The sequence below is a fragment of the Pseudomonas sp. S3E12 genome (assembly GCF_001702295.1).
In the GTDB taxonomy this organism is placed as follows: Bacteria; Pseudomonadota; Gammaproteobacteria; order Pseudomonadales; family Pseudomonadaceae; genus Aquipseudomonas; species Aquipseudomonas marginalis.
Genome location: NZ_MBDT01000008.1, coordinates 54,642 through 285,327 on the forward strand (window position 1 = coordinate 54,642; position 230,686 = coordinate 285,327).

The 230,686-nt window shown below is 61.2% G+C and carries 200 protein-coding genes, 3 tRNA genes and 3 pseudogenes (2 of these 206 only partly in view); 99 read left to right on the forward strand and 107 right to left on the reverse strand.

All coding sequences use genetic code 11. The features are described from left to right. A protein-coding gene (locus BB029_RS10430) for a MurR/RpiR family transcriptional regulator (protein WP_169898656.1) crosses the window boundary here: on the forward strand, nt 1-25 show its 3' portion. The gene continues 836 nt to the left of window position 1, outside the view; 25 of the gene's 861 nt are visible here — the last part of the coding sequence; its start codon lies beyond the left edge, outside the window; the stop codon is at nt 23-25. A 77-nt stretch (nt 26-102) separates the two neighbouring features. On the opposite strand, the gene BB029_RS10435 is transcribed toward BB029_RS10430, so the two are convergent. The 10 genes from BB029_RS10435 to BB029_RS10480 form a co-directional block, all read right to left on the reverse strand. Further along, nucleotides 103-948, reverse strand: a complete 846-nt coding sequence (locus BB029_RS10435; RefSeq protein ID WP_065939135.1) for a D-hexose-6-phosphate mutarotase — start codon at nt 946-948, stop codon at nt 103-105. A 103-nt stretch (nt 949-1,051) separates the two neighbouring features. Further along, nucleotides 1,052-2,398 (reverse strand): carbohydrate porin, encoded by a 1,347-nt coding sequence (locus BB029_RS10440; RefSeq protein ID WP_027605594.1) that lies wholly within the window; start codon nt 2,396-2,398, stop codon nt 1,052-1,054. A gap of 86 nt (nt 2,399-2,484) precedes the next feature. Beyond that, a complete protein-coding gene (locus BB029_RS10445; protein WP_065939136.1) occupies nt 2,485-3,645 on the reverse strand; it encodes an ABC transporter ATP-binding protein in 1,161 nt (386 codons plus the stop codon). Nucleotides 3,646-3,647: 2 nt separating this feature from the next. Next, nucleotides 3,648-4,493: a carbohydrate ABC transporter permease gene (locus BB029_RS10450; protein ID WP_027605592.1), complete on the reverse strand. Its 846-nt coding sequence runs from the start codon at nt 4,491-4,493 to the stop codon at nt 3,648-3,650. Beyond that, nucleotides 4,486-5,394 (reverse strand): carbohydrate ABC transporter permease, encoded by a 909-nt coding sequence (locus tag BB029_RS10455; protein ID WP_003175732.1) that lies wholly within the window; start codon nt 5,392-5,394, stop codon nt 4,486-4,488. Before BB029_RS10455 ends, BB029_RS10450 begins: the two co-directional genes overlap by 8 nt. A gap of 80 nt (nt 5,395-5,474) precedes the next feature. Beyond that, nucleotides 5,475-6,761, reverse strand: a complete 1,287-nt coding sequence (locus tag BB029_RS10460; protein WP_027605591.1) for an ABC transporter substrate-binding protein — start codon at nt 6,759-6,761, stop codon at nt 5,475-5,477. Between the two features lie 104 nt (nt 6,762-6,865). Beyond that, nucleotides 6,866-8,125, reverse strand: a complete 1,260-nt coding sequence (locus BB029_RS10465; protein WP_065939137.1) for an AGE family epimerase/isomerase — start codon at nt 8,123-8,125, stop codon at nt 6,866-6,868. A 150-nt stretch (nt 8,126-8,275) separates the two neighbouring features. After that, entirely contained in the window at nt 8,276-9,121 is an 846-nt protein-coding gene (locus tag BB029_RS10470) for an ATPase (RefSeq protein WP_065925930.1), read from the reverse strand. 127 nt (nt 9,122-9,248) lie between these two features. Further along, nucleotides 9,249-10,247 (reverse strand): NAD(P)-dependent oxidoreductase, encoded by a 999-nt coding sequence (locus tag BB029_RS10475; protein WP_065939138.1) that lies wholly within the window; start codon nt 10,245-10,247, stop codon nt 9,249-9,251. 52 nt (nt 10,248-10,299) lie between these two features. Beyond that, on the reverse strand, nt 10,300-11,193 hold the full coding sequence (locus BB029_RS10480) for a LysR family transcriptional regulator ArgP (RefSeq protein WP_065939139.1): 894 nt from the start codon (nt 11,191-11,193) through the stop codon (nt 10,300-10,302). 99 nt (nt 11,194-11,292) lie between these two features. Here BB029_RS10480 and BB029_RS10485 point away from each other — a divergent pair, with 99 nt between their 5' ends. From BB029_RS10485 to BB029_RS10510, 6 genes are all read left to right on the forward strand, one after another. Beyond that, nucleotides 11,293-11,694 (forward strand): ACT domain-containing protein, encoded by a 402-nt coding sequence (locus BB029_RS10485; protein ID WP_027605586.1) that lies wholly within the window; start codon nt 11,293-11,295, stop codon nt 11,692-11,694. A gap of 5 nt (nt 11,695-11,699) precedes the next feature. Continuing rightward, nucleotides 11,700-12,299 (forward strand): LysE/ArgO family amino acid transporter, encoded by a 600-nt coding sequence (locus BB029_RS10490; RefSeq protein WP_027605585.1) that lies wholly within the window; start codon nt 11,700-11,702, stop codon nt 12,297-12,299. A gap of 178 nt (nt 12,300-12,477) precedes the next feature. Further along, on the forward strand, nt 12,478-13,074 hold the full coding sequence (locus BB029_RS10495; protein WP_003212997.1) for a superoxide dismutase: 597 nt from the start codon (nt 12,478-12,480) through the stop codon (nt 13,072-13,074). 577 nt (nt 13,075-13,651) lie between these two features. Further along, complete coding sequence (locus BB029_RS10500; RefSeq protein ID WP_065939140.1) at nt 13,652-15,703, forward strand: bifunctional diguanylate cyclase/phosphodiesterase; 2,052 nt, start codon at nt 13,652-13,654, stop codon at nt 15,701-15,703. 126 nt (nt 15,704-15,829) lie between these two features. Next, entirely contained in the window at nt 15,830-17,173 is a 1,344-nt protein-coding gene (locus BB029_RS10505; RefSeq protein WP_065939141.1) for an imelysin family protein, read from the forward strand. A gap of 168 nt (nt 17,174-17,341) precedes the next feature. Further along, on the forward strand, nt 17,342-18,796 hold the full coding sequence (locus BB029_RS10510; RefSeq protein WP_027605582.1) for a TrkH family potassium uptake protein: 1,455 nt from the start codon (nt 17,342-17,344) through the stop codon (nt 18,794-18,796). Here the strand turns inward: BB029_RS10510 and BB029_RS10515 are convergent. After that, complete coding sequence (locus BB029_RS10515; protein ID WP_065939142.1) at nt 18,753-19,811, reverse strand: AraC family transcriptional regulator; 1,059 nt, start codon at nt 19,809-19,811, stop codon at nt 18,753-18,755. The two genes, BB029_RS10510 and BB029_RS10515, sit on opposite strands and share 44 nt — an antisense overlap. 162 nt (nt 19,812-19,973) lie before the next feature. Between BB029_RS10515 and BB029_RS10520 the strand changes: the two genes are divergently transcribed. From BB029_RS10520 to BB029_RS10525, 3 genes are all read left to right on the forward strand, one after another. Beyond that, nucleotides 19,974-20,285: a DUF962 domain-containing protein gene (locus BB029_RS10520; RefSeq protein ID WP_027605580.1), complete on the forward strand. Its 312-nt coding sequence runs from the start codon at nt 19,974-19,976 to the stop codon at nt 20,283-20,285. Between the two features lie 367 nt (nt 20,286-20,652). After that, nucleotides 20,653-20,826: a hypothetical protein gene (locus tag BB029_RS33185; RefSeq protein WP_162844272.1), complete on the forward strand. Its 174-nt coding sequence runs from the start codon at nt 20,653-20,655 to the stop codon at nt 20,824-20,826. Nucleotides 20,827-20,930: 104 nt separating this feature from the next. Continuing rightward, nucleotides 20,931-22,127, forward strand: coding sequence for an MFS transporter (locus BB029_RS10525; RefSeq protein WP_065939143.1), 1,197 nt, complete (start codon nt 20,931-20,933; stop codon nt 22,125-22,127). Here BB029_RS10525 and arfB read toward each other — a convergent pair. Then, nucleotides 22,124-22,537 (reverse strand): alternative ribosome rescue aminoacyl-tRNA hydrolase ArfB, encoded by a 414-nt coding sequence (gene arfB, locus BB029_RS10530; protein WP_017139168.1) that lies wholly within the window; start codon nt 22,535-22,537, stop codon nt 22,124-22,126. The genes BB029_RS10525 and arfB overlap by 4 nt on opposite strands. Before the next feature lie 70 nt (nt 22,538-22,607). On the opposite strand from arfB, the gene BB029_RS10535 reads away from it, so the two are divergent. After that, nucleotides 22,608-22,982: a cytochrome c gene (locus BB029_RS10535; protein WP_065939144.1), complete on the forward strand. Its 375-nt coding sequence runs from the start codon at nt 22,608-22,610 to the stop codon at nt 22,980-22,982. Nucleotides 22,983-23,046: 64 nt separating this feature from the next. Here BB029_RS10535 and BB029_RS10540 read toward each other — a convergent pair whose 3' ends face one another. Next, nucleotides 23,047-24,468, reverse strand: a complete 1,422-nt coding sequence (locus BB029_RS10540) for an amino acid permease (RefSeq protein ID WP_065939145.1) — start codon at nt 24,466-24,468, stop codon at nt 23,047-23,049. Between the two features lie 638 nt (nt 24,469-25,106). On the opposite strand from BB029_RS10540, the gene BB029_RS33190 reads away from it, so the two are divergent. Continuing rightward, on the forward strand, nt 25,107-25,244 hold the full coding sequence (locus BB029_RS33190) for a hypothetical protein (RefSeq protein ID WP_003175756.1): 138 nt from the start codon (nt 25,107-25,109) through the stop codon (nt 25,242-25,244). Nucleotides 25,245-25,317: 73 nt separating this feature from the next. Beyond that, on the forward strand, nt 25,318-26,277 hold the full coding sequence (locus tag BB029_RS10550; protein WP_065939147.1) for a leucyl aminopeptidase: 960 nt from the start codon (nt 25,318-25,320) through the stop codon (nt 26,275-26,277). A 190-nt stretch (nt 26,278-26,467) separates the two neighbouring features. Here the strand turns inward: BB029_RS10550 and rluB are convergent, their stop codons facing one another. The 5 genes from rluB to BB029_RS10575 all read right to left on the reverse strand — a co-directional run bounded on the left by rluB (nt 26,468) and on the right by BB029_RS10575 (nt 31,164). Further along, nucleotides 26,468-27,715: a 23S rRNA pseudouridine(2605) synthase RluB gene (rluB, locus tag BB029_RS10555; protein ID WP_027605574.1), complete on the reverse strand. Its 1,248-nt coding sequence runs from the start codon at nt 27,713-27,715 to the stop codon at nt 26,468-26,470. Nucleotides 27,716-27,911: 196 nt separating this feature from the next. Continuing rightward, on the reverse strand, nt 27,912-28,826 hold the full coding sequence (gene scpB / locus BB029_RS10560) for an SMC-Scp complex subunit ScpB (protein WP_065939148.1): 915 nt from the start codon (nt 28,824-28,826) through the stop codon (nt 27,912-27,914). Between the two features lie 12 nt (nt 28,827-28,838). Continuing rightward, nucleotides 28,839-29,537 (reverse strand): ScpA family protein, encoded by a 699-nt coding sequence (locus tag BB029_RS10565; protein ID WP_169898658.1) that lies wholly within the window; start codon nt 29,535-29,537, stop codon nt 28,839-28,841. Nucleotides 29,538-29,657: 120 nt separating this feature from the next. Beyond that, nucleotides 29,658-30,287 carry an L-threonylcarbamoyladenylate synthase gene (locus tag BB029_RS10570; RefSeq protein ID WP_027605571.1) on the reverse strand — a complete coding sequence of 210 codons (630 nt, stop codon included), beginning with the start codon at nt 30,285-30,287 and terminating at the stop codon, nt 29,658-29,660. A gap of 13 nt (nt 30,288-30,300) precedes the next feature. Next, on the reverse strand, nt 30,301-31,164 hold the full coding sequence (locus tag BB029_RS10575; protein ID WP_065939149.1) for a PHP domain-containing protein: 864 nt from the start codon (nt 31,162-31,164) through the stop codon (nt 30,301-30,303). 87 nt (nt 31,165-31,251) lie between these two features. On the opposite strand from BB029_RS10575, the gene BB029_RS10580 reads away from it, so the two are divergent. The 7 genes from BB029_RS10580 (at nt 31,252) to BB029_RS10610 (ending at nt 36,758) form a co-directional block, all read left to right on the forward strand. Continuing rightward, a complete protein-coding gene (locus BB029_RS10580; RefSeq protein WP_027605569.1) occupies nt 31,252-31,848 on the forward strand; it encodes a septation protein A in 597 nt (198 codons plus the stop codon). 1 nt (nt 31,849) lies between these two features. Beyond that, the gene (locus BB029_RS10585; protein WP_065939150.1) at nt 31,850-32,149 is read left to right on the forward strand and encodes a YciI family protein; all 300 of its coding nucleotides are present in this window, start codon (nt 31,850-31,852) and stop codon (nt 32,147-32,149) included. A gap of 106 nt (nt 32,150-32,255) precedes the next feature. Further along, complete coding sequence (locus BB029_RS10590) at nt 32,256-32,663, forward strand: translation initiation factor 2 (RefSeq protein WP_027605567.1); 408 nt, start codon at nt 32,256-32,258, stop codon at nt 32,661-32,663. Between the two features lie 7 nt (nt 32,664-32,670). Continuing rightward, nucleotides 32,671-33,348, forward strand: a complete 678-nt coding sequence (locus tag BB029_RS10595) for a response regulator transcription factor (protein ID WP_027605566.1) — start codon at nt 32,671-32,673, stop codon at nt 33,346-33,348. Between the two features lie 143 nt (nt 33,349-33,491). After that, nucleotides 33,492-33,956, forward strand: coding sequence for an LTXXQ domain protein (locus BB029_RS10600; protein ID WP_027605565.1), 465 nt, complete (start codon nt 33,492-33,494; stop codon nt 33,954-33,956). Between the two features lie 68 nt (nt 33,957-34,024). Further along, the gene (locus BB029_RS10605) at nt 34,025-35,368 is read left to right on the forward strand and encodes a HAMP domain-containing sensor histidine kinase (protein WP_065939151.1); all 1,344 of its coding nucleotides are present in this window, start codon (nt 34,025-34,027) and stop codon (nt 35,366-35,368) included. Between the two features lie 40 nt (nt 35,369-35,408). Next, a complete protein-coding gene (locus BB029_RS10610) occupies nt 35,409-36,758 on the forward strand; it encodes a CoA transferase (RefSeq protein ID WP_065939152.1) in 1,350 nt (449 codons plus the stop codon). A 107-nt stretch (nt 36,759-36,865) separates the two neighbouring features. Here BB029_RS10610 and arcD (BB029_RS10615) read toward each other — a convergent pair whose 3' ends face one another. Continuing rightward, entirely contained in the window at nt 36,866-38,293 is a 1,428-nt protein-coding gene (gene arcD / locus BB029_RS10615) for an arginine-ornithine antiporter (protein ID WP_065939153.1), read from the reverse strand. 442 nt (nt 38,294-38,735) lie between these two features. Here arcD (BB029_RS10615) and arcD (BB029_RS10620) point away from each other — a divergent pair, with 442 nt between their 5' ends. The 6 genes from arcD (BB029_RS10620) (at nt 38,736) to BB029_RS10645 (ending at nt 45,554) form a co-directional block, all read left to right on the forward strand. After that, the gene (gene arcD, locus BB029_RS10620; protein WP_065939154.1) at nt 38,736-40,163 is read left to right on the forward strand and encodes an arginine-ornithine antiporter; all 1,428 of its coding nucleotides are present in this window, start codon (nt 38,736-38,738) and stop codon (nt 40,161-40,163) included. 24 nt (nt 40,164-40,187) lie between these two features. After that, complete coding sequence (gene arcA / locus BB029_RS10625) at nt 40,188-41,444, forward strand: arginine deiminase (RefSeq protein WP_027605560.1); 1,257 nt, start codon at nt 40,188-40,190, stop codon at nt 41,442-41,444. A gap of 12 nt (nt 41,445-41,456) precedes the next feature. After that, nucleotides 41,457-42,467, forward strand: a complete 1,011-nt coding sequence (locus BB029_RS10630) for an ornithine carbamoyltransferase (protein WP_027605559.1) — start codon at nt 41,457-41,459, stop codon at nt 42,465-42,467. 148 nt (nt 42,468-42,615) lie between these two features. Beyond that, nucleotides 42,616-43,545, forward strand: a complete 930-nt coding sequence (gene arcC, locus BB029_RS10635; protein ID WP_065939155.1) for a carbamate kinase — start codon at nt 42,616-42,618, stop codon at nt 43,543-43,545. Between the two features lie 18 nt (nt 43,546-43,563). After that, nucleotides 43,564-43,926: a DUF5064 family protein gene (locus tag BB029_RS10640; RefSeq protein WP_027605557.1), complete on the forward strand. Its 363-nt coding sequence runs from the start codon at nt 43,564-43,566 to the stop codon at nt 43,924-43,926. A 119-nt stretch (nt 43,927-44,045) separates the two neighbouring features. Continuing rightward, nucleotides 44,046-45,554 carry a sigma-54-dependent transcriptional regulator gene (locus BB029_RS10645; RefSeq protein ID WP_065939156.1) on the forward strand — a complete coding sequence of 503 codons (1,509 nt, stop codon included), beginning with the start codon at nt 44,046-44,048 and terminating at the stop codon, nt 45,552-45,554. Nucleotides 45,555-45,563: 9 nt separating this feature from the next. Here BB029_RS10645 and BB029_RS10650 read toward each other — a convergent pair whose 3' ends face one another. Further along, nucleotides 45,564-50,231, reverse strand: coding sequence for a hypothetical protein (locus BB029_RS10650; RefSeq protein ID WP_065939157.1), 4,668 nt, complete (start codon nt 50,229-50,231; stop codon nt 45,564-45,566). A 347-nt stretch (nt 50,232-50,578) separates the two neighbouring features. On the opposite strand from BB029_RS10650, the gene gcvH reads away from it, so the two are divergent. The 6 genes from gcvH (at nt 50,579) to BB029_RS10680 (ending at nt 57,656) form a co-directional block, all read left to right on the forward strand. Continuing rightward, nucleotides 50,579-50,962: a glycine cleavage system protein GcvH gene (gene gcvH, locus BB029_RS10655; RefSeq protein ID WP_065939158.1), complete on the forward strand. Its 384-nt coding sequence runs from the start codon at nt 50,579-50,581 to the stop codon at nt 50,960-50,962. Nucleotides 50,963-50,972: 10 nt separating this feature from the next. Next, nucleotides 50,973-53,813 carry an aminomethyl-transferring glycine dehydrogenase gene (gene gcvP, locus BB029_RS10660; RefSeq protein ID WP_065939159.1) on the forward strand — a complete coding sequence of 947 codons (2,841 nt, stop codon included), beginning with the start codon at nt 50,973-50,975 and terminating at the stop codon, nt 53,811-53,813. A gap of 113 nt (nt 53,814-53,926) precedes the next feature. After that, nucleotides 53,927-55,303, forward strand: a complete 1,377-nt coding sequence (locus tag BB029_RS10665) for an L-serine ammonia-lyase (protein ID WP_065939160.1) — start codon at nt 53,927-53,929, stop codon at nt 55,301-55,303. A gap of 39 nt (nt 55,304-55,342) precedes the next feature. Next, entirely contained in the window at nt 55,343-56,467 is a 1,125-nt protein-coding gene (gene gcvT, locus BB029_RS10670) for a glycine cleavage system aminomethyltransferase GcvT (protein WP_065939161.1), read from the forward strand. A 393-nt stretch (nt 56,468-56,860) separates the two neighbouring features. Continuing rightward, the gene (locus BB029_RS10675) at nt 56,861-57,073 is read left to right on the forward strand and encodes a cold-shock protein (protein WP_014339904.1); all 213 of its coding nucleotides are present in this window, start codon (nt 56,861-56,863) and stop codon (nt 57,071-57,073) included. Nucleotides 57,074-57,167: 94 nt separating this feature from the next. Then, on the forward strand, nt 57,168-57,656 hold the full coding sequence (locus tag BB029_RS10680; protein WP_027605550.1) for an RDD family protein: 489 nt from the start codon (nt 57,168-57,170) through the stop codon (nt 57,654-57,656). A gap of 137 nt (nt 57,657-57,793) precedes the next feature. On the opposite strand, the gene nadA is transcribed toward BB029_RS10680, so the two are convergent. The 21 genes from nadA to BB029_RS10785 form a co-directional block, all read right to left on the reverse strand. Beyond that, on the reverse strand, nt 57,794-58,852 hold the full coding sequence (gene nadA / locus BB029_RS10685; protein WP_027605549.1) for a quinolinate synthase NadA: 1,059 nt from the start codon (nt 58,850-58,852) through the stop codon (nt 57,794-57,796). 280 nt (nt 58,853-59,132) lie between these two features. Then, the gene (locus tag BB029_RS10690; protein ID WP_065939162.1) at nt 59,133-59,516 is read right to left on the reverse strand and encodes a MerR family transcriptional regulator; all 384 of its coding nucleotides are present in this window, start codon (nt 59,514-59,516) and stop codon (nt 59,133-59,135) included. A 162-nt stretch (nt 59,517-59,678) separates the two neighbouring features. Next, a complete protein-coding gene (locus BB029_RS10695) occupies nt 59,679-60,254 on the reverse strand; it encodes an NAD(P)H-dependent oxidoreductase (protein WP_065939163.1) in 576 nt (191 codons plus the stop codon). Between the two features lie 195 nt (nt 60,255-60,449). Continuing rightward, nucleotides 60,450-60,525: transfer RNA gene (locus BB029_RS10700), tRNA-Lys, on the reverse strand. 63 nt (nt 60,526-60,588) lie between these two features. Further along, nucleotides 60,589-61,266 (reverse strand): 7-cyano-7-deazaguanine synthase QueC, encoded by a 678-nt coding sequence (gene queC, locus BB029_RS10705; protein WP_065939164.1) that lies wholly within the window; start codon nt 61,264-61,266, stop codon nt 60,589-60,591. 1 nt (nt 61,267) lies between these two features. Then, nucleotides 61,268-61,915 carry a 7-carboxy-7-deazaguanine synthase QueE gene (queE, locus tag BB029_RS10710; RefSeq protein WP_027605545.1) on the reverse strand — a complete coding sequence of 216 codons (648 nt, stop codon included), beginning with the start codon at nt 61,913-61,915 and terminating at the stop codon, nt 61,268-61,270. Between the two features lie 163 nt (nt 61,916-62,078). Continuing rightward, nucleotides 62,079-62,915 (reverse strand): tol-pal system protein YbgF, encoded by an 837-nt coding sequence (ybgF, locus tag BB029_RS10715; protein WP_027605544.1) that lies wholly within the window; start codon nt 62,913-62,915, stop codon nt 62,079-62,081. A 6-nt stretch (nt 62,916-62,921) separates the two neighbouring features. Further along, nucleotides 62,922-63,422, reverse strand: coding sequence for a peptidoglycan-associated lipoprotein Pal (pal, locus tag BB029_RS10720; RefSeq protein WP_003209827.1), 501 nt, complete (start codon nt 63,420-63,422; stop codon nt 62,922-62,924). A 55-nt stretch (nt 63,423-63,477) separates the two neighbouring features. Then, entirely contained in the window at nt 63,478-64,758 is a 1,281-nt protein-coding gene (gene tolB / locus BB029_RS10725; protein ID WP_043293513.1) for a Tol-Pal system beta propeller repeat protein TolB, read from the reverse strand. 17 nt (nt 64,759-64,775) lie between these two features. Next, nucleotides 64,776-65,849: a cell envelope integrity protein TolA gene (tolA, locus tag BB029_RS10730; protein WP_065939165.1), complete on the reverse strand. Its 1,074-nt coding sequence runs from the start codon at nt 65,847-65,849 to the stop codon at nt 64,776-64,778. After that, nucleotides 65,849-66,301, reverse strand: coding sequence for a protein TolR (gene tolR / locus BB029_RS10735; protein ID WP_161793227.1), 453 nt, complete (start codon nt 66,299-66,301; stop codon nt 65,849-65,851). Before tolR ends, tolA begins: the two co-directional genes overlap by 1 nt. A 23-nt stretch (nt 66,302-66,324) precedes the next feature. Continuing rightward, entirely contained in the window at nt 66,325-67,020 is a 696-nt protein-coding gene (gene tolQ / locus BB029_RS10740) for a protein TolQ (protein WP_015885609.1), read from the reverse strand. Nucleotide 67,021: 1 nt separating this feature from the next. Next, entirely contained in the window at nt 67,022-67,477 is a 456-nt protein-coding gene (ybgC, locus tag BB029_RS10745; RefSeq protein ID WP_032890914.1) for a tol-pal system-associated acyl-CoA thioesterase, read from the reverse strand. 140 nt (nt 67,478-67,617) lie between these two features. Beyond that, a complete protein-coding gene (gene ruvB / locus BB029_RS10750; RefSeq protein ID WP_003193867.1) occupies nt 67,618-68,676 on the reverse strand; it encodes a Holliday junction branch migration DNA helicase RuvB in 1,059 nt (352 codons plus the stop codon). Continuing rightward, entirely contained in the window at nt 68,677-69,288 is a 612-nt protein-coding gene (gene ruvA, locus BB029_RS10755; RefSeq protein WP_065939166.1) for a Holliday junction branch migration protein RuvA, read from the reverse strand. It lies immediately after the preceding gene. Between the two features lie 67 nt (nt 69,289-69,355). Further along, on the reverse strand, nt 69,356-69,880 hold the full coding sequence (ruvC, locus tag BB029_RS10760; protein ID WP_027605540.1) for a crossover junction endodeoxyribonuclease RuvC: 525 nt from the start codon (nt 69,878-69,880) through the stop codon (nt 69,356-69,358). A gap of 157 nt (nt 69,881-70,037) precedes the next feature. Beyond that, nucleotides 70,038-70,784, reverse strand: coding sequence for a YebC/PmpR family DNA-binding transcriptional regulator (locus tag BB029_RS10765; RefSeq protein WP_027605539.1), 747 nt, complete (start codon nt 70,782-70,784; stop codon nt 70,038-70,040). Between the two features lie 135 nt (nt 70,785-70,919). After that, complete coding sequence (gene aspS / locus BB029_RS10770) at nt 70,920-72,695, reverse strand: aspartate--tRNA ligase (RefSeq protein WP_027605538.1); 1,776 nt, start codon at nt 72,693-72,695, stop codon at nt 70,920-70,922. Nucleotides 72,696-72,802: 107 nt separating this feature from the next. Further along, nucleotides 72,803-73,024 (reverse strand): FmdB family zinc ribbon protein, encoded by a 222-nt coding sequence (locus BB029_RS10775; protein ID WP_010208103.1) that lies wholly within the window; start codon nt 73,022-73,024, stop codon nt 72,803-72,805. Between the two features lie 179 nt (nt 73,025-73,203). Next, nucleotides 73,204-73,545, reverse strand: a complete 342-nt coding sequence (locus BB029_RS10780) for a ribbon-helix-helix domain-containing protein (RefSeq protein ID WP_065939167.1) — start codon at nt 73,543-73,545, stop codon at nt 73,204-73,206. A gap of 179 nt (nt 73,546-73,724) precedes the next feature. Further along, nucleotides 73,725-74,198, reverse strand: coding sequence for a Dps family protein (locus BB029_RS10785; RefSeq protein ID WP_027605536.1), 474 nt, complete (start codon nt 74,196-74,198; stop codon nt 73,725-73,727). Nucleotides 74,199-74,626: 428 nt separating this feature from the next. On the opposite strand from BB029_RS10785, the gene BB029_RS34030 reads away from it, so the two are divergent. Next, nucleotides 74,627-75,229, forward strand: coding sequence for a cold-shock protein (locus BB029_RS34030; protein ID WP_005790922.1), 603 nt, complete (start codon nt 74,627-74,629; stop codon nt 75,227-75,229). A 70-nt stretch (nt 75,230-75,299) separates the two neighbouring features. On the opposite strand, the gene BB029_RS10795 is transcribed toward BB029_RS34030, so the two are convergent. Both BB029_RS10795 and BB029_RS10800 read right to left on the reverse strand, forming a co-directional pair. Continuing rightward, nucleotides 75,300-75,506, reverse strand: a complete 207-nt coding sequence (locus BB029_RS10795) for a SlyX family protein (RefSeq protein WP_027605535.1) — start codon at nt 75,504-75,506, stop codon at nt 75,300-75,302. Between the two features lie 3 nt (nt 75,507-75,509). Beyond that, on the reverse strand, nt 75,510-75,935 hold the full coding sequence (locus tag BB029_RS10800) for an HIT domain-containing protein (protein ID WP_065939257.1): 426 nt from the start codon (nt 75,933-75,935) through the stop codon (nt 75,510-75,512). A 744-nt stretch (nt 75,936-76,679) separates the two neighbouring features. Between BB029_RS10800 and BB029_RS10805 the strand changes: the two genes are divergently transcribed. After that, complete coding sequence (locus BB029_RS10805; RefSeq protein WP_065939168.1) at nt 76,680-77,978, forward strand: OprD family porin; 1,299 nt, start codon at nt 76,680-76,682, stop codon at nt 77,976-77,978. A 190-nt stretch (nt 77,979-78,168) separates the two neighbouring features. Here BB029_RS10805 and BB029_RS10810 read toward each other — a convergent pair whose 3' ends face one another. Next, nucleotides 78,169-79,011: a mechanosensitive ion channel family protein gene (locus BB029_RS10810; RefSeq protein WP_027605532.1), complete on the reverse strand. Its 843-nt coding sequence runs from the start codon at nt 79,009-79,011 to the stop codon at nt 78,169-78,171. A gap of 135 nt (nt 79,012-79,146) precedes the next feature. Continuing rightward, nucleotides 79,147-79,632 carry a YajQ family cyclic di-GMP-binding protein gene (locus BB029_RS10815; RefSeq protein ID WP_003175814.1) on the reverse strand — a complete coding sequence of 162 codons (486 nt, stop codon included), beginning with the start codon at nt 79,630-79,632 and terminating at the stop codon, nt 79,147-79,149. A gap of 123 nt (nt 79,633-79,755) precedes the next feature. Between BB029_RS10815 and BB029_RS10820 the strand changes: the two genes are divergently transcribed. The 3 genes from BB029_RS10820 to BB029_RS10830 are packed head-to-tail and all read left to right on the forward strand — an operon-like array spanning nt 79,756 to nt 83,334. After that, complete coding sequence (locus BB029_RS10820) at nt 79,756-80,673, forward strand: putative 2-dehydropantoate 2-reductase (protein ID WP_065939258.1); 918 nt, start codon at nt 79,756-79,758, stop codon at nt 80,671-80,673. A gap of 46 nt (nt 80,674-80,719) precedes the next feature. Continuing rightward, on the forward strand, nt 80,720-82,753 hold the full coding sequence (locus BB029_RS10825; protein WP_065939169.1) for a PAS domain-containing sensor histidine kinase: 2,034 nt from the start codon (nt 80,720-80,722) through the stop codon (nt 82,751-82,753). 2 nt (nt 82,754-82,755) lie between these two features. Beyond that, nucleotides 82,756-83,334, forward strand: a complete 579-nt coding sequence (locus BB029_RS10830) for a cob(I)yrinic acid a,c-diamide adenosyltransferase (RefSeq protein WP_065939170.1) — start codon at nt 82,756-82,758, stop codon at nt 83,332-83,334. Between the two features lie 129 nt (nt 83,335-83,463). Here the strand turns inward: BB029_RS10830 and BB029_RS10835 are convergent, their stop codons facing one another. The 3 genes from BB029_RS10835 to secA all read right to left on the reverse strand — a co-directional run bounded on the left by BB029_RS10835 (nt 83,464) and on the right by secA (nt 88,503). Next, nucleotides 83,464-84,408, reverse strand: a complete 945-nt coding sequence (locus tag BB029_RS10835; RefSeq protein ID WP_065939171.1) for a Nudix family hydrolase — start codon at nt 84,406-84,408, stop codon at nt 83,464-83,466. Nucleotides 84,409-84,426: 18 nt separating this feature from the next. Further along, a complete protein-coding gene (gene argJ, locus BB029_RS10840; RefSeq protein ID WP_065939172.1) occupies nt 84,427-85,644 on the reverse strand; it encodes a bifunctional glutamate N-acetyltransferase/amino-acid acetyltransferase ArgJ in 1,218 nt (405 codons plus the stop codon). A 123-nt stretch (nt 85,645-85,767) separates the two neighbouring features. Continuing rightward, nucleotides 85,768-88,503: a preprotein translocase subunit SecA gene (gene secA / locus BB029_RS10845; protein ID WP_065939173.1), complete on the reverse strand. Its 2,736-nt coding sequence runs from the start codon at nt 88,501-88,503 to the stop codon at nt 85,768-85,770. 294 nt (nt 88,504-88,797) lie between these two features. Between secA and BB029_RS10850 the strand changes: the two genes are divergently transcribed. Continuing rightward, nucleotides 88,798-89,253: a DUF721 domain-containing protein gene (locus BB029_RS10850; protein WP_027605525.1), complete on the forward strand. Its 456-nt coding sequence runs from the start codon at nt 88,798-88,800 to the stop codon at nt 89,251-89,253. 4 nt (nt 89,254-89,257) lie between these two features. Here the strand turns inward: BB029_RS10850 and BB029_RS10855 are convergent, their stop codons facing one another. Further along, nucleotides 89,258-90,736 carry a helicase HerA-like domain-containing protein gene (locus BB029_RS10855; protein WP_065939259.1) on the reverse strand — a complete coding sequence of 493 codons (1,479 nt, stop codon included), beginning with the start codon at nt 90,734-90,736 and terminating at the stop codon, nt 89,258-89,260. 191 nt (nt 90,737-90,927) lie between these two features. Between BB029_RS10855 and BB029_RS34150 the strand changes: the two are divergent. The 4 genes and pseudogenes from BB029_RS34150 to BB029_RS10870 form a co-directional block, all read left to right on the forward strand. After that, nucleotides 90,928-91,959, forward strand: a pseudogene (locus BB029_RS34150) (cache domain-containing protein); the annotation flags it as partial. 93 nt (nt 91,960-92,052) lie between these two features. Further along, the gene (locus tag BB029_RS34155) at nt 92,053-92,817 is read left to right on the forward strand and encodes a methyl-accepting chemotaxis protein (RefSeq protein WP_370671262.1); all 765 of its coding nucleotides are present in this window, start codon (nt 92,053-92,055) and stop codon (nt 92,815-92,817) included. Between the two features lie 106 nt (nt 92,818-92,923). Continuing rightward, on the forward strand, nt 92,924-94,045 hold the full coding sequence (locus BB029_RS10865; RefSeq protein ID WP_065939175.1) for a glycosyltransferase family 1 protein: 1,122 nt from the start codon (nt 92,924-92,926) through the stop codon (nt 94,043-94,045). Continuing rightward, nucleotides 94,038-94,775, forward strand: a pseudogene (locus BB029_RS10870) (DUF2334 domain-containing protein); the annotation flags it as partial. The gene BB029_RS10865 and the pseudogene BB029_RS10870, both read left to right, overlap by 8 nt. An 8-nt stretch (nt 94,776-94,783) precedes the next feature. Here BB029_RS10870 and BB029_RS33690 read toward each other — a convergent pair. Then, entirely contained in the window at nt 94,784-94,969 is a 186-nt protein-coding gene (locus BB029_RS33690) for a hypothetical protein (RefSeq protein WP_083236364.1), read from the reverse strand. A gap of 86 nt (nt 94,970-95,055) precedes the next feature. Further along, nucleotides 95,056-95,904 carry a formyltetrahydrofolate deformylase gene (gene purU / locus BB029_RS10875; RefSeq protein ID WP_065939176.1) on the reverse strand — a complete coding sequence of 283 codons (849 nt, stop codon included), beginning with the start codon at nt 95,902-95,904 and terminating at the stop codon, nt 95,056-95,058. 348 nt (nt 95,905-96,252) lie between these two features. Between purU and mvaT the strand changes: the two genes are divergently transcribed. Further along, nucleotides 96,253-96,627, forward strand: coding sequence for a histone-like nucleoid-structuring protein MvaT (gene mvaT / locus BB029_RS10880; protein ID WP_003175830.1), 375 nt, complete (start codon nt 96,253-96,255; stop codon nt 96,625-96,627). Nucleotides 96,628-96,716: 89 nt separating this feature from the next. On the opposite strand, the gene sbcB is transcribed toward mvaT, so the two are convergent. Next, complete coding sequence (sbcB, locus tag BB029_RS10885; RefSeq protein ID WP_065939177.1) at nt 96,717-98,144, reverse strand: exodeoxyribonuclease I; 1,428 nt, start codon at nt 98,142-98,144, stop codon at nt 96,717-96,719. A 166-nt stretch (nt 98,145-98,310) separates the two neighbouring features. On the opposite strand from sbcB, the gene BB029_RS10890 reads away from it, so the two are divergent. The 6 genes from BB029_RS10890 to BB029_RS10915 are packed head-to-tail and all read left to right on the forward strand — an operon-like array spanning nt 98,311 to nt 104,972. Further along, a complete protein-coding gene (locus tag BB029_RS10890) occupies nt 98,311-99,003 on the forward strand; it encodes an RDD family protein (RefSeq protein ID WP_065939178.1) in 693 nt (230 codons plus the stop codon). Beyond that, nucleotides 99,000-99,980: a stage II sporulation protein M gene (locus BB029_RS10895; RefSeq protein ID WP_065939260.1), complete on the forward strand. Its 981-nt coding sequence runs from the start codon at nt 99,000-99,002 to the stop codon at nt 99,978-99,980. Before BB029_RS10890 ends, BB029_RS10895 begins: the two co-directional genes overlap by 4 nt. Continuing rightward, the gene (locus BB029_RS10900; RefSeq protein ID WP_065939179.1) at nt 99,967-101,487 is read left to right on the forward strand and encodes a DUF4129 domain-containing protein; all 1,521 of its coding nucleotides are present in this window, start codon (nt 99,967-99,969) and stop codon (nt 101,485-101,487) included. Before BB029_RS10895 ends, BB029_RS10900 begins: the two co-directional genes overlap by 14 nt. Next, nucleotides 101,484-102,641 carry a DUF4350 domain-containing protein gene (locus BB029_RS10905; protein WP_065939180.1) on the forward strand — a complete coding sequence of 386 codons (1,158 nt, stop codon included), beginning with the start codon at nt 101,484-101,486 and terminating at the stop codon, nt 102,639-102,641. Before BB029_RS10900 ends, BB029_RS10905 begins: the two co-directional genes overlap by 4 nt. After that, nucleotides 102,638-103,633 (forward strand): MoxR family ATPase, encoded by a 996-nt coding sequence (locus BB029_RS10910; RefSeq protein ID WP_065939181.1) that lies wholly within the window; start codon nt 102,638-102,640, stop codon nt 103,631-103,633. The genes BB029_RS10905 and BB029_RS10910 overlap by 4 nt, the downstream gene beginning before the upstream one ends. A 7-nt stretch (nt 103,634-103,640) precedes the next feature. Next, nucleotides 103,641-104,972: a DUF58 domain-containing protein gene (locus BB029_RS10915; RefSeq protein ID WP_065939182.1), complete on the forward strand. Its 1,332-nt coding sequence runs from the start codon at nt 103,641-103,643 to the stop codon at nt 104,970-104,972. Nucleotides 104,973-105,032: 60 nt separating this feature from the next. On the opposite strand, the gene BB029_RS10920 is transcribed toward BB029_RS10915, so the two are convergent. Then, a complete protein-coding gene (locus tag BB029_RS10920; protein WP_065939183.1) occupies nt 105,033-105,392 on the reverse strand; it encodes a PilZ domain-containing protein in 360 nt (119 codons plus the stop codon). A gap of 225 nt (nt 105,393-105,617) precedes the next feature. Continuing rightward, nucleotides 105,618-105,992: a hypothetical protein gene (locus tag BB029_RS10925; RefSeq protein WP_025854787.1), complete on the reverse strand. Its 375-nt coding sequence runs from the start codon at nt 105,990-105,992 to the stop codon at nt 105,618-105,620. Between the two features lie 175 nt (nt 105,993-106,167). Between BB029_RS10925 and pyk the strand changes: the two genes are divergently transcribed. Beyond that, complete coding sequence (gene pyk / locus BB029_RS10930; RefSeq protein ID WP_065939184.1) at nt 106,168-107,619, forward strand: pyruvate kinase; 1,452 nt, start codon at nt 106,168-106,170, stop codon at nt 107,617-107,619. Nucleotides 107,620-107,717: 98 nt separating this feature from the next. On the opposite strand, the gene BB029_RS10935 is transcribed toward pyk, so the two are convergent. Both BB029_RS10935 and BB029_RS10940 read right to left on the reverse strand, forming a co-directional pair. Continuing rightward, the gene (locus BB029_RS10935; RefSeq protein ID WP_065939185.1) at nt 107,718-108,467 is read right to left on the reverse strand and encodes an enoyl-CoA hydratase-related protein; all 750 of its coding nucleotides are present in this window, start codon (nt 108,465-108,467) and stop codon (nt 107,718-107,720) included. Between the two features lie 30 nt (nt 108,468-108,497). Further along, nucleotides 108,498-109,430 (reverse strand): iron-sulfur-binding ferredoxin reductase, encoded by a 933-nt coding sequence (locus BB029_RS10940; protein WP_065939186.1) that lies wholly within the window; start codon nt 109,428-109,430, stop codon nt 108,498-108,500. 217 nt (nt 109,431-109,647) lie between these two features. On the opposite strand from BB029_RS10940, the gene BB029_RS10945 reads away from it, so the two are divergent. The 4 genes from BB029_RS10945 to BB029_RS10960 all read left to right on the forward strand — a co-directional run bounded on the left by BB029_RS10945 (nt 109,648) and on the right by BB029_RS10960 (nt 115,972). Further along, nucleotides 109,648-111,171: a fumarate hydratase gene (locus BB029_RS10945; protein ID WP_027605509.1), complete on the forward strand. Its 1,524-nt coding sequence runs from the start codon at nt 109,648-109,650 to the stop codon at nt 111,169-111,171. Between the two features lie 220 nt (nt 111,172-111,391). Next, nucleotides 111,392-113,158, forward strand: coding sequence for an ATP-binding protein (locus tag BB029_RS10950; protein WP_065939187.1), 1,767 nt, complete (start codon nt 111,392-111,394; stop codon nt 113,156-113,158). Then, entirely contained in the window at nt 113,152-114,486 is a 1,335-nt protein-coding gene (locus BB029_RS10955) for a sigma-54 dependent transcriptional regulator (protein ID WP_065939188.1), read from the forward strand. Before BB029_RS10950 ends, BB029_RS10955 begins: the two co-directional genes overlap by 7 nt. 166 nt (nt 114,487-114,652) lie before the next feature. Then, complete coding sequence (locus BB029_RS10960) at nt 114,653-115,972, forward strand: MFS transporter (RefSeq protein WP_065939189.1); 1,320 nt, start codon at nt 114,653-114,655, stop codon at nt 115,970-115,972. A gap of 108 nt (nt 115,973-116,080) precedes the next feature. Here BB029_RS10960 and BB029_RS10965 read toward each other — a convergent pair whose 3' ends face one another. Next, nucleotides 116,081-116,836, reverse strand: a complete 756-nt coding sequence (locus tag BB029_RS10965; protein ID WP_065939190.1) for a hypothetical protein — start codon at nt 116,834-116,836, stop codon at nt 116,081-116,083. Nucleotides 116,837-117,013: 177 nt separating this feature from the next. On the opposite strand from BB029_RS10965, the gene BB029_RS10970 reads away from it, so the two are divergent. Next, nucleotides 117,014-117,646 carry a flavin reductase family protein gene (locus tag BB029_RS10970; RefSeq protein ID WP_065939191.1) on the forward strand — a complete coding sequence of 211 codons (633 nt, stop codon included), beginning with the start codon at nt 117,014-117,016 and terminating at the stop codon, nt 117,644-117,646. 125 nt (nt 117,647-117,771) lie between these two features. Here BB029_RS10970 and BB029_RS10975 read toward each other — a convergent pair whose 3' ends face one another. Both BB029_RS10975 and BB029_RS10980 read right to left on the reverse strand, forming a co-directional pair. After that, nucleotides 117,772-118,017, reverse strand: a complete 246-nt coding sequence (locus tag BB029_RS10975) for a hypothetical protein (protein ID WP_027605503.1) — start codon at nt 118,015-118,017, stop codon at nt 117,772-117,774. Between the two features lie 42 nt (nt 118,018-118,059). Beyond that, nucleotides 118,060-118,401, reverse strand: coding sequence for an antibiotic biosynthesis monooxygenase family protein (locus tag BB029_RS10980; protein WP_065925866.1), 342 nt, complete (start codon nt 118,399-118,401; stop codon nt 118,060-118,062). Between the two features lie 328 nt (nt 118,402-118,729). Between BB029_RS10980 and BB029_RS10985 the strand changes: the two genes are divergently transcribed. After that, the gene (locus tag BB029_RS10985) at nt 118,730-119,659 is read left to right on the forward strand and encodes an AraC family transcriptional regulator (protein WP_027605501.1); all 930 of its coding nucleotides are present in this window, start codon (nt 118,730-118,732) and stop codon (nt 119,657-119,659) included. 24 nt (nt 119,660-119,683) lie between these two features. On the opposite strand, the gene BB029_RS10990 is transcribed toward BB029_RS10985, so the two are convergent. Genes BB029_RS10990 through edd form a run of 4 tightly spaced genes read right to left on the reverse strand, consistent with a single transcriptional unit; the run spans nt 119,684 to nt 124,689 of the window. Then, nucleotides 119,684-121,153, reverse strand: coding sequence for an ATP-binding protein (locus BB029_RS10990; protein WP_027605500.1), 1,470 nt, complete (start codon nt 121,151-121,153; stop codon nt 119,684-119,686). Continuing rightward, a complete protein-coding gene (locus BB029_RS10995; RefSeq protein ID WP_024077192.1) occupies nt 121,143-121,877 on the reverse strand; it encodes a response regulator in 735 nt (244 codons plus the stop codon). The genes BB029_RS10990 and BB029_RS10995 overlap by 11 nt, the downstream gene beginning before the upstream one ends. A gap of 32 nt (nt 121,878-121,909) precedes the next feature. Continuing rightward, on the reverse strand, nt 121,910-122,866 hold the full coding sequence (locus BB029_RS11000) for a glucokinase (RefSeq protein ID WP_065939192.1): 957 nt from the start codon (nt 122,864-122,866) through the stop codon (nt 121,910-121,912). Next, nucleotides 122,863-124,689 (reverse strand): phosphogluconate dehydratase, encoded by a 1,827-nt coding sequence (gene edd / locus BB029_RS11005; RefSeq protein WP_027605498.1) that lies wholly within the window; start codon nt 124,687-124,689, stop codon nt 122,863-122,865. The genes BB029_RS11000 and edd overlap by 4 nt, the downstream gene beginning before the upstream one ends. Before the next feature lie 221 nt (nt 124,690-124,910). Between edd and gap the strand changes: the two genes are divergently transcribed. The 8 genes and pseudogenes from gap (at nt 124,911) to BB029_RS34165 (ending at nt 133,881) form a co-directional block, all read left to right on the forward strand. Further along, nucleotides 124,911-125,912, forward strand: coding sequence for a type I glyceraldehyde-3-phosphate dehydrogenase (gene gap, locus BB029_RS11010; protein WP_065939193.1), 1,002 nt, complete (start codon nt 124,911-124,913; stop codon nt 125,910-125,912). A gap of 130 nt (nt 125,913-126,042) precedes the next feature. Further along, the gene (locus BB029_RS11015; protein ID WP_065939194.1) at nt 126,043-126,561 is read left to right on the forward strand and encodes an RNA polymerase sigma factor; all 519 of its coding nucleotides are present in this window, start codon (nt 126,043-126,045) and stop codon (nt 126,559-126,561) included. Nucleotides 126,562-126,635: 74 nt separating this feature from the next. Further along, nucleotides 126,636-127,604 carry a FecR domain-containing protein gene (locus BB029_RS11020; protein ID WP_065939195.1) on the forward strand — a complete coding sequence of 323 codons (969 nt, stop codon included), beginning with the start codon at nt 126,636-126,638 and terminating at the stop codon, nt 127,602-127,604. 119 nt (nt 127,605-127,723) lie between these two features. Next, entirely contained in the window at nt 127,724-130,288 is a 2,565-nt protein-coding gene (locus tag BB029_RS11025; RefSeq protein ID WP_065939196.1) for a TonB-dependent receptor, read from the forward strand. Between the two features lie 136 nt (nt 130,289-130,424). After that, complete coding sequence (locus BB029_RS11030) at nt 130,425-131,033, forward strand: biliverdin-producing heme oxygenase (RefSeq protein WP_065939197.1); 609 nt, start codon at nt 130,425-130,427, stop codon at nt 131,031-131,033. A 168-nt stretch (nt 131,034-131,201) separates the two neighbouring features. Then, entirely contained in the window at nt 131,202-131,603 is a 402-nt protein-coding gene (locus BB029_RS11035) for a YbaN family protein (RefSeq protein ID WP_027605492.1), read from the forward strand. Between the two features lie 412 nt (nt 131,604-132,015). Next, nucleotides 132,016-133,023, forward strand: a pseudogene (locus tag BB029_RS34160) (HAMP domain-containing protein); the annotation flags it as partial. Nucleotides 133,024-133,125: 102 nt separating this feature from the next. Further along, nucleotides 133,126-133,881: a methyl-accepting chemotaxis protein gene (locus BB029_RS34165; RefSeq protein ID WP_371263365.1), complete on the forward strand. Its 756-nt coding sequence runs from the start codon at nt 133,126-133,128 to the stop codon at nt 133,879-133,881. Nucleotides 133,882-134,006: 125 nt separating this feature from the next. Here the strand turns inward: BB029_RS34165 and BB029_RS11045 are convergent, their stop codons facing one another. Then, a complete protein-coding gene (locus BB029_RS11045) occupies nt 134,007-134,570 on the reverse strand; it encodes an NAD(P)H nitroreductase (RefSeq protein ID WP_027605490.1) in 564 nt (187 codons plus the stop codon). 140 nt (nt 134,571-134,710) lie between these two features. Here BB029_RS11045 and BB029_RS11050 point away from each other — a divergent pair, with 140 nt between their 5' ends. From BB029_RS11050 to BB029_RS11060, 3 genes are read left to right on the forward strand one after another with little or no spacing between them, the layout of a single operon-like run. Then, nucleotides 134,711-136,150 carry a di-heme oxidoredictase family protein gene (locus BB029_RS11050; RefSeq protein WP_065939199.1) on the forward strand — a complete coding sequence of 480 codons (1,440 nt, stop codon included), beginning with the start codon at nt 134,711-134,713 and terminating at the stop codon, nt 136,148-136,150. A gap of 31 nt (nt 136,151-136,181) precedes the next feature. After that, nucleotides 136,182-137,246 carry an imelysin family protein gene (locus tag BB029_RS11055; RefSeq protein ID WP_065939200.1) on the forward strand — a complete coding sequence of 355 codons (1,065 nt, stop codon included), beginning with the start codon at nt 136,182-136,184 and terminating at the stop codon, nt 137,244-137,246. A 2-nt stretch (nt 137,247-137,248) separates the two neighbouring features. Continuing rightward, complete coding sequence (locus BB029_RS11060; RefSeq protein ID WP_065939261.1) at nt 137,249-138,346, forward strand: DUF1513 domain-containing protein; 1,098 nt, start codon at nt 137,249-137,251, stop codon at nt 138,344-138,346. Nucleotides 138,347-138,468: 122 nt separating this feature from the next. Here BB029_RS11060 and BB029_RS11065 read toward each other — a convergent pair whose 3' ends face one another. The 5 genes from BB029_RS11065 to colR all read right to left on the reverse strand — a co-directional run bounded on the left by BB029_RS11065 (nt 138,469) and on the right by colR (nt 142,239). Then, nucleotides 138,469-138,696 carry a hypothetical protein gene (locus tag BB029_RS11065; RefSeq protein WP_027605486.1) on the reverse strand — a complete coding sequence of 76 codons (228 nt, stop codon included), beginning with the start codon at nt 138,694-138,696 and terminating at the stop codon, nt 138,469-138,471. After that, nucleotides 138,693-139,412, reverse strand: a complete 720-nt coding sequence (locus tag BB029_RS11070; RefSeq protein WP_065939201.1) for a lipopolysaccharide kinase InaA family protein — start codon at nt 139,410-139,412, stop codon at nt 138,693-138,695. The genes BB029_RS11065 and BB029_RS11070 overlap by 4 nt, the downstream gene beginning before the upstream one ends. 4 nt (nt 139,413-139,416) lie before the next feature. Next, entirely contained in the window at nt 139,417-140,097 is a 681-nt protein-coding gene (locus BB029_RS11075; RefSeq protein WP_065939202.1) for a class I SAM-dependent methyltransferase, read from the reverse strand. A gap of 188 nt (nt 140,098-140,285) precedes the next feature. After that, nucleotides 140,286-141,566 (reverse strand): HAMP domain-containing sensor histidine kinase, encoded by a 1,281-nt coding sequence (locus BB029_RS11080; protein WP_065939203.1) that lies wholly within the window; start codon nt 141,564-141,566, stop codon nt 140,286-140,288. Beyond that, nucleotides 141,556-142,239, reverse strand: a complete 684-nt coding sequence (gene colR / locus BB029_RS11085) for a two-component system response regulator ColR (protein ID WP_027605482.1) — start codon at nt 142,237-142,239, stop codon at nt 141,556-141,558. Before colR ends, BB029_RS11080 begins: the two co-directional genes overlap by 11 nt. A gap of 201 nt (nt 142,240-142,440) precedes the next feature. Between colR and BB029_RS11090 the strand changes: the two genes are divergently transcribed. Together BB029_RS11090 and BB029_RS11095 are read left to right on the forward strand one after the other, a co-directional pair. Continuing rightward, nucleotides 142,441-144,390, forward strand: coding sequence for an LTA synthase family protein (locus tag BB029_RS11090; RefSeq protein ID WP_065939204.1), 1,950 nt, complete (start codon nt 142,441-142,443; stop codon nt 144,388-144,390). Between the two features lie 51 nt (nt 144,391-144,441). Next, a complete protein-coding gene (locus BB029_RS11095; RefSeq protein ID WP_065939205.1) occupies nt 144,442-145,161 on the forward strand; it encodes a phosphatase PAP2 family protein in 720 nt (239 codons plus the stop codon). Nucleotides 145,162-145,239: 78 nt separating this feature from the next. Here BB029_RS11095 and groL read toward each other — a convergent pair whose 3' ends face one another. From groL to BB029_RS11120, 5 genes are all read right to left on the reverse strand, one after another. Then, a complete protein-coding gene (gene groL, locus BB029_RS11100; RefSeq protein WP_065939206.1) occupies nt 145,240-146,886 on the reverse strand; it encodes a chaperonin GroEL in 1,647 nt (548 codons plus the stop codon). 50 nt (nt 146,887-146,936) lie between these two features. Next, nucleotides 146,937-147,233 (reverse strand): co-chaperone GroES, encoded by a 297-nt coding sequence (gene groES / locus BB029_RS11105; protein ID WP_003175874.1) that lies wholly within the window; start codon nt 147,231-147,233, stop codon nt 146,937-146,939. A gap of 247 nt (nt 147,234-147,480) precedes the next feature. Then, nucleotides 147,481-147,957, reverse strand: coding sequence for an FxsA family protein (locus BB029_RS11110; RefSeq protein ID WP_024077215.1), 477 nt, complete (start codon nt 147,955-147,957; stop codon nt 147,481-147,483). Nucleotides 147,958-148,023: 66 nt separating this feature from the next. Beyond that, on the reverse strand, nt 148,024-148,755 hold the full coding sequence (locus BB029_RS11115) for a HugZ family protein (protein ID WP_065939207.1): 732 nt from the start codon (nt 148,753-148,755) through the stop codon (nt 148,024-148,026). Between the two features lie 93 nt (nt 148,756-148,848). Further along, nucleotides 148,849-149,856 carry a DUF481 domain-containing protein gene (locus tag BB029_RS11120; RefSeq protein WP_065939208.1) on the reverse strand — a complete coding sequence of 336 codons (1,008 nt, stop codon included), beginning with the start codon at nt 149,854-149,856 and terminating at the stop codon, nt 148,849-148,851. 144 nt (nt 149,857-150,000) lie between these two features. Here BB029_RS11120 and BB029_RS11125 point away from each other — a divergent pair, with 144 nt between their 5' ends. The 4 genes from BB029_RS11125 to BB029_RS11140 all read left to right on the forward strand — a co-directional run bounded on the left by BB029_RS11125 (nt 150,001) and on the right by BB029_RS11140 (nt 154,784). Then, nucleotides 150,001-150,363: an MGMT family protein gene (locus BB029_RS11125; RefSeq protein WP_065939209.1), complete on the forward strand. Its 363-nt coding sequence runs from the start codon at nt 150,001-150,003 to the stop codon at nt 150,361-150,363. A gap of 43 nt (nt 150,364-150,406) precedes the next feature. Beyond that, complete coding sequence (locus tag BB029_RS11130; RefSeq protein ID WP_065939210.1) at nt 150,407-151,939, forward strand: AmpG family muropeptide MFS transporter; 1,533 nt, start codon at nt 150,407-150,409, stop codon at nt 151,937-151,939. A 155-nt stretch (nt 151,940-152,094) separates the two neighbouring features. Next, the gene (locus BB029_RS11135) at nt 152,095-153,810 is read left to right on the forward strand and encodes a proline--tRNA ligase (protein ID WP_065939211.1); all 1,716 of its coding nucleotides are present in this window, start codon (nt 152,095-152,097) and stop codon (nt 153,808-153,810) included. A 20-nt stretch (nt 153,811-153,830) separates the two neighbouring features. Beyond that, nucleotides 153,831-154,784, forward strand: coding sequence for a hypothetical protein (locus BB029_RS11140; protein ID WP_065939212.1), 954 nt, complete (start codon nt 153,831-153,833; stop codon nt 154,782-154,784). Nucleotides 154,785-154,852: 68 nt separating this feature from the next. Here BB029_RS11140 and dinB read toward each other — a convergent pair whose 3' ends face one another. Then, the gene (gene dinB / locus BB029_RS11145; RefSeq protein ID WP_027605471.1) at nt 154,853-155,911 is read right to left on the reverse strand and encodes a DNA polymerase IV; all 1,059 of its coding nucleotides are present in this window, start codon (nt 155,909-155,911) and stop codon (nt 154,853-154,855) included. 282 nt (nt 155,912-156,193) lie between these two features. Here dinB and BB029_RS11150 point away from each other — a divergent pair. The 4 genes from BB029_RS11150 (at nt 156,194) to BB029_RS11165 (ending at nt 160,805) form a co-directional block, all read left to right on the forward strand. Beyond that, a tRNA-Met gene (locus BB029_RS11150) sits at nt 156,194-156,270 on the forward strand. 269 nt (nt 156,271-156,539) lie between these two features. Next, nucleotides 156,540-156,616, forward strand: a tRNA-Met gene (locus BB029_RS11155). 266 nt (nt 156,617-156,882) lie between these two features. Next, nucleotides 156,883-159,525, forward strand: coding sequence for a bifunctional lysylphosphatidylglycerol flippase/synthetase MprF (mprF, locus tag BB029_RS11160; RefSeq protein WP_065939213.1), 2,643 nt, complete (start codon nt 156,883-156,885; stop codon nt 159,523-159,525). Beyond that, nucleotides 159,525-160,805 carry a virulence factor family protein gene (locus BB029_RS11165; protein ID WP_065939214.1) on the forward strand — a complete coding sequence of 427 codons (1,281 nt, stop codon included), beginning with the start codon at nt 159,525-159,527 and terminating at the stop codon, nt 160,803-160,805. The genes mprF and BB029_RS11165 overlap by 1 nt, the downstream gene beginning before the upstream one ends. Nucleotides 160,806-160,880: 75 nt before the next feature. On the opposite strand, the gene recJ is transcribed toward BB029_RS11165, so the two are convergent. Further along, the gene (gene recJ / locus BB029_RS11170; protein ID WP_065939215.1) at nt 160,881-162,590 is read right to left on the reverse strand and encodes a single-stranded-DNA-specific exonuclease RecJ; all 1,710 of its coding nucleotides are present in this window, start codon (nt 162,588-162,590) and stop codon (nt 160,881-160,883) included. A gap of 96 nt (nt 162,591-162,686) precedes the next feature. Further along, nucleotides 162,687-163,229: a YaeQ family protein gene (locus tag BB029_RS11175; protein WP_027605467.1), complete on the reverse strand. Its 543-nt coding sequence runs from the start codon at nt 163,227-163,229 to the stop codon at nt 162,687-162,689. A gap of 148 nt (nt 163,230-163,377) precedes the next feature. On the opposite strand from BB029_RS11175, the gene BB029_RS11180 reads away from it, so the two are divergent. After that, nucleotides 163,378-164,577 (forward strand): CaiB/BaiF CoA-transferase family protein, encoded by a 1,200-nt coding sequence (locus tag BB029_RS11180; protein WP_065939216.1) that lies wholly within the window; start codon nt 163,378-163,380, stop codon nt 164,575-164,577. Continuing rightward, nucleotides 164,577-165,461 carry a TIGR02285 family protein gene (locus BB029_RS11185; protein WP_083236365.1) on the forward strand — a complete coding sequence of 295 codons (885 nt, stop codon included), beginning with the start codon at nt 164,577-164,579 and terminating at the stop codon, nt 165,459-165,461. Before BB029_RS11180 ends, BB029_RS11185 begins: the two co-directional genes overlap by 1 nt. Before the next feature lie 170 nt (nt 165,462-165,631). Here BB029_RS11185 and BB029_RS11190 read toward each other — a convergent pair whose 3' ends face one another. The 10 genes from BB029_RS11190 to ffh form a co-directional block, all read right to left on the reverse strand. Continuing rightward, complete coding sequence (locus tag BB029_RS11190) at nt 165,632-165,916, reverse strand: DUF3509 domain-containing protein (protein WP_065924827.1); 285 nt, start codon at nt 165,914-165,916, stop codon at nt 165,632-165,634. 293 nt (nt 165,917-166,209) lie between these two features. Continuing rightward, nucleotides 166,210-167,619, reverse strand: coding sequence for a threonine synthase (thrC, locus tag BB029_RS11195; protein WP_027605462.1), 1,410 nt, complete (start codon nt 167,617-167,619; stop codon nt 166,210-166,212). 67 nt (nt 167,620-167,686) lie between these two features. Further along, a complete protein-coding gene (locus BB029_RS11200) occupies nt 167,687-168,991 on the reverse strand; it encodes a homoserine dehydrogenase (RefSeq protein ID WP_065939217.1) in 1,305 nt (434 codons plus the stop codon). Nucleotides 168,992-169,120: 129 nt separating this feature from the next. Beyond that, nucleotides 169,121-169,852: a thioredoxin fold domain-containing protein gene (locus BB029_RS11205; RefSeq protein ID WP_027605460.1), complete on the reverse strand. Its 732-nt coding sequence runs from the start codon at nt 169,850-169,852 to the stop codon at nt 169,121-169,123. 142 nt (nt 169,853-169,994) lie between these two features. Beyond that, nucleotides 169,995-170,891, reverse strand: a complete 897-nt coding sequence (xerD, locus tag BB029_RS11210) for a site-specific tyrosine recombinase XerD (RefSeq protein WP_065939218.1) — start codon at nt 170,889-170,891, stop codon at nt 169,995-169,997. A 112-nt stretch (nt 170,892-171,003) separates the two neighbouring features. Beyond that, nucleotides 171,004-171,354: a 50S ribosomal protein L19 gene (gene rplS, locus BB029_RS11215; protein WP_003175895.1), complete on the reverse strand. Its 351-nt coding sequence runs from the start codon at nt 171,352-171,354 to the stop codon at nt 171,004-171,006. A 45-nt stretch (nt 171,355-171,399) separates the two neighbouring features. Then, nucleotides 171,400-172,173, reverse strand: a complete 774-nt coding sequence (trmD, locus tag BB029_RS11220; RefSeq protein WP_016977714.1) for a tRNA (guanosine(37)-N1)-methyltransferase TrmD — start codon at nt 172,171-172,173, stop codon at nt 171,400-171,402. Then, the gene (gene rimM, locus BB029_RS11225; RefSeq protein WP_027605457.1) at nt 172,155-172,691 is read right to left on the reverse strand and encodes a ribosome maturation factor RimM; all 537 of its coding nucleotides are present in this window, start codon (nt 172,689-172,691) and stop codon (nt 172,155-172,157) included. Before rimM ends, trmD begins: the two co-directional genes overlap by 19 nt. A gap of 5 nt (nt 172,692-172,696) precedes the next feature. Next, nucleotides 172,697-172,948: a 30S ribosomal protein S16 gene (rpsP, locus tag BB029_RS11230; protein WP_003238923.1), complete on the reverse strand. Its 252-nt coding sequence runs from the start codon at nt 172,946-172,948 to the stop codon at nt 172,697-172,699. Nucleotides 172,949-173,198: 250 nt separating this feature from the next. After that, nucleotides 173,199-174,575, reverse strand: a complete 1,377-nt coding sequence (ffh, locus tag BB029_RS11235; protein ID WP_003175900.1) for a signal recognition particle protein — start codon at nt 174,573-174,575, stop codon at nt 173,199-173,201. A gap of 234 nt (nt 174,576-174,809) precedes the next feature. Between ffh and BB029_RS11240 the strand changes: the two genes are divergently transcribed. The 3 genes from BB029_RS11240 to BB029_RS11255 all read left to right on the forward strand — a co-directional run bounded on the left by BB029_RS11240 (nt 174,810) and on the right by BB029_RS11255 (nt 178,430). Further along, complete coding sequence (locus BB029_RS11240; RefSeq protein ID WP_065939219.1) at nt 174,810-175,622, forward strand: inner membrane protein YpjD; 813 nt, start codon at nt 174,810-174,812, stop codon at nt 175,620-175,622. Between the two features lie 12 nt (nt 175,623-175,634). After that, on the forward strand, nt 175,635-176,873 hold the full coding sequence (locus BB029_RS11245; protein WP_065939220.1) for a transporter associated domain-containing protein: 1,239 nt from the start codon (nt 175,635-175,637) through the stop codon (nt 176,871-176,873). 246 nt (nt 176,874-177,119) lie between these two features. Next, entirely contained in the window at nt 177,120-178,430 is a 1,311-nt protein-coding gene (locus BB029_RS11255; protein WP_053135602.1) for an MFS transporter, read from the forward strand. A gap of 199 nt (nt 178,431-178,629) precedes the next feature. Here BB029_RS11255 and purT read toward each other — a convergent pair whose 3' ends face one another. The 5 genes from purT to BB029_RS11280 form a co-directional block, all read right to left on the reverse strand. Next, nucleotides 178,630-179,811 (reverse strand): formate-dependent phosphoribosylglycinamide formyltransferase, encoded by a 1,182-nt coding sequence (gene purT, locus BB029_RS11260; protein ID WP_065939222.1) that lies wholly within the window; start codon nt 179,809-179,811, stop codon nt 178,630-178,632. Between the two features lie 69 nt (nt 179,812-179,880). Continuing rightward, the gene (locus BB029_RS11265; protein ID WP_065924836.1) at nt 179,881-180,348 is read right to left on the reverse strand and encodes a VUT family protein; all 468 of its coding nucleotides are present in this window, start codon (nt 180,346-180,348) and stop codon (nt 179,881-179,883) included. Nucleotides 180,349-180,512: 164 nt separating this feature from the next. Next, nucleotides 180,513-180,728: a DUF1289 domain-containing protein gene (locus BB029_RS11270; RefSeq protein ID WP_034115014.1), complete on the reverse strand. Its 216-nt coding sequence runs from the start codon at nt 180,726-180,728 to the stop codon at nt 180,513-180,515. After that, a complete protein-coding gene (locus tag BB029_RS11275; protein WP_065939223.1) occupies nt 180,725-181,249 on the reverse strand; it encodes a gamma carbonic anhydrase family protein in 525 nt (174 codons plus the stop codon). Before BB029_RS11275 ends, BB029_RS11270 begins: the two co-directional genes overlap by 4 nt. A 35-nt stretch (nt 181,250-181,284) precedes the next feature. Further along, nucleotides 181,285-181,887, reverse strand: coding sequence for a CoA pyrophosphatase (locus BB029_RS11280; protein ID WP_015885706.1), 603 nt, complete (start codon nt 181,885-181,887; stop codon nt 181,285-181,287). A gap of 147 nt (nt 181,888-182,034) precedes the next feature. On the opposite strand from BB029_RS11280, the gene BB029_RS11285 reads away from it, so the two are divergent. The 7 genes from BB029_RS11285 (at nt 182,035) to nagE (ending at nt 190,540) form a co-directional block, all read left to right on the forward strand. Further along, nucleotides 182,035-182,583, forward strand: a complete 549-nt coding sequence (locus BB029_RS11285; RefSeq protein ID WP_065939224.1) for an NUDIX hydrolase — start codon at nt 182,035-182,037, stop codon at nt 182,581-182,583. 37 nt (nt 182,584-182,620) lie between these two features. Then, complete coding sequence (locus tag BB029_RS11290; protein WP_027605448.1) at nt 182,621-183,124, forward strand: murein L,D-transpeptidase family protein; 504 nt, start codon at nt 182,621-182,623, stop codon at nt 183,122-183,124. A 263-nt stretch (nt 183,125-183,387) separates the two neighbouring features. Next, the gene (locus BB029_RS11295; protein WP_065939225.1) at nt 183,388-184,146 is read left to right on the forward strand and encodes a GntR family transcriptional regulator; all 759 of its coding nucleotides are present in this window, start codon (nt 183,388-183,390) and stop codon (nt 184,144-184,146) included. A gap of 11 nt (nt 184,147-184,157) precedes the next feature. After that, the gene (gene nagA / locus BB029_RS11300) at nt 184,158-185,264 is read left to right on the forward strand and encodes an N-acetylglucosamine-6-phosphate deacetylase (RefSeq protein ID WP_065939226.1); all 1,107 of its coding nucleotides are present in this window, start codon (nt 184,158-184,160) and stop codon (nt 185,262-185,264) included. Continuing rightward, entirely contained in the window at nt 185,257-186,267 is a 1,011-nt protein-coding gene (locus tag BB029_RS11305) for an SIS domain-containing protein (RefSeq protein ID WP_065939227.1), read from the forward strand. The genes nagA and BB029_RS11305 overlap by 8 nt, the downstream gene beginning before the upstream one ends. Before the next feature lie 29 nt (nt 186,268-186,296). After that, nucleotides 186,297-188,807 carry a phosphoenolpyruvate--protein phosphotransferase gene (gene ptsP, locus BB029_RS11310; RefSeq protein WP_065939228.1) on the forward strand — a complete coding sequence of 837 codons (2,511 nt, stop codon included), beginning with the start codon at nt 186,297-186,299 and terminating at the stop codon, nt 188,805-188,807. A gap of 26 nt (nt 188,808-188,833) precedes the next feature. Next, nucleotides 188,834-190,540 carry an N-acetylglucosamine-specific PTS transporter subunit IIBC gene (nagE, locus tag BB029_RS11315; protein WP_065939229.1) on the forward strand — a complete coding sequence of 569 codons (1,707 nt, stop codon included), beginning with the start codon at nt 188,834-188,836 and terminating at the stop codon, nt 190,538-190,540. 124 nt (nt 190,541-190,664) lie between these two features. Here nagE and BB029_RS11320 read toward each other — a convergent pair whose 3' ends face one another. Both BB029_RS11320 and BB029_RS11325 read right to left on the reverse strand, forming a co-directional pair. Beyond that, entirely contained in the window at nt 190,665-190,928 is a 264-nt protein-coding gene (locus BB029_RS11320) for a DUF6124 family protein (RefSeq protein ID WP_065939230.1), read from the reverse strand. A 362-nt stretch (nt 190,929-191,290) separates the two neighbouring features. Then, a complete protein-coding gene (locus BB029_RS11325) occupies nt 191,291-191,740 on the reverse strand; it encodes a hypothetical protein (RefSeq protein ID WP_065939231.1) in 450 nt (149 codons plus the stop codon). A gap of 282 nt (nt 191,741-192,022) precedes the next feature. Here BB029_RS11325 and BB029_RS11330 point away from each other — a divergent pair, with 282 nt between their 5' ends. Next, nucleotides 192,023-197,740: a membrane-targeted effector domain-containing toxin gene (locus tag BB029_RS11330; protein ID WP_065939232.1), complete on the forward strand. Its 5,718-nt coding sequence runs from the start codon at nt 192,023-192,025 to the stop codon at nt 197,738-197,740. 94 nt (nt 197,741-197,834) lie between these two features. Here BB029_RS11330 and BB029_RS11335 read toward each other — a convergent pair whose 3' ends face one another. Both BB029_RS11335 and purL read right to left on the reverse strand, forming a co-directional pair. Further along, complete coding sequence (locus tag BB029_RS11335; protein ID WP_065939233.1) at nt 197,835-198,146, reverse strand: NGG1p interacting factor NIF3; 312 nt, start codon at nt 198,144-198,146, stop codon at nt 197,835-197,837. Between the two features lie 4 nt (nt 198,147-198,150). After that, complete coding sequence (gene purL, locus BB029_RS11340) at nt 198,151-202,047, reverse strand: phosphoribosylformylglycinamidine synthase (RefSeq protein WP_065939234.1); 3,897 nt, start codon at nt 202,045-202,047, stop codon at nt 198,151-198,153. 286 nt (nt 202,048-202,333) lie between these two features. Here purL and mltF point away from each other — a divergent pair, with 286 nt between their 5' ends. Beyond that, nucleotides 202,334-203,794 carry a membrane-bound lytic murein transglycosylase MltF gene (gene mltF / locus BB029_RS11345; RefSeq protein WP_027605438.1) on the forward strand — a complete coding sequence of 487 codons (1,461 nt, stop codon included), beginning with the start codon at nt 202,334-202,336 and terminating at the stop codon, nt 203,792-203,794. Between the two features lie 187 nt (nt 203,795-203,981). On the opposite strand, the gene BB029_RS11350 is transcribed toward mltF, so the two are convergent. The 5 genes from BB029_RS11350 to treP form a co-directional block, all read right to left on the reverse strand. Further along, complete coding sequence (locus BB029_RS11350) at nt 203,982-204,269, reverse strand: PTS transporter subunit EIIB (protein ID WP_065939235.1); 288 nt, start codon at nt 204,267-204,269, stop codon at nt 203,982-203,984. 2 nt (nt 204,270-204,271) lie between these two features. Further along, complete coding sequence (ptsP, locus tag BB029_RS11355; protein ID WP_065939236.1) at nt 204,272-206,797, reverse strand: phosphoenolpyruvate--protein phosphotransferase; 2,526 nt, start codon at nt 206,795-206,797, stop codon at nt 204,272-204,274. A gap of 61 nt (nt 206,798-206,858) precedes the next feature. Continuing rightward, nucleotides 206,859-208,079: a carbohydrate porin gene (locus BB029_RS11360; RefSeq protein WP_027605435.1), complete on the reverse strand. Its 1,221-nt coding sequence runs from the start codon at nt 208,077-208,079 to the stop codon at nt 206,859-206,861. 164 nt (nt 208,080-208,243) lie between these two features. Continuing rightward, nucleotides 208,244-209,890, reverse strand: a complete 1,647-nt coding sequence (treC, locus tag BB029_RS11365; protein ID WP_065939237.1) for an alpha,alpha-phosphotrehalase — start codon at nt 209,888-209,890, stop codon at nt 208,244-208,246. 56 nt (nt 209,891-209,946) lie between these two features. Continuing rightward, the gene (gene treP / locus BB029_RS11370; protein WP_065939238.1) at nt 209,947-211,389 is read right to left on the reverse strand and encodes a PTS system trehalose-specific EIIBC component; all 1,443 of its coding nucleotides are present in this window, start codon (nt 211,387-211,389) and stop codon (nt 209,947-209,949) included. A gap of 239 nt (nt 211,390-211,628) precedes the next feature. On the opposite strand from treP, the gene treR reads away from it, so the two are divergent. The 4 genes from treR to BB029_RS11390 all read left to right on the forward strand — a co-directional run bounded on the left by treR (nt 211,629) and on the right by BB029_RS11390 (nt 219,026). Beyond that, on the forward strand, nt 211,629-212,333 hold the full coding sequence (treR, locus tag BB029_RS11375; protein WP_027605432.1) for a trehalose operon repressor: 705 nt from the start codon (nt 211,629-211,631) through the stop codon (nt 212,331-212,333). A gap of 65 nt (nt 212,334-212,398) precedes the next feature. Then, complete coding sequence (locus BB029_RS11380; RefSeq protein WP_065939239.1) at nt 212,399-215,458, forward strand: membrane-targeted effector domain-containing toxin; 3,060 nt, start codon at nt 212,399-212,401, stop codon at nt 215,456-215,458. A gap of 155 nt (nt 215,459-215,613) precedes the next feature. Continuing rightward, on the forward strand, nt 215,614-216,453 hold the full coding sequence (locus BB029_RS11385) for an alpha/beta hydrolase (protein WP_141696517.1): 840 nt from the start codon (nt 215,614-215,616) through the stop codon (nt 216,451-216,453). A gap of 269 nt (nt 216,454-216,722) precedes the next feature. After that, nucleotides 216,723-219,026 (forward strand): autotransporter outer membrane beta-barrel domain-containing protein, encoded by a 2,304-nt coding sequence (locus BB029_RS11390; RefSeq protein ID WP_065939240.1) that lies wholly within the window; start codon nt 216,723-216,725, stop codon nt 219,024-219,026. A 156-nt stretch (nt 219,027-219,182) separates the two neighbouring features. Here the strand turns inward: BB029_RS11390 and guaA are convergent, their stop codons facing one another. The 4 genes from guaA to BB029_RS11410 all read right to left on the reverse strand — a co-directional run bounded on the left by guaA (nt 219,183) and on the right by BB029_RS11410 (nt 223,823). After that, on the reverse strand, nt 219,183-220,760 hold the full coding sequence (guaA, locus tag BB029_RS11395) for a glutamine-hydrolyzing GMP synthase (protein ID WP_027605430.1): 1,578 nt from the start codon (nt 220,758-220,760) through the stop codon (nt 219,183-219,185). Nucleotides 220,761-220,841: 81 nt separating this feature from the next. Further along, complete coding sequence (gene guaB, locus BB029_RS11400; protein WP_010207937.1) at nt 220,842-222,311, reverse strand: IMP dehydrogenase; 1,470 nt, start codon at nt 222,309-222,311, stop codon at nt 220,842-220,844. Nucleotides 222,312-222,415: 104 nt separating this feature from the next. Then, nucleotides 222,416-222,964 carry a sugar ABC transporter ATPase gene (locus BB029_RS11405; protein ID WP_065924854.1) on the reverse strand — a complete coding sequence of 183 codons (549 nt, stop codon included), beginning with the start codon at nt 222,962-222,964 and terminating at the stop codon, nt 222,416-222,418. A 91-nt stretch (nt 222,965-223,055) separates the two neighbouring features. Next, on the reverse strand, nt 223,056-223,823 hold the full coding sequence (locus tag BB029_RS11410) for a sulfite exporter TauE/SafE family protein (RefSeq protein WP_065939241.1): 768 nt from the start codon (nt 223,821-223,823) through the stop codon (nt 223,056-223,058). A 99-nt stretch (nt 223,824-223,922) separates the two neighbouring features. Here BB029_RS11410 and BB029_RS11415 point away from each other — a divergent pair, with 99 nt between their 5' ends. The 4 genes from BB029_RS11415 to leuA all read left to right on the forward strand — a co-directional run bounded on the left by BB029_RS11415 (nt 223,923) and on the right by leuA (nt 229,032). Beyond that, nucleotides 223,923-224,813, forward strand: coding sequence for a LysR family transcriptional regulator (locus BB029_RS11415; protein WP_065939242.1), 891 nt, complete (start codon nt 223,923-223,925; stop codon nt 224,811-224,813). A gap of 10 nt (nt 224,814-224,823) precedes the next feature. Further along, a complete protein-coding gene (xseA, locus tag BB029_RS11420) occupies nt 224,824-226,203 on the forward strand; it encodes an exodeoxyribonuclease VII large subunit (RefSeq protein WP_053135528.1) in 1,380 nt (459 codons plus the stop codon). A 3-nt stretch (nt 226,204-226,206) separates the two neighbouring features. Further along, nucleotides 226,207-227,028 carry a M23 family metallopeptidase gene (locus BB029_RS11425; RefSeq protein ID WP_065939243.1) on the forward strand — a complete coding sequence of 274 codons (822 nt, stop codon included), beginning with the start codon at nt 226,207-226,209 and terminating at the stop codon, nt 227,026-227,028. Between the two features lie 324 nt (nt 227,029-227,352). Further along, nucleotides 227,353-229,032: a 2-isopropylmalate synthase gene (leuA, locus tag BB029_RS11430; RefSeq protein ID WP_065939244.1), complete on the forward strand. Its 1,680-nt coding sequence runs from the start codon at nt 227,353-227,355 to the stop codon at nt 229,030-229,032. A gap of 90 nt (nt 229,033-229,122) precedes the next feature. Here the strand turns inward: leuA and BB029_RS11435 are convergent, their stop codons facing one another. Together BB029_RS11435 and BB029_RS11440 are read right to left on the reverse strand one after the other, a co-directional pair. Further along, the gene (locus BB029_RS11435; RefSeq protein WP_065939245.1) at nt 229,123-229,914 is read right to left on the reverse strand and encodes an amidohydrolase; all 792 of its coding nucleotides are present in this window, start codon (nt 229,912-229,914) and stop codon (nt 229,123-229,125) included. Further along, nucleotides 229,902-230,686: the 3' portion of a pyridoxal phosphate-dependent aminotransferase gene (locus BB029_RS11440; protein ID WP_065939246.1), read on the reverse strand. The gene runs 364 nt beyond the window's last position; the window shows 785 of its 1,149 coding nt (coding positions 365-1,149); its start codon lies beyond the right edge, outside the window; the stop codon is at nt 229,902-229,904. Before BB029_RS11440 ends, BB029_RS11435 begins: the two co-directional genes overlap by 13 nt.

Consider the following 230,686-nt stretch of genomic DNA (forward strand, 5'->3'; position numbering starts at 1 on the left):
TCCGGTGGGGGATGAGTTCAACTAAGCCAGCCTGTGTGCTGGCTTCACTGGCCTCATCGGGGACGATTCGACTTGCCCCCGATGAGGCCATAAGCCACGACGCTAGACTCCCGCCCGTGCCTGCAAACTGAGATGCGCCCGCTCCCCCGGCGCCAAACTGGCCCCCGCCATTGCCGACTCCACGCACACAAACCCCGACGCCTCGTTGAAGCTCACCCCCAGCAGCGGCCGGCTGCCCGGATGCCATACGACGGTGTCGGCGCTGTCGCCGGTATCAATGCACAATTCACGCTGCCAGGCGTGATCCTTGAGGTGCAGTTCACCATCGTGCTGGAACACCCGCTGGCACCCGCCATCCACTCGCAACTCGCCTTCCTGCTGGCACGCCTGGCGATTGAGCTGGTCGTAACCGTGCGCGCCGTCGAGCCCAGACAGCGCTATCTCATCGACGTGACCAATACGCCAGTAAGCGTGCAAAGCATGGCTCAACTGGCACGGCAACTCGTCCTGATGCTCGGTGCTCAGGCGCAGTTCCAGGGTGTCGCCCAGGTGCGCGTGCAGGTCGACCTGCCAGTCGCACAGCTGCAATTGCCAGTGCAGGCGCACGCCGTCGTCGTCGCTGCTGCTGTCGAGCAGCTTCCAGTCGATCAACCGCGCCCAACCATGGGACGGCCATGCGTTTTCGCTCGGATGGCGGCCATACCACGGCCAGCACACCGGTATGCCGCCACGGATGGCGCCGACTTGCGGCCACTTGGCTGCGCACCACAGCCAGGGTTTCTGGCCACGGGGCTGAAAGTGCAACAGTTGCGCGCCCTGGCGACTGAACACCGCCTGGCACAGCGGATGGTCGATCACCAACACGTCGCGCATCTGAAAGCGCTCCCAGGCGAACACCGGACGCTCGCGCAGGGATTTGAAAAAGCGTTGCAGCGGTTGCTCATGCATGTGCCACGGTCCTGAATATCGTCACAGTGCCACTCAAAAAAAAGCGGATAGCCATGGCTACCCGCAAAATGCGCACAGAGAGAAGGAGCTTATCGCAACAGCGTTAGAACGTAGACTGAATTTTCAGGCCCGCCACCAGCGCGTTGTCGACTTTATCCACGCCGCCCGGTTGGACAACGTATTGCAGGTTGGGACGCACGGTCAGCCAGTTGGTGACGTGGAAGCCGTAGTTGATTTCGAAGTTGTACTCGGTTTCGCGGATCGGCGAGAACAGCGGGTTGTCGTAGTCGGCCACGCCGTTGGCGGCATTCAGCAGTTCGGCGTTTTTCTTCACGTCATCGTTGACGTGCAGACGCGCAGCACCAATGCCGACGTCATCTTTTGGACGCGCGTCGAATGGGCCTTTGTACACCAGCATCAACGACTGGTAGTTGTCGACCAGGTTGGTTTCCTTGTCGTGGAAGGTCGCGTTGGCGGCGATGTTCAAGCCACGGGAAGCGTCGCCGTTATGGGTGGTGAGTTGCTGCTGGGCAACGAACCAGTAGCCTTTTTTGCTGCTGCGGGTACGGTAGGCCGCACCGGTGGTGGCAGCATCGTTGCCATTGACGTCTTCACGAACGTCAGCAGCATCGGCGGCGCTCTTGTAGTAACCCACACGGTATTCGCCCGGCAGGTTATTCACCTTCGGCGACCAGACCAACTCCACCGGAATCACGGTGCCCTTGGTGCCGCTGCCGCTGAGCTTGAAGCCGTTGCCATGCTCCAGCTGCGACGGGTTCTGGTTGTACGCACCGATTTGCGCATACAGCTCAGGCGTGATGTTGTACTTCACGCGGATCGCGGCCTGGCTGACCGGCCAGTTGTACCAGGTGTTTACATAGTTGCCGACCTGGGAGCCACAGAACGACAGGTTCTGGAAGTCGCACGGGAAGGTATTGAAGTCTTCGCCTTCACCGAAGTAACCGAGCTTCACGTCCAGCTTGTTGTCGAACATCTGGTGCTGAATCCAGAACTGGGTCAGGCGCACCATGTGGCCACGACCGTAGACTTCCATGGACGAGCTCAGCGTGCCGGCACGCGGGTCGCCAATGCGGTCGTTGGAGATGTTCTGGCCATTACGGTTAGTCAGCTGGATCTTGGCCTGGGTGTTATCCCAGCCCCACAGCTTTTGCAGGTCCAGCGCCACGCCCAACCCAAACTGGTCGGAGTAACGGCCGGTCTTGTCGTCGTTGTAGCCGCCGCGCAGGTTGGCGCCCATTTCCCCTACGTAGTCAGCCTTGATGTCGATACCTTGCTCGATCAGCTTGGTACGCTCGCCGCCCCAATCACCGGTCATCCACTTGGAGTCGGCACTGAATGCATCGGCCGCCATCGCATTGGCGGACAGTACAAGGGCTGCTGCTGCTGACAGTTGGCAGATCAGCCGAGTGTTGTTGTGTTGCTTTTTCATCCCTACATCCTCGTCTTTATTGTTATTAAACTGTTTTTATCTAACGCGGGTTACTTTTTTTCATCTAAAACAACAACTTATCTACTTCAGCGACCTTTGAATTGGGCCACGTTGTCCGCATGCCCCTGTGCGGGCAATGAAGAAGCAGTGCCGAGGCGCTCGCCCGTGTTGGCGTCGAACAGCAATACCTTGGATGGATCGAATTGCAGTGTCAGGGTCTCGCCCACCTGCGGCGCCACATCAGGCGCCAAACGGCAGCAGACCTTGGTGTCATTGAGCTGCACAAACACCAGTGTGTCCGGGCCGGTCGGCTCGGTGACCTGGACCTCGGCACGAATGCTCGACGAACCATTACCCTCACCCGCCGCCAGCACGATCTGCTCCGGGCGCAGGCCCAGAATCACATCACGGTCTTCCAGGCCGGCGTCGTTCATACCCAGCGGCAATTCGCATCGCGCCTGGCCGCTGTCGAGCAGCGCCACCAACTTCCCGTCCTTGCGTTTTAGGCGCATAGGGACGAAGTTCATCGGTGGTGAACCGATAAAGCTTGCCACAAATAGGTTAGCAGGGTCGTTGTAAATTTCTTTCGGCGTGCCGAATTGTTGGATGATGCCGTCCTTCATCACCGCCACTTTATCGCCCAGGGTCATCGCTTCGATCTGGTCGTGGGTCACGTAGACGGTGGTGGTCTTGAGGCGCTGGTGCATCAGCTTCATTTCGGTACGCATCTCGACGCGCAGCTTGGCGTCGAGGTTCGACAGCGGTTCGTCGAACAGGTAGATCTTCGGCCGACGCGCCAGGGCCCGGCCCATGGCCACGCGCTGTTGCTGGCCGCCGGAGAGCTGGCCCGGCTTGCGGTTGAGCAGGTGTTCGATCTGCAGCAGCTTGGCCACGCGCGCCACTTCGGCGTCGATGTCGGCCTGGGGCATCTTGCGGATCTTGAGGCCGAACTCGATGTTCTCGCGCACGCTCATGGTCGGGTACAGCGCGTAGGACTGGAACACCATGGCGATGTCACGGTCCTTGGGGCTCATGCCGCTGACGTCCTGGTCGCCGATCATGATCGCGCCGCCGGTGATGGTCTCCAGGCCGGCGATGCAGTTCATCAGCGTGGACTTACCGCAACCCGAAGGACCGACCAGGATCAGGAACTCCCCTTCCTTGATCGACAGTTCGATGTTCTTCAAGGTGTCGGGCAGGCCGGCGCCATAGGTCTTGTTTACATTGCGAAGTTCAAGCGTAGCCATGATTACCCCTTGACCGCGCCGGCCGTCAGGCCGCGCACGAAATACTTGCCTGCGATCACATAGACCAGCAGGGTCGGCAGCCCGGCGATCATCGCCGCCGCCATATCCACGTTATATTCCTTGGCCCCGGTGCTGGTGTTGACCAGGTTGTTCAGCGCCACCGTGATGGGCTGGGAGTCGCCACTGGAGAACACCACACCGAACAGGAAGTCGTTCCAGATCTGGGTGAACTGCCAGATCAGGCAGACCATGATGATCGGCGTGGACATCGGCAGAATGATCTGACGGAAGATGGTGAAGAAACCGGCCCCGTCCAGGCGTGCCGCCTTGATCAGCGCATCCGGGATGCTCACGTAGTAGTTACGGAAGAACAGCGTGGTGAACGCCAGGCCGTACACCACGTGCACAAACACCAGGCCGGTGGTGGTGCTGGCCAGGCCCATCTTGCCGAGGGTGAACGACGCGGGCAGCAGCACGGTCTGGAACGGCAGGAAGCAGCCGAACAACAGCAAGCCGAAGAACAGCTGCGAACCACGGAAGCGCCAGAACGACAGCACATAACCGTTCAACGCACCGATGGCGGTGGAAATCAGCACGGCCGGCACGGTGATCTTGAGCGAGTTCCAGAAGTAGCCATCCACGGTGGCCCAGGCCTTGACCCAGCCGATGCCGCTGACCACGGTCGGCCAGCTCAGCAGGTTGCCGGTGCTGATGTCTTCCGGGGTCTTGAAGCTGGTGAGCAACATCACCACCAGCGGTACCAGGTACAGCAGCACAGCGAGGATCAACACCGCGTAGATCGCGATGCGGCTCAGGCTGATGGCAGGTTTGGCAGCGAGACTAGTCATTACGCTTGGTCCTCAGCTCGGAGTAGAGGTAAGGCACGATGATCGCGAGGATCGCACCGAGCATCAGGATTGCACTGGCCGAGCCCATGCCCATCTGGCCACGGCTGAAGGTGAACGAGTACATGAACATGGCGGGCAGGTCGGACGAATAGCCCGGGCCACCGGCCGTCATGGCCGCCACCAGGTCGAAGCTCTTGATCGCAATGTGCGCCAGGATCATCACCGCACTGAAAAACACCGGACGCAGGCTCGGCAGCACCACGCTCCAGTAGATGCGCGGCAGGCTTGCGCCGTCGATCTGGGCGGCACGGATGATCGACTGATCAACGCCACGCAGGCCGGCGAGGAACATCGCCATGATGAAACCGGAGGCTTGCCACACGGCGGCAATCACCAGGCAGTAGACCACGCGGTCCGGGTCGATCAGCCAGTCGAGACGGAAGCCTTCCCAGCCCCAGTCACGCAGGAGTTTGTCCAGGCCCATGCCCGGGTTGAGCAGCCATTTCCAGGCGGTACCGGTGACGATCATCGAGAGCGCCATCGGGTACAGGTAAATGGTGCGGATAAAACCTTCGCGGCGGATTTTCTGGTCGAGGAAAATCGCCAGCGTCACGCCGATCACCAGGGTGATGCCGATGAACATCCCGCCGAACAGCGCCAGGTTCTTGCTCGCCACCCACCAGCGGTCGTTGTCGAACAACCGCTCGTATTGCGCAAGACCCGCCCATTTGTAGCTTGGCAGGAACGTAGAGGTGGTGAACGAGAGCACAAACGTCCACAGGATGTAGCCGTAGAAACCCACCAACACGATGAACATGCTGGGCGCCAGCACCAGTTTGGGTAGCCAGCGCTGCAGTGCATCGAACGGCGAGGCTTTGCTGAACACAGCAACAGAACTCATGGGGAAATCCAATACAGGGAAAAAGGACTACAGAAGCACGCCTTGTGAGGGGTCAGGGATCCCCCTCACAAGGTCAACCGTTACTTGGCAGACTTGATCGCAGCGCCGAGTTTCTTGGCGGTGTCGGCCGGGTCGGCTTTCGGGTCGTTGATGTAGTTGGTCACGACATCGAAGAACGCACCTTGCACCGCCAGGGTGGTGGCCATGTTGTGCGCCATGCTTGGCTGCAGGCCGCCGGTCTTGGCGTCAGCCAGGAAGTCCTTGGCGGCGGTCTGGGCGCAGGAGTCGAAACCGTAGGAGTCCATTTTGTTCAGCATGTCGTTGCGAACAGGGATCGAGCCCTTGTTGATGCTGAACACCTTCTGGAAGTTTTCACCCAGCACGACTTTGGCGATGTCCTGCTGGCCAGCGGCAGTGCCTTTGTCTTTCTGCTTGAACACCGCCAGGGAGTCGATGTTGTAGGTGAAGGCTTTGTCGGTGCCCGGGAAGGCTACGCACTCATAGTCTTTGCCGGCGACTTTCTTGGCGGCGGTCCATTCGGACTTGGCCCAGTCACCCATGATCTGCATACCGGCCTTGCCGTTGATGACCTTGCCTGCTTCGAGGTTCCAGTCCTGGCCTTTGCCGTCGACGTCCATATAGGTCGCGACTTTCTTCAGCTCGGTCAGGGACTTGACCATTTCCGGGCCGGTCAGCGCAGCGTTATCCAGGTCGACCAGGGCTTTCTTGTAGCCATCGGCGCCCATTACCGACAGGACCACCGCTTCGAACACGGTGCTGTCCTGCCAAGGCTGGCCACCGTGGGCAAGCGGGATGAAGCCCGCGGCCTTGAGCTTGTCGCCGGCGGCGTAGAATTCTTCGAGGGTGGTCGGGTTCTTGGTGATACCGGCTTTCTTGAAGACTTCCGGGTTGATCCACAGCCAGTTCACGCGGTGGATGTTGACCGGTACGGCAACGTAGTCGCCGTCGTACTTCACGGTGTCGGAGACTTTCTTGTCGAGCAGGGAATCCCATTTTTCGTCTTTGGCGACGGACTTCAGGACGTCGGTGTCGAGCAGGCCGGTGGACGCCCATTCCTGGATGTCGGGGCCTTTGATCTGGGCAACGCCTGGCGGGTTGCCGGCGACCGCGCGGCTTTTCAGCACGGTCATGGCCGTGGCGCCTCCGCCACCTGCGACGGCGCCGTCTTTCCAGGTGAAGCCGTCTTTCTCGACTTGGGCCTTCAGGACATCTACAGCCGCTTTTTCGCCACCCGAGGTCCACCAATGCACAACTTCAACCGTCCCTTTGGAGTCGGCGGCAAATGCACTGAGGGGAAACAACGAGGCAACGGAAATAGCTACGGCGAGGCGATTAATCGCGTTCATCTGAATACCTTTTCTTGTTGTTATGCATGCAAGTCTGGAGCTTGCGCTGCACGGAGTTTAAACATGGTTTTTTCGAGCACAGGTAACAAAGGGATGCACAAATGTCACCACTTGGTGACATAACACCCAGCGCCTAAAGCGCTGGCCATGCTCGGTGCCAGGGGCAGTGCAGGCAGCACGACCGCTTGCCAGGCATGGTACAGGTCCGGTTTACCGCCCCAGATGGTGCTGCTGGGCTGGTTGTGGGGGCTGAGTTCGTGGTGCCAGCTGCCGTGGAGGCGGTCGATGAAATGGGTGTCGCAAAATTCCCAGAAACGCCGGTACCAGGTTTCGTAATGCAGCTCACCCGTGCGTTTGAGCAAGGCCTGGGCAGCGGCGCTGGCTTCGGCGTGGGTCCAGTGCAGGCGCTCGCGCACGACCGGGCGGTGGTTCCAGTCCAGGGTGTAGACGATACCGGGGGCGCCATCCACGGCCCAGGCATAGTCGCAGGCGCTGGCGAACAGGCCCTTGGCGGCGCTCAGCAGCCAGTCCGGCGTGGCCAGCCCGGCCTGCAGGCGCGCGGCTTCCAGGTGCAGCACCAGCCGCGCCCACTCAAAGCCATGGCCAGGGGTGATGCCATACGGGCGGAAGCCATCGGCGGGGTTGTCTTCGTTGTAATCGAGCAGGGGTTTCCATTGCGCGTCGAAATGCTCGATCACCATGAACTGGTTGGCGGCGGCGTGCGTATGAATCACTCGTTCGACGATGCGCAGGGCGCGGTCCAGCCAACGTGTGTCGGCGGTGACATCGGCCAGGGCCAGGAAGGCTTCGGTGGCGTGCATGTTGCTGTTGGCACCGCGATAGGCTTCGACGCCGCTCCAGTCCCGGGCGAAGGATTCGAGCATCACGCCCTCCTCTTCGCTCCAGAAGAACTGGTCGATGATATGGATGGCGTCGTTCAGCAGATTTTTCGCACCGGGCGCGCCTGCCACCACTGCCGAGCTGGCAGCCAGGGCGACAAACGCATGCAGGTAGGCCGCCTTGCCGGTGTTGCCGTCCAGGGCCTGGGGCGCGGCGAACCAGCCACCGTGTTGGCTGTCACGTAAAGGTCCGCCCAGGGCCGCAACACCGTGCGCCACCAATTCGGCATAACCCGGCAAGCCCATGGCATGGGCCATGGCGAAGCTGTGGGTCATGCGCGCGGTATTCATGGTTTCGGCGTGGGCATCGGCTGGCAACTGGCCTTTGTCGTCGAGGTTGCCAAACCCCTCAGGCAGACGGGAGGCCTTGGCGAATGCCAGCAGGCGCTGGCCTTCGGCGGCGAGCCAGGCGTGATGGGCAGGTGCATTCAGCCAACTGCTGGCAGGCAGTGGTTGCGTGGTCATGGGTGGCCCTTATTATTGTTTGTGGGATGACCGGAGTCTAAACAAGGGCGAGGTGGGGGCAAGTAACGAAGGGGATGGGAAATGTCACCAGGCGGTGACATTCAAGCCGCTAGGCGGCCTGTGGCGAGCAAGCTTGCCACAGGCCCGATATTACTGGCCGAGCGGCGTGACAGCCGCCGGCGCATTCAGGCGCTGATTCAGGTTCTGCACCTGGCTCTGCAAGGTGGTGATATTGCGGGTGGTCTGGATGCGGAACACGTCGAACTCCTTGTTGGTCGGCGCATCGCTGTTGGCCGGCTGGCTGTCCTGGGCGCTTTTGAGTACCACGAGATCCTGCTCGAGACGGGCGATGGCTGCGCTCGGATTGCCTTGTTTTTTCAAGGCAGCCACATCAGCGACCAACTCCTTTATCTCGGTATCGCGCTTGCCGGCATCGCCCTGCGCAGCCTTCAGGGTGGCCACTGCATCGGTCAAGGCTTGCACCTGGCCCTGCAGCTTGGCATTGGCGCTCGACAGCTCAGTGGTGCTGGCAGTCATTTGCGCCAGGCGCTTGTCCAGCTCGGTGGCCTGGCCGGCAACGCCGAGTTGCTGCTTGCCCTGCTCCAGCAACTGGGTTTCCAGCTGTTTGATCTGCAGTTTCAGTGCTTCGCTGCCGTTGTTCACATTGGCTTCACTGGCTACGACCTTGCCGGAAATGTCCTGCAGGCGCCCTGCCGCTTCTTCGCTGATGCGCGCAAAGCTTTCCTGGGTGGCTACCAACTGCTGGCCCATCAGGGAAATCTGCTGGAAGCTCCACCAGGCCAGGCCGGCGAAGGCGATCAACAGCGCGCCGATCAATGCCCACAGCGGGCCGGTGCTGGCGCCCTTGACCTTGACCACGGGCGTGTTGCGCGAACGCACCGAGGTGGCCGGGGAAGGTTCGAAATCATCGTCATCCCCAAGATCGGCCCGCAGGCTGGGAATGTTGTCGAAATCGTCTTTGGCATCGTTACGCATGAATCAACCCTGAATCGGTGAGTTAGCTGGCTGGAAAGCCGAGCGACGGGAGTATAAACCCCAACTCCGTCGCGTTGATCGACCCGGAACCTGGAATTCGGTTCCCGATGTGTTGCCTGTTGTGACCTTATTTGAACCCGGGATCCTGGGCCTTCCACCAACTGCAGAATTCGTCGAGGGCGGTCCACAGGCTGACCTTGGGCTCGTAATCCAGATAATGCCTGGCCCGGCTGATGTCGAGGGTGAAATCTTTGTTCATTACCTGCATGCCCAGGCGCGATAACGCCGGCTCCGGACGACCGGGCCACATTGCGCAAAAGGCTTCGTTAAGCGCCGCCACGCTGTAGGACAAGCCGTAGGAGCGATAACGGGTCACCTGGGGCATCTCCATTTGGCGCATCACGTAATTGACCACATCCCACACCGGCACCGGCGTGCCGTTGCTGATGTTGTAGGCCTTGCCCAGGGCCGAACCGGTGGCCAGCAAACTGCTGAGCAGCGCTTCGTTGAGGTTGTGCACACTGGTGAAGTCGACCTTGTTGAGACCATCGCCGACGATAGCCAGGCGGTTCTTGCGCTGCATCTTCAACAGGCGCGGGAAAATACTCATGTCACCGGCACCGGTGACGAACCGCGGACGCAGGGCCAGCACCTCGAGGCCAAACTCCTGGGCGCCGAACACTTTCTGTTCGGCCAGGTACTTCGTGGCCGCATAGGGATGCTTGAAGCGCTTGGGGACTTGCTCTTCGGTCAACCCGAGGTGATCGCGCCCGTCGAAGTAGATCGACGGCGACGACAGGTGCACCAGACGGCCCACGCGCTGCTTGAGGCAGGCTTCCACGACGTTTTCAGTCACCAGCACGTTGCCCTGATGGAAGTCCTGGTACTTCCCCCACAAGCCCACGGCGCCTGCACAATGCACCACGGCTTCGACATCGCGGCACAGGTCGCGCACCAGGTCGGCGTCACTCAAGTCACCCTGGATAAACTCGGCACCGCGCCGAACCAGGTGCTCCACACCCTCGGCGCGCCGCCCGTTGACCCGCACGTCCAGGCCCTGCTCCAGGGCGAAACGCGCAAAGCGCCCGCCGATGAAGCCGCTTGCGCCGGTGACCAGAATCTTCATGTATTACCCCGTGTTCTTTCATTTTTCATCGCTGTTGCCTTGACGACCGCCATCAGTCCAACGGCACCAACCATTGTCCACAGGCTTGGGCCAGGTGGTCGGTCAACAGGCCCAACAGCTGCCCGCCGCTGCGCCAATGATGCCAGTACAACGGCACATCGATGGGCTTATCTGGCATCAACTCGACCAGCACGCCTTTTTCCAGCTGGTCGCGCACCTGCAGTTCAGGCACCAGCCCCCAGCCGAGCCCGGCTTCCGCAAGGCGGAGAAAGCCTTCGGACGATGGGCATAAATGGTGTTCGAAACCACCGTCCACACCCAGAGACGCCAAATAGCGATGCTGCAGGAAATCATCCGGGCCAAACACCAGCGCCGGTGTGCGCGCCAGTTGGTCGGCACGTACACCTTCGGGGAAATGCCGTGCAACAAATGCCGGGCTGGCCAACGCCCGATAACGCATGGCGCCGAGCAACAGGCTGCGGGCACCGGCCACCGGGCGTTCACTGGCGCAAATGCAGGCCGCTACCTCGCCGGCACGCATGCGCTTGAGCCCCACCGTCTGGTCTTCTACGACCAGATCCAGCAGCAAATGCTGCTCGGCACAAAAATCGCTCACCGCCTCGGCCCACCAAGTGGCCAGGCTGTCGGCATTCAGGGCGATGCGCAGGCGCTCAGGCATGCCTTCTTCGTCCAGCGCCGGCACCTGGCTTTGCAGGTCGCGCTCCAGCAGCCGCACCTGCTGCACATGGTTAAGCAAACGTCGACCGATATCGGTGGGCGTCGGCGGCGTAACCCGCACCAGCACCGGCTGGCCGATGCGTGCTTCCAATAACTTGATGCGCTGGGAAATCGCCGATTGCGACAGCCCCAATACCTGGGCACCGCGCTCGAAGCCGGCCTGTTCCACCACCGCCGCCAGGGCAGAAAGCAATTTATAGTCGAACATCAGTTTCTCTAATGAGCGATCAGCAATATTGGTTTTTCTTATACAGCCTGGGCCATGAGAATAGCCAGCATCGCTTCTCTCTTTATAAGGACCTTCACCATGGCTGGCGAAACCGCCCTGGCAACCCTACTGCGCAGTATGAGCCCGCAGCTCAATGACGGTGACTACGTGTTCTGCACCCTGCCTGACCATCGTATACCGGCCGGTTGCGAGGCCATCGGCAGCTTTCGCGAACAGGAAGGCCTGACCCTGATTCTGGAGCGCCGGCAGGCGGAACAGGCAGGGCTGGCATTCGACTACATCGCCGCGTGGATCACCCTGAATGTGCATTCAGCGCTGCAAGCCGTGGGCCTGACGGCCGCCTTCGCCAGCGCACTCGGCAAAGCCGGCATCAGCTGCAACGTGATCGCCGGCTACTACCACGACCACCTGTTCGTCGGCCGCGCGGATGCCGAGCGAGCCATGGACGTATTGCGGCAACTGGCAGCGACTTCGGAGTAATGGTTATGTGGCAAAGCTATCTGAACGGATTATTGGTGGCCCTGGGGTTGATCATGGCCATCGGCACGCAAAACGCATTTGTATTGGCGCAAAGCCTGCGCCGTGAACATCACCTGCCGGTAGCGGCATTGTGCGTGGTGTGCGACGCCTTGCTCGTGGCAGCCGGGGTATTCGGCCTGGCGACGGTACTGGCACAAAACCCGCTGCTGCTGGCAATTGCCCGCTGGGGCGGCGCCGCGTTCCTGCTGTGGTACGGCACCCTGGCGCTGCGCCGGGCGTTTTCGACACAGGGCCTGGAGCAAGGGGGCGACCTCAAGGTCCGCTCATTGCGCGCCGTATTGCTCAGTGCCCTGGCGGTCACGTTGCTCAATCCTCATGTGTATCTGGACACGGTGCTGCTGATCGGCTCGCTGGGCGCGCAACAAACCGAACCCGGCGCCTACGTGGCCGGGGCCGCGAGTGCATCGTTGCTGTGGTTCGCCACCCTGGCGCTCGGCGCGGCCTGGTTGGCGCCGTGGCTGGCACGCCCGGCGACATGGCGCCTGTTGGACCTGTTGGTAGCGGTAATGATGTTCAGCGTGGCCTATCAATTGATCAGCGCCTGATGAATATTCCAAAACGCTCTGGAACCTCTATCCCACACAGTTGTTGCGTGGTTTTGCCGCACCCCCGGTGCTATGATCCGGACCCTGCGCCGCAAAGAGTACAAACTCCCCGGCGCTTGTTTGGCCGCCCGTGATCGGCCTTGCGCTCACCGCAACTGACCTGATTAGGAGAATCATCATGGCTTTCGAATTGCCGCCGCTGCCCTACGCACACGATGCCCTGCAGCCGCACATCTCCAAGGAAACCTTGGAATACCACCACGACAAGCACCACAACACCTATGTCGTGAACCTGAACAACCTGGTGCCAGGCACCGAGTTCGAAGGCAAGACCCTGGAAGAAATCGTCAAGTCTTCTTCGGGCGGCATCTTCAACAACGCCGCTCAGGTCTGGAACCACACCTTCTACTGGAACTGCCTGGCACCCAACGCCGGCGGCCAACCTACCGGCGCGCTGGCTGAAGCCATCAACGCCGCGTTCGGTTCGTTCGACAAGTTCAAGGAAGAATTCACCAAGACGTCCGTTGGCACCTTCGGTTCCGGTTGGGGCTGGCTGGTGAAAAAGGCTGACGGTTCCCTGGCCCTGGCCAGCACCATCGGCGCCGGCAACCCGCTGACCAGCGGCGACACCCCGCTGCTGACCTGCGACGTGTGGGAACACGCCTACTACATCGACTACCGCAACGTGCGTCCAAAGTATGTGGAAGCGTTCTGGAACCTGGTCAACTGGAAGTTCGTGGCTGAGCAGTTCGAAGGCAAGACCTTCACTGCCTAAGCGACGCTTGCAGTAGAAAGAGCCCGGCGAATGTGCCGGGCTTTTTTATGGGCGCGGTTTAACCGCAAGGGCATGCAAAGACCCATGGAACTCAACGATAAGAAATGACCACCCAGGCGGCAGGAGGAATGTCCCTCTTAATTGATGTAGGAGAGTTTAATTATGGCAATCGCAGGCGCAGCAGCAGCAGCAGCCCCAATAATCTCAACCGCCGCCCCGATGGCGATAGACCTCGGGCTTAAAACCTTAAGAATGGCAATCGACACAGGCTCGTCGCTGGCTCAATCCATGGCAAACGCGCAGAAAGATAATCCAAACCAGGTACCAGCCGGGTAAAAGCCGCAGCGTTCGCTTCTCAGGGCTTCCAGGGAAGCGAAAACCGCAGCTTCTTCACCGCCATCGCTCGCCTGATTGAACCCCCTCTCCATGTCACCCCGCGCCCGCCAACACCACCCGCCCCAGGCTCACCCAGCGCCCCAAAGTACCGTAAGCCGCAATGTCCCTTTGACTGGCATCACCAGATTGCCAATACTCATGGCATATTGAAGGCCACCCGCATGAGACAAGGAATGCCCCTTTGAAGCTGGAACTCAAAAACAGCTTGTCGGTGAAGTTGCTACGGGTCGTGCTGCTGTCGGCGTTGATCGTGGGCGTGACGCTGAGCGTGGCGCAGATCGTTTTCGATGCCTACAAGACGCGCCAGGCCGTAGCCGGTGATGCCCAGCGCATCCTCGACATGTTTCGCGACCCCTCGACCCAGGCCGTCTATAGCCTGGACCGCGAGATGGGCATGCAGGTGATAGAGGGGCTGTTCCAGGACGAGGCGGTGCGCATGGCCTCCATCGGCCATCCCAACGAAACCATGCTGGCAGAAAAAAGCCGCGCCTTGCAGCACTCCCCCAGCCGCTGGCTCACCGACCTGATTCTTGGCCAGGAACGCACCTTTACCACCGCCTTGGTCGGCAAAGGCCCCTACAGCGAGTATTACGGCGACCTGAGCATTACCCTCGATACCGCCACGTACGGCCAGGGCTTTATTGTCAGTTCGGTGATCATCTTCATTTCCGGCGTGTTACGCGCCTTGGCCATGGGCCTGGTGTTGTACCTGGTGTACCACTGGCTGCTGACCAAGCCGCTGTCGCGGATTATCGAACACCTGACATCGATCAACCCGGACCGCCCCAGCGAGCACAAGATCCCGCAACTCAAGGGCCACGAGCGCAACGAATTGGGGTTGTGGATCAACACCGCCAACCAGTTGCTCGAATCCATCGAGCGCAACACCCACCTGCGCCATGAGGCGGAATCCAGCCTGCTGCGCATGGCCCAGTACGATTTTCTCACCGGCCTGCCCAACCGCCAGAAACTGCAGGAGCAACTGGACAAGATCCTCATCGACGCCGGCCGCCGCCAGCGCCGCGTAGCAGTGCTGTGCGTGGGACTGGATGACTTCAAAAGCGTCAACGAGCAGTTCACCTACCAGGCCGGCGACAAATTGCTGCTGGCCCTGGCCGACCGTCTGCGCGCCCACAGCGGTCGCCTCGGCGCCCTCGCCCGCCTGGGGGGCGACCAGTTCGCGCTGGTACAGGCCGATATCGACCAGCCTTACGAAGCGGCCGAACTGGCGCAAAGTATCCTCGACGACCTGGAGGCGGAGTTCGCCCTCGACCACGAGGAAATTCGCCTGCGCGCCACCATCGGCATCACCTTGTTTCCCGAAGATGGCGACAGCACCGAGAAGCTGCTGCAAAAAGCCGAACAGACCATGACCTTGGCCAAGAGCCGCTCTCGCAACCGCTATCAGTTCTATATCGCCAGCGTCGACAGCGAAATGCGCCGCCGCCGCGAGCTGGAAAAAGACCTGCGCGACGCCCTCAGCCGCGACCAGTTCCACCTGGTCTACCAGCCGCAGATCAGCTATCGCGACCAGCGTGTGGTAGGCGTGGAAGCCCTGATCCGCTGGCAGCACCCGGAACACGGGCTGGTGCCGCCGGACCTGTTCATTCCGCTGGCAGAACAGAACGGCACCATTATTCCGATTGGCGAATGGGTACTGGACCAGGCCTGTCGACAATTGCGCGAATGGCATGACCTGGGCTTCACCGAACTGCGCATGGCGGTCAACCTGTCCACCGTGCAGTTGCACCACACCGAGCTGCCACGGGTGGTCAACAACCTGATGCAGATCTACCGCCTGCCGCCGCGCAGCCTGGAGCTGGAAGTCACCGAGACCGGCCTGATGGAAGACATCAGCACCGCCGCCCAACACCTGTTGAGCCTGCGCCGCTCCGGGGCATTGATCGCGATTGATGATTTCGGCACCGGCTATTCCTCCTTGAGCTATTTGAAAAGCCTGCCCCTGGACAAGATCAAGATCGACAAAAGCTTCGTCCAGGACCTGCTGGACGACGATGACGATGCCACCATCGTTCGCGCCATTATCCAACTGGGCAAAAGCCTGGGCATGCAGGTCATCGCGGAGGGCGTGGAAACCGCGGAGCAGGAGGCCTACATCATCTCCGAGGGTTGCCATGAAGGTCAGGGTTACTACTACAGCAAACCCCTGCCGGCCCGGGAGTTGGCGGCTTTTTTGAAGCAGGCCGAGCGCAATGGCGCGGCCATTCTCTGACCGGGCAAAACGATACTGAATATTTCCCGCGTATAACCCTTTACACAAAATGCAAATCTTTCGCATTATGTCGCAGTTTTGCGCGACCCCCGCGCGCCCATCAACAACCGAAGCAGGATGTTCGCCATGATTCGTATGCCCCTGGCCACCGCCAGTCTGCTGGCCATTGCCATTTCTCTCGCCGGTTGCGGCGAAGGTAAAGACAAGCCCGCAGCAAACCAGGCGCCGACCCCGGCTGCCAGCACCACCGCTCCAGCGGCTGCCACCCCTGCCGGCCAGGTCGACGAAGCGGCCGCCAAGGCCGTGGTTGCGCATTACGCCGACATGGTCTTCGCGGTGTACAGCGATGCCGAGTCCACGGCAAAAACCCTGCAAACCGCAATTGACGCCTTCCTCGCCAAGCCGAACGACGAAACCCTGAAAGCCGCCCGCGCCGCCTGGGTTGCCGCGCGCGTTCCGTACCTGCAGAGCGAAGTGTTCCGCTTCGGCAACACCATCATCGACGACTGGGAAGGTCAGGTGAATGCCTGGCCCCTGGACGAAGGCCTGATCGACTACGTCGACACATCCTACGAGCACGCCCTGGGTAACCCGGGCGCTACCGCCAACATCATCGCCAACACCGAGATCCAGGTCGGCGAAGATAAGGTCGACGTGAAGGACATCACCCCGGAAAAACTCGCCAGCCTCAATGAGCTGGGCGGTTCCGAAGCCAACGTCGCCACCGGCTACCACGCCATCGAATTCCTGCTCTGGGGCCAGGACCTGAACGGCACCGGCCCAGGCGCCGGCAACCGCCCTGCGTCGGACTACCTGACCGGCGACGGCGCAACCGGCGGCCACAACGAGCGCCGCCGCGCCTACCTGACCGCCGTGACCCAACTGCTGGTCAGCGACCTGCAGGAAATGGTCGGCAACTGGAAACCCAACGTCGAAGACAACTACCGCGCCACCCTGGAGGCAGAACCTGCCACCGACGGCCTGCGCAAAATGTTGTTCGGCATGGGCAGCCTGTCCCTGGGCGAGCTGGCCGGTGAGCGTATGAAGGTTTCCCTGGAAGCCAACTCGCCGGAAGACGAACAGGACTGCTTCAGCGACAACACCCATTACTCGCACTTCTACGACGCCAAGGGCATCCGCAACGTCTACCTGGGCGAGTACACCCGCGTCGACGGCACCAAACTGACCGGCGCCAGCCTGTCGTCCCTGGTGGCCAAGGCCGACCCGGCTGCCGATACCGCGCTGAAAGCGGACTTGGCGGCGACCGAAGCGAAAATCCAGGTCATGGTTGATCATGCCAACAAGGGTGAACACTACGACCAGTTGATCGCGGCCGGTAACGACGCGGGCAACCAGATCGTGCGTGACGCCATCGCCGCCCTGGTCAAGCAGACCGGTTCGATCGAGGCCGCGGCAGGCAAGCTGGGCATCAGCGACCTGAACCCGGATAACGCTGATCACGAATTCTGATCAGTGCGGTGTTGAATGAGGCGGCCTTCGGGTCGCCTTTTTTTACCTGCCTTTCACAGTAGTACCACCACTCCCTCCCACATTTGATTTGCGTCGCTTTCAAGGCCCGGTTTACATGCCCGGCACCCCAGGTAGAATGGCGCCTCTGCCCTATTTCGAGCTCACTTCATGGCGTTGCCGACCCTACGCATCATCGGTTTCATCATCGGCATCTTCCTGATCACCCTTGCGATCGCCATGGTCGTGCCCATGGCCACCCTGGTGATTTTCGAACGGACCAGCGACCTGCCCTCGTTCCTCTGGGCCAGCCTGATCACTTTTGTCGCCGGGCTTGCCCTGGTGATTCCCGGGCGTCCCGAACACGTGCACCTGCGTCCGCGAGACATGTACCTGCTCACGGTCAGCAGTTGGGTGGTGGTATGCGTATTCGCCGCGCTGCCGTTCCTGCTGACCCAGCACATCAGCTACACCGACTCGTTTTTCGAAAGCATGTCAGGTATCACCGCCACCGGTTCCACGGTGCTGAGCGGCCTGGACACCCTGTCCCCCGGCATTCTGATGTGGCGCTCGCTGCTGCACTGGCTCGGCGGCATCGGCTTTATCGGCATGGCGGTGGCGATCCTGCCGCTGCTGCGTATCGGTGGCATGCGCCTGTTCCAGACCGAATCCTCGGACCGCTCGGAGAAGGTCATGCCCCGCTCGCACATGGTGGCGCGGCTGATCGTGGCGGCCTACGTCGGCATCACCATCCTCGGCAGCCTGGCGTTCTGGTGGGCCGGCATGGGCCTGTTCGATGCGATCAACCATGCGATGTCGGCGATTTCCACCGGTGGGTTTTCCACCTCCGACGAATCCCTGGCGCACTGGAAACAACCGGCGGTGCACTGGGTGGCGGTGGTGGTGATGATCCTCGGCAGCTTGCCGTTCACCTTGTACGTGGCCACCTTGCGGGGTAATCGCAAGGCATTGATCAAGGATCAGCAAGTACAGGGCTTGCTCGGTTTGTTGCTGGTGACCTGGCTGGTGCTCGGCACCTGGTACTGGTGGACCACCAACCTGCATTGGCTGGATGCCCTGCGCCATGTGGCGTTGAACGTCACATCGGTAGTAACCACCACCGGTTTTGCACTGGGGGACTACAGCCTGTGGGGCAATTTCTCACTGATGCTGTTTTTCTACCTGGGCTTCATCGGTGGCTGTTCCGGCTCCACGGCGGGCGGGATCAAGATTTTCCGCTTCCAGGTCGCCTATATCCTGCTCAAGGCCAACTTGAACCAACTGATTCACCCGCGCGCGGTGATCAAGCAGAAGTACAACGGCCACCGCCTCGACGAAGAGATCGTGCGTTCGATCCTGACCTTTTCGTTTTTCTTCGCTATCACCATCTGCGCCATCGCCCTGGCCTTGTCGCTGCTGGGCCTGGACTGGATGACCGCACTCACCGGCGCCGCCAGCACCGTGTCCGGCGTCGGCCCGGGCCTGGGGGAAACCATTGGCCCGGCCGGCAACTTCGCCAGCCTGCCGGATGCGGCCAAGTGGATCCTGTCCCTGGGCATGCTGCTGGGCCGGCTGGAAATCATCACAGTCTTTGTTCTGTGCATTCCTGCATTCTGGCGTCACTGACCGTCGACGCATCCTGCAGCCGCGCCCGGTATTCGCCGGGCGTGGCATCGAACCAGCGGCGAAACGCGCGAAAGAAGTTGCTCGGGTCGGCAAAGCCCAGCAGGTAGGCAATCTCCAACAGGGTCATGCTCGGCTGCGCCAGGTACTGCTCGGCCAGTTCGCGGCGGGTGTCGTCGAGCAGGGTCTGGAAACTTGTGCCTTCTTCCTGCAGGCGCCGCTGCAAGGTGCGCTGGGACAGGTGCAGGGTCTGGGCCACCACTTCGCGCTTGGGCTCGCCCTGGGGCAGCAGTCGGCACAGCACCTGCCGCGCCTTGTGGGTCACACGGCTTTCGGAGAACCGCGCCAGGTACTCACCGGCAAATCGATCGTGCAACAGCGCCATGGCCTCGTTGGCCGTGGGCAGCGGCGCGTCCATGTCGGCGCGCTCAAAGATCAGCGCGTCATACGGCGCATCGAACTCCAGCGGGGCATGGAACGCTTGTTTATAAGGGGCCAGGTCTTCCGGTTGATTGCCCTGCAACAGCACTTTGCGGGGTTGCAGGGTCCGCCCGGTGAGCCAGCCGCACAGCGCCAACGCACAGGCCAGGGAGGCTTCGGCGCTTTGCCGCGTCGGCGGAAGATGATCGCCATGCACCGTCAGAATCAGTGCATAGCCTTCAGGTAATAGTCGAAAACTCAAGTCGGCGCTTTCGGCGATGATCCGCTGGTAACGCACCAGACGCATAAAGCCTTCGGCCAGGGTGTTACTGGACATCAAGGCGTAACCGGCCACATGAAACGACGCCGGGCGCACCACCTTGCCCATGTTCAGGCCAATCGCCGGGTTGCCCGACAGCTCGACCGCGCGCTGCCACAGGCGGGTCATGGAGTCTTGCGGGAACCGTGCATCGGGGTCACTCAGGGCGGCGTAGTCCAGGCCCAGTTGCTTGAACAAGGCGCGGCAATCCAGGCCGTCCATTTCCAGTGCCTTGACTATCCCCATCGCCCAGCTTGCAGAAGTTGTTCGTTCGCTCATGGCGTCTTCTTAATAAAGCAGGCTCAAAACGGCAGCCAGGAAAGCCAAGGATACTAAAGTGGCATCTATTGTCACTGGCTGTTACCACTGATCACTCTAGACTCAAATAAGCTCCCCGCCGAACATCTGTTGGGCGGCACAACAATCAAAGGGCCGGCCACAGTGGAAAACCTCAAGCGATTCAATAGCTTTGCCGAGTTTTACCCCTATTACCTGACTGAGCACGGCAACAGCACCTGCCGGCGCCTGCACTTTATCGGCACTACCCTGGTGATCGGCATCCTGGCCTATGCCATCGGCCGAGGCTCACTGGGGCTATTATTGGCCGTGCCGATTGCCGGTTACAGTTTTGCCTGGATCGGGCACTTCTTCTTCGAAAAGAACCGTCCGGCGACCTTCCAGCACCCGTTCTACAGCTTGCTCGGGGATTTTGTGATGTACCGCGACATGATCCTGGGCAAGGTGCCGTTCTGAGCGATGTGACCTCTTGTCACTTGCGTAAAAACGATAAAAGGTTCGTACACCCGGCGATATAAAAGTCTTTTTGTCATTTACAGTGCTGTATCCTGCCAAGGCTTTTTGAGAGCGCGGAATCACCTGCGATTGAAAAAACAGACTTTGCGAGGAGCGACGACGATGCACGAGATACCTAATCTCCCCTTCCCAAGCCTGCACGAAACTGAGCAGCCAACACCGCAGCAGGCCAGCGCAAAGCAGCCTGAGGCCAAAGAAGCAAAACCAGTCGACAGCAAGAGCCAGGACTGACGCCGTACCAGACCGTGTGGAAAGCGTACCTTTGAACGCTTTCCACACTGCCTGAATCACCCCCGAGGTACCCGCCATGACAGACACCCTCCCGGACACCGCCGTACTCGACACCGCCCTGCAGATGGTCGATGTGTGGAACCGCCTCAGCGCGGACAAACAAGCCTTGCTGCTCAAGCGCTTCGGCACCCAGGAAAACGCCCTGGCCGCCCTGGTCACCACCCAGTTACTCGCCCCCCTTCAAGCCTGACGTCTTTTTGATCTGACGTTTTTGCGTTTTACCGCCCTGCGCACGCCCAAGCCCCGGTATCATTAGCAGCCTATCTTTACCTGCTGCGACAGTGGACCTCTCCCATGCCAGATACCCAGCGCCCCATGGCGGTCACGCTGCAAGTTGTTTCCATCGTGTTGTTCACCTTTATCGGCTACCTGAATATCGGCATTCCCCTGGCCGTGTTGCCGGGCTATGTCCACAGTGAACTGGGCTACGGCGCGGTGATCGCCGGCCTGGTAATCAGCGTGCAGTACCTGGCCACGCTGCTGAGCCGCCCGTATGCGGGCAAAATCATCGATAACCTGGGCAGTAAGCGGGCGGTGCTGATCGGCCTGGTGGGCTGCGGCGCGAGCGGCGTGTTCATGTTGCTTGCGGCGTGGTTTTCAAGCGTGCCGGCCGTCAGCCTGGCCAGCCTGCTCATCGGTCGATTGGTACTGGGCAGCGCAGAAAGCCTGGTGGGCTCAGGTGCCATCGGCTGGGGCATCGGCCGGGTGGGCGCGGCCAATACCGCCAAGGTCATTTCGTGGAACGGCATCGCCAGTTACGGCGCGCTGGCGGTCGGTGCGCCGTTGGGTGTGCTGCTGGTGAGGCATTTCGGACTGTGGAGCATGGGTGTCAGCATTATCCTGCTGGCGGTCGTCGGCGTGCTGCTGGCCTGGAACAAAGTGGCCGCGCCGATTGTGGCCGGTGTGCGCCTGCCGTTCATGAACGTCCTGGGCCGAGTCCTGCCCCACGGCTGCGCGCTGGCCCTGGGCTCCATCGGCTTTGGCACCATCGCCACCTTTATCACCCTGTATTACACCACCCAGCATTGGGATAACGCGGTGTGGGCATTGAGCCTGTTCGGCGCCAGCTTTATCGGTGCACGCCTGCTGTTCGGCAACTTGATCAACCGTATCGGCGGCTTTCGCGTGGCGATCGCCTGCCTGTCGGTGGAGATCCTCGGCCTGCTGCTGTTGTGGCTGGCGCCGGATGCCAACCTGGCCCTGGCCGGCGCGGCGTTGAGTGGGTTCGGCTTTTCCCTGGTGTTTCCGGCGCTGGGGGTGGAGGCGGTCAACCTGGTGCCCGCGTCCAGCCGTGGTTCGGCGGTGGGCGCCTATTCGCTGTTTATCGACCTGTCGCTGGGCATTACCGGGCCGCTGGCCGGGGCCGTGGCGGCAGGTTTCGGTTTTGCGTCGATCTTCCTGTTCGCCGCCCTCGCCGCCCTCGGTGGGCTGCTGCTGAGTGTCTACCTGTACCGGCAAGCACCCAAGGCCCGCGAAACGCGCGATGCCTAGAAATCAACCTTGCCGCGCCCGGCCTTGATGCTGCCGCGCTTGGTCTTGGATTCCAGGCGACGCTTTTTCGAGCCCAGGGTGGGCTTGGTCGGGCGGCGCTTCTTCTCGACCTTGGTGGCACTGAGGATCAGCTCCACCAGGCGTTCCAGCGCGTCGGCGCGGTTCTGTTCCTGGGTCCGGTACTGCTGGGCCTTGAGCACCAGCACGCCTTCGCTGGTGATACGGCTGTCACGCAGTGCCAGCAGTCGCTCCTTGTAGAACGCCGGCAGCGACGACGCCGGAATATCAAACCGCAGGTGCACCGCGCTCGACACCTTGTTGACGTTCTGCCCGCCGGCGCCCTGGGCGCGGATGGCGGTCAGCTCGATTTCGGCATCGGGCAGGTGCACGTTGTTGGAAATAACCAGCATCACTCAATAAACCCTAGACAACAGACACGCCCAATCAGGACAACAACCTCAACAACAAGGACGCATGACAATGAAAATACTGTTGATCACTTTGCTCGGCACCTTATCACTCATTCAAACGTCACTGTCCTTTGCAGATAACGCCAATGGCAAAAACCTCTATTCACAGCGCTGCGCCATGTGCCACGGGCCAGACCTCAAGGCAACGGGGCCGTTGGCCAGGAAAAGCAACCCGCCTACACCTGACCTGACAACCCCAGCCTTCAAAAAACGGCTGGCGGCTTATCCGGGCGTGATTGTGTCGTCGGTCATACTTCGCCCGAATGGAGACCTGATCCCAAAAACGCTGCGCGAGAATGGGGTGAAAGTCGCGCCGCATGCCTGGAACGTTAAGGATTTTCGCGACTTGAATGAATACATGAGCGGTGTGATTTCAAAAAGTTGACGGCTTCAAAATGCAAAACCCCGCGCCCTATGCAGGATGCGGGGTTTTCCAGGTAGGCGCCTGTTTACTTCAACGCCGCACTCGCGGTGCTCAACGCCGCTTCAGCACTGCGCTTGTTCTTGATCCAATAACACACCGCCATAAACGCCACCCACAGCGGGATCGCGTACACCGACACCTGGATCCCCGGAATCATCAGCATGATCACCAGGATAAACACCACGAACGCCAGGCACACATAGTTGCCGTACGGGTACCACAACGCCTTGAACAAAGGCACCTGGCCGGTGCGGTTCATGTGCTGGCGGAACTTGAGGTGGGAGAAGCTGATCATCGCCCAGTTGATCACCAGCGTGGCCACCACCAGGGACATCAGCAGTTCCAGAGCATGTTGCGGGATGAAGTAGTTCATCAACACCGCCACCAGCGTGACCGCCGCCGACGCGAGGATCGAACGCACCGGCACGCCGCGCTTGTCGATCTTTGCCAGCACCTTGGGCGCATCACCCTGCTCGGCCATGCCCAGCAGCATGCGGCTGTTGCAGTAGGTACCGCTGTTGTACACCGACAACGCCGCCGTCAACACCACGAAGTTGAGGATATGCGCGGCGGTGTTGCTGCCCAGCATGGAGAACACCTGCACGAACGGGCTGCCACTGTAGGCATCGCCGGAGGCGTTGAGGGTGGCCAGCAGGCTGTCCCAAGGCGTCAGCGACAGCAACACCACCAGGGCGCCGATGTAGAAGATCAGGATGCGGTAGATCACCTGGTTGATCGCCTTGGGGATCACGGTGCGTGGCTGGTCGGCTTCGGCGGCGGTAAAGCCGAGCATTTCCAGGCCGCCGAAGGAGAACATGATGATCGCCATGGCCATCACCAAGCCGCTGACGCCATGGGGGAAGAAGCCGCCGTGTTCCCACAGGTTGCTCACCGAGGCTTGCGGGCCGCCGCTGCCGCTGACCAGCAGGTAGCTGCCCAGGGCGATCATGCCGACGATAGCCACCACCTTGATGATGGCGAACCAGAACTCCGCTTCGCCAAAGACTTTGACGTTGGCCAGGTTGATCAGGTTGATCAGCACGAAGAACGCCGCCGCCGAGACCCAGGTCGGGATCTCCGGCCACCAGTAGTGCACGTATTTGCCGACGGCTGTCAGCTCGGACATGCCCACCAGGATGTACAGGATCCAGCAGTTCCAGCCCGACAGAAAGCCGGCGAAACCGCCCCAGTACTTGTGGGCAAAGTGGCTGAAGGAACCGGCGACCGGCTCTTCGACGATCATTTCGCCAAGCTGGCGCATGATCATGAAGGCAATGAAGCCGCAGATGGCATAACCCAGGATCATCGACGGGCCGGCGGATTTGAGCACGCCGGCCGAGCCCAGGAACAGGCCGGTGCCGATGGCGCCACCGAGGGCGATCAACTGGATATGCCGATTTTTCAGGCCGCGTTTCAGCTCGCCTGAAGAGGAATGGGGTTCACTCATGAAAAGGGTCTCACGCAAGGTTTGATGATGTTGAATGCAGGTTGCTGCCTTGAATTACCGACTCAAGCAGCGCCGCTCAAACCCCAGCGCAGGCACCAGGAGTACAGCGTCTTTCTAACGGTCATGCGTCACCTGTTTGTTTTTATCTGTGACGAAATCGAACCCGCCGGGCTCGTGGCCAGGCGGAGTGATCAGGGTGGGTAAACCCTGAGGTCTTGGCCTTTTGCGTGGTTACGCAAGGGGGTCACAGTAAAACGCGGCGCATTGTACACCGCTCGACAGCTTCCAGCCGTACCCGCAGAGCACGTGCGACGATCTGTCAGGTATTCCTTACAGCGGTAAATAGGCCAATCATGCCGCGAGCCACACGTAAATTAATCGTTACAGCATGGAAAATCGGCGTTACATCTGTAAGTTTTTGAAAAAATGGCGGCAGGAAAATTCATCGCCATTAGCGACGCCAGCTCACTGTATTTCCTGAAGAAAAAAAGCCGGCGAAAAAACAGAAGAAAAAATCCAAATGAGACCGTGTCAATAAAATTTTTGCATTACCAAACACTCTCACCTAGGTTCTTTCACTTGCCCAGCGAAGCCCGCTGGCAAGCCGTTCTCAAACAACGTCCTCTAGGAGATACACCATGCAAGCACTGGAAAACGACCTGGAAACCGAACTGCAGCTCGACGATTGGTTTGAAGCGCCGACCCACGAGGCCGCCGTTGAAATGATGCAAGCCGATGCCGTGGTGCCATTTGGCACGGCGATGTGGCCGTTCTGACACCCGGCACGTATTCGGCAGGTGCTGTGCACGGCACCTGCCTCCTTACCCAAGGCACACAAGGACATACGTCATGGACAAGGCCCGCGCCGTTGAACACTTTCTCTACTACCTTGCACACCATCCGGCCCTCAGCGCCCTGAACTGCCCCACTGTGCTGCTGGGCCACACCGAGCGCTACGACGCCATCGCCCAGGCGATCGCCCAGAGCAGCGCCGCCCGTTTCAACTTCCAGGTGCAGCGTCTGGACCTGGCCGACAGCGACAGCCTGGCGCAGGCCATCGAAGCCTGCGACCTGTACCTGTTCCTCTACGATTCCTCCACCCTGCCCAACCCGCGCGCAGAAGGCCCGGACTTTATCCGTGCCCTGCAAGGCGTGATGGCCGAACACTGGAAGAAATCCCTGCTGTTCAAGGATTACGGCGACTACTTCTACGACACCTTCAGCGTCGAGCCGCAGCGCATCGCCGACCTGAACGCCACGCTGATCCGGCGCATGTCCCAAGCCGCTGTGCTGAGCTTTACCGACAAACACGGCTCACGCCTGCAGGCGCCCATGAGCAGCATCAAGAAGTGGACCAATATCAACGGCATCGGCAACCACGACCTGGCCCCCGGCGAAATCGCCACCCACAGCGAAGCCATCAATGGCCAGGTGCGGTTCGTCGGCACCTTTCTCAGCACCATCCCCTTCGCGCGCAAGTACGGCGTGCTGCAATCACCGCTGGAACTGTGGATCGAAAACTCGACCATCTGCAGCGTGGCCAGTGACGTGCCGGGGCTGGCCGACGACTTCAATAAATATCTGAATGCCAACCCGTCCAACCGCCGGGTGGAGGAGCTGGGGATTGGCACCAATGAAGGGGTGAAGGACCTGTATGCGCGCAACGCCGGTTTCGAGGAACGCCATTGCGGCTTGCACCTGGGCTTGGGTGGCGGCCAGAAAGGCAGTCATCACCTGGACCTGATCTTTGCCAGTGGGGTGTTGGCGCTGGATGACAAACCGGTGTTTGACGGCACTTTTGCGTTCTGAACACCGAGCTTGAAAATGATGGAGATCCAGCGGTGGGAGGGGGCTTGCTCCCGATAGCGGTGCGTCAGTCGCCGGATTGGCAAGCTGATACACCGCTATCGGGAGCAAGCCCCCTCCCACATGTTTTACCTCTATTCCAAGGCAAAAAAAACGCCAACCCTAGGGTTGGCGTTGTTGTGCTGCGTTTACATCACTGCGGCTTTTTGCGACCAAAGCCTGGACGCTGACCCGAACCGGCCGGTGCGCCACGGCGCTTGCCCGATGGCTCGTCCGCCACCAGCTTCAGGCCTGGGCGCTTTTTCGGCGCGGGCTTGGCCGGGCGCTTGGTGTTGGCACTGTCGGCTGGGTGATCGGATGCCGGAGCACCGCGACCGGCGTCACCACGGTTGCTGCGACCACCGCTTGGCGCGTCACCACGACCGGCTGGGCGTGGGGTGCGTGGCGCACGTTCGCCTTCCTGGCGCGATGGCGCGGTGGGGCGACGCTCGCCTTCGATATGCGGTTGACGCGAGATACGCCCACCGGTCGCCGGTGCATCCAGCGCCGGGCGCAGGGTGCGGGCAACACGTTCGGTGCGGGCCACGGGGCGCGACGATTTACGCTGCATACGATCGAGCTTGTCTTTGCTCTTGGCGTTCATCTGCGGCATGGCGACCGGCGTCAGGCCGACTTCGGCGCTGAGGATGTCGACTTCGTACTGGCTCATTTCACGCCAGCGGCCCATCGGCAGGTCGGAGTTGAGGAACACCGGACCAAAACGCACGCGCTTCAGGCGGCTGACCACCAGGCCCTGGGATTCCCACAGGCGACGCACTTCACGGTTACGGCCTTCCATCACCACGCAGTGGTACCAGTGGTTGAAACCTTCACCGCCCGGCGCCTGCTTGATGTCGGTGAACTTGGCCGGGCCGTCTTCCAGCACCACGCCGGCCTTGAGGCGTTCGATCATCTCGTCATCGACTTCACCACGCACACGCACGGCGTATTCGCGGTCCATCTCGTAGGACGGGTGCATCAGGCGGTTGGCCAATTCACCGTCGGTGGTGAACATCAGCAAGCCGGTGGTGTTGATGTCGAGACGACCGATGTTGATCCAACGGCCTTCCTTGGGCTTGGGCATCTTGTCGAACACGGTCGGACGGCCTTCCGGGTCGTCACGGGTGCAGATCTCGCCATCGGGCTTGTTGTACATGATCACGCGGCGCACCGATTCGGCGGCCTCTTCACGCTTGATGACCTTGCCATCAATGGTGATTGCATCGTGCAGGTCGACGCGCTGGCCAAGGGTGGCCTCGACGCCGTTGACCTTGATGCGCTTCTGGGTGATCCAGGCTTCGACGTCGCGGCGCGAGCCCACGCCGATACGCGCCAGCACCTTTTGCAGCTTTTCGCCTGCAGGGCCGATTTCCTGGCTGTCGTTCTGGTCTTTGTCGTTCATCTTAAGCACCTCCCGGTGGGTCGATTCAGGCGTGGCCTGAAGAGTGTTGAAAGCGGGGCTTTGGCCGAATAGGTCGGCAAAGGGTCGCGAATCATACGCCCATGGCGCGCATTGCGCATCAGAGACTAGTCGATAAGCGCGAGGTCATTGGTTTTTCCGCCGACCGGTGATGCCCCAGGCTCCACATTCGAGTGCGTCAGTCTTCGAACTGGCGGCGTTCGTTCTCGATGGCCTCGGCCAGGGCCCGGGCTTCGTCTTCTTCATCGCTCAGGGGCGGTTGTTCGAGGGCGGCAACGGCGGCCAGGAGTTTTTCGCGGGCTTCAGCCACGCCGAGGATATCGTCCTCAGGTTCAGGCTCGACCTCCACGTTCACCTGGGCGTCCGGCTCGGCCGCACCATCGCGCAGCAAATCATCAAAGTCGGTCTTGATGCCCTGCTCCATGTCGTCCAGTTCCAGCAACAACGTATGGAAACTGGTTTCGTCCTTGGGCTCTTCCGGCTCGGCGGTGGCGTCGGCCAGTTCCTGCAGGCTCGCCGGGACCGGGGCGTCGTCGAAGTCGAGTACCGGCTCGGCTTCCATCTCGCGCAATTCGGCCAGGGGCGGCAGGTCGTCGAGGTTTTTCAGGTTGAAATGGTCGAGGAACACCTTGGTGGTGGCGAACATCGCCGGTTTGCCGGGCACGTCGCGGTAGCCGACGATGCGGATCCACTCACGCTCCAGCAGCGTCTTGACGATATGGCTGTTGACCGCCACGCCCCGCACGTCCTCGATTTCGCCACGGGTGATGGGCTGGCGATAGGCGATCAGCGCCATGGTCTCCAGCATCGCCCGTGAATAGCGCTGCGGGCGTTCTTCCCAGAGGCGGCCGACCCACGGGGAAAACTTCTCACGGATCTGCAGGCGATAACCCGACGCCACCTCGCGCAGTTCAAAGGCGCGGCCGTCGCAGGATTTGCGCAGGATTTCCAATGCCTTCTTGAACACCGGCGGTTCAGGGCGCTCGGCTTCCTCAAACAGTTCGAACAGACGCTCCAGGGATTGCGGCTTACCCGAGGCCAGGAGAAAGGCCTCCAGCAACGGGGCCAGTTCGCGGGGTTCAGTCAGATTCATCGTTTCAGCTCTTTATTCGGCTCGCGCCCGCACGTGGATAGCCGCAAAAGGCTCATTCTGGACCAGCTCGACCAAGGACTCCTTGACCAGTTCGAGGACCGCCATAAAGGTCACCACCACCCCCAGGCGCCCTTCCTCCGCCGTGAACAGCTCCACAAACGGCACAAACCCGCCGCCCTTGAGGCGTTCGAGCACATCGCTCATGCGCTCGCGGGTGGACAGGGCCTCGCGGCTGACCTGGTGGTGCTCGAACATATCGCCACGGCGCAGCACCTCGGCCATGGACATCAGCAACTCTTCCAGGCTCACGTCCGGCAGCAGCTTGCGCGCGCGGGCTTCGGGGGCGTCAAGCTTGGGTACTACCACGTCGCGACCGACGCGGCTCAGGCCGTCGATACCTTCGGCGGCGGCCTTGAAGCGCTCGTATTCCTGCAGCCGGCGGATCAGTTCGGCGCGCGGGTCATCCTCTTCGGCCTCGACCGTCTCCGCCCGCGGCAACAGCATGCGCGACTTGATCTCGGCGAGCATGGCGGCCATCACCAGGTACTCGGCAGCCAGTTCCAGGCGTACCGACTGCATCAACTCGACATAGCCCATGTACTGGCGGGTGATTTCCGCCACCGGGATGTCGAGGATGTTGATGTTCTGTTTGCGGATCAGGTACAGCAGCAAGTCCAGCGGGCCCTCGAAAGCCTCAAGGAAGACCTCCAGGGCGTCCGGCGGAATGTACAGGTCCAGCGGCATTTCCAGCACCGCCTGGCCGTAGACCATGGCAAACGGCAGCTCCTGCTGGGCGCCCGCCTGGCTGTCGACGGTTTCCACGGCTGACATTCAGGCCTCGGCCATAAAGGGCGCAGGATCGCCGCAACCGACACGGATCACTTCAGGTTCGCCGTCGGCCAGGTTGATCACGGTGGAGGCCTTGTTGCCGCCGAAACCGCCGTCGATGATCAGGTCGACCTGTTTTTCCAGCAATTGGCGCATTTCGTATGGGTCTTCCAGGGGCTCGGTGTCGCCGGGCATGATCAACGACACACTCATCAACGGCTCACCCAACTCGGCCAGCAACGCCAGGGCGATAGGATGCTCCGGCACCCGCAAGCCGATGGTGCGTTTTTTCGGGTGCAGCAGCAGGCGCGGCACTTCGCGGGTGGCGTTGAGGATAAAGGTGTAGGGCCCGGGCGTGTGGGCCTTGAGCAGGCGGAAGGTGCCGGTGTCGACCTTGGCGAACAGGCCCAGCTGGGACAAGTCGCTGCAGATCAGCGCAAAGTTGTGCTTGTCATCCAGCTGGCGCAGGCGTCTGACACGCTCGACGGCGCCCTTGTCACCGATCTGGCAACCGATGGCGTAGGACGAATCGGTTGGGTAGATCACCACACCGCCGGCGCGAATGATCTCTACGGCCTGCTTGATCAGGCGCGCCTGGGGGTTTTCCGGATGAATCTGGAAGAATTGACTCACGGGTTCTACCTGTTCAGACGGTGGCAATAATGGGGTCATGCTTGAATCTCCCCCACAACAGCGGCAAATCTTCCGGGACCGCGCGGTACTCGCCGATCTCGGACCAGCCGCCAGGGCCATGAAAGTCACTGCCGGCGCTGACCAGCAGACCAAATTCGCGAGCAAGGATCGCCAGGCTGCCCACCTGTTCGGCGGGTTGAAAGCCGTTGACCACTTCAATCGCGTGACCACCCGCTCCAATATAGTCGCCAATCAGCTTGCGACGCTTGCTGCGGGTGAAATCGTAATGCCAGGGATGGGCCAGGCTGACCCAGGCCCCGGAGGCCCGCAGGGTCTCGACGGTGTCTTCGAGGGTCGGCCAATGTTGCTTCACATCGCCCAACTTGCCGGCGCCCAGCCATTTGCGAAAGGCTTCGGCGCGGTCTTTGACAAAACCCTCACGCACCATCCAGTCGGCAAAGTGCGGACGGGCCGGCGCGTTGCCGCTGTCACCCAGTTCCTGCTGGATGGCGCGGGCGCCGTCGAGGGCGTTGGGCATGCCTTTAAGGCCGAGTTTTCGGCTTATTTCTTCGGACCGCAGCCAGCGGCCATCGTGCAATTGCGCGATAGCCTCCACCAGCGGCGCAGCTTTTTGATCGAAACCGTAGCCGAGCACATGAATGGTGGCGCCGCCCCAGGTGCAGGACAATTCCACCCCATTGACCAGCTGCATGCCCAGGGCATGGGCGGTTGTACGGGCTTCGTCGAGGCCCTCGAGGGTGTCGTGGTCGGTCAACGAGAGGACTCGCACGCCTTTTTCAAACGCACGCGCAACCAGTACCGCAGGCGCCAGGGCGCCGTCGGAGGCCGTGCTGTGGCAGTGCAAATCAACATTCACGGGGGGGTGTAACCTCAAGTCAGCTGGCGCTATCGCAACCAAGGATGTTTGTTATTATGCCGCCACATCCAGCTTCTGGCTCTTACTGTGAAACAATTCATCGACTTCATCCCGCTGTTGCTGTTTTTCATCGTTTACAAACTCGACCCCAGGGTCATCGACCTGGCCGGCCATGAGCTGACTGTCGGCGGCATCTACAGTGCCACCGCCGTGCTCATCATCAGCTCTGTGGTGGTCTACGGCGCCATCTTCATTTCCCAGCGCAAACTGGAAAAAAGCCAGTGGCTGACCCTGGTCGCCTGCCTGGTCTTCGGCAGCCTGACCCTGGCCTTCCACAGCGAAACCTTCCTGAAATGGAAAGCGCCGGTGGTGAACTGGCTGTTCGCCCTGGCGTTCATCGGCAGCCACTTCATCGGTGATCGCCTGCTGATCAAGCGGATCATGGGCCACGCGCTGACCCTGCCGGAACCGGTGTGGACACGCTTGAACCTGGCCTGGATCGCGTTTTTCATCTTCTGCGGCGCCGCCAACCTGTTCGTGGCGTTTACCTTCCAGGACTACTGGGTCGACTTCAAAGTGTTCGGCAGCCTGGGCATGACCGTGCTGTTCCTGGTCGCCCAGGGCATCTACCTGTCGCGCCACCTGCATGACACCGAGCCTACCACGCCGAAAACCGAGGACTGACATGCTCTACGCCATCATTGCCACCGACGTCGCCAACTCGCTGGAAAAACGCCTGTCCGTGCGCCCGGCCCACGTCGAGCGCCTGAAAGTCCTTCAAGCCGAAGGCCGCATCGTGCTGGCCGGCCCGCACCCGGCCGTGGACAGCAACGACCCGGGCGACGCCGGTTTTACCGGTAGCCTGATCGTCGCTGAGTTCCCCTCGCTGGCCGATGCCCAGGCCTGGGCCAAGGCCGATCCCTATGTCGCCGCAGGTGTCTACGCCGACGTAGTGATCAAACCCTTCAAGCAAGTCCTGCCCTGATCCTGGTGGCGCCGAACCTATTGAGGGCGGCGCACGCCTGATTGCTCATTATTCTCGGCAACCTGCCGACAACGTTCTGAATATTCGTGTGGAATCAGGAGTTCCGATGCGCTTACGTCAGTTGTGTCTATTGGCAGTGTTAATGATCGGGGCTACGGCCCACGCTGAAGAAACCTCGAGCACCGGCAGTTCCACGCCCCTGTCCTTGAGCGCCGGCGCCCAGATCACCGAGTTGCAGCAACGCTTGAAAGAAAGCGAACGGCAACGTGAAGAACTGAGCAAGCAACTGCAAAGCGCGGATGCCACCCGCGAAAGCGCTCAATTGAGTCGCCTTCGCCAGGAGAACCAACGCCTGGCCCAGCAACTCAAAGATGCACAGGGCGGCGCCTTGACCCGCTGGCTGACCGAGCAGCAACAATGGTTCGTCACCGGTGGGGCCGTCGCACTGATCGCCCTGTTGTGCGGGATCTTCGCCAGCGGTGGGCACCGTCGCCGTCGACAATGGCTAAATTGAGTGAGTCATGAGCGAGCTGTTACTGATAGATGATGACCAGGAGCTCTGCGAGCTGCTGAGCAGTTGGCTGAGCCAGGAAGGTTTCCAGGTGCGCGCCTGCCACGATGGCTTGAGCGCGCGCAAAGCCTTGGCCGACAGCGCCCCGGCAGCGGTGGTGCTCGACGTGATGCTGCCCGACGGCAGCGGCCTGGAGCTACTCAAGCAATTGCGCAACGACCATCCGGAGCTGCCGGTGCTGATGCTTTCGGCGCGGGGCGAACCCCTGGACCGCATCCTCGGCCTGGAATTGGGCGCCGACGACTACCTGGCCAAGCCCTGCGACCCGCGCGAACTTACCGCGCGCCTACGCGCGGTATTGCGCCGCAGCCACCCGGCCGCCGTCTCCAGCCAACTGGAACTGGGCGACCTGTGCTTCAGCCCGGTGCGCGGCGTGGTCAGCATCGATGAGCAGGAATTCACCCTCACCGTCTCCGAAAGCCGCCTGCTGGAAGCTTTATTGCGCCAGCCCGGCGAACCGCTGGACAAGCAGGAACTGGCGCAGATCGCCCTGGGCCGCAAGCTGACCCTTTACGATCGCAGCCTGGACATGCACGTCAGCAACCTGCGCAAGAAGATCGGCCCGCACCCGGATGGCCGGCCACGAATCGTGGCGTTGCGCAGCCGGGGCTACTACTACAGCCTCTAAGTCCCCTTCGCTCCTGCAGGGTTTTGTCAGTTCACAACAAAACCCTCTTTACCCAAGCTTTACCCACACCTGACCGCCGCTGACCTTGATCTCCGTAATCTACTCACATCCGGACTCACCGGAATAGAGACAGGAGAATCACCATGCGCAAGACCCTTATCGCTTTGATGTTCGCCGCCGCCCTGCCGACCGTTGCCATGGCCGCACTGCCAGAAGGTCCAGGCCCGATGGGCGGCCCTGAAGGGCACATGATGGGTGGCCCGGGCCACGGCGGTGAACACGGTCCGCGCGGCAAAGGCGGCCCCTTCAGCCAACTGGACCTGAGCCGCGAACAGCGCGAACAGATCGGCAAGCTGATGGGCGACCAATGGCACGCTCGCAAAGACCTGGTCAAAAAGTACCTGGACAAACTCCCGGCCGCCGACCAGAAAGCCATGCAGGATGAAATCGCCGCCGGCAAGCAGAAGACCCAGGCCGATATCCGCGCCGTGCTCAAGCCTGACCAGCAGAAGAAGTTCGACGAGATCGTCAAGAAGCAAGAACAGCGCCGTGCCGAATGGAAGGAATTCCAGGCCTGGAAAGCGCAACAGCCGCAAAAAGCGCAATAATGCACCCGCGTTAACACTCCCAGCCCAGTGGCCACCGCCACTGGGCTTTTCCTGTTTGAGGGTTTCCTGTGCGTTCATTGTTCTGGCGCATCCTGGCCAGTTTCTGGCTGGCCATCGCCCTGGTTGCCGGGTTGTCGATCCTGCTTGGGCACATGCTTAACCAGGATGCCTGGATTCTCAGCCGCCACCCCGGCCTCAATAACCTCGCGCAAGAGTGGACCCAACTCTACGAGGCCCAGGGCGAGGATGCCGCCCAGGACCTGCTGCAACAGCGCAAGCGCCAGTACCACATCGACGTGCAAGTGCTCAACGAAAGCGGCGAGCCGGTGGTGCGCGGCACCTTCCCGCGCCGCGCCGCCGCCTTTGAAGCCCGACAGAACGACAGCAAGGAAGGCCATCTGCCCTGGCGACGCCTGACCGCCGAGTACACCAGCGAGAAGACCGGCGATACCTACCTGTTGATCTACCGCATCCCGCACCCGGAGCTGGACGAGTGGCACCGCAGCAGCCTGACATGGCCCTTGAGCGCACTGACGATTGCCCTGGTGGTGCTGACCTTGTTCAGCCTGTTCGTCACCTTGTCCATCACCCGCCCACTGAGCCGCCTACGCGGCGCGGTGCATGACCTCGGCCAGGCCACCTACCAGCAGAACAGCCTGGCGCAACTGGCCAACCGCCGCGATGAGTTCGGCGTACTCGCCACCGACTTCAACCGCATGGGCGCACGCCTGCAAAGCCTGATCGGCAGTCAACGCCAGCTGCTGCGCGATGTGTCCCATGAGCTGCGCTCGCCCCTCGCGCGCCTGCGCATTGCCCTGGCCCTGGCCGAACGCGCCAGCCCCGAAGAACGGGAAAAACTCTGGCCACGCCTGACCCGCGAATGCGATCGCCTGGAAGCGCTGATCAGCGAGATCCTGGTGCTGGCCCGCGTCGATGCCGACAATGCAAGCGCCGAAGACGTCGACCTCATCACCCTGCTCAAAACCCTGCAAAAGGATGCCCAACTCAGCGCGCCGGACCAGGTGGTGCAACTGAGCACCGATGCCGACCTGCAACTGAAGGGCTGGCCGACCATGATCGAACGGGCTGTGGATAACCTGCTGCGCAATGCCCAGCGCTTCAACCCGCCGGGACAACCCATTGAATTGCACGCACAGCGCCAGGGCGAACGTATCCTGATCAGCGTGCGCGACCATGGCCCCGGTGTGGACGCCGAACACCTGAGCCAACTCGGTGAACCGTTCTACCGCGCTCCCGGCCAGACCGCCCAAGGCCACGGCCTGGGCCTGGCGATCGCGCGACGCGCGGCCGAACGCCACGGTGGCAGCCTGATCCTGGCCAATCACCCAGCCGGTGGTTTTATCGCCAGCATCGACCTGCCGTTGGAACCAGGAGTTGTCACGCCGGTGTGATGATCTTCTATAGTGGCCCTTCTCTTACGGAGGGCCTTTGATGACTGACCTGCTGACTCCCATCCAAGCCGCACTCGATCTACCCCACACCCCGCCGACCTTCACCGAGGCTGGCGCCCTGCCCTCGACCTTCGCCGTCACCGAACTGGCCAGTGCCAGCATCGGCGCCGCCGGGCAGGCCGTCGCTCAGTTGATCCGGCAACAGACCGGGCGCCTGCCCGACGTGACCGTGGACCGACGCCTCGCCTCTTTCTGGTTCTCGTCCTCGATCCGCCCGCTGGGCTGGCAAGTGCCACCGTTGTGGGATCCGGTGGCCGGCGATTACGCCAGCGCCGATGGCTGGATTCGCCTGCACACCAACGCGCCTCATCACCGTGCCGCCGCCGAACGGGTGCTGGGCAAGGTCGCCGACCGCGCCGGGATGGCCGGCAAGGTCGCGGGGTGGAACGCGGCAGAACTGGAACAGGCGATTATCGACCAAGGTGGCTGCGCCGCGCAGATGCGTGCGTGGCAAGCCTGGCAGCAACACCCGCAGGGGTTGGCGGTGAACGCCGAGGCGCTGGTCCAACGCCAGACCTTCGAAACCACGACCGACAAACCCTGGCACGGCTCGCTGGCACGCCCGCTGGCCGGCCTCAAGGTGCTGGACCTGACCCGCGTATTGGCCGGCCCGGTGGCCAGTCGTTTCCTTGCCGGCCTCGGCGCGGATGTCCTACGCATCGACTCACCCACCTGGAACGAACCCGGCGTAGTCCCGGAAATGACCCTGGGCAAACGCTGCGCGCGCCTGGACCTGAAAACGCCCGAAGGCCGGCGGGTTTTCGAGCGTTTGCTCAGGGACGCCGACATCCTGCTCCACGGTTACCGCGCTGACGCCCTGGAGCATCTGGGCTACACCGCCCCCGAACTGCAACACCTCGCCCCCGGCCTGATCGATGTCAGCCTCAACGCCTACGGCTGGAGCGGCCCATGGCGTAATCGCCGGGGCTTCGACAGCCTGGTGCAGATGAGCAGCGGGATCGCCGAGGCCGGCATGCTCTGGAAACACGCGGATAAACCGCTGCCACTGCCGTTGCAGGCGCTGGATCACGCGACCGGGTATCTGATGGCGGCCAGTGCGATTCAGGCGCTGGGCGAACGGTTGCAGTCGGGGCGCGGTGGTTCGGCGCGGTTGTCGTTGGCACGCACCGCAACGTTACTGGTGCAAGCAGGCCAAGTGCCCGACCAACCGGCGTTGCGCGAGGAAGAACCAGGGGATCAAGGCCTGGTCGTCGAACAGACCGCCTGGGGCCAGGCCCATCGGCTGCTGCCCCCGCTGACTATCAACGGTACGCCATTGCAATGGGATTTGCCGGCGGGAGAATTGGGCTCCCACCGGCCTCAATGGTGACTTGACGGCCGCTAGCGGGAGCAAGCCCCCTCCCACACTTTGATGGGTGAACATATTCAAAATGTGGGAGGGGGCTTGCTCCCGATGAGGCCAGTACCGTCACTCCATCACAACGACAACACCCCGCTGTACAACCCATACGCCGCCAGCCCCGCGCCGGCGATCACGCAGCTGAAAATGCCTTTCTCAACATGGGTGAACAACGGCTGGCCCTGTTCGCGCTTGGCCAGCGCGAACAGGATCACGCCCGGCGCATACAGCAGCGCCGACAGCAGCAGGTATTTAAGGCCCCCGGCGTAGAGCAACCATACGGCGTAACCCAGGGCGATCAACCCCACCAGCAGGTCCTTGATGCGATGGCGGTGGGCACCTTCATAGGTTTCACCGCGCCCGCTCAGCAACACCGCGTAAGCCGCCGACCACAGGTAAGGCACGAGGATCATCGACGACGCCAGGTAGATCAGGGTGGTGTAGGTGCTGTGGGAAAACAGCGTGATCACCAGGAAGACCTGGATCATCACATTGGTCAGCCACAAGGCGTTGACCGGCACCTGGTTGGCATTTTCCTTTTTCAGGAAGGCCGGCATGGTCTTGTCATGGGCGGTGGCATAGAGGATCTCGGCACACAGCAGCGCCCAGGACAACAAGGCACCCAGCAGCGACACGGCCAGGCCGATACTGATCAGCAACGCGCCCCAGGGCCCGACGATATGCTCGAGCACACCGGCCAGGGACGGGTTTTGCAGGCCGGCCAGTTCCGCCTGGCTCATGATGCCCAGGGACAACACATTCACCAGCACCAACAGCGCCAGCACGCCGAGAAAGCCGATCACCGTGGCCCGCCCCACATCCGCGCGCTTCTCGGCCCGCGCCGAATACACACTGGCGCCTTCGATGCCGATAAACACAAATACCGTGACCAGCATCATATTGCGCACCTGGTCCACCACACTGCCGAATTGCGGCTTTTCCAGGCCCCAGATGTCAGCCGTGAAGATATCCGCCTTGAATGCCACGGCGGCGATGACCACGAACATCAGCAGCGGCACCAGCTTGGCCACGGTGGTGATCTGGTTGATGAACGCGGCTTCCTTGATCCCGCGCATCACCAGGAAGTGCACGGCCCACAGCAGCAACGATGCGCAGCCGATGGCCACCGGCGTGTTGCCTTGGCCGAATACCGGGAAAAAATAGCCGAGGGTGCTGAACAGCAACACGAAATAACCGACGTTGCCCATCCACGCGCTGATCCAGTAACCCCAGGCCGATGAGAAACCCATGTAGTCGCCGAAACCCGCCTTGGCGTAGGCGTACACCCCGGAATCCAGTTCCGGCTTGCGATTGGCCAGGGTCTGGAAGACAAACGCCAGGGTCAGCATGCCCACGGCGGTGATCGCCCAACCGATCAACACCGCGCCCACCTCCGCGCGCGCGGCCATGTTCTGCGGCAACGAGAAAATCCCCCCGCCGATCATCGAGCCCACCACCAGGGCAATCAGGGCGCCAAGCCGAAGTTTCTGGGTCGGTTGAGACATGCAGACTCCTGAATAAGATTTGAGCTGACAACCGTGCACTCAACTAATTAACTCAGCGAGTGTAGCGTTTATTAAAGACAGCGATAAAACCGCCACGCTCATAACTCAACGGCATGACAGTTTTTATAGTTTAGGCTTATTTAGATTTTAAATACGCCGAATACTTTGTCGCTTCCAAGCTATTTATTGTCGCCGTTGCGAAAAGTTTGCACATTCGGGAAAACGGGCTAGTTTCAAACGTCCATACGCAGCACTAAATGATTGACCAAACCGCAGAGATCGCTCTGGAAAGCGCCTTTGCGCGGAAAACTATTGCCCACGATTTCCCAGTCTAAGTCATTAATTCACAATGGAATGTGCCAATGAAGTGATCTGAGTCAGCTGTTTGATTAGCGCACGGAATTATTCTGTGGTCTCTCTTCTCCTGCATTGGAGTTATGCGATGTCTGAATCTCCCGGAAAACTTCGATTGGGCGCACTGGTTGCACTTGTCGTCGGCTCAATGATTGGCGGCGGGATCTTCTCTCTGCCGCAAAACATGGCCGCCAGTGCCGATGTTGGCGCGGTATTGATCGGCTGGGTAATTACCGCCGTGGGCATGCTGACCCTGGCGTTTGTCTTCCAGACCCTGGCCAATCGCAAACCTGACCTGGACGGCGGCGTCTACGCCTATGCCAAGGCCGGCTTCGGTGACTACATGGGCTTTTCGTCGGCCTGGGGTTACTGGATCAGCGCCTGGCTGGGCAACGTCGGTTACTTCGTCCTCCTGTTCAGCACCCTCGGTTACTTCTTCCCGATCTTCGGCGAAGGCAATACACCTGCGGCAGTGATTGGCGCGTCGGTCTTGCTGTGGGCCGTGCACTTTCTGGTGCTGCGCGGGATCAAGGAGGCGGCGTTCATCAACCTGGTGACCACGGTCGCCAAGGTGGTGCCGCTGGTGCTGTTCGTGTTGATCGCCGTGTTCGCCTTCAAGCTGGACATCTTCACCGCTGACATCTGGGGCGTGAAAAACCCGGACCTGGGCAGCGTGATGAACCAGGTGCGCAACATGATGCTGGTCACCGTGTGGGTGTTCATCGGTATCGAAGGCGCAAGCATCTTCTCCTCCCGTGCAGAAAAACGCTCCGACGTCGGCAAGGCCACCGTGATCGGCTTTATCACCGTGCTGCTGTTCCTGATGCTGGTGAACGTGCTGTCCCTGGGCATCATGACCCAACCGGAGCTGGCCAAGCTGCAGAACCCGTCGATGGCCGCCGTGCTTGAGCATGTGGTGGGCCACTGGGGTGCGGTGCTGATCAGCGTCGGCTTGATCATCTCGTTGCTGGGTGCGCTGCTGTCGTGGGTGCTGCTGTGTGCGGAGATCATGTTCGCCGCCGCCAAGGACCACACCATGCCGGAGTTCCTGCGCAAGGAAAACGCCAACCATGTGCCGGCCAACGCCCTGTGGCTGACCAACGCCATGGTCCAGATATTCCTGGTGATCACGCTGTTTTCCGCCAGTACCTACCTGTCGCTGATCTACCTCGCCACCTCGATGATCCTGGTGCCGTACCTGTGGTCGGCGGCCTACGCGCTGCTGCTGGCGGTACGCGGCGAAACCTACGAAAACGCCCTCAAGGAGCGCAGGAAAGACCTGTTTATCGGCGCGATCGCACTGATCTACGCGGTCTGGCTGCTCTACGCCGGCGGCGTCAAATACCTGCTGTTGTCCGCCCTGCTCTATGCCCCCGGCGCGATCCTGTTCGCCAAGGCCAAGCATGAACTGGGCAAACCGATTTTCACCAACGTCGAGAAGCTGATTTTCGCCGCAGTCGTCATTGGCGCCCTGGTGGCTGCCTATGGCCTCTACGACGGCTTCCTGACTCTGTAACTGATGTTCACTGGAGGATCTGTAATGACCACGGAAAAAGTGAAGTACGGCGTACATTCCGAAGCCGGCAAACTGCGCAAAGTCATGGTGTGCTCCCCAGGCTTGGCCCACCAGCGGCTGACCCCTAACAACTGCGATGAACTGCTGTTCGATGACGTGCTCTGGGTAGCCCAGGCCAAGCGCGACCATTTCGACTTCGTGACCAAGATGCGCGAACGGGACATCGATGTGCTGGAAATGCACAACCTGCTGACCGATATCGTTGCCAACCCCGAAGCCCTGGACTGGATCCTGGAACGCAAGATCACCTCCAACACCGTGGGCCTGGGCCTGGTCGAGGAAGTCAGCTCCTGGCTGCGCAGCCTGGAGCCGCGCAAGATCGCCGAGTTCCTGATCGGTGGCGTGTCGGCCGATGACCTGCCGAGCAGCTTCGGTGGCAAGACCATCGAGATGTTCCGCGACTTCCTCGGCCACGCCAGTTTTATCCTGCCGCCGCTGCCCAACACCCAGTTCACCCGCGACACCACCTGCTGGATCTACGGCGGCGTGACGCTCAACCCGATGTACTGGCCGGCGCGACGCCAGGAAACCCTGCTGGCCAGCGCCATCTACAAATTCCACCCCGAGTTCACCAACGCGGACTTCCAGATCTGGTACGGCGACCCCGACCAGGAACACGGTGCCGCCACGCTCGAAGGCGGTGACGTCATGCCGATTGGCAATGGCGTGGTGTTGATCGGCATGGGCGAGCGTTCGTCCCACCAGGCCATCGGCCAACTGGCGCGCAACCTGTTCAAGAACAAAGCGGTGGAACGGGTGATCGTTGCCGGCCTGCCGAAATCCCGCGCGGCGATGCACCTGGACACCGTGTTCAGCTTCTGCGACCGCGACCTGGTGACCATCTTCCCCGAAGTGGTCAACCAGATCGTGCCCTTCACCCTGCGCCCTGACGAAAGCAAGCCCCACGGCATCGACATCCAGCGGGAGAAAACCAACTTCCTCGAGACCGTGGCCGCAGCGCTCAACCTCAAGGCCCTGCGCGTGGTCGAGACCGGCGGCAACAGCTTCGCCGCCGAACGCGAGCAGTGGGACGACGGCAACAACGTGGTGGCCGTGGAGCCTGGCGTAGTGATCGGCTACGACCGCAACACCTACACCAACACACTGCTGCGCAAGGCCGGCGTGGAAGTCATCACCATCAGCGCCGGTGAACTCGGCCGTGGCCGTGGCGGCGGCCACTGCATGACCTGCCCGATCATCCGCGACCCTATCGACTATTAAGGAGATTCCATCATGGCTTTCAATATGCGCAACCGCAGCCTACTGTCGCTGATGCACCACACCACCCGCGAGCTGCACTACCTGCTGGACCTGTCCCGCGACCTCAAGCGCGCCAAATACACCGGCACCGAGCGTCCGCACCTGCAAGGCAAGAACATCGCGCTGATCTTCGAAAAAACCTCGACCCGCACCCGTTGCGCCTTCGAAGTGGCGGCCCACGACCAGGGTGCCCACGTCACCTATATCGACCCGGTGTCGTCGCAGATCGGCCACAAAGAAAGCATGAAAGACACCGCCCGCGTACTCGGTCGCATGTTCGACGCCATTGAATACCGTGGCTTCGAGCAGGAAATCGTCGAAGAGCTGGCCAAGTTCGCCGGGGTGCCGGTGTTCAACGGCCTCACCGCCGAGTTCCACCCGACCCAAATGATCGCCGACACCCTGACCATGCGCGAACACAGCGACAAGCCGCTGCATGACATCAGCTACGCCTACCTGGGCGACGCGCGCTACAACATGGGTAACTCGCTGCTGATGATCGGCGCCAAGCTCGGCATGGACGTGCGCATCGGCGCGCCGAAAGCCCTGTGGCCCCATGAAGACTTCATCAAACAGTGCCAGGCCTTCGCCGAGGAAAGCGGCGCGCGCATTACCATCACCGAAGACCCGAAAGAAGCGGTCAAGGGCGTGGACTTCATCCACACCGATATCTGGGTGTCCATGGGTGAGCCGGTGGAAGCGTGGGACGAACGCATCGAGCAACTGCTGCCGTACCAGGTCAACGCCAAGATGATGAAAGCCTCGGGCAACCCTCGGGTGAAATTCATGCACTGCCTGCCGGCGTTCCACAACAGCGAAACCAAGGTCGGCAAGGACATCGCCGCACGTTATCCGAACCTGGCCAATGGTGTTGAAGTGACCGAGGAAGTCTTCGAGTCGCCGGCCAACATCGCCTTTGAGCAGGCGGAAAACCGCATGCACACCATCAAGGCGATCCTGGTGTCGGCACTCGCGGATATCTAAACCCTGCTGCGATCCCACTGTAGGAGCGAGCTTGCTCGCGAAAAATTCAAGGGCACCGCGTTCATTCAGGATGGGCGCGTTATCGTTGACCTCCTTCGCGAGCAAGCTCGCTCCTACAAAGGATTACGAGCTCTAGAAGGATTGCATTATGCGCATCGTCGTAGCCCTGGGCGGCAACGCCCTCCTGCGCCGTGGTGAACCCATGACCGCAGACAACCAACGCGCCAATATCCGCATTGCCACCGAACAGATCGCCAAGATCCATGCCGGCAACGAACTGGTCATCGCCCACGGCAATGGCCCGCAGGTCGGCCTGCTGTCGTTGCAGGCGGCGGCCTACACCAGCGTTTCGCCGTACCCGCTGGACGTGCTCGGTGCCGAGACCGAAGGCATGATCGGCTACATCATCGAACAGGAACTGGGCAACCTGCTGGACTTCGAAGTGCCGTTCGCCACCCTGCTCACCCAGGTGGAAGTGGACGCCAAGGACCCGGCCTTCCAGAACCCGACCAAGCCCATCGGCCCGGTGTACTCCAAGGCCGAAGCGGAAAAACTCGCCGCCGAGAAAGGCTGGGCCATCGCCCCGGATGGCGATAAATATCGCCGCGTCGTGGCCAGCCCACGGCCCAAACGCATCTTCGAGATTCGCCCGATCAAGTGGCTGCTGGAAAAAAGCGCCATCGTGATCTGCGCCGGCGGTGGCGGTATCCCGACCCTGTACGGTGAAGACGGCAAGCTCAAGGGCATCGAAGCCGTGATCGACAAAGACCTGTGCTCCTCGTTGCTGGCCACGCAAATGGACGCCGATTTGCTGGTGATCGCCACCGACGTCAACGCCGCTTTTATCGACTTCGGCAAGCCGACCCAGAAAGCCATCGGCCAGGCCCACCCCGACGACATGGAAAAACTCGGCTTCGCCGCCGGTTCCATGGGCCCCAAGGTCCAAGCCGCCTGCGAGTTCGCCCGCCAGACTGGCAAAACCGCGGTGATCGGTTCACTCTCGGACATCGAAGCCATCGTCCAGGGCAGCGCCGGCACACGCATCAGCACGGCGACACCTGGCATCACCTATCTGTGAAGTAGAGGAGATACGCCTATGGCCACCTTTGAACCCGGTCACCTGCACGTCGAACGTCACGCGCTGAACAAGGACGACTACAGCTACAACCTGTGTATCGACTACGAAGTCAGCCAGGACCCAAAGGAAGGCAAGGGCATGCTGTTCAAGCTGCACGGCTCGGTGCAGGGCAAGGACCTCAAGGAAGAGTTCTTCTTGCCCAAGGACCAGGCATTCGACTTTGCCCGGCATGCGATGAACATCGCGCAGAAGTATGGGATGCCGAAGATTGCGGTGTTGAATGGCTCGATGCACAAACAGTACGACCTGATGTTCGAGGATGTGCGGCATCAACTGGATGTGAAATCCGGGGACCCGATCAAACCTGAACACCTGGAATAGCCCGACGCCCCCGACACCAACACTCAAATGTGGGAGCAAGCCCGCTCCCACATTTTTGATCTCCATCACCTGTCAGGCATACTGGCCACCCTCAGTACGCCAGAACCAACATTCGCCCCATGCGTATCCACGTCAGCTTTATCGACCGCGTCGGTATCACCCAGGAAGTCCTGGCCTTGCTCGGTGGGCGCAATCTCAACCTGGATGCGGTGGAAATGGTGCCGCCCAACGTCTATATCGATGCGCCAACCCTCAGCGCCGACGTGCTCGAAGAGCTGCGTGACGCGCTGTTCAGCGTGCACGGCGTACAAGCGGTGACGGTGGTGGACATCCTTCCCGGCCAACGCCGCCACCTGCAACTCGACGCCCTGCTGGCGGCCATGACCGACCCGGTGCTGGCCCTGGACAGCGCGGGCAAGATCCTGCTGGCCAACCCGGCGCTGATCGCGCTGTACGGTCGCGAACCGGCCGGGGAAAGTATCGCCGAGCTGTTCAATGACCCGGCCTTGCTGGACACCTTGCTGGAAAACGGCTTTCGCCTGCCCTTGCGTGAAATCAGCGTCAACGGCCAGACGTTTTTGCTCGACGCCACGCCGATCACCGATGCCGGCGCCCTGCTCACCCTGTACCAACCCAACCGCATCGGCGAACAACTGTCGGCGCTGCACCACGATCATGCCGAAGGCTTTGATGCGTTGCTGGGCGAATCCCCGGTGATCCGCACCCTCAAGGCACGCGCACAACGGGTGGCCGCGCTCGATGCGCCGCTGTTGATCCAGGGCGAAACCGGCACCGGCAAGGAGTTGGTGGCGCGGGCCTGCCACGCCATCAGCGCGCGCCACAGTGCGCCGTTTTTGGCGCTGAACTGCGCGGCGCTGCCGGAGAATCTCGCCGAGAGTGAATTGTTCGGCTACGCCCCCGGCGCCTTTACCGGCGCCCAACGCGGCGGCAAGCCGGGGCTGATGGAGCTGGCCAACCAGGGCACGGTGTTTCTCGATGAGATCGGCGAAATGTCGCCCTATTTGCAAGCCAAGTTGCTGCGTTTTCTCAACGACGGCAGCTTCCGCCGGGTCGGCGGCGACCGCGAGGTGAAGGTCAATGTGCGCATCCTCAGCGCCACCCACCGCGACCTGGAAAAAATGGTCAGCGAAGGCACCTTCCGCGAAGACCTGTTCTACCGCCTCAACGTGCTCAACGTGGAGGTGCCGCCCCTGCGTGAGCGCGGCCAGGACATCCTGCTGTTGGCCCGCTACTTCATGCAGCAGGCCTGTGCGCAGATCCAGCGCCCGGTGTGCCGCCTGGCGCCCGGCACCTATCCGGCGCTGTTGGGCAACCGCTGGCCGGGCAATGTGCGCCAGTTGCAGAACGTGATCTTCCGCGCCGCCGCCATCTGCGAAAGCAGCCTGGTGGACATCGGTGACCTGGACATCGCCGGCACCTCCGTGGCGCGCCAGAGCGACGGCGAAGTCGATAGCCTGGAACAGGCCGTCGAGGACTTCGAGCGCAGCCTGCTGGAGAAACTCTACGTCAGTTACCCCTCGACCCGGCAGTTGGCCAGCCGCCTGCAAACCTCACACACCGCCATCGCCCACCGCTTGCGCAAGTACGGCATTCCCGCAAAACCCTGAGCGCCTGCCTCACCAGAACGCACGCCGGCCACGATGCTTGATAACGCCGGTGGCGCTGAAAAACAGTTGCGTGGCCATGGGCGGGCTGATGCGCGAATAGTAGATCGCGATGGCCTCGTTGTCGGTTTTGTCGAGCAGGCTGCGAAAACTCATGAAGCGCTGCTCCGGCCTTTTCAGATGGCCGGCGTTGTAGGGTAAATCGGGGTCCGTGGGCGACGAGTAATGAAAGTGCGCATAAGCCAGGACCTTGCCCTGCCTGTCCTTGACCACATACTCCTGCAGGAAATCATCCACCCGCTTGAGCGCAATACGTCCCTCGATGCGCAGTATCTGCACCTGGTCCCGGGCCTGGAGCCAGGCAATCCCATCCTCATCGGGCGGCAAGCGCTTGATCATCTCGATGCGTAATCCTCGCCCCTGCTCCAGAGAGTGGCTGGCGGCCTGCTCCAGCTCATCGATCAGCGCCTGGGCCGCGGTATCCGGCGTTGACGGCAGCGCCTTGCGGATCTTTTCGGCAACCGCCTTGATGCCCTCGGACTGCCGCGTCAACCGGGCTTCGACGCTGGCCGGCAGCGTGGCACTGCGCGCTTCGTCGCGGGCCTGCTGCAGCACCAGCGGTGCCCTGGCCAACAAACGGCGCGCGTCGGCCTTGAGGTTTTCCAGGGAACGCGTCGGCCGCGGCATCACCACGCCAGCCTCGGTGATCGCTTCGAACGCATCCGAACCCGGCTGCTGATGCAGGCTGACCACCACGGCCTGGTCAATCGGGTTGATGACATCAACGATGTCTTCGGTCGCCTCCGGCGTGCGGGCGCGAACCCGTCCCAATTGATAGCGCTTCTTCGAATCGCGGATCAACCGTTGATCGGCCTCAAGGGAGCGTACCCGGCCAGGCTGAGGGTTGCGCTCGTGCTCACGCAGCAGCTTCGCCAGGGCGATTCTCGACTCCTGTTCCAGGCTGAGGATCGTGGCTTGCACCGGCACCTCGACATCCCCATGGATCAATTCCGGCGCGGCGGCACGGTATTCATCCAGGAGCGCCAGGGTTTTCGCGTATTCGTGCAGCACCGCCCGGGTGCCGTCGATGCGCTGTTGCACACTCAGCACGCCTGGCTCATCGATGGTTTTCTGGGACTGGGCCGACTGAATCGCCTCATCCATGGCCGCGTCGATCCGACTGTAGTCATCCTGTTCTTCAGGCAGCGGCAGCCGGCGCCACAGCTGCTCCTTGAGCACCTGCAACTGCACGGTCCGCCAGTCCAATGGCAGCCCGTATGAGGACGGTTGCAACTCACCGATGTAAGACTTGTAGGCAGGAATGCTGAGCAACCGCTCGTAATTGACCCGTTCCCAGAAGCTCAGGTTGACCATCTTGTCGTGAAACTCGCCGATCCTGCGGCTCTCTTCGGTCAAGGTCCCGATCACCGCCTGGGCCGCGATCGCGTCCTCCCCCGCCACCCGCTCGGACAGTTGCGCGAGATGCGCTTCGGAAAACTGCTCCTCGCGGCGACTGAAGGTCAGCACGAACATCTGCCGGCGCATGTTCAGCACGATATCTTCCAACTGCAGGCACTGTTCCCGTTCAAAGCCGTCCAGGGGCTTGTTGGCGTTTCTGCGCATCAGCACATTGAGTTTTTTCTGTTGCGCATCGGCCTTTTTTTCCAACTCACGCAGGTAGCGCGCCCGGGCATCGCGCCGGTGCTGCTCGGTGAAGGCCGCCTCGGAGGTCAGGTGCGCCTTCTCACACAGGTCTTCGGCCGCGGTCACGACACGCTCCAGGCTCTGCAATTCGCTGCTTGCCGCGCTGTATTCGTGCTCAAGCTCAAGCTTTTGCCGCTCGATGTGGGCACGCCGCTGGGCCACCGTGCTCTTTGGCTGCCCGCCAACCAGGCGCAGGCCCAGGTCGACTTTCCACACCCCATGGGCATCCTTGTCCAGCCACGGGCCGAGACGCTGGGGTTGCCGCAGATCGACGACCCGCCAGCCATCCCTGACCTCCCTCACGCCATAGACTTTGCTGTCTATCAAGGTGTACTGCTCGTGACGGGCCGCGCTGCCGTCGCGCTGGACCAGCACCCGACCACGCACCGGGCTGGCCGCCGAGGCCAGTGTCGGCGAGTCGGGCCAGCGTTCGCCCTGCCTGGGTGACCATTGGAAGGTCTCGAGCTGGGCACGCTGTTGGGTCGTAAGCCTGGACCTTGAGTTGGCCCAGGAAAAATCCATTGCCGTGACGTCGGCGAACGAACGCTGCCAGGCAAACGTCGACGCCGAGTGGCGCGTGTGGCTGGCCGGGATCAAGTCAGGGGCCTGGGCACCGCCCGAACTCAAGCGCAGCCGTTGATCCAGCGTGACCACCGGGCTCATCAGCAGGCCGGCCACGCTGCCGATCAGCTCGGCGAAGGCATTGGCGGAATCTTCGCGGCTCGTCTCGAGCGGCAGCGCCAGCACCGCCTGGAATGTCCTGAAGGTCTGGGACAACCAGCCCGCCACCGCCACCGGCCCCCGGACCATCGGCAAAAGCGCGTTGAACACTTGCCACAGATCATTCTTGAACAGGGTCCACCGCAGCGCCTCGTTGGAAACCGACTGTTTGACGGCGCGCTGCCACAGGTCTCGGGCGTTTTCATCGAAGACGCTCTCAAGGAACTCGCCACGCACCGCTTCGTCACTCAGCAGCGCCGGGCTCGATGCGGGCAGCACGTCGAACTCATCGCCCTGCAGCACACGCTGGACATGAGGACGCAGAAAACCGCCGTTGGCAAACAGGGCACGGCTGTCCTGCGGTAAACGCTGCAGTACCACGCGTTGAAGATCGCTGCCCACCGTTGCGATCGCGTCTAGCAACGCCTGGCGGCTGGGAAACTGTTGCAGCATCGCGTCGGTTTGATCCGGCCGGTAGAGAATATGCGGCAACGTGCTGTTGTCGCGGGGACCGAGGACAAACAGGTTGTGTGCTTGATGGGCCAGCCCGCCTGCATGGGCAAGGAACGCCAGGGGCCGGGCGACGATCACCTCACCGTCGACCACACGCCGGAGCGGATCTTCCCGCAGCAACGCGTGCACCACCCGAGCGCCGGAGCGGGTAAAGCCGTTGCGTTGGCGCAGGCTGTTTTCAAGGGCGCGCATCGGCAGTTGCAGCGCCATCTGAGCGACAAACAAACGGCGCCGCCGTGCAGACTGCGTCGGGTCGGCGATCAGTGCGTGCTCCAGCAATGGCGGATACTGCTTGCCCACATCCACCCGTTCGATCAGCCCCTTGAGATAGGCCGGCGTGACCCAGTGCGGCACGTTACCTGGGGTGACCTGGTGGCTGATGTGCACACTGGCATAGGCGGTGGCGAAGGGGTTTTCCAGCGACCACTGGGTCAAGGTCCGGGTGGTCCGTTGCGTCCAGCCAACCGTGCCGCCCTGGGTGCGCTCGAAGGTCAGGAGGCAGTCGTCCGGGTTGATGGGGGCCTGCGCTGGATGATCCAGGCGCATTTGCCGTTGCAGCGCCTTGCGCGCGTACACATCGATCGGCTCGAGGCCATCGAGGAACGTTGCACCGCCGGTACTGCGCTGCAGCTGCGCCAGGCGCTCCAGCCACTGCCCGTAAGCCAGGCGATCCGCGCTGCTGGCCCGCTGCAACCAGAGCGGCAGCTGTTCTTCATGAGGTTGTTCGAGAGCGTCCGGGTCGAACCAGGCCAGTGGCGAGGTGAGCGTGGTGAACAGCTGTTCATAGCTGCCGATGTCGGGCAGTGCCGACCAGTCAACCCGCCGCACATCGCGAAGTTGGCGTTCGAGCAAGGCCTGGGCCAACGCATCGAACACATCGCCCTCGGGCTCGCGCAGTACCCATTGCAGCGGCGCCCCTGGCCGGTAACGGCTCATATAGCGCGGCAGCAGGTCACCCAAGGCGTCCAGGGATTCGAGCTGCACCAGGTTCATCACCGGGATATAGACGAGGGTGACCTGTTGCCCCTGGACTCGACGCTGCAAGACCAACAGCGGCAGCCATTCGCCCGGGTCCCCGGCCTGGGCCGCATAGACTTGATAGATATGCAGCGCATCGGCGTTACCCAAGGCCTCTCGATCCGCCCGATACCCCCAAAGCTGCTGTGCCTGCTCATCGCCCAGCCCCAGCAGCAGCCGCGCCTGCTCTGGCGTCAATGGCGGGTTCTGCCGCGCCGTGAGCAGGCATGCACGTAACTGGCTGCTGACCGCGTGCCAACGGCTGTCGGCCGAACCGTCCGACACGCGCGCGTTCCAGTAGTGCACCAAGCGCTCGGCAAAACCCGCCAGCACATCGGGCGCCAGGGTGTTGAGCATCCACTCGATATCGTCCACGTTGATGGCGCCGCTCGCCGGTTCGAACACCTGCGGTGCAGACTGCACCAACAGCACATGATGGCCTGGCGTGTAGTTCAGCGCGTCACCCTTCATGCAGCGCTGGATCAGCGCATCGCTCAAGGTAATAAGCGGCATGTGGCGGCGGCCGCTCGAGGTTGGCTGGATCACACCGATCCAGCTGTTACCGGCCTGCAGGCCGGAACCGGCAAACCACTGCCCGATCCATTCCTGGATCATTGCGCGGGCCACTTGGCCCAGTCCCAGGCGCCGCGCGAAGACCTTGGATAAATAGTCGCGAGACGTCCGCGCCTGGGAAATCTCGGGGGGAATAACCTTTGAAGCACTCATGGGGCGCATCCTGATGACGAAATGCGCCAACGGTAAAACGCCGGCTGGTCTCCCGGACGGTAGATAAATCGCGAAAAGCGACGTCCATGCGTACTGAAAGCGCTACAGTGGAACGATATCGCTACAACCTTGTTTTTTGCGCGCCATGCAAGGCTTTGATCCGCATAGGCTTTTTTTCGACGGCCGGACTGTAGCGAAATCGCTACACACAAATACGCTATCGTTATAACCGTTTTTGACAAGCTATTGATTAATAAAGGATTAATCACATTGGCCGCGATATTGCTAAGCAACTCCCCATTATTCCAATCCTGCCCACCAGACGATTCTGGCCCTGAGGAGTTTCCATGAGCGAGTTGCGTTTCACTGAAGATCACGAATGGCTGCGCGCCGAAGCTGACGGCAGCGTCACCGTGGGTATCACCGCTTTCGCGCAGAACGCGCTCGGTGATGTGGTGTTCGTGCAACTGCCGGAGTTGCAGGCCTATGACAAGGGCGCTGAAGCGTCCACGGTTGAATCGGTCAAGGCCGCCAGCGGCGTGTACATGCCGTTGGACGGTGAAGTGCTGGAAGTGAACGCCAAACTCGATGGCAACCCGGAACTGGTCAACGAAGACCCGCTGGGCGAAGGCTGGTTCTTCCGCTTTAAACCGGCCGATGCCGGGGCAGTCGCTAAACTGTTGGATCAGGACGCGTACGACCGTCTGATCAAAGCCAACGCCGAAGCCTGAGGAGCGCGCCATGACCATCAATCTCAGCACCGCCAATGAGTTCATCGCCCGCCACATCGGCCCGCGCCAGGAAGATGAGCAGCAGATGCTCGCCAGCCTGGGCTTCGATTCCCTGGAAGCCCTGAGCGCCAGCGTGATCCCGGAAAGCATCAAGGGCACCAGCGTGCTCGGCCTGGAAGACGGCCTGGGCGAAGCCGAGGCCCTGGCCAGGATCAAGGCCATCGCCAGCCAGAACCAACTGTTCAAGACCTACATCGGCCAGGGCTACTACAACTGCCATACGCCGTCGCCGATCCTGCGCAACCTTCTGGAAAACCCGGCCTGGTACACCGCCTACACGCCTTATCAGCCAGAAATTTCCCAAGGCCGCCTGGAAGCGCTGCTGAACTTCCAGACTCTGATCAGCGACCTCACCGGCCTGCCGATCGCCAACGCCTCGCTGCTCGATGAAGCCACCGCCGCCGCCGAAGCCATGACCTTCTGCAAGCGCCTGAGCAAGAACAAGGGCAGCAACGCCTTCTTCGCCTCGGTCCACAGCCACCCGCAAACCCTCGACGTACTGCGCACCCGTGCCGAGCCGCTGGGCATCGACGTAGTGGTGGGCGATGAGCGCGAACTGACCGATGTCAGCCCGTTCTTCGGCGCCCTGCTGCAATACCCGGCCAGCAACGGTGACGTGTTCGACTACCGCGCTTTGACTGAGCGTTTCCATGCCGCCAACGCCCTGGTGGCCGTGGCTGCCGATCTGTTGGCCCTGACCCTGCTGGCCCCGCCGGGTGAGTTCGGCGCCGATGTGGCCATCGGCAGTGCGCAACGCTTCGGCGTGCCGCTGGGCTTCGGTGGCCCGCACGCGGCGTACTTCTCCACCAAGGATGCGTTCAAGCGCGACATGCCGGGGCGTCTGGTCGGTGTGTCGGTAGACCGCTTCGGCAAGCCGGCCCTGCGCCTGGCCATGCAGACCCGCGAGCAACATATCCGCCGCGAGAAAGCCACCAGCAACATCTGCACCGCGCAAGTGCTGCTCGCCAACATCGCCAGCATGTATGCCGTGTACCACGGGCCCAAGGGCCTGACCCAGATCGCCAAGCGCATTCACCAGCTGACCGCGATGCTCGCCAAGGGCTTGACCGCCCTGGGCCTCAAGGTCGAGCAGGCACACTTCTTCGACACCCTGACCCTGCACACCGGCGCCGACACCGCCGCACTGCACGACAAGGCCCGCGCCCAGCGCATCAACCTGCGCGTGGTGGACGCCGAGCGGGTTGGGCTGTCGGTCGACGAAACCACCACCCAGGCCGATATCGAAACCCTGTGGGCGATCTTTGCCAATGGCAAAGCCCTGCCGGACGTCAACGCCACGGTGGACAGCCGCCTCCCCGACGCATTGCTGCGCCAGTCGCCGATCCTCAGCCATCCGGTGTTCAACCGTTATCACTCGGAAACCGAGCTGATGCGCTACCTGCGCAAGCTGGCGGACAGGGACCTGGCCCTGGACCGCACCATGATCCCGCTGGGCTCGTGCACCATGAAGCTCAACGCCGCCAGTGAAATGATCCCGGTGACCTGGGCCGAGTTCGGTGCCCTGCACCCGTTCGCTCCGGCCGAGCAAAGCGCCGGCTACCTGCAACTGACCTCCGACCTGGAAGCCATGCTCTGCGCGGCCACCGGGTATGACGCGATCTCCCTGCAGCCGAACGCCGGTTCCCAGGGCGAGTACGCCGGCCTGTTGGCCATCCGTGCCTATCACCAGAGCCGTGGCGAAGCACGTCGCGACATCTGCCTGATCCCATCGTCGGCCCACGGCACCAACCCGGCCACCGCCAACATGGCCGGCATGCGTGTGGTCGTCACCGCCTGCGACGCCCGTGGCAACGTCGACATCGAAGACCTGCGCGCCAAGGCCATCGAGCACCGTGAGCACCTCGCCGCGCTGATGATTACCTACCCGTCCACCCACGGCGTGTTCGAGGAAGGTATCCGCGAAATCTGCGGGATCATCCACGACAACGGCGGCCAGGTGTACATCGACGGCGCCAACATGAACGCGATGGTTGGCCTGTGCGCACCGGGCAAGTTCGGCGGCGATGTGTCCCACCTGAATTTGCACAAGACTTTCTGCATCCCCCATGGCGGTGGCGGCCCGGGTGTTGGCCCGATTGGCGTCAAATCCCACCTCACGCCCTTCCTGCCCGGCCACGCGGCCATGGCGCGCAAGGAAGGCGCGGTGTGTGCGGCACCGTTCGGCAGCGCGAGCATCCTGCCGATCACCTGGATGTACATCAGCATGATGGGCGGCGCGGGCCTCAAGCGCGCTTCGCAGTTGGCGATCCTGAATGCCAACTACATTTCCCGTCGCCTCGAAGAGCACTACCCCGTGTTGTACACCGGCAGCAACGGCCTGGTGGCGCACGAATGCATCCTCGACCTGCGCCCGCTGAAGGACAGCAGCGGCATCAGCGTGGATGACGTGGCCAAGCGCCTGATCGACTTTGGCTTCCACGCCCCGACCATGTCGTTCCCGGTGGCGGGTACGCTGATGATCGAGCCGACCGAAAGCGAGTCCAAGGAAGAACTGGACCGCTTCTGCGACGCGATGATCGCCATCCGCGAAGAAATCCGCGCGGTGGAAAACGGCACCCTGGACAAGGACGACAACCCGCTGAAAAACGCACCGCATACTGCGGCGGAACTGGTTGGCGAATGGAGCCACCCATACAGCCGTGAACAAGCGGTGTACCCGGTCGCTTCGTTGATCGAAGGCAAGTACTGGCCACCGGTTGGCCGGGTCGACAACGTGTTTGGTGATCGCAACCTGGTGTGTGCATGCCCGTCGATCGAGCTTTATGCCTAAAGCAGTTGTAAGCGGCAAGCTACAAGCTGCAAGTTAAAGCCTAAGGCTCTTTCTTGCAGCTTGTGGCTTGGAGCTTGCCGCTGCTCCTATAACAAGAAACCGGAGAACAACTCATGTCCTTAAGCGTGTTCGACCTGTTCAAGATTGGCATCGGCCCCTCCAGCTCCCACACCGTCGGCCCCATGCGCGCGGCCGCTCGATTCGTCGAAGGCCTCAAGCGTGACAACCTGCTGAGCGCCACCACCGGCATCAAGGTGGAACTCTATGGCTCCCTCGGCGCCACCGGAAAAGGCCACGGCAGCGACAAGGCCGTGCTGCTGGGCCTGGAAGGCGAACACCCGGACACCGTGAACACCCAAACCGTGGCCGCACGCCTGGCGCAGATGCGCGGCGACGGTCGCTTGAACCTGCTCGGCGAACACAGCATTGCGTTCAACGAGAAAGAACACCTGGCGATGATTCGCAAACCCCTGGCCTACCATCCCAACGGCATGATTTTTCGTGCCTTTGATGCGGCGGGCATCCAGATCCGCAGCCGCGAGTACTACTCGGTGGGCGGCGGTTTTGTGGTGGATGAAGACGCCGCCGGCGCCGACCGGATCGTCGAAGACGCCACCCCACTGACGTTCCCGTTCAAACATGCCAAGGACCTGCTCGGCCATTGCACCACCTACGGGCTGTCCATCAGCCAGGTGATGCTGACCAATGAAAGTGCCTGGCGCCCGGAAGCGGAAACCCGTGCCGGCCTGTTGAAGATCTGGCAGGTGATGCAGGACTGCGTAGAGACCGGCTGTCACAACGAAGGCATCTTGCCCGGCGGCTTGAAGGTCAAGCGTCGCGCCGCCGCCTTGCATCGCCAGTTGTGCAAGAACCCGGAGTCGGCCCTGCGCGACCCGCTGTCGGTGCTGGACTGGGTCAACCTGTACGCCCTGGCCGTCAACGAAGAAAACGCCAACGGCGGGCGCGTGGTCACGGCGCCCACCAACGGCGCGGCCGGGATTGTGCCGGCGGTGCTGCATTACTACATGCGCTTTATCCCCGGCGCGAATGAAGACGGCGTGGTGCGCTTCCTGCTCACCGCTGCCGCCATCGGCATTCTCTACAAGGAAAACGCCTCCATCTCCGGTGCCGAAGTCGGTTGCCAGGGTGAAGTCGGCGTGGCCTGTTCCATGGCCGCTGGCGCGTTGTGCGAAGTATTGGGCGGCACGGTTTCCCAGGTGGAAAACGCCGCCGAAATCGGCATGGAACACAACCTCGGCCTGACCTGCGACCCGATTGGCGGGCTGGTGCAGGTGCCCTGCATCGAGCGCAATGCCATGGGCTCGGTGAAAGCCATCAATGCAGTGCGCATGGCCTTGCGTGGCGACGGGCAACACTTCGTCTCGCTGGACAAGGTCATCCGCACCATGCGCCAGACCGGCGCCGATATGAAAAGCAAATACAAGGAAACCGCCCGTGGCGGTTTGGCGGTCAATATTATCGAGTGCTGACGCCTAAAGGCGCGCCGGCACGTTTTTCAGGAGCTGAACATGTCCACCGAAACCCTGTTGAAAACCCCATTGCACGCCCTGCACCTCGAGCTGGGTGCACGCATGGTGCCCTTCGCCGGCTACGACATGCCGGTGCAATACCCACTGGGCGTGATGAAGGAGCACCTGCACACCCGTGAACAGGCCGGGTTGTTCGACGTGTCCCACATGGGCCAGATCCGCCTGACCGGCGCCAATGCCGCCAAGGCCCTGGAAACCCTGGTACCGGTCGACATCATCGACCTGCCGGTCGGCATGCAGCGCTACGCCATGTTCACCAACGGCCAGGGCGGCATCCTCGACGACCTGATGGTGGCGAACCTGGGTAACGACGAACTGTTCCTGGTAGTCAACGCAGCCTGCAAGGACCAGGACCTGGCGCACCTGCGCCAGCATATCGGCGAGCAGTGCCGCATCGAGCCGCTGTTCGAAGAACGCGCGCTGCTGGCCCTGCAAGGTCCGGCCGCAGTGAAGGTATTGGCGCGCCTGGCACCGGAAGTCACCCGGATGACCTTCATGCAATTCGCCCCGGTGCGCCTGCTGGGCGTGGACTGCTACGTCAGCCGCTCGGGCTACACCGGTGAAGACGGTTTTGAAATCTCCGTGCCTGCCGCCAGCGCCGAAAGCCTGGCGCGCAGCCTGCTGGCCGAGGACGAAGTGCAGGCCATCGGCCTGGGCGCCCGTGACTCGCTGCGCCTGGAGGCCGGCCTGTGCCTGTACGGCCACGACATGAACACCGAGACCACCCCGATCGAAGCCAGCCTCCTGTGGGCTATCTCCAAGGCCCGACGCACCGACGGTGCGCGTGCCGGTGGCTTCCCGGGTGCCGACCGCATCTTCACCCAGCAGCAAACCGGTGTCAGCCGCAAGCGCGTAGGCCTGCTGCCCCAGGAGCGCACACCTGTACGTGAAGGCGCAGAGATCGTCGATGCCCACGGCAGCGTGATCGGCAGCGTATGCAGCGGTGGCTTTGGCCCGAGCCTGGGTGGCCCACTGGCCATGGGTTACCTGGACAGCGCATTCACCGCACTGGACACCGAAGTCTCTGCGTTGGTGCGTGGGAAAAAAGTGCCACTTCGTGTAAGCAAAATGCCATTTGTGCCGCAACGTTACTATCGTGGCTGATTGACTGTTCCTATAAGTAACGCGGTTGCGTTAACGTGCACTAATCTGTAACGCAACCGCCATAAAACAGTGCAGCAACGATAGGCATTATTATAGGAATTAACCTATAACAAGTGACCCATTCTATCGAATAAGTCGGCTTCACATTATTCAACGAAGTGTCATGCGACCGAGCAAAACCCGGGCTTTTGCCAGGGCTTGTTTTTTCTCCATTAGTTGGCGTAGAGTTTGCCCACTGTGTTTGCATGGGTCGCTTGGAACCTGGACCTGGGCAGTAGCTGAAGTAGTTGTGCTACAACCCGTTCGACGTCTCTTACTTTCCTGCAACCCAGCCCAGTACTCTTTCATGTGAAAGGGGCTGTCATTAATTTTTAGCGTCAAGGAAATAAGAAAATGGCTGATCGTCAGAGCGGTACCGTCAAGTGGTTTAACGACGAGAAAGGGTTTGGTTTTATCACTCCAGAAAGCGGTCCGGATCTGTTCGTGCATTTCCGCGCTATTCAAGGCAACGGCTTCAAAAGCCTGAAGGAAGGCCAGAAGGTCACCTTCGTTGCAGTTCAAGGCCAGAAAGGCATGCAGGCTGACGAAGTACAAGCAGAAGGCTGATCCTTCCTGCGACAAAAAGCCCCTGACATGACATCAGGGGCTTTTTTATGGGCGCTATTCCGTAAAATGATTTTTTTCCTCTGAGAGCCCTGCCATGTCCAAACCCTTGCTGAGTCCCCAAGGCGAGTTCCCCGCCGTTGGCCTGGGCCGTCGCCTGGCAGCGATGTTCTATGACTTCCTGTTGTGCACCGCGCTGCTGATCGTCACCGCGTTTATCTACAAGCTGGTGTGGATCGCGTTCGTGGGCGAAGCCAGGATGCGCACCCTCACCGAATCCGGCGCACTGGACGGTGACCCGCTGCTGTCGACGATTCTGTTGTTTGTGCTGTTTGGTTTCTTTGCCAAGTTCTGGACCCATTCCGGGCAAACCCTGGGCATGCAGGTCTGGGGCGTGCGCGTGCAAAACGCTGACGGCTCGCGGATCAGCCTGTGGCAGGCGCTGTTGCGCTTTGTGGTGTCGATTGCGTCGTGGTTATGCGTGGGGCTGGGGTTTGTCTGGTCGTTGTTCGACAAGCACAAACGCAGTTGGCATGACATCTACTCGGATACGCAGTTGGTGCGCATCCCGAAGCAAAAGAAATAACCCGCTGTCTGAACGAAATCAAAATGTGGAAGGGGGCAAGCCCTAATGCCGATCAGTTAAGAAGTAGAACGGGTAAAAATTAACCTGTGGCGAGGGAGCTTACCCCCTCCCACATTTTCAACCGAGCTCGCCTCGGTTCAGGCGTTACCCGCCAGCTTGAGGCGCGCCGCCTGGGTGAAATCCAGCATGCGCTTGAGCGGTCGCACGGCGTGCGGAATCACCGACGGCTCGACGAATATCTCATTACTGCCCTCACGCAGGCACTGCAGCGTACGCTCCAGCGTATTCATCGCCATCCACGGGCAGTGCGCGCAACTGCGGCACGCAGCGCCGTTACCGGCCGTGGGCGCTTCGACGAAGACCTTGTCCGGGCACAGCTGCTGCATCTTGTAGAAGATGCCGCGGTCGGTCGCCACGATGAAGGTCTTGTTCGGCAGCCGCTGTGCCGCCGCAATCAACTGGCTGGTGGAGCCCACCGCGTCGGCCAGTTCGATTACCGAGGTCGGCGATTCCGGGTGCACCAGGATCGCTGCGTCCGGGTACAGCGCCTTCATGTCTTCCAACTGCTTGGACTTGAACTCCTCGTGGACGATGCACGCACCGTCCCACAGCAGCATGTCGGCACCGGTCTGGCGCTGGATGTAGGTACCCAGGTGCTTGTCCGGGCCCCAGATGATGGTCTCGCCGTTGTCCATCAGGCTTTCGACGATTTCCAGCGCGCAGCTGGAGGTCACCACCCAATCGGCCCGGGCCTTGACCGCCGCCGAAGTGTTGGCATACACCACCACGGTGCGCTCGGGATGCTGGTCGCAGAACGCCGAAAACTCATCCACCGGACACCCCAGGTCCAGGGAGCACGTGGCTTCCAGGGTCGGCATGAGGATGCGTTTTTCGGGGGTGAGGATTTTGGCGGTCTCGCCCATGAAACGTACACCGGCGACCAGTACGGTCTTAGCCGGATGGGCAGCGCCGAAGCGGGCCATTTCCAGGGAGTCGGAGACACAGCCGCCGGTTTCTTCGGCCAGGGCCTGGATCACCGGATCGCAATAGAAGTGGGCAACCAGCACCGCGTCCTGAGCCTTGAGCTCGGCAGCGATGGCGGCACGCAGGCTCGCCTCTTCCTCGGCGCTGAGGGCCTTGGGCTGCTTGGCATCGAGGTGGGCTTGAACCAGTAGGCGTTCGGAAATGTGCGTCATGTTCGCAAGACCTGCAGGCGCAGTAGCGCGAAAGTCGAGTGTACCACCGGCTCTGGAGCCCTTCGGGCGCCGCCGGACGAAGTGATTGTGTTCATCAAGCACGGGTAAAGGTGAAGCTGCGCAAGGCTACAGAATATCCAATGGTTTCAAAAGCCTAATCTGGCTTTGACGCGTGCGCCTGTCGATTAAAAACCGCAATGGTACCTTGGGTCTCCCCCGCCTTCAGAAATCACCTCAAGCACATAGCCGTCAGCGGGCAGAGTTCATGCAGCAAGTTCGTTCAGACCGTTTTGGAAAGAGGCTCGAACTGGCATTGGTACCGGGCGTCCTTGAGGTTGCTTTCGAACTGTTCAAGACCGTCGTAGATGTTTTGCAGCCCTTCGATCTGGGCTTTCAGCTCGAGCTTTTTATCGGCAATGGCCTGGTTGGCCAAATCCCACGGCAGCTCCAGGCCCCGGTGGTCCTGCAGAATCGCCTGCATTTCCTTAAGCTTGAAACCCAGCTGCTGAGCACACTTGATGAACGTCAACAGCTCAACGCATTGCTGGTTATAGACCCGATACTTACCCTCGCGCACGGGCGGCGGCAGCAAGCCAATGTCTTCATAGTGGCGGATCGTCTTGACGGTAGTGCCCGATAGCTGGGCGGCTTTGCCGATATACATGAAAAGTCCTTTTTTGGCACAAGAGTGGGGAGAGCACTTTGGCGCGCCGCATCTTCACACATGTCTACGGGGTCGGAAACTCGAAGGTGGCAAAAGGCAGTGTAATTGGCAGGGATAAAGCCGGCATCGCCTGCTGCAAGGCGATGCTGTGCAACGGCCATGTCAGCAGCAAGCGATAGCCTGGGCTTGCTTGAGCCAGGCTTCCCGTTGGGAGGCGTCGGAACCGAGGATTGGCCCGAAGGAGAGAGTCTTCAACGGTCTGATGCCGCAGAACGCCAGCGTGGTCTTGCGCACCTGGTGCACGCCCGGCATGCGGTAGACCCACTTGTAGTACCACGGCGGGGTATCCATCGTGACCAGCAGGTGAGCCGTGCGCCCCTTCAAAAGCTTGTCGGGAAAGGCTTTGCCTTTGCGGTACTTGAAGGCAAAACCGGGAAGGAATATCCGATCGAAGAAGCCTTTCATCAGGGCCGGAATTCCGCCCCACCAGATGGGATAGACAAACGCCAGGTGCTCAGCCCACGTGATATCGGCCTGGGCCTTGAGCAGATCGGGCTCCAGCAACTGAACCTGTTTGTAGCCATCGCGCAGCACTGGATCAAACCGCAGTGCATCCAGACGTAATAGACGCACATCGTGCCCGGCCTCTGTGGCCGCCTTCACATAGGTGTCGGTCAACGCCCCACAGAAACTGTCGGTTGAGGGGTGCCCCAGAATCACCAGTACTCGTTTGCTCATCGTCACTTCATCCTGAAAAGTCGAACGGGCAGGATAGGGTGTGCCCGTAACAGGAGAGTCAACAGGGAGGTTTGCCAAATGCTGGTATAGCTTGGGTGCATTGCGCACCGGCAGGTAAGCACCAAATCGCAGGCAAAAAAAAACCCGGAAATCCTCACTTGCGTGGGCCTTCCGGATTTTCTAAACCGCCAAAAATGGTGGGTCGTGTGGGATTCGAACCTACGACCAATTGGTTAAAAGCCAACTGCTCTACCAACTGAGCTAACGACCCGCTGTGTGGTGGCGCGTATAATACTGATTTCTAAGGATTATTCAACACCTTATTTGAAATAAATCAGAAATAACGCGTCGGGTCCGTAATTCCGGCCATTTGGAAGCCCTCTGCACGCAGTCGGCAGCTGTCGCATTTCCCACAGGCACGGCCGTCATCGTCTGCCTGATAGCAGGAAACTGTCAGCGAGTAATCGACACCGAGTCCTACGCCAACCTTCACGATAGCGGCCTTGCTCAGGTTTTGCAGCGGTGCCTGGATCCGGAAACCCTGCCCTTCTACCCCGGCTTTTGTCGCCAAATTGGCCATACGTTCGAACGACTCGACGTACTCGGGGCGGCAGTCCGGGTAGCCGTTGTAATCAAGCGCGTTAACCCCGATGAAGATGTCACGGGCGCTCAGAACCTCCGCCCAGCCCAGGGCGAGGGACAGAAACACGGTGTTGCGTGCCGGTACGTAGGTGACCGGGATGCCTTGGGTGGGCCCCTCAGGGACGTCGATAGTGCTGTCGGTCAAGGCCGAGCCACCCATGCCGCCGAGGTTCAGGCCAATCACCTTGTGTTCGACCACGCCCAGGTCTCGGGCCACACGGGCGGCTGCCTCCAGTTCGGCACGGTGGCGCTGACCGTAGTCGAAGCTCATGGTGTAACAGCTGTAACCTTCGGCGCGAACCATGGCCACTAACGTCGCGGAGTCGAGGCCACCGGACAGCAGGATGACCGCGCGCTTTTGATCAGTCATCTCAGCGCCCCGGTTCGTCGTTCCACAGGTATTTATGCAGCTGCAATTGCAGGCGTACGGGCAGGTTATCGGCAACCACCCAGTCGGCCAGATCGCGCGCGTTCAGGTCGTGGTGGCTGGGAGAGAACAATACCTCACCGGCACGGCGATCAAGGCCGTACTGGATCAGCTTGGAGTTGGCCCAGTCGTAGTCTTCACGGGAACAAATCACGAACTTGACCTGATCGTTGGGCGTCAGCAGCTCGATGTTCTCGTAGCGGTTGCGGTGCACTTCCTTGGAGCCCGGCGTCTTGAGGTCAACCACTCGGCTGACACGCGGGTCTACAGCGGAAATATCCAGGGCCCCGCTGGTTTCCAGGGAGACCTCGTAACCGGCATCACACAGCTGTTTGAGCAAGGGGATGGCGTTGGGCTGGGCCAGGGGCTCGCCACCCGTTACACAGACGTAGCGGGGCCGGTAGCCGGCAACCTGTTCCAGGATGTCTTCGAGGGTGCGCACGGTGCCGCCACTGAAGGCGTAGGCGCTGTCACAGTATTGGCAACGCAAGGGGCAACCGGTCAGGCGCACAAAAACTGTGGGCAAGCCAGCGGTTCGCGTTTCACCCTGTAACGAGTAAAAAACTTCGGTGATGCGTAATGTGTCTTGCATAGTCGCCACGGGCGTAACAGCTAAACAGGCTGTCCGCCTCCGTCAGGCACTTCAAGGAACCCCGCCAACGCGTAGGCCCCAGGAAGCGTGTGTCATAAAAGGGCGTGGATTCTAACGAAAAAACCCGCGCCAGGCGCGGGTTTCTTCTAAACGGCTGCATCGCTTACAAGCGTTGCAGATCCCGTTGGGCCAACTGTGCAGCGGAGGTACCCGGATATTGGGCTACGACCTGCTGCAGAATGCCTTTGACCTTGTCGGTATGACCCAGGCGGCGTTCTACGTCAGCGAGTTTATACAGCGAGTCGGGCACCTTGGCGTGCTTGGGGTACAGCTGGCTGACCTTGGCAAATGCCTGGCCCGCCCCCTGCAGATCACCCTTTGCCAGATTCACCTCGCCCAACCAGTATTGGGCATTGCCCGCGTACTGGCTGTTTGGGTAGCGGCCCAGGAAGGCAGTAAAGGCTTTGCTGGCCTTATCGAAATCCTTGGCCTTGATCAGGTCGAAGGCTGCATCGTAATACAGCTTTTCCTTCGCCGGATCACCCGGTTCACTGCTGGCGGCAGGGGCCTGGCTCGCAGCGGCGGCCCCTGCTGCTGCACCACCGATAGCCGCGCTGGGCGCGCCACCGGCAGAAGAATTATCAGGAGTAGCGGCAGGTGTAACACCGGCTCCTATACGTCGATCAAGATCCTGGTAACGTTCCAGGCCTTCTTGCTTCAGCTGACGCACCTCATTTTGCAGAACTTCAATGGTGCCTTGTTGCTGCGCCAATTGATCCTGCATGCGTTGCAGCTGGTTGAACAGTTCGCCCTGTGCCGAGGGAGCGGACGTAGCCGCCCCCCCAGCATAGGCGCCGTTCGTGCCATAACCCGCTGGCGGATAGCTACTCCCGCTATTGTTATAGCCAGAGTTGCTGTCTTCCACAGGAACCGCAGCCCACACCGCAAGCGGGGCGAGGCTGAGAGCCAATACAGTTAGAGCACGACGGCACGTTCGCATGACGAATTACTTACGCAGTTCGACGCGACGGTTTTGAGCCCAGGACTGCTCGTCGTGGCCAGTAGCAACTGGACGCTCTTTACCGTAGGAAACCAGTTCCAGTTGGCCTGGAGCAACACCTTGCAGTACCAGGTAGCGCTGAACGGCTTTCGCACGACGCTCGCCCAGTGCCATGTTGTACTCACGAGTACCACGTTCGTCAGTGTTACCTTCCAGAACAACGCGAGCGCCGTTAGCTTTCAGGTCCTTCGCGTGAACGTCCAGAGCGCGCATGGCTTCTGGCTTCAGGTCCGAACTGTCGTATTCGAAGTAGAAAGTGGTGATAGCGCGCAGAGCAGCTTCTTCGCTCAGGGAGCCGTCAACTGCACCAGTGTTAGCGCCGTAACCAGCGTTTGGATCAACAGCTGCGCCTTCACCGGCATTGTCGCCGCCTTTAGACGAGCAACCAACGGCTACGGACAGAGCCAGAGCCAGAGCAGCAAACTTACCAAACTTCAGCATTTCCATCGTGAAACTCCTAATGAACCCCAGTGTGTTAAGTACTTCTTTTTGTAGCGCCGCGTCAGTTCAGGTAAGGGGACCAGGACGGTTCTCTGACTTCGCCTTGTGCGGTAGGAAGCGGGAGCCTTACGCGTCCATTAATGGACACGAGCATCAAGACTCCCCGGCCCTGCTGGCGGGTGGCGTAGATTACCATGGTGCCGTTGGGCGCAACAGTAGCTGACTCATCAAGGTTGGTATCTGTGAGGATTTTTACCGTTCCACGCTGCAAATCCTGGGCCGCAACCCGGAAATTAGTGAAACCATCCTGACGGTGAATCATCACCAACGTCTTTTCATCAGCCGAAAGCTTAGGATTGGCGTTGTAGTTACCGATAAAGGTCACGCGTTCCGCACCCCCGCCGCCAACGCTGGTCTTGTAGATCTGTGGCTTGCCGCCGCGGTCCGAGGTGAAGTAGATGGTCGAACCATCCTTGCCCCAGAACGGTTCGGTGTTGATACCAGGACCGCTGGTCACGCGGCTGATCTGGCGCGAAGCCATGTTCATCACGTAGATGTCCGGGTTGCCGTCCTTGGACAGTACGAATGCCAGGCGCGAACCATCCGGCGACCAGGCCGGTGCACCGTTGAGGCCTTCGAAGTTGGTGATCTGCTCACGACGGCCAGTATCGATGTGCTGGACGAAGATACGCGGACGCTTCTGTTCGAAAGACACGTAGGCAATACGCTTGCCGTCCGGCGCGAAGCGCGGCGACAGGATTGGCTCACGGGATTGCAGCAAGGTCACTGCCCGCGCACCGTCGTAGTCCGAACGCTGCAGGGTATAGCGAGTGTTGTCTACGGAGAAACGCTCGGCCGTTACATAAAGCAGGCGTGTCGAGAACGCACCCTTGATACCGGTGAGCTTTTCAAACGACTGGTCCGAGATGTAGTGGGCCATGTCGCGCAGTTGTTCGGCGGTACCCGATACGCTGCCGGTCAGGACCTGCTGCTCGGTGGCCACGTTGAACAAGGTGTACTGGATCTGCAGGCGACCGCCGGCCGGCGTGATGCTGCCGACCATCAGGTACTGCGCGCCCACCGCTTTCCAATCACGAAAGATGACTTCGCTGGCCTGGGTCGGCTGGCTGATCATGTTGCCTTTCGGAATCGGTGCGTAGTAACCGGAATTGCGCAGGTCGTCGCTGACGATCTGGGCCATGTCGTCCGGCAGCACGCTGCCGCCCTGCCAGCCAAACGGCACTACCGCGATCGGGGTGGCCCGATCGCTGCCGCTGGTGACCAGGATGTTCTTTTCATCCGCCGCCGCTATCCCTGCCATACAGCAAATAACGACAAGCATTCCTCGAAGAAGGTTTCTCACAAGGCTAGATCCTCAGGTGTGAATGTCATCTTGAATGAACGATAGGGAGCGAAGTCGCTTGGTTTCATTCCCTGCATCTCGGTCAACCGGCCAATATTCTTGACCGCGGCAACCGCCGAACTGTCGAACGAACCGTCACCACTGGACTTGGCCACGCTGACCGAAGTCACCGTACCGTCCGGCAACATGCCGATCTGCAGCACTACTGTCATGCCTTTGCGTGCCGAAGGTGGACGTGTCCAGCCTTCTGCTGCCCGTGCCCGAATCAGGTCGTCGAAACTGCCCGCGACTTCATCGCCACGTTCATCGGCCAAGGCTTGCTGACGCTGCGGCGTGTCGGAGAGCAAATCTGCCAAGGCCTGGGCCTTTTTCTCTTCGGCGGATTTACGCGCTGCTTCCTGGGCCTTTTTCTTGGTGGCATCGGCGGCAGCTTTCTTCTTCGCGTCGTCGGCGATTTTCTTCTTCGCCTCGTCTGCGTCAGCTTTTTTCTTGGCGTCTTCGGCGGCTTTTTTCTTCGCGTCTTCGACTATTTTCTTCTTGGCGTCTTCAGCGGCCTTTTTCTTGGCCTCTTCTTCGGCAGCCTTCTTGGCTTCTTCTTCAGATTTCTTCTTGGCTATATCAGCCAATTGTTTCTCTTCAGCTTTTTTAGCTTCGGCAGCTTTCTCGGCTTTCTTGGCTTCATCAGCCTTTTTCGCCTCGTCGGCCTTCTTGGCTTCGTCAGCCTTTTTCGATTCCTCGGCCTTTTGAGCAGCCTCTTCTTTCTTTTGTTCCGCAGCAGCCTTCACCGCTTCCTGCTCGACCTTCTTCTGTTCCATCTGTTCGACTTCAGTCTGGCGCGCAGCCGACTTCTGGGCCTCCCCCGCAATCTTCTGATTGGTCTGGGTGGTGGCCTGGCTTTTCGATTTCAGCTGATACAGGGTCGCCTGCACGATCGGCTTGGCTGGCGGCAGGTCCGGGGTCATGGCAAAGCTGACGAACAGCATGCCAAAGACCAGGACGTGCAGGGCAATTGCCCAGACGCTAGGCCAGAAGAAGCTTTCCGAGGCGGACGGCTCTCGCTGTTGGTGCATCAGGGCGCCTCGGTAATCAAGCCAACGTTACCGACGCCGGCCTTCTGCAGCCCGCCCATGGCGCCCATGACGGAACCGTAGTCGACCGACTTGTCGCCGCGGATGAACACCTGGGTGTGCTTGCCGCCTTCGTTGCCGGAGCGAATGATCTTGGTCACCGCATCGGTCATCGCCGGCAGGGTCAAGGCCTTGTCCTGTTGCTTCTGGGTGTCGACTTCGCTGCCAAGGTTCCAGTAATAGGTCTTGTCAGCCTTGATCGAAATGGTCAGGACCTGAGTGTTGTTGTCCTGCGGCAAGGCTTCACTGGAAACCTTGGGCAGATCAACCTTCACGCCCTGGTTGAGCATCGGCGCGGTCACCATGAAGATCACCAGCAGCACCAGCATCACGTCGATGTAGGGCACTACGTTCATCTCGGCGACCGGCTTGCGCTTTTTGCGAGCTCGAGCGATTAAAGCCATTGGGAATTACCTGCTTATTCTTCGCTGGTGTGCACTTTACGGTGCAGGATCGCCTGGAACTCATCGGCGAAGGTGTAGTAACGGCCGATCAACGTTTCGCTGGTGGCAGCAAAGCGGTTGTAGGCAATTACTGCGGGGATAGCGGCGAACAGGCCGATCGCGGTGGCGATCAGGGCTTCGGCGATACCCGGGGCCACGGTGGCCAGGGTCGCTTGCTGAGCCTGGGCCAGGCCACGGAACGAGTTCATGATCCCCCACACGGTACCGAACAGGCCGATGTACGGGCTGACGGAACCGACGGTAGCGAGGAACGGCAGGCTCTGCTCCAGCTTCTCTTCTTCACGGGAAATGGCGACGCGCATGGCACGGGCCACGCCTTCCATGACCGCTTCCGGATCAACACCCGGCTGTTGGCGCAGGCGCGAGAACTCCTTGAAGCCGGCGCGGAAGATCTGCTCGACGCCCGAGTCCGGGTCCGGATTGCTGCCGGCCTGGCGATACAGCTTGGACAGGTCGATACCCGACCAGAAGCGCTCTTCAAAGCTCTCCAGGGCACGTCGACCGGCGCGCAGCAGGTTGCTGCGCTGAAAAATCATGACCCAAGAGGTAACCGATGCGGCTACCAGGGTCAGCATCACCAGTTGAACCACGACACTGGCATTGCTGACCAGGCTCCACATGGAGGAATGGTCGACGACGGTAGGTTCCACGCTAAATCTCCTGCTTTGATTGTTTACCCGCGCCGCTCACGGCGGCAAAGGCCGCACGTAGAGTTTCGGGAATGGCCCGAGGTTTCAAACTGTTGGTGCGCACACACGCCACCAGGAACTGCCCCTCACAGAGCAGCGTTGCATCCGTTGCCCGCCTGACCTGCTGCTTGAAACGCAGGCTGGCACGGTTCAATTCGATTACTTCAGCGCTGACCAGCAACTCGTCGTCCAGTCGCGCCGGTGCGTGGTAGCGCGCCTCGCTGGAATGCACGACAAATAACAGGTCCTCCCCTGCCAGCTGGGATTGGGCAAAGCCCAGCTCCCGTAGCCGCTCGGTACGAGCCCGCTCCATGAACTTGAGATAATTGACGTAATACACGATGCCGCCGGCATCGGTGTCCTCGTAATAAACGCGACAGCGATGTGCGAACGACTGATCCCCGTTTTGCGCGCGCATACTCTAGTGCTTACTCCTCAGGTTGCCAATCCGCTGGGGCAACTGTTTTTTCATTCTCGAAAAACATATCCAGTGACTGAATGACGACACCAGCCACTAGGACAGCACAAACATCGAATAAATCGACTGGCGTGAAGCTTTTAATCGTCTACTGCATCAAGGAATTCGTCTACCACGGGCATCTCACCCAATCGTGACGGAATGTTTAGCCCGAAGTGCAGATAGGCATGGCGCGTCACCACTCGCCCCCTTGGCGTGCGCATGATATAGCCCTGCTGGATCAGGTACGGTTCCAGCACATCCTCGATGGTATGGCGCTCTTCACTGATGGCCGCCGCCAGGCTGTCGACACCTACCGGGCCGCCGTCGAACTTCTCGATCATGGTCAAGAGTAGACGTCGATCCTGATGATCGAAGCCGTGCTCGTCCACATCCAGCAGGTTCAGGGCCAGGTCCGCCACGGCCTTGGTGATATGCCCCTTGGCCCGGACTTCGGCAAAGTCACGCACGCGACGCAGCAGGCGATTGGCAATCCGTGGCGTGCCCCGGGCCCGACGGGCAATTTCGAACGCGCCTTCCGGGTCCAGGGGCAAGCCAAGAATACTGGCCGAACGGCTGACGATGGTCGCCAGATCGGCGGTGCTGTAGAACTCAAGACGTTGAACAATGCCGAAACGGTCTCGCAGCGGGTTGGTCAACATGCCCGCGCGCGTGGTCGCGCCCACCAGCGTAAACGGTGGCAGGTCGAGCTTGATCGAGCGCGCCGCCGGGCCTTCGCCGATCATGATGTCGAGCTGGAAATCTTCCATCGCCGGGTACAGGACTTCCTCGACGATTGGCGAGAGCCGGTGGATTTCGTCGATAAACAGCACATCGTGCGGTTCGAGGTTGGTGAGCAAGGCAGCCAAATCACCTGGCCGCTCCAGCACCGGGCCGGAGGTGGACTTGATCGACACGCCCATTTCCTGGGCAATGATGTTGGCCAGGGTGGTTTTACCCAACCCTGGAGGACCGAAGATCAGGGTGTGGTCAAGGGACTCACTGCGCCCGCGCGCGGCCTGGATAAACAACTCCATCTGCTCGCGCACGGTAGGCTGGCCGATGTATTCGGCCAGGCTCAGGGGACGGATGGCGCGGTCCTGGACTTCTTCACGGTCGCGCGGGCCAGTGGCCGCGATCAGACGATCAGCTTCAATCACTTAAATCATTCCCTTCAGGGCTCGGCGGATCATGTCTTCGCTGCTCAGGTTCTTGTCCTTGATGGCCGAGACGGCCTTGCTGGCCTCCTGGGGTTTGTAGCCCAGGGAGATCAGCGCACTGACGGCGTCGCTTTCAGCACTCGCGACCGGGCCCGCCGGCATGTCCGGCTGGTTCGGCACCAGGGCGAACATGCTCGGCACCACCTCCCAGGCCTTGAAGCGGTCCTTGAGTTCTACCAGCAGGCGCTCGGCGGTTTTCTTGCCCACGCCCGGCACCTTGGTCAGCGCCGAGGTGTCCTGGGCCGACACGGCACGTACCAGCTCATCCACTTCCAGGCTCGACATCAACGCCAGGGCCAATTTAGGCCCCACGCCATTGAGGCGAATCAACTCGCGGAAGAAGTCGCGGTCACGCTTGCCAATGAAACCATAGAGTAGTTGCGCATCTTCGCGCACCACCAGATGGGTATGCAGCGTTATGGGTTCACCGACCGACGGCAGGCGATACAGGGTGGTCATGGGCACTTCCAGCTCATACCCCAGCCCGTTTACATCCAGAATCAGGTGCGGCGGCTGTTTCTCAGCCAGGGTGCCGCGCAAGCGTCCAATCACGGTTCAGATCCTTAAAGCTTGGGGTCAGAGCGAGGCCTGACCGGAAATAACGATTGCGCTGATGCTATCAGAGACGCAGGCGCCCGCCACGACTGCGTGCCGTGCCCAAGCCGTGAGGCAACAGGCTGGAGCGCGTGTGTGCATGGCAAATGGCAATGGCCAGGGCGTCGGAGGCATCGATCTGCGGCTTTGAGGTGAGCTTGAGCATGTGCATGACCATCATCTGCACCTGCTCTTTATTGGCCGCGCCGGTGCCGACCACGGACTGCTTGACCTGGGTCGCGGTGTACTCGGCGATCTCCATGCCCTCCTCGGCGCCGGCGACGATGGCGGCGCCACGGGCCTGGCCGAGTTTCAACGCCGAATCTGCGTTTTTTGCCATGAACACCTTTTCGATGCCCATGGTCACCGGTCCGTAGGTCTGGATCACTTCACGCACGCCGCGATAGACGATCTGCAGGCGCTCAGCCAACTCGCCTGCGCCGGTACGGATACAGCCCGAAGCGACGTAGACGCAGCCGCGCGGGGTGTGTTGCACCACACCAAAACCGGTGATGCGCGAACCGGGGTCGATACCTAGGATTAAAGTCATAACGCCTGCAGGTCGGATAAACACATTTTTTGATACACCGTAGTTCTAATGTGGGAGGGGGCTTGCTCCCGATGGCGATCGTCCAGTTAGACATAGGCTGACTGATACACTGCCATCGGGAGCAAGCCCCCTCCCACATTTGGATCTACGTCATTCTTCAGCCTAGCTGTTCGGCCACGGATTCCGGAATGTCGGCGTTGGAATACACGTTTTGCACATCATCCAGGTCTTCGAGCATATCGAGCATCTTCAGCACTTTCTGCGCACCGTCCAGGTCCAGCTCGGCACTGGTGGTCGGCAGCATCACGATCTCGGCGTCCGAGCCTTTGAAACCGGCCGCTTCCAGGGCGTTACGCACGGCGTAGAAGCCGGCGAACGAAGTAAACACGTCGATGGAGCCATCTTCATTGGTCACCACGTCGTCGGCATCCGCCTCCATCGCCGCTTCCATCAGTGCATCTTCATCCACACCCGGCGCGAAGGAAATCTGCCCCTTGCGTTCGAACAGGTAGGCCACCGAACCGTCAGTCCCCAGGTTGCCGCCACACTTGCTGAACGCATGACGCACGGCGGCGGCAGTACGGTTGCGGTTATCGGTCATGCATTCGACCATCACCGCCACGCCACCCGGGCCGTAGCCTTCGTAGGTCAACTCGACCATGTCGTCGGTGTCGGCAGCGCCGGCCCCACGGGCCACGGCACGGTCGATAATGTCACGACTCATGTTGGCGCCGAGGGCCTTGTCCAGGGCCAGGCGCAGACGCGGGTTGGAGCCCGGATCACCACCGCCCTGGCGGGCAGCGACTGTCAGCTCACGGATCCACTTGGTAAAAATCTTGCCTTTCTTGGCATCCTGACGCTCTTTGCGGTGCTTGATGTTCGCCCACTTGGAATGGCCAGCCATAACACAACTCCGAAATTCTCTAGAAACCTTATCAACCCCACCCCGGGTGGGATACACCCCTTGTAACGCAAAGGCGCATCCGAAGATGCGCCTTTTTAGACTGCGTAAACCTCAGTGCGCTTTCACGCAGCAGCCTTACTCAGCCTTCGGCGTCTCGCGCAGGCGGATATGCAGCTCGCGCAATGCCTTGGCATCCACCACACCCGGAGCCTGGGTCATGACGTCCGCAGCACTCTGGGTTTTCGGGAAGGCGATCACTTCACGGATCGACTGGGCACCGGTCATCAGCATCACCAGGCGGTCGAGGCCGAAAGCCAGGCCACCGTGGGGCGGCGCGCCGTATTTCAGGGCGTCGAGCAGGAAGCCGAATTTCTCTTCCTGTTCCGCTTCGTTGATGCCCAGCAGGCGGAAGACCGCTTGCTGCATCTCTTTGCGGTGGATACGGATCGAACCGCCACCCAGCTCAGTACCGTTCAACACCATGTCATACGCACGGGACAGCGCGCCTGCCGGGTTGGCTTCCAGCTCTTCGGGCGAGCACTTCGGCGCGGTGAACGGGTGGTGCAAGGCGCTGAAGCTGCCGTCGTCGTTTTCTTCGAACATCGGGAAGTCGACGACCCACATCGGTGCCCACTTGCAGGTCAGCAGGTCCAGGTCGTGGCCCAGCTTGATCCGCAGCGCGCCCAGGGCTTCGCTGACGATCTTGGCTTTGTCGGCGCCGAAGAACACGATGTCGCCGTCGACCGCGCCCACGCGATCCAGGATCACATTGAGGTTGGCTTCCGGGATGTTCTTCACGATTGGCGACTGCAGGCCTTCAACACCCTTGGCGCGCTCGTTGACCTTGATGTACGCCAGGCCCTTGGCACCGTAGATGCCGACGAACTTGGTGTAGTCGTCGATCTGCTTGCGCGGCATGCTCGCGCCGCCAGGCACGCGCAGGGCGGCGATGCGGCATTTCGGGTCGTTGGCCGGGCCGCTGAACACCTTGAAATCAACTTCGGTGAGCTGGTCGGCCACGTCCACCAGTTCCAGCGGGTTACGCAGGTCTGGCTTGTCCGAACCGTAGCGGCGCATGGCCTCTTCGAAGGTCATGTGCGGGAATTCGCCGAACTCCAGGTCCAGTACTTCCTTGAACAGGTTGCGGATCATCTGCTCGGTGATGCCCATGATCTCTTTCTCATCGAGGAAGCTGGTCTCGATGTCGATCTGGGTGAATTCCGGCTGGCGGTCGGCGCGCAGGTCTTCGTCACGGAAGCACTTGGCGATCTGGTAGTAACGGTCGAAGCCAGCCACCATCAGCAGCTGCTTGAACAGCTGCGGCGACTGCGGCAAGGCGAAGAAACTGCCGGCGTGGGTACGGCTAGGCACCAGGTAGTCACGCGCGCCTTCCGGGGTGGCCCGGGTCAGGATAGGCGTTTCGACGTCAAGGAAGCCGTTCTCGTCGAGGAAGCGGCGGATGCTGGTGGTCATGCGCGAACGCAGGCGCAGCTTCTCGGCCATTTCCGGACGACGCAGGTCCAGGAAGCGGTAGCGCAGGCGGGTTTCTTCGCCGACGTCGGAGTATTCGTTCAACGGGAACGGCGGGGTTTCCGATTCGTTCAGTACTTCCAGCTCGTAGCCCAGCACTTCGATCGCACCGGACGCCATGTTCGCGTTCACAGCACCGGCCGGACGCAGGCGAACCTTGCCGGTGATCTTCACGACGTACTCGCTGCGCACACGGTCAGCGGCGGCGAAGCTCTCGGCGCGGTCCGGATCGAATACCACCTGGGCCAGGCCATCACGATCACGGATATCGAGGAAGATCACCCCGCCGTGGTCGCGGCGACGGTGAACCCATCCGCAAAGGGTGATTTCCTGACCATCCAGGGTCTCGTTCAGTTGGCCGCAATAGTGGCTGCGCATCATGGTAGTGGTTTCACTTCTCGTAATTCGAAATTCGGTGGAGGCCTGCCTCGTCACCGTACATTAAAGCAGGGGACGGATAATGCAGGAGCCTGCGCATGGAGTTCAACTCAGTCTGCTTTGTCGCCGCCCGCCAGGTTCTTCTTCGAACCGGTCTTGAAATCGGTCTCGTACCAGCCGCTGCCGCTCAGGCGGAAGCCCGGCATGGACAACATCTTCTTGAGCTCGGGCGCCTGGCAGGCCGGGCAATCGACCAGCGGCGCTGCGCTGATCTTCTGGATGGCTTCCAACTGATGTCCACAGGAAGCACATTGATAGTCGTACATGGGCATGGCGATGTCTCGGCGGTCGATCGTTACTGTGCCGCGCCCGCTCCTGATAGAGAGCAGAGGGAGAAAGCCCCGGCAGCAGCAAAGCGCGGGATTATATCTGGTAAATCAAGGCAGCGCAGCCGGCTTTCTGCCCGGAGCCTGGTCCACCTCCACGGCGGACCTGCCCCGGGACGTGCCGATTACTCAAGGTTGGCTGAGACGGCACGGCCTTTTAACAGATGAACCACACACACCACCCTGACCAACCCACTGAAGTTCTTCACTCCTCCATACCGGAGGTGCACTTCCCGATCGACATAGGACAGCAATGCGCTGACAGAGCAGGCATTGATCCTGGCTATTTCCGTGAGGATATTCCAATAGATCTGCTCAAGCCGAAGACAAGTGGAAAACCCATTGAGCCTTACCGATCGGGACAATGGCTTGGCCAGCCCCATATCGAACCCCTTGGCGAAGGGGTCGACGCTTATCTTGTGGAAACCACCGGTTTCCATCACTCCCACATCCACTCCACGTGACATACACCTGACACTCCATTGCCAAACAACAGCCCATGGGCTCTCCCATTGGACAATGGCCCTATAAGACAGCAGGACGAAGCAGGCAGCCAGAAGACGGGGCGTTGATAGGCGTAGGACAACGCCAGGAAATGCGTGGAAACAAGCAAGTGGCGCCACAACGGCGCCACTGTGGGTGACGTTTACTGGTTTTCGAGCAGGGAGCGCAGCATCCACGCGGTTTTCTCGTGAACCTGCATGCGCTGGGTCAGCAGGTCCGCGGTCGGCTCATCGCTGACCTTGTCGAGCAACGGGAAAATACCGCGTGCGGTACGCGTGACCGCCTCCTGGCCCGCCACCAGTTGCTTGATCATCTCTTCTGCGCTGGGAACGCCCTCTTCTTCCTTGATGGAGGAAAGACGGGCGTAGATCGAATAGGCGCCCGGTGCCGGGAAGCCCAGGGCACGGATACGCTCGGCTATGGCGTCCACCGCCAGCGCCAGTTCGTTGTACTGCTCTTCGAACATCAGGTGCAGTGTACGGAACATGGGGCCCGTGACGTTCCAATGGAAGTTGTGGGTCTTCAGGTACAGTACATAGGTATCGGAGAGCAGTCGTGAAAGCCCATCGACGATGGATTTACGATCTTCTTCACTGATACCGATATCGATTGCCATGTTTATCCCCTTCAATTGACAAGCATTCATTGATCAGGTGCACGACCACTCTAGCAAGAGCGGGGCAGAGACGCAGCCCGACACCCTCGGGCGACATGCGGCAAATCGCCCCTGCACGACCTGTCAGCCCGTGCAGTACAAGCCTTTGGGCACGTCGGAAATTTCTTTTAAGGCCGCAAGAAACCCCTGCACATGTCTAGGACAAGCGTTTCACGCAGAAATGCCACGCCTCTTTCAACCGCGGAAAATGCTCGATTTGAGTAGGCACGGCCTTTGCTGTTAAATAGGCAGCGTGTCGCCGTCGTTAATTTCCACGGCAAGCGGCATAGGCTGATACCCGCGCGCGTGCCCAACGCCTCCCATTGTTCAGAAGCGAACCGTGCCAGTCAGCTCTTCCTTGTGATCCGTCTTAACGTGAGTTAATCAAAATGTTGAAAATCGTCCACCTGCTAACGGGCGTTGCAGCGTTGCTGCTGTCCTTTATCCCGAGCCTGCAGCCTGAAAGCCTGCCCTACCTGCAACAACACGACGCTCTGTACCTGGCCTTGTTCGGCCTTCTTAACCTGACGCTCGCTCCCGTAATCCCTTACTGGAACAAAGGCACACGTCATCAACTGCAAAACCTGGTCAGCGCACTGCTGGTACTGACCGTTGTCGTACAAACCCTCACCCTCCTGGCACCTATGCCTGAAGTGGGCGGCCATCCGGCCATCCTGCTCAGCCTGGTGATTGCTGTGGTCGCCATCGTTCTTCACCTGGCCATCAGCTTCTACCGTTCGTCCCCGGCGGCCGCGTCGCAAAACTACGACATGACCAATCGGGATACCGGTACCGTCAAGTGGTTCAACACCTCCAAAGGCTTCGGCTTTATTTCCCGCGATTCGGGCGACGACATCTTCGTCCACTTCCGGGCTATCCGTGGCGAAGGTCATCGCGTCCTGGTGGAAGGCCAGCGCGTGGAGTTCTCCGTGATGAATCGCGACAAAGGCCTGCAAGCCGAAGACGTGATCGCTGCCCTGCCGCGTCGCTGATTCCAGCCTTCGCAGCAAAAAAAACCGCGATCCAGCCTGGCTGGGTCGCGGTTTTTTTATTGCCCTCGGATTAATAGTGCGGTGGCGGCGCCTCTTCCTCGGACGTCTCGAACTGGCCGCCCATTTCTTCCTGACGCTTGAGCAGCGCGGTCATCTGCAGTTGCAGGCGCTCAACCGCGCGCTGCTGGGCGACCAGGATGTCATTGAGGGTCTCGATGGTGTCGTCCTGAAAGGCCAGGCGGCTCTCCAGATCGGTAACGCGGTCTTGCAAGTCCATGGTTCAACCCTGGGTAAAGATAAAGTCGGCAGGCAGCAACGCGCGCAGGCGCACACGAATGGCCGCCACTTGCTCTTCAGTGTACGGCTGGGCCGGATGCTTGTCCCAAACCGGCGCAGGCCACGCGGCGTCATCACGCTTGCGTACGATCACATGCACGTGCAATTGGCTGACGACATTGCCCAGCGCACCGATATTCATCTTGTCGGCGCCCAGGCCTTCGTTGAGTAACTGCGCCAGCAGCGTAGTTTCCTTCCAGAGGATCTGTTGATCTGCGACATCCAGCTGAAACACTTCGCTGATACCGTTGATGCGTGGCACCAGGATGAACCAGGGGTAATTCGAGTCATTGGACAGCAGCAGGCGGCACAACGGGAAGTCCCCGATCACCAGTGTGTCTTGTTGCAGGCGTTGGTCTAAGGCGAACACCACGGGCACTCCGTTTGGCAGGTCAAGTTCTGGCGCCCAGCATACCTTTGAATGCAGGCTGCTTCACGGCGAATGCGGGAGAACCTCGGCGCATCCGGAGAAAAAAACGCCCCCTTTCGATGCAGGCGAATAATTGAGCTACGCTAACTCGGGCCTCACCGGGATGCACCAAAATGACCCACTTGTGCCTCAAAGAGATCCGCCAACTACCCACTCATGGGGGTGGACCGGTAACGTTTTTCTCGGGCAAGGTTTTTTTGCACCCCCGAACACCGGTAACACACGGGCGTCAAGCCCAAACCAAACGGCGTAAAAAGCCCGTGCTTATGCGGTTTTTACCCCGTCGTAACGTTTTTCACGAAAAAATGACATTCAGTTACCGGTTTGGGCGCGCTTGTTGCATTCACCCCCCTATCGTCGACAACGGCACCTGCAGGGAAGTGAGTGTTTCGCGATAAATAACAGTGGCGTTTCAATGTATACCAAGGAAGACGACAAACGCTGAAAGGCGTTTGAAAACAGCATTGAAGTTGTCAGTCCCGTTACATTCGGACTGTGAATTTGCGACATGGAACTAGCAATTTACGACAGCCTCGTAAAGAAGCTGAAAGGAAAGATGGGTAAGTATCGTCAATAGAGTCTGCGTGATATAACTTTGCGCCGACACAAAAAAGAAAGAGCCGCCCAGATAAAAATACAGGTGGGACGGCAGTACTCTTCCTAAAACCAAAGGAGCAAATCACGATGCGCGTGATGAAGTGGAGCATGATCGCCCTGGCTGTTTCAGCAGGCACCTCGCAGTTCGCAATGGCGTCCGCCCAGGACGATTCCAAGGGCTTTGTTGAAGACAGTACGTTCAGCATCAATACTCGCGCGCTGTACTTCAGCCGCGATTTCCGTAATGAACCAGCGAACGGCTACGCCACGGTCAACGGCAAGCGCAAAAGCCGTGCTGAAGAAACGGGCTTGGGCTTCAATGCACTGTTCGAATCGGGCTTCACCCAAGGCACTATCGGCGTCGGTTTCGATGCAATCGGCCTGCTGGGCGTCAAGCTCGACAGTGGCAAGGGGCGCGCAGGCACCGGGCTGTTCCCCACCGGTTCCGACGGTCGTTCGCAAGACGACTACTCCAAAGGCGGCGGCGCCATCAAGTTCCGCTTCTCCAACACCGTGCTGAAAGTCGGTGACCAATACACCACAGCCCCTGTGTTCGCTTCCGACGACAGCCGTCTGCTGCCGGAACTGCCACAAGGTATCTCGATCACCAGCAACGAGATCAAGGGCCTGAAACTGGAAGGCGGCCACTTCACTTCCAGTGTTGCGCAGAACCAGACGTTTCATGACAGCCTGGGCCTGACCAAGACCGACTTTGTCGGCGGTGTATACTCGTTCACTCCAGAGCTCACCGGCAGCCTGTACTACGCTAAAACCGAAGACTACTTCCGCAAGTACTACAGCAACGTGAACTGGACCCACGCGCTCAGCGATGACCAGTCCTTCGCTCTGGACTTCAACATCTACGACACCAAGAGCGACGGTGCCGGCCTGCAGCGCGCCGAAAAAGATGGCACGACCAAGCTCGACAACCGCGCGTTCAGCTTGCAGGGCGCCTACACCATCGGCGCTCACACGTTCACCCTGGCAGCCCAGAAGGTTACCGGCGACGGCGACTACGGCTACGGCGTAGACGGCGGCGGCACGGTCTTCCTGGCCAACTCCGTTGCCCGTTCCGACTTCAACGCCGAAGGCGAGAAGTCCTACCAGGCACGTTACGACATCAACATGGCAACCTTTGGCGTTCCTGGTTTGAGCTTCATGACTCGTTACATAACCGGTAGCGGCGCCGACACCGGCACCACTAACAATGGTAAAGAGTGGGAACGCGATATCGAAGCCAAGTACGTGATCCAGAGCGGTCCAGCCAAAAACCTGAGCCTGCGTCTGCGTCAAGCGACCTATCGCTCCGGCGATGGCGTGTACTACGGTTCGCCTTCGATCGACGAACTGCGTCTGATCGCAAACTACCCGCTGAACATCTTGTAATTGCCGGTTCAATTACAACGATGACTTAAGGCCCCGGCCTTAAACAAAAAAGCCGCTCCCCTGTTTACAAGGGAGCGGCTTTTTTATTGCAGTTTTATTTCAACGAATAAATAACTAGCAAGCTAACTAACGAGATTCAGGTGACACGTTTAACCTGACCTTTCGGCCAAGTTAAACGCGCTTCTTTCACTTACTTCGGAGCTGCTTCCTGCATCACTCGAATAACGCGCTGCGGAAATGGAATATCAATCCCCGCTGCCTTTAAACGATCACGCGCCAGTTCATTCAGCATGAACACTACATCCCAATAATCCGGGGTATTGGTCCAGCAGCGCAGGGAAACCGTGATCGAGCTATCGCCCAGGGTCGACACCACGGCCACCGCAGCAGGATCCGTCAGTACGCGCGGATCTTTTGCCAGGTCCAGCAGTACTTCACGGGCCTTTTGCAGATCCGCCTCGTAGTCCACACCCACGTCAAACACCACCTTGCGGGTCGGCTGACGGTTGGTGTTGGTGATGATGCCGTTGGACAGGATGCCGTTGGGCACGATGACGGTTTTGTTGTCACCGGTACGCAGCACGGTGTGGAAGATCTGGATGCTATCGACGGTCCCGGAGGTGCCCTGGGCTTCGATCCAGTCACCAATGCGGAACGGGCGGAACAACAGGATCAGCACGCCACCGGCAAAGTTGGCCAGGCTGCCTTGCAACGCCAGGCCGATGGCCAGGGTAGCGGCACCGATGGCAGCCACGAACGAGGTCGTCGCCACGCCGATCATCGAGGCCACGCTGACAATCAGCATGACTTTCAGCGCAATGTTCGCCAGGCTGGTGATGAAGTGCTGCAGCGCCAGGTCCGCGTTACGCATGGCCAGCAGGCGGCCCACGCGATGGGTCAATACGTTGATCAGCCACCAGCCAATGGCCAGGGTGATCACCGCCAGCAACACCCGGCTGCCGTATTCCATGATCATCGGGATCCATGACTGCGAGGTCTTGATCAAGTGATCCATTTCAGCGTTTAAATCCATGTAGCTTCTCCTGTATGGCGGATGTGCGGCTTATTGACTGCCTGAAAACGCAAATGAGCCCCGTAGGGCTCAAGAGCAGGCGCTGGCTCTGGGGCGTGGGACGCCGAAAACGCCCACAGGTTCCCCAATGTGCCATCAGTCGCGGAAGTTATTGAACTGCAGCGGCATGTCGAAGGTCTTGGCGCGCAGGGCGGCAATGGCCTCCTGCAGGTCATCACGCTTCTTGCCGGTGACACGAACCTGCTCACCCTGGATGGCAGCCTGTACTTTCAGCTTGGCATCCTTGATATGGGCAACGATCTTCTTCGCCAGCTCCTTGTCGATACCTTCCTTGAGTACGGCTTCCTGCTTCATCAGCTTGCCGGAGGCGTAGGCGTCCTTGATTTCAAGGCACTGCGCGTCGATCTTGCGCTTGACCAGCGACAACTTGAGGATCTCGATCATCGCTTCCAGCTGGAAATCGGCTTCAGCGGTCAGGTTGACGGTCAGTTCCTTTTCCTTGAATTCGAAGCTGCCCTTGCCTTTCAAGTCATAGCGGCGGTCCAGCTCCTTGACGGCGTTCTCGACGGCGTTGGTGACTTCGTGTTTGTCCAGTTCAGATACCACGTCGAACGAAGGCATGTGATTTCTCCAATATAAGGGGCGGGTTCAGTAGAGATGGAGCGCGCCCGAGCTAAAATGCCGGGGCATTATAGCGGTTCTTTCGTCCCGTTCACTGTGAGCGACCCTGCGGAGCAAAAACTGATGTCGACCACCTGGCATATTCTCGGCGCGGGCAGCCTGGGCACACTGTGGGCCACCCGCCTGGCTCGTGCCGGCTCGCCCGTCAGGTTGATCCTGCGCGATGCCACGCGCCTGGCCAGCTACCGGGCTTCACCCGGCTTGACCCTGATGGAACACGGCGTCGCCCATACCTACCCGGTGTTCGCCGAAACGCCCGACAGCCCCGAGCCGATTCATCGCCTGCTGGTAGCGTGCAAGGCCTACGACGCCCAGAGCGCTGTCGCACAACTGCAACACCGTCTGGCACCGGACGCCGAGCTGATCCTGCTGCAGAACGGCCTCGGCAGCCAGGACGCGGTGGCCGCGCAACTGCCCCAGGCGCGCTGCATTTTTGCCTCCAGCACCGAAGGCGCGTTTCGCGACGGTGACTGGCGCGTGGTGTTCGCCGGCCATGGCTACACCTGGCTGGGGGACGCGAGCCACCCTACCCCACCGCGGTGGCTGGACGACCTGCACGCTGCGGGCATCCCCCACGAATGGAGTACCGACATCCTGACGCGCCTGTGGCGCAAACTGGCGCTCAATTGCGCGATCAACCCGCTGACGGTGCTTTACCAGTGCCGCAACGGCGAACTGCAGAACCATCAATGTGAAGTCGCGACCCTGTGTGCCGAGCTTGGCGAACTGCTGGAATGCTGCGGCCAACCCGCCGCCGCGCTGGATCTGCACCAGGAAGTGGAACGGGTCATCCAGGCCACGGCCGCCAATTATTCCTCCATGTTCCAGGACGTGGCCAACGCCCGCCGCACCGAAATCAGCTACTTGTTGGGCTATGCTTGCCAGGCGGCCGCCCGTCACCAATTGAGCCTGCCCCATGTGCAACAGCTGCAAGTGCGCCTGGTCGAGCAGTTACTTGCACGCGGATTGCTCCGCGACTGAGCCACGCGCTACCCTGCCCGCCTGTCTATCACCTGGGAAAACCCTGATGCCGCTGCGCCAGCGTCTAGAAAACCTACCGGTCGGGCAGAAACTGCTGGCCGCCCTGCTGGTGCTGCTGACCACCGTCCTGCTGGTGGCCAACCTGACCTTTATCAGCGCCGCCTACTGGATCTCCCAGGAAAGCATGGCGCCCCAGGCCTTGCAGGCCATCGGCCGGCTGGTGTCCAACCCGGCCCTCGCCGCCGAAGCCCTTGAATCCCCGGCCAAGGCCGATGCGCTGCTCAATGAACTGACCAGCTATTCGCCCCTGCGCGCCGCCGCCCTGTACGACGGCGAAGGCAATCGCCTGGCGCAGATGCAACACGGCGATCGCCTGCACCTGCCGGACAACTACCGGCATATCGAAGCCTGGCGAGTGACCGAATTTCGCAGTAACCAGGTCATCACCCTGCCCCGTCCCGGCCAACCGTCCGGCCACCTGTTGCTGGTGGCCAGCAGTGAGTTGCCGGTGGCCTTCTATACCGGCACATTGACGGCGAGCCTGGGCATCCTGATTTTCAGTGTGCTGCTGTGGTTGATCATTGCCCGGCAGATCAAACGCCTGATCACCCGGCCGATCCATGAACTCGAAGAGCTGTCACGCCAGGTCACCCGCGAAGAGAACTACGCCCTGCGCGCCGGCCCAGGCAACCACGACGAAATCGGCAGCCTGGCCGAAGCCTTCAACACCATGCTGTCGCGCATCGAAGCCCGGGAGCAGCAGCTCAAGCGCGCGCGGGACGATTCCCAGGCGGCCTACGACCAGGCACAAGGCCTGGCCGAAGAGACACGCCACACCAACCGCAAGCTGGAGCTGGAAGTCCAGGTACGCAGCAAGATCGAGAAAAAGCTCACCGGTTTCCAGAACTACCTGAACAGCATCATCGACTCGATGCCTTCGGCACTGATCGCCCTGGACGAACAGCTCTACGTCACCCAATGGAATCAGGAGGCCACGGCCCTGTCCGGCACACGCCTGGACGAAGCGCTGAATCAACCGATCTACCTCGCCTTCCAGCCGCTCAAGCCGTACCTGCCGCAGATCAAGGCCACGGTGGAGCAGCACACGGTGGAACGCATCGAGCGCGTCACCTGGATCAAGGACGACGAACCCAAGCATTACGCCCTGACCTTCTACCCACTGATGGGCGGTGCCGGGCGCGGCGTGGTGATCCGTATCGACGACATCACCCAGCGCCTGTCACTGGAAGAGATGATGGTGCAGTCGGAAAAAATGCTCTCCGTCGGCGGACTTGCCGCCGGCATGGCCCACGAGATCAACAACCCGCTGGGGGCGATCCTGCATAACGTGCAGAACATTCGCCGGCGCCTGTCCCCCGACTTGCCCAAGAACCTGGAACACGCCGAGCAGGTGGGGGTTGAGCTGGACACCGTCAACCGCTACCTGCAAAGCCGCGAAGTGCCGCAACTGCTCGACGGTATCCAGCAGGCGGGGGCACGGGCGGCGAAAATCGTCACCCACATGCTCAGCTTCAGCCGCCGCAGCAACCGGCAGATGGCGCCTTGCGACTTGCCGGCGCTGATCGACCAGGCGGTAGAAATCGCCGGTAACGACTTTGACCTGGCCATTGGCTTCGATTTCAAGGGCCAGGCGATCATCCGCCAGTTCGACCCACAACTGGGCCCCGTGCCCGGCACGGCCAACGAACTGGAACAGGTGCTGCTCAACCTGCTGAAAAACGCCGCCCAGGCCATTCACCTGCGCGAGGACGACAGCGAACCGGGGCGCATCATCCTGCGCACGCGCCTTAACCCGCCGTGGGCGGAAATCCAGGTGGAAGACAATGGCATCGGCATGAGCGAAAACGTGCGCAAACGCACCTTCGAGCCGTTCTTTACCACCAAGGAAATCGGCCAGGGCACCGGGCTTGGGCTGTCGGTGTCGTATTTCATCATCACCAACAACCACAAGGGCCAGATGGAGGTGCATTCCACCCTCGGCCAAGGCACCTGCTTCACCTTGCGCCTGCCCCTGGCGGGCCAACTGCCACCTTACGAACTCACCCAACTGGAGCACTGATCATGGGCTTTCGCCTGTCGAAGATTTACACCCGCACCGGCGATAAAGGCGAAACCGGCCTCGGCGACGGCCGCCGCGTGCCCAAGGACCATCCCCGGGTGGAGGCCATCGGCGAGGTCGATACGCTCAATAGCCAGTTGGGGTTACTGCTGGCGTATCTCGAAGCCCTCGGCGGGCAGCATCCAGGCTTACAGGACGTGATCGAGGTGCTTACGCCTTGCCAGCATCGATTGTTCGATCTGGGTGGGGAGTTGGCCATGCCGGAGTACAAGGCATTGAACGCGGCGGAAGTGGATCGGCTGGAAGCGGCGATCGATCGCTGGAACGAAGAGCTCGGGCCCCTGGAGAATTTCATCCTGCCCGGTGGTTCAGCGCTGATTGCCCAGGCCCATGTGTGCCGCAGCCTGGCGCGCAGTGCCGAGCGGCGCTGTCAGCATTTGAATGCTGTCGAGCCGTTGGAAGGGGTGGGGTTGGCGTATATCAATCGGCTGTCGGATTTGCTGTTTGTGGCGGCAAGGGTGATTGCCAAGCGCCAGGGTGTTGCAGAAGTGTTGTGGCAGGCGGCGGCGAAGCCACACTGATGATGATTCGGTGACTGATAGGGCCTCATCGGGGGCCAGCTCTCTCCCACATGTTGATCACATTCCAAAGTTGGAACCCGGTCGAATGTGGGAGGGGGCTTGCTCCCGATAGGGCCCTTCAGAACAGCCTCAAGCCTCAGGCCAGAACGCCCGAATCCCTGCGACACCTTGAGCGCCGGCTTCCCAAGCCTGTTCCCGCTCAGCAGGCCCTACCCCACCCAGCAGAAACACCGGTTTGCTGAACCCACGGATCAACTCTGCCGCCTGTTCCCAGCCCAACGGCTGCGCATCGGGATGGGTCTGGGTCGGCTGCACCGGCGACAGCGTGACAAAATCCACGTCCATCAACTCCGCCAACGCCAGTTCCTCCGCGTTATGGCATGACGCCGCCAACCAGCGGTCCTTCGGCAACGGCCGGCCCTTGCTCGCATATTTGCGCAGTTGGGCCGAAGTCATATGCCAGCCGGCCGCCGGGAAGTCCCCGAGCCATTCAAACGGACCCTTGAGCATCAACTGCGCCTTACCGGCGCACAGGCCCACCGCATCTACCGCAAGATCGCGGTATTTAGGGTCGTAACCGTTGGGCGCCCGCAGCTGGATCAGCTTGATGCCACCGGCGATAGCCTTCTGGATCCCGCGCAGGAGCGTGGGCGTTTCCAGCTCGCCCGGCGTGATCAGGTAATCGGCCGGCAAGCGCGCAGCCGCCACGATTGGCGCATTGGCGGCCGGGAACTCATAGTGGGGCAGATCGCGCGGGGCCACCCATTCCAGCGGTTGTCCCTCGGCACCGTGGGGCTCGCCGGTAAAGGCCGAGACTTCCCAGACATCCAGCAACACCTGCTTGTCCGGGTAGTCATGCTGCACCTTGATCAGCGGTCGCGCCGTGGTGACCTGGATACCCAGCTCTTCCTGCAACTCACGGGACAGGGCCGTGGCGACCGACTCATCGGCCTCCACCTTGCCACCGGGAAACTCCCACAGGCCGCCCTGATGCTGGGTATCGGCACGGCGCGCCAGCAGGATCCTGCCGTCGACACCGCGGATCACCGCTGCTGCTACATGCACTCGTTTCACCGCGCTTATCCTCTTCTATCAGGTGCGGTATTCCGCATTGATCTTCACGTACTCGTGGGACAGGTCGGTGGTCCAGATGGTTTCGCTGCACTCACCGCGACCGAGTTCGATGCGGATAGTGATTTCTTCCTGCTGCATCACCGCCGAACCCTGGGCTTCGGTGTAGGTCTCGGCACGGGCGCCACGGCTGGCGATGCATACGTCGCCCAGGAACACGTCGATCTTGCTCACGTCCAGGTCCGGCACGCCGGCACGGCCGACGGCAGCCAGAATACGGCCCCAGTTCGGGTCGGAGGCGAACAGCGCGGTCTTGATCAGCGGCGAGTGGGCCACGGTGTAGCCGACATCCAGGCATTCCTGGTGGTTGCCGCCGCCGTTGACTTCAACGGTCACGAACTTGGTCGCGCCTTCACCGTCACGCACGATGGCCTGGGCCACGTCCATGCACACCTCGAACACCGCCTGCTTCAACGCCGCGAACAGCGGGCCGCTGGCCTCGGTGATTTCCGGCAGGTTGGCCTGGCCGGTGGCGATCAGCATGCAGCAGTCATTGGTGGACGTATCGCCATCAATGGTGATGCGGTTGAACGACTTATTGGCGCCGTCCAGGATCAGGCTGTGCAGCACATCTCGGGAAACCTTGGCGTCGGTGGCGATGTAGCCAAGCATGGTGGCCATGTTCGGGCGAATCATGCCCGCGCCCTTGCTGATACCGGTCACGGTAACCGTCACGCCGTCGTGCACGAACTGACGGCTCGCTCCTTTGGGCAAGGTGTCGGTGGTCATGATGCCGGTGGCGGCTGCCGCCCAGTTATCCGCAGACAGGTCGTCCAGCGCAGCTTGCAGGGCGCCTTCGATTTTTTCGACCGGCAACGGCTCACCGATGACGCCGGTGGAGTATGGCAGCACTTGGCTGGCGTCCACGCCGGCCAGTTGGGCCAGCTTGGCACAGGTGCGTGCGGCGGCGACCAGCCCAGGCTCGCCGGTACCGGCGTTGGCATTGCCGGTGTTGGTCAGCAGGTAACGAATCGAGCCGGCAACACGCTGCTTGGCCAGGATCACCGGCGCGGCGCAGAAGGCGTTGAGGGTAAACACGCCCGCAACGGTCGAGCCTTCGGCACAGCGCATCACCACCACATCCTTGCGCCCTGGACGCTTGATGCCGGCCGAAGCGATACCGAGCTCAAAACCGGCAACCGGGTGCAATGTGGGCAAAGGACCAAGACCAACAGCCATGAATGCGCTCCTTAAAAATAGGTGATGTCTGTGCCGTCGTGATCGACGGTGAAATTAATGGCAAAACGCCGCGACGGCAGGGGCCGGTCGCGGCGCGGGGTGTAGCAGCGTCAGGCAAAAATCTTAGTTGATTTCGCCGTGGCAGTGTTTGTACTTCTTGCCCGAACCGCACCAGCACAGTTCGTTGCGGCCCAGCTTCTGCTCGTTGCGAACCGGGGTCTGGGCCAGGACTACATCGACCTCTTCACCCAATACTTCAGGCGCTTCCAGACCCGGTGCCTCGTCGTGCTGGAACTGCATGCGCGCAGCCAGTGCCTCGGCCTCCTGGCGCAGGCGCGCTTCTTCCTCGATCGGGTCTTCGCGACGCACCTGAACGTGGGACAGCACGCGAATCGAATCGCGCTTGATCGAATCCAGCAACTCGGAGAACAGCGTGAACGACTCGCGCTTGTACTCCTGCTTCGGGTTCTTCTGGGCATAGCCACGCAGGTGGATGCCGTGACGCAGGTGGTCCATGGTCGACAGGTGGTCTTTCCACAGGTCGTCCAGCACGCGCAGTACGATTTGCTTCTCGAAGGTGCGCAGTGCTTCGGCACTCGCCTGCTCTTCTTTCTCGTTGTACGCGGCCAGCAGCTCGGTCATGAGCTTCTCGCGCAGGGTTTCTTCGTACAGGTGGTCGTCTTCGTCGAGCCATTGCTGGACCGGCAAGTCGACACCAAAGTCGCTCTTCAACGCCGCTTCCAGACCGGCGACATCCCACTGTTCAGGCAGCGATTGTGGCGGGATATGTGCGCTGACGGTGGCGTTGAGCACGTCCTGACGGAAATCGGCGATGGTTTCGCCAATGTTGTCGGCGGCCAGCAACGTGTTACGCATGTGATAGATCACTTTACGCTGTTCGTTGTTGACGTCATCGAACTCGAGCAGTTGCTTACGAATGTCGAAGTTACGGCCTTCTACCTTGCGCTGGGCCTTCTCGATGGCGTTGGTCACCATGCGGTGCTCGATCGCTTCACCGGACTGCATGCCCAGGGCCTTCATGAAGTTCTTCACCCGATCCGAGGCGAAGATACGCATCAGGCTGTCTTCCAGGGACAGGTAGAAACGGCTGGAACCGGCGTCACCCTGGCGGCCGGCACGACCGCGCAGCTGGTTGTCGATACGACGGGATTCGTGGCGCTCGGAGGCGATCACCTGCAAGCCACCGGATTCCAGCACGGCCTGGTGGCGTTTCTGCCAGTCTGCCTTGATCTGGGCGATCTGCTCAGGGGTCGGATCGTCCAGCGAGGCCACTTCCACTTCCCAGTTGCCGCCCAGCAGGATGTCGGTACCACGACCGGCCATGTTGGTGGCGATGGTCAGCGCGCCTGGGCGACCGGCCTGGGCGATGATCTCGGCTTCTTTTTCGTGGAACTTGGCGTTGAGGACCTTGTGCTCGATGCCTTCCTTGTTGAGCAGGTTGGACACGTGCTCGGAAGTCTCGATGGTGGCGGTACCGACCAGGATCGGACGCCCCTGGGCCATGCCGTCCTTGATGTCGTTGATGATCGCCGCGTATTTCTCTTCGGCGGTCAGGAACACCAGGTCGTTGAAGTCTTTACGGGCCAGCGGCTTGTTCGGTGGGATGACCACCACGGACAGGCCATAGATCTGGTGGAATTCGAACGCTTCGGTGTCGGCGGTACCGGTCATGCCGGACAGCTTGTTGTAAAGGCGGAAGTAGTTCTGGAAGGTGGTGGAGGCCAACGTCTGGCTTTCGGCCTGGATGTTGAGCATTTCCTTGGCTTCGATGGCCTGGTGCAGGCCTTCGGACAGACGACGGCCCGGCATGGTACGCCCGGTGTGTTCGTCGACCAGTACGACCTGGCCATCCTGCACGATGTATTCGACGTTGCGATGGAACAGCTTGTGGGCACGCAGGCCGGCATACACGTGGGTCAGCAGGCCCAGGTTGTGGGCCGAGTACAGGCTCTCGCCTTCGGCCAGCAGGCCGATCTGGGTCAGCATGTCTTCGACGAACTGGTGACCGGCTTCGTTGAGTTCGACCTGGCGGGTCTTCTCGTCGATGGTGAAGTGACCTTCTTTGGTCACCACGCCTTCCACTTCCTCGATGTGCTGCTCAAGGCGCGGGATCAACTTGTTGATCTCGGTGTACAGGCGCGAGCTGTCTTCGGCCTGGCCGGAGATGATCAGCGGGGTACGGGCTTCGTCGATGAGGATGGAGTCGACTTCGTCGATCACGGCAAAGTTGAGTTCGCGCTGGAATTTTTCTTCCATGCTGAACGCCATGTTGTCGCGCAGGTAGTCGAAACCGAATTCGTTGTTGGTACCGTAGGTGATGTCGGCGGCGTAGGCGGCGCGCTTCTCTTCCGGCGGCTGGAACGGCGTTACCACGCCGACGGTCAGGCCGAGGAATTCATACAGCGGGCGCATCCAGTTGGCGTCCCGGCGAGCCAGGTAGTCGTTCACCGTCACAACGTGCACGCCCTTGCCGGACAGTGCGTTGAGGTAAACACCCAGGGTTGCTACCAGGGTCTTGCCTTCACCGGTACGCATTTCGGCAATCATGCCTTCATGCAAGGTCATGCCGCCGATCAACTGGACGTCGAAGTGGCGCATGCCCATGACACGCTTACCGGCTTCACGGGCAACCGCAAAGGCTTCGGGAAGCAGCTTGTCGAGGGTTTCACCTTTGGCTATGCGGGCCTTGAACTCTTCGGTCTTGGCGCGCAATTGCTCGTCCGAAAGGGCAACCATCTGCTCTTCGAAGGCATTGACCAGCTGCACCGTCTTGAGCATGCGTTTGACTTCGCGCTCATTCTTGCTTCCAAAAAGTTTCTTTAACAAAGGCGCAAACATATCGGCAGGTTCTTCCACACATAGGGATGGAGGGCGCACCGTGAGTGGCCCGAGCAGCCCTCACGGCCGCATGCGAACGCGCATTCTACCCGGAATCGTGGGTGAGGAAAGTGGCGTTGTTCCCCGAGGCGGGCAAGGGGCTGTGAGAGGGCTTGTTTAAAATAAGGGCTTTTGCGCGAACTTCAACCCGTGGAGCTCATTGATTTTGTGGATAAAGCCCCGGCAATGTATTGCCCGGGGCCGCATAGACGCTTTCTGCTAAGATGGCCGCTCTGTTACTTAAGGTGTCCAATCATGGCATTTCGCCCTCTTACAGCCCGCGCGCCCAGCGTGTTGCTTCGCGAAGCCAAGCCGTTGAAAGCCATCTTTGGCCATGCGCAACGCTTGGGCCATTTGCAACGCCTGCTCGAAAGCCAACTTCAACCGGCCGCCCGTGAGCACTGCCACGTGGCGTCCTGGCGTGAAGGCAACCTGCTGCTGATTGTCACAGATGGCCACTGGGCGACCCGCCTGCGCTATCAGCAAAAACGCCTGCAGCGTCAATTGATGGCGTTCGATGAGTTCGCCAGCTTGACGCGCATCCAGTTCAAGGTGCAGCCGCCGACCGTGCAACAAGGCGCGGCGGGCCACACGATGGACTTGTCGGAGACGGCGGCCGAGACGATTCAGGCCACGGCCGACGGGATCAGCGATCCGGGCCTGCGCGCGGCACTTGAGCGGCTGGCCGCCCATGGCAAGCCCAAACCCTGAACCGCTACTTGCGCTTGCTGCCGCCCAGCAAAGACCCCAGCAAACCACGCACCAGTTGGCGCCCCATCTGATTGGCGGCCTGCTGCATCGCGGATTTCAGCGCCTTGCCTGCGGTGGTTCCCAGAAACGCCCCGGCCTTGTCAGTGAAACTGAGCTCCTCGTCGGCCTGCCCGGCCTCTTCGGTCGGTCCAAGCGCCTTGCGCGCCATCAACACTTCATAGGCCGACTCGCGATCAATCGGCTTGTCATAGCGCCCCTGCAAGGGCGAACTGGCCACCAATGCAGCGCGTTCAGCCGAACTGAGCGGCCCGATTCGCGATTGCGGCGGCGCGACCAGTACGCGTTGGACGACTTCCGGCGTACCTTTTTCCTGCAAGGTGCCCACCAATGCCTCACCCGTGCCCAGCTCGGTCAACACCGATAACGCATCAAACGCCGGGTTCGGCCGGAACCCGTCTGCGACCGCCCGCAAGGATTTCTGTTCTTTCGTGGTGAACGCCCGCAGGCCATGCTGGATGCGCAAACCCAGTTGCGCCAGCACGGAGTCCGGCAGGTCGCCCGGCGATTGGGTGACGAAATACACCCCCACGCCCTTGGAACGGATCAGCCGCACCACTTGTTCCAAGCGCTCTTGCAAAGCCTTGGGCGTGTCGGCAAACAACAAATGCGCCTCGTCGAAAAACAGCGCGAGCAACGGTTTGTCGGCATCGCCGCGCTCGGGCAGTTGCTCGAACAATTCCGCCAACAGCCACAACAGGAAGGTCGCGTACACTTTCGGGGCTTCATGCACCAGGCGGCTGGCGTCCAGCAGATGGATACGCCCGCGTCCCTCGCGGGTGGGCTGCAAGATGTCTTCAAGTTGCAGGGCCGGCTCGCCAAACAACGCCTCGGCGCCCTGCTGCTCCAATACTGCCAGACGCCGCAACAGCGCCTGGCTGGAGCCGGTGGTCATCAGCGCCGCATCCTCGCCGAGCAACTCCGGGTGATAACGCAGGTGATTGAGCAGTGCCTTGAGGTCCTTGAGATCCAGCAGCAACAGGCCTTCGCGATCCGCCACCTTGAACGCTGCGTAAAGGGCCGACTGCTGGCTGTCCGTGAGTTCCAGCAAACTGCCGAGCAACAACGGCCCCATTTCGCTGATGGTGGTGCGCAATGGATGACCGGACTGCCCGTGGATATCCCACAGCGTGACGGGATACGCCTTGGCCGTGTAATTAAGGAACGGCATGCCGGCGATGCGCTCTGCGACTTTGCCCTGAGGGTTGGCGGCGGCACCCAGGCCACAGAGGTCACCTTTGATATCTGCGGCAAATACCGCGACGCCCGCATCACTGAACGCTTCGGCCAGACGTTGCAACGTGACCGTCTTGCCTGTGCCCGTGGCGCCGGCGATCAAACCGTGACGGTTGGCCAGGCGCATGGCCTGGGCAATAGGCTGGCCGTCAAGACCGGCACCGATAAGGAGTTGTGTGGAGTCAGGCATTTCGTCACCCATGGTTAATCTTTAGTGTCGCCAGGTCGATAAGACAGATGTGAGACCCACAAAGTCTAAAAAACGCTCAGATAGTTCCTACAGGGACCAACGGAAATATCAAACTTTTTTTGACGCTACCCTTCCGCGTGTTCCACAAGGACGCGCTTCGGATATTAAGACCTTAGCGGACCCTTCAAGCTATGAATAAAAATCTGCGCTTCAGCCATAAAATCCTGCTTGCAGCCTCCCTTATCGTCATCGCGGCATTTACGCTGTTCACGCTTTATAACGACTATTTGCAACGTAACGCGATACGCGAAGACCTCAATAGCTACCTGCACGAGATGGGCGACGTCACCGCCAGCAGTATCCAGACCTGGCTGACCGGACGTATCGCACTGGTGGAAAACGCCGCACAGAACATCGCCATCAACCCTGAACCCGCTGCGGTTGCCAGCCTGCTGGAGCAGAAAACCCTGACGTCATCGTTCATGGCCACCTACGTGGGTGACAGTCAGGGCGCCTTCACCATCCGTCCCGACACCAAGATGCCGGACGGCTTCGATCCACGCGTTCGCCCCTGGTACAAAGGCGCCCAGAGCAGCAACGGTTCGACCCTGACCGAGCCCTACATCGACGCAGCCACCGGGCAATTGATCATCTCCATCGCCACCCCCAGTGCCAAGGGCAGCCAGAGCATCGGCGTGGTCGGCGGCGACCTGAGCCTGCAGACCCTGGTGGACAACATCGGTGCACTGAACTTCGGTGGCATGGGCTATGCGTTCCTGGTCAGTGCCGACGGCAAGGTGCTGGTACACCCGGACAAAAGCCTGGTGATGAAGTCCCTCTCCGATGTCTACCCAAAACACACGCCCACCATCAGCGGCGACTTCAGCGAAGTCGAAGCCAACGGCAAGGACAACATCGTTACTTTCACACGGATCAAGGGGCTGCCCTCGGTGAACTGGTACCTCGGGGTATCGGTGGACAAGGACGAAGCCTACGCAATGCTCAGCAAATTCCGCACCTCCGCCGTAATCGCCACCGTGATTGCCGTGGTGATCATCATCGCCCTGCTCGGTATGCTGATACGCGTGCTGCTGCAGCCGCTGCACGTGATGACTCGCGCGATGCAGGACATCGCCGACGGCGAGGGTGACCTGACTCGCCGCCTGGCCATCCAGAATCACGATGAGTTCGGCACCCTGGGTAACGCGTTTAACAGCTTCGTAGAGCGCATTCATACATCGATCCGCGAAGTGTCCTCAGCCACCCAACAGGTGAATGAAGTCGCACTGCGGGTTGTCAGTGCGTCCAACTCGTCGATGGTCAACTCCGACGAACAGGCCAACCGCACCAACAGCGTTGCTGCCGCGATCAACGAACTGGGCGCCGCCGCACAGGAAATCGCGCGTAACGCCGCACAAGCCTCCAACCAGGCCAGCGATGCACGGCAATTGGCCGAAGACGGTCAACAGGTGGTTGAACGCAATATCAAGGCGATGACTCAGCTGTCTGCAATGATCAGTGCCTCAAGCAGCAATATCGAAGCACTTAACAGCAAGACGGTGAATATCGGCCAGATTCTTGAGGTAATCACCAGTATTTCCCAGCAAACCAACCTACTGGCACTGAATGCCGCCATCGAAGCCGCACGCGCCGGGGAAGCCGGGCGCGGGTTTGCGGTGGTCGCCGATGAAGTGCGCAACCTGGCCCATCGCACCCAGGAGTCGGCACAGCAAGTACAAAAGATGATCGAGGAACTGCAAATCGGTGCCCGTGACTCGGTCAGCACCATGAGCGACAGCCAGCGCCACAGTCATGACAGCGTGGAAATCGCCAACCTGGCCGGCGAACGCTTGAACAGCGTAACCCAGCGCATTGGCGAGATCGACGGCATGAACCAGTCGGTGGCCACCGCGACCGAAGAGCAGACCTCGGTCGTGGAGTCGATCAACATGGACATCACCGAGATCAACACCCTCAATCAGGAAGGCGTGGAAAACCTGCAATCGACGCTGCGCGCCTGCGCCGACCTGGAACAGCAGGCGGCACGGTTGAAACAGCTGGTGGGCAGCTTCCGGATTTGAACTACCGCAGGAGCCGGTCAGGCTCCTGCACTGTTTTCACGATGAACGCCAACCGAACATCTATCCTTAGCTCAGGTCCACGTTAGGAGAGCAATGGATCGGAGGGATGTTCATCGTGCATATCGCTGACATAACCATGTTCTACGCCCCGACAAGCGGCGGCGTGCGCACTTACCTGGACGCCAAGCACCGACGCCTGAGGCTTAAGCCCGGCATTCGCCATAGCCTGCTGATTCCCGGCGCGCAATGGAGCAATCAGGATGGCATCTTCAAGGTACCGGCTCCCGCGCTGCCCTTCGGCAAAGGCTACCGCTTCCCCCTTCGCCTCTCCCCCTGGCGAAATGTCCTGCACGATTTACAGCCCGATCTGATCGAGGTAGGTGATCCCTATCTCACCGCCTGGGCCGCGCTGGATGCCCGGCGCCAGCTGGATGTGCCGGTGATCGGCTTCTACCACTCCGACTTACCGTTACTGGTGAGCAACCGCATGGGGTCTTGGTTTGCCCCGAACGTTGAAGCCTATGTCAGCAAACTCTATGGAAGTTTCGACCGGGTGCTGGCGCCCAGCCAGGTAATGGCCGACAAGCTCATGGGGCTCGGCGTGAAGAATGTGTTCGTCCAACCACTGGGCGTGGACCTGCAAACCTTTACCCCTGACGCCCGCGACCCAGGCCTGCGCGCCGAGCTGGGGATCGGCGAAGACACCCGCCTGCTGATCTTTGCCGGGCGCGGTTCCAAGGAAAAAAACCTGCCGATCCTGCTTCGCTGCATGAAACGCCTGGGGGACGGCTATCACTTGGTGCTGGTGGGCTCCGGCATGCCGAGCAGCGTGCCGGCCAATGTCACCGTCATCGAGGGGTTTCGCCCGGCACAGCATGTCGCCCGGCTGATGGCCAGTGCCGATGCCTTGCTGCATGGCGGCGACCAGGAAACCTTTGGCCTCGTCATCCTCGAAGCCATGGCTTGCGGCATACCGGTAATCGCGGTGGCGGCTGGCGCGTTCACGGAGATAGTCGACGAACGCTGCGGCCTGCTGTGCGCACCAAACAACCCAAGGGCGATGGCCGATACGGTGCGCGAGCTGTTCAACTTCGGCAGCAGGCGCCTGGGCGCGCAGGCTCGGCGTCATGTAGAACAACATTACGCCTGGTATACGGTGGTCGACAGCCTGCTCGGCCACTACCACGCGGTAATGGGCAGTCACAAGCCGATGCCTTCCCATGCATGAGCGCTCGGTATTACTGGTGCTGCACGATGTGGCGCCGCACAACTGGGCCGATTATCGGCCCTTTGTCGAAGCCGTCGATGCCCTGGGCACCGTGCCAATCACATGGTTGGTGGTGCCGGACTTCCATCATCGCGACGCCTTGACTGCCCACGGCGATTTTCAACGCCTGCTGGATCGCCGCGTGACCAAGGGCGATGAACTTGCCTTGCACGGTTACTACCATTGCGATGATCAACCGGCACCGCGCACACCCAAAGACTGGTTCATGCGCCGCCTCTACACCCATGAGGCTGAGTTCTATCAACTGTCTCAAGCCCAGGCTCTTGATCGTCTTCAGGATGGCATTGAAGTATTCCGGCGTCATGACTGGCCGTTGCACGGCTTCGTCGCACCCGCCTGGTTAATGAGCCAGGGCACTCGCGAGGCCCTGCGCCAACTACCGCTGAGCTACACCAGCAGCCCGCAGCATCTGTATCGACTACCCGATTTCACGCCGATCGACGCCCCGGGCCTGACTTGGAGTGCGCGCAGTGCATGGCGCCGAGGGGTGTCCAGAGTCATCAGCGATCGTCGCGAACAGCGCTGGCACGCCGCCCCGGTGATTCGCCTGGGCGTGCACCCGGTGGACATGCGCCACGCATTCTCTCGCCGCTATTGGCTTGAAACCGTACAACGCCTACTCGACGCAGGGCGAGCACCGCTGACCAAGGCTGCCTGGCTGGCTGAACAGGTGGTCGCTCAAGCACCTCGGCCAGGGGATCCGGGCAATTCATCGGCCTCCTGCAATTGCTCCCACAGCTCGGCTGCTCCCGGAAAGTCCGTACCGTCTTCCGGCTCCAGCGCATCCGGGTCGTAACGACTCAGGCAGCCCTCACCCAAGGTAGCAGGCGCCTTGGACGTGGCTTTATCAAGTGGGTCGGTCATGGCCTGGTCCTGAAGTGCGGGGAATGAAAAAGGGCCTGCAGCGATTTAACGCCCAGGCCCTTCTTTGTTCAACCAAGACGCTTGAATCAGAATACGACCGTCTTGTTGCCGTGCACCAGCACGCGGTCTTCCAGGTGATAGCGCAGGCCACGGGCCAGCACCATCTTCTCGACATCACGGCCAAACCGCACCATGTCCTCAATGCTGTCACTGTGGCTGACACGCACCACGTCCTGCTCGATGATCGGACCGGCATCCAGCTCTTCGGTGACGTAATGGCAGGTTGCGCCAATCAACTTCACGCCACGCAGGGAAGCCTGGTGGTAAGGCTTGGCCCCCACGAACGACGGCAGGAAGCTGTGGTGAATGTTGATCACCTTGCCTGCGTATTCGCGGCACAGCTCAGGCGGCAGGATTTGCATGTAGCGCGCCAGCACAACCACGTCGGCCTCATGCTGCTTGACCAGGCGAGAGACCTCTGCGAACGCCGGCTCCTTGTCCTGCGGGTTGACCGGCACGTGGTAGTAAGGGATGCCATGCCACTCGACCATGCTGCGCAGGTCGTCATGGTTGGAGATCACGCACGCAATCTCGCAGTCCAGCTCGTCGCTGTGCCAGCGGTGCAGCAAGTCGGCCAGGCAGTGGGATTCGCGGCTGGCCATCAACACCACGCGCTTTTTCTGCTCGGTGTCGGTGATGTGCCAGGTCATCGAAAACTCTTCCGCGATGGGCGCAAATGCCTCGCGGAACGCTTCAAGACCAAAGGGCAGCGAGTCGGCACGGATTTCGTGACGCATGAAGAACCAACCACTGAGGTTGTCCGAGTGATGGCTCGCCTCGGTGATCCAGCCGTTGTGGGAGGCCAGAAAGTTACTGACTTTGGCAACGATGCCGACCCGGTCCGGGCAAGCAATCACCAGCCGAAAAGTGCGCATTAGGGGGGAACTCCAGAACTTCGCAAAGGCCGCCATTCTAGCGATTGTGCAGAAAAACTGCAGTATTCGATGAGCCTTATTCTGATCCGTTGCCCTGGCCACATCCCTTAATAGCGCATGGTTTTACCATTGCTATATGAATGAACAGCGCACGCTGCAGCAATTATGCGAATTTCAAGGAGATTATTTTCGGGGTAGCCCCTACTAATTAACTCGATTGCATAGCGTCTTCACAAACATTCAAAGTAATTCACCTGAATACGCGCTTAAATGTTTACTTGGGGAAACCGCCTGACTATTATTGGGCCACTATCCCTGTCAATCAGCGTTCTACATAAGGTAGTCCACATGTCTCTGATCAACGAATACCGTGCCACCGAAGAAGCTATCAAAGAGCTGCAAGCTCGTTTGAAGAACCTGTCCCAAGATGACAAACTGAAAACCGAGCTGGAATTCGAAGGCAAACTGCGCACCCTCATGGGTGAATACTCCAAATCCCTGCGTGACATCATCGCGCTGCTGGATCCAGAGTCGAAAGTTAAAGCACCCCGTGGCGCCGTGAAAACTACCGGTACCAAGCGTGCGCGCAAGGTCAAGCAATACAAAAACCCGCACAACGGTGAAGTGATTGAAACCAAAGGCGGCAACCACAAAACCCTGAAAGAATGGAAAGCCAAGTGGGGCGGTGACGTGGTTGAAGGCTGGGCTACCCTGCTGGGCTAAGCCTCACCCGGTCTGCGCTTGATACGCAACCCATTAAAAACGCCAGCTTGCTGGCGTTTTTTATTGACCGTCTTTTCTACAAACCGCTATTACCGATTCACACGAGCGGCTAAAGAGTCGGCATATCTCTGCCATTGCTCCAGCACCTGCTGCTGAAACGGCGTCGCACTAACGGCCAACTCCTGCCGGGCTTGATTAAATGCCTCCAAGGTATTCGGCGCGCCGAATTCAGGATTTGCCAAACGTTGCTGACAGAAAAGTTTCCAACGTTGTAGCTCCTCGCCGTTCAGCGTATCGGGGAAGTTACGCGCCCGGTAACGAAACAATAATTCAGGCAAACGGTGATCATCAAAAGGCCACTGCTGGCTGGCTAACTGCGCAGGTTCCGCCGCCCGGACTTGCTCACATAACCGTCGATCACGATCCCCGATAAAACCTTCGTAAAGCTGCTGTTCCGGGTCTGCGTTCGGGGCAAAATCCTCCTCGGCGTAAATAACCGCCAACTTATCGCGCCAAAGTTCCTGTGCGTCAGTTAGCCGCAGGGCTCGCGCCTGGAAAATATCCATATCCAATTGCAGGCGCCCACGGTCCTCGGCCCGCAGTACGTTCAAGGGCGCGACCACGGGGCAACGGTTGATATGCACCAACTTGAGCGGCACCGGCAGCTCGCCTTCGGCAAGGTCCTCGCGACGGGTGTACAGGCGTTGGCGCAAGGCCGCGGCATCCATGTCCAGCAGCCCTTGGGGGTCGAGCCCCAGGTCGCAGACAATCAGCGCATTACGGTTGCGCGGGTGCCAGGCCAGGGGCAGCACGACACCCAGGTAATGACGCTCGGCGGAAAAACGTCCGGAGATATGCACCATGGGTTGCAGCAGGCGCACCTGGTCCATCACCCGTTGCTTGCTGCGCAGTTGAAACAGCCATTCGTAAAGCTTGGGCTGCTTCTCGCGCACCAGGCGCGCCAGGGCGATGGTGGCACGCACGTCGGATAACGCATCGTGGGCCTGGCCATGGTCAATGCCGTTGGCGGCAGTCAGGCGCTCAAGCTTGAGGGTCACGCGCCCGTCCTGTTGCGGCCACTCGATGCCTTCCGGGCGCAGGGCGTAGGCAGTGCGAACCACGTCGATCAGGTCCCAGCGGCTGTTACCGCCCTGCCACTCCCGCGCGTAGGGGTCGAAAAAATTGCGATACAGGCTGTAGCGCGTCATTTCGTCGTCAAACCGCAAGGTGTTGTAACCTGCGCCGCACGTCCCCGGGGCCGCCAGTTCGGCATGTACACGGGTCATGAAATCGGCCTCGGCCAGGCCTTTTTCCGCCAGTATTCCAGGGGTTATACCGGTAATGGCACAGGCAGCGGGATGGGGCAGGATGTCGTCGCTGGGCTGGCAGTAAAGATTGACCGGCGGGCCGACCTCGTTGAGATCAAGGTCCGTACGAATGCCGGCAACCTGGAGTGGGCGATCGCTGCGCGGGTTGATGCCGGTGGTTTCATAGTCGTACCAGAAAATGGAGGTCACGGGCTATTCCTGTGCTGAAGATCGACAAAGTCTAGGCGTTCAGCCGTGTTCGCGGCCAGCACCAATTATACTGTACAAACATCCAGCAAAACCTTGAGTAGTTGCTTCCATCACGGACACTGTTAGCATCCGTGTCTCCAGCCGCTCTGCACTGCCAAGGATCGCGATGCCATCAGCCCCATTGGACACCCTCTACCAGATCGAGACCCCGGAGGGCATCGACCTGCCGCTGCGCCCAGCCGGCTTGGTGCCACGGGCGCTGGCATTTGCCTTCGACCTCGGCGCGCGTGCAGTGATCATGGGCGTGCTGCTGGTGCCATTGGCGTTGCTCGGCAATATCGGTATCGGCCTGGGATCGCTTCTGCTGTTCCTGGTCAGTTGGTGGTACATGGTGCTGTTCGAGGTGCTCAACCAAGGCTGCTCACCGGGCAAACAGGTCATGGGCTTACGGGTCGTGCAGGACGACGGCACCCCCATAGGCTGGTCGGCGTCGCTGATCCGCAACCTCCTGCGGTTTGTCGACATGCTGCCTTTCGGCTACTTTCTCGGCGCCATCAGTTGCCTGCAACATCCTCACTTCAAACGCCTTGGCGACCTGGCCGCTGGCACCTTGGTGGTTTACCGCGAACAGCCTCTGGCACGTCCCCAGGTACCTCAAGCCGCGGCACTGCGCTTGCCGTTTGCCCTGGACCTGAGTGAGCAGCGAGCGATTCTTGGCTTCGCGGAACGCCAGGGTGAACTGTCCGCCGAAAGGGTACACGAGCTCGCCTCGATCCTTGCGACGCCACTGCAGGTGTCCCCGGCCCGCGCCGTGGAGCAACTCAACGGTGTGGCCCGCGGCCTGCTGGGGCCGACATGAAGCAGAGTCTTTTCGAAAGCCGTTACCAACACCAATGGCAAGCTTTTGCCGAACAACTGAAGCAGTTGGAACAAGGCAAGGCCAAGGCCAGTGATATGGCCGATTTCCCTCATCAATACCGGCGTCTATGCCAGCTCCTGGCCCTCGCCCAGGAGCGCGGCTACAGCAGTTACCTGGTGGATCCCCTGCAACAACTGGCATTGCGCGGCCATCAACAACTGTATCGCCACCGCAGCCAATTGGCGGCGAATGTGCTGAGTTTCGTCCTGGCCGACTTTCCGCGTCTGGTGCGAGAACAGTGGCGTTTCGTGTTGATTGCCAGCCTGCTGTTCTTTGGCAGCCTGCTGGGCATTGCCCTGCTGGTCTACCTGTTTCCCGACCTGATCTACAGCATTGTCAGCCCCCAGCAGGTGGCCGAGATGCAGGGCATGTATGACCCCGAGGCCAGCCGGCTGGGGCGCGCTGCCGAACGTGCTTCGAGCGAAGACTGGATGATGTTTGGCTACTACGTGATGCACAACATCGGTATTGCCTTTCAGACATTTGCCGCCGGTTTGCTGTTCGGCCTGGGCAGTGTGTTTTTCCTGATATTCAACGGGCTGATCATCGGCGCGATTTCCGGGCACCTGACAGAAATCGGCTATGGGCAGACCTTCTGGTCATTTGTCGTCGGCCATGGGGCCTTTGAGTTGACGGCCATTGCACTCGCCGGTGCCGCGGGCCTGCAACTGGGCTGGGCGTTGATCGCCCCGGGGCAACTGACCCGTGGCGAATCCCTGCGGCTCGCCGCTCGCAAGAGTGTGCAACTGCTATGCGGTGTCATGGTGTTCCTGCTGATCGCAGCTTTTATCGAGGCCTACTGGTCTTCCACCACCCAGATCGCCCCTTGGATCAAATACCTGGTGGGTGCTGCACTTTGGCTGCTGGTGGCGACTTACCTGACCCTTGCCGGACGGACTCGCCATGCGCCTGAGTAATGCCAGCGTGGCGATTCGCCCGCGTACCGCATGGGAGGCCATGGACCTTGGGGTATTAATGGCCCGGGAACATCGCCTGCTGTTGATGAGCAGCTGGGCGCTGGTGACACTGCCGGTTTTTGCCCTGCTTACCGCGTTGCTATGGCAATACCCGTCCACAGCCATGTTCCTGTTCTGGTGGCTCAAACCGGCGTTCGACCGCTTGCCTTTATATATCCTCTCCAAAGCCCTGTTCGGCGAAACACCCAGCCTTAAGCAGGCCGTGCGCCAATGGCCAAGACTGCTTAACCACCAACTGCTGGCCAGCCTGACCTGGCGCCGACTTAGCCTCAGCCGCAGTTTTGTAATGCCGGTCAGCCAGCTCGAAGGCCTGGACGGCCAGGCGCGCCAGAAACGCCTGGGCGTGCTGCAGCAGCGCAATGCAGGAGCCGCGCGCTGGTTGACCACCGTTGGGGTGCACCTGGAAATCGGCCTGTGGTTCGGCTGCATGGCGCTGTTCTATCTATTCATTCCGCAACAACTTGAACTGGATTGGGATTGGCAACGGCTGGCGCTGGCGACGGGCTCCGAGGGAGTCTGGCTGGAACACTTGAGCAACGCCTTCTACGCCTTGATCCTGGTATTTTGGGAGCCCATCTATGTCGCCTGCGGTTTCAGCCTTTATCTCAATCGCCGCACCCTGCTGGAGGCGTGGGACCTGGAGCTGGTATTCCGCCGCCTGCGCCAGCGTCTGAGCAGTGTGGTGCCACTGTTAGTGCTGGTGATCGGGCTGACCTTGCTGCCATTCAACCTGCCCGCCATGGCGGATGACGCCAAGCCACTGCCTCCCCAAAGCGCAAGCCAGTCCATCAAGTCGTTGCTGGACAAGCCGCCCTTCAAAAATCCGGAAACCGTCACCCGCTATCGCTTTGGCGAAGAAAAGTCCGTCGTTAAAAACAAGGCACACAGTGACGGCAAACTTCCGGCGTGGCTGCAGGCACTGCTGGACAACCTCAACAGCAACACGTTCAAGCCTGTAGCCCAAGGCCTGGAAGTACTGTTATGGAGCCTGCTGATCGGTGGCGTGGCCCTGGTGGCCTGGCGTTATCGGGACTGGTTGCGCACCTTTGTCAGCCTGCGCGGGGCACGTACACCCAAAGCAGCGAAACCACCACCCGCGCAATTGTTCGGCCTGGAACTGGGCGCCGAGACCCTGCCCGAGGATATCGCCAGCGCCGCCGAGCAACTCTGGTCTACCCAGCCACGGGAGGCCCTCGGCCTTTTGTATCGTGGCCTGCTGAGCAGGTTGCTGCATGACTTCAACCTGCCCCTTAAAAGCGCTGACACCGAAGGCCAGGTCCTGCAACGGGTTCACCAATTGCAGCAGCCGCAGTTGCTGGCCTTCAGTGATGAATTGACGCGGCACTGGCAAAACCTCGCCTATGGCCATCACCTGCCCCCGGTCTCAGTCCAGCAGAAACTGTGCAACGATTGGCGTGCCCTGTTCAGTGCGGGAGGCGCCCGATGAACCGGCCATTACTGTGGGTGGGGCTGCTGTTGGCGTGCCTGCTTGGAGCGGGCGGTTTTTACGCCTGGAGCAAAGCGATTCCCTATGAAGAAGTGGTGGACCGCGGCCCCTCCCCGGAAGCCCTGGCCAATCCTTACCTGGCAGCCGAACACTTTCTGCGCCAGCAAGGCCTGGCCGTGGTGCATGCCAACGGCCTGGAACGTCTGGCGAGCCTGCCCGCCAAGGGCAACAGCCTGCTGTTGCTGGGTGAACGCGGCAACATGTCGCCACGCCAGGTAGGGCAACTCCTGGACTGGGCCAGGTCCGGCGGCCATCTACTGGTAGTCGCCGAGGCCCTGTGGGACGAAGAAACCGGCAAGAGCGGCGACCTGCTGCTCGATCGCCTGCCTATCCACCAAGTCCTCAGCGATGAACCCGATGCCCCCGCGCCGGCCCGCAAAAATAAAGCACCGGACCTGACCAAACTCTATGTCGACAACGACACAGCCCCGGTCTATTTCAGTTTCGACACCGACTTCAATCTCATCGACCCCAAGCACCTGGCACAATTTTCAGCCAATAGCGCCAGGTCGAGCCATTTGATGCAACTCGACCTCGGGCAAGGCCGCGTAACGGTGATCACCGACAGCGAGCTGTGGAAAACGCCAGACATTGGCAAACACGACAATGCCTGGCTGCTGTGGCATCTGACCCAGGGCACTGCCGTAACCTTGTTGTTCAACGGCGACGTAGATGACCTGTTCACCCTGCTGCTGCGTTATTTCCCCCAGGCGTTGGTGGCGCTCATTGCCCTGATTGCCCTGGCACTCTGGCAGGCAGGTATGCGCCAGGGCCCAATCCAGGCGCCCGCCCCCAAGGCACGCCGGCAATTGCAGGAGCACCTGAAAGCCAGCGCCGACTTCCTGCTGCGTCGCAGCGGCCAAGGCACCCTGTTGCAGGCCTTGCAGCGCGACATCCTGCGCGCCGCACGGCGGCGTCACCCCGGCTTTGAACATCTCGACAACACGGAACAGGGGCGAGTACTTGCCCACCTGACGCGCCAACCCTCTCACGTCATCAGCCAGGCCCTCGGCCCACTCCCGACGAAACGGCTTTCCAGTGCCGATTTCAGCCGGCAGGTGGCGTGCCTGCAAACCCTCAGGAATGCCCTATGAGCGAATTTCCCAGCGCTAACACCCTGCCCGGCGACTCTCTGCAACGCGCCAGCCAGCAGGCCCAGGCCCTGCGCATTGAACTGCGCAAGGCGGTGATCGGCCAGGATCAGGTGATCGATGATGTACTCACCGCGCTGATCGCCGGCGGCCACGTATTGCTCGAGGGTGTTCCCGGGCTGGGCAAGACCTTGCTGGTGCGGGCCCTGGCCCGTTGCTTTGACGGCGAATTCGCGCGGATCCAGTTCACCCCGGACCTGATGCCCAGCGATGTCACCGGCCACGCGGTGTACGACCTTCACACCGAACAGTTCAAGCTGCGCAAGGGGCCCGTATTCACGCACTTGTTGCTGGCCGACGAAATCAACCGCGCTCCGGCCAAGACCCAGGCAGCCCTGCTCGAAGCCATGCAGGAACGGCAAGTCACCCTCGAAGGCGAGGCGCTGCCCATCGATCAGCCGTTCATGGTCCTTGCCACGCAAAACCCCATCGAACAGGAAGGCACCTACCCGCTGCCGGAAGCCGAACTGGACCGTTTCATGCTCAAGGTACGCATGGACTACCCCGATGCGCAGCAGGAACTGGATATGGTGCGCGAAGTGACACGCTCATCACGGGCCGACATGCTGGACGTGCAACCGTTGCGCACCGTGCTGGAGGCCGAGGACGTGCTGCAGCTGCAGCTGGTCGCCAGTGAACTGCCCCTGGATGAACATGTGCTCGACTATGCCGTGCGCCTGGCGCGAGCAACCCGCAGTTGGCCGGGATTGGCCATAGGCGCCGGCCCGAGAGCCTCCATCGCCCTGGTACGCGGCGCCCGCGCACGGGCATTGTTACGGGCAGGCGAGTTCGTCACACCGGATGACATCAAGGGCTGTGCCCTGGCGGTACTGCGTCATCGGGTACGTCTTGCGCCAGAACTGGATATAGACGGGCTGGAGGTCGACCAGGTGCTCAAGCAGCTGCTGGACCAGATTCCGGCCCCCCGGCAATGACCCGTTCATGAAACCGACCCGTCTGTTATTAGCCTGGCTCAGCGTACTGCTGGGCTTGAGTATCCTGCTGGGCGCTGCGGCCGCCTTGCAGTTCAAGGTACCCGAGACCTTGCACTCAATAACGTGGGGCTTGCTCCTGGCGCTGTTGCTGCTGGCCATGCTCGACGCGCTGCGACTGCGCCGCCGACCCTCACCACGCGTGCACCGGCAGATGCCCGGCAGCCTGGCGCTGGGGCGCTGGGGCGAAGTCCGCCTGTCCCTGGAACATGACTACCCACAGGCGCTGACAGTGCAGGTGTTCGATCACGTCCCCGACGGACTGAGCTTGGAAAACCTGCCCCAGTCCATCGAATTGCGCCCTGGTGAACGCAGTGAGCTGGGTTATCGCCTGCGCCCCTTGCGCCGTGGGCATTTCGCGTTCAGTCGCTGCGAAATCCACCTGCCCAGTCCCTTGGGGCTCTGGTCTGCACGGCGCTTTATCGAAGCCGAGGACGCCACCCGCGTCTATCCGGACTTCGCCCGCCTGTACGGGGCACAACTGCAGGGTGTGGATAACTGGTTGAGCCAACTGGGGGTCCGTCAACGGCAACGACGAGGATTGGGACTGGAATTTCATCAACTGCGCGAGTTTCGTGAGGGCGACAGCCTGCGGCAAATCGATTGGAAAGCGACCGCGCGGCAACGTACCCCCATCGCCCGGGAGTATCAGGACGAGCGCGACCAGCAGATCGTGTTCATGCTCGATTGCGGCCGACGCATGCGCAGCCAAGATGACGAGCTGTCCCATTTCGACCACGCCCTCAATGCCTGCCTGCTGCTTAGCTACGTGGCCCTGCGCCAGGGCGATGCGGTGGGGTTGTGCACCTTTGCCACTGACCAGCCACGCTACCTGGCACCGGTCAAGGGCAGCAGCCAATTGAACCTGTTGCTCAATACGGTCTATGACCTGGACACCAGCCGCCGAACCGCCGACTACCAGGCAGCGGCCAGCCAACTGCTGGCCCGGCAAAAACGTCGGGCATTGGTCATTATTGTCAGCAACCTGCGGGATGAGGACGACGAAGCCCTACTCTCCGCCGTCAAGCGCATCAGTCGTCAACATCGGGTGCTGGTGGCGAGCATGCGTGAGGAAGTACTCGATCGACTGCGCCAATCCCCCGTACAAACCTTGCCCGAAGCCCTGGCCTACAGCGGTACTGTCGACTACCTCAATACTCGGGATGAATTGCATGACCGCATGAACGCCCACGGCCTGTCGGCGTTGGATACGTTACCATCAGAAATGGGCGCGGCCCTGGTGACACGCTACCTGGGTTGGAAGAAAGCCGGAGTATTCTAAAAAAGCGCACGACTGCGGCAGGGACAGCAGCACCCCGGCCGCGTCGACAGCGCGCCGCTTCTAGGCCGAAGCCTGCAAGGGATCAAAACTGAAGTACTGCAACAGCACGTTGATCAGTTGCCCATATTCCTCGGGAGCCTCAAGCACGCTGAACCCGGAATCGTAGTGCTGCGGGTTGATATCTTCATGGCTCCACAGGCAGGTCGCCGTGATGTCAATGACATGGAACGTGTCGTCAGCACCAGGTATCTTCAAGCGCAACTCGAAGTCCACATCGACCATCATGGGTAACTGGCTGACCAACATCAGCCCGTCGTCAGAGACGTTACCCAGAAAACCTATGGGTTTGTCGGTGAGACGGTTAAACACTTGCAGGAAATACGGTAGTTGATGCCGCTCGATCCGTCGGTCGGTAAACATGGTGAGATCGCCATCCAGTGGCCATGACTCTGGCCGTGCCAGTGATTCGGAACGAGCGCAATTGCTCGCTCTCCCTGGATCTCGGTGTGACAACGGACAACATTTTGTCACTCGACAGCTGCCGAATCCGGGCCCTGCATCCGTTCGAATAGAAACTTGTACAAACGAACGTTAAAAGAATAGCCCAAGACTGGCAACGGGCCAGTTATTAAATGACGAATGCCATTACAAAGAAGCGGGCCGCGGCTGTGCCACGCTCGCACCGGGGTAATGACCCAGTTGCTGCAAGGTGTCCAGCCTCGCGCGGGCACGGTAGGCGTACTCGCTCGACGGGTACTGGTTAATGATGAATTGATAGGTTTGCACGGCGTCGACAAACAGTTTCTGGCGTTCCAGGCATTGTCCGCGCAACATCGAAACTTCCGGTTGTACATAACGCCGTGTACGGCTCTCGCGGTCGACCTGGGATAGTTCCAAAGTGACGCGCTCGCAATCACCGACCTTGTACGCACGGTAGGCATTGTTCAAATGGTGGTCCATCGACCAACGGGTGCAGCCGACAACACTGACGGCCAGGGCAGCAATGAGCAAAATTCGCATGAAGGTTCTCCTGTCTTGTGCAGTGTATCGACCCCTCGTCAAAAATCTTCAAGGATGTTCATCTATTCAACCGGCGCGAAAACAAGCGAATCGTCGATAAGTAGTGCAAACGAACAATGACTACAACCAAAGAGCATAGTAGCCTTCCTCAGCGCTTGAACTCAGGAGTCTGTGCATGTCCGTCCGTCGTACCAAAATCGTCGCCACCCTTGGCCCGGCCAGCAACTCGCCGGAAGTCCTCGAACAGCTGATTCTGGCTGGTTTGGACGTTGCCCGTCTGAACTTCTCCCACGGCACCCCGGACGAGCACAAGGCTCGCGCCAAGCTGGTGCGTGACCTGGCCGCCAAGCACGGCCGCTTCGTCGCACTGCTGGGTGACCTGCAAGGCCCGAAAATCCGTATCGCCAAATTCGCCAACAAGCGTATCGAGCTGAAGATCGGTGACAAATTCACCTTCTCCACCAGCCACCCGCTGACCGAAGGCACCCAGGACGTCGTAGGTATCGACTACCCGGACCTGGTCAAGGATTGCGGCGTCGGTGACGAGCTGCTGCTGGACGACGGTCGCGTGGTGATGCGCGTCGACACCGCGACCCCGACTGAACTGAACTGCACCGTGATCATCGGCGGTCCGCTGTCCGATCACAAAGGCATCAACCGTCGTGGCGGTGGCTTGACCGCCCCAGCCCTGACTGAAAAAGACAAGGCCGACATCAAGCTCGCCGCTGAAATGGAAGTGGACTACCTCGCCGTGTCCTTCCCACGCGACGCCGCCGACATGGAATACGCCCGTAAACTGCGCGACGAAGCCGGCGGTACCGCCTGGCTGGTGGCGAAGATCGAACGCGCCGAAGCCGTGGCCGATGACGAAACCCTCGACGGCCTGATCAAGGCGTCCGACGCGGTGATGGTTGCCCGTGGCGACCTGGGTGTGGAAATCGGCGACGCCGAGCTGATCGGCATCCAGAAAAAGATCATCCTGCACGCACGCCGCCACAACAAAGCGGTAATCGTCGCGACCCAGATGATGGAGTCGATGATCCAGAATCCGATGCCGACCCGCGCCGAAGTGTCCGACGTGGCTAACGCCGTGCTCGACTACACCGACGCCGTGATGCTCTCGGCCGAAAGTGCCGCCGGCCCGTACCCACTGGAAGCCGTGCAGGCCATGGCGCGTATCTGCGTCGGTGCCGAAAAGCACCCGACCAGCAAGACCTCCAGCCACCGCATCGGCAAAGTGTTCGAAAGCTGCGACCAGAGCATTGCCCTGGCCGCCATGTACACCGCCAACCACTTCCCGGGCGTAAAAGCGATCATTGCCCTGACCGAAAGTGGCTATACGCCGTTGATCATGTCGCGTATCCGTTCTTCGGTACCGATCTACGCGTTCTCCCCGCACCGCGAAACCCAGGCCCGTGCGGCCCTGTTCCGTGGCGTGTACACCGTGCCGTTCGACCCGGCGTCGTTGCCGCCCCATGAAGTCAGCCAGGCGGCCATCGACGAGCTGATCAAGCGCGGCGTAGTGGAGAAAGGCGACTGGGTCATCCTGACCAAAGGCGACAGCTACCACACCATCGGCGGCACCAACGGCATGAAGATCCTGCACGTTGGCGACCCAATGGTCTGAGTGACAGGCTGAAAAACAAAAGCCCTGCCATGTGAATGGCGGGGCTTTTTGCTTTCCGTGTGGCAGGGAGCATGTCGAATCGTCGCACCCACATGGGGTTAGCGCTTGTCCATAAACCCCGACAACGCCGCAATCGCTTCCGGCGACTTCAAACGCTGCACAAACAACGCCCCCTCTTCCTCGATTACTTGCCGCAACTGCTCACGGTCCACGCTCTTCATCAACTGCTTGCAGACCTGCACCGCTCCCGGCGCCAGGGTTTCAAAGCGCTCGGCCATTTCCCGCGCCTTGGCCAATGCCGCTTCGCCACTGCCCAACGCTTCGGTAGCAATCCCCCACGCGGCCGCTTGTTCGCCGCTGAAGCCCTCACCCAGCAACAGCAGTTCAGCCGCCTTCGCGTGCCCCAATAAACGCGGGAGGATCAGGCTCGACCCAAACTCCGGACACAGCCCCAAATTGACGAACGGCATGCGCAACCGTGCATCGCGGCTGATGTACACCAGGTCGCAATGCAGCAGCAGGGTGGTGCCGATCCCCACCGCCGCACCCGCTACAGCTGCGATCACCGGCTTGCGGCAGTTGAGCAGGCTTTTCATAAAGTGAAACGGCGGGCTGTCGAGGTCGCTGGGCGGCTGTTCAAGAAAGTCGCCGATATCGTTGCCGGCGGTAAAACACTCGCTGCTGCCCTGGATCAGCACGGCATTGATCTGCGGGTCCGCATCGGCCTGCTCCAACGCCTCGGCCAATTGGCTGTACATGGCTCGGGTCAGGGCGTTTTTCTTATCCGGGCGATTGAGCTGCAGGGTCAGCAGCCCGCGCTCGCGTTGCAGCAGGATAGCGTCGGTCATGGCGAATCTCACGGCAGTGGAATTCAGCACTCAACCACGGGGCAGGAACACATCGGCCAGCAGTTGATTGCGCGGCAGTCCCGCCAGGAACAGGCGCTTGGAAAACGCATCGACGCTGAGGGGATGCCCGCAGAGTAAGGCCAGGGTTTGCCGGGAAACAAGCCGCAGTTGCGCCAATGCCTGGGCCGACTCGGCCGCAGTCCACAGCTCCACCGTCAGGTTGGGATGACGCGCAGCCAGTTCGGCCAGGGGTCCGGCCAGGTAATGACCGTCGGCATCATGGGCCAGGTGAATCATACGGATGGCGCCCTGGTGATCCTGGCGCAACGCCTCGCGCAGCACACCCCACAAAGGGCCCAGGCCGGTACCGGAAGCCAGCAGCCACAGCGGCCGGGATTGCCAGTCGGGATCGTATTGCAGTGCGCTGCCACGCAGTTCTCCCAGGCGCAGGCGATCACCCACCGACAACGCGCGCGCGGCATCGCTGAATGCGCCGGGCTGGCGGCAATCGATATGAAACTCCAGGAAGGCATCCTCCTGAGGCAGGCTGGCCAGGGAATAAGGCCGTGCCACCTGCCCGACCCACAACACCAGGTGCTGCCCGGCGCGATACCGCAGTCCACGCTCCGGTTGCAGCCGCAGGCGCAGCACCGAGGCATTCAACCAATCGGCCCCCACCACCTGGGCCGGCAAACCGTCACGCAGTGGGTCGAACGCCTCGACCTGCAGATCGCCGATCACCTGGCACTGGCACGCCAGGCGCCAGCCCTCCTGGCGTTGTGCCGGGCTCAAAGCAGCGGGCTGCAGGTCCTCGACCTCGCCCTGGCACCGCACCAGGCACGCATGGCAACTGCCGGCCCGGCAACTGTAGGGCACGGCCACACCCGCCTGACTCAAGGCATCCAGCAGGTTGCTGCCGGTGGCTACCGACCAATGGCGTTCGCCGACGTACAGTTCAGGCATAGCAGGACTCGATCACAAGGGGCGCGCACAGGGAATCATGCCTGCGACAGTTTGACCATAGTCGGGTGTATCGGCCACCGTGCCGGGTTATACTGCCGCGCCTTTTTAGCGTCGCGCCTGCACCACTTGGCGTGCCTTGGAAAGGTGGACTCAGCCGACCGATGCACCCCACTGAGCCCACCTTTATTGAATGTTCCCTTATAGAGGAGCGCGACTCATGACCGTGATCAAGCAAGACGACCTGATTCAGAGCGTTGCCGACGCCCTGCAATTCATTTCCTACTACCACCCCGTTGATTTCATCCAGGCGATGCACGAGGCCTACCTGCGCGAAGAATCGCCGGCAGCCCGTGACTCCATCGCGCAGATCCTGATCAACTCGCGCATGTGCGCCACCGGCCATCGCCCGATCTGCCAGGACACCGGTATCGTCACCGTGTTCGTGCGCGTGGGCATGGACGTACGTTGGGATGGCGCCACCATGGGCCTGGACGACATGATCAACGAAGGCGTGCGTCGCGCCTACAACCTGCCGGAAAACGTCCTGCGCGCCTCCATCCTGGCCGACCCGGCCGGCGCACGTAAGAACACCAAGGACAATACCCCTGCCGTGATCCACTACTCCATCGTCCCGGGTAACACCGTGGAAGTGGATGTGGCGGCCAAGGGCGGCGGTTCCGAGAACAAGTCGAAAATGGCCATGCTCAACCCGTCCGACTCGATCGTCGACTGGGTGCTCAAGACCGTTCCGACCATGGGCGCCGGCTGGTGCCCACCGGGCATGCTCGGCATCGGCATCGGCGGCACCGCCGAGAAAGCCGCGGTGATGGCCAAGGAAGTGTTGATGGAATCCATCGACATCCACGAGCTGAAAAAGCGCGGCCCGCAGAACCGTATCGAAGAGATGCGCCTGGAGTTGTTCGAGAAGGTCAACCAACTGGGCATCGGCGCCCAGGGCCTGGGTGGCCTGACCACCGTGCTCGACGTGAAGATCATGGACTACCCGACCCACGCCGCTTCGCTGCCGGTGTGCATGATCCCCAACTGCGCCGCCACCCGTCACGCGCACTTCGTGCTCGACGGTTCGGGCCCGGCGTCGCTGGAAGCGCCACCGCTGGACGCCTACCCGGAAATCGTCTGGGAAGCCGGCCCATCGGCCCGTCGCGTCAACCTCGACACCCTGACCCCGGAAGAAGTGCAGAGCTGGAAGCCGGGCGAAACCGTACTGCTCAACGGCAAGATGCTCACCGGTCGCGACGCCGCGCACAAGCGCATGGTCGAGATGCTGAACAAGGGCGAAAGCCTGCCGGTGGACCTCAAGGGTCGCTTTATCTACTACGTCGGCCCGGTTGATCCGGTGCGCGAAGAAGTGGTTGGCCCTGCCGGTCCGACCACGGCGACGCGGATGGACAAGTTCACCCGTCAGATCCTCGAGCAAACCGGCCTGCTGGGCATGATCGGCAAATCCGAGCGCGGCCCTACCGCGATCGAAGCGATCAAGGACCACAAGGCCGTGTACCTGATGGCGGTGGGCGGCGCCGCTTACCTGGTGGCGCAGGCCATCAAGAAATCGCGTGTGGTGGCCTTCGCCGAACTGGGCATGGAAGCGATCTACGAGTTCGACGTGAAAGACATGCCGGTCACCGTTGCGGTGGACAGCAAGGGCGAATCCGTCCACATCACCGGTCCTGCCATCTGGCAGAAAAAGATCAGTGAAAGCCTGGCGGTAGAAGTGCAGTAAGCACCCTCCCCCAAGACTGAGGCGACCGCGGCCCATGGCCCGGTCGCTTTTTTATTGCCTGCTGATTCACCTATGGCAAGCGGGTTTATTGTGGTGAGCGGGCTTGCCCCGCTCACCACAAGAAGCCCACTCTCCCCTTCAGCCACGACAGCCCCTCACCACAAGACCCAAGCCGCTCATGTTATGGTGCACTCCCCTTACCGTGCCTGCCCATCACCGTATGATCGTGATCCCGCGTCCCCTGCGCCTGACCTTCTACTCCCTGCTGATCATCGCCGGTGCGCTGCTGGCCGCGGCCTTAGCCACGCGCCATGCCGAACGCCAGGCGTTGGTGGACGATGCGGCCCGCGCCAACCAGCAGCTGGCGCTGTACGCCAACTCCCTGCACACCCTGATCGAACGCTACCGCGCCCTGCCCGCCGTGCTGGCGCTGGACTCGGAGATGATCAACGCGCTCAAAGGCCCGTTGGACCCCGGCACCCAGGACCTGCTCAACCGCAAGCTCGAACGCATCAACGGTGCGGCGCAGTCCTCCACCCTGGAGTTGATGGACCGCACTGGCCTGGCTGTGGCCGCCAGCAACTGGAACTTGCCGAGCAGTTACGTCGGGCACAACTACGCGTTTCGGCCGTATTTCAGCCAGACCAAGAGCCAGGGCACCGGGCGCTTTTACGCGGTCGGCGTAACCACCGGGATCCCGGGGTATTTCCTCTCCAGCGCCGTGCTGGATGAACACGAGCAGTTCCTTGGCGCCATGGTGGTGAAACTGGAATTCCCTGAGCTGGAGCGCGAATGGGCCCAGGGCAATGACCTGTTGCTGGTCAGCGACGCACGCGGCATCGTGTTTATCGCCAATCAACCGGGCTGGCGTTATCGCAACCTGCACCCGTTATCGGCCAGCGATCTGGCCGAACTCAAGGCCACCCGCCAATACGACAAGAAACAACTGCAGCCGCTGGACACCCAGACGTTGCAACGCTTCGACGAAAACAGCCACCTGATGCGCGTCAACGGCCCCGAAGGCAACGCCAATTACATCTGGGAGTCCCTGCCGCTGAAAGCCGAGGGCTGGACCCTGCACCTGTTGCGCAAACCCCAGTTCGCCTTTGAAGACCAGCGCAACGCCGGCCTCGCCGCCGCCGGCTCCTGGCTGGCGCTGGTGTTCCTGGTGCTGTTCCTCAGCCAACGCTGGCGCCTGGCCCGTTTGCGCCAGCGCAGCCGCGAAGAACTCGAACAGCTTGTGGAAGAGCGCACCCAGGCCCTGCGCACGGCCCAGGATGGCCTGGTGCAATCGGCGAAATTAGCGGCGTTGGGGCAGATGTCCGCCGCCCTCGCCCATGAGATCAACCAGCCGCTGACCGCCCAGCGCATGCAGTTGGCGACCCTGCGGTTGCTGCTGGACCACGGTCGGGTGGACGACGCCTACAAGGCCCTGACCCCACTGGACGACATGCTCACACGCATGGCCGCGCTGACCGGCCATCTCAAGACTTTTGCGCGCAAAAGCCCCAGTGGCCTGCGCGAACGCCTGGACCTGGCCACCGTGGTCGACCAGTCCCTGCACCTGCTCGACGCGCGCCTGCGTGATGAAGCCATCGGCAGCGTGCTGGACCTGACCCGCCCCGCCTGGGTACGCGGCGACGCGATCCGCCTCGAACAGGTGCTGATCAACCTGCTGCGCAACGCCCTCGACGCCATGGCCGACAAACCCCGCAAGCGCCTGGAAATCCGCCTGCATGCCGACCAGCAACTGTGGCAACTCACGGTCAGCGACAGCGGCGGCGGGATTGCCGAGGAGCACCTCAACAGCGTGTTCGATCCGTTCTTCACCACCAAGCCGGTGGGCGACGGACTCGGCTTGGGCCTGGCGGTTTCCTACGCTATCGTGCACGAATTGGGCGGGCGCCTGAGCGCCAGTAACCGTGGCGACGGCGCGGTATTCACCCTGACCTTGCCTATCGCGCTGGAGACACCCGACTTATGTTGAACGCGGTGATTGTGGTCGATGACGAAGCCAGCATTCGTACGGCCGTCGAGCAATGGCTGAGCTTGTCGGGGTTCGAGGTGCAGTTGTTCAGCCGCGCCGAAGCCTGCCTGGCGCAACTGCCCAAGGACTTTCCCGGAGTGATCCTGAGCGACGTGCGCATGCCCGGGCTCAGCGGCCTGGAGCTGCTGGCCGAAGTGCAGCGCCGTGACGCCGACCTGCCCGTCATCCTGCTGACCGGACATGGCGATGTACCGATGGCCGTCGAAGCCATGCGCGACGGCGCCTACGACTTCCTGGAAAAACCCTTCAGCCCCGATGCCTTGCTCAACAGCCTGCGCCGCGCGTTGGACAAGCGCGGGCTGATCCTCGAAAACCGCCGCCTGCACCAACAGGCCGATCATCGGGCGCAGTTGGAGTCGAGCCTGCTCGGCGTGTCCCGTGGCTTGCAGAACCTGCGCCGGCAGGTACTCGACCTGGCGACCTTGCCGGTCAACGTGCTGATCCGTGGCGAGACCGGCAGCGGCAAGGAGCTGGTCGCCCGCTGCCTGCATGACTTCGGCCCACGCGCGAAAAAACCGTTTGTGGCGCTCAATTGCGCAGCGATCCCCGAGCAACTATTCGAGGCCGAACTGTTCGGCCACGAAAGCGGCGCCTTCACCGGTGCCCAGGGCAAGCGCATCGGCAAACTCGAGTACGCCCATGGCGGCACGCTGTTCCTCGATGAAATCGAAAGCATGCCCCTGGCCCAGCAAGTGAAGCTGTTGCGGGTGTTGCAGGATCAGAAGCTGGAACGCCTGGGCTCCAATCAAAGCATTCATGTGGATTTACGCATCATTGCCGCCACCAAGCCGGACCTGCTGGAAGAAGCCCGCGCCGGGCGCTTTCGCGAAGACCTGGCCTATCGCCTGAACGTTGCACAACTGCGCCTGCCGCCTCTGCGCGAGCGCCGCGAAGACATCCCGCTGCTGTTCGATCACTTTGCCCAAAGCGCCGCCGAGCGCCTGGGCCGCAACGTGGAACCGCTGAGCGGCGCGCAGTTGGGCCGCCTGCTCAGCCATGACTGGCCGGGCAACGTGCGTGAGCTGGCCAACGTCGCCGAACGCCAGGTGCTGGGCCTTGGCGAGCCGGAGCCGGAAGGGATCGAAGCCGGGCAATCGCTGGCCGCGCAGCAGGAGGCGTTCGAGGCCCATTGCCTGAAGGCTGCATTGACCCGGCATAAAGGCGATATCAAGGCGGTGCTGGCGGAGTTGCAGCTGCCACGGCGCACCTTTAACGAAAAGATGCAGCGCCATGGGTTGGCCAGGGACATGTTCCTGAAAGACGAATGAGCGGATTTCCGCTCATCACCTCAAAAACATCAGCGACTTTCCGCCCAAAATAAAACCCAGCCCCTTCTAGACCGGGCCTTCATCTACCTGGCACAGCTCCTGCTATAGCCCCAGCCAGGCTGCGCTCGCGCCGCTCCATAAAAACAACTAGATGAAGGATCCTTCAATGGATAACTCCAACACCTTGCCCCTGGGGTCGGCGGCCGCGCCGGCTAAAGAACGCACCACCACCAGCCGCATCAAATCGATCTTCAGCGGATCGGTCGGCAACATGGTCGAGTGGTACGACTGGTACGTCTACGCCGCGTTCTCGCTGTACTTCGCCAAAGCCTTTTTCCCGAAAGGCGACACCACCGCCCAATTGCTCAACACCGCTGCGATCTTCGCCGTGGGCTTCCTGATGCGCCCGATCGGTGGCTGGCTGATGGGCCTGTACGCCGACCGTGCGGGTCGCAAAGCAGCACTGATGGCGTCGGTCCTGCTGATGTGCTTCGGTTCGTTGATCATCGCCCTGAGCCCCGGTTACGAAACCATCGGCGTCGGCGCACCGATCCTGCTGGTGTTCGCCCGCCTGCTGCAAGGCTTGTCGGTCGGTGGCGAATACGGCACCTCGGCCACCTACCTGAGTGAAATGGCCACCAAGGAACGTCGCGGTTTCTTCTCCAGCTTCCAATACGTGACCCTGATCTCCGGCCAGCTCATCGCCCTGGCCGTGCTGATCGTGCTGCAGCAGATCCTTACCACCGAGCAACTGTACGACTGGGGCTGGCGTATCCCGTTCGCCATCGGCGCCCTGTGCGCAGTGGTCGCGCTGTACCTGCGTCGCGGCATGGAAGAAACCGAGTCGTTCACCAAGAAGGAAAAAGCCAAGGAAAGCGCCATGCGCACCTTGATGCGCCACCCCAAGGAACTGATGACCGTGGTCGGCCTGACCATGGGCGGCACCCTGGCCTTCTACACCTACACCACCTACATGCAGAAGTACCTGGTGAACACCGTCGGCATGAGCATTTCCGACTCCACCACCATCTCGGCGGCAACGCTGTTCCTGTTCATGTGCCTGCAACCGATCGTCGGTGGGCTGTCGGACAAAGTCGGGCGTCGGCCGATCCTGATCGCCTTCGGCATCCTCGGCACCCTGTTCACCGTACCGATCCTCACCACCCTGCACACTATCCAGACCTGGTGGGGCGCGTTCTTCCTGATCATGGCCGCGCTGATCATCGTCAGCGGCTATACCTCGATCAACGCCGTAGTCAAGGCTGAACTGTTCCCGACCGAAATCCGCGCCCTGGGCGTGGGCCTGCCCTATGCACTGACCGTGTCGATCTTCGGCGGTACCGCTGAATACATCGCGCTGTGGTTCAAGAGCATCGGGATGGAAACCGGTTACTACTGGTATGTGACCGCGTGTATTGCAGTGTCGCTGGCGGTCTATGTGACCATGAAGGACACACGCAAGCATTCGCGCATCACCACGGACTAACGGTTGGATGCAGTAACAAATGTGGGAGCGGGCAAGCCCGCTCACCACAGTTACAGTGTTCCTCCTTAACTGACTGGCATTGGGGTTTGCCCGCTCCCACCTGTTGAATCAGGACACCTCTGCTACCGGGCTCCGGCCATACCGCCGCTGTGCATACGACGCCCCGACAATCATCACCACCAGCACCGCCGCCAATACCGCCGACGATCCAATGGTGCCGAAATCCAATCCGCCCTTTTCATGGGGCTTGGTCAGGAAGTCGCCCAGGGTTGCACCAAACGGCCGGGTCAGTACAAACGCCACCCAGAACAACAGCACCGACGAGATTTGGGTGAAGTACTTGAGCGCCACCACCGCGGCAATGGTCGAGCCAATCAACAAGGCGCCACCGGCAAAGCCGAGCCCCGAATCGTCCGCCAGGAAGTCGCCCAACGCAGTGCCCAGGGTGTTGGAGAACAGGATCGCCATCCAGTAGAACAGCTCGCCTCGGAAAGTCTGCACCTTGTTCACGTTCAGCGAGTCACCACTGAGATGCCACAAGGCAAAGATGATCATCAGGATCACGATCAGGATCATCGACCCGGTGGCGTAGCCCAGGCCCAGGGTGCGGTCCATGAAGTCCGACATGGTGGTGCCGGCGGTGCTGGTGGACAGGATCACGATCCAGTACAGCACCGGGTTGTAGGTTTTCGACCAGAGTTGTGTCACCAGAGTGACCAGGAACACGCTGATGAGGATCATCGAGCTGATGGCGTAACCGACGTTCAGGGTCATCGACAACAAATCCCCGGCGGTTTCGCCGAGGGTGGTTGCGCAGATTTTCATGACCCAGAACGCCAGCGTGATCTGAGGAAGTTTATTCATGCGGTAGAAGGCTCCGAGGCTCAGTCTTATAGGGGGTATCGACCTTGGGCGCAGACTGAACGGGCCGCTGTGAAAAATAGGTGGCCGCTGAATGAAAATTCCATAGGATCGATGGAAATTCGTCGCCGTGGATTGCACTATGACGGCCTCCCAGAACCCCGCAGCAGGAACCCGGCCATGCCTGACGATATCCACTTCTACGAACCGGCCAACGGCCACGGCCTGCCCCATGACCCGTTCAATGCCATTGTCGGGCCACGGCCGATTGGCTGGATTTCATCCCACGACAGTAACGGGCGCCTGAACCTGGCGCCCTACAGTTTTTTCAATGCGTTCAACTACATTCCACCGATCATTGGGTTTTCCAGCGTCGGGCGCAAAGACAGCCTGAACAACATCGAACAGACCGGCGAGTTTGTGTGGAACCTGGCCACCCGCCCGCTGGCCGAGCAGATGAACCAGAGCTGCGCGGCCGTCTCGCCGGAGGTGAATGAGTTCGAGTTGTCCGGCCTGACACCGGTGGCGTCGAAAATCGTCGGCGTGCCGCGAGTGGGCGAGAGCCCGGTGTCGTTCGAGTGCAAGGTGACGCAGATCATCCAACTGCAGCGCGCCGACCAGCAGTTGGTGCCCAGCTGGCTGGTGCTGGGCGAGGTGGTCGCGGTGCACATTGCCAAGTGGCTGCTCAAGGATGGGGTGTACGACACTGCCGCCGCCGAGCCGATCCTGCGTGGCGGTGGCCCGGCGGATTACTTCCAGCTGGGCCCGGAGGCGTTGTTCAAGATGTACCGCCCAGGCGCCACCCAACCCTGACTGAAATACACCAAAAAAGTGGGAGGGGGCTTGCCCCCGATGGCAATGGCACATCCAACATCGTTGTTGGCTGACACACTGCTATCGGGAGCAAGCCCCCTCCCACATTAGAGGGTCGGCGTTGCTCAGCTCGCGGCGCTCGCCCAGGTCAATTGACCCTCTTCATCCACACCGATCAACCGCTCAAGCTGCACGGTGGCGGCATCATCGGCGTCGGAGGCAGTCTTGAACGTCTGTCCATCCAGGATCTTGTGAAACTGCGGGGCGCCCATGCCATCCAGTGCCTTGACGGCGACGGCGGCGCTGTAGCCCCCTTCACCCGGTACTACGGCGGAAACGGCTTCGTGGTGGGCAAATTGTTTACGTGCCATGTTGCAGGTCCTGGCCAATGGAAAAGTTGGCCATTCTAACCATTAACCGGCCAGTTGCAGGTACTCGCCGTAGGCATTGGCGGCGGAGGCATCGGTGAAGGTCTGGAAGTCCATGCTGCGCACGACCATGTCGTTCAACAGCTCAGTGAAGATCATCAGGGCCGGCGAGTTGAAGTAGGCGCTCATCGCCTGCTCGCTGCTCCAGAAACCCGAGATCAACCAGACATCGGGATCGACCTGGGAATGCTGCAACGAAAATTGCAGGCAACCCTGAGCCTGACGGCCCGGTTCGATCAAACTGCTCAAGCGTGCACCCAGTTCGGTGCTGCACCCGGTGCGGGCGCGGATAAAGGCCATATGGCTCGCGGGAATGGGGGTGGACATGTTCGACTCTCCCGTTGAGAAGTGATGCTCGGCAAGCACTGTGGGGGCGTGTTGCCACAGGATCAAAGATAACGGCGCGGGTGCGGGCGCGGTTAGTCAATTCCTGCAGGCTTATTGCACAATCCTGCGAGAAGCGTAGGAAGGACGGAGGGACCGCCGATTCGATTCCACAGGCAAACGCCTTGTTTCAGGGACATGACAGCCCGAGAACTTGCCTGATTCACGACGCGTCGCAGGATCAGGCAAGGATTGTGCAGAATCGACCTAACACTGTTTGAAAAGCCGCCGCTAAGCTGAGCCCATCAAAAAAGCATGCAGAGGACGCCTTATGCCGTCGCCCGAACATCAGTCCATGCCCCTCGACGCCGAGACGGAAAAACAGCGCGCCGAGTTGGCGAGCATCGTACATCGTCACACCTGGGAAGACGGCTCCTATGGCACGGCGATTACGTCACTGTTCCTGAACCGCCACAACACGCCGCGTGACTTCATGCCGGTACTGGTGGAGCCGGCGTTGTGCATCCTCGCCAACGGCAGCAAGGAAGTGCGCCTGGCCGACGAAATCTTTGCCTACGACCCGCTCAATTACCTGGTGTTCTCGGTGGCGATGCCCGTGGCCGGGCGAATCATCGATGCCACGCCGGAAGATCCAAACCTGTCAGTGCGCATCAATATCGACCCGGCGCAGCTGACTGCCTTGATCGCCGAGGCCGGCCCCATGGGCGTGCCCACGCGCCCGACATCGCGCGGGATGTATGTGGACCGCATCGATCCCCAGTTGCTCGACGCCGTGCTGCGCCTGGCGCGCCTGCTGGATACGCCCAAAGACATTGCCATGCTGGCGCCGCTGATCAACCGTGAAATCCTCTACCGCCTGCTGCGCGGTCCCCAGGGTTATCGTCTGTATGAAATTGCCGTGGCCAACAGCCAGAGCCATCGCGTCAGCCAGGCAATCAAGTGGCTCAATGGCAACTACGAACAACCGCTGCGCATCGATGACCTGGCCAAGGAAGTGAACCTCAGCGTCTCGACCCTGCATCACCGTTTCAAGGCAATTACGGCCATGAGCCCGCTGCAGTACCAGAAACAGCTGCGCTTGCAGGAGGCACGTCGGCTGATGATTGCCGAAGGGCTGGAAGCGTCGGCGGCGGGGTATCGGGTGGGGTATGAAAGCCCGTCGCAGTTCAGCCGGGAGTACAGCCGGTTGTTTGGGGCACCGCCGCTGAGGGATTTGGCCAGACTGCGCCAAAGCGTCTGACCCATATTTGCCCAACCGTGTTTTTCAGTCCAGGGTCCGGGGCAGTTGCAACGTCACCCGCAAGCCGCCCTCACGCAAATTCTGCAAACTCACTTCACCGCCATGGCTATGGGCAATATTGCGCGCAATCCCCAAGCCCAAACCGTAACCCTGCTGCTGGCCGGCCAGGCGAAAATGCGGTTCGAAGACCTGTTCCAGGCGCTGTTCCGGCACGCCAGGGCCTTCGTCGTCGACGTGCAGGATGAACTCCGCGCCATCGTCCTCAATACGCAAATGGGCGTTCTGCCCGTACTTCAAGGCATTGTCGATCAGGTTGCCGATGCAGCGCTTGAGCGCCAGCGGCTTGCCCGGGTACGCCGCCACCGCTGCGCCGTCCAGGGTGACCCGGCCGTTGCCGTTGGGGGCCACATAAGGCTCCACCAGGCATTCGAGCACATGGTTGAGGTCGACCGGCTGGATGTTCTCGTGGATATCGGTGTCTTTCACACATTGCAGCGCGCCTTTGACCAGCAACTCCAACTCATCCAGGTCACGGCCGAACTTGGTTTGCAGGTTCTCGTCTTCGAGCAATTCCACGCGCAGGCGCAGGCGGGTAATCGGTGTGCGCAGGTCGTGGGAAATCGCGCTGAACAACTGGCTGCGCTCCGTGAGGTAACGGCTGATGCGTTCGCGCATGGCATTGAACGCGCGGCCCACTTCCACCACTTCACTGCCGCCGCCTTCAGCCACCGGCTCCACATCGGCGCCCAGGGACATGTCACGCGCCGCCCGCGCCAGGCGCTTGAGCGGCCGGCTTTGCCAGTGCACCAGCAGGCCGATGAACAGCAGCAAAAAGCCGCTGGTCAGCACGATAAACCACACCTGCTGGGACGGCAGGCCCTGTTCTTCCAGGCTGGTGTAGGGCTCGGGCAACAGCGAAGCGATGTACAACCATTCGCCGGGGGCGAGTTCGATCTGGGTCACCAATACCGGCGGGTTGACCGGCTCCAGGGTCAGCGCGTAATGCGCCCAGGAACGCGGCAACTCATCCAGTTTCAAGCCGGCGTTGAAGATGCGCAGGTCTTCGGCGCTGACGAACTCCACCGAGATAGGCACGTCGGCGCCCAGGGTCTGGCGCAGGACTTCATCCACGGCCACCAGCACCGCCTGCTTGCGCGGGGTTTGCGGCAACACTTGCATGTCGAGGGGCCGATCATTCAGGGTCACGACAAAACGGGTGCCGCCCATGCTGCGCAGCTGGTCAAGGACCAACGGCCGATAGGCCACCGGCAACGAACGGAAATAACTCACGCTGGCAGTCATCGAGTGCGCCAGGCTACGGGCGCTGGTGACCAGGCCTTCGAGCTGGGTGGCGCGCAACTGCGAGACCCAGATCACGCTGGACAGCGCCTGGGCGAACAGCACCGCGAGCAAGGTCAGCAGCAACATGCGCCCCAGCAGCGAGCGCGGTACCGGGAAGCGGCGACGGCGTTCGCTCAGCGGCTCAGTGGGCATTGCCGGCAACCACGCTGGCTGCCAGTTGATAACCGCTGCCGCGCACGGTGCGGATCAGCCTCGGGGGTTTTTCGGTGTCGCGCAGGCGTTGACGCAGGCGGCTGACAGCCATGTCGACGATCCGGTCCAGCGGCATCAGGTCGCGGCCACGGGTAGCATTGCCGATGGTGTCGCGGTCGAGAATCTGCTGCGGGTGATCGAGAAACAGCTTGAGCAGGGCAAAGTCGGCACCGGAGAGGATCACCTCTTCGCCATCCACGTGGAACAGCCGATGGCTGATCATGTCCAGGCGCCATTCATCGAACACCAGCACATCGCCATTACCGCTGCGCTCCTGGCCGAACTGGCAGCGGCGCAGCAAGGCCTTGATCCGCGCCTGCAACTCGCGGGGGCTGAAGGGCTTGCCGATATAGTCGTCGGCCCCCAGTTCCAGGCCGATCACGCGGTCGGCTTCGTCGGAACTGGCGGTGAGCATGATGATCGGCACCTGCGCCTGGCGCGGGTGCTGGCGAATCCAGCGGCAGAGGCTGAAACCGTCTTCGTCCGGCAGCATCACATCGAGGATGACCAGGTCGCACGGCGCCTCGTTCATCGCCTGGCGGAACCCCGCGCCATCCGGCACGCCACGCACCTGGAAACCGGCGCGACTGAGGTAGGTCTGCAGCAATTCGCGGATTTCCTGGTCGTCGTCGACGAGGAGAATCGATTTACTGATTACGCTCACGGGGTCCTCCTTGTTGTTATAGGGGGTGCGGGTCAGGCAAACGCCTGCTCCAATGCGACGCCCGCCCCGGTCAACCCGGAATACGGCGCGGTCACCAGCCACACCGGGATGCCCTTGAAGTAGTCGCTCATGCAGCCTTTGTCACTGAAGCTCCTGGCAAAACCGCTGTGGATGAAGAAGTCGGCAAACCGCGGAATCACCCCACCCACGATATACACACCACCGCGCCCACCGGTGGTCAGCACATTGTTGCCGGCTACCCGTCCCAGCCAGATGCTGAATTGATCCAACACTTCCATGGCCACCGGGTCGCCCGCCAGGCCCGCTGCCGTGATGGCTTCGGGGGTGTCGAGCACCGGGGTGTGGCCATCGACCGCGCAAATCGCACGGTACAGACGCGGCAGACCGCCACCGCTCAAGGCGGTTTCTGCGCTGACGTGGCCGATCTCGGTGTAGATATGCTGCCACAGCTGGGTTTCCCGTGGGCTGCTCAGGGGCAGGTCGACATGGCCACCCTCCCCCGGCAACGCCGCAAAGCGGCCTGCGCCGAGGTCCAGCAGGGTACCGACGCCCAGGCCGGTGCCCGGACCGATCACCACCGCCGGGCGCAACGGTTCCGGCGTGCCTTCGCAGACCACGCGGAATTCGTCGGGCTTGAGGCGAGTCATGCCCAGGGCCATGGCCGAGAAGTCATTGACCAGCAACAGCTCATCCACCTGCAAGGCCTGGCAAAACGCAGTCTTGCTCAAGCGCCAGTGATTGTTGGTGAATTTAAATTCATCCCCGCTCACCGGCCCGGCGACCGACAGGCACACCGCACCGATGTCGCCGATTTGCAGGCCTTCTTCCTTGAGATAGACCTTGATCGCGTCCTCAGGGCTTTGGTGATCCGCCGTGGCATGCACCCGGATCGAATGCAGTGCCTGATCTCGCCACAACGCAAAACGGGCGTTGGTACCCCCGATGTCACCGACCAGCGCTAGCTTCACTTAAGCGTCTCCAAGGCACAGGTAAAGGCGCTGGCGCCCTGCTCTGCGGAGCTTGCGGCCAAGCGCATAAATGCAAACAGCTCGCGACCGGCCCCCACGTTATTGCCCAACAGGCCCGTGGCAGGCGTGCGCGCTGCAAATTCTTCGGCGTCCACCTTAAGCTCCAAGGTGCCCTTCACGCCATCCACGCGAATGATATCGCCATCTTTGACCCGTGCCAGTGGCCCGCCGCTCTGGGCTTCGGGGTTGACGTGAATCGCGGCGGGGATCTTACCCGACGCGCCGGACATACGCCCGTCTGTCACCAGTGCGACTTTGAAGCCACGGTCCTGCAGCACGCCGAGGAACGGCGTCATCTTGTGCAGTTCCGGCATGCCGTTGGAGCGCGGGCCCTGGAAGCGCATCACGGCGACAAAATCCTTTTCCAGCTGGCCGGCCTTGAACGCATCGGCCAGGTCCTGCTGGTCCTGGAACACCACCGCCGGCGCTTCGACGATCTGATGCTCAGGGGCTACGGCAGAGACTTTCATGACACCGCGGCCGAGGTTTCCTTCCATCACACGCAGGCCACCTTCCGGCGAGAACGCGCGCGCCACCGGGCGCAGGATGGTTTCGTCGAGGCTTTCGATCGGGCCGTCGCGCCACACCAGCTCGCCGTCGACCAGGAATGGTTCCTGGACATAACGGCTCAGGCCCTTGCCCGCCACAGTGTTGACGTCGTCGTGAAGCAGGCCGGCTTCAAGCAGCTCGCGGATCAGGAACGACATGCCGCCCGCTGCCTGGAAGTGGTTGATGTCGGCCTTGCCGTTTGGATACACGTGGGACAGAGTCGGCACCACCTCGGAGAGGTCGGCCATGTCGTCCCAGGTGAGGATGATGCCCGCCGACATGGCGATGGCCGGCATGTGCAGGGTGTGGTTGGTGGAACCGCCCGTCGCATTGAGCGCAACGATGGCATTGACGATGGATTTCTCGTCGACGATCTCGCCGATCGGCGTGAAGTTGCCGTTGGCCTTGGTCAGGCGCGTGACCTGGTGCGCGGCTTCGCGGGTCAGGGCGTCACGCAGCGGCGTGTACGGGTTGACGAACGAGGCACCCGGCAAATGCAGGCCCATCACTTCCATCAGCAGTTGATTGGTGTTGGCGGTGCCGTAGAAGGTGCAGGTGCCGGGGCTATGGTAGGACTTCATCTCCGATTCCAGCAGCTCTTCGCGAGTGGCCTTGCCTTCGGCGTAGCGCTGGCGCACATCAGCCTTCTGCTTATTGGAGATGCCCGACGGCATCGGCCCGCCCGGTACGAAGATCATCGGCAGGTGGCCGTAGCGCAGCGCGCCCATCATCAGGCCGGGCACGATCTTGTCGCAGATGCCCAGCATCAGCGCGGCGTCGAACATGTTATGGGACAGCGCTACCGCCGTGGACATGGCGATGACTTCACGACTGAGCAGGCTCAGCTCCATGCCGGGCTCGCCCTGGGTCACGCCGTCGCACATGGCCGGGGTGCCGCCGGCGAACTGGCCGACCGAGCCGACCTCGCGTAGGGCTTTCTTTATTTGTTCCGGGAAATGTTCGTACGGCTGGTGCGCCGAGAGCATGTCGTTATATGACGAAACAATTGCCACGTTGGCGGCGTTCATCATGCGCAGGCTATTTTTATCTTCGGTGCCGCAACCGGCCACGCCATGGGCGAAGTTGGCGCATTGCAGCTTGCCGCGCATCGGACCGTCGCTGGCTGCGCCGCGAATGAGCGCAAGGTAAGCCTCACGAGTGGCGCGGCTGCGGGCGATAAGCCGTTCGGTGACCTCAAGGACGCGGGGATGCATGTGTAGAACTCCAGGCTAACGGATGTGGCGACCTGAGTGTCTATGCTGATCAAACGCCCGCAGCTCATGGGATGGCAGAGAGTCGTTTGGATCATCGGACCAGTTGATTCAGGTCACTCGTTGTAGATTGAACAAAATATTGCCACTAAAAAGGCTTGTTTTCTATTTTTATGCGAATAATCTTGTAATTCTTACAACAAATCGACGACAGGCACTTTCCAATGACTCTTCGTATCGCAATCAATGGTTTTGGCCGTATCGGCCGTAATGTCCTGCGCGCACTGTATACCCAAGGCTATCGCCAGGATTTGCAGATCGTCGCCATCAATGATTTGGGCGACAGCTCGATCAACGCCCACCTGCTCAAATACGACACCGTGCACGGCACTTTCGATGCAGAGGTCGCCCACGATCAGGAAAGCCTGACCGTCAATGGTGACCGGATTGCCGTCAGTGCCATTCGCAACCCGGCCGACCTGCCGTGGGCGACGCACAAGGTCGACGTGGTGTTCGAATGCACCGGCCTGTTCACCGACCGTGACAAGGCTGCCGCCCATATTACCGCCGGCGCACGCAAGGTGATCATCTCCGCCCCGGCCAAAGGCGCGGACGCGACCGTGGTCTACGGCGTGAACCACGACATCCTGCGTCAATCCCACCAGATCATCTCCAACGCGTCGTGCACCACCAACTGCCTGGCGCCGGTCGCCCAGGTGCTGCACCGCGAATTGGGTATCGAAAGCGGCTTGATGACCACGATTCATGCCTATACCAACGACCAGAACCTGACCGACGTCTACCACACCGACCCGTACCGCGCGCGTTCGGCCACCCAGAACATGATCCCAAGCAAGACCGGCGCCGCCGAAGCGGTGGGCCTGGTGCTGCCGGAGCTGGCAGGCAAGCTGACCGGCATGGCCGTGCGTGTACCGGTGATCAACGTGTCGCTGGTGGACCTCACCGTGCAGTTGAAGAAAGACGCCACTGCCGACGAAGTCAACGCACTGCTCAAGGAAGCCAGCCAACACTCGAAGATCCTCGGCTATAACACCCTGCCGCTGGTCTCCAGTGACTTCAACCATAACCCGCTGTCGTCGATCTTCGATGCCAACCACACCAAGGTCAGCGGCAAGTTGCTGAAAGTGCTGGCCTGGTATGACAACGAGTGGGGCTTCTCTAACCGCATGCTGGATAACTGCCTGGCGTTGTGCAACGCCGAATAACGCGGTCCTGTGGGAGGGGCAGTACAAGCCCCCTCCCACATTTGTTCTATGCAGACACAGAGAAATAGCCACTTGCCATTTGAGTTGATGATAAGCATTATCATTAACTGCAAATCGGTCTGGTATCACTGTGAGCCAATCTCGCTTCAACCAAGTCTTTCTCACCCAACGGGTGATTCTGCTACGCACCTTGCAGCGGATGGTGAATAACCACAGCACCGCCGAGGACCTGTTGCAGGAAACCTACCTGCGCGTCACCCGGGCCCTCAGCGAGCGGCCGATCGATCACCTCGAACCCTTCGTCTACCAGACCGCACGTAACCTGGCGCTGGATCACTTGCGTTCACGCAGGATTCAAGCGCGCACCCTGCAGGAAGATGTACCGCTGGAGATCCTGCAAAGCGTCGCCGCCCCCATCAGCACCCCCGAAGACGCAACCCAGGACGAGCAATTGCTTGAACACCTGAGCATCAGCCTCGGCCAGTTGAGCGCACGCCAGCAGCAGATTTTCATCCTCAGCCGCCTGCACGGTTGCAGCTACCAGGAGATCGCCGATCAGTTGGACGTGTCCTTGAGCACCGTGCAAAAGGAACTGAAATTGATCATGGCCATTTGTGTAGGTGTGGCCGAAAGACTGGATCGGCCTTAAGCTTCAGCCGACAGAATTGTCGACCCAAGCTGTAGGAAAGATGAATAAAACGTGGCGAAGACCCGAGGAACACCGTGACGGACCCGAATAAACTGCGCCCCCATGAGCTGGCTCATGAGGTGTTGCAAGACACGGCTATGGACCAGGCCCTCGATTGGCTGATCGCCTTGCAGTGCCCAGCGCCCGGGCAGCAGGCCGAGTTTGAAGCCTGGCTGGCCCAAGACCCGGCCCACGTCCACGCCTTCGGCAAGGCCCAGGCCGCCTGGGGTGGCGCGCCGGTGCACAGCGCCGCCGTCGCCCTGGCCGCGCCGCGCAAGCCCAGGGGCTGGCGTCGGATCAGGCCGCACTGGAAACCGCTGGCCACCGCCGCCGTGCTGTTGATCGGCCTGTTCAGCTTCAGCAACCTGCCGGTACGCCTGCAAGCCGACCATCTCACGGTGGTGGGCGAACGCCAGCGCCTGCAATTGGACGATGGCTCGAAAGTGTTGCTGAACACCAATTCGGCGTTTTCCAGCAGCATCAAGGACCACCAGCGGATCGTCCGCCTGTACCAGGGCGAAGCCTTTTTCGAAATCATGCCTGGCCATGGCCTGCCGCTGGAAATCGACGCCGGCCCCGTGCGCGCCAGCGTGCGTGATACCGCCTTCGCCGTGCGCTACCTCAACGGCGAAGCCCAGGTGCAGGTGCAGCGCGGCGATGTCGACCTGAGCAACACCTTCGACGATGCCCGCGTGCGCCTGAGTGCCGGCGAAAGCATCCGCATCGGGCCCAAGGGCTTTGGCCAACCGGCCAGGCTGGATGCCAGCAAGGACCTGGCCTGGGTGCAAGGCCGGCTGATTTTCGAAAACTGTCCGATGAGCGAAGTGCTCGCCGAGCTGCGTCGTTACTACCCCGGCTGGATCGTCAACACCAACGACAAGCTCGCCAGCGTTGCCGTCACCGGCAATTACCGCCTCGACCAGCCCCTCGACGTAGTGCGCTCGCTGGCCCACATCACGTCCGCCAAGTTGTCGGAATACCCCGCGCTGGTGATTTTGAACTAAATGAGAATTATTTTTACTCGATAGCCTTCGGCGGTACGTCTCGTCTTAGCCAATGCAACTGATTCCTATTTGGTTCGGTTCGCAACTATAAGATTCGTATACCTTCCGGAGCGCTCTCGATGTCCTCTCGTTTCAACCGCCGGTCCTCCCCCCCCGTGCTGTCCTTGCTGACCGCCGCCATCCTGCTGGCCGGTTCGCCTGTGATGGCCGCCACTGCCGCCGAACCTGCCGCCCGCAGCCACGGCAACTACAGCTTCAGCATCGAGCAACAGCCACTGGTTTCGGCGCTGAACGCCTTTACCAGCGTGACCGGCTGGCAAGTCGGCCTGCCCGCCGAGCTGGGCCAGGGTGTGTCGTCCCCTGGAGTGCGCGGCGCCCTGTCGCCGGAGAAAGCCCTGGACCGGCTGTTGGTGGGGACCAACCTGAGCTACCGCAAGCTGGGCAATAACAACATCGTCCTGGAAAAGCGCACGGCGGGCAGCACCCTCAACCTGCAACAGGTGACCATCAGCGCCACCCGTAACGCGCAGGATGTGAACAGCGTACCGAGCACCGTCAGCGTGCATGATCGCGAAGAACTGGACCGCCAGAACGTCAACACCATCCGTGAGCTGGTGCGCTACGAGCCCGGCGTCTCGGTCGGCGGCGCAGGCACCCGTGCCGGCAATGCCGGGTTCAACATCCGCGGGATCGACGGCGACCGCATCCTCACCCAGGTGGACGGTGTGGAAGTGCCCGACAACTTCTTCAACGGCCCCTACGCCAAAACCCGCCGCAACTACGTCGACCCGGAGATCGTCAAGCGCGTCGAGATCCTGCGCGGCCCGGCCTCGGCCCTCTACGGCAGCAGCGCCATCGGCGGCGCCGTGAGTTACTTCACCCTCGACCCGGACGACATCATCAAGCCCGGCCAGGACGTCGGCGCACGCCTGAAGACCGGCTACAGTTCCGCCGACGAAAGCTGGCTGACCTCCGGCACCGTCGCCGGCCGCGTGCAGGACTTCGATGGCTTGCTGCACCTGAGCCAGCGCAATGGCCATGAGACCGAATCCTACGACGGCAACAACGCCACCGGCCTGGCCCGTACCGGCGCCAACCCCGAGGACGCGCGCACCACCAACATCCTGGCCAAGCTCGGCTGGAACTATGGCGATGACAACCGCTTGGGCCTGACCTATGAGAAGTACAAGGATGATCGCGACGTCAACCTGAAGAACGCGGTGGGCGGCCCGTTCATCGGCGGCCGAGGCTTCAACCTCTACCGTGATCGCCGTGGTAACGACACCATTACCCGCGAACGTTTCGGCCTGGAAAACAGCTTCGCCCTTGAGTCGCCGATTGCCGACCGGATCAAGACCAGCCTCAACTACCAGATCGCCAAGACCGACCAGACCACTGCCGAGATCTATCAGTCAGGTCGTCGTGTCCTGCGTACCCGCGACACGCTGTACCAGGAAAAACAGTGGATTTTCGATGCTCAGTTGGACAAAGCCTTCAGCCTCGGTGAAACCGATCACCAAGTGACCTACGGCACTACCCTCAAGCAGCAGAAAGTCACCGGCTCGCGCGAGGGCGGCGCGACCTGTGTGGCCGTCGGCAGTGGCTGCACCGCCATCGGCGCGCCCAGCCCGATTGCCACTGACAGCGTGAAGAAGTCCAGCGACTTCCCCGACCCAACCATCAACACGTATTCACTGTTCGCACAGGACCAGATCAGCTGGGACAAATGGACCTTTTTGCCCGCCGTGCGCTACGACTACACCCAGCTCAAACCCAAGCTGACCCAGGAGTTCCTCAACACCGTCAACCCGACGGGGACGGACCCGGTGAGCGACAAGGAAAAAACCTGGCACCGTGTGACGCCCAAGTTCGGCCTGACTTACGCCCTCACGGATCAATACACCTGGTTCGGCCAATATGCCGAAGGTTTCCGTACGCCCTCCGCCAAGGCGTTGTACGGCCGCTTTGAAAACCTCAACCTGGGCTACACCGTCGAGCCCAACCCCGACCTCAAGCCAGAAACCAGCAAGGGCATCGAGACCGGGATTCGCGGCAAATTTGACGAGGGATCCTTTGAGATCGCCGTGTTTTACAACAAGTACCGCGACTTTATCGATGAGGACAACGCCGTCGTCGGCGGCACGGTCGAACAGTTCCAGGCCATCAATATCAAGCGCGCCACCATCAAGGGGGCCGAAGCCAAAGGGCGCCTGAACCTGGATGCATTCGGCGCCCCGCAAGGCCTCTACACCCAGGGTTCGGTTTCCTATGCCTACGGTCGTAACGACGATAACGGCGAGCCGCTGAACAGCGTCAACCCGCTCAAGGGCGTGTTTGGCCTGGGCTACGACCAGGACAACTACGGTGGTCTGTTGAGCTGGACCCTGGTGAAAAAACAGGATCGCGTCGACAGCAGTACCTTCCACGCGCCGGACGGCGACACCAGCGGGCCCTTCAAGACTCCGGGCTTCGGTGTTGTCGACCTGACCGCCTTCTACAAAGTCACCCAGGACGTGACCATCAACGGCGGCCTCTACAACCTCACCGACAAGAAGTACTGGAACTGGGATGACGTACGCAGCTACGACAGTGTCGGCGAAGCCGCGGTGACCGGACCGGCCAACCTCGACCGCCTGACCCAGCCGGGCCGCAACGTTGCGATCAACCTGATCTGGGACATCTGACGACGCCCGACTCACCTCGTCGACATTTCAATGACGAGGTGAGGATTTTTTACTGTGCCGCGTCTTCTTGTTCGTCTAGTTGATAACAGCTCTCTTTAAGGGCCATAAGGCGCTCCCCCTTCTCAAGGACTTTTTCATGACCGCTTCTTCTACCGCAGAACGCCCAAGCCTGCGCTCCCAGCGCCTGAACCAGATTACCCACGAGCCACACACCAGGCTGGACGCGTTGGTGAAGGCCCACGCGCCGTTTGAAACCCAGGCCAACTTCGCGCGTTTCGTAGTGGCGCAGTACCTGTTCCAGTCGGAACTGGTGGCCCTGTACAACGATGCCGAACTGATCAAGATTGTGCCTGACCTGGCCGAACGCTGCCGCGCCGAAGCCGCCAGGCTGGACCTGGCTGACCTGGATACAGAAGTGCCAGCACCGGTCCCCGGCGCGCTGAAGAACCCAAGCAAGGCCGAGGCCCTGGGCTGGTTGTTCGTGTCCGAAGGTTCCAAGCTGGGCGCGGCGTTCCTGATCAAGCGCGCCGTAGGCCTGGGCCTGAGCGAAACCTTCGGTGCCCGCCACCTGGGTGAGCCGGCCGGTGGTCGCGCCGAAGGCTGGAAAAGCTTCACTCGCACCCTGGATGCGTTGCAATTGAGCGCCGAGGAAGAAGCCGCAGCGGAAAAAGGCGCGGTGGATGCGTTTGTACGCTTCACCGTGTTGCTGGAACAGGCGTACGCTAGCGCCCCTGAACTGGCCTGATCGCCCACATTGAAATGCAATCAACTGTGGGAGGGGGCTACACCCCGATGGCGGAGGGTCAGGTACCTATTTGTTGGCTGATGCACCGCTATCGGGAGCAAGCCCCCTCCCACATTTAAACCGCATTTCAATGCCGACTCTTTTGTTATCCCCTACTTTGCACACACCATGACCCGCAAACCCCAATCCACCTCGAAAATCGCACAGATCCTCTTCGGCCTGCTGGCCTACGTCAGCCTGGGCATCGGGCTGGTGGCGATTGTGGTGCCGGGTTTGCCCACCACCGAGTTCATCCTCCTGGCCGCCTGGGCCGCGACCAAAAGCTCGCCGCGCCTCAGTGCCTGGCTGGAAAACCACCGCCTGTTCGGGCCGATCCTGTTCAACTGGCGCAACGGCAGGATCATCGCGCGTCGGGCCAAGGTCAGCGCCACCGTGAGCATGCTGCTGTGCGCCATCCTGATGCTGGTGATGCTCGACCACGGCTGGCCGATCTACCTGGCGATTGCCGGGATGAGCCTGGGCAACCTGTGGATCTGGTCACGCCCGGAACGGCTCGCACAGCCCGTGTGACGCCGGCTGTAGCCGTTCTCCTACCGCTCATCGCCTGCCTCTCATGAATTAATTTGTTACGCCGATGTTTCAGACATAGCGCTGAATGGACTTGGCCTGCACTGCGAGCCCTCCAACATGCCCATTCGTGAGTGAACCTATGTTCGACACCCTCTCTATCCGCTTGAAAATCGTGCTGCTGTCCGGGCTCTGCCTGTTGGGGGTGATTGCGCTGGTGGTCGGCATCAACATCTACAACACCAACCAGAACGATCAGTTGGTCAGCGACTCAAGCTCGCGCATGCTTACCGACGGCGTGGAACAACTGCTGCAAGCCAGGGCCGCCGAACAGGCAGTGCAACTGCAGAAAACCTTCGGCGACAGCCTGCTGGCGCTGACCGCACTGGCCGACCAGGTCAAGGACCTGCGCACCATGGCCAGCAAGCGTGGCCTGGACGCCGGCGCGCTGCGCGAAGAAATCAACCAGAGCCTGAAAACCACGTTCGATCGCAACAGCAAAGTGCTGGGTTTCTGGCTGTCGTTCGAACCCAACAGCCTGGATGGCAAGGACAGCGAATTCGTCGATGACAAAGCGCGCGCCTCCAACGAAAAAGGGCGCTTCTCCAGTTATTGGAGCCGTGCCGGCGGCGTAGGCTTGAACACCGTCATGGTCGAAGAGGACCTGAACAAGACCACCCTCACCCTCAACGGTACGCCCTACAACATCTGGTACACCTGCCCACGGGACACCCGCACTACCTGCCTGCTGGACCCATATGAAGATACGGTGGGCGGCAAAAAGGTGCTGATGACCACCATCGCTTCGCCGCTGATCGTCGACGGCAAACTCATCGGCGTCATCGGTGTGGACATTGCCCTCACCGCCCTGCAAGCCACCACCGACGCCGCACAGAAAGACCTGTTCAACGGCGCGGCGCACCTGGAGATTCTTTCCAGCACCGGCCTGATTGCCGCCTACAGCGGCGAACCGGACAAGGTCGGCAAGAACCTGATCGACACCCTTGGCGCCGAAGGCAAGGAAATCGTGCAATTGCTGGCCAGTGACAACCGCATGATCCGCGAACAGGGCGACACTATTCGCGCCGTGTACCCGGTCAAGCCACTCGCCGATGCCAAGTCATGGGGCGTGGTGATCAAACTGCCCAAAAGCGTGATGCTGGCCGATAACGTCAAGCTGCAGGCGGTACTCGACGACGCCCAGGCCAGCGGCACGCTCAAGGCCTTGCTGGTCGGCGCCGCCGCCGGCCTGCTCGGCTTGCTGCTGATCTGGCTCACCGCCACCGGCGTGACCCGCCCGATCAACAGCGTCGCCGCCATGCTCAAGGACATCGCCAGCGGCGACGGCGATCTCACCCAGCGCCTGGCCTATGCCAAGAAAGATGAACTGGGCGAGTTGGTGAACTGGTTCAACCGCTTCCTCGACAAGCTGCAACCGACCATCGCGCAGATCAAGCAAAGCATCACCGAAGCCCGTGGCACGGCTGACCAGTCCTCGGCCATCGCACGCCAGACCAGCGAAGGCATGCAGGTGCAGTTCCGCGAAATCGACCAAGTGGCCACGGCGTCCAACGAAATGAGCGCCACCGCCCATGACGTCGCCAACAGCGCCTCCAATGCCGCCAGCGCGGCACGCGGCGCCGACCACTCGGCCCGTGAAGGCATGTCGATCATCGAGCAGAGCACCCGCGACATCACCACCCTTGCCGAAGAAGTCAGCAAGGCGGTGGGCGAAGTCGAAGCCCTGGCGGTCAACAGCGAACAGATCGGTTCAGTCCTGGAGGTGATCCGCAGCATTGCCGAGCAAACCAACCTGCTGGCGCTCAACGCGGCGATCGAAGCCGCACGCGCCGGGGAAAGCGGCCGAGGGTTTGCGGTAGTGGCCGACGAAGTGCGCAACCTGGCCAAGCGCACACAGGATTCGGTGGAGGAAATCCGCCAGGTGATCGAACGCATCCAGAGCGGCACCCGTGGCGTGGTGGCAACCATGCACTCGAGCCAGAGCCAGGCCCAGAGTAACGCCGGGCAGATCCATCAAGCCGCGCAGGCCCTGGGCAAGATCAGTGATGCCGTGACGGTGATCAGCGACATGAACCTGCAAATCGCCAGCGCCGCCGAGCAGCAAAGCGCCGTGGCCGAAGAGGTCAACCGCAACGTCTCGGCGATCCGCACCGTGACCGAAACCCTCACTGGCCAGGCCACCGAGTCGGCGGCCATCAGCAGCCAGCTCAATGCGTTGGCCAGCCAGCAGATGAAACTCATGGATCAGTTCAAGGTTTAAGAAACACCACGGGACCCATGTGGGAGGGGGCTTGCCCCCGATAGCGATGTGTCAGCTACCGATGAGTTGACTGACACACTGCAATCGGGGGCAAGCCCCCTCCCACATTTTTGACCGCCTACTGCTTAGAGACCCGTCCAGGCCTGCACAAACGCCGCCACATCTTCCTTCGGCGCCGTACGCGGTGGGTTCTGCGGTGTCCCCAAATAAAGGAAGCCAATCACCTCCTCATCCGCCGTCAGCCCCAGGCCTTTGGCGACATGAGCCGAGTAGGACAGTTCACCCGTGCGCCACACCGCACCAATCCCCTGGGCATAGGCCGCCAGCAGAATACCGTGGGCCGCGCAGGCGGCTGCCAACAGTTGTTCAGACTTGGGCACCTTGAAGTGTTCCTGCAGGCGGGCAATCACCACCACCACCAGCGGCGCCCGCAGCGGGCCGTTCTGGGCCTTGTCGATGACAGCCTGGGGAGCATCGGCGTCCTGCAGGCGAGCGGCTTCGGCCAACAGCGTGCCCATCTGCTCACGGGCGGCACCTTCCACGGTGAGGAAACGCCAAGGGCGCAGTTGGCCGTGGTCGGGCGCACGCATGGCTGCGGCGAACAGCACATCGCGCTGCTCCTGGGTCGGTGCCGGTTCCAGCAAACGCGGCACGGAAACACGGTTGAGCAAAGCGTCGAGAGCCTGCATTGGCCACCTCCAGAAAAAAATGTGCGGTCATTCTAGCGGGAATGAATCGGGATGCCACCAAACGATAATTGCTCTTATTCAATCCGCCCCGCCCTGTTAGACTTTGCGACCTTATTTTCAGCCTTGGTCCGGGAAACTCGATGTTTCGTTCGCTTTTTCGCCTGTGCGCAGCGTTGATGGCCTTGAGCCTGGCCGCCTGCGACGACGCCCCACGCTTCACCAAGGCCGAGCCGGGTGAAGCGCGCGCGGGCGGCGCGACGACGGTGAACAAGCGCGACCAGAATGCGTTTTCCCTGCCCTCGGCCAACCTGTCGCCCACCCGCCGCCTGGATTTCAGCGTGGGCAACAGCTTCTTTCGCAGCCCCTGGGTGATCGCGCCGTCCACCACCACCGCCCGCGATGGCCTGGGCCCGCTGTTCAATACCAACGCCTGCCAGAACTGCCATATCAAGGACGGCCGCGGCCACCCGCCGCTGCCCGACGCGGCCAATGCGGTGTCGATGCTGGTGCGCCTGTCGATTCCCCTGTCTATCCAGGACCAGCCGCCCTACGCCAAGCTCATCGAGCAAATCGGGGTGGTACCGGAGCCCGTCTACGGCGGGCAACTGCAAGACATGGCGGTGCCCGGCGTGCCGCCGGAAGGCAAGGTGCGCGTCGACTACACGCCGGTCAACGTCACCTTCAAGGACGGCACCGTCGTCGAGCTGCGCAAGCCCGACCTGCAAATCACCCAGCTCGGCTATGGCCCGATGCATCCAGATACACGCTTCTCCGCACGCATCGCCCCACCGATGATCGGCCTGGGCCTGCTCGAAGCCATCAGCGACGCGGACATCCTGCGCAATACCGACCCGCAGACCGCCGACAAGGAAGCCCTCGTCGGCCGCGCGAATCGGGTCTGGGATGACGCCGAGCAAAAAACCGTACTCGGGCGTTTTGGCTGGAAAGCCGGGCAACCCAACCTCAATCAACAAAATGTTCACGCGTTCTCTGGTGATATGGGCCTCACCACCTCCCTGAGACCCTTCGATGACTGCACCGACGCCCAAGTCGCCTGCAAACAGGCACCCAACGGCAATGGCCCCGATGGCGAGCCGGAAGTCAGCGATAACATCCTGCGCCTGGTGCTGTTCTATACGCGCAACCTGGCAGTGCCCGTGCGCCGCGACGTCGACACGCCGCAGGTGCTGGCCGGGAAAAACCTGTTCTACCAGGCCGGTTGTCAGGGTTGCCATAAACCGACATTCACCACCGCTGCGAATGCCGCCGAACCCGAGTTGGCCAACCAGGTGATTCGCCCCTACAGCGACCTGCTGTTGCACGACATGGGCCCAGGCCTGGCCGACAACCGCACGGAATTCAAGGCCGGTGGCCGCGACTGGCGCACGCCGCCGTTGTGGGGCATCGGCCTGACGCAGACCGTCAGTGGCCATACCCAGTTCCTGCATGACGGCCGCGCCCGCAACCTGCTCGAAGCCGTGCTGTGGCACGGCGGCGAAGCACAAGCGGCGCAGCAGCATGTGTTGTCCTTCAATGCCGAGCAGCGTGCTGCGTTGCTGGCGTTCCTGAATTCTTTATAAGCTTCGCCCCAATTACAGAAGGGAGCTCGACATGTTCCGTCCCAAGTTGTTGTTCACCAGCCTGGCCGCCCTCGCCCTGGGTGCCTGCTCGCCACAAGACCCGCAAGCCGTGACCTCGGCGGCGATCGCCAAGCAGGTGATCCTGCCGACCTACAGCCGCTGGGTCGAAGCCGACCGCCAGTTGGCCGTCAGCGCCCTCGCCTACTGCCAGGGCAAGGAAAGCCTGGACACTGCCCGCGCCGACTTCCTCCACGCGCAAAAAGCCTGGGCAGAGTTGCAACCGCTGCTGATCGGCCCGCTGGCCGAGGGCAACCGCTCGTGGCAGGTACAGTTCTGGCCGGACAAGAAGAACCTGGTGGGCCGCCAGGTCGAGCAACTGGTCGCCGCCCAGCCGCAGATCGACGGCACCGCACTGGCCAAGTCCAGCGTGGTGGTGCAGGGCCTGTCGGCCTACGAATACATCCTCTACGACGCCAAGACCGACATCGCCGACGAGGCGCAGAAAGCCCGTTACTGCCCGCTGCTGGTGGCCATCGGTGAGCGCCAGAAAGCCCTGGCCGAAGAGATCCTGGCCAGCTGGAACAGCACCGACGGCATGCTCGCGCAGATGAGCAAGTTCCCGAACCAGCGCTACGCTGACTCCCACGAAGCCATCGCCGATCTGCTGCGCGTACAAGTGACCGCGCTGGACACCCTGAAGAAAAAACTCGGCACGCCCATGGGCCGCCAGACCAAGGGCATCCCGCAGCCGTTCCAGGCCGATGCATGGCGCAGCCAGTCGTCCCTGCAAAGCCTGGAAGCCAGCCTCGCCGCCGCCCAGACCGTGTGGGTCGGCGTGGACAACAAGGGCCTGCGTGGTTTGCTGCCGGCGGACCAGAAGCCGCTGGCCGACAAGATCGACGCAGCCTATGCCGCCGCGCTGAAACTGTTCGCCAGCAACCAGCGCACCCTCAACGAACTGTTGAACGATGACGCCGGGCGCCAGCAGCTCAACGACATCTACGACAGCCTCAACGTCGTCCACCGCCTGCACGAAGGCGAGCTGGCCAAGGCGCTGGGGATCCAATTGGGCTTCAATGCCAACGACGGTGACTGATGATGCTCAGGCGACAGGCTTTGGCGATCGGCAGCGTGCTGCTCAGCGCACTCACGTTGGGTGGCTGGACGCTGTTCAAAGGGAAGGACAAGCGCCCGCTGCTGCTGTCGGCGCGCGATGATGCAGACGGCAAGCACTATGCCGTGGGCTTTCAGCTGGACGGCAAGCAGGTCTTCGCCACCCAGGTTGGCCAGCGCTGCCACGACATCATCAACCACCCGACGCTGCCGATTGCGCTGTTTGTTGCCCGCCGCCCGGGCACTGAGAGTTACCTGATCGACCTGCGTAATGGCGCACTGTTGCAAACCATCACCTCGAACGCCAACCGCCACTTCTATGGCCATGCGGTCATCCACAAGAGCGGCGATTGGCTGTACGCCACCGAGAACGACACGTCCGACCCCGGCCGTGGCCTGCTCGGTGTGTACAAGTTCGAAGGCGAGCGCCTGGTGCACAGCGGCGAGATCTCCACCCATGGCATCGGCCCGCACCAGGTGTCGTGGATGCCCGACGGCGAAACCCTGGCGGTGGCCAACGGCGGCATTCGAACCGAAGCCGAAAGCCGCGTGGAGATGAACCTCAACGCCATGGAACCGAGCCTGGTGCTGATGCACCGTGACGGCACGCTGATCAGCAAGGAAACCCTCGGCCAGCAGATGAACAGCGTGCGCCATATGGGCATCGCCAGCGATGGCACCCTTCTCACCGGCCAGCAGTTCATGGGGCCGTCCCAGGAGCGCTCCGAGTTGCTGGCGATCAAGCGCCCGGGCCAGCCGTTCGTGGCGTTCCCGGTGGCCGATGAGCAGTTGCAGGCCATGGGGCATTACACCGCCAGCGTCGCCGTGCACAGCGAATTGCGCCTGGTGGCGTTGACCGCACCCCGTGGCAACCGTTTCTTTATCTGGGACATGGACACTGCCGAGCTGCGCCTGGATGGACCGCTGCCCGACTGCGCAGGCGTCGGTGCAGTGGCAGACGGGTTTGTCGTCACCTCGGGCCAAGGCCGTTGCCGCTACTACGATTGCCGCCAGAAACAGTTGGTCGCCAAACCGTTGGAATTGCCGGCAGGGCTCTGGGATAACCACCTGCATCTGATCTGAGCTGCGTAGATACCGTCTAGCCAACATCGCGCCCCCGTAGCAGACGCCTTGCGGATAAGGTTTGAAAGGCAAAAAAAAAGGGCCTCGCATCGCAAGGCCCTTCTTCGGGGGTTTGAATCGTTTCAACTTTGCGGCCTCATCCCTTGAGACATCCCAAACATGAACAACAGCAACTCATGATCAGGCTTGACCGCCGCACTCGCCTTGGCGACGCGGGGCAACAGGCATTGCCCGCCGCCTTGCACCGCACTGAGTACCTGTGTGCGAGGTTGCTCCCATGCGGCCAGGGCCAGGGCCGCAATGCCCATCGCCCCGACCAGGAACAGACCTCGTGCTATTTCTAGCTTCATCTGGTTAAACCCTTGATAGCGCTGCCAAACGCCGCTTCATAAAAGTAGCTGAGTTTTTCCCAGTCGGTGCTGTTCCACGACGAATGGCGACGCAGCTGCAACATGTCATGGGAGGCTGCCCGATAAGCGGTCAAGCGCTGGCGGCATTTCTCGAAGTCCAGCAGCGCCACTTCCACCTGGGCCGAGTCGCCCTCGCCCGTCACCCGCACGAAAATATGCTTGATGTACAGGCAACCGTGCTGCCAGCGTCCCTTGTGCATGCGGGCCAGGGTAGCGGCCAACTCCTTGAGCAAGCGCTCGTGCACCTGCTCGCCATACTGTTCGCGACCACCGGCGGCGTACCAGTTTTCAATTTCGTCGAAGCCATCGAGCGCGGCGGTCACCAGCAGTGCCTTCCAGCGGTGCTCGGGGTCACGACGCGCCTCACAAAAGACCATTTCGGGCACGCGAACATCCAGCAGTCGCAGGCCCTTGAGGGCATCGCGCTCGCGCAATACGGTTGGGCGTCCAAACGGATGCAGCCAACTGCGGTAGATATGGCCCGTCTGACGCTTGCTGTAGAGCAAACGGCCATTGGCGCTGAGTACACGCTGTACACCACTTTCACCGCCACGCCGGCGATTGGGCTCTTCGACCCACTCGCCTTGCTGACGCCAGAAATAATCGAAGCGTTCTTCGGGAGCTACGTGACTGCCTGCTACGCACTCAACTGCCATCCTGTTACCTCTTGCGCAATACATACACCCGCCACATGGCGTAGAGCGGTATGAAGTCCAGGGAGTCCTGAACACGAAAACCGGCTTGCTCGAACTCTGATTCAACAGTAGCAGCCGGTAACACAAATCTGTTTTGGTAACCTTCCTGCTCACCTGTCTTGCGACGCTTTCCTTCCAGACGCTTGCGTTTCCAGGCTTTGAAATTGCCATCGACCCACAGCGAAATGATCACGCTGTCGCGGGTAACCCGCTGAAACTCCCGCAGAATTGCCTGACGGTGCGCCGGGTCACCAATGTGGTGGAGCAGGCGCATACAGAAAATGCTGTCGACCGAGTTATCCGGCAAATCGATATCGAAGGCAGATGTCTGCAAGGGCCGTACCCGTTTCACCACTTCTGCGGGCTGGGCGGCCGTCGCTACCTTCAACATGGAGGCCGAGTTGTCGGCGCCGATGATCACACGGTTGGGTTTTTCCGCCAGCAGCGGCCAGAAACGCCCGGCGCCACACGGCAGGTCCAGCACCAGGCCTGGCTCGCCGGCCATCGCCAACGCGCCACGGGCCAGTTGCTCGTCGCGTTTGTGTGACAACCGGCGCGCCAGATTGTCCTGATGCTTGAGCAAATATTCGTGGGCGTGCTGGTCGTCGTACTTTTCGGAAAATTCGAGCTTGATCGGGGTAGGCATCAACGGATCTCCAGTTGCTGATGCCTACAACCTTAAGCAGCGTCCTGTGATCAACAGGTCAACCCCTTGTGAAAAACTTGTCCTGTCCAATCCCATACATTTCAAGACTTTACAGACACAAGCAATATCATGGGGCCATCTTCGCCGATTTACGGGGATCTCTGGCAGGATAACGGCAGAGGGACCGGTCAGGCGTTGACCTGACTCAACTGAACATGAAAGCGACAGCCATTGGGCTCCACGGTGCTGAGGGTAACGCTCCAGCCCTGGTTCTCGCAGATGCGCTGGACCAGTGACAACCCCAACCCCAGGCCCTCACCGCGCTTCTCACTGCCGCGGACGAACGGCTCGAACATCGCTTCGCGCTTGTCTTCGGGAATGCCGACGCCGCTGTCTTCCACCACAAACCCGGTCGGCTCCAGGGTCAGCCGGATGAAGCCGCTTTCGGTGTAATGCAGGGCATTGCGCAACAGGTTGCCCATCACGGCATGCAGGAAGGTCGCGTTGTAACGCGTATCCAACGGGTTGCCCGGCTGGTAGATCAACTCCAGACCCTTGTGCTCGATGGGCTCGCGCCAGATGCCGAGCAGATCATCCGCCACCTGGGACAGATTGACCTTGGGTGACATGCTGCCGTCATCATGCTGAGCCCGGGCCAGCATCAGAAAGGTTTGCACCAGTTCGCGCATTTCTTCGCAGGCGCGGGCGATTCGCTCGACCTGGTTACGCCCACGCTGATCGATAGCCGGGTTTTCCAGCAACAATTCGCAGGAGCTGGCCAGGACCATCAAAGGCGTGCGCAGTTCGTGGCTGACATCGCTGGTGAACAACTGCTCGCGGGACAATGCCTGGCGCAGGCGCCCCAGCGTGGCGTCGAAGGCCACCGCCAGCTCACCCACTTCGTCGGCCGCGTAGTCCGGGGCCAGGGGCGGCGCCAGGCCCAGCAACTGGTCGCGATGCCGCACCTGGCGGGCCAGGCGCACCACCGGCGCCATCACTTTACGGGCCAGCACCCAGCCGAGGAATACCGCCAGCGCCAGGCTGAGCACGAAGCCCACCAGCACCACGGCAAACAGCACGCGCTCGCGCTCTTCGAAATCGCTTTGATCCTGCAGCAGCACATAGCGCCGACCGTCGACCACTTCGACCATGGCGTGGTACGACAGGGCCTCGCGAAACACCTCATGAAACCCTGGTTCCAGATGCCGCAGGTCCTTGGGCAATTCAAAATCCCCGGGGCCACCGCTGAAGTAAAACAGCTGGTCGGGCTCGGGGCGGTGCCGCCAGTCCTCGACGGTGTCCATCAGCAGCAGGCGCTGCAGGTCACCGCCCAAGCCTGCCGAGATCAATTTCTCTTCCACCAGGTGCACGGTGGCGACGATGCCCATGGCGAAGGCCCCCGCCACCAACGCACTCATCAAGGCAAAGGCGATGATGATGCGCTGGGCAAGGCTTTGCTTAAACTCCATCACGGCCCTCGGCCAGGCGGTAACCCACACCATGCACGGTTTGCAGCAACGGCTTGGCGAACGGCTTATCGATCACCTGGCGCAATTGGTGCACGTGGCTGCGCAGGCTGTCGCTGTCCGGGCAGTCATCGCCCCACAGCGCCTCTTCCAGCACTTCCCGACGCAGTACGTGGGGACTTTTCTGCATCAAGACCGCGAGCAGCTTGAGACCGACCGGGTTGAGCTTGAGCAGGCGCCCTTCGCGGGTCACTTCCAGGGTATCGAGGTCGTAATTCAGATCGGCCACTTGCAGGGCGCGGCGACCGCCACCTTGGGCACGGCGCAGCACCGCTTCGATGCGCGCGGCCAGTTCTGACAGGGCAAACGGTTTGAGCAAGTAATCGTCGGCACCGGACTTGAAGCCCTGCAGCCGGTCATCCAACTGGTCGCGGGCGGTGAGCATGATCACCGGCGTGTCGCGGCGGGCGTCTTCACGCAGGCGCTTGCACAAGGTGTAGCCATCGATGCCAGGCAGCATGATGTCGAGCACGATCAAGTCGTAATGCTCGGTGGCGGCCAGGTGCAGGCCCGACAAACCGTCCTGCGCACAGTCCACGGTGTAGCCTTTTAGCCCCAGGTAGTCGGCCAGGTTGGCCAGAATATCGCGGTTGTCTTCAACCAATAGAATTCGCATGGGCAGTGTCTCCGTACGCGGTAACGGCCGTGTTGGCTCGCGCAGCTTAAGGCCAAGTGTGGCTCAGGGATAGAGCGGAAAGGAGTGCCAATAAAGGTTTTCAACCGATTCGGCCTACCAACGAGTTTTTCACTATAGCTTCACAAACTGACTACAGTGTCAGGCAGAAGATCGCCCCCCATTGATATAAGGAACATGGACATGGGGTTGCTCAAGACGGCGCCAATGCGCTATTTGCTGTTGGTAACCGGTGCCTGGCTGGTTATTTTCCTGCTCACCCGCAGCGTGCTGCTCATCACCCATTTGGATGAAGTCGGCGGCAACCTGCTGCCGGTGTTTGGCGTGGGCCTGCTATACGACCTGGGCTTCCTGGCCTACGCGGCACTGCCGCTGGGCCTGTATTTGCTGCTGTGCCCGCCCGCGCTGTGGCGCCGGCGCGGTCACCGCTGGTTCCTGCAGGCCGTGCTCACCGTCAGCCTGTTTGCCATGCTGTTTACCTCGGTGGCCGAGTGGCTGTTCTGGGATGAGTTCGGCGTGCGCTTCAACTTCATTGCCGTCGATTACCTGGTGTACTCCGACGAGGTGTTGAACAACCTGCTCGAGTCCTACCCGATCGGCAAACTGCTGAGCCTGCTCGCCATGCTGGCGATTGTCTTGAGCCTGGCCTTGCGCAAACCGTTCAATGCAGCGATGAGCGCCCCACTGCCGCCGATGCGCGGTCGCCTGGTGAATGCCCTGGCCCTGTTGGTGGTTACCGGCCTCAGCCTGCAGCTGATCAGCCAGGACAGCCCGCGAGCCCAGGGCGGCAACGCCTACAAGAATGAACTGGCCAGCAATGGTCCGTATCAGTTTTTCGCCGCATTCCGTAACAACGAACTGGATTACCCACAGTTCTACAAAACCCTGCCGACTGAGGTTATCGCCACGCAACTGCGTGCAGAGCTGAGCGAACCCAACGCCCGCTTTATCGGTCAGGACCCGCTGGATATCCGCCGCGCCATCACCAATCCGGGCACGCCGCGCAAACCCAATATCGTACTGGTGACCATCGAAAGTTTCAGCGCCAAGTACATGGGCAGCAACGGCGACGAGCGCAACCTCACGCCTAACCTGGATGCGCTGCGTAAACAAAGCCTGTATTTCAATAATTTCTATGCCACCGGCACCCGCACCGACCGTGGCCTGGAGGCGATCACCCTGGCGATTCCACCCACGCCCGGGCGCTCGATCGTCAAGCGCATCGGTCGTGAAAGCGGCTTCGCCAGCCTGGGGCAACAGCTCACGGCCGTCGGTTACGACAGCGTGTTTGTGTACGGCGGGCGCGGGTACTTCGATAACATGAACGCGTTTTTCAGCGGCAATGGTTATCGCGTCGTGGACCAGAGCAGCGTGCCCGAGTCAGAAATCTCGTTCAAGAACGCCTGGGGCATGGCTGACGAGGACCTGTACAACCAAACCCTGAAACTGGCCGACACCGACTACGCCAAGCAGCAACCCTTTTTGCTGCAACTCATGACCACCTCCAACCACCGCCCCTACACCTACCCGGATGGGCGTATCGACATCAAATCCGGGAATGGCCGCGACGGCGCGGTGAAATACACCGACCACGCCATCGGCCAATTCCTGGAAGCCGCCCGCCAAAAACCCTGGTTCGATAACACGATCTTCATCTTCGTCGCCGACCACACCGCCGGCAGCGCAGGCAAGGAAGACCTGCCCATCACCAACTACCAGATTCCGCTGTTCATCTATGCGCCCAAGCTGATCGACGCACGGGAAAGCGCACAACTGGCCAGCCAGATCGACCTGGCGCCCACGCTGCTGGGCCTGCTCAACCTGAGCTACGAATCCACCTTCTTTGGTCGCAACCTGTTGCAGGACAACCCACTGCCAGCTCGGGTGGTGGTCGGCAACTACCAGCACCTGGGCCTGTTCGACGGCAAGGACCTGGCCATTCTCAGCCCACGCCTGGGCCTGCGCCGCCACGACCAGGCCCTGGGTGAGAGCCAGGAGTTGCGGGTCGGTAGCGATGACCCGTTGATCCAGCGGGCGATCACCTACTACCAGGCCGCCAGCTATGACTTCAAACAACAGTTACTGAGCTGGAGAGCGCCCAAGGAAGAGGCCCCGGCACTGAGCACGCGCTAACCAAAACGTCCTGTACAGGTCAGTACGGGACGTTTTTCACCAGGGTCCACCATGGGAACCATCCCCGCCGTCCCCGTCTCCAAACCTCTCAACCTATGGCTCTGCCTGGGCATCCCCGGAGGCGCTGCGCTCCTATTGCTGTTGCTGGAGCTGACCTCGCTGGACATGGACCTCGCCAAGCTGTTCTACAACGGTGCGGAGGGCGGTTTCATCGGACGTTACAGTTTCTTCCTCGAAGACATCCTGCATGACCGTGCCAAACAGTTGGTCATCCTGTTCTCGGTCCTGGCGATCCTGGGATTTGCCGGCACGTTTATCCTCCGACGGCTCAAACCCTACCGTCGTGAACTGGGCTGCCTGGTGCTGTCACTCGGGCTGGCGACCGCGTTTGTCGCTCCGCTGAAAACCATCACCGGCGTCCAGTGCCCGTGGAGCGTCCAGGAATTCGGCGGTCAGGAAACCTACAGCAAACTGCTGAGCCCTCGCCCGCCCACCGATAAACCCGGGCGCTGCTGGCCCGGCGGTCATGCCGCCACCGGGTTCGCCTTGTTCGCCTTGTTTTTTGCACTGCGTGACCGGCAGCCACGGATGGCGCGCAGCGTATTCATCTTCGCCGTCGGCTTGGGCAGCGTGTTTTCCGTCAGCCGCATGATGCAAGGCGCGCACTTCTTTTCCCATAACGTGTGGACGGCAATTTTCTGCTGGCTGATCTGCCTGGGGCTGTATTGCCTGTTGCTGTACCGGCCCTCCACGCGCGCAACGCCCACCTGAAGCCAAGGCAGCGCCCACAAAAAAGCCCCGCCTGCATCACTGCAGGCGGGGCTTTTTCAGTACAGGGGTAAGGCTGGCTTACATCATGCCGCCCATGCCACCCATGCCGCCCATGTCTGGCATACCGCCGCCAGTCGAGCCTTCAGCCTTCGGCTTGTCAGCGATTGCAGCTTCGGTGGTCAGGATCAGACCACCGATGGAAGCTGCGGCCTGCAGCGCGGAACGAGTCACCTTGGTAGGGTCCAGGATGCCCATTTCGATCATGTCGCCGTAGACGCCAGTCGCAGCGTTGTAACCGTAGTTACCTTTGCCGTTCTTGACTTCGTTGACCACAACACTTGGCTCGTCGCCGGAGTTGGCAGCGATCTGACGCAGCGGTGCTTCAACCGCACGACGCAGCACAGCGATACCGACGTTCTGATCAGCGTTGTCGCCGGTCAGGTTGGTCAGGGCTTCCAGGGCACGGATCAGCGCAACGCCACCGCCAGGTACCACGCCTTCTTCGACGGCTGCGCGGGTTGCGTGCAGGGCGTCTTCAACGCGGGCTTTCTTCTCTTTCATTTCAACTTCGGAACCCGCGCCAACCTTGATCACTGCAACGCCGCCGGACAGCTTGGCCAGGCGCTCTTGCAGTTTTTCACGGTCGTAGTCCGAGGACGTCTCGGCAACCTGGGCACGGATCTGAGTGATGCGCGATTGGATGTCGCCGTCAACGCCAGCACCGTCAACGATGATGGTGTTTTCCTTGGAGATGGTCACGCGCTTGGCGCTACCCAGGTTTTCCAGGGTGGCGCTTTCCAGGCTCAGGCCGATCTCTTCGGAGATAACGGTACCGCCGGTCAGGACGGCGATGTCCTGCAGCATGGCCTTGCGACGGTCGCCGAAGCCTGGAGCCTTGACGGCTGCGACTTTAACGATGCCACGCATGTTGTTCACAACCAGGGTCGCCAGGGCTTCGCCTTCAACGTCTTCGGAAACGATCAGCAGTGGGCGGCCGGCTTTGGCAACGGCTTCCAGCACTGGCAGCATTTCGCGGATGTTGGAGATCTTCTTGTCGACCAGCAGGATCAGCGGGCTGTCCAGCTCGGCAACCATGGTTTCCGGCTTGTTGACGAAGTACGGGGACAGGTAGCCACGGTCGAACTGCATGCCTTCGACAACCGACAGTTCGTTTTCCAGGCCAGTGCCTTCCTCAACGGTGATCACGCCTTCTTTACCGACTTTTTCCATGGCTTCGGCAATGATGTCGCCGATGGAGCTGTCGGAGTTGGCGGAGATGGTGCCTACCTGGGCGATAGCCTTGGTGTCGGCGCAAGGCTTGGACAGGTTTTTCAGCTCAGCGACGATGGCGATGGTGGCCTTGTCGATGCCGCGCTTGAGGTCCATCGGGTTCATGCCGGCAGCAACGGCCTTGTAGCCTTCGTTGACGATGGCCTGAGCCAGAACGGTGGCGGTGGTAGTACCGTCGCCTGCGTCATCGTTGGCACGGGAGGCAACGTCTTTGACCAGCTGCGCGCCCATGTTTTCGAAACGGTCTTCCAGTTCGATTTCTTTGGCGACGGAAACGCCGTCCTTGGTGATGGTCGGAGCGCCGAAGCTCTTCTCGATGATCACGTTACGGCCTTTCGGGCCCAGGGTCGCTTTTACTGCGTCAGCCAGGATGTTGACACCGGTGAGCATTTTCTTACGGGCGGAATCGCCGAATTTAACTTCTTTAGCAGCCATGATCGATATTCCTTAAATACTTTGTAGTAACGGGAAAATGAGCGGGGAAATCAGTCTTCCAGAACGGCGAGAATCTCGTTCTCAGCCATAACCAGCAGGTCTTCGCCGTCGACTTTCACAGTGTTGCTGCCGGAGTAAGGGCCAAATACAACCTTGTCACCGACTTTAACGGCCAGCGCACGTACGTCACCGTTTTCCAGAGTCTTGCCTGGGCCTGCAGCGACGATCACACCGTGGTTGGCTTTTTCAGCAGCCGAACCTGGCAGAACGATACCGCCAGCGGTTTTCTTTTCTTCTTCGCTGCGACGGATTACGACGCGGTCGTGCAGAGGACGAAGCTTGCTCATTGTCGATCTCTCCTAATTGGGTTTTTCATCGGCCGGTATCGATACCGGCGGGTTGTATTCCGGCAGTGCCGGTCGCGGTTCGCTGGGCGAAACACGGAAGTCTGTCCGGTGTCGCCACCAGAAACCTTGCGGTGACCGTTACATAAGGGCGCATAAGCTTATTACAAGGGGCCGGCGATGATTTTTTTTGCGTCTGCCAGCCTATAAAAGCAACACGGCACCCGAAGGTGCCGTGCCAGTGAAGCGGTTATTTGCTGTCACGGTGTTCGAACTCGCCTTCGATCACGTCGCCTTCTCGCCCCAACGGTTGGCGCGGAGCCGGGCCGCCACGGGGTTGCAGGTCGTCGGCGAACGCACGTTGGCGAATCGCGGCCTCTTCGGCGCGCTGGCGCATCTTGCCCGCGAGCAATTTGCGGGTGAACGGCAGCAGCATCACCAGTCCCACTACGTCGCTGATAAAGCCCGGCAGGATCAACAGGCCGCCCGCCAACGCCATCATCAGGCCTTCGAGCATGGTCTGGGCCGGCAGTTCGCCGCGGTTCAGGCTCTCACGGGCACGCAGCGCCGTGGCCAGGCCGGCGACGCGCAGCACCAGGACGCCGAGCATCGAGCCGAGAATGATCAGCAACAGGGCCGGGAAAAACCCGATCGCACCGCTGACTTGAACGAATACGAACAGCTCCAACACCGGGAACAGCAGAAAGAGCAATAAAAAAGGGCGCATCAAAAGGTTCCTCAACGCAAGAATGCCTTGCCAGTCCACCTTAGATGACGTCGCCATTTCGTGAATTCAAGCTTCAGCGGCGGCTTTTTTCGGCCAGACCTCGGCGTGGGCCAATGAAACCAGGGCTTCGCGTACTTGTGTCGGCGTGTTGCAAGACGCCGCAAACGGCAGCCAGTGCAAAGCCTGGCCGATGCGCAGGTGCAGGCCTTCGCTATCGATGCCGGCCAATTGCGCAGGTTCGAAAGCAGGCAAGCCGGCCAACTCGACGTAGTGGGCAATGGCCTTGGTGTGATCGCTGTTCATGTGCTCGACCATGCTGCGCTCGGCCTTGCCCGCGAAGGGGTTGGCCAGGGTCAATTGGTCGATCCAGTGAATCGCGCCAAACCCGCCGATATAACGGTGGCGCACCGGCTTGAGCACCCAGAAATCGAAATCGTGGGCCTGGTGGTAGTTGGCCGAATCGGGGAAGTAACGGTAATAGCGCTCGGCCGCCGCTTCAATGGCGGCAGGGTCGTCGAGTTTCTCGGCTTCGGCCAGGTAGGTCAGGCGCCCCACGGCCTGCACGTCATCCGCTTCGCGCTCGCCGACCAGCAGCGAGCACTTGGGATCTTTTTGCAGGTTATGGGTGTGCTGGGCGATACGGCTGATCAGGATCAGCGGGCGGCCCTGCTCGTCGAGGCAATACGGCACGACCGAGCCGAACGGAAAGCCGGGCATGGCCTTGGACAGTGTGGAGAGAGCCCCACGGTATTCCTTGAGCAACAGCTCTCGGGCGTTCTTGGCAACCTGCGCGCTCAACGTATGACTCCTCGGGTATTCAGCCGCCCATAGCGTATGGGAATGGATCTCAACACAAGGTAATCAATCTACGCGCCGGTTGCCAGGGCTCGATTACCAGGCGACGCCGAAGCCTGCGGTATAGCGGGTCTTGCTCAGGCTGCTTTCCGAATCGCCGCTGATCACGTCGCGCTCGGCCTTGAGGTTGAGCGATGCCCACTCGGTCACCTTGTAGCGCAGGCCCATTTCCGCATCCAGGGAGTACTCGGCGGGGCCGTCGATAGGCTTGCCCACCTCGCCATTGGTGAAGAACTCAACGGTCTTGCCCACCAGGTAGCGGTTGTAGTTCCACTTCATGGCCAGGGAATAGAAGTTGTCCTTGCCGCCATCGGCGTACTCGTAATCGGTGCGGTTGACCAGCGAGCCGAGGGAGAACGCACCCAGCTCGTCGTCCCAGAACTGGTAGCCCGGGCCGGTACCGACGGTACGTTGACGCGCCAGGTCTTCAACCTTGTCGCGCTTGTAGGTCAGGCGCCCCTGCCAGAACCAGTGCTCGGTGATGAAGCGGTCCAGGTCATACTCCAGCGCCCAGTTGTCGGTGGTGGTGACGTCGTCCTGGAACTCGCGGTTGTATTCGCCCTGCCCGGTATGGCGCCATTGGCCATGGCGCGCGGAGGTCTTGAAGTCGATGTCGTAGTCGTTGGTGTCTTTTTCGGCGCGCTTGTAGTCCAGCGCCATGTCGACATTGCCCTTCCACACCAGGTCTTCGATCACCGGCTTGGGCTTGATGATCTGCTGGATACTTGCCAGCTCGACGGTCTTGGGCGCCTCGCCATTGGCCAGCACCACCTTGCCATCGTCCGCCGCCTGCAGGGACTTGGCCTTCTCGCCGGTGTAGGCGTCCTGCTTGACCAGCAGCTCCTGGTCGCTCTCCAGGGTTTTCACCTGCTTCCAGTCCACCGGAATGGCGCCGGCGTAGTCGGTCTGGATCAGCAGCTTGCCACCGTCGAAGACCTTGATCTTGCCGGTCAGGCGGTCACCGTTTTTCAACCAGACGGTATCGGCCAGCAGGGGCGTGGAAGCACTGAAGACAGCGAGGCACAGCAGGGTTCTGGACAACATAAGCGGATAGGGAGCTCAAGGTTGGCGAAAAGGGGCGATTATCGTGTTAGATAGCTAGGACTGACTCAAGGATTTGTGTTGAGTTCAATTCTCAACAGCATACTTACAGACGTTTCTTACAAAAGACCGACAATCCCAACGGATATGCCCACAGTGAATCAGCCTGCCGATGCCCCACAAACCCCCGCCGAAATGCGCCGCACCGCGCTGTACCTGACCCTGGCGCAAGTCCCGCCAGGGTGCGTGGTGAGTTACGGCGAACTGGCGCAACTGGCCGGGCTGGGACGCGCCGCGCGCTGGGTGGGTCGCACCTTGAGCCAACTTCCCGAGGGCACCACATTGCCCTGGCATCGTGTGCTGGGTGCCGGTGGTCGGATAAGTCTGCCGGTGGGCAGCGCCTCGGGCGACGAGCAACGGGCGCGCTTGCGCGATGAGGGCGTCACGGTGCGCAACAATCGCGTGGATATTCAGCGCCATGGCTGGCGCCCGGTAGAGCACAGCGGTTAGAGTGCGCGCTTTGTTTCCGTGAATCTGAGGCAGACTCCAGCCCATGCCCCGTAAAACCTGGCGCGCCGCGCTCGCCGCCTATGCCAGCCCCTCGACGTTAGTGCTGTTGTTGCTCGGCTTTGCCGCCGGCTTGCCTTACATGTTGGTGTTCTCGACGCTTTCGGTGTGGCTGCGTGAGGCCGGTGTGGCCCGCGAGACCATCGGCTATGCGAGCCTGATCGGTTTGGCGTATGCCTTCAAATGGGTCTGGTCGCCGCTGCTCGACCAATGGCGCCTGCCACTGCTCGGTAAACTCGGACGTCGTCGCTCCTGGCTGGTGCTTGCACAGTCGCTGGTGATCCTCGGATTGATCGGCATGGGGTTCTGCGACCCGCAGAAACACCTGTCCTGGCTGATCGCCATTGCCGTCGTGGTGGCCTTTGCTTCCGCCACCCAGGACATCGCGGTCGACGCCTATCGCCTGGAAATCGCCGACGACAGCCGCCAGGCCGCCCTGGCCGCCAGCTATATGTCCGGCTACCGCATCGCCGCCCTGCTGGCCACGGCCGGTGCGCTGTTCTTTGCCGAAGGCTTCGGCTCCACCGGCTTCAACTATAAGCACTCGGCCTGGACTGGTACCTATGTGCTGTTCGGCGTGCTGATGATCCCGGCGCTGCTGACCACGCTGTTCATGCGCGAACCGAATGTACCGCTGCGCACCCAGTTGCAGGCCGGGCGCTACAGCTTCGTGCATCAACTGGTGTCGGTGTTTGTGCTGATCGTGTTGCTGGTGTCCGTACCGGCGATGTTCACCCAGCTGTTCAACACCGACTTCGCCAGCGTGCTGTTCCAGGGCGTCAGCTTGTGGGACTTGTTGATGGACGACCGTGCGTTCCTGCGCGCCATTCTCTATATCATTCTCACCACACTGTGCCTTTCGGCCATGGGCCGACGGGGCCTGGCGCCGGTGCTCACGCCGGTCAACGACTTTATCCTGCGCTACCGCTGGCAGGCATTGCTGCTGCTGGGGCTGATCGCCACCTATCGTATGTCCGACACGGTGATGGGCGTGATGGCCAACGTGTTCTATATCGACCAGGGCTTTACCAAGGATCAGATCGCCGGGGTCAGCAAGATCTTCGGCCTGATCATGACCCTGCTCGGCGCCGGCATGGGCGGCCTGCTGATCGTGCGCTTCGGCATCCTGCCGATCCTGTTTATAGGCGGCGTGGCGTCGGCGGGGACCAACCTGCTGTTCGTGATGCTCGCCGACATGGGCCCCGACCTGCAGATGCTGATCTTTACCATCTCCCTGGATAACTTCAGCTCGGGCCTGGCCACGTCGGCATTCGTGGCGTACCTGTCGAGCCTGACCAACCTCAAGTTTTCCGCCACCCAATATGCGCTGCTCAGCTCGATCATGCTGTTGCTGCCGCGCCTGATCGGCGGCTACTCGGGGGTGATGGTGGAGAAATTCGGGTACCACAATTTCTTCCTGATCACCTGCATGCTGGGCGTGCCGACACTGCTACTGATTGCGTTGCACTGGTATCAGGAGAATCGGCGGATGCGGTTGAATCCGCCGGTAGAGGACTGATTCTGGGGGCCCTTTAAAAGCCAGACCGCGGCGCCCCCATCGCAAGCAAGCTCTGCGCCTACAGACAGCCCTGCATTCTGATGCCTGTACGGCGGCAGTTTGCGCCCGTACAATCCCAAGTCATTTCAAGTTCAAGCAACCGACAACGGCCTACCATGCGTACCAGTCAATATTTGCTCGCCACACAGAAAGAAACGCCTTCCGATGCGGTCGTGATCAGCCACCAGCTGATGCTGCGCGCCGGCATGATCCGCAAACTGGCCTCGGGCCTGTACACCTGGCTGCCCATGGGCTTGAAGGTGATGCGCAAGGTCGAAGCCATCGTTCGTGAAGAAATGAACGCCGCGGGCTCTCTCGAAGTGTTGATGCCGAGCACCCAACCGGCCGAGCTGTGGCAGGAATCCGGACGCTGGGAAGAGTACGGCCCTGAGTTGCTGCGCTTCAAGGACCGTCATGGCCGCGACTTCTGCGCCGGCCCGACCCATGAAGAAGTGATCACCGACCTGATGCGCAACGAGTTGAGCAGCTACAAGCAGCTGCCTCTGAACCTGTATCAGATCCAGACCAAATTCCGCGATGAAATCCGCCCACGCTTCGGTTTGATGCGCGGCCGCGAATTCATCATGAAGGACGCCTATTCGTTCCACGCCGACCAGGCATCGCTGCAGGTCACCTATGACCGCATGCACCAGGCCTACTGCAACGTGTTCACACGCCTGGGCCTGAAGTTCCGGGCGGTTGAAGCGGACAATGGCTCCATCGGCGGTGCCGGCTCCCACGAATTCCACGTGCTGGCCAAGTCCGGCGAAGACGATATCGCGTTCAGCAACGGTTCCGACTACGCGGCGAACATCGAGAAAGCCGAAGCCGTGCCACGGGAAACCTCCCGTCCAGCCCCGACTGAAGAACTGCGCCTGGTGGATACGCCAGAAACCAAGACCATCGCGGCCCTGGTGGAGAAATTCAATCTGCCGATTGAAAAGACCATCAAGACCCTGATCGTGCATGCCGAAGAAGAAGGCAAGCTGATCGCCCTGGTGATCCGTGGCGACCACGAACTCAACGAAATCAAGGCCGCTCAGCAACCTGGCGTGGCCAGCCCGCTGGTCATGGCCAGCGATGCCGAACTGCGCGACGCCATCGGCGCCGGTGCCGGTTCCCTCGGCCCGCTGAACCTGCCGTTGCCGATCATCATCGACCGCTCGGTCGAGCTGATGAGCGACTTCGGTATCGGCGCGAACATCGACGACAAGCACTACTTCGGTGTGAACTGGGAGCGTGACCTGCCGGTGCCGACCGTGGCCGACCTGCGCAACGTCGTTGCTGGCGACCCAAGCCCGGACGGCAAGGGCACCCTGGAAATCAAGCGCGGCATCGAAGTCGGGCACATCTTCCAGCTGGGCAACAAGTACAGCAAGGCGATGAAGTGCGAAGTGCTGGGCGAGAACGGCAAGCCGATCACCCTCGACATGGGCTGCTACGGCATTGGCGTTTCCCGCGTGGTTGCCGCTGCCATCGAGCAGAACAACGACGAGAAAGGCATTATCTGGAGTGACGCCCTGGCGCCTTTCCAGGTGGCCCTGGTACCGCTGCGTTACGAAACCGAGCAAGTACGCGAAGCCACCGACAAGCTGTATGCCGAACTCACGGCCGCTGGTTTTGAAGTGCTGCTGGATGACCGCGACAAGAAAACCAGCCCGGGCATCAAGTTCGCCGACATGGAGCTGATTGGCATCCCGCACCGGATCGTGGTCAGTGACCGCGGCCTGGCCGATGGCAATCTGGAATACAAGAGCCGGACCGAAGCCGAAGCCCAACCGTTGCCGGTGGCTGACGTGCTGTCTTTCCTCCAGGCGCGTATTCGTCGCTGAAAACCAGATCAAGAGACGTCATGTTCAAGCGAAACACCAGAGCCCTGGGGGGCGCCGCCTTATGCGGCGCCCTGCTGGTCAGCGGCTGCGCCAATCAGATGTCGCAACGCAGTGAGCACGAGGAGCGGGTCGAGCGTAAGTTGCTCGACCACAGCCTGCAGATCGATGTAGGCGAACCCAAAGTGCTGGAACTGCCGCAACGCCGGATTCGTATTCACGAGCAAAAGACCTTTGAGGTCACCGAATTCGAAGTCACCCGTCGTTACGACCGCTACACGCCTTACCAACCCTGGCGCAAACTCTATGAGATGCCCCTGGGTGCAGTGGCTTTGGTCGCGGGTGCGGGCGCCAACGTGGCCAACATCTTCGCCCTCGGCAACCTGCCGACCAGCATGACCCACGACTGGCTGACCTACGGCGTGGACGGTCTCAACCCGTTCATGAACGTGCAATCCCATGGGCGCGCGCAACAGAACCTGGCGGGTATCGATGAAGTCCAGCGCGACAAACGCGTGGAGTATTCGAGCCTGCCCTGGAGCGAGCGCCCGGTCCAGGTCACCGCCGGCAAACAGACCCATGAGCTGACCACCGACCGCAACGGCGTGCTGCGCCTGAACCTGTTGGACAGCCCGTTTGCCGAGCAGGACCTGAACCGCGTCACGACCTTGAAGATCAGCGTGGAAGATGGCCAGGACGACGTGCACTCGGACTCGACCCTGGCGATCAACAGCACCCTGCGCGGCAAGTTGCTGGAAGCCCACGGCCTGATCTACGACGACCTGGAAGACGATGAAGTCAGCCAGTGGGTGCACCGGGTCAAGCGCCTGTCGGAGCTGGGCCTGGAGGAAGAAGCCAGCGAACTGGAACAAAGCCTGATCGAACTGACCCGCAATGATCCCGAGTTGCAGCAGGAATTCCTGCAGGCGTTGACCAAGGATGCGGGGCGGTTAGTCGCAGATCCCGGAGCACGCTGAGGCTTCGAAAACGCTATCGATCCAAATGTGGGAGGGGGTTTGCTCCCTCCCACATTTGTTTCCGGTTTCTACCAGGAGAACTCTAACTGTTCGTTGCCGCCACTCAGGTCCAGCAACCGCACCCCAATCCCCAACAACCGCACCGGTTTCCCACCGCGATTGAACGCCTGGGTCATCAACTGTTGATAACTCTCCAGATCCCGCGCCGCGCCCGCCTGCTCCAGCGTCGTCTGGGTAAAGTCATGAAACTTCACCTTAACGAACGGCTTGCCCGCCTTGTAGCTGCTGTCGATACGCGCCATGCGCCCTGCCAGGGTCTCCATCAACTCTGGAAGTTTCGCCAGGCAGCTTGAGAGATCCGGCAAATCCACATCGTAGGTATTTTCCACACTGATGGACTGCCGCCGGCTGTCGTTCTGCACCACACGTTCATCTATCCCACGGGCCAGGCTCCACAAGCGCTCGCCAAAGCTGCCGAACTCACGCACCAGCGCCAGCTTGTTCCATTCGCGCAATTGCAGGCAGTCTTCGATGCCCAGGCGCGCCAGCTTGTCTGCCGTCACCTTGCCCACGCCGTGCAACTTGCTTACCCGCAGTTGGGAGACAAAGTCCTCGACCTGATCCGGGGTAATGACAAACAGGCCATTGGGCTTTTTCCAATCGCTGGCGATCTTGGCCAAAAACTTGTTCGGTGCCACGCCGGCGGACACGGTGATGTGCAACTGGTTGGAGACCCGGCGCCGAATGTCCTGGGCGATGCGCGTGGCGCTGCCGCCAAAGTGCGGGCTGTCGGAGACATCCAGGTAGGCCTCGTCCAGCGACAGGGGCTCGATCAGGTCGGTGTAGTCGCGGAAGATCGTCTGGATTTCCTTCGACGCTTCCTTATAGGCATCCATGCGCGGCTTGACGATGGTCAGGTCCGGGCAGAGCTTCAGGGCATGGCGCGACGACATGGCTGAACGCACCCCATACGCCCGCGCTTCGTAATTGCATGTAGCGATCACGCCCCTTCGATCTGCCGATCCACCTACCGCCAGGGGCTTTTGCGCCAGGCTCGGGTCATCGCGCATCTCAATGGCGGCGTAGAAGCAATCACAGTCGACGTGGATGATTTTGCGCTGCGTCATAGATAGAAGGGAGGTGTAATCCAACGGGTGAGCAGTATCGCATTCACCCCTGTATATAGCACCAGTAGTTTGAATCTTCCGCCTAAGCGGTAGGAAATTTCCCAGATGAATTTATTTTCTCAATCGAAATTGGCCCCCCAATAGAGCTGAAACCCTTAGCCCTACTGGCCCGCACGATTGAAATGGCTCTGCTTGGAGAGCTAACCGATTGAACCACAAGCGCTTTTCTTCGATTCACCGGTTGACACACTCATGATCCTCTGTAGAATGCCGACACACAGACGCGGGATGGAGCAGTCTGGTAGCTCGTCGGGCTCATAACCCGAAGGTCGTCGGTTCAAATCCGGCTCCCGCAACCAAACATCAAAAAAGGCTACTCGAAAGAGTGGCCTTTTTTGTTTTAGCGAGCGGGCTTGCCCCGCGCCGGGCCGCGAAGCAGCCCCACACAAGATAGTGTGCACTTCACCACGGACTGCTCCGCAGCCCGGCGCGGGACAAGCCCGCTCACTACAAAAAGCGTTTTCAATCGCGAACTTAGGTTGCATCTCAGCTATTTCACACTTATTTGACCCATCGGCTCATTAACGGTTGACACCTCGCCATCTGGCTGTAGAATGCCGCCCACAGACGCGGGATGGAGCAGTCTGGTAGCTCGTCGGGCTCATAACCCGAAGGTCGTCGGTTCAAATCCGGCTCCCGCAACCAAACATCAAAAAAGGCTACTCGAAAGAGTGGCCTTTTTTGTATCCGATGAAAAAGTTCTTCTGAAACAATGGCATGGCATCTTTCATGAAACCGTACACGGTTTGTAGAGTCCATCTCATTGCACGCTATGCTTACGCCTCTACGACCAATGGCCGCAGTCGCCGCCCCCGGTGATCCGCGTTAATATTTGTAATTATTTTGTCCATAGGGATTGGTAACTTGGCTGGATACCTCCATCCTGTCGCGCACAATCCACGAGGTGATTGATGCGCGCCAACTCGTCTGAACCACAAGACACCGTCACAGCAGAACAACCTATCGCCCCCACCCGCTTGCGCTGGCTGGATCTGTTGAGCAAATACCGGCAACCCATCGGGCTGGCCGTGACCTTGTTGCTGTTCGCAATCGCCCTGATCGCCTGTCGGCACCTGCTATTGGAGCTGGACCTCTACGCCCTCCACGACTCGATCCTGGAAGTGCCCAAACCCGCGTTGCTCGGTGCGTTCGCCGCCGCCGTCGCGGGGTTCGTCATTCTGCTGGGCTATGAGTTTTCCGGCGCACGCTATGCCGGGGTGAACCTGCCGGCCAAGACCTTGGCCCTTGGCGGCTTTACTGCCTTTGCGATCGGCAATGCCATTGGCCTGTCGATGCTCTCGGGCGGCTCGGTACGCTACCGTTTATATGCACGCCATGGCATCGGGGCTTCGGAAGTCGCCCACATGACCGTGTTCGCCAGCCTGGCACTGGGCTGCGCCCTGCCCCCGCTGGCTGCATTGGCCACGCTGAGCAACTTGCCGGCAGCGTCGACCTACCTGCATTTGCCACAAACGGTGCTCGGCGGCGTTGCCGGCGCAGTGCTGTTGCTGTCGGCCATGTTGTGCATCGGCATCTACCGCCGCCGCCTGCCGGAACAACCCTACCCGGACAACCTGCTGGTAAAAGCCGGGCGTCGGACCCTGCGTCTGCCCGGTCGCCGCCTGACATTCCTGCAACTGATCATCACCGCACTGGACGTGGCCGCCGCCGCCACCGTCCTTTATCTGCTGCTGCCGGAAGCACCGCCTTTCGGCCCGTTCCTGCTCGTGTACCTGCTGGCGCTGGCCGCTGGTGTGCTCAGCCATGTGCCAGGGGGCGTGGGCGTATTTGAAGCCATCCTGCTCGCCGCATTCGCCGACAAGCTCGGTGCCGCGCCATTGGCTGCGGCCCTGCTGCTGTACCGCATGATCTACGTGGTCCTGCCGCTGCTGATCGCCTGTGTGTTCCTGCTGGTCAACGAGGCCCAGCGCCTGTTCCAGACTCAGCAAAGCCTGCGGGTAGCCTCGGGTTTGGCAGCGCCGGTGCTGGCCGTACTGGTTTTTTTGTCCGGCGTGGTCCTGCTGTTTTCCGGCGCCACGCCAGAAATCGACTCACGCCTGGAAAACATCGGTTTCCTGATCCCCCACCGCCTGATTGACGCCTCGCACTTCGGTGCCAGCCTGATCGGCGTGCTGTGCCTGTTGCTGGCCCAGGGCCTGCGTCGACGCCTATCGGCTGCGTGGATGCTGACCATGGTGCTGCTGCTGGTGGGCGCCCTGCTCTCGCTGCTCAAGGGCTTCGATTGGGAAGAAGCCAGCCTGATGACCATGACGGCGATACTGCTGGCGATCTTCCGCCGCTCGTTCTATCGCGCCAGCCGCCTGACCGAGCTGCCTTTCTCACCGCTGTACCTGGTGGCCAGCGTCTGTGTGCTGGGGGCTTCTATCTGGCTGCTGCTGTTCGCGTATCAAGATGTACCGTACAGCCATCAACTGTGGTGGCAGTTCACCCTCGATGCCAACGCCCCGCGCGGCCTGCGTTCGCTGCTGGGCGCCGCCGTGCTGCTGGTCATCGTCTCGTTGACCTGGCTGCTGCGCACCGCACGCCCGGTGATCCACCTGCCGACACCCGAGGAGCTGGAACGCGCCAGCAAGATCCTGATGGCATCGTCGCAACCCGACGGCGGCCTGGCGCTGACCGGCGACAAGGCATTGCTGTTCCATCCGAATGACGAAGCGTTCCTGATGTATGCCCGTCGCGGCCGCAGCCTGGTGGCCTTGTATGACCCGATCGGTCCGACCCAGCCCCGTGCCGAAATGATCTGGCAGTTCCGCGACCTGTGCGACATTCATCATGCGCGCCCGGTGTTCTATCAGGTACGCGCCGAGAACCTGCCCTATTACATGGACATCGGCCTCACCGCGATCAAGCTGGGCGAGGAAGCCCGCGTCGACCTGAAACGCTTTGACCTGGAAGCCAAGGGCAAAGAGATGAAGGACCTGCGCTACACCTGGAACCGCGGCACCCGGGATGGCCTGTCCCTGGAGATCTTTGAACCCGGCACGGCACCGATGGATGAATTAAAAGTCATCTCGGACGCCTGGCTTACCGGTAAGAATGTGCGGGAAAAAGGCTTTTCCCTCGGACGCTTCAGCGACGACTACCTCAAGCACTTTCGTATCGCGATCATTCGCTTCGAAGGCCGCCCGGTGGCCTTCGCCAACCTGCTCGAGACCTACAACCACGACCTGGCCAGCCTCGACCTGATGCGCGCCCACCCGGATGCGCCCAAGCTGACCATGGAATTCATGATGGTCGGCCTGATTCAACACTATAAGAGTCATGGCTATGCCCGCTTCAGCCTCGGCATGGTGCCGTTGTCGGGCCTGCAACCGCGACGCGGCGCACCACTGACACAGCGCCTGGGCTCGATGGTGTTCCGTCGCGGCGAGCAACTGTATAACTTCCAAGGCTTGCGCCGCTTCAAAGACAAGTTCCAGCCTGACTGGGAACCCCGTTACATGGCTGTGCCCGCGGGACTTGACCCGCTGGTGGCACTGGCCGATACCGCCGCCCTGATCGCGGGCGGCTTGACTGGATTGGTGAAACGCTGATGATTCGACGCTCCTGGCGGTATGTATTGGCCTTTGTAGTGCTGCTCGCCCTGGTCCTGGGTGGCGGCTTTTGGTTCTGGAACCGCCCTGCCCCGCAGCCGACCCTGGAGCAACTGCCCCAGGCCGACGGCTCGGTGATGACCCGCGTGACCCCGGCCGGCACCCCGAAAGCCCGCGTCGCGGTGGCGGTGATGGCTGACGAAACCCTGACCGATAGCCAGCTGATTACCCTGAGCCAGGGCGGCAAGGCGCAGATCGTCCAGGTGATCCTGCCAAAGGATGACTGCAAGCTGCAGGAACAAGCGCTGCAAAGCGCCCTGGGCCAGCTCAAGGGCCCCGCGACCCTGGTCAGCGGCATCGGCCCTGGCGCCGCCCTCGCCTGGCGCTGGCTGGCCACTCAGAGCGACGACAAGGCCAACGCCATCTCCGTCGGCTTCGCGTTGGTGCAGGAAGGGTGCAAGGACCCACTGCCGAAAACCGCCGCGCATGGTAATTGGCTGGTGGCCTGGAACGACAACCCTGACGATGAAAGCGCCAGTTTCGTACGTGACACCCCGCGTGCCACCACCAGCATCAGCGACTACGACATTCACTATCCGCAAGTGCTGAACAACGAACTGCGCAAGCAACTGGTGGGTTCGGACAACGGCGGCCTGGCGATTCCCGTGGTGGAAGTGCCGGCTGGCCAGGCCAAGGACACCGTGACGCTGTTCCTTTCCGGTGATGGCGGCTGGCGTGACCTCGACCGCGACGTGGCCGGCGAAATGGCCAAGATCGGCTACCCGGTGGTCGGCATCGACACCCTGCGCTACTACTGGCAGCACAAGACCCCGGAACAAAGCGCTAAAGACCTCACCGAACTGATGCAGCACTACCGGCAGAAGTGGGGCACCAAGCGCTTCGTGCTGACCGGTTACTCCTTCGGCGCGGACGTCCTGCCGGCGATCTACAACCGCCTGCCGGAAAACGAGCAGCAGCGTGTGGACGTCATCATCCTGCTGGCCTTCGCCCGCACCGGCAGCTTTGAAATCGAAGTGGAAGGCTGGCTGGGCAACGCCGGCAAAGAAGCCGCGACCGGCCCGGAAATGGCCAAGCTGCCGGCTGACAAGGTGGTGTGCATCTACGGTGCCGAAGAAGTCGACGAGAGTGGCTGCACCGACAAGACCGCCGTGGGCGAGGCGGTGAAACTGCCGGGCGGGCATCACTTCGATGAGAACTACCCGGCACTGGCCAAGCGGTTGGTGGATATCATCGTGAAGCACCAGGCCAAAACCGAATAAACCCGAGCCTTACACAAATCAAACTGTGGGAGGGGGCTTGCCCCCTCCCACAGTTTTTTGCGGCGTGGGTAAGATCTAGCGCGGTTCGATGTGGGCAATCATCAGTTGCACGGTTTCATTGCCACGAAACTCGTTCACATCCAGCTTGTAGGCCAACTCCACCCAACGTACGGTCGGGTTCGGCCAGACTTCCCGGTCGACGCCGAAGGCAATGCCATCGAGCTTCACCGACCCGCATTCGCTCTTGAGCACTACTTTCAGGTGCCGCTCCCCCACCACCCGCTGCTCGACCAGCTGGAACACGCCATGGAACAACGGCTCGGGAAAGTGCTGGCCCCACGGCCCGGCGTGGCGCAGTGCGCGCGCCAGTTCCAGGTGAAACTCTTCCACCGCCAGGGTGCCGTCGGACAGCAGGCGCCCGGTGAGGTCTTCTTCACGCAGCTGCCGACGCACTTCGGCGTCAAAGGCCTCGGCAAACAGTGGGAAATTTTCCTCGGGCAAGGTCAACCCCGCCGCCATGGCGTGGCCGCCATATTTGCTGATCAGGTTGGGATGCTGGCTCGCAACCACCGCCAGGGCATCGCGGATGTGAAAGCCTTGCACAGAGCGCCCTGAGCCCTTGAGCAGGCCATCGCCGGCATCGGCGAAGGCAATGGTGGGGCGGAAATAGCGCTCCTTCATGCGCGACGCAAGAATGCCGATCACACCTTGGTGCCAGTCCGGATCAAACAGGCACAAGCCGTAGGGCATTGAGTCCACCGGCAAGTCCTTGAGCTGAGCCAGGGCTTCGCGCTGCATGCCCTGCTCGATGGATTTGCGGTCCTGGTTCATGCCGTCCAGTTGTGCGGCCATTTCCCGTGCCGCGGCGAAATCCGTGGTGAGCAGGCATTCGATGCCCAGGCTCATATCGTCCAGGCGCCCGGCGGCGTTCAAGCGTGGCCCGAGGATAAAGCCGAGGTCGGTGGAGGTGATGCGCGCCGCATCCCGCTTGGCCACTTCGAGGATCGCCTTGATCCCCGGCCGTGCGCGACCGGCACGAATACGCTCCAGGCCCTGATGCACGAGGATGCGGTTATTGGCGTCCAGGGGCACCACGTCGGCGACGCTGCCCAGGGCGACCAGGTCGAGCAGCTCGCCGATGTTGGGTTGAGGCTTGTTTTCATACCAGCCCAAACTGCGCAAACGCGCGCGCAGGGCCATCAGTACGTAGAAGATCACGCCCACGCCGGCCAGGGCCTTACTCGGGAACTCACAGCCCGGCTGGTTCGGGTTGACGATGGCATCCGCCGCCGGCAGCTCATCCCCGGGCAAGTGGTGGTCGGTCACCAGCACCTTCAGCCCCGCCGCTTTCGCCGCCGCCACGCCTTCGACACTGGAAATGCCATTGTCCACGGTGATCAGCAACTGCGGCTCGCGCTGCAGGGCCACCGCGACGATTTCCGGGGTCAGGCCATAGCCGTATTCGAAGCGGTTGGGCACCAGGTAATCGACATGGGCCGCACCGAGCAAACGCAGGCCCAGGGTGCCTACGGTGCTGGCGGTTGCACCATCGGCGTCGAAGTCACCGACGATGAGGATCCGCTGGCGCTGCTCCAATGCCGTCACCAGCAAGTCCACCGCCGCGTCGATGCCCTTGAGCTGCTGATAGGGAATCAACCGCGCCAGGCTCTTGTCCAGCTCGGCCTCGGACTGCACGCCACGTGCGGCGTAGAGACGGGTCAACAGCGGTGGCAATTCCCCCAGGAAGGGCAGGACGGCGGGCAACGGGCGGGGATCGATACGCATGGGTGACGGGAGCTTCTCTTGAATACAACGGTTAAACGACAACTCTGAAGGGAACACAGATCAAATGTGGGAGGGGGCAAGCCCCCTCCCACATTTTCAACCGCGTTCGCCGACCAGCCATTGCAGTTGCACTTCGTGCTGGCCACGGTCGTCGGTGACGAAGATCGTGCCTTCACTGATCATCACGTCCCACTTGATCACGCGGGGCATGTCCTTGGCCAGAACCTCCAGAATCTCCTGGGGCACTGCTGCGATGTGGACATTCTTCAGGGTGTTCGCCACCGGCACCACTTTGCCCTCCCAAACACGCAAGCTGCCGTATGCCAGCAGGCTGGTGCGCTCAGTGCGACGCGAGCACCAGGTCAGGCGGTCGGCATCCGGCTGGCCGACTTCGATCCAATGCAAAACCCGATCATCCAGGCTTTTTTCCCACAGGGCTGGCTCGTCTACATCTGACAGGCCACGGCCGAACGCCAACTGTTCGTTGTAAAAAAGGGCGTAGGCCAGCAGACGCACGGTCATGCGCTCTTCAGTTTCCGAGGGGTGGCGAGCGATGGTCTGCTTGACGCTCTCGTACACCGAACGGTCGAGGTCGGTGAGGTTGAGTTCGAATTTGTAGGTCGTGGACGGCTGGGCCATGAACGGGCTTCTAGAGACAGGGAAAGACGGCCAGTCTAACCGATGGCGAGGTCATTCAACGAATCCTGCGCTGCATCATCCTTATCTCTGGGTTGCTCGCCTATGTTAAAAGGCTTCACATCACCGTTCCGCGCAGACAAGGATCCCCATGTCGTTTAATGCCAAACCGCTTGCCGGCCTGAAAGTCATCGAACTCGGCACCCTGATCGCCGGCCCCTTCGCCTCACGCATTTGTGCTGAATTCGGCGCCGAGGTGGTCAAGGTCGAATCCCCGGACGGCGGCGACCCGTTGCGCAAATGGCGCAAGCTGTACGAAGGCACCTCGTTGTGGTGGTTTGTGCAGGCGCGCAACAAAAAGTCCCTGACGTTGAACCTCAAGCACCCGGACGGGCTGGCGATTCTCAAGCAACTGCTGGCAGACGCCGACATCCTGATCGAAAACTTCCGCCCCGGCGTACTGGAGAAGCTTGGCCTGAGCTGGGAAACCCTGCATGGGCTGAACCCGAAACTGGTGATGGTGCGCCTCTCGGGTTTTGGCCAGACCGGGCCGATGAAAGACCAGCCCGGGTTTGGCGCAGTGGGCGAGTCCATGGGCGGGCTGCGTTATATCACCGGTTTCGAAGATCGCCCGCCGGTGCGCACGGGAATCTCCATTGGCGACTCCATCGCCGCGCTGTGGGCGGTCATCGGTGCCTTGATGGCGCTGCGTCATCGCGAGGTCAACGGCGGTGTGGGCCAGGTGGTGGATGTGGCGCTGTATGAAGCCATCTTCGCCATGATGGAAAGCATGATCCCCGAGTTCGACGTATTCGGGTTTATTCGCGAGCGCACCGGCAACATCATGCCCGGCATCACGCCGTCGTCGATCCACACCAGCGCGGACGGCAAGCACGTACAGATCGGTGCCAACGGCGATGCCATCTTCAAACGTTTCATGAGTGCCATCGGCCGTGACGACCTGGCGAACGATCCACAACTGGCCAGCAATGACGGGCGCGACAGCCGTCGCGATGAACTCTATGGCGTGATTGATCGCTGGGTGAACTCGCTGCCGCTGGAGCAGGTGGTGGAGCAACTCAACAAGGCTGAAGTGCCCGCCAGCCGTATCTACAGCGCCGAGGACATGCTGGGCGACCCGCAATTCCTCGCACGCGAGATGTTCCTTAAGGCCCGGCTTCCCGGCGGCAAGGACTTCAAGATGCCGGGCATCGTGCCCAAGCTGTCGGACACACCGGGCAGTTGCGAATGGGTGGGGCCGCAACTGGGTGAACACAACGGCGTGGTGCTGGGCGAGTTGGGATACGACGCCGCCGCCATTGTCCGCCTGCGTGAGCAAGGCGCCATCTGATGCCCCACGGTTGCAGGCACTGGTTCAGTGCGCTGTCCCTGGCCGTCATGCTGGCCGGCGGCTGGCCCGTGCCGGCGAGTGCCGAGGGCACGTTGATCTGGTTGCTGCGCGACTTGCCGCCGCTGACCATCTTCGAAGGGCCAGGCAAAGGCCAGGGCGCCCTGGACCAGTTGCTGCCGATACTGATCGAGCACTTGCCGGAATATCGCCACCAGGTAATGCACGTCAATCGCGCGCGCGGCATGCAGATGCTGCGCGAGCCCACGCTCACCTGCGATCCATCCTTGCTGTGGACGGCCGAGCGGGCCAGGTACATCGTATTTTCCAGGCAGGCGTTTGTGGTCGCCAGTAATGGCGTCACGATCCGACGCAGCCAGCAGGGCGCCCTGGCGGCGTTTATCGCAGACGGCCAGTTTGACCTGCAGGCCTTCTTCGACGCCCATGAGGCAAGGGTCGGCGCGATCGCGGAACGCAGCTACGGCGCGGTTATCGATGAGCGACTGAAACAGGCCGACACACACAAACTGGCACTGCACTACGGCAACGATGCCCTTGGCAGCTTGCTGCAGATGCAGCGCCTGGGCCGGCTGGAGGCGGTGCTGGGCTATTGGCCGGAAATCCGCTACCACGCGATGCAACAGGGGATCGCCGCCGAAGACCTCAGCTTCTACCCCATCAAGGGCACAGCACCTTACCAGCGCACGCATATCGGCTGCTCGGATACACCTGAGGGGCGCGAGGCCATGGAACGGATCAACCAGGTTCTGCTCAGCCTCCCGCTGGAACACGTACAGCAGTCCTACGCCGCCTGGCTGGACCCTGCCATGCGTGAACACTACCTGCGAGACAACCCGAGCTTTTTCCAGGACTCGCCAGCGCCGTGACAAATCCCAGGCAAAAAGAAACCCCGAAGAGTGGGGAGACACTTCGGGGTTAAACGTGGCCTACAAAGACCAGTACAACAAGGCACAAACACCGGAGCACAATGTTTGCTCTTGCTGTTACAAAATCTGACCGGCCATGACGTGGGAAGTTTCCATCTATAAACAATTCTTCATGCAACGGCAGCGCTGCGGGTCTGGGCGGCGTTGCGCAAGGCCGCGATGACCGAGGGTTCCAGGCGTCCTTCAGCGATCTTGAGGTCACGCAGCAGGCAATCCACCACATCCACCAATAGGCGCTTATCGAGCAATTGCGCCCGGTCGACTTCACGCTCGACCATGATCGCACCGGCGGGGTTCTTCACGGTTACCAGGCACTCTTCCTGCACACCTGCGGTGGTCAACGTCACCTGATAAGGGCTCAGTGCTTCTTCGAGCAATAGGCTGATACTTTCCATCTCGATCACCACTCAATAGTTCGCAAACATTCTTGTAAACGGGAGCTGCATCTATCCTAAGTGACTGGTTGTGACGTAGGAAAGTTCGCTTTTTCGTTTATGCGGGGTTGTCGGGGGATGACGTTTCCAGCATGCGCTTGCAACATGACAGGTAAAAAACGGCGGCACATAAATGCTTACGCAATAGGCCGCTGTTTTGGGGCTTGTCGGGCGCTGAGGCAGGGCCTGCCAGAAACAAAAAACGCCGCTGACCCGAGGAAGGGAAAGCGGCGTTTTTGTCTTCGTGACTTGCCTTACAATGGCTTGCCACGGTTGCCATGCTGGCTGACAAACGCCTGCATCGCCTTCAAGTCATTCGGCAGCACCGTGCAACGCTCTTCACGCTCGAACAGGTCGGTCAGGTGCACCGGCAGCTCCAGCGCCTTGCCGACACCCGCCTTCTCCACCGCTTCCGGGAATTTCACTGGATGGGCGGTGCCGAGGATCACCATCGGGATATCCAGGCTGCGACGGCATTCGCGGGCGGCCTTGACCCCAATGGCGGTGTGCGGGTCGAGCAACTCGCCGGTCTGGGCGTAGACCTCTGCGATGGTTTCACAGGTCTGCGCGTCATCCACGGCCAGGGAGTCGAACAGCTTGCGGGTTTCGGTCCAGCGCTCTTCATCAACGCTGAAACCGCCGCCGCTCTTGAAGGTGTCCATCAAGCCGGCGATGGCTGCGCCGTTGCGACCGTGCATGTCGAACAGCAGGCGTTCGAAGTTCGACGACACCATGATGTCCATGGACGGCGACAGGGTGGCGTGCAGGGTTTCCTTGACGTACTGGTTGCCGCTCATGAAGCGGTGCAGGATGTCGTTGCGGTTGGTGGCGACGATCAACTGGTTGATCGGCAGGCCCATGTTACGGGCCAGGTAGCCGGCGAAGATGTCGCCGAAATTGCCGGTCGGCACCGAGAACGACACCGAGCGCGCCGGGCCACCCAACTGCAGCGAGGCGTGGAAGTAGTAGACGATCTGGGCCATGATCCGCGCCCAGTTGATCGAGTTCACCGCCACCAGGCGTGTGCCTTTGAGGAAGCCCTGGTCGGCGAAGCTGTTCTTGACCATTTCCTGGCAGTCATCGAAGTTGCCTTCGATGGCGATGTTATGGATGTTCTCGCCGAAGATGGTGGTCATCTGGCGGCGCTGTACTTCCGAGACACGCTTGTGCGGGTGCAGGATGAAGATGTCGACGTTTTCGCAGTGCTTGCAGCCTTCGATGGCGGCCGAACCGGTATCACCCGAGGTGGCGCCGATGATCACCACGCGCTCGCCGCGCTTCTCCAGCACGTAGTCCAGCAGACGACCCAGCAGTTGCAGGGCGAAGTCCTTGAACGCCAGGGTCGGGCCATGGAACAGCTCGAGCACCCATTCGTTGCCGTTGAGCTGGCGCAGAGGCGCGATGGCGCTGTGGGAAAACACGCCGTAGGTCTCTTCCAGAATCTTTTTGAAATCCGCATCGGGGATGCTGCCGGTGACGAATGGGCGCATCACCCGGAACGCCAGCTCGTGGTACGGCAGGCCGGCCCACGAAGCGATTTCTTCCTGGGTAAAGCGTGGCAGGTTTTCCGGCACGTACAGGCCGCCGTCGGTGGCAAGGCCTGCCAGCAAGACGTCTTCGAAATTCAGGGCCGGTGCCTGGCCGCGGGTGCTGATGTAACGCATGACTGGCTCCTCTAAAACATTCTCGAACAGAGGCCGCCGCACACACGGGGCCTCTGGAACAGATCGGTTAGTTCAGGTGTTCGACGCGAATCCGCACCACCGGGCCCACGACGCCTTGCAAGGCTTCCAGCGCGGTGATGGCATCGTTGATGTGCTGCTCGAGCACCCGGTGGGTCAGCAGGATCATCGGCACCTGGCCGTTCTGCTCCTCGACTTCCTTCTGCATGATCGACTCGATGTTGATACCGCGCTCCGACAGGATACTGGCCACCTGGGCCAACACGCCCGGGTGATCCTTGGCCTGGATGCGCAGGTAGTAGGCGCTTTCGCAGGCCTCGATCGGCAGGATCGGGTGGGCCGACAGCGAATCCGGCTGGAAGGCCAGGTGCGGCACGCGGTTTTCCGGGTCGCTGGTCATGGCGCGAACCACATCCACCAGGTCGGCGATCACCGACGAAGCGGTCGGCTCCATGCCGGCACCGGCGCCGTAGAACAGGGTGGACCCGGCAGCGTCACCGTTGACCATCACGGCGTTCATCACGCCATTGACGTTGGCGATCAGGCGGTCGGCCGGGATCAGCGTCGGGTGCACACGCAACTCGATACCCGCCGGAGTGCTGCGCGCGACACCGAGGTGCTTGATGCGGTAGCCCAGGGCTTCGGCGTAGTTCACGTCGGCAGTGGTCAGCCGGGTGATGCCTTCGGTGTAGGCCTTGTCGAACTGCAGCGGGATACCAAAGGCGATGGACGCCAGGATGGTCAGCTTGTGCGCCGCGTCGATGCCTTCCACGTCGAATGTCGGGTCGGCTTCGGCATACCCCAGGGCCTGGGCTTCGGCCAGTACGTCTTCGAAGGTACGGCCCTTCTCGCGCATTTCGGTGAGGATGAAGTTACCGGTGCCGTTGATGATGCCGGCCACCCAGTTGATGCGGTTGGCGGACAGGCCTTCACGGATCGCCTTGATCACCGGGATACCGCCGGCAACCGCGGCTTCGAATGCCACGATCACGCCTTTCTCGCGGGCCTTGGCGAAGATCTCGTTGCCGTGTACAGCGATCAGCGCCTTGTTGGCGGTGACCACGTGCTTGCCGTTTTCGATCGCCTTGAGCACCAGCTCGCGAGCCACGGTGTAACCGCCCACCAGCTCGATGACGATATCGATTTCAGGGTTGGTGGCCACGGCGAAGACATCGTTGGTAATCGCAATACCGGTCGTTTGGAACTGAGGCTTTGGCGAACGCGTGGCAATTTGCGCCACTTCAATCCCACGCCCTGCACGGCGGGAAATTTCTTCAGCATTACGCTGAAGTACGTTGAAGGTGCCGCCACCGACGGTCCCTAACCCACAGATGCCTACTTTGACCGGTTTCACTGAAGAACTCCCCATGAAACGGCCGACGCTAGGTCGGCCGTGGAAAACAGCCGCACAACTGCGGCTTTCAATTAATGACCCGTCGACTTATCCACAGGCCATGATCGCCAAAGGTTCGACGATGCTGGTTTATTTGGCACCCAGCGCCAGTTTGGCAACTTGTGGTGCCGGCTGGTAGCCCGGAATCACCTGGCCGTCAGCCAAAACGATGGCCGGTGTACCGTTGACGCCGATGGACTGGCCCAGGGCAAATTGCTTCGACACCGGGTTGGCGCACTTGGCGGCCTTGATTTCCTTGCCATCGACCATCTTGTCCATGGCCGCTTTCTTGTCGGCCGAGCACCATACGGCCTGCAACTGCTCGTCGCCCGGCGAACCCAGGCCCTGGCGCGGGAACGCTACGTAGCGGACTTCCACACCCAGCTTGTTCAGCGCAGGCACTTCGGCATGCAACTTATGGCAGTACGGGCACGTGGTGTCGGTAAACACGGTGATATGGGTCTTGGTCTCGCCGATGGCCGGGTAAACCACGGTTTCAGCCACCGGGATGCCGTTGATCAGCTTGGACACGCCCAGGCGCTCGGCTTTCTCGGTCAGGTTGACCGGCTTGCCGTCCTTGAGCTGGAACAGGTAGCCCTGGACGATGTACTGACCGTCCGCACTGGCGTACAGCACGCGGCTGCCCTTGAGCTTGACTTCATACAGGCCGGCCATCGGGCTGGCGCTGATGCTTTCGATTGGGGTATCGAGCTGCAGGTTGGCCAGGCTCTTGCGGATGGTCTGCTCGGCCGCGTCATCGGCGACGGCAAAGGTGGAAACCAACGCAATGGCTGCGGCGGCAATAATCTGGGTCAAGCGCATGGAAACTCCTGAAGGCAGATGCAGGGACGGGTGCAGGCGCGCCAATACGGAAACACGAGTGCGGGCGGTCCCCTTTGCTAACCGGCAAAGCCTACCACAGTTGGGCCGCAGGGCAGCCCGTGGCGGCATAAATTGGCGCTTTTCAGCCTCGCGGGTGGTGCTTGGCATGCATATCCTGCAAGCGCGCACGCGCCACATGGGTGTAGATCTGGGTGGTGGATAAGTCGCTGTGCCCGAGCAGCATTTGCACCACGCGCAAATCCGCACCGTGGTTGAGCAAATGGGTGGCGAATGCATGGCGCAAGGTGTGGGGCGACAGGCTCTTGCCGATCCCCGCGACCTTGGCCTGGTGTTTGATGCGATGCCAGAACGTCTGGCGGGTCATCTGTTCGCCACGCTGGCTGGGAAACAGCACATCGCTGGGCCGCCCACCAAGCAGCTCGCTACGGGCATCGCGCATGTAGCGCTCGACCCACACAATCGCTTCCTCCCCCATCGGCACCAGCCGCTCCTTGCTGCCCTTGCCCATTACCCGCAGCACACCCTGGCGCAGATTGACTTGCTCCAGGGTCAGGCTGATCAGCTCCGTGACCCGCAGGCCACAGGCATACAACACTTCCAGCATGGCTCGGTCACGCTGGCCGATGGGTTCGCTGAGGTCGGGCGCAGCGAGCAAGGCATCGACGTCGGCTTCCGACAGGGATTTGGGTAAAGGCCTACCCAGTTGCGGCATATCGATTTGCAGGGTCGGATCGAGGGCGATCAGTTTTTCCCTGAGCAAATAACGATAAAACCCACGTACACCGGAGAGAAATCGTGCAGTGGAACGGGGCTTGTAATTCTGTTCCAGGCGCCAGGCCAGGTGATCGAGGATCAGCTCGCGGCCGGCATTGATCAGTTCCAGGTGTTTCTCCTGCAGCCAACCGTTGAACAGCGCCAGGTCGCTGCGGTAGGCCTGGCGGGTGTTATCTGACAGGCCTTTTTCCAGCCATAGGGCATCGAGGAAACGGTCGATCAGGGGATGGTCGATGGCAGGCATAGGGACTCGAACAGAAAAGTGGCGGAATCAGGTAGATCCTATCCCGGACCTCAAATCGCGGGCACAAAAAAGCAGCCCGTAGGCTGCTTTTTTCTGCATCGGGAAGCTGGACTTAAGCCAGTTTTTCCTTGATGCGAGCTGCTTTACCGGACAGGTCACGCAGGTAGTACAGCTTGGCTTTACGTACGTCACCGCGACGCTTGACGGCCATGCTGTCGATTTGCGGGCTGTAGGTCTGGAAAGTACGCTCTACGCCAACACCGTTGGAGATTTTACGAACAGTGAAAGCACTGTTCACACCACGGTTACGCTTGGCGATTACCACGCCTTCGAACGCTTGCAGACGCGAACGGTCGCCTTCCTTCACTTTCACCTGAACGACAATGGTGTCGCCCGGGGCAAAGGTAGGGATCTCTTTGGTCATCTGCTCTGCTTCGAGTGCAAGGATGATTTTGTTAGTCATGCTGTGCTCCTAAGGTAAGTCAATGGACCTACCATCGATACGTTGTTAACTATCGTCCCGCGCGAGGATGTATTCCTCGAGCAGCTTCTTCTCTTCTCCAGAAAGCGAGCGGCTTTCCAGAAGATCGGCGCGTCGTTCATAGGTCCGACCAAGGGACTGCTGTAAACGCCAACGCCGGATGTGTGCGTGATTGCCACTTAGCAATACGTCGGGAACACGCTGATCCGCATACACCTCCGGTCGGGTGTAGTGCGGGCAATCCAGCAAACCGTCCGTGAAGGAATCTTCCTCCGCGGAGTCCGCATGCCCTAAAGCTCCAGGCAGCAGTCGTGTAACCGCATCTATCAGGACCATCGCCGGCAGCTCGCCGCCAGACAGGACATAGTCCCCAATCGACCACTCTTCATCGACATGAGCTTCAATAAACCGCTCGTCAATGCCTTCATAGCGACCGGCAATCAGGATCAGTGCTTCCTCATTCGCCAGTTCGCGGACCCCAGCCTGCTTCAGCTGACGGCCTTGAGGGGACAGGTAAATTACCTTCGCCTTCTCCCCGGCGGCTGCCTTGGCCTGAACCAACGCATCTTCCAGGGGCTTGATCTTCATCACCATGCCCGGGCCACCGCCAAATGGGCGATCGTCCACAGTGTGATGTCGATCCGTCGTGTAGTCTCGCGGGTTCCAACAGGTGAGCTGCAACAGCCCCTGTTTCACCGCCCGACTGGTGATGCCGTACTCGCTGATGGCGGAAAACATCTCGGGAAACAAACTGATCACTTCAATGCGCAAATTAGCCACGCTTAGAAGTCCGCGTCCCATTCCACCTTCATCTCGCCCGCCGCCAGGTCGACAGCCAACACGCATTGCTCGGTATAGGGCAACAGGCGTTCGCGATCATCCAGGCTGCCAGCGCAAGGCTTGACCACCATTACATCATTGGCGCCGGTTTCCAGAAGATGATCGATTTTCCCGAACAATTGCCCGAGTTGATCAATAACCTTCAGACCTTCCAGCTGGTACCAGTAGTACTCGCCGTCGGTCAATTCAGGGAACAGGTTGCGCGGCACGCAGATCTCATAACCGGCCAGAAGACGAGCTTCTTCACGATCATCAAGACCCTTGAGCTTCGCGACCAGGAACTTATCGCTCCCGCGTCCACTGACCAGCTCGACCTGTTTCACACTACCTTCGCGCTTGAGCGTCCAGGTCTTGTACTGCAACAGGTTTTCAGTCGGATCAGTAAAGGAATACACCTTCACTTCGCCGCGAACGCCATGAACAGAATAAATCTTGCCGATAACGATCAAATCATCAGCAACAGTTGGCGTCGCGTTCATATTGCTCAGGCTGCGGCCTTAGCCGAGTCCTTCAACAACTTGGCAACACGCTCAGACGGTTGTGCACCAACGCTCAGCCAGTAGGCTACGCGCTCTTGGTTCACGGACAGGCGGACTTCTTGACCACGAGCGATCGGGTTGAAGAAACCTACTTGTTCCTTGTGAGAGCCGTCACGTGGGTTGCGGCTGTCAGTTACGGTCAAGTGGTAAAACGGGCGCTTTTTGGAGCCGCCAAGGGCAAGACGGATTGTTAGCATGTGAACATCGTTCCTGTAGTCGGTGCTGCAAATCTAAATGCACAGCGGGCATAGGTGCCCGAAAGGCCGCATATTCTAAGGAATATCCGGACTTTTGCAAATGTCTTTTTCTGGCGCCTATCAGCGTGCCATTCAGATCTGCTAGAGAGCCGTCGGTTAAAACGGCAGGTCAGCCCCCGCCAACGGCGGGTTTGCTGGAGATCCCACATCCCTGTGGGTCGGAGCAGGAGTGAACTCCCGCTCGAATACTTTACATTTTCGGCATGCCGCCGCCGGGCAACATACCGCCCATGCCGCGCATCATCTTGGCCATTCCGCCCTTGGCGGAGAATTTCTTCATCATCTTCTGCATCTGCTTGTGCTGCTTGATCAAGCGCCCGATGTCCTGCACCTGGGTGCCGGAACCCATGGCGATCCGACGCTTGCGCGAACCGCTGATCAGCTCAGGGTCGCGGCGCTCGGCCGGGGTCATGGAGTTGATGATGGCTTCCATCTGCTTGAATTGCTTCTCTGCCGCGCCCTGGGCATTGCCCATTTGCGCCAGGTTCACACCGCCGATGTTCGGCAGCTTGTCCATCAGGCCACCAAGGCCGCCCATGTTCTTCATTTGTTGCAGCTGGTCGCGGAAGTCTTCAAGGTCGAAGCCCTTGCCCTTCTTCAACTTTTTAGCAAGCTTATCGGCTTTGTCCTTGTCGAGCGTCGCTTCGGCCTGCTCGATCAGGCTGAGCACGTCACCCATGCCGAGGATACGCGAGGCGATACGCTCAGGATGGAACGGCTCGAGCGCTTCGCTCTTCTCGCCCATACCGATGAACTTGATCGGCTTGCCGGTGATGGCACGCACCGACAGCGCGGCACCGCCACGGGCGTCGCCGTCGACCTTGGTGAGGATCACGCCGGTCAGCGGCAGCGCGTCGCCGAAGGCCTTGGCGGTGTTGGCCGCATCCTGACCGGTCATGGCGTCGACCACGAACAGCGTCTCGACCGGGTTGATCGCGGCATGCAGCGCCTTGATCTCGCCCATCATCTCTTCATCAATGTGCAGGCGACCGGCGGTATCGACGATGACCACGTCGATGAACTTGAGCCTTGCTTCTTTAATAGCAGCGTTGGCGATGTCGACCGGCTTCTGGCTCAGGTCGGACGGGAAGAAGGTCACGCCCACTTCGCCCGCGAGCATTTCCAGCTGCTTGATGGCCGCCGGACGGTACACGTCGGCCGACACCACCATCACGGACTTCTTCTTGCGCTCTTTAAGGAAGCGCGCCAGCTTGCCGGCGGTGGTGGTCTTGCCCGCACCTTGCAGGCCGGCCATCAGCACCACGGCCGGTGGCACGGCACTGAGGTTCAAATCTTCGTTGGCCGCGCCCATCAGGCTTTCGAGTTCGGCCTGGACGATCTTCACAAAGGCCTGGCCCGGGGTCAGGCTGCGGGACACTTCAGTGCCGACCGCGCGCTCCTTGACCGAGTTGACGAAGTCCTTGACCACAGGCAAGGCGACGTCGGCTTCCAGCAACGCCATGCGCACTTCGCGCAGGGTGTCTTTAATATTGTCCTCGGTCAGCTTGGCCTTGCCGGTTACATGGCGCAGCGTCTGCGAGAGACGGTCAGTCAGGTTTTCAAACATGCGCGATCCTTTCAGGCCCTATTCATCGAAATGCATTGGTAGACCGAGGTAATGGCGGCCCAGGCTGTGGTAAATCGCTATTAAACACAGCGTTCGGCGAGCCTGCGGCGTGGGCAGGTCGCGGATTATAGCGAAGACTGCGCCCATGCACACCCGCTGTCTGGCCCTGGAGTCTTTCGTGGAACGCAGGTGTATGCCAAACTCAGCGCCTTTCGGGCTTGCCTACCAGGATTTATGCTCCCCTTGTCACCCAGTTTGCTACCCAGCCTCGCCGCCGCCATCTTGTATGCCGCTGCGACCCTCTATCAGGGCTCTCGTCTGGCCCAAGGCGCCAAGGCGGACAAACGCCTGCTGGTCGGCCTGGGCGTCCTCGCCCTGCTGGCCCATGCCGCGAGCCTGTTCACCCACCTGATGACGCCGGTTGGCCTGGGCCTGGACTTCTTCAGCGCCGCCAGCCTGATCGCCGCGGCGGTGATTGCGCTGACGCTGATGGCCTGTTATCGGATTCCTGTCGAGAACCTGCTGGTCCTGCTCTTCCCATTGGGCGTGCTGACGGTGCTGCTCGCGCAGTTCGCCCCCACCGGCACGGTGCAGGTGATCGATGAAGAGCCAGGCATCCTCGCCCATATCCTGCTGTCGATCCTGGCCTACGGCATGTTCACCATCGCGGTGTTCCAGGCCTTGCTCCTGCTGTTGCAGGACCACCAGCTCAAGCACAAGCACCCTTCCGGGCTGATCAAGAACTTCCCGCCGCTGCAAACCATGGAAAGCCTGCTGTTCGGTTTCCTGTGGGCCGGCTGGACGCTGCTGTCGCTGTCGCTGATTTCCGGTTGGCTGTTCGTCGAAAACCTGTTTGCCCAGCACCTGGTGCACAAGACCCTGCTGGCGTGCCTGGCCTGGGTGGTGTTCAGCGTATTGCTGTGGGGCCGTAACCGCCTTGGCTGGCGCGGGCACAAGGCGATTCGCTGGACCCTGGCCGGTTTCTGCCTGCTGATGCTGGCCTATTTCGGCAGCAAGCTGGTTCGCGAATACATCCTGCATATCTGACGGGCAGCCAAAATGGACAACTTGCCCCTGGGGCCGATGCTCGCGGTAATCGCCCTGCTGGTGTTATGGGCGGCGCTGTTTACCGCCATCGAAGCCGCACAACAACACCTCCTGGCCCTGCGCCCCGGTACACGCCAGGGCGACAAGGCTGCTGCCCGCCTGAGCTTCCCGCGCCACAGCCTGATCCTGTGCAACAGCCTGTGCCGTGCGGCCGTGGTCATCCTCTGCACCCTGTTGGCGATTTATGCCTGGGCACAGAACGGCCCGTGGCTCGGCTGGCTGATCTCCTGCGCCGTCCTGCTGATCCTGGCCGACTACCTGCCCCGCGCCCTGGCAACCCGGCATCCGCACGCGGTGCTGGGCTTTGGCAACACATTGCTGGGCGTGCCGTTGAAAATCCTCTACCCCGCCGCCTGGCTGCTCAATGGGATCAGCCTGTTGCTGCTGCGCCCGTTTGCCCGCAAGCCCGGCGTGGTGAAAAACAGCGACGAGCCACAGCCCGACCACGGCGATGAACCACAGCCCGAGGCCGACGACCGCCGCACCCCAGGCATGCCGGGCATCCACGCCCTGGACAACATCACCGTCAATGACATCCTGGTGCCCCGCAGCGAAGTGGACGGTATCAACCTGGATGACTCGATCGAAGAAATCATCGAGCAACTGCGCACCTCCCCGCGCACTCGCCTGCCGGTGTTCCACAGTGACATCAACCAGGTCGAAGCCGTATTGAACACCCGGCTGATCCAGCACCTGCTGCCGGACGCCAGCCTGACCAAGGAAGCCTTGCTCGAGGCCTCCTACGAGCCCTACTTCGTCCCGGAAAGCACGCCCCTGCAACTGCAATTGCTGAACTTCCACAAGCAGCAGCGCCGCCTGGGCATGGTGGTGGATGAATACGGCGAAGTCCTGGGTATCGTCACCCTGGAAGATATTCTCGAAGAAATCGTCGGCGAATTCGAAAACGAGCAAAGTGCGGACAACCCGCATATCGAAGCGCAGCCCGATGGCCGCTATATCATCGACGGCGCCGCGTCGATCCGCGAATTGAACAAGAGCCTGGGCTGGCACCTGCCCAGCGATGGCCCCAAGACCCTCAACGGCCTGGTCACCGAGGCCCTGGAAACCATTCCGGATTGCGCGGTGTGCCTGAAGATTGGCCGCTACCGCCTGGAAATCCTCGAGACCGAGGACAACCGCGTCAGCAAGGTCCTGATCTGGCATACCAGCCACATGCCTGTGGCCGCATGACTTCCTGATAAACCGCAATCCAGTCACTTGTTGTAATTCCAAACCCCTTCCTATAATCCCTGCGGCTTACCCAAGCCCCCGCCCGACCGCGTGCTACCCGCACTCAGCGTGTCCAGGCACCGCTTTACCATGTCCGACCGGTGTTCGCTCCCATCCCGAGCCGCCCCGCGCACAACCCTGATCCAAGGGTGTTCGACCCAATAATAATCCGCGTCCAAACGCGCAATGACCGTCAGGGATACCGCCATGAGCACCACCTATAACGAGGCCGCGACCGCCGCCCCGACCAACTCGACCGCACGTGTCGCCACCGCGAGCATCGTCGGCACCGCCATCGAGTTCTACGACTTCTACATCTATGCCACGGCTGCCGCGCTGGTGATCGGGCCGGTGTTCTTTCCGCAGACTTCCGGTACCGCGCAGATGCTGGCGTCGTTCCTGACCTTCGGTATCGCCTTTATCGCGCGCCCGCTGGGCTCGGCGCTGTTCGGCCACTTCGGCGACCGCATCGGCCGCAAGTCGACCCTGGTGGCCTCGCTGCTGCTGATGGGTGTGTGCACCACGCTGATCGGCCTGCTGCCCGGTTATGACAGCATCGGTGCCTGGGCACCTATCCTGTTGTGTGTGCTGCGCTTCGGCCAAGGCCTGGGGCTTGGCGGGGAATGGGGCGGTGCAGCGTTGCTGGCCACCGAGAACGCGCCGAAAGGCAAGCGCGCCTGGTTCGGCATGTTCCCGCAACTGGGCCCATCGATCGGGTTCCTGGCGGCCAACGGTTTGTTCCTGATCCTGGCAATGAGCCTGAATGACGAGCAGTTCCGCAGTTGGGGCTGGCGCATCCCGTTCATCCTCAGCGCAGCCTTGGTGATGGTCGGCCTGTATGCGCGCCTGAAGCTGCATGAAACCCCGGTGTTCGCCAATGCCGTGGCGAAGGAAGCCCCGGTGAAAGTGCCGCTGGTGGAGCTGTTCAGCCAGCATTGGTTGCCGGTCCTGCTGGGCGCCGCGTCGATGGTGGTGTGCTACGCGCTGTTCTACATCACCACGGCGTTTTCCCTGAGCTACGGCGTTTCGACACTGGGCTACAGCCGCGAGACGTTCCTGGGGTTGCTGTGCTTTGCAGTGCTGTTCATGGGCCTGGCCACACCGTTGGCGGCCTTGGCCAGTGATCGCTACGGGCGTAAGCCGGTGCTGATCGTCGGCGCGGTCCTGGCGATTCTGTCGGGCTTCACCATGGAGCCACTGCTGACCCACGGTTCGACCTGGGCCGTCGCGCTGTTTTTGGCCCTGGAGCTGTTCCTGATGGGCGTGACCTTCGCGCCGATGGGTGCGCTGTTGCCGGAATTGTTCCCGACCCGCGTGCGTTATACCGGGGCTTCGGCGGCGTATAACCTGGGTGGGATCGTAGGCGCTTCGGCCGCACCGTTCTTCGCGACCAAGCTGGTGGCGATGGGTGGGCTAAGTTATGTCGGCGGATATGTGTCGGCGGCAGCGTTGCTCAGCTTGATTGCGGTGCTGTGCCTGAAAGAGACGCGGGATAATGATTTGAACAGGGTTGCCTGATAAACAGCTATCGGGGGCAAGCCCTAATGCCAGTCAGTTAAGGCTTTTTGTAGGAGCGAGCTTGCTCGCGAAAAACTCACAGGCGCCGCGTTCATTCAGGAAGCACGCGTTATCGTTGACGTTTTTCGCGAGCAAGCTCGCTCCTACAAGAGGCGATGTACGCTTAACTGACCGGCATCAGGGCAAGCCCCCGATGCTTTTAGAGCTCTACCACAACCGCTTGGGAAGCACGGGTCGCCTTGGCCCGCGCAGCCTCGATCGACTCATCCCGCGCCAACGCCACGCCCATGCGGCGCTGGCCATTCACTTCTGGCTTGCCAAACAGACGCAACGCCGTGTCCGGCTCGCTCAAGGCCGCGCCGAGGTTGGCGAATGCGGTCTGGGTCGACTGCCCTTCCACCAGAATCACCGCCGAAGCCGAAGGCCCGAACTGACGGATCAACGGGATCGGCAGGCCGAGGATGGCGCGCGCATGCAGGGCAAACTGCGACAGGTCCTGGGAAATCAGGGTCACCAGGCCGGTGTCATGGGGGCGCGGCGACACTTCGCTGAACCACACCTGATCGCCTTTGATGAACAGCTCCACGCCAAACAGGCCACGACCGCCCAACGCCTCGGTCACTGCCTTGGCTACACGCTCGGACTCGGCCAGGGCAATCGGGCTCATGGCTTGCGGCTGCCAGGATTCCTGGTAGTCGCCCTTCTCCTGACGGTGGCCGACCGGCGCGCAGAAGGTGGTGCCGCCGATGTGACGCACGGTCAGCAGGGTGATTTCGTAGTCGAAGTCGATAAAGCCTTCGATGATCACCCGGCCTTTACCGGCACGCCCACCTTCCTGGGCGTAGTCCCAGGCTTTCTGCACGTCGTCGACGCTGCGCAGCAGGCTCTGGCCCTTGCCCGACGAGCTCATCACCGGCTTGACCACGCAGGGGAAGCCCAGATCCTGGACGGCCTTGCTGTAGTCTTCGAAAGTGTCTGCGAAGTGGTACGGCGAGGTCGGCAGGTCCAGCTCTTCGGCGGCCAGGCGACGGATGCCCTCACGGTTCATGGTCAGCGACGTGGCGCGGGCGGTCGGGATCACGGTGAAGCCTTCGGCCTCCAGCTCCACCAGGGTCGCGGTGGCGATGGCTTCGATTTCCGGCACGATGAAGTGCGGTTTTTCCGCTTCGATCACCGCACGCAGGGCGGCACCGTCGAGCATGTTGATCACATGGCTGCGATGGGCAACCTGCATGGCCGGCGCGTTGGCGTAGCGATCCACGGCAATCACTTCAACGCCCAGGCGTTGCAGTTCAATCACCACTTCCTTGCCCAGCTCACCGCAGCCACACAGCAAAACGCGGGTCGCGGTTGGCGACAATGGAGTTCCGATTCGGGTCATCTCAGGTCCTCAGGGGAGCGGATCATGGGGAGAAAGGCCGGCATTTTACATGAACTGTAAAAATTGGCCTCAGTTGGCGACGGCCCGCTTGCGGATGCGCCAGGCCATGATCAGCCACACCGCCGTGACCCCGGCGAACTTCGACGCCAAGGCGGTGCCCACCACGGCAGGGGTGAGCGCACCGATCAGGCCGAAGAAGATAAAGGTATCAAGGGGAATGCTCAGCGCCGAACTTATCCACAGGCGGTCGTGGAGCGGGCGCTTGGTGATGCTGAACACCAGCCAGTCGATGCATTCCGACACCGCGAATGCCGTGGCGCTGGCCAGGGCGATGGAGGGGTCGGAGGTGATATACGACAACACCAGCGCCGCCAGCATGGCGATGATCGCCCCATGGCCGAAGCGGGTCTGCACCATGTCGCGCAGGATAAACACCAGGCCGCCCCAGGCCGACCAGATGACATCCAGGTGCGGGGCGGTGGAGAAGGCGAAGTTGATCAGCACGACACTGCTGATGTAGGCGATCAGGAAGAGCATGGGGCGAAGGACCTGTGAACAAGGGGCACAGGGTACTTCACATTTGGAAATATGTCGTCTGGGCGGACCTCATCGGGGGCAAGCCCCCTCCCACACTTAATCGCGTTTAGTCTGTAGGAATGCGGTCAAAATGTGGGAGGGGGCTTGCTCCCGATGGCGATCTATCAGGCGCCGGATTTACCAGAAGCCATAAACACCAACCCATTCGCCAAAGCCCGCTCATGACACAAGCCCAACACCACCCGCCGCTCGGCGTTGTCCATGCGGCTCCAACGCGTAATCTCATCCACGGTACGCTGGCAACCGGTACAAATATCGTCATCATCCAGCGCGCAAATGCTCACGCACGGCGAGGCGACGGGGCGTTCAACTGCACTCATTCTTCCTGCTCTACCAGATCCCGCGCGTAACGCTGGGCGTTATGCACATAGTGCGCGGCGCTGGCTTCCAGCATCCGCTTCTGTGCGTCGGTCAATTCACGCACGACCTTGCCCGGCGAGCCCATCACCAGGGAGCCATCGGGAATTTCCTTGCCTTCACCGATCAGCGAGTTGGCGCCGATGATGCAGTGCTTGCCGATCTTGGCGCCGTTGAGGATCACCGCATTGATACCGATCAGGCTGTAATCGTCGACCGTGCAGCCGTGCAGCATGGCGTTATGACCGATGGTCACGCCGGTGCCCAGGGTCAGCGGGTAGCCCATGTCGGTGTGCATCACGCTGCCGTCCTGGACGTTGCTGTTCTTGCCGATCAGGATCAGCTCGTTGTCGCCACGCAGCACTGCGTTGAACCAGACATTGGCGCCCTCCTCCAGCTTGACCTTGCCCACCAGCGTGGCATTCGGCGCCACCCAGCTGTGTGGATGGGTCTCGACGCGGGCGTCGCCCAGGCGGTATTTCATGGTTTTCCCTCACGGCTGGCCGTTCAAACGACGGCTTAGGTATTGATGAAGCTCTTGGGCGGCTGGTGCAGGCTGATCTGGGCGTCGTCATAAAGCAGGTTGATCAACTCGACGATCATGATTGCCGTCAGGCCCCAGATCTTGTATTCGCCGAAGCGATAACTGGGCACGTACCAACTGCGGCCCTGGTAATCGATGCGGTGGGTATGTTCGCGCGGGTCCTGTCGGAAAAAATCCAAAGGCACGCTGAAGACAGCGGCAATCTCGGCATCGTTGGCCAGGTATTCGACGTAGTCGGGGATCACCCCCACATAGGGCGTGACCCGGATGCCGTGCAGGGAGATCAACGGGCTCAGCGGGCCGATGACTTCCACCAGGCCGGGGGGCAGGCCGATTTCTTCTTCGGCTTCACGCAGGGCGGTGAAGATCAGGTCCGGGTCTTCGGGGTCGCGGCGCCCGCCGGGAAAGGCCACTTCGCCACCATGGGTCGACAGGCCGCTGGCGCGCAGGGTCAGGATCAGCTCAGGTTCGTCACTGCGGGTAATCGGCACCAGCACCGCGGCCTCGGGGAAACGCCCGTCGGTTTCCAGCGTGTGGGGGGTGTGATTGCTTACCCGGCGAAGTAGCTCGTCCAGCATGAGTCATCTCGGTCTGTTGGCTACCTTGCATCATGCACCAAAGCCGCCGGGCGCCCAACCCCAAAACCCGGAGCATGTCGCTAAACGACAACTTGCAGGGCCCTGCCAGCCAAGCCAAGATAGACGCACTTTCCAGGAACCCCCAGCATGAATTTCTGCAGCCAGTGCGGTAAACCGGTTACCCAGCGCATTCCCGAAGGCGACGCCCACCTGCGTTTCGTGTGTGATCACTGCTCGACCATTCACTATCAGAACCCCAATATCGTCGCCGGCACCCTGCCGGTATGGGGCGATAAAGTGCTGCTCTGCCGCCGCGCCATCGAGCCGCGCCTGGGTTACTGGACCCTGCCCGCAGGCTTCATGGAGAACGGCGAGACTGTCGAACAAGCCGCCGTGCGCGAAACCCTGGAAGAAGCCTGCGCCCGGGTGCGCAACCTGAGCATCTACACCCTGATCGATGTGCCGCATATCAGCCAGGTGCATATCTTCTACCGTGCCGAACTGGTCGACCTGGACTTCGCCGCAGGCCCCGAAAGCCTCGAAGTGCAGCTGTTCGACGAGGCGGACATCCCTTGGTCCGAGCTGGCTTTCCGCACGGTCGGGCGTACCCTAGAATACTTTTTCGCTGACCGCCGCCAGCAATCGTTCCCGGTGCGCAGCGAAGCCGTGCCACCTCTTTCCAAGCCCGCCCAATAACCATTCGGCAGCTCGTCGCCACAGGGATACCGTTTTAATGCGTTGGTTGCTTGCTCTGATCTGCCTGTCGTTCGCCACGCTTTCGCCGGCCTCTACCGTGGAAACCCTGGGCGGCAAGACGGTCGAAAAAGTCCTGGTGCTCAAGTCCGCCCACCAATTGCAGTTGATCAACGACGGCAAGCCCCTCAAGACCTATCGTATTTCCCTGGGCAAGAACCCCAAGGGCCACAAGCTGATCGAGGGCGACCGCCGCACCCCGGAAGGCCTGTACTGGATCGACTGGCGCAAGACCAGCGACCGCTACTACCTGTCCATGCACATCTCCTACCCGAATATCAGCGATGCCGCCCGCGCTCGCCGCGAAGGGGTGAAGCCCGGCAGCATGATCATGATCCACGGCACGCCCGACACCGAAGAGTACCCGGAGCAGTGGTTTCACACCCTGGACTGGACCGACGGCTGCATCGGCATGCGCAACGTCGACATGCGCGAAGTCTGGAACCTGGTCAAGGACGGCACGCTGATCGAGATCCGCCCGTAAATCTTCGACCGTTCGTAATTTAATTAAAAAATCTTTCCCTCCTCCGCCCAGGCCTGCCGGTGAATACCAGTTCATCGCGCGGGCTGCGCACTTCTGCGCGCGATAAAGACCTCTCTAATACCACTTGATACCAGGCACCATTAAGGCGCCCTGAAACCGGTACTCGCACCGTTTTGGCAGCATTGACATGGTATTTAAGTGGTATTAGCTTCCGACCAATACCGGGCGACAACACTCCAATAACCGCATCGGAAACCTCATAGATGAACCCCATCCTGACGCTGCGTCCCGACGACAAACAATCCACGCCGCTGTACCTGCAATTGGCCCGCAACCTGGAAGCGGCGATCCATGCCGGCCAGTGGAAATCCGAACAGGCCCTGCCCTCGGAGCGCGCCCTCAGCGAACAGCTGAGCATTTCGCGGGTGACCGCCCGTAAAGCGCTGGAAGTGTTGTTCGCCCAAGGCCTGATCCGCCGCAGCCAGGGCTCCGGCACCTTTATCACGCCACGCCTGGAACAGCCGCTGTCGCGCTTGTCGGGGTTCAGCGAGATGTTGCGTCTCAAGGGCTTTGTGCCCAGCTCCCAATGGCTGGAGCGCGAGATCACCCCGCCGACCCATGAAGAACTGATCCGCCTGGGCCTGTCGCCGACCGACAAGGTCGCGCGTCTCAAACGCCTGCGTAAGGCCGATGACACCGTGATGGCCATCGAGATGACCGCCATGCCCGCCTCGGTACTGCCGCAGCCGCAAGCCATCGGCCATTCGCTGTACGAATACCTGGAAGGCATCGGCAAACCCATCGTTCGCGCCCTGCAACACATCCAGGCGATCAACGCCTCGGACGAATTCGCCAGGCTGGTGGGCATCGCCCCCGGCACCGCCATGCTGCTGATGACCCGGGTCGGCTACACCGCCGACAACACGCCGATCGAAATCACCGACACCTACTGCCGCAACGACTACTACGACTTTGTCGCAGAGCTTCGCCGTTATGACTTTGCCGCCGAATTGCGGCCTTAGAGAAACTGCCCATGTCCGAAGACAATATCCTCACGCCCCACGGCTGGATGCGTGGCCGCCTGGTGCACCAGCACGGCAAGGTCATCGCCATTGAAGGCGAGCCTTGCGACCCGGCGCAAAACAACTTGCCCTACCTGCTACCGGGTTTTATCGACCTGCACGTCCACGGCGGCGGCGGTAAAGACATCATGGAAGGTGCCGACGCCTTCGAGACCATCACCCGCACCCATGTGCGTTTTGGTACGACGTCGCTGTTGGCTACCACCATGACCGCGCCGGTGGATGAAATCTCCAGCGTGCTCGGCCAACTCGGCCGCTTCTGCGAGCAGCGTCCTACGGGCAGCGCCCGGGTACTCGGCGTGCACCTGGAAGGCCCCTACATCAACCCGGGAAAACTCGGCGCGCAGCCCAACTTCGCCCACACCGCCTTGATGGCCGAAGTCGAAGCCTACCTGCGCCTGGCGCCGATCCGGGTGATCACCATCGCCCCGGAAATCGCCGGCCACGACGCCCTGATCCGCGCCCTCAGCGAGCGCGGCGTGCGCATGCAGATCGGCCACACCCTGGGCAGCTATGAAGAAGGCGTCGCCGCCCTCGCCGCCGGCGCCACCAGTTTTACCCATTTGTACAACGCCATGAGCCCGTTGCATCACCGCGAACCGGGCATCGTCGGCGCGGCACTGGCCCACGCCAAGTACGCCGAACTGATCCCGGACCTGCTCCACGTGCACCCCGGCGCCATGCGCGTGGCCCTGCGCGCGATCCCGTGCCTGTACTGCGTCACCGACTCCACCGCCGCCGCCGGCATGCCCGATGGCGAGTACAAGCTGGGCAGCCACACCGTGACTAAATGCCTGGGCGGCGTGCGTCTGGCCGACGGCACCCTGGCCGGCAGCACCCTGACCATGGATCAGGCGCTGCGCAACCTGGTGAAGATCGGCCTGCCCATCAGCGAAGCCTCACAACGCTTGTCGCAATTTCCGGCGGACTACCTGGGCCTGGAACAACGCGGTCGCCTGCAACCCGGCAGCTTTGCCGACTGCGTGCGCCTGGACCGCTCCCTGCACCTCACCGACGTCATGGTCGAAGGAGAAACCATTGTCTTCAAAAATGCTTGAAGAGGCCTTGGCCTCCGGTGACGCCGTCGCGGCGCAACTGCAACGCCTGGGCCCGCTGCTGGAAGAAGTCGCCGGCCGCCTGCGCCGCCAGCCGCCGCAAGTGGCGATGACCATTGCGCGGGGCAGCTCGGACCACGCCGCCAGCTACTTCGCCTACCTGGCCATGCAGCATGTTGGCATCCCGGTGGCGTCGTTGCCGATGTCGGTGGTGACCTTATTGCAAGCACCCATGAAAGTCAGCGGTCAGGTGGCGTTCGGTTTCTCCCAGTCGGGGCAAAGCCCGGACCTGGTCAACAGCCTGCGCCTGCTGCGCAAGCGTGGCGCCTTGAGCATCTCGCTGGTCAACGCCGAAGACTCGCCTCTGGAAGCCGCCTGCGAATTCCATGTGCCTCTGTGCGCCGGGCCGGAACTCAGCGTGGCCGCGACCAAGAGCTTTATTGCCACCCTCAGCGCCAGCGCGCTGTTGATCGGCCACTGGAACCAGGAGCCCGACTTGCTGCAGGCCTGCCAGGCCCTGCCCGAAGGCCTGCGCGAAGCCGCCGGGCAGGACTGGACGCCCGCCATCGAGGCGCTGCGCGGTTGCCAGCAACTGATGGTGATCGGCCGTGGCGCCGGTTTTGCCATCGCCCAGGAAGCGGCGCTCAAGCTCAAGGAAACCTCGGCGATCCAGGCCGAAGCCTTCAGCAGCGCCGAGGTACGCCACGGGCCGATGGCCTTGATCGGCGCGGACTACCCGCTGCTGGTCTTCGCACCACGGGGTGCCGAGCAAGCCGGCTTGTTGAGCCTGGCCGCCGATATGCGCCAACGCGGTGCCCGCGTGCTGCTCGCAGCACCGGACGATATCGCCGAACGCGACTTGACCCTGAGCCGCGCCGAGCACCCGAGCCTGGACCCGATCCTGGCGATCCAGAGTTTCTATGTCATGGCGGCCGGCCTGTCCGTCGCCCGAGGCCTGGACCCGGACCAGCCGCGCCACCTGAGCAAAGTTACCCGCACTCACTGAGTCGCGCTTTCCTGATGAGTACCGTGCCCATGCCCAACAACAATAATGAACTGACCCTCAACGCCCCCCTCAGCGGGCCGTTACTGGCCCTGGGCAATGTGCCTGACGACGTGTTCGCCAGCGGCGCCCTGGGCGACGGCATGGCTATCGACCCGCTCAACGATTGCCTGCATGCGCCGTGCGATGGTGTGGTCATCCATGTCGCCCGCACCGGCCACGCCTTGACGATACGCGCCGACAACGGCGCCGAAGTGTTGCTGCACATCGGCATCGACACGGTCGAATTGAACGGCGAAGGGTTTGCCCTGCTGGTCAAGGAAGGCGCACGGGTCAGCAACGGCCAGGCGCTGGTGCGCTTTGACCTGGACCGTATCGCCCGCCAGTGCAAAAGCCTGGTCAGCCTGATCATCCTCACCAATGGCGAACACTTTGAACTGCGCCCGCTGGCCGCGAAAACCGTCAGGCTGGGCGCCCCCCTGGTGCAGGTTGTGCCGCGTGCGAACGCAGCGCAGCAAACGGCGGTGGATAACGCCGTCGCCGAAGCCAGCGCCAGCGTGCGCGTGACTCACCGTGGCGGCCTGCACGCACGGCCGGCGGCGTTGATTCGCAAGACCGCCCAGGGTTTCAGCAGCCAGGCGCTGGTGCACTTCGGCGCCAGGTCGGCCGCCTGCGACAGCCTGATCGGCCTGATGGGGCTGGGCATTGGCGAAGGCGACGAGGTGCGCGTGAGCTGTCGCGGCAAGGACGCCGAGGCCGCGCTGCAGGCGCTGGTCGCGGCCTTGTCCGCCGCCGTCAAGGCTGAACCCCACGCACCGGTCGTCGCCATGCCACGCCGGACAACCACGGAAGTTGATGTGTTGCAGGGCGTGTGCGCGGCACCGGGCCTGGTCTGCGGGCCGTTGTTTCGGCTGGCCGGTATCAAGTTGCCGTCAGACCCCGGCCATCACGTCACTGACGAACAACTGCAACGCCTGGACGCAGCCCTGGAGCAGGTGCGCGGTGAAATCCGCAGCACCCTGGACCAGGCGCGCCAACGCAAGGCCGTCGAAGAAGAAGAGATTTTCGCCGCCCACCTGGCCCTGCTTGAAGACCCCGCCCTGCTGGACGCCGCCACCCACGCCATCGAACACGGCGGCGCCGCCACCCACGCCTGGCGTGACGCGATCCAGGCGCAGTGCGCGGTATTGCTGGCCCTGGGCAAGCCGCTGTTCGCCGAACGCGCCAACGACCTGCGCGACCTGCAGCAACGGGTCCTGCGCGCATTGTTGGGTGAAGCCTGGCATTTCGACTTGCCTGCCGGGGCGATTGTCAGTGCCCATGAACTGACCCCTTCGGATTTGCTGCACCTGAGTGCGCAAAAGGCTGCCGGGATCTGCATGGCCGAAGGTGGCGCCACGTCCCACGTCGCCATCCTGGCGCGGGGCAAAGGCTTGCCGTGTGTCGTCGCGTTGGGCGCTGAGGTACTCGATGTGCCGCACGGCCAGCGCGTGGTACTCGACGCCGGCAACGGCCGCCTGGAACTGGCCCCCAGCGCGGCGCGTCATGCCGAAGTCCACCGGATCCGCGACGCGCAGACACTGCGTCGTCGGCAGCAACAGGCCCAGGCCCAACAACCGGCGCAAACCCGCGATGGCGTGAACATCGAAGTGGCCGCCAATGTCGCCTCCAGCGCCGAGGCCCAGGTGGCCTTTGAAAACGGCGCTGATGGCGTCGGCCTGCTGCGCACCGAGTTCCTCTTCGTCGACCGCCGCACCGCGCCGGATGAACAGGAACAATGCCACGCTTATCAAGCCGTGCTGGACGCCATGGGCGACAAGTCGGTGATCATCCGCACCATCGACGTCGGTGGCGACAAGCAGCTCGACTACCTGCCGCTGCCCGTCGAAGCCAACCCGGTGCTGGGCCTGCGCGGTATTCGCATGGCCCAGGTGCGCCCTGAACTGCTCGATCAGCAATTGCGCGCCCTCCTGCAAGTCAGCCCCTTGCAACGCTGCCGCATCCTGCTGCCGATGGTCAGCGAAGTCGACGAACTGCTGCAGATTCGCCAGCGCCTGGATGAGTTGTGTGCAGAGCTGGAACTGAGCCAACGCCCCGAGCTGGGGGTGATGGTCGAAGTGCCCGCTGCGGCGCTGATGGCCGAACAATTGGCCGAGCACGCGGACTTCCTGTCCATCGGCACCAATGACCTGTCCCAGTACACCCTGGCCATGGACCGCGACCATGCCGGCCTCGCCGCGCGTGTCGATGCGCTGCACCCGGCGCTGTTGCGGCTGATCGCCCAGACCTGCGCCGGTGCGGCGAAACACAAACGTTGGGTCGGCGTGTGCGGCGCCCTGGCGTCCGACCCACTGGCCACGCCGGTGCTGGTCGGCCTGGGGGTCAGCGAACTGTCCGTCAGCCCGCCGCAAATCGCAGAAATCAAGGATCGCGTCCGCCACCTGGACGCGGCGCAATGCCGGCAACTGAGCCTTGGCCTGCTTGACCTGAGCAGCGCCAAGGCGGTTCGCCAAGCCTGTCAACACCACTGGCCGCTGAGCTGACAACAACAAGAAAAAGGAGACCCGCCATGCACCAATTATTCATCGAAGGCCTGCAACGCCTGGGCCGCGCGCTGATGCTGCCCATCGCCATCCTGCCGATTGCCGGCCTGCTGCTGCGATTGGGTGACACCGACCTGTTGAACATCGCGGTGATGCACGACGCCGGGCAGGCGATTTTCGCCAACCTGGCACTGATCTTCGCCATCGGCATCGCCGTGGGCTTTGCCCGTGACAATAACGGCACGGCGGGACTGGCCGGGGCGATTGGTTACCTGGTGATGATCTCCACCCTCAAGGTGATGGACAGCAGCATCAACATGGGCATGCTCGCCGGTATCGCCAGCGGCCTGATGGCCGGTGCGCTGTATAACCGCTTCAAGGACATCAAGCTGCCGGAATACCTGGCGTTCTTCGGCGGGCGGCGGTTTGTGCCGATTGTCACCGGGTTCTCGGCCGTTGCATTGGGAGTGATCTTTGGCCTGATCTGGCCGCCGATCCAGCACGGTATCAACAGCTTCGGCGTATTGCTGATGGAGAGCGGCAGCTTCGGCGCGTTCGTATTTGGCGTGTTCAACCGCCTGCTGATCGTCACCGGTTTGCACCATATCCTCAACAATATGGCGTGGTTTGTGTTCGGTACCTTCACCGACCCGGTGACGGGTGCAGTGGTGACCGGCGACCTGACCCGCTATTTTGCCGGCGACCCCAAAGGTGGCCAGTTCATGACCGGCATGTTCCCGGTAATGCTGTTCGGCCTGCCCGCCGCCTGCCTGGCGATGTACCGCAACGCCCTGCCGGAGCGGCGCAAGGTGATGGGCGGGATCTTCCTGTCCATGGCCTTGACGTCGTTCCTCACCGGGGTGACCGAGCCGATTGAATTCGCCTTCATGTTCCTCGCGCCGTTCCTGTACCTGATCCATGCACTGCTCACCGGCCTGTCGATGGCGGTGACCAATATGCTGAACATCCACCTGGGCTTTACCTTCTCCGGTGGGTTTATCGACATGGTGCTGGGCTGGGGCAAATCCACCAATGGCTGGCTGGTGATCCCGGTGGGCCTGGCATACGCGGCGATCTACTACAGCGTGTTCAGCTACTGCATCCGCCGCTTCAACCTGAAAACCCCGGGTCGTGAGGATATCCAGGTGGCGCAGGCTGAAGCGATGACTGATAACCAACGCGCCACGGCTTATATCCGGGCCTTGGGCGGTGCGGCCAATTTGCTCAGTGTGGGCGCCTGCACCACGCGCCTGCGGTTGGACATGGTCGACCGCAACAAAGCCGTGGATGCCGAGTTGAAAGCCCTGGGCGCCATGGCCGTGGTGCGGCCTGGCAATGGGGGAAGTTTGCAGGTGGTGGTCGGGCCGTTGGCGGACAGCATTGCTGATGAGATTCGGTTGGCGATGCCAGGGTTTGTGGCCTCCGCTCCCGTAACGGCTGCGCCTGTGGATAAGCCGGCTGAGGTGAATGTGCAGGAGGCCGAACAATGGCTGGCCGCACTGGGCGGTCGAGGCAATGTGCGCCAGCTGGAAGCGGTGGCGATGACCCGGCTGAGGGTGGAGTTGGGCGATGATTCGGTGGTGTCCGAAGCTCAACTGACGGCGTTGGGTTGCCAGGGTGTGCGCCAGTTGGATAGCGGGGTCTGGCACCTGTTGATGGGTGACCAGGCGTCGGGGTTGGGAGAAGCATTGGAGCGCCTGGTTGGTGGTCGTGAGGTAGGCGCCGGGGTATAGAGCTGCGGTGACCGTACTGGCCAATCGCGAGCAAGCCCGCTCCCACATTTGATCGTATTGCCAAGTCGGGCACCGATCAAAATGTGTGCGGGCTTGCTCGCGAATGGGCCTCATCGGCGCCGAATTACTGCTGCGCAGGCACCTCGGATAAATCCAGCACTCGATCCACCATCAACTGGATCCCCTCCACCATCCGATGAATCCCCAGCACCGCATCACGCTGCGAGCCGTCGATGTCAAACGCCAGATGGGCCGCCAGCGCCTGCACGGACGCCAGGTCCTGGGATGCATTGGCAAGCAAGGTTTCGCTGTTCAGATGGGGACGTACGGTGAAGAGTTGGTCGGTGGGTTGAGAGGCGGATGGGGGATTTGGACTGTCTTTGATCATGGTAAACCTCTGGTGTGAAGTAAGAGCTACCAGCATCACTTGCAGTTGATGGGTGGCAGCTGTGTGCAGGCCTGCAAGACCGAGAATCACCAGTAAATCTCGGTAGACCCGAAGGTCTCCCGCACACAGCCACCATTGGATGACCATGAAAAAGCGCCGCAATTATAAAGGCGCTTGTGACTAACTGGTGAGGTTTCGGCGGGCTTGCAGTCCCGGTCGCTGAATAAGCAGCGACTGGCGAAGGTTAGTGAGGGGCGTTCCGAGGGACAACCTGAACAGATTGTGGGAAATCTCCGAGAGCTGAAGATATCGAAGACAATAAAAAACCGGCCTAAGCCGGGTCCTTTGATCGCGACCAACGCTTAGGTAGATGCTGCTGCACGTTGTTGCGCCTCGTAATGGCGGGTCTGAAAAGGTATCAACGCCTGGGCCTTCAAACCCAGCCCTTCACTCAACCCCCAAGACACTGCCAGCTCATCACGACGACGGCGAAGCGCAACAGTACCTTGTGGTTTCACGTTTTGTCTGGAAGCAGAAAACAACTCAAGCGCTTTCAACGCTTCCATTACCCGACTGTCTGTCGCACACGAAAAACGCGTGAATCGCTCAAGCAAGTAGCCTGCGCGACGAAGTTCCACCTCACTGGAGTGTTCCTCCAGAAAAGCTTTCACCTCGCCCACAAGGTTCGCTTCCGAGTACCAAACCGCTTTCGCTGCACTGACAAGAGCAGTGTCATCAGCCTGACTCAAAGGTTCTTTGACCAGAGTCCCCAAGGCGCAAGAGAGGACTGGACCATCAAAAGGCTTCGTCAACTTCAGTGTCCAGATAATCGTGCAAAATATTGGTCAGAATGGATATAGGTGGCTCTTTGTTACCAACCTACATATCAATCGCCCCGATCACTGAATTGTCAGCGACCGGCGAAGGTTATTGAGGCGGGTTCCTAGGGACAACCTGAAAGGGTTGTAGGAAACATACAGGTTGTCGTCGGGTAGATTCATTCCCACAAATCAAAAAACCTACTTATCTACCTCTCTGCCAATGGCCCGCCTGCGCATGCTCAAGGTTCTTATCCCCGCATGGAGAGCGTACCCGTGAGCACAACATCCCAGACCTTTGAAGGTATCAAAGGCCACCTCAATCAGATCGGGCACCACCTGCTCCAGATCGAAAAGCCGCTAGTGCCCGAACACACACCGTCTGCCGAACTGGCCTACCTGGAAAAAACCAACGGCATCCTGACGCGGTACCGCCAGCAGTTCCTGGCCAAGAGCCGCGCGCTCTATCAGGACATCACCGCGGGTGATCTGCTCGCCCGGGTCGAAGCACTCAAGTCCAGCTTGAATACCTATCTGCTGGCACTCGATCGCAACGAGCAAATCGACGGCAAGCCGCGCAAATCCTTCATGACTTTTGAAGCCGGCTACACCGCCCTGGCCAATGAAACGGCGGTCAGTGCCCAGGACAGACTGCTGCATCCGCAGCAACAGGCCATGCTTGCGCGTGTACCGCTGGGCGCCACGTTGCGCCCAGGCCTGTATGCGCTGAGCTTTCGTTACCAGGAGCGGACGGTGGAGCTGGCCGGCGCCTTTGTGCTGACCGAAACGTCCAGCCCCGTGGTCACCGACCTGAGCGCTGTGCCGGTAGGGGAAGTGATGCTGTTCACGCCTTCGCGCGGGATCGAGGCATTCGGCTCGCTGACGCAACTCAATACGCACGTGCTCCAGGGCCTGGAGGATGCCGGGCAGCGACGCGACTTCATGGCACTGTTGCCCGTGCGTTATCGCGATGTGACGCCCGGTGCCATCTGGCCGCTGCAACTGACGCCGATCACCGACAAACCGCTGTTCGAACACACCTACAACGCCCTGCTCGACAAGCGCACCGAGGACATCGAGCGTGCCTTGAGCCTGGTAGACAATCCGGCCCACAAGGCCGCTGTGCTGATCGACGCCCTGGACCAGGCCATCGCGGCGGCCTTGCCGGACTTAGAAGCACGCCTGCAGTGGCGCAGCCGACGCCTGCTGGAGCGCCACCTGCGCCACAGCGCACCGGACTGGTATCGCAGCGCCAGCGAACCCCGCCGGGCCGCGCTCGCCGCTCACCTGGCGAGCTATAACACCGCCCGCCAGGATCTGCTCGACGTGCTGGGCCCGGTCGCTACCCCTGAGGCCCTGGCCCGCTATCGACTGCTCGAACGCTTGAGCGATGAGCTGGACATCCACGACCTGGCGCCGGAACACCTGCTGGTCAACACCCGGCGCTACGTCGATCCCATCGGTGAATACGAACACGACCGCAACCTGGTTGACCTGGCCCTGCGCGGGCTGCAAGCCGGTGATGCCGAGCCGGGTTCGGACTTCCTGAACAAAACCACGCTGACCTACCACGAGGCACCGCTGCCGCCGGCCTATCAGGACCTGACCGCCGCCTGGCTGGCACAGGTATTGACCACCCTGCAGCCGCGTATCGAGTTCGGTGAGCTGCAACAGCAGATGCATGCCAAGCCTGCGCTCAGCCGCGCGATCGAACAGATGCTCGACCAGCGGATCAACGCACTGGCCTATACCGCCATGCTCCAGGGTCATCTCAGTGAAGAGGACTTTCAGTTGGTGCAGAATCTGCGCCAGGGCACCGACACGCGCCTGAGCGCCGCCACCCTGTCGCTGCACGAGGCCCAGTTGCAGGATATATGGGTAGTGCGCCAAACCGACGCCAGCGGCACGGTCACCCGCCTGCTGCTGTGCACGCCCGAAGCACCACGGGAGCAGCAATTCCAGGCCTTCGACACTGAGCTTGCGTGCCAACAGCACATCCTCAGCTGGAGCCTGGACAACGGTGCAAAACACCCGCCTGGCAGCCTGACCGACTACCTGATCAAGCGGGTCGCCCTGCGTTTTCGCGCAGCGATGAAGCGGGTGCTGAGCGGCTTGAGCTTCAAGTTTCAAGACCGCGAGTACACAGCGATCAGCTTTGGCAACGTCGGCAGCCACGCCGACTGCCTCAAGGCGATGTCCGCCCATGTGCTGGCGACCCGCGTCGACGACTACGAATTCAGCACCCCAAACTGGTACCGCTCCACCCACGCCGACAACCGCCGCAAGCTGTTGAAACTGGCCGAGGACAGTGAAGGCGCGTTGCTCACCTACGAGGATTTTCCGCTGTCTGACGCGCAGTTTCCCAGCTTCGCTGACTACCTGCATGACCAGGCAAAAAAACGCCTGAACCTGCTGCTGGGACGTCCTCAGAACGATGTCGACCCCGACACCATCTGGGTATTTTCACCGCCGGCGCTGCTCGGTTCATTGACCCCGCCGCCCCTGACCTACACCCAGCTGTACCGCGACGGTTATGCCGACGGTGTGGGGTTCCTCGACGAGAAGTTCTCCCGCGCCGCCCAGTTCAAAGGCCCCAAGGGGATTGACCTGAGCGCGTTGACCGCCGAGAAAGTCGCCCGCTCGGTCACCGGCACCTGGGTCGGCGCGCGCTATATCAGCGAGGTGCGGAGCCGATTGCTGAATGTCGGCAGTGCGGACTATGACCTGCGGCGCAATGCAACGCTGAGTATCACCCAGCGCCAGATGCAGAACGCCGCCCTGGAATGCCGACTCGAGGGCCACATCGCCGGGGTCGATTGGGCCTGGCTGGAGCGCAGTATCGCCAGCATGGGGGAAACGGCCACCGAGACACGCGGCACCTACGCCATTCATCGCCTGATGATCAATGGCGAATGGGTGATGGGCACTTTCCTCTTCAGCCATGCTGATTTTCCGACGCTGCTCTATACCCCCAACGCACCGGATGGCATCAGCTTTCGCGAGGCCAGGCAGTTCAACTACCTGCTGAAAAAGGTGCCCGGCATGGTCGCCTATTTCACCCTACGGGTCGGTGCCCAATCCCAGGTTAAAGTGCGTACCTTTCTGGAAACCGCCAAGGCGCAGTTGCCCGAGGACCTGAACAAAACCGACACCAGCCCTGCACGCTATGACGCAACCCGTGCACAGCCGCCCCTGCTGGATCTGCGTCGGGCCCTGTACGACATGAAGCTGCAGCGCAGGATCGACGACGTTGAAGGCACCACGGCCAATCGCACCCAGATGATCACGGGCATCCTCTGGACCTGCGTGGAATGGGTCACCGCCATTGCTACCGCACCGTTTCCCATCGTCAGCCTGAGCCTGGGCATGCTGCTGGCGTTCAAGGACGGCATGCTGGCCCTGAACGCCTATCAACAAGGCGACACGAGTGCCGCCGTGGAACACCTGATCGGTTATGTGCTGAACAGCGCCGGCGCGGCGTTCACCGACCTGCGTCCGGCATTGGTTTCCCTTAAACAGCTGGCAAGACCGGCCCTGCGCGAGGCCGCCCAGAGCGCCACCGCGACCAGCGAGGCCCTGAAGCTGGTGCATCCCCTGCAACCCCCGGTACTTGCGCCGGCAGACATGCAGGCGGTGCTGTTCGACGGCGAGTTGCTTTGGGCAAAAAACACCCCGGACCCGATCGGACGTTATTTGCTGTACCGACTCGATCCGCCTACCGGCAAACTGATCTCCACGACTCGCGTGGCCGCGCCCGATACACAAGGCGTCTGGCGCCGCACCGGCGTCACCGGTGGCGCACCCAAGTATGAAAAATTGCCCGACACACCGGAGCCGCTCAAGCCTTATGAGATGCCGGCAAAGTACGCCAACAAACTGGAACTGGTGCTCGACCCGGATGTGCGCACCGGGATACTGCTGCGGTCGGAGTGGGATTTCGGCTCGCAAGACGTGATCCTGGGAAGCGCCGCCATTGAACTCAAATCCCTTCGTACCGCTTACCTGCAACAGGCCGAACGCCTGGCCACCGACGCCCAGGACTTTTTCAAGACCCTTGACCCGTTGCCGGCCCGCGCCGAGCTTCCGGCCCTGGACGCCAGCACGTCGTTTGCACAACTGATCGCCAGCGATGCCTTCAGCGGTAACAAGAACCTGGTCATTGGCGCGGTGCCCGGCTCCATTGCCAGTAAACAGCTGCTGGTCACACACATGGACGCGTTGATCAGCAAGGGTTTCAAACACCTTTATATCGAGTACCTGCCCGGTGATGTGTTTCGTCCAAAACTGGAGAAGCTCAACAGCGGAAAATCCTGGCAGCACATCGAGCGGCACCTGAAGACCGTCGACAAAGCCTTTGGCTTGGCCGAGAACGCCGAGTACTCCTACGTCGCCCTGGTACGCAAGGCTCAGGAAAAGGGCGTGAAGATCAAGGCCCTGGATGCCTCAACCTCGTACTTGCTGGACGACGCCCTGCAAATGGGCGACACCCCACCGACGACGCCACGCGGCAACAGCATCAGAAACTATTACTCCCACAAGGCGATTCAGACCGATGCCCTCGACGAGCAGGATGAACGCTGGGTAGCCCTGGTGGATCATTCCCGGCTGCGTACTTTCGAGCAAACGCCTGGCCTGGCGGACCTGCAGGACGCGGTCGCGCTGCGCGTGGTGGATGTGGGTACGGACCAACCCGTGGGCGTGTGGATCGACACCCCCTTGGCGGGTGAAGCGCTGGCCAGAGGCGATTACCAATTGACCATGCGCACCCCGTACAAAGCCCCCGAACCGGCAACATCGCCCAGCGCTGCGCCTGTGGCCGCAGCGCATTACAGCGAGTACGACATTGCCGTCCCGCTCCGCGAGAGCATCGTCCGACAGACCAGCACACGGCATGGCCTGGACACGCGCTACTTCCCGCAGAATCCGGAGCATCAGGAAGCCTTCAGGGCGTTTGTGGATACCCGCGCGCGCCTGAGTGCGGATGCCGACACGTACCTGGCCAGCCACGTGCCGCCAGCCCGGCCCGAGCCATCCGTCCTGGGCCTGCCGAACACCCCCGAGGCATTGCTGGAGAAAATCCGTCACAGCGAGTTTTCGGGGCTGGTGATCGGTGAAGGGCACAACGCGCAATCGAGCAAACGCTTGCTGCGCGATTACATGGGAAAGCTCAAGGAACTGGAGTTCAAGACGCTGTACGTGGAGCATCTGCTGACCGATTTGCACCAGCACGAGTTGGATATTTTTCTGCAGACCCAACGGCTGCCGGACAACCTCAAGCGCTACCTCTCCCAGCTGGATCGGGGCCATATGCCGGGCTACAAAGGCAGCGATACCTACACGGAAGTGATCCAGATCGCGGCAAGACACGGCATGCGCATCCGCGCCCTGGACTGCACCGCCAGTTACCACATCAAGGGGTTGGGGGACGCGGATGTCTCACGCAACCAGCTGTTCAGTTACTTCGCCTCCAAGGTCATCGACGCCGACCAGGCCGCACACGGGCCCCACAAGTGGGTGGCCTTCGTGGGCAGCGCGCACACCAACACCCACCTGAGCGTGCCTGGCCTCGCGGAACTCCAGGGTGCCGTCAGCCTGCATGTGCGGGACACCGCCCCGGCGCTGGCGCAAAACATTCGAGCGGGGGCCTGGGAGACCGTCTCCGAAGGCATCAGCCCTTACACCAGGGCCTTGCGTAGCGACTTGATCCTCGACGCCGGAGTTGCCGGCACCAAAGCCCCGGCGCCCTTCGCAGCGGTGGACAGGACACGCCTGAACCGGCCCGGCCTGTTCCTGATCGAACGCCCGTCGCCCTCGCAGAACATCCTGCTGCATCGTTCGCGCACCGGGGAAATCGTGTCGACGCCGATCAAGGTCGACCACAATGGCCTGTTTTATGTCGACCGCTGGGAGCCGATGCAGGGCAAGCGGTTCAGCTACGAAAACATGTTGATCAGTGCATTGAAGGCAGAAGTCGGGTTGACCCCCGCGCCCTGAGCCATTGAGGCTTTGACACCGGGTTCATGACCACCCACAAAAAACCCGCTGGCCAAACTGGCCCAGCGGGTTTCTTGTTTCTACAGCGGGCGGATCAGAAATCCGCCAACGGCCACACTTCATAAGCCGGTGTCTCATAGGGGTGGCTGAGCTTCAACGCGGCGACCACCGCGTTGATCAACGCATCGGCCACCACCAGCTCGACCTTCCATTCTTCAACCACTTCAACCTGGCCAACCTGCCCGATGAACGGCTGGCTGCCGTCCAACGCGCGAAACTGGCCCTGGCCCGGCACTTGCCAGGCGCAGCGGTCGTAGTCGCCGATGCGCCCGCCGCCCGCAGCGAAGACGGCGGCTTTCACCGTCTCCACATGGCTGTCGGGCACAAAGAAGGCAAGCTTGTACACCGCCTTAGTTCACCCACACGCGGGCGTTGCGGAACATGCGCATCCACGCACCGTCTTCGTTCCACTCTTCCGGACGCCAGGAGTTCTGCACGGCGCGGAACACACGTTCCGGGTGCGGCATCATGATGGTCACGCGACCGTCGCGGCTGGTGAGGCCGGTGATCCCGCGCGGCGAGCCGTTCGGGTTGGCCGGGTAGCTTTCGGTGACCTTGCCGTGGTTGTCGACGAAACGCATGGCCACGCAGCCGGACAGATCGGCCTCGAGCAACGCCTCTTCGCTTTCGAACTCGGCATGGCCTTCACCGTGGGCGATGGCGATCGGCATGCGCGAACCGGCCATGCCTTGCAGGAAGATCGAGTTGGATTCCTGCACCTGCACCATGGCGACGCGGGCTTCGAACTGCTCGGAACGGTTACGCACGAAGTGCGGCCAGAACTCGCTGCCCGGGATCAGCTCGTGGAGGTTGGACATCATCTGGCAACCGTTGCACACACCCAGGGTGAAGCTGTCGTTGCGTTCGAAGAAGCCCTGGAACGCATCGCGGGCACGGCTGTTGAACAGGGCCGACTTGGCCCAGCCTTCACCGGCACCCAGTACGTCGCCGTAGGAGAAACCGCCGCAGGCCACCAGGCCTTTGAACTCGTTGAGGTCAACGCGACCGGCGAGGATGTCGCTCATGTGCACGTCGATCGCATTGAAGCCGGCGCGGTCGAACGCGGCCGCCATTTCCACCTGGCCGTTGACGCCCTGCTCACGCAGCACGGCAACTTGTGGGCGGATGCCTTTCTTGATGTACGGCGCGGCGATGTCCTGGTTGACGTCGAAGCTGAGCTTGGTGCTCAGGCCTGGGTTGTCTTCTTCCAGGATTACGTCGAATTCCTGCTCGGCGCAGTCGGCGTTGTCACGCAGGCGTTGGATCTGGTAGCTGGTCTCGGCCCACTGGCGTTGCAGCAAGCGGCGCTGGCCGGCAAACACGGTGTCGCCGTTGAACGAGATGTTGATCTCGCCGTTGTTGATCGGCTGGCCGATCACCGCGACGCAGTCGTCCAGGCCAGCGGCGCTGAACTGTGCGAGTACGTCCGGGGTTGCGTCCTGGCGAACCTGGATCACCGCACCCAATTCTTCGTTGAAGAGGATGCCGTTGATTTCAGAGGCGTCCTCGGCAACGCTGTCGAGCACGATGTTCAGGCCGCAGTGACCGGCGAAGGCCATCTCGACCACGCTGGTCAGCAAACCACCGTCGGAACGGTCGTGGTAAGCCAGCAGGTGGCCGTCGGCGTTGAGGCCCTGGATCACGGCGAAGAAGGCTTTCAGGTCTTCGGCGTCATCCACGTCCGGAGCGTGCTTGCCGAGCTTGCCGTGGGTTTGTGCGAGGATCGAGGCGCCCATGCGATTCTGGCCACGGCCGAGGTCGATCAGGATCAGGTCGGTGGTGCCCTTGTCCATGCGCAGTTGCGGGGTCAGGGTCTGGCGGATGTCGGTGACCGGTGCGAAGCCGGTGACGATCAGCGACAGCGGCGAGGTGACGCTCTTGTCCACGCCTTCATCGTTCCAACGGGTGGCCATGGACATGGAGTCCTTGCCCACCGGAATGGTGATGCCCAGCTCCGGGCACAGCTCCATGCCGACCGCTTTCACGGTGTCGTATAGACGCGCGTCTTCACCTGGGTGACCGGCAGCGGACATCCAGTTGGCCGACAATTTGATGTCGGACAGCTTGCCGATGCGCGACGCGGCGATGTTGGTGAGGGTTTCACCAATGGCCATGCGGCCCGACGCCGGGGCGTCCAGCAGGGCCAGCGGCGTACGCTCGCCCATGGCCATGGCTTCACCGGTGTAGACGTCGAAGCTGGTGGCGGTGACGGCAACGTCGGCCACCGGCACCTGCCATGGGCCGACCATCTGGTCACGGGCCACCAGGCCGGTGATGGTGCGGTCGCCGATGGTGATCAGGAAGCTTTTGCTCGCCACGGCCGGGTGGTGCAGCACGCGTTCAATGCTGTCAGTCAGGTCCAGCGTGCTTGGGTCGAAATCATCGCCCAGCTCGGTTTCACGAACCGCCGAACGGTGCATGCGCGGGGCTTTGCCCAGCAGCACTTCAAGCGGCATGTCCACCGGGCTGTTGCCGAAGTGGCTGTCGGTGACCGTCAGTTGCGGCTCGGCAGTGGCTTCGCCGACCACGGCAAACGGGCAACGCTCGCGTTCGCAGATGGCCTGGAAGCGCGCGAAGTCTTCAGGGCCGACCGCCAGTACGTAACGTTCCTGGGATTCGTTGCTCCAGATTTCGTGCGGAGCCATGCCCGGCTCGTCGTTTGGAATGTTGCGCAGTTCGAAGCGGCCACCGCGGTCGCCATCGTTGACCAGCTCCGGGAAGGCGTTGGACAAACCGCCGGCGCCGACGTCGTGGATAAAGCTGATGGGGTTCTTGTCACCCAACTGCCAGCAACGGTCGATGACTTCCTGGCAGCGACGTTCCATCTCAGGGTTTTCGCGCTGTACGGAGGCGAAGTCGAGGTCTGCCGAGCTGGTGCCGGTGGCCATGGAGGAAGCCGCGCCGCCGCCCAGGCCGATCAACATTGCCGGGCCGCCGAGCACGATCAGCTTGGAGCCGACCAGGATCTCGCCTTTCTTGACGTGTTCTTCACGGATGTTGCCCATGCCGCCAGCCAGCATGATTGGCTTGTGGTAGCCGCGCACTTCATCGCCACGGGGGGTGGTGATGGACTGTTCGAAGGTACGGAAATAACCGGTCAGCGCCGGACGCCCGAACTCGTTGTTGAACGCGGCGCCGCCCAGCGGGCCTTCGATCATGATGTCCAGCGCCGTCACGATGCGCTCAGGCTTGCCGTACGGCACTTCCCATGGCTGTTCGAAGCCCGGGATCTGCAGGTTGGACACGGTGAAGCCGGTGAGGCCGGCCTTTGGCTTGGCGCCACGGCCGGTGGCACCTTCGTCGCGGATCTCACCGCCGGAACCGGTGGCTGCGCCCGGGAACGGGGCAATCGCGGTCGGGTGGTTGTGGGTCTCGACCTTCATCAGGATGTGCACCGGCTCCTGCACCGCGCCGTACTGGCGGGTTTCAGGGTCCGGGAAGAAACGGCCGGCAACCGAGCCGACGATCACCGAGGCGTTGTCCTTATACGCCGACAGAACGCCTTCGCTGTGCATCACGTAGGTGTTCTTGATCATGCCGAACAGGCTTTTTTCCTGACTTTCGCCGTCGATGTCCCAACTGGCGTTGAAGATCTTGTGACGGCAGTGCTCGGAGTTGGCCTGGGCGAACATCATCAGTTCGATGTCGTGGGGGTTGCGCTTGAGACCGTTGAAGGCGTTGACCAGGTAGTCGATCTCGTCTTCGGCCAGGGCCAGGCCCAGCTCGGTGTTGGCCTTCTCCAGCGCAGCGCGGCCACCGCCCAGCACGTCAATCGCGGTCAGCGGCTTGGGCTCGGCGTGGCTGAACAGGCCGGCAGCCTGTTCCAGCTGGCTGACGATGATCTGGGTCATGCGGTCGTGCAGGCTGCTGGCGATCAGCTCGGCCTCGGCGTCGCTGAACCCACCTTCGACGTAGAACGCGATACCACGCTCCAGGCGCTGGATCTTCTCCAGGCCGCAGTTGCGGGCGATATCGCTGGCCTTGCTCGACCAGGGCGAGATGGTGCCGAACCGTGGCAGGACCAGGAACAAGCGGCCGGTCGGCTCTTGAACGGGAACGCTTGGGCCGTACTTCAGAAGGCGTGCGAGCACTTGCTGTTCGTCGGCGGTCAAGACGCCGGTAACGTCGGCGAAGTGAGCAAATTCAGCATACAGGCCTGTAACCGCTGGAACCTTCTGGCTCAGTTGTTCAAGGAGTTTGCTGTGGCGAAAGGCAGAAAGGGCAGGAGCGCCGCGCAGGATCAACATCTTCGGGACAGCCTCGGGAAGGGGTGTGCTTTGAGGCCGTGCATTCTAGCGTAAACCATCGCCAACGGCACCCGAAACGGCACCGCTGGCGGCTGCCGAACGTCAGTTGGCACGGTTTGCACGCTATCGGGGCGTTATCCAAGGCATTCCGCGCAGTTATTTTAACCGTCACAATCGAGCGCCAAGCCACGTTTCTGCGGGTTGCAGCACAGTTTTGGCGGCGCTAGCAGACAAGTCCGCCGCTGTCGAGATATGGCGCCGTGGGCCGTTTGCGTATACTGCGCAGATGTTCTCCCCAACTGCTTTGCGCCCGCGATGCGCCAGATGGCTCATCGTCACCGGACTCTTCCTGATGCTCAGCGCCTGTGTTGATAAACCCAGCACGCTCGAGCGAATCAAGGAGGATGGCGTATTGCGGGTGATTACCCGAAACAGCCCGGCGACTTACTTCCAGGACCGCAACGGTGAAACCGGTTTCGAATACGAACTGGTCAAGCGTTTTGCCGATGACCTGGGCGTGAAGTTGGAAATCGAGACCGCCGACAACCTTGACGACCTGTTCGGCCAGTTGGGCAAACCCAACGGCCCGGTGCTCGCCGCGGCCGGCCTGGTCAGCAGTGAGCAACGCCAGCAACAGGTGCGGTTCTCCCACCCTTACCTGGAAGTCACCCCGCAGATCATCTACCGCAACGGCCAGTCACGCCCGACGAACGCGGCGGACCTGGTGGGCAAGAAGATCATGGTGCTCAAGGGCAGCACCCACGCCGAACAACTGGCCGCGCTTAAGAAGCAGAACCCGGCCATCGAATACGAAGAATCCGATGCCGTCGAGGTGGTCGACCTGCTGCGCATGGTGGACGAGGGGCAAATCGACCTGACCCTGGTGGACTCCAACGAAGTGGCGATGAACCAGGTGTACTTCCCCAACGTACGGGTGGCGTTCGACCTCGGCAACGCCAGCAACCAGAGCTGGGCCGTGGCCGCCGGCGACGACAACAGCCTGCTCAACGAGATCAACAGCTACCTGGACAAGGTGGAAAAGAACGGCACCCTGCAACGCCTTAAAGACCGCTATTACGGGCACGTCGATGTACTCGGCTATGTCGGCGCCTACACCTTCGCCCAGCATTTGCAGCAGCGGCTGCCCAAATACGAGAAACACTTTCGCGCCTACGCCAAGGAAGAAAAAGTCGATTGGCGCCTGCTTGCGGCCATCGGCTATCAGGAATCGCTGTGGCAACCGGCGGTCACCTCAAAGACCGGCGTGCGCGGCCTGATGATGCTGACCCAGAACACCGCCCAGGCCATGGGCGTGTCCAACCGCCTGGATGCCAGGCAAAGCATCATGGGCGGCGCCAAGTACCTGGCCAAGATCAAGGACGAGCTGGACGACAAGATCGCCGAGCCCGACCGCACCTGGTTCGCCCTCGCCGCTTATAACGTCGGCACCGGCCATCTGGACGACGCGCGCATCCTGGCGAAGAAGGAAGGCCTGAACCCGAACAAGTGGCTGGACGTGAAGAAGATGCTGCCGCGCCTGTCGCAGAAGCAGTGGTACAGCAAGACCCGCTACGGCTACGCCCGGGGCGGCGAGCCGGTGCACTTCGTGGCGAACATCCGGCGCTACTACGACATCCTGACGTGGGTGACCCAGCCGCAGTTGGAGGGTAACCAGGTGGTGGAAGGTAATCTGCATGTGCCGGGTGTGGATAAAACCAAGCCGCCGGAAGACACCCCGCAGTTGTAAAACTGATCTTCCCAACACCACAAAACCAATGTGAGAGGTGGCTTGCCCTAATGCCAGTCAGTTAAGGCTTTTTGTAGGAGCGAGCTTGCTCGCGAAAAACTCACAGGCACCGCGTTCATTCAGGAAGCACGCGTTATTGTTGACGTTTCTCGCGAGCAAGCTCGCTCCTACAGGAGGCGATGTACGCCTACTTGGCTTCGAGCCCGATGAGCAAATGGACCACCCCACCCGTCAATACCATCACCCCAGAGACCCCCGCGGCCTTTAACGCCGCAGCATCAAACTTCTCAGCATCCTGCAATTGCACCCGCACCCGCGTCAGCGCCACACGCTGCTGCGACTTGAGGTTATTCGTACCGCCCAGCGCCCTCAGCACCTCGGCCGACAACAGCCCCTGTGTCGGCACCGCCACCGTCTCGGCAATCAAATCCGGGGTCAGGGCTTTCCAGAACGCCCGCTGCAATTTCTCGAACATGCTCAGTGCTCCACGACAGGTGAGGTTTCAACGGTGGCCGCGTGGTACAGGCGCAAGGCCTCGCGCACCTGGGCGGCCTCTTCCAGGCCCAGTACCTGACGGGCGATGGTCTGGCAGCCGGCCAGGTCCAGCTCGCGGACGGTGGCCTTGATGCTGGGGATCAGCGGCACACTGACCGACAGTTCATCCACCCCCAACCCGAGCAACACCGGCACCGCCAGGGCTTCGGAGGCCAGTGCGCCGCATACGCCCACCCACTTGCCATGGGCATGGGCGGCCGTGACGGTGGCGGCGATCAGGCGCAATACCGCCGGGTGAAAGCTGTCGGCCTGGCTGGCCAGGCGCGGGTGATCACGGTCCATGGCCAGGGTGTATTGGGTCAGGTCGTTGGTGCCGATGGAGAAGAAATCCACATGGGGCGCAAACACATCCGCCATCAGGGCCGCCGACGGCACCTCGATCATGATGCCCAGTTTGGGCAACGCGCTGAGCCCAAGGGCCTGGGCTTCTTCTTCCAGAATCTGGCGGGCCAGGTGCAGCTCCGACAGCAGGCTGACCATCGGCAACATGATATGCAGGCGTGCCAGCCCGGCACTGGCGAGGATCGCGCGCAACTGTTCACGCAACAGCTCCGGGCGCTCCAGGCACAGGCGTATGCCGCGCAGGCCCAGGAACGGGTTGGTTTCACTGTCCATCGGCACGTACGCCAGGGGTTTATCGCCGCCGACGTCCAGGGTGCGCACCACCAGATTGCGCTCGGTGCCCAGGGCACGGGCGATGGCGCTGTAGGTGGCGGCCTGCTCATCCACGCTTGGGGCGCGATTGCGATCCAGGTACAAAAACTCCGAGCGCAGCAGGCCGACGCCTTCGCCCCCGAGGGCCAGGGATTGCTCCACTTCCTGCAACGAAGCGACGTTGGCGCTCACCTCGACGTGATGGCCGTCGCGGGTAATCGCAGGCACTAAAGCCTGCGCCACGTCACGCTGGCGTCGCAGCACGTGCTGCTTACGCGCAGCTTCCAGCTGTTCGATCTCGGCCAGGTTGGGGTCCAGGTGCAGCTCGCCCTTGTCGGCGTCGAGCAGGACCTGTTTGCCATTGGCCAGCGCCAGCACTTCAGGCCCGACCCCACACATGGCAGGCAGGCCCAAGGCCCGCGCCAGGATCGCGACATGGCTGGTCGCCCCGCCGCCGACGGTGACAAACCCCAGCACTTTTTGGGTGTCGAGGCTGGCGGTTTGCGAAGGCGTCAGTTGCTCGGCAACCAGGATCGCGCGGTCGGGCAGGTCCCAGGCGCGGTCTTGAATACCGAGGATCAGCTTCAGCACACGCCGGCCGACATCCGCCAGGTCCGCCGCACGTTCGGCCAACAGGGCATTGCCCAAGTTCTGGAACAGCTGGGCAGTGGCGACCGTGGCGCTGTTCCAGGCAAATGCGGCGCTCTTGCCTTCGGCCAGCAGGCCATCGGCTTGTTCCAGCAGCGTCGGGTCTTCGAGCAACTCCTGATGGGCACGGAAAATCTGCGCCTGGGCACTGCCCGCCGCCTGGGTTTGCAGGGCTTGCAGCGCTTCGGTTGCAGCCAGCAAGCCACGGTTCAAAGCGGCGCGCTCGAACGCCTCGCCAGCGCCCTGTTCAATCACCTTCAGCTCGGGCTCAGCAACCTGGACCACTTGGCCAAACGCCGATCCCGGCGATGCGCAAACGCCTCGCAGCAGCGTCGCCGACGATACCGGCACGGGCGCTTCAAGCTGTGCAGCCGGTGCCGCGATGGCCTCGCCGCAGCCTTCAAGCAACAGCGCGACCAGCGCCTGGATCGCCGCCTCGGCGTCGTCACCGGCCGCACTCACTTGCAAGGTATCGCCCTGCACGGTTTGCAGCGCCATGATCGCCACCAGCGACTTGGCGTTGGCACTCTGGGTTTGCTTGTGCAGGTAAATGCTCGCGTTAAAACCTTTCGCGGCTTGTGCCAATACGGCGGCCGGGCGCGCGTGCAAACCGTTGGCGTTGGGTAAGGTCAACGGCTTGGAGAAGCGTGCATCGCCCTCCTCCTCATCGGCCTCCTCTACCCGGTTGCCGGGTGCTACCTGCAACACCGGTTGGCCCAATTCCACCAGGCCGCTTGCCAATGGCGTGAACGGCTCGCCGCTGACCACCAGCATCAAGGTCAGCAAACTGCGTGCGTTGAGCGCCACGTAGTCGGCGTCGAATTCGATCAGCGCTTGCCCGGCCTCCACCCGCTGGCCTTCCTCGACCAGGCGGGTGAAGCCCTTGCCTGCCAGGTTCACGGTGTCCAGGCCGATATGCATCAGCACCTGCACGCCGTTGTCGTTGGTGACGCTGACCGCATGCCCGCTGTCCTGGATATTGCTGATCACCCCGGCCAGGGGCGCGCACAGGGTCTGCGAGGTGGGATCGATGCACAGGCCGTCGCCGATCATGCGGCTGGCGAACACCGGGTCAGGCACCTTGTCCAGTGCCAGCAGCACGCCGGACAAGGGCGCCAGCAGTTCCAGGGATTGAGTTGCGGTCATGACGTCACCTGCCGTTTTGTTCTGTAAAAATCCTTGGGTGGATGCCTATCCCATGGATGACTTATTTCCACCAGTATTCAACCTGCACGCCCACGTTCGACCCATGCCGCGCGGTGCCATAGGCGCCGGTGTCGGACAATGCCGAGCCCGCCGCCAGTTCATTCGCTGCACGCTTGGCCGCTTCGTTCCAGGTCGCATAGGTGTAGTACAAACGCACTTCCGGCCGCGCCCAGAAATCCGGGCCGTTGGGCGACCAGGTCGGGGCGAAGGTAAATTTGCTCAGCTTGCGCGTGCCGCCGGTGGCATCGACCTGATCATGCCCAAGCTCGGTGACCAGTTTGAATTGTTCGCTGATCGCATACGCGGGGCGTACGCCGATGGACATCCAGGTCTGGTCCTGGCTGCCGGGGCGAATATCCTTCTGGTACACCGCCTCGATCTGCCCACCAAAACGCGGGGTCACTTGCCAGTCGAAGAACTCCACGGCGCGATAACTTTTGCTGCTGTTATCCAGGAAGGTATTGCCGGTGTAGCCCAGGCCGGTGCCGGGGCCTTCGCCGTACTGCAAAGCGAATTTGTTCTTGCCGCCCAGGAAGGGCTTTTGCACATGCTGCGCGGTGAGTGCCCAGCCGCTGTGGGTGTCACGCCCACCGGCCTTTTCGATATGGCTCAAGCCCAGCTCCAGCTCGCCGCCGGGGTTGGTCTTGAAGCCCGCGACGTTGAAGTCGTGACGGGTGGCGTATTCCTTCTGGTACAGGTTGTCCTTGCGCGAAATGGCGTAGCTGTACTTGAGGTCGCCGATCAGCACGTCCTCGATACCGCCGCCGGTGGCGCTCTGGTTCCAGTAGTAGAAGTCGGAAATATGGATGTCATTGCGTTTGTAGTAACGCCGACCGGCCCACAGCGAACCGCCATTGAGGGCAGGCAGGTTCGACCACTGCGCATACATCTGTGGCATGCGCGCCGAGCCGTTGTCTTCGCCCTGGAATTTAAGGGCGCGGTCGTATTGGTTGTACAGCGATGCCATGGCGTCGACGCTGAGCACTGAGCCATCGTCGAGGGTCAGCAGGTCCTGACGCAGTTCCAGCTCGGCGTACTGCTCGCATTCGTTGCCCAGTCGGTATTTGGTTTGCGCCCCCGGCAACTGGAAACACTGCTGCTTGCCACTACCTGTCGACGTCCCCGCGCCGCTGCGTAAGTAACCGGCAAATTCCAGGGCCTGCGCGCCGAATGGCAGGCTCAGGCAGGATGCAACGAGGCCCAGCTTTATTGTTGTTTTCATGAATGCTCCTTCTATTTTTATTGTTTTATTACTGTCCTTGCACGACACGATTCCCTGTAGGAGCGAGCTTGCTCGCGAAGAACGCTAACGATTACGCAGCGATACTGGTTTAACGCGGCGCTCTCAGGTTTTTCGCGAGCAAGCTCGCTCCTACAGGGGGCGTATCAATCAATCAGGTGCAGCACGAACGATTCGTAGGGGCGCAAGACGACCGTAGCCGTGCGTCGCGGGCAGTCGGGGTAGTTGCTGATCAGCAGGCGTTGCTCGGTCGCTGCGCCGATCACGTCGCCAGGCAGTTGGATCTCACAGGGTTGGCCGTAGAAGTTGTTCAGCACCAGCAGGCGCTCACCGTGGCCTTCGCGCAGGTACGCCCAGACCTGCAAATGGTCTTGCAGCAGTTGGCGGTACACACCCTCTTGAATCAGCGGTTCGTGACGACGCAGGGCGATCAGTGCGCGGTAGTGATGCAGCACGGAGTCGGGATCGTCGCGCTGGTGTTCAACGTTGATCTGCGCAGCATTCGCCGGGAGGCCGATCCAGGGCTCGCCGGTGCTGAAACCCGCATTCGGCTGCGTGTTCCACTGCATGGGCGTACGGCCGTTGTCGCGGGACTTCTGTATGATCGCCGCCATGCTCGCCGCTTCGGAGTCACCGGCATCGCGCTTGAGGCGGAAGATGTTCAGGGTCTCCACATCGCGGTACTGATCGATGCTGTCGAAGCCCGGATTGGTCATGCCCAGTTCTTCGCCCTGGTACACGAACGGCGTGCCCTGGAGGAAGTGCAGCGCGGTGGCGAGCATCTTGGCCGAGACCACACGATGCTCACCGTCGTCACCAAACCGCGAGACCACCCGGGGTTGATCGTGGTTACACCAGAACAGCGCATTCCAGCCGCCACCGGCCTGCATGCCCAGTTGCCAGTCGGAGAGGATCTGCTTGAGTTGCAGGAAGTCGAAGTCGGCCTTCACCCACTTCTGCAGGTTCGGGTAATCGACTTTCAGGTGATGAAAGTTGAAGGTCATCGACAGCTCTTTCGACTCTGGCCGCGAGTAGCGAATGCAATGCTCAAGGCTGGTGGACGACATCTCGCCGACGTTGATCAGGTCATGGCCTTCAAAGACTTCGCGGTGCATCTCCTGCAGGTATTCATGCACGTTCGGGCCGTCGGTGTAGAAGCGGCGGCCGTCGCTGTTGTCTTCGGGGAAATCGGCGGGCTTGGAGATCAGGTTGATCACGTCCAGGCGGAAACCGCCCACGCCCTTGTCACGCCAGAAGCGCATCAACTTGAACACCTCGGCACGCACCTGGGGGTTGTCCCAATTGAGGTCGGCCTGGGTGTGGTCGAACAGGTGCAGGAAGTACTGGCCGGTTTGCGCCTCGTATTCCCAGGCCGACCCGCCGAACTTGGATTCCCAGTTGTTCGGCTGGTCGCGCCAGATGTAGAAGTCGCGGTAGGGGTTGTCGAGGCTGCTGCGCGCCTGCTGGAACCACTCATGCTCGATGGAGGTGTGGTTGACCACAATGTCGAGCATCAGCTTGATGCCACGCTTGGCCGCTTCGCTGATCAACAGGTCGCAGTCGGCCATGGTCCCGTAGCTGGGGTCGATGGCGTAGTAGTCGCTGATGTCGTAGCCGTTGTCCCTTTGCGGCGAGCGCAGGAACGGGGTGATCCACAGGCAATCCACGCCCAGCCATTTGAGGTAGTCGAGTTTGTCCACGATGCCCAGCAGGTCACCGGTGGCGTTACCCGCGTGGCTGTGGAAGCTCTTGGGGTAGATCTGGTAGATCACCGAGTGTTGCCAGTCTTGCATGGTGGATTCCTTCAGTAGAGTTTTGTGCTGGCCTCTCGGGCCTTGATGGCGATTGATCAGGCGACGCGATAACCCGGCCGAACAATCTTCATGCTCAACGCACAGGTCAATGCAAACGGCACGACCATCGCGATGACCATCCCGATCACAAACATCGCGATGGATTGCGGCACGATCGAGATAAACCCAGGTAAACCACCGACGCCGATGGCCGAGGCCTGCACCTTGTTCAGCGACAGGAAAATGCTGCCCAGCGCCGAGCCCACCAGGGCCGCGTAAAACGGAAACTTGAAGCGCAGGTTCACCCCGAACATCGCCGGTTCCGTGATGCCGAAGTAGGCGGAAATCGCCGAGGTCGAAGCCATGCTTTTATCCCGCGCATTGCGGGTGGTGTAGAACACCGCGAGCGCGGCGCTGCCCTGGGCCAGGTTGGACATCACGATCATCGGCCAGATAAAGGTGCCGCCCTGGGTAGAAATCAGTTGCAGGTCCACGGCGAGGAACATGTGGTGCATGCCGGTGATCACCAGCGGCGCGTACAGCAGGCCGAAAATCGCTCCGCCAACCATCGGTGCCAGGTCAAACAGGGTGACCACGCCTTCGGTGATCAGGATGCCGAGGTGGCGGGTGACCGGGCCGATGATCGCCAACGCCAGCACGCCGGTGACGACGATGGTGGTGATTGGCACGACCAGCAATTGAATGGCGTTGGGCACGCGAGCGCGCAGCCATTTCTCGATGACGCTCATCACATACGCCGCCATCAGGATCGGCAGGATCTGCCCCTGGTAGCCGACTTTCTCGATCTTGAACCAACCGAAAATATCGAAGTACGGCAGGCTCTGGCCGTCGAGCCCGGCGACCGCCTTGCCGTAGTTCCAGGCATTGAGCAGATCGGGATGCACCAGCATCAGGCCGAGCACAATGCCGAGGATTTCACTGCCACCAAAGCGCTTGGCCGCCGACCAGCCCACCAGCGCCGGCAGGAACACGAACGAGGTGTTGGCCATCAGGTTGATCAGGCTCCACAAGCCATCCAGGTTCGGATACGCCTCCAGCAGCGTCTGGACCTCGATGAACATGCCCTTGGCGCCCATCAGGTTGTTCACGCCCATCAACAGGCCAGCGATGATCAACGCGGGCAGGATCGGCATGAACACATCGGAGAACACCCGCACCAGGCGCTGCATGGCGTTGGTCTTGTCGGCGCCCTTCTTCTTCACATCGGCGATGGTGGCGGCAGCGAGGCCGGTCTGTTCGCGCAGGGCGGCGTAGACCTTTTCCACTTCGCCGGGGCCGATCACCACCTGGAACAAACCGCCGGTGAAGAACGAGCCCTTGACCAGATCGACCTGGTTCAACGCGCTGTTGTTGACCAGGCTCGGGTCCTTGAGCGCCAGGCGCAGGCGGGTCACGCAGTGGGCAGCTTGCTCAAGGTTGTCGCTGCCCCCGAGGTGCTCGAGGATCTCGCGGGCAATGTTGGAATAGTCGTGGCTCATGCTTGGTTTCCACTTTGATTTTTTTATTTGGGGGGCAGTCATTGGCAGCACGCCGAAGGCAAAAGTACTCGTACAGACGAGTTAAAGCAACAACTCGTCTGTACGAGTTTGATTTTGTTTATTCCCTACAGGACACCGCTGCGCTGCAAGCCGCAGAAATCCATGGGTCTAATGGACAAACTCCCGCTCTGCCTCTAAGGTTCCTGCCTTGAACGCCAACGCGGCACAGAGCCCTATCCATGAGCAAATACAACCAGATCTATACCGATCTGCTTGCCAGCATCACCACCGAACGCCTGCAACGCGGCACGCGCCTGCCCTCCGAAACCGAATTGATGGACAGCTACCAGGCCAGCCGAGGCACCGTGCGTCGCGCCATCGAGCAGTTGCAGGAGCGAGGGTTTGCGCAAAAGATCCACGGCAAGGGCACCTTCGTGCTCTCGCCCAACCCGATTGAGTTCCAACTCGGCGGCATCGTCAGCTTCCACGAAACCCACGCCGACCTGGGCGATGACGTACGCACCGAAGTGGTCGAATTCACCCAGCTCCCCCTGGAAGGCCCGCTGTTGCAACACATCGAGGCCGAACCCGGCAGCCTCATCACACGCATCAAACGGGTACGGCGCATCGGCGGCAAACGGGTGATCCTCGACATCAACCACTTCGTCGCCGACCTGATCCCCGGCCTGGACCAGGCGATTGCCGAACAGTCGATCTACGCCTTCATCGAGCAGACCTTGCAACTGCAGATCAGCTACGCCCAGCGCACCATCGAAGCCCTGCCCCGCAGCAAGGACGACCAGACGCACCTGGACCTCGAAGGTCAGAGCCATGTGATCGTGGTGAGCAACCAGACGTTTTTGCAGGACGGGCGGCAGTTCGAGTACACCGAGTCGCGGCATACGTTGGATAAGTTTTACTTCTCCGATATCGCCAGGCGCTAACTATCTACCCAACGCCCGTCTAAACGGCTTGGCATGCTCGGCTCTTCCCCCTTAAGGAGAGCAGCATGCCGCTTGCCGACACCTCCCCCGCCGCTCAGCAACAACTCAGGGCCCTGGCGCCCATCGTGCTGGATGCGTGCCCGAACATGCAGAGGATGGCCATCGAGGCCGCCCGCGAGATTCTCGCAAAATACGATCTGGCGAACCTGGATCCCGATCACGTGTACTGGCACCGCTTCAACGGCGGCGTCGGTGACCCGGCGACGTTTACGGGCTGGAGCCACAACGAAAAACCCCAGGCGTCGATGACGCTGACGCAGTTGGTCATTCACCGCTTCGAGGTCCATGACCAGGACAATGCCGACCTGCTCGACGGTGATGGTGGCTTTTATCGCGAAGGTGCCGAAGCGCGGTTATTCGATCAGCATAACGAAGTGCCGCTGTCCGCCAGCGCGGTGCTCAAGGACTTCTGGGCGATCAATTTCAGCGATCGCTACACCACGCGCATGGATGCATTCTGGCGCACTCACTTCGATGATTTTCGCACCCTGGCCAAGGTCAACTGCCTGGCCGAGGCCCTGCAAGCACGACAGGCCGGGCATCTCAGCAAGTCGCAGTTGCAGACGGTGATTCGAGCCCTGGCCAGCAATCTGTGCTGGCCCCCAACCCTGTCCAACCTGCAAGCCAAGGCCACTTCAGCCAGCGGGCTGCGTGTGGCGGCGCTGGATATTGGTGGACATACCGCTACGGATATCCTGCGCATCGTCGACGGCGATGGCCGGCAAATTCTCTACGTTCCGGGTGAGTCCCAGGCCTTCCACTGTTTCGAGACCGCAGCTGACCTGCATTTCTGGCTGCTGAACCAGACCAGCCACCCGGATAATCGCGCACGCTTCATGGCTCACTTTCCACTGTCGGCCCAGGTGCAGCAGGACGACACCGATGCCGTGACGTGGAAACAGATGCTGCTCACCCCCGTGCTGATCTATCGCACCGCCCAGGCCCTGGCGGGTACCCTGCCGCCGGACTGGGTGGACAAGGGCCTGTCCCACCAACTCGACCAGTTGTTTGTCGACTGGGGCACCTGGGACCACCGCCTGATCAATCAAGCCGACCAGACCATCGAGGACGATGCCTTTACCTGGCTGGCGCAATCGAGTCAGACGCGCATGCGCAATGACACGGATTTTTCCCTGCGCAGCAATGGCGACCTGCGCAAGAAACTCTGGATCGGCTACCTGAACGCCTTTGGCAAAACCTTCGGCCCGATGGCCGTGGTCGGCTGGCCGGTAGCGTTGGTGGTGGTGGGGGCCAGTGCGGCAAATCTTGGCCTGAACATCGACCAGGCCATCAACGGCAAGACCCCGGCCGAACGCCACGCCGGGGAGCTGGGCGCGGTATTCAGTGCCATCGATACGCTGTTTAACCTGGCACTGTTGAAAGCCGACGGGGTCGTGCCCGATATCGCCGAAGCAGCCGATACCCTCGCAACGGAGCCCATTGAGCTGACGCCGCCCACAGCGCCCGCCAGCGCACCGCCGGTGCCTGAGCCTGTGGTACCCGCCACCTACCAGGCCAACCTGATACTGGAAGGAGAACACCTGGATACCGCCCCCGGAAAGTTCCAGCAGGTCTATAGCCTGCGGACCTCCGACGGCATGCCTCAGCAAGCCATCCTGATGAACGACCAAGCCTATTACGTGCGCTACGAAGCCGACCCCAACGGTCGTGGGCATTGGGCGATTGTCGACCCGAACAACCCCCATGGCTTTTCCGGCGCGCTGCCGGTGCGCCTGAACGAACTCAACGAATGGGAACCTGTGCCCCACGGCAACGGTTTGAAAGGCGGCGGGGGAAACTCCAGCAAAAGCGCCCGGAGGCTGGCCCCCTCGCAGGTTCCGCCACCGCCACAAGCGATGACCACGCCACCCCACTCGCTGCGCAGGGTGACCAGCCCCTTCGATACCCCGCCATCCACCCGCCCGGAAGTGAAACGCTGGGCAATGGGCCTCACTGAAACCCATGTTCACAGCCGCTTCGGCCGCATTGACCGCTTCACCTACTACTTCGGCGAAACTCAGCGCAAACTGCTGCAATCAGCACAAGACTTCTACAAGGAACTGTCCTGGACCCGCCTGCCACCTCGTCCGGACATCCCCGCCTTTGAACCGACAACGGCCTTCGAAGAAGTCCTCGAACGCCTGCCCGAAGACCTACCGGGCTACGTCATCGGCGAAACCCTGGACCGCATCACCAGCACCCGCCTGGTGATCAGCAACATGCCGCTCTTCGCGCGCAAGGGCGTGAAAACCTTGTATGTGCGGCGCCTGCTCAACGACTTCGCCCAGGATGATCTGAACCACTACTTCCAGACCGGCGAGATGCCGGAGGACCTGGAAAGCTACCTTGGCAAGCTGGGCACCGATCCATCCGGGCGGTTCAACGAACTGGAACTGGTCAAGACCGCCAGGGCCAATGGCATACGCGTGCAGGCTATCGACTGCGCAGCCCATTACAAATACCCCACCCCTATCGCCGATCTTTCAGAGCAGGTGATGAGCAATTACCTCGCCCACATCCTTGTTCAAGCCGACAGAGCGCTGAACGGCGGCGGTAAATGGCTGGTACTGACCGGCGCCAGAAACATCAACACCTTCAATGGATTCGCCGGTCTCAGTGAACTGGAAGGAGGTATCGGTCTGCGTATAGAAGAGGTCTTTCCGGGGCAAGGCAACGAGGTGCGTATCGACCCCGGCATCGCCATTGATCGCGACAGCGCCCCCAGTCATGAAAGCATCGGTGACAGCTTCGACACCTTGCATGCCGACCTGCGCGTACAAGTGGAAGCGCCGACGGTGCACCGGACATTGGAGCAACAGCAGAGGCTGCTGTTTCGCAAGGGCATGTACCTGATCGACGAAAACCAGGGCAACTACACCCTGCGGCACCACAGCAGAGACAGGGGCATCGTTGCGACCCCCATCAATCGGCTGGCCGACGGCAGCTTTTACATTGACCGCCCGGCCTGGGCAGGCGTGCATGACATACGGTTCCCCACGCTGGAACAGCTGTCCAGCGCCCTCACCAATATGGGCATGAGTCTGCAAAGTCGGCTTCCTGCCTGACAGGTAATAAAAAACCTGGCCGAGGCCAGGTTTTTTACTCACTCTAGCGGAGGGTGTCGATGCCCCCGCCATCAGACTCAGACTTTGCCTTTCCCATGAATAAACACTTTCCCTGTCGTCGGACATTGGCCTGCCTTTATAAAGCCTGGATGGTGATGGTCAGCGCGCTTCTCATCGCCTGCCAATCGCCGCGCGAGGCACTGCAACAACTGGCTGAAGAGCATGGACGACAATTGGAAGTCCTGCCGGGACACGCCTTCCCCCTCTTCATACTTGCGCCGCGCACGGCAGAAAAGATGACTCGCCTGCGTGTTTACCTGGAAGGCGATGGCCATTCCTGGGCGACGGCCACTCAACCCAGCCTGGATCCGAGCCCGCACAATCTGTTAGTGCCACGGCTGGCAGTCGATGATCCGACACCGAATGCGTACCTGGCACGTCCCTGCCAGTTCGTCATGACCGCAGCCTGTCAGCCAGCACTCTGGACCAACCGACGATTTTCCCAGGAAGTGGTCACCCGCCTCAGCCAGGCGTTGGACCAACTAAAACAGCGATATGGCAATAGTGAGTTCGAACTGGTGGGGTATTCAGGTGGTGCCGCTCTCGCATTATTGTTAGCGGCGCAGCGCAATGATGTTACCCAGGTGCAGACCCTTGCTGGCAATCTCAGTCCACGCCTGTGGGCGACGATGAAAGGGCTGTCGCCGCTCGACGGTTCACTGGATCCGCTGGACTACCGTGATCGACTCGCCTTATTACCCCAGCGTCATTTCATCGGAGAAGCTGACCTGATCATTCCCGGTAAGCTAGCTGATAAGTACCAACAGGCGCTTGACTCCCCCCTCTCCCAATACGTTCCTGTACCAGGAGCAAACCACGACAGTGGGTGGGAAGCAACTTGGAGCCAATGGGTCAAAACTCCGTTGGCACATGAGAATCCTCAGATTGAGGACGGGAAGGTCCGTTTAAAAACATCCGAATCCCCTTCCCCCTAGTGCCTGACCCGCCCGGGACTGCAATAGCGACTCTAACGTTCCGATTATTGCTGAATGTTCCCGTAAAACTTCAAAAAACAACTGGGACGTCGCATTTTTTAGCTTTTTGTTCGGCATTAATTATTTTTATGATGAATTGTCCTACAGGCATCGTGTAAATTCGAGCGCGCTTGAATCAGCACTCACTGACAAGCTGGCAGGGATGCCTAAAAACTGACGCTGACGCGTGCGTTATTCCCTGTCAGTTTTTGCCCTGTAAGGATACTGCCTTGAACATTTCCCACCTGCGCCGCTCGTTGTTGGCGCTGTCCGTCGCGGCTGCCACTGCCACGGCCCATGCTGCACCCGCACCCGACCTTAACTACGACCTGAGCACAGGGGCATACAGCAGCTCCGATGAGGTTTTCAATAACGCCACCTTCACCGGGACGTCGCAAAACGCAGGTGTAAATCTGATGAATGTGACCCTGGCGGGTAACTTGGTCAACCAGGGCAAAATCAACCTGACGGCTGCGACCCCCACCGACTTCCCGTCCGGTATCGCCATGACCCTCAATTCCAACGTCGGTGGCGACTTGGTAAATAATGGCGACATTACGGTGAGCGGCAACGCCGTCGTCGGGCTGGACCTGTATCTGGCAAAGATCGCTGGTGAAGTGAACAACAACGGCAACATCACTGTGACTGGCGCAAATGCCGAAGGCATGCTGATCACCTCTACCCAGGCGCGCATCAATAACTCGGGCACTATCACCGCGCGTGGCATCGACTCTGTGGGTATCGACATCGAGAAAGCACGCTTTACCGGTCAGATGGCAGGCGCTCCCTTCAAGAGTGATATCAACAACAGCGGGACTATCTCCGCTGACGGGGTCGGCATCCGCTTTCGCAGCCTCGACACCTCCGGCGGTTTCGACACCCTCTCCATCAGGCAGACAGGTGGCCTCATCGAAGGCGGCACCGCAGCCATTCTGGCGGACGACAATACCTCCCCTTCGTATTTCTACTGGCAGGGTGGTCAGGTCAAGGGTGACCTGCTGGGCCTGAGTGGTGTGCTGGTGCGAGGGGACGCGATGTTCGATGGCTCGACCATCCGCGCCGGTTACGTCGATATCGACGGTGGCCGCCTGACTCTCCTTCGCCCGCAGACCACGATTGTGGGCGACCTCGACATGGACAGCGACACTGCGCGCCTGCGCCTGCTGCTGGATAACAACACGCAGCCCAACACGCCGATCCTGAAAGTCACCGGCAATACCTTCTTCTCTCCAGGCAGCCAGATCGAACTGCAGGCTCGCTCCGACGACTTCCGCACGTCGGCCCAGGGCACCCGCTACACCCTCATTAACTCTGGCACTTGGGAAGACCCGCAGAACCTGTCCGTGGTTTCCTCCTCAGCGCTGCTTGAAGTGAGGAACTTCGGCATCGAAGGCCAGGACGTGAAAGCACTGGTTGCCACCCGCAGTGATGAGGTGATCACACAAGACCTGCTGGGTGCCCGTGGTTCGCGCAATGCGGTGAACGCCATCACGCCGCTCAAGAACACGGCCCTGGGCCAGATGGACGAAAGCGACCCGGTATTCCAGCGTTTCGCCAACGCCGCCACCAGTGAAGAGCTGGCCAAGCTTGCCGAAACCCTGGCCCCGGACGTCAGCCGTGGGGCGGTCAACGCCGCCACCAACAGCCAGAACCTGGTCGCAAGTGCCATCAACCGCCGCGCCAGCAAAGCACGTAGCGGCCTGTCCTCCGGTGACGTCCTGGCAGAACAAGGCGTATGGCTGCAAGCGCTGTCCAGCGATGCCAACCAGGACAGCCGCCACGGTATCGACGGCTACGACGCCAACACCAACGGCATCGCCGTGGGTGCCGACGGCAAACTCAACACCGATACCACCGTGGGCTTGGCTTACAGCTACCTGACCAGCGACGTCAAATCCGACCTGGGCAACAAAACCGACGTCAGCGGCCATGCACTGACCCTGTATGGCAACTGGGCCCGTGACAACTTCTTCGTCGACACCTCGCTGATGTATGGCTGGAACGACAACGAGTCTAAACGCTACATCGCCGGCACCCGCGCCAAGGCCGACTACGACAGCGAGATCTTCGGCGTCAACGCACTGGCAGGCTACACGTTCCAACTCGACAAACAGTGGCTGCTGGAACCACAGGTCGGTGCGCGCTATGCCAACGTATCGATTGATTCGTACCGTGAAAAAGGCAGCTCAGCCGCCCTCAACGTCGGCAGCCAGCGTTATGAAATCGGCGAAATGGGCCTGGGCGCTCGCCTGGCGGCCGCCTTTGACGTAGGCGTGGGCAGCCTGGAACCGGAAGCCAAGCTGATGGCCTGGCACGATTTCATCGGCGACAAGGCCGGTACCACCTCCACCTTCGTGCTCGGCGGTACCCCGTTCACCACCACCGGCGCGACACCCGCACGCGACAGCTACGAGCTGGGACTGGGCGCGAACTACCGCGTGGGCGCGTGGAGCGTGGGAGGGATGTACAACTACCTGACCAGCAGCGGTTTCGACGCCGACACCTTCACTGCGAACGTGCGTTACGATTTCTGATTAACGTGTTCGTCTGAAACAACAAAGCCCGCCAATGCGGGCTTTGTTGTTTCAGACGAGACCCGCACCACGCACCATGAACCGAGCCATTGATGACGTGGAAAAATCGCAGCCACCTGGTTTTTTACCTATGAATCAGGTGGTTGCGGATCAGCCTTACTCCCACTCAATCGTCGCCGGCGGCTTGCTCGACACGTCATAAGTAACGCGCGAAATACCTTCGATCTCATTGATGATACGGCCGCTGACGGTTTCCAGCAGTTCGTACGGCAGGTGTGCCCAACGGGCGGTCATGAAGTCGATGGTTTCTACCGCACGCAGGGCCACGACCCAGGCGTAACGACGGCCATCGCCTACAACGCCCACGGACTTAACCGGCTGGAACACCACGAACGCCTGGCTGACCTTGTGGTACCAGTCGGCCTTGCGCAGTTCTTCGATGAAGATGTGGTCGGCACGACGCAGCAGGTCGGCGTATTCCTTCTTCACTTCACCGAGGATGCGCACGCCCAGGCCCGGGCCTGGGAATGGGTGGCGGTACACCATGTCGTACGGCAGGCCGAGTTCCAGGCCCAGACGGCGGACTTCGTCCTTGAACAGTTCGCGCAGCGGTTCTACCAGCTTGAGGTTCATTTCCTCAGGCAGGCCACCCACGTTGTGGTGGGACTTGATCACGTGGGCCTTGCCGCTCTTGGCGCCGGCCGACTCGATCACGTCGGGGTAGATGGTGCCCTGGGCCAGGTACTTGATGTTGTCCAGCTTGTTGGACTGGGCATCGAACACGTCGATGAAGGTGCGACCGATGATCTTGCGCTTCTTCTCCGGGTCGGACTCGCCGGCCAGGTTGTTCAAGAACTGCTCTTCGGCGTTGGCGCGGATCACCTTGACGCCCATGTTCTCGGCGAACATGGCCATTACCTGCTCGCCTTCGTGCAGGCGCAGCAGGCCGTTGTCAACGAACACGCAGGTCAGTTGGTCGCCGATGGCCTTGTGCAGCAGCGCAGCGACCACGGAGGAGTCAACGCCGCCGGACAGACCGAGCAGCACGTTGTCGGTACCGACCTGGGCGCGTACGTTGGCGATCGCGTCTTCAGCGATTTTCGACGGGGTCCACAGGGCTTCACACTCGCAGATGTCGAGAATGAAGCGCGACAGGATGCGCCCGCCTTGCTTGGTGTGGGTCACTTCCGGGTGGAACTGCACGCCGTAGTAGCGACGCTCGTCGCTGAACATGCCGGCGATCGGGCAGCTCGGGGTGCTGGCCAGGATGTGGAAGTCTTCCGGCATCCTGGTGACCTTGTCACCGTGGCTCATCCACACGTCGAGGCCGAACAGGCCGTCGGCGTCGATGTGGTCTTCGATGCCGTCCAGCAGGCGGCTCTTGCCGACCACGTCGACACGGGCATAACCGAATTCACGCAGCTCGGAACCTTCAACCTTGCCGCCCAGTTGCTCGGCCATGGTCTGCATGCCGTAGCAGATACCAAAGACAGGAACACCCAGGTCGAACACGGCTTGCGGGCAACGCGGGCTGTTGGCTTCGTGCACGGACTCGGGGCCACCGGCGAGGATGACGCCTTTCGGTGCGAATTCGCGGATCGCTTCGTCATCCATGTCGAACGGGTGCAGTTCGCAGTACACGCCGATTTCACGCACGCGGCGGGCGATCAGTTGGGTGTACTGGGAACCGAAGTCGAGGATCAGGATGCGGTGGGCGTGAATGTCGAGGGCCATGAAGTCAGTCTCGTCTAATGAATCAGAAACAACTCGGGGCTGAAAGAACAGCCCCGGTTACTTAACGTTTTGCTGGAAGCCTCAACCTACGCGGTAGTTTGGCGCTTCCTTGGTGATCTGCACGTCGTGGACATGGGATTCAGCCATGCCGGCGCCGGTGATCCGTACGAACTCTGGCTTGGTGCGCATTTCTTCGATGTCGGCGCTGCCGGTGTAGCCCATCGAGGAACGCAGGCCGCCCATCAGTTGATGGATGATGGCGCTCAGGGTGCCCTTGTACGGCACACGGCCTTCGATGCCTTCCGGTACGAGCTTCTCGGCGCCTGCCGAGGAGTCCTGGAAATAACGGTCGGAAGAGCCTTGCGCCTGGGACATGGCGCCCAGCGAACCCATGCCGCGGTAAGCCTTGTAGGAACGGCCCTGGAACAGTTCGATCTCGCCCGGCGCTTCTTCGGTACCGGCGAACATCGAGCCCATCATCACGCAGGAAGCACCGGCAACGATAGCCTTGGACAGGTCACCGGAGAAACGGATGCCGCCGTCGGCGATCAGCGGTACGCCAGTGCCTTCAAGGGCAGCGGCGACATTGGCGATGGCGCTGATTTGCGGCACGCCCACACCGGCAACGATACGCGTGGTGCAGATCGAGCCAGGGCCGATACCGACCTTGACCGCATCGGCACCGGCTTCGGCCAGGGCCTTGGCGGCAGCGCCGGTGGCAATGTTGCCGCCGATCACCTGCACCTCAGGGAAGTTCTGCTTGACCCAGCGAACGCGGTCGATCACGCCTTTGGAGTGACCGTGGGCGGTGTCGACCACCACCACGTCAACACCGGCCGCCACCAGGGCCGAAACGCGATCACCGGTGTCTTTGCCGGTACCGACCGCAGCGCCGACGCGCAGACGACCTTGGTCATCCTTGCTGGCCAGCGGGTAAGCCTTGGCTTTTTCGATGTCGTTGACAGTCATCATGCCCTTGAGGGCGAATTTGTCGTCGACGATCAGCACGCGCTCGATACGGTGCTTGTGCAGCAGTTCGCGCACGTCGTTCTTGTCGGCACCTTCCTTGACAGTCACGAGGCGCTCTTTAGGCGTCATCACTTCGCGGACGGTGACTTCCAGACGGTTCTCGAAACGCACGTCACGGGAAGTGACGATGCCGACCAGGTCGCCATCGTGCAGTACCGGAACGCCGGAGATGTTGTGCAGGCGAGTCAGGTCGAACAGGTCACGCACGGTAGCGTCGGCTTCGATGGTGATCGGATCCTTCACCACACCGGCTTCGTAACGCTTGACCTTGCGCACTTCGGCAGCTTGCTGCTCGATGGTCATGTTCTTGTGGATGATGCCGATGCCGCCTTCCTGGGCCATGGCGATTGCCAAACGGGCTTCGGTGACGGTGTCCATGGCAGCGGAAACCAGGGGAATATTCAGCTCGATGCCACGGGTTAGGCGGGTCTTGAGACTGACTTCGTTAGGAAGCACCTCGGAATAACCGGGCACTAGGAGAATGTCGTCGAATGTCAGAGCTTCTTGGCTGATACGCAGCATCGCGGGGGCTCCCGAGCGGGAAAATGGAAGCGCGCCATTATACTCAGACACCCCCCAGGTCTCAATGTAAAACTCTGACATATTTGGGAATAGTGATAGAAGGACTACAGCTCGACTTTGACCCAGCTGATCTTCTGGTCCAGCCAATCGGCGAATTCGTCGATAAAGCTCTGCTTGAACCCCGCCTCCGCCCAGTTGTTGAAGATGAATCCCAGGTTGGAAAACCCGCACGCCTGCAGGAACAGGAAGCCGTTGATGTCATCTTCATGCCCACACAGCGGGCAGGTGAAGTTGTCGGTGTGGCCGGGCATCCAGTCTTCCAGGCTTTCGAACAGCGCCTCGCCGACTTCCTTGAGGCATTCCGGGCAGCCGGCTTCTTCGAGAAAGCCCTTGGCCGGGGTATAGATGCAGCGCTTGTAGATGATCTCCAGGCCATTGACCGGCTCGTTGAACGGCAGCGCCTCGGGGTGCAGCACCACGGCGCGGGCGCCGTCCGCCAGGGCATAGGCCATGCGGTTGCCGGTGCGGCCACAGGTGGTCAGTTCTTCCTTGATGATGTTCTTGCGCACCAGCCACCGCACGATCGCCCGGGCGCGGGGTTCGTGGACGGGCAAGGTGGAGATTTTCGGGACAAGGATGCTTTGGGAATTCATGGGGGACCTGCGGCGTGGCTTCTGGCCTCATCGCGGACAAGCCCGCGATGAGGCCCGGGAGGACGGCAGCTTAATCCCTGAAGAAATCAGGTCAAGTGCTCAAGTACCGCCCAATCAACGCAATGCCACTGGCCAGCACCAACCACGTCACCAGCCGGACGAAGGCCTCACGGGACATGCGCATGGTCAGCCTGCGCCCACACCACAGCCCCAGGGCCATCGCCGGCAGCAGGCACAGCGCCAACATCAGTAGCGGCCAGTCAGCATACACCCCGGCGATCAGGAACAGGCTCAGGCGCACCACCGTGCTGCAGCTGATCAGCGCGCTTTGGGTGGCGCGCGCCGCGTCCTTGGGCAACCGGCTGTTGAGGTAGATTGCATATAAAAAGCCACCACTGCCGAACAACGCACCGAACAACCCGCCTACGGTGCCCATGGGGATCGACCAGCCAGCGGCCAGCTGCGTTGGCCGGTTTTTTACCGCCAGACTGTAAATCGCATAGGCGCTGATAAACAGCCCCATCAGCAGCAGCAACAGGTCCGAATGCAGGTTGAGCAGAAACACCACGCCCAGGGTGCAACCGATGGCCATGCACGGCAGCAGGCGCAGCAACTCAGCCTTGTTCACGTCACGCCGCGTTTGCAGCAGGCCGCCGAAGGCCGCGACGAAATCCAGCAGCACCAACAGCGGGATGATCTTCGACAGCGGCATAAACACGAGCAGGATCGGCCCCGCCACCAGCGCCGTGCCAAAACCGGCGATGCCGAACACGATATAGGCCACCCCCACGCCCAGGCCGATCGCCAGCCAATCCATACCACCAAATGACCACTGACTCATCAGCTCAACCGGGCTCATGGGTAATTCCTTATTGAAGATGACCATCACTTTAGCCATCGGTGAGGGATGCGACTAATATCTTCAAAGCCCTCTACCCATCTCGAAAAGGCATGACGTGTGATCTCCACCCGCCAACTGCGTTACTTCGTCGAAATCGCCGACAGCGGCAGCTTCAGTGCGGCCGCCGAACGTTTGTTCGTGGCGCAATCGGCCCTGAGCCGGCAGATCAAGGAGCTGGAAAACCAACTGCAAACCCCGCTGTTCGAACGAACCGCGCGCCAGCCGCGGCTGACCGCCGCCGGTGAAGCCTTCTATCCACGGGCACGCAACCTGCTGAGCGAATTGCTCAAGGCCAGCCAGATGGCGACCCAAGTGGGCAATGGCGAATTGGGCACGCTGCGCCTCAGCCATTCGAGCACCGTGCCGATGAGCGGACCTTTACTGCAAGGCATCAGCACCTGGCTGGAGCGCTGCCCTGGGGTGTCGATGGATATCGGCAAACTGTCCTCCGAAGCGCAGTTGGAAGAAATCGCCGACGGTCGCCTGGAAGTCGGGGTGCTGCGTTTACCCGTGCTGCGCCAGCGCGAAGGTGTGCGGGTCATGCCTTTATACAGCGAACCCCTGCTGCTGGCCGTGCCTGCGAATCATGCGCTGGCGCGCAGCCAGGCGCCCATCGAACTGGAGCAATTGAAGGACCAGGCGTTTATCTCGATCCCCCATCCCCAGCGCGGCGGCCTGAGTTATCTGTCGGCCGAACTGTGCATGCGTGCGGGATTTTTCCCCAAGGCCGCGCGAGTGATGTCACGCAAGACCACCCAGTTGCAGTTGATCCAGGCCGGTTTCGGTATAGCTTTGCTGCCAAAGTCCATGCAGGACATCGCCCCAGCCAACGTGTACTTTTTGCCCCTGGCCGACCCGGACTGCCTGAGCACCGTCGCCCTGGCCTGCCAGCAGTCACCGAGCGCGTTGGTGGAGCAGTTCTGTCAAACCCTGCACGAATGCCTATAAACTGCCGCCCATGATTAAAGATCCCTTTGCCCGCTTGGGCCTGGACCGCGAAGTCCTGACTGTCAGCCAGCTCAACGGCCGCGCGCGGGTGTTGCTGGAAGACGTGTTCACCAATATCTGGGTCGAAGGCGAGATCTCCAACCTCGCCCGCCCGGCCTCCGGCCATGTGTACTTCACCCTCAAGGACAGCGGCGCCCAGGTGCGCTGCGCACTGTTCCGCAATAACGCCGCGCGGGTTCGCCAGGCGTTGAAGGATGGCCTGGCGGTGAAGGTGCGCGGCAAGGTCTCGCTGTTCGAGGGCCGTGGCGACTACCAGTTGATCCTCGATACCGTGGAGCCGGCCGGGGATGGCGCGCTGCGCCTGGCCTTCGATGCCCTGAAGGAAAAACTCAGCGCCGAGGGCCTGTTCAGTGCCGAACGCAAGGTGCCGCTGCCGGCGCACCCTCGGCGTATTGGCATTATCAGCTCGCCGACCGGTGCGGTGATACGCGACATCATCAGCGTGTTCCGCCGTCGAGCGCCGAACGTTGAACTGACCTTGATCCCGACGGCCGTGCAAGGCCGCGAAGCGATCCCCCAGATTGTACGTGCGTTGAAACTCGCCGACGCCCGCGGCTTTGACGCGTTGATCCTGGCGCGTGGCGGCGGTTCGCTGGAAGACCTCTGGTGCTTCAACGAAGAAGCCGTGGCGCGGGCGGTGGATGCTTGCGTGACGCCAATCGTCAGTGCCGTCGGCCATGAAACCGATGTGTCGATCAGCGACTTCGTAGCGGACGTGCGCGCCCCCACCCCCTCCGCCGCCGCTGAACTGCTGGCGCCGGACGCCAGCCACCTGGTGCGCCAGGTGGAGAACCTGCACCGCCGCCTGGTGATGCTGATGCGCAATCGCCTGACCCACGACCGTCTGCGCCTGGAAGGCATGGCCCGACGCCTGCGGCACCCCGGCGAACGCCTGCGCCAGCAGGCCCAGCGCCTGGATGACCTGGATATGCGCCTGCGCCGCGCCTTCGAGCGCAGCCTCAATACCCGCCGCGAACGCCTGATCCGCCTGGAAACCCGCCTTGCCGGCCAGCATCCGGGGCGCCAGTTGGCCCTGCTGCGCCAGCGCCTGGACAGCCTTGCCGAACGCCTGCCCCGCGCCATGCGCGAAGGCCTCAAGGCGCGTCGCCTGCAACTGCAAAGCCAGGTGCAGACGTTGCAGGTGGTCAGCCCGCTGGCAACCTTGGGCCGTGGCTACAGCATCCTGCTGGACGAGCGTGGCCAGGCCATCCGCAACGCCGCACAGACCCACACCGGCCAGCGCCTCACCGCGCGCCTCGGTGAAGGCCAATTGCAGGTGCGGGTGGAAGATAACCACCTGACCCCCGTCACCCTTTCGTTATTGGATTGATTGATGCCACGTTTCTTTAGTGTGTTGTTGCTGCTATGCCTCGCCGTTAACGCTCATGCAGACAGCTATATCAGCCGTACCTTGAACAAGCCGGTGCCCGGCGGCGTTGCGGTGGTTGAACTCGGCCCTTCGGCTGCCGCGCCGAAAGCCACGTACCAGGGCAAACCCGTGCTGGTGGTGAAGGAGCAGGACAACTGGCTGGCGATTGTCGGCATCCCGCTGACGGTCAAGCCGGGCAACGAGCGCATCAGCAGCGGCGGGCGCAGCCTGCCGTTTATCGTTGGTTACAAGAAGTACCCGGAACAGCGCATCACCTTGAAGAACAAAAGCCAGGTCAACCCGGCCCCAGCGCAACTCAAGCGCATCGAGGCGGAACTGGCGGTACAGATCAAGGCGTATCGCAGCTTCAGCCCCAACCTGCCAAGCAATCTGGTGCTGGATAAGCCGGTGAACGGGCCGCTGTCGAGCAAGTTCGGCGTGCGTCGCTTCTTCAACGGTGAAGAACGCAACCCGCATTCGGGCCTGGATTTCGCCGTACCCGCAGGCACGCCGATCAAGACTCCGGCGAACGGCAAGGTGATTCTGGTCGGTAACTACTTCTTCAACGGCAATACCGTGTTTGTCGACCACGGCCAGGGCTTTATCAGCATGTTCTGCCACATGTCGAAGATCGATGTAAAAGTCGGCGATCAACTGGTGCGCGGTACGGTGGTGGGCAAGGTCGGCGCAACCGGCCGCGCCACCGGACCGCATATGCACTGGAATGTGAGCCTGAACGATGCACGGGTCGACCCGGCGATTTTCATCGGGGCGTTCCAACCGTGAATGAAGCGATTGCGCGCCCGATAACGGTCGCGCAATTTAATCTAGCCCAGGCGCAATTCCCAACCATAAAATCCCGTTTCTTACGCAGATAAAAGAACTTCTCTCAATTTTTAGCGACTGCTTGCCATCTTTCACCCCGGCGGTTAGGGTTGAGCTTATGAAAACCTCTCACACCCTCATTCAGCTCCGCCAGCACCGCAGCCTGTGCCTTGTCAGCGCACGACTGCCAGGCTGAATCGATCTGCCTCGTCTTTACGTTTTATCCCTAAAAACAGTTCTACGGCAGGCCGCCTTTTCTCGGCCCCTACAACAAAGGATTTCCCGATGAGCATGCTCAAAGACCCGTCTTCGAAGTACCGCGCGTTTCCGACCATCGACATCCCGGATCGCACCTGGCCTTCCAAAACCATCACCACCGCGCCGATCTGGTGCAGCTCCGACCTGCGTGATGGCAACCAGTCGCTGATCGAGCCGATGGACGCGGTGAAAAAGCTGCGCTTCTGGAAGACCCTGGTCGCGGTCGGCGTGAAGGAAATCGAGGCTTCGTTCCCGGCCGCATCGCAAACCGACTTCGACTTCGTGCGTACACTGATCGAAGACAATCATATCCCCGAGGACACCACCATCCAGGTGCTGACCCAGGGCCGTGAAGACTTGATCGCACGCACCTTCGAATCCCTGCGCGGCGCCAAAAAGGCCATCGTGCACCTGTACAACGCCACGTCGCCGTCGTTCCGCCGCATCGTGTTCAACCAGGACAAGGACGGCATCAAGGCCATCGCGGTCAACGCGGCCAAGCTGTTCGTCAAGTACGCCGCCCAGCAGCCGGAAACCCAGTGGACCTTCGAATACTCGCCGGAGACCTTCAGCGCTACCGAGGTGGAGTTTGCCAAGGAAGTCTGTGATGCGGTGATCGAGGTCTGGAACCCGACGCCTGAGCACAAGATGATCCTCAACCTGCCGGCCACCGTCGAGTGCGCCACGCCGAACATCTATGCCGACCAGATCGAGTGGTTCGGTCGCCATATCAACCGTCGTGACAGCGTGATCATCAGCCTGCACACCCACAACGACCGCGGCACCGGCGTAGCCGCCACCGAGCTGGGCCTGATGGCTGGCGCCGACCGTGTCGAGGGTTGCCTGTTCGGTAACGGCGAGCGTACCGGTAACGTCGACCTCGTCACCGTGGCCTTGAACATGTACACCCAGGGCCTCGACCCGCAGCTGGACTTCTCCGACATCGACGGCGTACGCAAAGTCGTCGAGGAGTGCAACCAGATCCAGGTTCACCCCCGTCATCCGTACGTCGGCGATCTGGTGCACACCGCTTTCTCCGGTTCTCACCAGGACGCGATCCGCAAAGGCTTCTCCCAGCAGAAAGAGGATGCGCTGTGGGAAGTGCCGTACTTGCCGATCGACCCGGCCGATATCGGTCGCAGCTACGAGGCGGTGATTCGGGTGAACAGCCAGTCGGGCAAAGGCGGCATCGCCTACCTGCTGGAACAGGAATACGACATCAGCCTGCCACGCCGCATGCAGATCGAGTTCAGCCAGGTTGTCCAGGCCGAAACCGACCGTGTGGGCCTGGAGATGACCGCACCGCAGATCTACGCCTTGCTGCAGCGTGAATACCTGCAAGCCAACACCCCGTATGCGCTGGTCAGCCATCGCCTGCAGGAAGAGAACGGCAACAGCTTTGTCGAAGTGGAAGTCTCGGGCAAGGGCCAGGGCGAAACCAACCTGCACTGGAAAGGCAAAGGCAACGGCGCACTGGAAGCGCTGGTGGCCGGCCTGCCAATTGGGGTGGAGATCATGGACTACAACGAACATGCCATCGGCGCAGGCACCAACGCCAAGGCCGCGGCCTATATCGAACTGCGTGTGAACGGTGAACGCCCGGTGCATGGCGTGGGTATTGATGAAAACATCACCACGGCGAGCTTCAAGGCACTGTTCAGTGCGCTGAACCGCTCGTTGAGCCAGCAGGAAGCGAAAGCGGCGTAACCTTCGCCGTCATACAGAAGGCCCCTGGGTGAGCACCCAGGGGCCTTTTTTATTGAGTTTCAGATTTGGGTTGCCCCCGATAACGGCCTGTCAGACAAACTGAAAGCTATCGGCATCCAGGTTCGCCGGAAACCTGGTGCGATACGCCGCCAGTTCAGCCGCGCCCAGGCACACCTGGAACACACCGTCGGCCTCCCCCGCACTCAGCAGGCTCTCGCCCTGGAAATCCAGCACCTGGCTATCGCCGGTGTAGGCAAAGCCCTTGCCGTCGGTGCCCACTCGATTCACCGCCGCTACGTAGCACAGGTTCTCGATAGCCCGCGCCGGCAACAAGCGGTTCCAATGCTGGCGCCGCGCCCCCGGCCAATTGGCGGTGTAGAGCAGCAAGTCAGTGTCGTGGGCATCCCGACTCCACACCGGGAAGCGCAGGTCGTAGCAAATCAGCGGCCGAACACGCCAGCCTTTCAACTCGAACTGCACCTGGCGCTCGCCGGGGGTGTAGTGATTGTGTTCACCGGCCATACGAAACAGATGACGCTTGTCGTAGTGCAACACCTCGCCATCCGGCCGCGCCCACAACAGGCGGTTGCGGTGGCTGCCATCAGCGGCCTGGATGATCACGCTGCCGGTGATCACGGCGTTGTACTTCGCAGCCTGGGCCTGGAGCCACTGATGGGTCGGGCCGTTTTCCGGCTCGGCGAGGGTTTGCGACGCCATGGAGAAACCGGTGGTGAACATTTCCGGCAGTACGATCAGGTCGGCGCCGCGGGCCTGCTCCAGCAGCCCCTCGAAATGCTCGAGGTTGGCCTGGCGGTCGTGCCAGGCCAGGATGGTCTGGACCAAGGCGATATTCAAGTCAGGCAATGCCGTCAGATCACGCATAGTTTTTCAGCCGCTTGTCGCAGCGTCTCCTCGCGTTTGGCAAAACACAGGCGCACCAGGCGCTGGCCTTGCGGTGGGCTCTGGTAGAACACCGAGACCGGGATGGTCGCCACGCCATGCTCGCGGGTCATCCACAGGGACATGGCGACGTCATCCAGGTCCGGGCGTATTAGTGAGTAATCGACCAACTGGAAGTAGGTGCCGGCCACCCGGGTAAAGCTGAAACGCGACGGTGCCAGCAGGTCGCAGAACAGGTCGCGCTTGGCCTGGTAGAACCCCGGCAGTTCATCGACGTGCTCCGGGTGTTCAGCCATGAAATCGGCCAACGCGAACTGCAACGGGGTCACGCCACAGAAATTGACGTATTGATGCACCTTGCGCAGTTCGGCCGTCAGGGCCGGTGGCGCGACCACGTAGCCGGTTTTCCAGCCGGTGACGTGGTAAGTCTTGCCGAAGGAGCTGACCACGAACGCCCGCGGGTACAGCTCTTCATGGGCCAGCACGCTGACGTGGGGCACACCGTCGAATACCAGGTGTTCGTAGACCTCGTCGCTGACCAGGTAGATATCGCGGTCGCGGATCAGTTCAGCCAACTGGTCCAGCTCGGCGCGGTTGATCAGCGCGCCGGTTGGGTTGTGCGGGGTATTGAGGATGATCATGCGCGTACGTGGCGACAGCGCGGCCTTGATCTTCTCGAAGTCCAATGCAAAGCCTTGCAGGCTCAGTTGCACATGCACGCAGCGGCCACCGGCCAGTTCGACCGAGGGCTCAT

Coding starts and splice junctions, on each gene's coding strand:
- BB029_RS10455 (WP_003175732.1), bottom strand. CDS start 5,394: ATGAGTTCTGTTGCTGTGTTCAGCAAAGCCTCGCCGTTCGATGCACTG.
- treC (WP_065939237.1), bottom strand. CDS start 209,890: ATGCAAGACTGGCAACACTCGGTGATCTACCAGATCTACCCCAAGAGC.
- BB029_RS10990 (WP_027605500.1), bottom strand. CDS start 121,153: ATGCCCACTGAGCCGCTGAGCGAACGCCGTCGCCGCTTCCCGGTACCG.
- BB029_RS11240 (WP_065939219.1), top strand. CDS start 174,810: ATGCTCCCCTTGTCACCCAGTTTGCTACCCAGCCTCGCCGCCGCCATC.
- BB029_RS11185 (WP_083236365.1), top strand. CDS start 164,577: ATGCCCCACGGTTGCAGGCACTGGTTCAGTGCGCTGTCCCTGGCCGTC.
- BB029_RS10550 (WP_065939147.1), top strand. CDS start 25,318: ATGGACAAGGCCCGCGCCGTTGAACACTTTCTCTACTACCTTGCACAC.
- BB029_RS11125 (WP_065939209.1), top strand. CDS start 150,001: ATGCCCACAGTGAATCAGCCTGCCGATGCCCCACAAACCCCCGCCGAA.
- BB029_RS11165 (WP_065939214.1), top strand. CDS start 159,525: ATGATTCGACGCTCCTGGCGGTATGTATTGGCCTTTGTAGTGCTGCTC.
- treR (WP_027605432.1), top strand. CDS start 211,629: ATGAGCAAATACAACCAGATCTATACCGATCTGCTTGCCAGCATCACC.
- BB029_RS34165 (WP_371263365.1), top strand. CDS start 133,126: ATGCAGGTGCAGTTCCGCGAAATCGACCAAGTGGCCACGGCGTCCAAC.
- argJ (WP_065939172.1), bottom strand. CDS start 85,644: ATGGCTGTTGGTCTTGGTCCTTTGCCCACATTGCACCCGGTTGCCGGT.
- BB029_RS11350 (WP_065939235.1), bottom strand. CDS start 204,269: ATGTTCGAGAAATTGCAGCGGGCGTTCTGGAAAGCCCTGACCCCGGAT.
- BB029_RS10940 (WP_065939186.1), bottom strand. CDS start 109,430: ATGCCTGAACTGTACGTCGGCGAACGCCATTGGTCGGTAGCCACCGGC.
- BB029_RS11245 (WP_065939220.1), top strand. CDS start 175,635: ATGGACAACTTGCCCCTGGGGCCGATGCTCGCGGTAATCGCCCTGCTG.
- BB029_RS10630 (WP_027605559.1), top strand. CDS start 41,457: ATGGCTTTCAATATGCGCAACCGCAGCCTACTGTCGCTGATGCACCAC.
- BB029_RS34155 (WP_370671262.1), top strand. CDS start 92,053: ATGGTCAACTCCGACGAACAGGCCAACCGCACCAACAGCGTTGCTGCC.
- BB029_RS11140 (WP_065939212.1), top strand. CDS start 153,831: ATGTTCAAGCGAAACACCAGAGCCCTGGGGGGCGCCGCCTTATGCGGC.
- arfB (WP_017139168.1), bottom strand. CDS start 22,537: ATGCTGGTTATTTCCAACAACGTGCACCTGCCCGATGCCGAAATCGAG.
- BB029_RS10595 (WP_027605566.1), top strand. CDS start 32,671: ATGAGCGAGCTGTTACTGATAGATGATGACCAGGAGCTCTGCGAGCTG.
- xseA (WP_053135528.1), top strand. CDS start 224,824: ATGATTAAAGATCCCTTTGCCCGCTTGGGCCTGGACCGCGAAGTCCTG.
- BB029_RS10600 (WP_027605565.1), top strand. CDS start 33,492: ATGCGCAAGACCCTTATCGCTTTGATGTTCGCCGCCGCCCTGCCGACC.
- pal (WP_003209827.1), bottom strand. CDS start 63,422: ATGGAAATGCTGAAGTTTGGTAAGTTTGCTGCTCTGGCTCTGGCTCTG.
- BB029_RS10510 (WP_027605582.1), top strand. CDS start 17,342: ATGGCGTTGCCGACCCTACGCATCATCGGTTTCATCATCGGCATCTTC.
- ffh (WP_003175900.1), bottom strand. CDS start 174,575: ATGTTTGAAAACCTGACTGACCGTCTCTCGCAGACGCTGCGCCATGTA.
- BB029_RS10850 (WP_027605525.1), top strand. CDS start 88,798: ATGGCATTTCGCCCTCTTACAGCCCGCGCGCCCAGCGTGTTGCTTCGC.
- BB029_RS11065 (WP_027605486.1), bottom strand. CDS start 138,696: ATGAAGCTAGAAATAGCACGAGGTCTGTTCCTGGTCGGGGCGATGGGC.
- BB029_RS10440 (WP_027605594.1), bottom strand. CDS start 2,398: ATGAAAAAGCAACACAACAACACTCGGCTGATCTGCCAACTGTCAGCA.
- BB029_RS11045 (WP_027605490.1), bottom strand. CDS start 134,570: ATGCAGGCTCTCGACGCTTTGCTCAACCGTGTTTCCGTGCCGCGTTTG.
- BB029_RS11410 (WP_065939241.1), bottom strand. CDS start 223,823: ATGAGCCCGGTTGAGCTGATGAGTCAGTGGTCATTTGGTGGTATGGAT.
- BB029_RS10910 (WP_065939181.1), top strand. CDS start 102,638: ATGAGCGAATTTCCCAGCGCTAACACCCTGCCCGGCGACTCTCTGCAA.
- BB029_RS10435 (WP_065939135.1), bottom strand. CDS start 948: ATGCATGAGCAACCGCTGCAACGCTTTTTCAAATCCCTGCGCGAGCGT.
- BB029_RS11190 (WP_065924827.1), bottom strand. CDS start 165,916: ATGGAAAGTATCAGCCTATTGCTCGAAGAAGCACTGAGCCCTTATCAG.
- BB029_RS10665 (WP_065939160.1), top strand. CDS start 53,927: ATGTCCTTAAGCGTGTTCGACCTGTTCAAGATTGGCATCGGCCCCTCC.
- tolA (WP_065939165.1), bottom strand. CDS start 65,849: ATGCACCAACAGCGAGAGCCGTCCGCCTCGGAAAGCTTCTTCTGGCCT.
- rplS (WP_003175895.1), bottom strand. CDS start 171,354: ATGACTAACAAAATCATCCTTGCACTCGAAGCAGAGCAGATGACCAAA.
- BB029_RS11055 (WP_065939200.1), top strand. CDS start 136,182: ATGTTCCGTCCCAAGTTGTTGTTCACCAGCCTGGCCGCCCTCGCCCTG.
- BB029_RS10915 (WP_065939182.1), top strand. CDS start 103,641: ATGAAACCGACCCGTCTGTTATTAGCCTGGCTCAGCGTACTGCTGGGC.
- BB029_RS33185 (WP_162844272.1), top strand. CDS start 20,653: ATGACAGACACCCTCCCGGACACCGCCGTACTCGACACCGCCCTGCAG.
- BB029_RS11025 (WP_065939196.1), top strand. CDS start 127,724: ATGTCCTCTCGTTTCAACCGCCGGTCCTCCCCCCCCGTGCTGTCCTTG.
- gcvP (WP_065939159.1), top strand. CDS start 50,973: ATGACCATCAATCTCAGCACCGCCAATGAGTTCATCGCCCGCCACATC.
- BB029_RS10470 (WP_065925930.1), bottom strand. CDS start 9,121: ATGCGTAACGATGCCAAAGACGATTTCGACAACATTCCCAGCCTGCGG.
- BB029_RS10820 (WP_065939258.1), top strand. CDS start 79,756: ATGTCGACCACCTGGCATATTCTCGGCGCGGGCAGCCTGGGCACACTG.
- BB029_RS10960 (WP_065939189.1), top strand. CDS start 114,653: ATGGATAACTCCAACACCTTGCCCCTGGGGTCGGCGGCCGCGCCGGCT.
- BB029_RS10855 (WP_065939259.1), bottom strand. CDS start 90,736: ATGCCTGACTCCACACAACTCCTTATCGGTGCCGGTCTTGACGGCCAG.
- BB029_RS33190 (WP_003175756.1), top strand. CDS start 25,107: ATGCAAGCACTGGAAAACGACCTGGAAACCGAACTGCAGCTCGACGAT.
- recJ (WP_065939215.1), bottom strand. CDS start 162,590: ATGCGTATCGATCCCCGCCCGTTGCCCGCCGTCCTGCCCTTCCTGGGG.
- BB029_RS10525 (WP_065939143.1), top strand. CDS start 20,931: ATGCCAGATACCCAGCGCCCCATGGCGGTCACGCTGCAAGTTGTTTCC.
- BB029_RS10535 (WP_065939144.1), top strand. CDS start 22,608: ATGAAAATACTGTTGATCACTTTGCTCGGCACCTTATCACTCATTCAA.
- BB029_RS11320 (WP_065939230.1), bottom strand. CDS start 190,928: ATGATCAAAGACAGTCCAAATCCCCCATCCGCCTCTCAACCCACCGAC.
- BB029_RS10695 (WP_065939163.1), bottom strand. CDS start 60,254: ATGAGCAAACGAGTACTGGTGATTCTGGGGCACCCCTCAACCGACAGT.
- BB029_RS11270 (WP_034115014.1), bottom strand. CDS start 180,728: ATGAGTGCAGTTGAACGCCCCGTCGCCTCGCCGTGCGTGAGCATTTGC.
- groES (WP_003175874.1), bottom strand. CDS start 147,233: ATGAGCAAGCTTCGTCCTCTGCACGACCGCGTCGTAATCCGTCGCAGC.
- trmD (WP_016977714.1), bottom strand. CDS start 172,173: ATGGGACGCGGACTTCTAAGCGTGGCTAATTTGCGCATTGAAGTGATC.
- BB029_RS10475 (WP_065939138.1), bottom strand. CDS start 10,247: ATGAAGATTCTGGTCACCGGCGCAAGCGGCTTCATCGGCGGGCGCTTT.
- BB029_RS11110 (WP_024077215.1), bottom strand. CDS start 147,957: ATGCGCCCTTTTTTATTGCTCTTTCTGCTGTTCCCGGTGTTGGAGCTG.
- BB029_RS10950 (WP_065939187.1), top strand. CDS start 111,392: ATGATCGTGATCCCGCGTCCCCTGCGCCTGACCTTCTACTCCCTGCTG.
- BB029_RS11080 (WP_065939203.1), bottom strand. CDS start 141,566: ATGGAGTTTAAGCAAAGCCTTGCCCAGCGCATCATCATCGCCTTTGCC.
- secA (WP_065939173.1), bottom strand. CDS start 88,503: ATGTTTGCGCCTTTGTTAAAGAAACTTTTTGGAAGCAAGAATGAGCGC.
- BB029_RS10825 (WP_065939169.1), top strand. CDS start 80,720: ATGCCGCTGCGCCAGCGTCTAGAAAACCTACCGGTCGGGCAGAAACTG.
- BB029_RS10650 (WP_065939157.1), bottom strand. CDS start 50,231: ATGAGTGCTTCAAAGGTTATTCCCCCCGAGATTTCCCAGGCGCGGACG.
- gcvH (WP_065939158.1), top strand. CDS start 50,579: ATGAGCGAGTTGCGTTTCACTGAAGATCACGAATGGCTGCGCGCCGAA.
- scpB (WP_065939148.1), bottom strand. CDS start 28,826: ATGAATCTGACTGAACCCCGCGAACTGGCCCCGTTGCTGGAGGCCTTT.
- BB029_RS10485 (WP_027605586.1), top strand. CDS start 11,293: ATGGCTGGCGAAACCGCCCTGGCAACCCTACTGCGCAGTATGAGCCCG.
- BB029_RS34030 (WP_005790922.1), top strand. CDS start 74,627: ATGTTGAAAATCGTCCACCTGCTAACGGGCGTTGCAGCGTTGCTGCTG.
- BB029_RS11175 (WP_027605467.1), bottom strand. CDS start 163,229: ATGGCCCAGCCGTCCACGACCTACAAATTCGAACTCAACCTCACCGAC.
- purT (WP_065939222.1), bottom strand. CDS start 179,811: ATGACCCGAATCGGAACTCCATTGTCGCCAACCGCGACCCGCGTTTTG.
- BB029_RS11385 (WP_141696517.1), top strand. CDS start 215,614: ATGGTCAGCGCGCTTCTCATCGCCTGCCAATCGCCGCGCGAGGCACTG.
- mvaT (WP_003175830.1), top strand. CDS start 96,253: ATGTCTCTGATCAACGAATACCGTGCCACCGAAGAAGCTATCAAAGAG.
- queE (WP_027605545.1), bottom strand. CDS start 61,915: ATGCAAGACACATTACGCATCACCGAAGTTTTTTACTCGTTACAGGGT.
- BB029_RS10515 (WP_065939142.1), bottom strand. CDS start 19,811: ATGAGCGAACGAACAACTTCTGCAAGCTGGGCGATGGGGATAGTCAAG.
- BB029_RS10970 (WP_065939191.1), top strand. CDS start 117,014: ATGCCTGACGATATCCACTTCTACGAACCGGCCAACGGCCACGGCCTG.
- BB029_RS11280 (WP_015885706.1), bottom strand. CDS start 181,887: ATGCTGGACGAGCTACTTCGCCGGGTAAGCAATCACACCCCCCACACG.
- BB029_RS10785 (WP_027605536.1), bottom strand. CDS start 74,198: ATGGCAATCGATATCGGTATCAGTGAAGAAGATCGTAAATCCATCGTC.
- BB029_RS11135 (WP_065939211.1), top strand. CDS start 152,095: ATGCGTACCAGTCAATATTTGCTCGCCACACAGAAAGAAACGCCTTCC.
- BB029_RS11130 (WP_065939210.1), top strand. CDS start 150,407: ATGCCCCGTAAAACCTGGCGCGCCGCGCTCGCCGCCTATGCCAGCCCC.
- BB029_RS10460 (WP_027605591.1), bottom strand. CDS start 6,761: ATGAACGCGATTAATCGCCTCGCCGTAGCTATTTCCGTTGCCTCGTTG.
- BB029_RS10640 (WP_027605557.1), top strand. CDS start 43,564: ATGGCCACCTTTGAACCCGGTCACCTGCACGTCGAACGTCACGCGCTG.
- rluB (WP_027605574.1), bottom strand. CDS start 27,715: ATGAACGACAAAGACCAGAACGACAGCCAGGAAATCGGCCCTGCAGGC.
- BB029_RS11060 (WP_065939261.1), top strand. CDS start 137,249: ATGCTCAGGCGACAGGCTTTGGCGATCGGCAGCGTGCTGCTCAGCGCA.
- BB029_RS11120 (WP_065939208.1), bottom strand. CDS start 149,856: ATGTTGTCCAGAACCCTGCTGTGCCTCGCTGTCTTCAGTGCTTCCACG.
- BB029_RS10675 (WP_014339904.1), top strand. CDS start 56,861: ATGGCTGATCGTCAGAGCGGTACCGTCAAGTGGTTTAACGACGAGAAA.
- BB029_RS11305 (WP_065939227.1), top strand. CDS start 185,257: ATGCTTGAAGAGGCCTTGGCCTCCGGTGACGCCGTCGCGGCGCAACTG.
- gap (WP_065939193.1), top strand. CDS start 124,911: ATGACTCTTCGTATCGCAATCAATGGTTTTGGCCGTATCGGCCGTAAT.
- BB029_RS11075 (WP_065939202.1), bottom strand. CDS start 140,097: ATGCCTACCCCGATCAAGCTCGAATTTTCCGAAAAGTACGACGACCAG.
- BB029_RS10810 (WP_027605532.1), bottom strand. CDS start 79,011: ATGGATTTAAACGCTGAAATGGATCACTTGATCAAGACCTCGCAGTCA.
- BB029_RS10465 (WP_065939137.1), bottom strand. CDS start 8,125: ATGACCACGCAACCACTGCCTGCCAGCAGTTGGCTGAATGCACCTGCC.
- purU (WP_065939176.1), bottom strand. CDS start 95,904: ATGCGCACTTTTCGGCTGGTGATTGCTTGCCCGGACCGGGTCGGCATC.
- BB029_RS33690 (WP_083236364.1), bottom strand. CDS start 94,969: ATGACCGACCCACTTGATAAAGCCACGTCCAAGGCGCCTGCTACCTTG.
- BB029_RS10900 (WP_065939179.1), top strand. CDS start 99,967: ATGCGCCTGAGTAATGCCAGCGTGGCGATTCGCCCGCGTACCGCATGG.
- BB029_RS11255 (WP_053135602.1), top strand. CDS start 177,120: ATGAGCACCACCTATAACGAGGCCGCGACCGCCGCCCCGACCAACTCG.
- treP (WP_065939238.1), bottom strand. CDS start 211,389: ATGAGCCACGACTATTCCAACATTGCCCGCGAGATCCTCGAGCACCTC.
- arcA (WP_027605560.1), top strand. CDS start 40,188: ATGACCACGGAAAAAGTGAAGTACGGCGTACATTCCGAAGCCGGCAAA.
- rpsP (WP_003238923.1), bottom strand. CDS start 172,948: ATGCTAACAATCCGTCTTGCCCTTGGCGGCTCCAAAAAGCGCCCGTTT.
- ptsP (WP_065939236.1), bottom strand. CDS start 206,797: ATGACCGCAACTCAATCCCTGGAACTGCTGGCGCCCTTGTCCGGCGTG.
- guaB (WP_010207937.1), bottom strand. CDS start 222,311: ATGCTGCGTATCAGCCAAGAAGCTCTGACATTCGACGACATTCTCCTA.
- arcD (WP_065939154.1), top strand. CDS start 38,736: ATGTCTGAATCTCCCGGAAAACTTCGATTGGGCGCACTGGTTGCACTT.
- BB029_RS10590 (WP_027605567.1), top strand. CDS start 32,256: ATGCGCTTACGTCAGTTGTGTCTATTGGCAGTGTTAATGATCGGGGCT.
- ybgF (WP_027605544.1), bottom strand. CDS start 62,915: ATGCGAACGTGCCGTCGTGCTCTAACTGTATTGGCTCTCAGCCTCGCC.
- nagA (WP_065939226.1), top strand. CDS start 184,158: ATGTCCGAAGACAATATCCTCACGCCCCACGGCTGGATGCGTGGCCGC.
- BB029_RS11275 (WP_065939223.1), bottom strand. CDS start 181,249: ATGAAATACCGCCTGGGCGACGCCCGCGTCGAGACCCATCCACACAGC.
- BB029_RS10585 (WP_065939150.1), top strand. CDS start 31,850: ATGCTCTACGCCATCATTGCCACCGACGTCGCCAACTCGCTGGAAAAA.
- BB029_RS10815 (WP_003175814.1), bottom strand. CDS start 79,632: ATGCCTTCGTTCGACGTGGTATCTGAACTGGACAAACACGAAGTCACC.
- colR (WP_027605482.1), bottom strand. CDS start 142,239: ATGCGAATTCTATTGGTTGAAGACAACCGCGATATTCTGGCCAACCTG.
- gcvT (WP_065939161.1), top strand. CDS start 55,343: ATGTCCACCGAAACCCTGTTGAAAACCCCATTGCACGCCCTGCACCTC.
- BB029_RS10805 (WP_065939168.1), top strand. CDS start 76,680: ATGCGCGTGATGAAGTGGAGCATGATCGCCCTGGCTGTTTCAGCAGGC.
- BB029_RS11425 (WP_065939243.1), top strand. CDS start 226,207: ATGCCACGTTTCTTTAGTGTGTTGTTGCTGCTATGCCTCGCCGTTAAC.
- ruvC (WP_027605540.1), bottom strand. CDS start 69,880: ATGACTTTAATCCTAGGTATCGACCCCGGTTCGCGCATCACCGGTTTT.
- BB029_RS10955 (WP_065939188.1), top strand. CDS start 113,152: ATGTTGAACGCGGTGATTGTGGTCGATGACGAAGCCAGCATTCGTACG.
- BB029_RS10965 (WP_065939190.1), bottom strand. CDS start 116,836: ATGAATAAACTTCCTCAGATCACGCTGGCGTTCTGGGTCATGAAAATC.
- BB029_RS11095 (WP_065939205.1), top strand. CDS start 144,442: ATGGGAACCATCCCCGCCGTCCCCGTCTCCAAACCTCTCAACCTATGG.
- rimM (WP_027605457.1), bottom strand. CDS start 172,691: ATGAACGCGACGCCAACTGTTGCTGATGATTTGATCGTTATCGGCAAG.
- BB029_RS11405 (WP_065924854.1), bottom strand. CDS start 222,964: ATGAATTCCCAAAGCATCCTTGTCCCGAAAATCTCCACCTTGCCCGTC.
- queC (WP_065939164.1), bottom strand. CDS start 61,266: ATGACTGATCAAAAGCGCGCGGTCATCCTGCTGTCCGGTGGCCTCGAC.
- BB029_RS10775 (WP_010208103.1), bottom strand. CDS start 73,024: ATGCCCATGTACGACTATCAATGTGCTTCCTGTGGACATCAGTTGGAA.
- BB029_RS10830 (WP_065939170.1), top strand. CDS start 82,756: ATGGGCTTTCGCCTGTCGAAGATTTACACCCGCACCGGCGATAAAGGC.
- BB029_RS11090 (WP_065939204.1), top strand. CDS start 142,441: ATGGGGTTGCTCAAGACGGCGCCAATGCGCTATTTGCTGTTGGTAACC.
- edd (WP_027605498.1), bottom strand. CDS start 124,689: ATGCATCCCCGCGTCCTTGAGGTCACCGAACGGCTTATCGCCCGCAGC.
- groL (WP_065939206.1), bottom strand. CDS start 146,886: ATGGCTGCTAAAGAAGTTAAATTCGGCGATTCCGCCCGTAAGAAAATG.
- BB029_RS11205 (WP_027605460.1), bottom strand. CDS start 169,852: ATGCGCTTGACCCAGATTATTGCCGCCGCAGCCATTGCGTTGGTTTCC.
- BB029_RS10985 (WP_027605501.1), top strand. CDS start 118,730: ATGCCGTCGCCCGAACATCAGTCCATGCCCCTCGACGCCGAGACGGAA.
- BB029_RS10795 (WP_027605535.1), bottom strand. CDS start 75,506: ATGGACTTGCAAGACCGCGTTACCGATCTGGAGAGCCGCCTGGCCTTT.
- BB029_RS10895 (WP_065939260.1), top strand. CDS start 99,000: ATGAAGCAGAGTCTTTTCGAAAGCCGTTACCAACACCAATGGCAAGCT.
- arcC (WP_065939155.1), top strand. CDS start 42,616: ATGCGCATCGTCGTAGCCCTGGGCGGCAACGCCCTCCTGCGCCGTGGT.
- dinB (WP_027605471.1), bottom strand. CDS start 155,911: ATGACGCAGCGCAAAATCATCCACGTCGACTGTGATTGCTTCTACGCC.
- BB029_RS11435 (WP_065939245.1), bottom strand. CDS start 229,914: ATGCGTGATCTGACGGCATTGCCTGACTTGAATATCGCCTTGGTCCAG.
- pyk (WP_065939184.1), top strand. CDS start 106,168: ATGTCCGTCCGTCGTACCAAAATCGTCGCCACCCTTGGCCCGGCCAGC.
- BB029_RS11290 (WP_027605448.1), top strand. CDS start 182,621: ATGCGTTGGTTGCTTGCTCTGATCTGCCTGTCGTTCGCCACGCTTTCG.
- tolB (WP_043293513.1), bottom strand. CDS start 64,758: ATGCTTGTCGTTATTTGCTGTATGGCAGGGATAGCGGCGGCGGATGAA.
- BB029_RS10645 (WP_065939156.1), top strand. CDS start 44,046: ATGCGTATCCACGTCAGCTTTATCGACCGCGTCGGTATCACCCAGGAA.
- BB029_RS11380 (WP_065939239.1), top strand. CDS start 212,399: ATGCCGCTTGCCGACACCTCCCCCGCCGCTCAGCAACAACTCAGGGCC.
- BB029_RS11050 (WP_065939199.1), top strand. CDS start 134,711: ATGTTTCGTTCGCTTTTTCGCCTGTGCGCAGCGTTGATGGCCTTGAGC.
- BB029_RS10925 (WP_025854787.1), bottom strand. CDS start 105,992: ATGCGAATTTTGCTCATTGCTGCCCTGGCCGTCAGTGTTGTCGGCTGC.
- BB029_RS11035 (WP_027605492.1), top strand. CDS start 131,202: ATGACCCGCAAACCCCAATCCACCTCGAAAATCGCACAGATCCTCTTC.
- BB029_RS11285 (WP_065939224.1), top strand. CDS start 182,035: ATGAATTTCTGCAGCCAGTGCGGTAAACCGGTTACCCAGCGCATTCCC.
- BB029_RS10610 (WP_065939152.1), top strand. CDS start 35,409: ATGACTGACCTGCTGACTCCCATCCAAGCCGCACTCGATCTACCCCAC.
- guaA (WP_027605430.1), bottom strand. CDS start 220,760: ATGGCCCTCGACATTCACGCCCACCGCATCCTGATCCTCGACTTCGGT.
- BB029_RS10540 (WP_065939145.1), bottom strand. CDS start 24,468: ATGAGTGAACCCCATTCCTCTTCAGGCGAGCTGAAACGCGGCCTGAAA.
- ptsP (WP_065939228.1), top strand. CDS start 186,297: ATGCCCAACAACAATAATGAACTGACCCTCAACGCCCCCCTCAGCGGG.
- BB029_RS10780 (WP_065939167.1), bottom strand. CDS start 73,545: ATGTCACGTGGAGTGGATGTGGGAGTGATGGAAACCGGTGGTTTCCAC.
- BB029_RS10680 (WP_027605550.1), top strand. CDS start 57,168: ATGTCCAAACCCTTGCTGAGTCCCCAAGGCGAGTTCCCCGCCGTTGGC.
- purL (WP_065939234.1), bottom strand. CDS start 202,047: ATGTTGATCCTGCGCGGCGCTCCTGCCCTTTCTGCCTTTCGCCACAGC.
- BB029_RS10935 (WP_065939185.1), bottom strand. CDS start 108,467: ATGACCGACGCTATCCTGCTGCAACGCGAGCGCGGGCTGCTGACCCTG.
- leuA (WP_065939244.1), top strand. CDS start 227,353: ATGAGCATGCTCAAAGACCCGTCTTCGAAGTACCGCGCGTTTCCGACC.
- thrC (WP_027605462.1), bottom strand. CDS start 167,619: ATGCGTTACATCAGCACCCGCGGCCAGGCACCGGCCCTGAATTTCGAA.
- BB029_RS10450 (WP_027605592.1), bottom strand. CDS start 4,493: ATGACTAGTCTCGCTGCCAAACCTGCCATCAGCCTGAGCCGCATCGCG.
- BB029_RS10445 (WP_065939136.1), bottom strand. CDS start 3,645: ATGGCTACGCTTGAACTTCGCAATGTAAACAAGACCTATGGCGCCGGC.
- BB029_RS10920 (WP_065939183.1), bottom strand. CDS start 105,392: ATGTTTACCGACCGACGGATCGAGCGGCATCAACTACCGTATTTCCTG.
- BB029_RS10490 (WP_027605585.1), top strand. CDS start 11,700: ATGTGGCAAAGCTATCTGAACGGATTATTGGTGGCCCTGGGGTTGATC.
- BB029_RS10765 (WP_027605539.1), bottom strand. CDS start 70,784: ATGGCTGGCCATTCCAAGTGGGCGAACATCAAGCACCGCAAAGAGCGT.
- xerD (WP_065939218.1), bottom strand. CDS start 170,891: ATGCCTGCCATCGACCATCCCCTGATCGACCGTTTCCTCGATGCCCTA.
- BB029_RS10975 (WP_027605503.1), bottom strand. CDS start 118,017: ATGGCACGTAAACAATTTGCCCACCACGAAGCCGTTTCCGCCGTAGTA.
- aspS (WP_027605538.1), bottom strand. CDS start 72,695: ATGATGCGCAGCCACTATTGCGGCCAACTGAACGAGACCCTGGATGGT.
- BB029_RS11070 (WP_065939201.1), bottom strand. CDS start 139,412: ATGGCAGTTGAGTGCGTAGCAGGCAGTCACGTAGCTCCCGAAGAACGC.
- BB029_RS11295 (WP_065939225.1), top strand. CDS start 183,388: ATGAACCCCATCCTGACGCTGCGTCCCGACGACAAACAATCCACGCCG.
- BB029_RS10890 (WP_065939178.1), top strand. CDS start 98,311: ATGCCATCAGCCCCATTGGACACCCTCTACCAGATCGAGACCCCGGAG.
- BB029_RS10480 (WP_065939139.1), bottom strand. CDS start 11,193: ATGTTCGACTATAAATTGCTTTCTGCCCTGGCGGCGGTGGTGGAACAG.
- mprF (WP_065939213.1), top strand. CDS start 156,883: ATGCGCGCCAACTCGTCTGAACCACAAGACACCGTCACAGCAGAACAA.
- BB029_RS10505 (WP_065939141.1), top strand. CDS start 15,830: ATGATTCGTATGCCCCTGGCCACCGCCAGTCTGCTGGCCATTGCCATT.
- BB029_RS10905 (WP_065939180.1), top strand. CDS start 101,484: ATGAACCGGCCATTACTGTGGGTGGGGCTGCTGTTGGCGTGCCTGCTT.
- BB029_RS10945 (WP_027605509.1), top strand. CDS start 109,648: ATGACCGTGATCAAGCAAGACGACCTGATTCAGAGCGTTGCCGACGCC.
- BB029_RS10865 (WP_065939175.1), top strand. CDS start 92,924: ATGTTCATCGTGCATATCGCTGACATAACCATGTTCTACGCCCCGACA.
- BB029_RS11180 (WP_065939216.1), top strand. CDS start 163,378: ATGTCGTTTAATGCCAAACCGCTTGCCGGCCTGAAAGTCATCGAACTC.
- arcD (WP_065939153.1), bottom strand. CDS start 38,293: ATGTCTCAACCGACCCAGAAACTTCGGCTTGGCGCCCTGATTGCCCTG.
- BB029_RS11265 (WP_065924836.1), bottom strand. CDS start 180,348: ATGCTCTTCCTGATCGCCTACATCAGCAGTGTCGTGCTGATCAACTTC.
- BB029_RS10495 (WP_003212997.1), top strand. CDS start 12,478: ATGGCTTTCGAATTGCCGCCGCTGCCCTACGCACACGATGCCCTGCAG.
- BB029_RS10690 (WP_065939162.1), bottom strand. CDS start 59,516: ATGTATATCGGCAAAGCCGCCCAGCTATCGGGCACTACCGTCAAGACG.
- BB029_RS10980 (WP_065925866.1), bottom strand. CDS start 118,401: ATGTCCACCCCCATTCCCGCGAGCCATATGGCCTTTATCCGCGCCCGC.
- ybgC (WP_032890914.1), bottom strand. CDS start 67,477: ATGCGCGCGCAAAACGGGGATCAGTCGTTCGCACATCGCTGTCGCGTT.
- nagE (WP_065939229.1), top strand. CDS start 188,834: ATGCACCAATTATTCATCGAAGGCCTGCAACGCCTGGGCCGCGCGCTG.
- BB029_RS11360 (WP_027605435.1), bottom strand. CDS start 208,079: ATGAAAACAACAATAAAGCTGGGCCTCGTTGCATCCTGCCTGAGCCTG.
- mltF (WP_027605438.1), top strand. CDS start 202,334: ATGTTCTCCCCAACTGCTTTGCGCCCGCGATGCGCCAGATGGCTCATC.
- BB029_RS11030 (WP_065939197.1), top strand. CDS start 130,425: ATGACCGCTTCTTCTACCGCAGAACGCCCAAGCCTGCGCTCCCAGCGC.
- nadA (WP_027605549.1), bottom strand. CDS start 58,852: ATGACGCACATTTCCGAACGCCTACTGGTTCAAGCCCACCTCGATGCC.